The organism is Amycolatopsis sp. GA6-003 (genome assembly GCF_046267895.1).
Lineage (GTDB): Bacteria > Actinomycetota > Actinomycetes > Mycobacteriales > Pseudonocardiaceae > Amycolatopsis.
The window spans coordinates 2502476-2729671 of the sequence record NZ_CP176499.1 but is presented as its reverse complement, the minus strand read 5'-3'; the positions used below and the strand labels follow the sequence as shown (position 1 = coordinate 2729671).

Below are 227196 nucleotides of genomic sequence, written 5' to 3'. Positions count from 1 at the left end.
GTGTCCGCCTCCTCGAACCCGGGCTGCAGCGCCGGGTCGTTCTGGCTCAGCGCGAGCAGCGCGGCCAGGTGCCCGCCCGCCGAACCGCCGGTCACCGCGACGAAGCGGGGGTCGCCGCCGTACTCGGCGATGTGCTCGCGGATCCAGGCGAGCGCTTGTTTGGCCGCGACGATGTGCGCGGGCCAGCGCGCGGCGGGGGAGAGCGGGTAGTTGATGGCCACGCAGACCCAGCCGCGGCGGGCGAGGTGGCGCATCAGCGGCAGGCCCTGCTGCTCCTTGTTGCCGATGGTCCACGCGCCGCCGTGGATCTGCAGCAGCACCGGCGCGTCGCGGACCTTCTCGCGTGGGCGGTAGACGTCCAGCAGGAAGCGTTTGCCGCCGGGGGCGTAGGCGACGTTGCGGTCGCGCACGACGTCCGGTTCGTGCATCCGGAACGGCATCAGCAGGCGTCCCCACGGCGTCGAGAAGTCCGACGGGTTCTCCAGCTGGTCCCGGTAGTCCTCGCCGAGCGCTTCGACGAGCGCGGCCTCGACCTCCAGCCGGGCCTTCAGCGACGTCCCGATGAGCGACGCGAAACCCGCCGCGGACAGCCCGGCCAGCGCCAGTCCGATCCGGTCGCTCGGGCGGCGCGCCCCGTGCCGCGCGACGTGCTGCACGGTGTCGGCCGCGGTGAGCGCGAGCAGGTGCGGCGCGAGTTCGCCGGTGAGCCAGCCGGCGAAGAACACCGGGATCGAGGTCGGCCGCGGTTTCGGCGGACGCAGGGCTAGTGCGGCGAGACCGAGCTGCGCCGCGCGGCGGGTCACGAAGTCCGGTTTCACCTGCCCGATGCTACCTCCGCCGAGCGCCGCCGCCAGGGTTCTGCCTTACGCTGGAACACATGCAGCGACTGAGCGGGCTGGACGCGAGCTTCCTCTACCTGGAGACGCCCTCGCAGGTCCTGCACGTCTGCGGCCTGCTCACCCTCGACGGCTCGACCATGCCCGGCGGCTACGCGTTCGGGGAGTTCAAGCGCCGCCTCGCCGAACGCGTCGCGGTGATCCCGGCGTTCCGCCGCAAACTCCACAATCCACTCTGGAACCTCAACCATCCGGTGTGGGTCGAGGACGAGGATTTCGACCTCGACAACCACGTGCACCGGATCGGCCTGCCCGCGCCGGGCGACGACCGCGAACTCGCCGAGCTGTGCGCGCACATCGCCGGGCAGCGGCTCGACCGGGCGCATCCGCTGTGGCAGTGCTACGTGATCGAGGGCCTGTCCGGCGGACGGCTGGCGGTGCTGCTGAAGATGCACCACGCGAGCGTCGACGGCGTCGGCGGGGCGAGCCTGATCGGCTACCTGGCCGGGCTCGAGCCCGACGCGCCGCTGCCGGAGCTGCCCGCCGAGGAACGCCACAACGACGGTCTCCCGACCCGGCTGCGGCTGCTGCGCGAGAGCGCCGATTCGCTGCTGCACCGGCCGTTCGAGGTCGCCCGGTTGCTGCCGGAGCTGCTCGAACTGGTCCCGCGGTGGCTCGGCAAGGCGTTGCGCGGCAAGGGGATGCCGGTGCCCTTCACCGCGCCGCGGACCTCGCTGAACGGCACCATCACCGGACACCGTTCGGTCGCGTTCGCGCAGCTGGACCTCGACGCGGTGAAGCAGGTGAAGAACGCTTTCGGCGTCACCGTGAACGACGTGGTGCTGGCGCTGGTCTCCGGTGCGCTGCGGCAATTCCTGCTCGGCCGTGGCGAGCTGCCGGGCGATCCGCTGGTCGCGACCGTTCCGGTGTCGGTGCACGAACGCACGGAACGCGATCGCGGCAGCAACCGCGTGTCCGCCTTTTTCGCTTCGCTGCCAACGCATCTGTCGGACCCGGCGGCGCGCGTGTTCTTTCTGGCCGAAGCGAACCGGCGGTCCAAGGACCACCATTACGACATCGACGCCGACATGCTCGCCGACTGGGCTCAATTCTCCCCGGCGACGGTCTTCGGGCTCGGCGTGCGCGCGTATTCGGCGCTGCGGCTGGCCGAACGCCATCCGGTGGTGCACAACCTGATCATTTCCAACGTTCCCGGCCCGCCGATGCCGCTGTACCTGCTGGGCGCGCGGATCACCGGGCTGTACCCGCTGGGGCCGGTGTTCCACGGGGCGGGGCTCAACATCACGGTGCTGTCGAACGACGGCAAGGTCGGGGTCGGGTTGCTGGGGGCCAAGGAATTGGTGAAGGATTTGTGGCCGCTGGCGGACGCGTTGCCGGAGGCGATGGACGAATTGAGCAAGGCCGCGCCGGTCTGATCCGGGGTCAGGAACAGGCCTGCCGCAGTTCTTCGAGGTCGGAGACCAGCTTCCGGTTCATGGCTTTCGCGGCTTCGAGGTCCCGGTTGTCGATGTCGGTCGCGATCACCCGGGCGTCGCTGGCGGCGTTCCGGATACTGACGCGCACCCGGCTGGTGTCGGCTTCGTCGGCGGCGTTGTCGAATTCGGCGCCGTAGCCGCGGAACTCCGCGGCCATCGCGCTGGCGTCGGACGTCCCGGCCAGGTTCGCGGTGATCGAGCGGATCACCCCGGCGGCCAGCCCGCATCCGGGGTCCGGGGCGGCCTTGGTCGTCGCCGGGTGCAGCGGTATCCGGGTGATCCTCGGTGCGTGCGGGATGGTGGTGGGGCTGGGTGACGGCGAGGCGGACTGCGCGGTCGTCTGCGGATGCACGGAATGGCGATCGAGCCAGGCTTTCAGCTCGTCCCAGTTGTGGATCCCGAACCAGGCCAGCAAGGCGAGGACCGCGGTCGCCACGCCAAGCCACTCCTTGACGTGCTTGGGGTCGCCGCCGGACGGCGTGCCGCCAGTGCTTTCAGACGTTTCAGACATCAGACCCCCCTTTTTTTCGGAGGTCTATTGTGGCAGATTTCGCATCTTTGGTCACCCTCCGTGTTGGCGAAGCCGTTTCTTCGCCGGGTGGGGGTCCGGTCCCGGCGGCGAGCACGACGGTGTCCGGCCCGCCGCGCAGCGTTCGCCGGGCGTCCAATGTGGACACTTTATCGGCGAGCTGTGCCAACGCGTCCGGCTCGTCGTGCAGCGCCTCGGCGGATACGACCGCCTAGGGGTAGAGGTGGCTGGCCGCCGTGGCCCGGCCGAGCCATGTGAGGTGGATCAGTTCGGGTCCGAAATCCTTGTCCAGGCAGAGGAGCGACGACGGCCTGGCTAGGCCGAGTCCGCGATCTCCGCCGCCCTCTCCTGCCCGCCGATCGCCGCCTGTACCGAAGTGCAAGCGGCCATCAGCGCGGCCGTGAACTGGTCCGCCGCGAAGACGCACGCGGTGTGCCCGGCCGGGATCTCGTACGTCGCGGCGTCGGCGATTCGCCGCGCCAGGCTGCGCTGGTGCGCCGGGGCGATGAAACCGTCCCGCGAAGTCACCACGACCGCTGTCGGCAGGGTGAGGGTGTGCAGCCACGGCGTCGAATCGAAGCGGCCGATCTCGTCGAGTGCGACCGCGATCGCCCATGGGCTCGTCGAGCGGAATTCCTCCAGCGCCCACCGGTGGTCCTCCAGCCGGGCGAGGCGTTCGCGGCGCGGTTCGCCGGGGACCAGGCCGATGCGGGCCTGGTCGCGCAGCAGGTGCAGGGTGCGGCCGAACAGGTCGAGCGCCACGCGCTGCCGGATGCCGCGGCGGAAGTTGCTCGCCGTCGAGCACAGGACCAGGCCGGTGACGCGGTCCGGGAACCGGTGCGCCGCCAGCTGGCCGACCATGCCGCCCATCGAGTAGCCCGCGACCAGGAATTCGCCGATGCCGAGCGCGTCCGCGACCGCGACCACGTCGTCCGCGCAGTCTTCGAGGCTGAACTCTTGCGAGCGGATGCCCTGGCCGTGCCAGCGCTGGTCGAACACCACCACGCGGTGGTTCGCCGACAGCCGCTTCAGCACGGGATACCAGGTGAGCAGCCCGGTGCAGGCGACCGAGTGCAGCAGAATCACCGCGGGCGCGTGCCGAGGGCCGACGTCGACCACGACGGTTTGGCCGCGGCCGGGGAGGGACAGCGGCTCCGGGTCGGGGGCGCCCGCGGTCGGCGGGATGGTCGCGAGCTTCCGGGTCGCTTGCCAGCCGACGTCGCCCAGCGCTGATTTGAGAACCTGTTCCGCACCCATGTCGGCGTGCCGCCCCTCTCCGCTCCACCGGTCGATCCACCGCCCGGCCCTGGGTCCCGGGGGTTGCCGAGTCAGCCCATTCCGGCTAAAAATAGAACGTGTTCCACCTAGGTGGAGGGAGACCGGAGTGGACTTCACCCCCGACGATACGCAGGGCGAGATCGCCTCGCTCGCCGCGCAAGTGCTCGGGAAGGCCGACGAACCCGCGGACCAGTGGCGAGCGCTGGCCGACGCGGGCCTGCTCGCGCTGCCCCTTCCCGCCGACCTCGGGGGTGACGGGCTCGGCGTGGACCATGTCGCCCCGGTGCTCACCGAGGTGGGACGGGCCGCGGCGGCCGTGCCCGCGTACGCCGTTCTGGCGCTCGGGATCCTGCCGATCGAGGCGCTCGGCACCCCGGCGCAGCGCGCTGAGTTCCTACCGCCCGCAGCGGCGGGGGAGACCATTCTCACTGCTGCCTTGCACGAGCCGTCCGCCCCGCTGACCGCCCTCCCGGGGACTACCGGTGTGGCGGCAGACGGCGCGTGGGAGGTGACTGGCGCCAAAACGCACGTGCCGTACGCGGCGGAGGCGGCAAGGATTCTCACGCCGATCGCGTTGCCCGGCGGCACCGGTGTCGCGCTGGTGGATCCGCGAGCGGACGGGGTCGAGGTGCGGCCCGCGTACAACGCGTCCGGGTCGCCCGAGTACACCGTGCGGTTCGAGGGCGCGCGGATCAGCGAGGCGGATTTCCTCCGGGACCGCACGGCAGGGCATGCGCTGCAGACGTTGCACCGCTACGCGTTGGCTGGCGCGCTCGCGCTTGGCGACGGACTGCTCGCCGGGGCGTTGGCGTTGACGGCCCAGCACGTCGGCGAGCGCACGCAGTTCGGCCGTCCACTCGCGACTTTCCAAGCCGTGGCACAGCAAATCGCGGACGTTTACGTCGCTTCCCGCACCGTGCATCTGGCCGCGGTGTCAGCGGTGTGGCGGCTGGCGTCCGGATTGGACGCGGACACCGAGCTGGACATCGCGGCGTACTGGCTGACCGAGGAAGCGCCGTCCGCGCTGGCTGTCTGCCACCACCTGCACGGCGGCGTCGGAGTCGACCGCACGTATCCGCTGCACCGGTATTCCTCGGCGGTGAAGGACCTCGGCCGCGCGGTCGGGGGAGCGGCGCACCGGCTCGGCCGGCTGGGCGAACGAGTGGCGGGATGAGCATGCACATCGAACTGACGGCCGCGCAACAGGAACTGCGGGCGCAGCTGCGCGAGTACTTCGCGGGCCTGCTGACCGCCGACGAGCGCCGAGCGTTGCTGCGGGAGCGGCACGGGCAGGTGTACCGCGATGTCGTGCGCCGGATGGGGCGGGACGGGAAGCTCGGCGTCGGCTGGCCCAAGGAGTACGGCGGCGGCGGTTTCGGCGAGATCGAACAGCACATCTTCGTCGACGAGGCCGCTCGGGCGGACGTCCAGCTGCCGTCGGTGACGTTGCAGACGGTCGGCCCGACGCTGCAGGCGTTCGGCACCGAGGAACAGAAAGCCCTTTTCCTGCCGAAGATTCTGGCGGGGGAAGTGCATTTCGCCATCGGGTACACCGAGCCGGAAGCCGGGACCGACCTCGCCTCGCTGCGCACGCGCGCGGTGCGCGACGGCGACGAGTACGTGGTCAACGGCCAGAAAATCTTCACCACCGGCGGCCACGACGCGGACTACGTCTGGCTCGCCGTGCGCACCGATCCGGACGCGCCGAAGCACAAGGGCATCTCGATCCTCATCGTGGACACCCGCGATCCCGGGTATTCGTGGACGCCGATCATCACCTGCGACGGCGCGCACCACGTCAACGCGACCTTCTACTCCGACGTCCGGGTTCCGGCGAACATGCTGGTGGGCGAGGAAAACCGCGGCTGGCGGCTGATCACGACGCAGCTCAACCACGAGCGCGTGATGCTCGGCCCGGCCGGGCGCATCGGCGGTCTGCACGACCGCGTGTGGGCGTGGGCGGCGGCGCGGCGGACCCCGGACGGCACGGCGCTGCTCGACCTTCCGGACGTGCGCGCGGTGCTGGCCGAAACGTTCGCGGTCGCGCGAGTCAACGAGCTGCTGAACTGGCAGGTCGCCGCGGCGGCGGAGCACGGGGCGGTCGAGATCGCCGACGCGTCGGCGACGAAGGTGTTCGCCTCCGAGCGGATCCAGCGGATCGGGCGGCTGCTGGAGGAGCTGGTCGGGCGGCACGGCGACCTCGCCGACCCGGACACCGCGGAACTCGCGGAATGGCTCGACGTGCTGGCGAAACGGAATCTGGTGCTGACGTTCGGCGGGGGCGTCAGCGAGATCCAGCGCGAACTGATCGCCTCCGCCGGACTGAAACTGCCGAGGGTGCCGCGATGACGATCGAGGAAGCCGCCGCGAAAATCGCCGCACAGGGCGAAAGCGCGCCGAGGTTCGCGCGCGATCCGGTGAACCAGGCGATGGTGCACAACTGGGTCGAGGCGATCGGCGACGCCAATCCGGTGTACACCGACGCGGAGTTCGCCGAGACGAGTGTCCACAAGGGACTTGTCGCGCCGCCGGCGATGGCGCAGGTGTGGACGATGCCGGGGCTGCACGGCGTGCGCGGGGACGACGATCCGCTCGGCCTGATCCTGAAGGTGCTGGACGACGCCGGGTTCACGTCCATCGTGGCCACCAACTCCGAACAGACCTATCACCGCTACCTGCGGCCGGGCGAGCACGTTTCGACCACGAACACCCTGGAGGACGTCACCGGACCGAAGCGCACCGCGCTCGGCGAGGGCTGGTTCGTGACCACTCGGACGAACTGGTACGTCGACGGGGAACTGGTGGCGGACATGGTGTTCCGCGTGCTGAAGTTCCGCCCGCGCGAGCCGGAACCGCCGCCGTCGCCGGTGCTGCGGCCGGTGATCAGCCACGACACCAAGTTCTTCTGGGACGGCCTGCGCGAGGGCGAACTGCGCATCCAGCGCTGGGGCGACGTGCTGCGGCATCCGCCCGGCCCGCTGCCGCCGGACGGTTCGCTAGACCCAGTTCCGGACTACGTTGTCGCAAGTGGACGCGGAACCGTCTACAGCTTCGTCGTGCACCACCATCCGGCGGTGCCGGGCAAGCGGCTGCCGTTCGTGGTCGCGCTGGTGGAGCTGGAGGAAGGTGTGCGGGTGATGGCCGAACTGCTCGACGCCGAACCGGACGAGGTCCACATCGGACTTCCGGTGACCGCCGCGTTCGTGCGCGTCGACGACGAATTGACCCTGCCCGCGTGGAAGGTGGCGCGATGACTGCCGCAGTCGGGACCGAACTGCCGCCGATGGTGCTCGAGGCGACGCCGACGTTCGTCATCAGCACTGCGCTGGCGACACGGGACTTCCAGGACGTGCACCACGACCGGGACGCCGCTGTCGCGCGCGGTTCGAAGGACATCTTCCTCAACATCCTTACTGACACTGGGCTCGTGCAGCGGTACGTGAGCGAGTGGGCCGGTCCGCAGGCGCTCATCCGCTCGATCAAGATCCGGCTCGGCGTACCGTGCTACGCCGGGGACACACTCACTTTCTCCGGCCGGGTCACCGCCCGCGCCGGAGCCGAGGTCGAACTGGAAGTGTCCGCAGTGGACAGTCTGGGCGCACACGTGACCGGCACGGTTTCGCTGACGCTGCCGGAGGAGGACGCATGACGTTCACCGGGACCACCGCCATCGCCGGGATCGGCGCGACGGAGTTCTCCAAGGATTCCGGGCGCAGCGAACTGCGGCTGGCGGCCGAATGCGTGAGCCACGCGCTGGCCGACGCCGGGCTGAAGCCGTCCGATGTGGACGGACTGGTGTCGTTCACCATGGACGGCAACGCGGAGATCGCGCTCGCTCGCGAACTGGGCATCCCGGAGCTGACGTTCTTCAGCCGCGTGCATTACGGCGGCGGCGCGGCGGCGGCGACCGTGCAGCAGGCGGCGATGGCGGTCGCGAGCGGGATCGCCGACGTCGTGGTGGCGTACCGGGCGTTCAACGAACGTTCCGGGATGCGGTTCGGCCGGGTGTCGGCGGCCGCGGCCCAGCAGGTGAACACGTCCGGAGTGGACAATGGGTTCCACTATCCAATGGGCATCGCGACCCCGGCCGCGACGGTGGCCATGGTCGCGCAGCGGTATCTGCACGAATACGGGGCGACCAGCGAGGATTTCGGCAAGATCGCGGTCGTCGACCGGGTGCACGCGGCGACCAATCCGAACGCCTGGTTCCACGGCAGGCCGATCACGCTGGAGGAGCACCAGGCTTCCCGCTGGGTCGCGGAACCGTTGCACCTGCTCGATTGCTGCCAGGAAAGCGACGGCGGCGTCGCGCTCGTGATCACCAGCCTCGAACGCGCGCGCGACCTCCGGCAGGCTCCGGTGGTGGTCTCGGCGGCGGCGCAGGGCAGCGGACCGGACCAGTATGTGATGACCAGCTACTACCGCGACGAACTCGCCGCGCTGCCGGAAATGGGCGTGGTAGGACGGCAGCTGTGGGCGCAGTCCGGGATCGGACCGTCCGATGTGGACGTCGCGGTGCTGTACGACCACTTCACCCCGTACGTGCTGATGCAGCTGGAGGAACTGGGTTTCTGCGGCCGCGGCGAGGCGAAGGACTTCATCGCGGGCGACACGCTGACCCTCGACGGGAAGCTGCCGCTCAACCCGCACGGCGGCCAGCTCGGCGAGGCCTACATCCACGGCATGAACGGCATCGCGGAGGCGGTCCGGCAGCTGCGCGGCACGGCGGCGAACCAGGTCGCGGACGCCGGCACCGCAGTGGTGACCGCGGGAACCGGCGTCCCGACGAGTGGTCTGGTGTTGACTCAGGCCCGCTGAGCGGTCTTCGGCACGTAGCGCATCGCCACGGCGCCGGAGGCGAACTCCCGCCTGCCCACGAGCGTGAGGTCGAGGTGTTCCGGCAGCCCGGCGAACAACGTCGGCCCGTGTCCCACGATCCGGGGGTGCACCACGAACTCGTACTCGTCGATCAGCCCCATCGAAGCCAGCGCGAGCGGCAGCCGCACGCCGCCGGTGTACAGCCCCTTGCCGGGCTGCTCTTTGAGCCGCAGCACCGCTTCCCGCAGGTCGCCGCGCACGAGTTCGGCGTTCCAGTCGACGCTCTCGAGCTTGCTGGACACGACGTACTTCTTCGCCGCGTCGATCGTGCGGGCGAACGGTTCCATCCAGTCCGGCCGTTCGACCGGCTGGTCGGACGCCCGCCACGCCTCTTCCATCATTGCGTAGATCACCCGGCCGAAGAGCAGCGCGTCGGCGCGGGCGATGATCTCGGTCGAGTACTGGTGCAGCTCCTCGTCCGGGGCGATGCCGGCGAGGTGGTCGACGCACCCGTCCAGGGTGACGTTGATGGAGTATCTCAGTGGGCGCATCGGCCAAGAGTAGCGGTTTGACCTGGGCTTGCCGGTGCGCGCATAGCCCTTGTGGGTCAACGCGGATCACCTCATTGCTGGCTGGTGTCCGCCGCCTCGGGCGTGTCACGGTGGTAAGGCCCGTGTGACGCAGCGTGTCCGAGGAGTGAGGTGCCGAGGTGACTGTCCCGCTGGCCTGGCTGTTCACCGCACTGTTCGCGTTGCTGGCGCTGCCGTGCGTGCTGCGCCTGGTGAAACTCGACTACGTGAGTCTCGGCCACCGGGTGCGCAACGGCGATCTCGCCGAACTGCTGCTGGTCGTGGCGATGGTCGCGATGCTGTCTCCGGTCGGCGGCCCGATCCCGGCGGCGGGCTGGCAGGCGGTGCTGGTGCTGACCGCGGGCTGGTTCGCCTGGTCCGCCTGGCGAGGCCGGGCCGAGGGGCACAGCTGCGCGCACCACGCGCTGTCCGCGGCCGCGATGCTGTACATGGTCACCGCGATGCCGCACGGCGGGATGGCGCACGGGCCGTGGCTCACGATGTCCACAATGGACTCCCGGCTGGCGTGGCCGGTGGTCGCGCTGGTGGCGGCGGCCTACTTCGCGGTGGACGCGGTCCGCTCGGGCGTGGTGGCGGTGCGGTCGCGCGGCACCATGATGCCGGGGCACGCCTCGCGCACGCTGTGCCGTGCCGCGATGGGCGCGGGCATGGGAGTCATGCTGCTCGCGGCGGTGTGAATCAGCCGATCCGCTGGACTTCGCCGTCCGGCGGGAGTTCGGCGAGCTTCGGCAGCGCGTCCGCCGGGTGCGCGGCAACCCATTCGCGAGCGGCGGCGACGTCCCGGCCCAGTGCGTCGATCAGCTCCTGCGACGAGCCGTAAGCCTGCTGGTTGCGCAGGTGCTTGCCGAGCCACACGGTGAGCCGCTCGCCGTACAGGTCGCCCTCGAAGTCGAGCAGGAAAGCCTCGACCAGCCGGTAGCCGTCGGCTCCGTAGTAGGTCGGGCGGCGGCCCACGGACACCGCGGCGGCCACGCGCGTGCCATCCGCGCGTTCCGCCCAGCCGGCCCACACTCCGTCGCCGAGTTCGCCGCGCTGGTCGCGCAGCGCGATGTTCGCGGTGGGGAAGCCCAGCTCGCGGCCGCGCTTGTCGCCCGGCTCGACTGGCCCGCGCACCACGAAGAAGGTGCCGTCTCGCTCGTCCGCCATGGGACAACCGTATAACGGTCCCGATGCTCAGCGGGGCGTGAGCACTGTGTCGGCCAGCACAGGCGCGTCGTCCCGCTCCGGGGCGGTGGTCGTGACCAGCAGCCGGCCGGTTTCGCGCCACACCCGCACGCGCAGGTTTTCGCCGGGGAACACGACCCCGGCGAACTTCGTCCCGAATGCCGAGACGCGCTCGGGATCGCCGTCGAGGACCGCGTCGACCACGGCCTTCGCCACCACGCCGTACGTGCACAGCCCGTGCAGGATCGGCCGGTCGAACCCGGCGGCCTTGGCGAACGCCGGGTCGGCGTGCAGCGGGTTGCGGTCGCCGCACAGCCGGTACAAAAGCGCCTGCTGGGGCAGCGTCGGCACGTCGAGCACGAGGTCCGGTTCGGTCTCCGGCCACTCGATCTTGTCCGACGGCCCGCGTTCGCCGCCGAAGCCGCCCTCGCCGCGGGCGAAGATGCTGGACCGGGCTGTCCACAGTGGAGCGCCGGACTCGTCGGCGACCTCGGTCTCCTGGACCAGCACCGCGGCCTTGCCCTTGTCGAAGACGTCGGCGATCCGGGTGCGCGCGAGTCCCTTGCCCTCGACCGGGATCGGCCGGTGCAGTTCGATCTCTTGCTTGCCGTGCAGCACCTTCGCCAGGTCGATGTCCACGCCGGGGAACTTCAGCGCGGGCGGGGTGAAGGTGCGGAGATTCGCCGCGACGGTGGCGAAGGTCGGCAGCACGCGCAGGTCGCGTTCGTAGGTGTAGCGCAGTTCGCGTTCGGCCACCGGATCCGCGCCCGCGCCGACCGCGAGGTGGTACAGCAGCACGTCGGACGGTGTCCAAGCGAAAGCGACCTCGCCGAGATCGGCTCCGATCGCGACCGCGGGGTCGATGGGCACGGGCTCTCCACTCACTCGTAGCTGACGGACACCTCGTCGGTCAACGGTACCGACTGGCAGGCCAGCACGATCCCGTCGGCGATGTCCTCGGCGTCCAGCACCTCGTTGTTCAGCATCTTCACTTCGCCGGAGACAATGCGGCACGCGCACGCGCTGCACTGGCCCTCTCGGCAGGAATACGGCGCGTCGAGACCTTCGGCGAGCAGGTGGTCGAGCAGCTTCCGCTGCCGCGGCCAGGTGAGCTGCCGGGTCTCGCCGTCGAGGTCGACGGTGAGCGCGGTGGTCTCGCCGCCGGTCTCCTCCTCGGGTTCGGGTTCGTCCGCGAAGGGATTTCCGGTGAGCGAGTGGAATTTCTCCACGTGCACGCGTTCCCGCGGCACACCTAGCTCGCGCAACGCGTCCTGTGCGGCGGCCATGAACGGAGCCGGGCCGCAGAGGAATGCTTCATGTCCCGAGTACGGCTTGGCGAGCGCTCGCAGCGCGGCGACAGTGGGCAAGCCCTGCAAGGTTTCCAGCCAGTGCACCACGGTGAGCCGGTCGCCGAACCGCTCGGCCAGTTCCCGCAATTCCGCGGCGAAGATGACCGACTGCTCGTCGCGGTTGGCGTAAACCAGCACCACCTGCCCGCTGCCCTTTTCCAGCGCGGACTTGAGAATCGACATCACCGGCGTGATCCCGCTGCCCGCGGCGAACAACAGGAAATCGGTGTCCAAAGAGGACGGGCAGAACACGCCGGACGGCCGCAGCACGTCGATCGTCGCGCCCGCCTTCAGTTCGTCGCAGACCCAATTCGAGCCGTACCCGTCGGCGGTTCGCTTGACCGTGACCTGCACCCGGCCCTCGTGCGGCGCGCTGGAAAGCGAATAGCACCGCGCGACGGAACCCGTCCGGTCGCTGGGAATCCGCAGCGTGAGGAATTGCCCGGGGGAGTAGGCGAACCGGTCGATATGTTCGTCCGGCACGGTGAACACGATGGACCTCGCGTCCGCGGTTTCCTCGATCACCTCGGCGACGGTGAGCGTGACGACGTCAGTCATCGCCCACCTGCCCGAAATCGCCGTCGCGCACCGCGCTGTCGATGCTGTCCGCGAGTTTCTCGCAGGTGTCCAGCAGCGCGGTGTTGCCGCCGGAAGCGGCGTGCGCGGCGAACACCGGACAGCTGGCCGCGGCGTCGGTGGTCCACTGGATGCTGGTGTGCTTCAGGCTGTTTTTCTTGACCAGCACACCGGTTCCGCAGCTGCGGCACTCGTGCGGCCGCAACCCGGACGTGAGGAATTCGGTGGCTTCGGCCGTCACACCCCAGCCTCCTCCGACGTGGCCGGCACAGCCGCCGCCTCGGCCTCCGCCCGCTGGCGCGCCAGGTTCTCCCGCACCTCGGCCGCCCACACTTCGTTCGCCTTCGTGGTGTCCACTTCGAACTCGAACCGGCGCGTCATGTCCTCGGTGACGTCCGCGGCGTCCACGTAGAACTGCTCGTACCAGCGGCGCAGCTGGTAGACCGGGCCGTCCTCCTCGCACAGCAGCGGATTGTCGATCTTGGTCTTGTTCTTCCAGATCTCCACGTCCTGCAGGAAGCCGACGCCGATGCCCTTGGCGAGCTTCGCCGCGATCTTGTCCGCGTGCTCGTCGGAAACGCCGGGCATCTTCTTGACCATGATGCCCCACTGCAGCACGAACGACGTCGGCGAAACCGGATAGTGGCAGTTGATCAGCACGTTCTCGATTTCGAAGCCCTGGAAGGAGTTCACCAGCCAGTTGATCATGTAGGACGGGCCGAAGTACGACGCCTCCGAGCGGAGCAGGTTTTCCTCGCCGCCGTAATTGGACGCCATGCCCACGTCCGGGCGGCCCTTGGTGTTGAGGTACTGGGTGGCGATGTGGCCTTCGAACACGTTCTTGAAATACGTCGGGAACGCGTAGTGGATGTAGAAGAAGTGCGCCATGTCCACCACGTTGTCGATGATCTCGCGGCAGTTGGCGTTCTCGATCAGGATCGAGTCCCAGGTCCAGTTGCTCCACTCGTCGCTGAACGCGCCCTCGACGCGCGGGATCACCACGTGCTCCGGCGGCGGGTTGCCCTCCGGGTCGTGCCAGACGAACAGCTGCTTGTTCTCCTCCAGCACCTGCCACGACCGGGTGCGCGCCCGCAGCGGGACCCGCTTGGCGTAGGGGATCGACTTGCACTTGCCGTCGCCGCCCCACCGCCAGTCGTGGAACGGGCAGGCGATCTCGTCGCCCTTCACCGAGCCCTGGGTCAGGTCGCCGCCCATGTGCCGGCAGTACCCGTCGAGCACGTTGAGCTTCCCGGCGGTGTCGGCGAACACGACGAGCTTCGTGCCGAACGCCTGCACCGCGTGCGGCTTGCCGTCTCGGAAACTGTCCGCGAGCCCGAGGCAGTGCCAGCCGCGGGCGTACCGCGCCGGGGGCGCCCCGGCGTCGATCGTGCGGATCTGCGATCCATCGGTCTTCGGCGTCACTGCCTGCCTCCCGTGCCGGTCTGATCTTCGTTCGCCAGCGCCTGTGCCGCAAGGTAGCCGAACACCATCGCCGGGCCGATGGTCGCGCCCGGCCCGGCGTAGGTCCGGCCCATCACCGGCGCGCTGGTGTTGCCCGCCGCGTAGAGGCCGGGCACGACCGTGCCGTCCTCGCGCAGGACGCGGGCGTTCTCGTCAATCCGCAGCCCGCCCTTGGTGCCCAGGTCGCCGGGCACCACGCGGACCGCGTAGTACGGGGCCTTGGCCAGTTCGCCGAGGCTCGGGTTGGGGCGGTTGCGCGGGTCGCCGTAGTAGTGGTCGTAGGCGCTGAGCCCGCGCTGGAAGTCCTCGTCGACGCCCTTGCGCGCGAAGCCGTTGAACCGGGTGACGGTCTGCTCCAGCGCGTCGGCGGGCACGTCGATCTTCTCGGCGAGCCCGGCCAGCGTCGCGGATTTCGCCACGATCCCGGCCTGGTACCAGCGCCCGGGCAGCGGCTGCCGCGGGCCGAGGCCGGTGAACAGGTAGCGATCGCGGTAGCGCTGGTCGAACACCAGCCACGCGGGGACGTGCTTGCCCGGGCCGTCGCCGTCGCCGTACATCGCGTGCACGGCCTCGACGTACGGCGCGGATTCGTTCACGAACCGCGTGCCCTGGGAGTCGACCATCAGGCAGCCGGGCCGCGAACGTTCGGCGAGCGCGAACCACGGACCGCCGGTGAGCGGGAACGACGGGCCCCACCAGGCGTCGTCCATCAGGTCGGTCGCCGCGCCGAGCTTGAGCCCGGCGTTGATGCCGTCGCCGGTGTTCGCCGCCGCGCCGACGGTCCATTCGGTGCCGATCGGGGCGCGCTGGTACTTGGTGCGCATCTCCTCGTTGTGCTCGAAGCCGCCGCAGGCCAGCACCACGCCACGCCGCGCGCGGAACAGCGTTTCGACCCCGTCGCGGCGGGCCACGATGCCAGTGACGACGTCGTTTTCCACCCGCAGGTCGACCAGCGGCGTGTCGAGCAGCACCTCGACGCCCGCGTCCCGCAGCCCCTTCCGGAGCCCGGCCGCAAGCGCTTGCCCCATCGACAGCAGCTGCTGTCCGCGGACGCGGCCGATCAGCCACTTCATCCCGAGCGCCAGCATCCGGGCGACTCCGCGCGGATGCCGGGCGATCAGGCTCAGCCAGCGATAGTCCGACTGGGTGATCGGCACGCCGAGCGGCGGCGCGCTGTACGGCGGTTCGAGCTTGGCCAGGTCGGCGCCGAGCAGCTTGCCGTCGAGCGGCTTCGGCTCGACCGACCGGCCACCGGGACGTCCGCCGGGCGCCTCCGGGTGGTAGTCGCTGTAGCCCGGCACCCACTTGAACTCCAGCGGCGTGTGCCGCGTGACGAATTCCAGCACTTCGGGGCCGTGGTCGAGGAAAGTCGTGCGCAGGCGCTCCGGCACGACGTCGCCGACGATCGACTCCAGGTACTGCCTCGCGCGTTCGGGTGGTTCTTCGATGCCCGCGGCGCGCAGCGCGTGGTTGCCGGGCAGCCAGACGCCCCCGCCGGAGCGGGCGGTCGAGCCGCCGAAGCAGGCCGCCTTTTCCAGCACCACCACGGAAAGCCCGCGATGGGCGGCGGCGAGCGCGGCGGTCATCCCGGCGGCGCCGCTTCCGGCCACCACCACGTCGTACTCGTCCGACATGCCACCTCACATGCAACGTGTTATCGGCTAAAGCTGGCCTGCTCGGGGCCACTTCCGTCACCATAGACGAGAACGTGTTCCAGTTCTAGGGTGGCGGACTATGGACGAGCTCGGGGCGGACGTCGTGATCATCGGAGCCGGCGCGGCCGGCGTGTGCGCGGCCATCGAAGCGGCCGACGCGGGCGCCAGCGTGCTCCTAGTGGACCGCTTTTCCGGCGGCGGGGCCAGTCGCGTGAGCGGCGGCGTGGTCTACGCCGGGGGAGGGACGCCGCAGCAACGCGCCGCGGGCGTCGACGACAGCGTGGACGCGATGTACGCGTACCTGCGGATGGAGACCGGCGACGTCGTGTCGGAACGGACTTTGCGGCGGTTCTGCGAGGAAAGCGTCGACATGGTGGCGTGGCTGGAGCGGCAGGGGGTGCCGTTCGAGGGAAGCATGTGCGACTACAAGACGTCGTATCCCAGCAACAAGCACTACCTGTACTACTCCGGCAGCGAACTGTCCGGCGGCTTCCGCGATGTCGCCAAGCCCGCGCCGCGCGGGCACCGGGTCAAGGGACCGGGCACGTCCGGGAAGCTGCTGATGAAGCAGTTGCTGGCGGCGGCCCGCGAGCGCGGGGTGCGGATGCTGCCGCAGACGCAGGCGCTGAATCTGATCACCGACGACTCCGGCACGGTGACCGGAGTGCTCACGCGCACCTTGCGGGATGCGCCATCCTGGGTGCGGGCGCGGCACGCGCGGCTCGCGGATTGGGCGGCGAAGCCGGGCATTTACGTGCCCGCGATGCGCCGGTCCCTGCATCAGCGGGTCGAGCGGATCGAACGCAAGCATGCGCGTGAGCTGCGGATTTCCGCGCGGCGAGGCGTCGTGCTGGCGGCGGGCGGCTTCATCGTGAACCGGGCGATGGTGCGCGAGCACGCGCCCGCGTATCGCGGCGGGCTCGACCTCGGGACCTCCGCCGACGACGGGTCCGGCATCCGGATGGGCGTGGAGGCCGGCGGCCGCACGGCGGAGTTGCACCGCGTGTCGGCGTGGCGGTTTCTCACGCCGCCGTCGGCGTTTCTCGGCGGGCTGCTGGTGGGCGCGGACGGACGGCGGATCATCGACGAATCCCGGTACGGCGCGGCGATCGGCGAGCGCATGATCGAGGAGCACGGCGGACGCGGCTGGCTGCTGGTCGACGCGCCGATCGTCGCCGAAGCCCGGCGAGACGGGCGAAAACAGGGCCAATGGTTCGCGACGCTGCAGCTGCGGTACCTGCTGGGCAAGGGCCGGGTGACCGGCGGGACCATCGAAGAAGTGGCCGCGCGCGCTGGAATCGACCCGGCGGGGCTGGCGGCGACCTATGCCGAGTACCAGCGTGGTCCGGACCCGGCGGGCAAACCGGCGGACTTCGCGCGCCCGCTGGACACGCCGCCGTACTCGCTGATCGACGTGTCGGTGAAACCCAATCTCGGCTACCCGTGCCCGATGCTGACGCTGGGCGGCCTGGTCGTGGACGAGGACACCGGCGCGGTGGCCGGCGTACGCGGGCTCTACGCTGCCGGGCGCACCGCGGTGGGAATCTGTTCCAGGTCGTACGTGAGCGGTCTTTCGCTGGCTGACTGCGTGTTTTCCGGTCGTCGGGCGGGGTTGCACGGCGCGCTCGGGGCGGACCGCGTCGACAAAAACGAGAACGTGTTCTAGTCTTGAGCGTGTCGAGCGAGAGAGGACGGCCGATGAGCGAGCTGGCTGCCGTGATCGCGGGGGTGCGCGACCTTCTTCCCGTGCTGCGGGAACGCGCACAGGAGACCGAGGACGCCCGTCGGATCCCCGCCGAATCAGTGAAAGCGCTGCAGGAGACCGGATTTTTCCGCCTGCTGCAACCGAAACCGTACGGCGGCTTCGAAGCCGACCCGGTCACCTTCTACACCGCGGTCAAGCTCATCGCGAGCGCCTGCGGGTCCACCGGCTGGGTCGCGTCGATTCTCGGCGTGCACCCGTGGCACGTCGCGTTGTTCGACGCCCGGGCCCAGGCGGACGTGTGGGGCGAGGACCACGACGTGCGGATTTCGTCGTCGTACGCGCCGATGGGCAAGGCGACCGTCGTCGAGGGCGGCTACCGGCTGTCCGGGCGATGGAGCTTCTCGTCCGGGAGCGACCACTGCACGTGGGTGCTGCTGGGCGGGCCAGCGTTCGCCGACGGCAAGCCGGTGGACTTCTGCACGTACCTCGTGCCGATTTCGGATTACTCCATTGTGGACGTCTGGGACACGGTCGGGCTGCGCGGCACTGGGTCCAACGACATCGTCGTAGAGGACGTGTTCGTGCCGAAGCACCGCGCGCTGAGCTTCATGGCGACGTCGAAGTGCAAGACGCCGGGGCAGGAAGTGAACCCCGGCCCGCTGTACCGGCTGCCGTACGGTTCCGTGCACCCGAGCACCATCACCGCGCCGATCATCGGGATGGCGCAAGGCGCGTACGACGCGCACGTGGAGCACCAGGGCAAGCGGGTGCGGGCGGCGTACGCGGGCGAACAGTCCAAAGAGGACCCGTTCTCCAAGGTGCGGATCGCCGAGGCGAGCAGCGAGATCGACGCGGCCTGGCTGCAGCTGACGCACAACATCGACGAGCTGTACCAGCTGGCCTGCAAGGGCGAGAAGCTGCCGTTCAGCACGCGGTTGCGGGTGCGCCGGGACCAGGTGCGCGGCACCGAACGGGCGATCTCCGCGATCGACCGGCTTTTCGAGAACTCCGGCGGCCGCGCGCTGCAGCGGGGCACGCCGATCCAGCGGTTCTGGCGCGACGCGCACGCGGGCCGGGTGCACGCGGCGAACGACGCGGAGCGCGCGTACGTCATGTTCGGCACCGGCGAATTCGGTTTGCCCGTCGAGAATGCGATGGTCTGATGGTGCCTGAAGGTTCCTATGTAGACACTGCGGGCGGGATTCGCCTGCACTACCACGAGTCTGGCGCGGAGAACGCCGAGACGGTGCTGTTGCTGCACGGCGGCGGTCCCGGTGCCTCGGCGTGGAGCAACTTCGGCCGGAACCTGCCGGTGTTCGGGAAGTCCTACCGCACGCTGGCGATCGACCAGCCCGGGTTCGGCCGGTCCGACAAGCCGACCGACCACCCGCAGTACTTCCGGCACAGCGCGGACGCGGTCGTCGGTCTGATGGACCGGCTGGGCATCGAAAAGGCGCACCTCGTCGGCAATTCGCTCGGCGCGGGCGCGGCGGTCCGGCTCGCCCTGAACCACCCCGGGCGCGCGGGACGGCTGGTGCTGATGGGCGCGGGCGGGCTGAGCGTCAACGTGTTCTCCCCGGACCCGACCGAGGGCGTGCGGCTGCTGTCCAAGTTCGCCGGTGATCCGACGCGGGAGCGGATGGAAGCCTTCCTCCGGATCATGGTGCACGACCAGGCTTTGGTCACCGACGAGCTGATCGACGAACGCTTCGAGATCGCGCGTTCGCCGGAGTCGCTCGCCGCGATGCGGGCGATGGGCAAATCGTTCAGCCTGCCGGACTCCTTCGAGGAAGGCATGTTGTGGCGCGAGGCTTACCGCCTGCGGCAACGGGTCTTGCTCGTCTGGGGCCGGGAGGACCGGGTCAACCCGCTCGACGGCGCTTTGCTGGCGTTGAAGACGATTCCGCGTGCGCAACTGCACGTGTTCGGCGGCTGCGGGCACTGGGCGCAGCTGGAGAAGTTCGACGAGTTCAACCGACTCGCCCTCGACTTCCTCGGGAGTTCGTGATGGCTATCCGTTCGCTGGGATATCTGCGCATCGAAGCCACGGACATGGACGCCTGGCGCGTCTACGGGCTGAAGGTGCTCGGCATGGTGGAGGGTTCGGGCACCGATCCGAACGCGCTCTACCTGCGCATGGACGATTTCCCGGCGCGATTGGTGATCGTGCCGGGGGAGAAGGACCGCTTGGCGCAGGCGGGCTGGGAAGCGGCCAACGCCGCGGAACTGGACGACGTCCGCGCCCGGCTCGACGCGGCTTCGGTGCCGTACAAGGAAGGCACGCCCGAGGAACTGGCGGACCGCCGGGTGGCGGAGCTGATCAGCTTCACCGATCCGTCCGGCAACACCCTGGAGGTGTTCCACGGGGTCGCGCTGCAGCACCGGCGGGTGGTGAGCCCGTACGGCCACCGGTTCGTCACCGGCGAGCAGGGCCTCGGCCACGTGGTTTTGTCGACTCACGACGACGAGGCCGCGCTGAGGTTCTACCGGGACGTGCTGGGCTTCCGGCTCCGCGACTCGATGCGGCTGCCGCCGCAGATGGTGGGCCGCCCGGCCGACGGCGACCCGGCGTGGCTGCGGTTCTTCGGCTGCAATCCGCGCCACCACAGCCTGGCGTTCCTGCCGATGCCGACGCCGAGCGGGATCGTGCACCTGATGGTGGAGGTCGAGGAGACCGACGACGTCGGGTTGTGCCTGGACCGAGCGAAACGCAAGAACGTCCCGATGTCGGCGACGCTCGGCCGGCACGTCAACGACCTGATGCTGTCGTTCTACATGAAGACCCCGGGCGGCTTCGACGTCGAGTTCGGCTGCGAGGGCCGGCAGGTCGAGGACGAGGCGTGGATCGCCCGCGAGAGCACCGCGGTTTCGTTGTGGGGACACGACTTCTCGGTAGGCGCACAATGACAGCGGCGGTTCCGGAGGCCGTGTCGGACCGGTTTCGCGAGGTGCTGGGCCACTTCTGCACCGGGGTGACCGTGGTGACCGGGTACGTCGAGGGCTCCTCTTCGCTGGCCGGTCCCGCCGGGCCGGTCGGGTTCGCCTGCCAGTCGTTCGCGGCGTTGTCGCTGGACCCGCCGCTGGTGCTGTTCTGCGTGGCCCGGACGTCGCGCACCTGGCCCGCGCTGGCCGCGGCGGGCACGTTCGCGGTGAACGTGCTCGCCGAGGACCAGCAGGCGGTCTGCGCCGAGTTCGGCCGCCGCGGCGGCGACAAGTTCTCCGGGGTCTCCTGGCGGCCCGCCCCGTCCGGCGCGCCGCTGCTGGACGGGGCCCTGACCTGGGTGGACTGCGCGGTGCAGGCGGTCCACCCGGCCGGGGACCACTACGTGGTGGTCGGCCGCGTGACCGCACTGGGCGAGACGTCCGACGCCCGCCCGCTGCTCTTCCACCGCGGCCGCTACACGGTCACCGAACCGGTGCCGGACGCCCTCACCGCGCTGATGCCCTGGCCCCGCCCGGACGACTGGCTCTGACTCCCTCGTGAGCGGCGATCACGGTTCTAACCGTGATCGCCACTCACGACGCCTACTTCCAGCGGAAGTGCACGAACACCCGCCCGAAGTTGTCTTTGTCCTTCTCTATGCGGTGGTAGAGCGCCTTCACGTCCTTGCGCTCCAGGAACCGCAGCACGTGCTTCTTCAGCTGCCCTGACCCCTTGCCCGGGATGATCTCCACGAGCGGCGCCTTCTTCGCGACCGCCTCGTCGATGACCGCGCGCAGCGCCCGGTCGATTTCCCCGCCGCGGTTGTAGATGTCGTGAAGATCGAGCTTGAGCTTCATGCCCTCCTTCCTACCGCACGCCCATATAGTCGACATCGACTACTCTTGCGCGTATAGTCGATCCTGACTAAGGAGCTGTGGTGAAGCGACGCGTGGTGGGGAATCCGCTCGGACTGGCCGTGCTGGCGGGCTTGCTCGAGGAGCCGATGCATCCGTACGAAATGGCACGGCGGTTCGTGGAGTACGGCAAGGAGCGGGATTTCAAGTACACCCGCAGCTCGCTGTACATGGTGGTCGGGCAGCTGGAGAAGGCCGGGTTCATCGCGGCGCAGGAGACCCTGCGCGATTCCGCGCGCCCGGAGCGGACCGTCTACGCCATCACGCCCACCGGCCGGCTCGAGCTGTTCGACTGGATGCGCGAACTCGTCGCCGAACCGGCCACGGAGTATCCGTTGTTCGGGGCGGCGCTGTCGTTGTTCGTGGTGCTGCCGGCGGACGAGGTGCACGAGTTGCTGCAGCAGCGGCTGGCCGCGCTCACCGCGATCGCCGACGACATCCGCGCGACCATCGAAGCCGGGCGCGAGCAGGGGCTCGCCTGGTGGTTCCTGGTCGAGGAGGACTACCGGCTGACGAAGGTCGAGGCGGAGCGCGGCTTCGTCGAACGGCTCGCCGAGTCGGTCGCCGGGGAGGACTACCGGCAGGCGTGGGAAACCTATTTCAAGGGGAGAACATGAACGTATTAGTGATCGGCGGCGGCATCGCCGGCGCGGCCACCGCGATGGCGTTGCAGCGAGCGGGCATCGACGCCACCGTGTACGAGGCTTATCCGAAGGCGGCGGACGGAGTGGGCAGCGCTTTGACGCTGGCTCCCAACGGCCGCAACGCTTTGCGGCAGATCGACGCCGACGCCGCGGTGGCCGCGGTCGGCATCGAGGTGCCCGGAATGGTGATGCAGAACCACAAAGGCCGGGCGGTCGGCAGATTCGACGGGCTGCCGGGCCTGCCGTCGAGCCTGTTGCTGCGCCGGGACCGGCTGTACCGGGCGCTGATGGACGAAGCGCGGAACCGGGGGATCGCGGTCGAATTCGGGAAACGCCTGGAGTCCGTTGAGGACAAGCCGGACCGGGTGAGTGCGCGCTTCGCGGACGGTTCGGTCGTTTCCGGAGACGTGCTGATCGGCGCGGACGGCATCCGGTCCGCGGTACGGTCTGCTTTGGACCCAGCGGCGCCCGCGCCGCGGTACACCGGATTGCTCGGCCTCGGTGGCTGGATTCGCAATCCCGGCCTGCCGGGCACCGGGATGTATCAGCATTTCGCCTTCGGCAAGCGCGCGTTCTTCGGCTATTTCATCGACGCGGACGAGATTCTCTGGTTCAGCAACGTCCCCGCCGCGGACCCGGCCGAGGCGAAGACCGCCTCGCCGGAGCACTGGCTTTCGGTCCTGCGGCAGCGGCACGCGGACGACGTCCCGGCGCGCGACATCATCGCGCTGCTGAAGCCGGAAGACGTGGGCCAGCCGGGAATCCTGGAAGACATCCCCACGGTGCGGACGTGGCATCGCGGCCGGGTCGTCCTGGTCGGCGACGCCGCGCATCCGACGTCGCCGAGTTCCGGACAAGGCGCGTCGCAGGCGGTCGAGAGTTCCCTCGAACTGGCCCGCGCCCTGCGAGACAACGCTGACGTGGCAACGGCTTTCGCACAGTATGAGACTGCCCGGCGGGAACGGGTGGAGCGGATCATCGCGCGGGCGGCGAAGATCAACAACGACAAGGCGGCGGGGCCGGTGGCGCGGATTATGCGTGACTTGCTGATGCCCCTGATGATGAAGACGGTGATGAATCCGGAGAAGGTTTTCGGGGACCTGCATCGTCACCGGATCGAGTTCGGGTCCGCTCCTGCCGCGGTCTAGCGGAGGCAGGCTAGCGCGGACCGGTGCCCGCTGGGGGCAGCCAGTCCGGATCGCGTGCAGCTGGGTCTGCTTCGGCGGATTGCCGCGGATCGTCGGTCGGATCCGCTCGTGCCGGCGTGGAGCAGCGCGGCCGGGTCAGCCCAGGGTCTGCCACCATCCGTCCACCGGCGGCGGGGCGGACGCGTCGATCCGCTGCCCGGGTTTCGGGATCGCGAGCGGGAGGTCGTTGGCCTTCGCCTCCCGCCACACCCGGTCCGCCGGATCCGACCAGGTGTGCATGGCCAGCGTGAACGTCGCCCAGTGCACCGGGACCAGCAGCCCGCCGCGCACGTCCAGATGGGCGGCGACGCCCTCCTCCGGCGTCATGTGGATGTCCGGCCAGTTCGGGGCATACGCGCCGACCTGGATCAGCGTCGCGTCGAACGGGCCGTATTTCGCGCCGATCTCGGCGAAACCCGGGAAGTACCCGGTGTCGCCGCTGTAGTAGACGCGATGCTCCGGACCGGCGATCACCCAAGAAGCCCACAGCGTGCTGTCGTTCGCGAGGCCGCGGCCGGAGAAATGCTGCGCCGGGGTGGCGACGAACCGGATCCCGGCCACGTGGGCGTCCTCGTGCCAGTCGAGTTCGACGATCCGCGCGGCCGGGACGTGCCACCGTTCGAGATGCGCGCCGACGCCGAGCGGCACGAGAAACGGCGCGTCGGTCAGCGAAATCAACGCTTGGACGGTGGGCAAGTCGAGGTGGTCGTAGTGGTCGTGGGAGATCACGATCGCATCCAGACGGCCCAGCTCCCGCAGCGAAACCGGCGGAGCGTGCAGCCGCCGCGGCCCAGCGAACGTCATGGGCGAAACCCGGTCTCCCCACACGGGATCGCACAGCACGCGGGCGCCGTCGATCTCCACCAGCGTGGACGCATGTCCGTACCAGGTAAGGAAAAGCCCGTCCGCGGACGCGGCGGCCGGAGAGGCGACCAGTGGGATCGCACCGCCCGGACGGCGACGGGCGCGGTCCTCGCCGAACAGGAACTCGCGCACGAGCGCACCGGGGGAGGCGGGCGTGGCGCGAGTGTGGGCGGCGTTGTGGAACACGCCGTCGGCGTACTGCGGAGACTGGCGCATCCGTTCCGCACGGGCTCCGGCGGCCTTCGCGCCGAAGGCCGCCGGAGTCAATGCTTCGAAGCTCATGCCACCGAGTCTACGAAGCGTTCCTGAGAGGAGCCCCAGCTTCGTGCAGGTGGCGCAGCGTCTGGCGGTAGGAAGAAACCAGACTGGTGCGCAGGTACGGGATGCCGATTTCGGCGCAATACGCCTCGACCATCGGCTGGGCGCGGCGCAGGTGCACCGACGGCATGCTCGGGAACAGATGGTGCTCGATCTGGTGGTTGAGGCCGCCGAGCAGGACGTCGATGACCGGGCCGCCCGCGACGTTCCGGGAGGTGAGGACCTGCTTGCGCAGGAAGTCCAGTTCCGGGCGGCCGGTCAGCGTCGGCATGCCCTTGTGGTTCGGCGCGAAGATCGACCCCATGTAGACGCCCCACAGTCCCTGGTGGACGGCGAAAAACAGCAGTGCGAGGCCCGGCGGGAGGACGAGGAACAACGCGGCGAGGTAGCCCGCGCAATGGATGAACAGCAGCGTCGCTTCGAGCCCGCGGCGGCGCAGGCCGGGGCGGGCGACGGCGCGGATGCCGGACCAGTGCAGGTTGAGGCCTTCGAGGGTGAGCAGCGGGAAGAACAGCAGCGCCTGGTGCCGTCCGACGAACCGGGGCAGGCCGCGTGCCTCGCGGGCCTGGCGCTGGGACCAGACGAGGATGTCCGGGTCGACGTCCGGGTCGAGTTCCTCGTGGTTCGGGTTGGCGTGGTGCCGGGTGTGCTTGTCCATCCACCACCCGTAGCTCATCCCGATGCCGAGGTTCCCGGCCAGCCGCCCGGCGATTTCCGCGGGACGGCGCGTGCGGAACACCTGCCGGTGCGCCAGGTCGTGCGAAAGCAGCGCGATCTGCCCGAACAGGAACGCCTGGAACGCGGCCACGGCGAGCTGCCACCACGAGTCGCCGAGCATCGCGAACGCGACCCAGCCTCCCGCGAACAGCACGGTCACGAGCGAGATTCGAGCGGTGTAGTAGCCGGGGCGGCGGTCGAGCAGACCGGCGTCGGTGATCCGGCGGCAGAGCCGGGCGAAGTCGCTTCCCGGCCGTGGGGGCGAGGGGAGGACGAGCTTTTCGGTGGTCACCAGGGCGAGTATTGCCGCGCCGCTCTCCCACGGGAAACCGGCAGACCCGACGGCCCGTGCTGGGGTTGCCCCCACCCCCGCCTGTGCTCCCTAGACGCCGCCCAGCTCAACCGCCTGCCGGACCCCCCCGAAACCCACCGCCGCAGCCGGAAATCTCACCGCCCCCACCCCCTCCGAACAGCCCACACCCCCCCGGCAAACGGCCCACCGCCCACTCACCCAGACGCCGATCCCCCCACCACTACGCCCCCCTCGCACCACTACGCCCCCTCACACCACTACGCCCCCTCGCACCGCTCTCACCAACTCAACCCCACCGCGGGATCGCGTCGGCGTGTGGAGGGACAGTGCGCACGGCCCCCAGGGCCGGGCGCACTGTCCCTCCACACGCCGACTTAAAGGCGATCCCGCCCGCGCCGACGAAGTCGGCGCCATCAAACACTGCCGAGAGCCCTACCTTCTGGCAGCGTGTTCCCATGCGTAGCTACTACCTCCCCCCGGTCCTCCCCGTAGTCGCTCTCGTTCTCATGCCGTTCCTCCCCTTCGTCAACTCCTCCGGCCTGTGGCTGGGACTTCCGAAGATGATGGTCTGGGGCGCGTTCTGGTGTCTGATGTTCACTCCGGCCTTGCTGTTGTCCGAACGGCTCATGTCCCGCAGCGGCGAGGAGGATTGACGATGATTCTCGCCTTCACTCTCGCCGGGATCGTGCTCATCGGCGTGCTCGGTTTCGTGGGCCGTCGTCGTCCGGCCGCGGATCTCGCGGAATGGACCGTCGGCGGCCGCAAGTTCGGTGCGCTCACCATGTGGTTTCTGCAGGCCGGCGAGGTCTTCACGACCTTCACCTTCCTCGGCATGGCCGGGCTGGCGTTCTCCGGCGGCGTCGCGGCGATGTACGCGCTGCCGTACGTGCCGATCGCCTACGTGGTCCTGTTTTTCCTCGCCAAGCGGATCTGGCGGATGGGCAAGGAACGCGGCTATCTGACGCAGGGCGATTTCCTCGAGGACCGGTATTCCAGCCGTGCGCTGGGCACGGTGTCGGCGATCCTCGGCGTCGTGTTCGTGCTGCCGTATCTGCAGTTGCAGATCACCGGGCTCGGGCTGATCGTCCGGCTGGTGACCGGCGACCACGCGTCCGGCACGCTCAGCATGATCGCGGGCAGCGTGCTGGTGGTCGCGTTCGTGCTGTGGGCCGGGCTGCGCGGGGTCGCGGCGACGTCGTATTTCAAGGACGCGATCATGCTCGTCGTGCTGGTGGTGCTGATCGTCGCGGTGCCCGCGCATTTCGCCGGCGGCGTGTCCGGGGTATTCCACAAGATCGACCAGCTGCATCCGGAGAAGCTGTTCGTGCACGCCGGGGCCAACGACCACACGTGGTTCATCACGAGCATGCTGGTCAGCGCGATCGGCGTCGGGCTGATGACGTTGCCGCACACGTGGCCGGCGCTGATGTCCGCGCGCGATCCGAAGGTGCTGCGCCGCAACTACACCTGGATGCCGGTGTACGAGCTGTGCCTGCTGCTGCCGATGATCATCGGGTTCGCGGCGATCCTGGTGGTGCCCAAGGGAAGCGACCCGAACGGCGTGCTGCTGACGTTGAGCAAGGAGGCGCTGCCGGGCTGGGTCACCGGGCTCGTGGTCGTCGCCGCGACCGCCACCGCGATGGTGCCCGCGGCGGGCATCCTGATCGGCATTTCCTCTTTGGTGGCCCGGAACATCACCCGGGTGCGCGGCGAGCGCAAGCAGTTCTGGATCAACCACGGGACGGTCGTGCTGGCCAGCGCGCTCGCCTTGGTGCTCGGCATCTTCCGGCCGGATCTGCTGGCGAACCTGCTGCTGCTCACCTATTCCGGGTCGGTGCAGCTGGCCCCGGCGAACCTGCTGGGTTTCCTGAAGAAGGTCCCGGTCGGCAAGGCCCCGGTGTTCGCCGGGCTGCTCGCGGGCGAGGTCGTGGTGGTCTGGCTGACCTTCGTGGACGCCAAGCTCGCCGGCACGGTGAACGTGGGGCTGGTCGGGCTTGCGGTTAACGTGGTCGTGCTCGCGATCGCGGCGCTGATCGAACGGGCCGTGACCCGGTCCGGAGACGTGGTGCAGACAGGAGAACCGGTATGACGCGGACCCTTTTCGCCGGCGGCACGGTGTTCGACGGGACGGGCGGCGAGCCCGCGCCCGCGGACGTCGTGGTCGAGGACGGCCGGATCGTCGAGGTCGGCACCGGCCTCGACGGCGACCGTGCGGTGGACTGCACCGGCGCGACGCTGCTGCCCGGGATGTTCGACTGCCACGTGCACGTCACGGTGTCCGACCTCGGGTTGCTGCAGCGGGTGCAGAAGCCGTTCTCGTACCAGTTCTACGAGGCGGCCCGGAACCTGTGGACCACGCTGAAACTCGGCATCACCACGGTGCGCGACGCCGCCGGGGCCGACCTCGGCATCAAGCAGGCGGTCGCGGACGGCCTGATTCCCGGTCCCCGCTTGGAAATCGCGATCGGCCTGATCAGCCCGACCGGCGGGCACGGCGACGGCTGGATGCCGTCCGGGCATTGCGTTCCGCTGTCGCTGCCGCACCCCGGCCGCCCGAGCGCGCTGGCCGACGGCCCCGACGAGATGCGCCGCGTCGCGCGCACCCTGTTGCGGGCCGGGGCCGACGTGCTGAAGGTCTGCACCACTGGCGGAGTGCTGTCGCCGCGGGACGATCCTCGGCATTCGCAGTTCACGCCGGAGGAACTGGACGTCCTGGTGGCCGAGGCGGCCATGCAGGGGCGGGCGGTGATGGCCCACGCGCAGGGCGCGGAGGGGGTCAAGAACGCGGTCCGCGCCGGGATCCGGTCGATCGAACACGGCATCTACCTCGACGACGAAGCGATCGAGCTGATGCTCGCGCGCGGCACCTGGCTCGTCCCGACGCTCGTGGCTCCGGTGAACGTCATCCGCGCGGCAGCGGCGGGCGCGGCGTTGCCGGACGCGGTGGTGCAGAAGGCGAAAGAGGTCGCGGAGGTGCATCTGGATTCGGTGCGCCGGGCAGTCGAGGCCGGGGTGCGGATCGCGATGGGCACCGACAGCGGCGTCGGCCCGCACGGGACGAACCTCGAAGAGCTGGAGCTGATGCGCTCGGCCGGGATGAGCCCGGCGGACGTGCTGGTCGCCGCCACGTCGTCGGCCGCGCGATTGCTGGGCAAGGACGCCGAACTGGGCCGGTTGGCACCCGGGCACCGCGCGGACCTCGTGGTCGTTTCGGGCGATGTGTACGATTTCCCGGCGTTGGCGGGGAACGTTCGGGAAGTGTGGCAGGACGGGACGCGCGCGGTTTAGGGCGGCGTTTTCGGGAGCACGGCATACTGGCCGCCGTGATCATGAAAACCGGGGAACGCCACGCGTCCTGGCTCGAGTTGTTCTTCGACCTGGTCGCGGTCGCCGGCGTCGCCCAGCTTTCGCACCTCGTGCGCGGAACGGCTTCCTGGAGCGACGCCGGCCTCTACGTCGTGTGCTTCCTCGCGTTCTGGACCGCGTGGATGTGCTTCACCGTGTACGGCAACGTCACCGGCGAAGCGGCCCGCACGATGCCGTTGCTGCTCGCGATGGCCGGGCTGGTTTTCATGGCCGGTTCGGTGCATGACCTCGGCGAGCACGCGCAGGGCTTCGCGATCTCTTACGTGGCGGTGCGCGCGCTCGCGAGCCGCGTGTGGGAGAGCCGGGAAAACCAGCGGATCATCGTCGAATGGCCGGTCGTGCACGCCGGGATGGGCGTGGTGCCGTGGTTTGTCTCGTTCTGGGTCGACGCGCCGTGGAAGTACGCGCTGTGGGCGCTGGGGCTGGCGATCGACCTGGTGGCGGGGCTGACCATGTCCGGCGACCAGGTCGCGGCGAAAGTGGCGGAGCGGGCCACCCAGTCGAAACGGCCGATGCCGGGACTGGCCTTCGCGCAGCTGGACCTCGCGCATTTCGGCGAGCGGCTGGGGCTTTTCACGATCATCGTGCTGGGCGAGGGCGTGCTGACGGTCACCGAGGCGATGACCGAGGTCCCGGACTGGGAATGGCCGCTGCTCGCGACCGTTCTCGGTGTTCTGGCGCTGCTCGCGGCTTTGTGGGGAGCGGCGTTGTTCCAGGGGTTCGGCGGGATTCCTTATCTCTCCCAGACCGCTTGGGGGCCGCGGGTTCTGCTGCCGGTGCACTGCCTGGTGGCCGGGTTGCTCGCGGCGCTGGCGGCCGGGTTCGGGGAGGCCGTGGAGTCGGTTTCGCACGGGCACCTCCCGGCGGGGACGCGGTGGTTGCTGTGCGGGTGCGTCGCGGCGTTCACCGCGGTGGGCGCGGTGGCGCGGGTGGCTTCCCGGAGGTGGAAGCCGTGGGCTTTCGTCGCGGTGCTCGCCGGAGCGGGAATTCCGGCAGTGCTGGGCTTTTTCGGCGAGGAGCTGACTCCGGCGCGGTTCCTGTGGTTGCTGGTGCTGGCGGTCGTCCCGGGGCTGGTGCGGGAGTTTCCGCGGCGTCGGCGGGGTGCCGTCGCGGCTGCGGAAGGGCCGTGAAGGACTCCTTGCGGCAAGCTGAGCCCGGGAATGATCAGGCGTTGGCGAGGAGTTCCTTCAGCGCGGCGGCGAATTTGGCCGGATTGCGTTGCGGGGCCAGGTGCGCGCCCGGCGTCTCGACGAACGGCAGTCCCAGTTCGAGCGCGAGGATCTTGGCGGGCTGGTAGTGGTACCAGCCGCGGCTGGCCTCCCCGGCGACCGGGATGATCTCGGTGTTCGTCCGGCGCAGCGCGCGCAGGTCCGGCAGGTAGTCGAAAAACGGGGTCAGCTCGCGGTCGAACAACCGGAACCAGTCGCTTTCGTTCGGCAGCCGCAGATGCGGCAGGTCCGGCAGGGCGGCGCCGGCGATCCCGTCAGCGAACCGCGTGACCGCGCCCATCAGATCACCCGAACGGGCCAACCGGACCTGCGCCGCGGCGGCCTCGAGAATCCCCGCGGCGTCCGGCATCAACTGGATCGCGGGCGGCTCGTGCGCGACGAACACGGCCACCCGGTCCGGATGCCGCGCGACGAGATCGAGCCCGATCAGCGCACCCGCGCTGGTGCCGAACATCGACACCGGCCCGCTCCCGCCGACGTGGTCGAGCACGGCGAGCGCGTCGTCCGCCTGCAGCGCCACCGGGACCGGCCCGGTCGTGGTGTCCGTGCTGGAGAAATGGCCGCGGCGGTCGTAGGCGATCACGGTGAAATCCGTGCGCAGAAGCTTGACCAGCGCCCGGAACGAGTCCGCCGCGCCGGTTCCGCCGGGGACCAGCAACAGCAGCGGTCCCTCGCCGGTCGTGCGGACGGCCAGTTCGCCGTCCTCGACCGGACAGCGACTCTCGGCAGTCTCCGCGATCATGCCGAGAGTCAAGCACAACCCGGGTCCCCCGATCGTTTCCGGGACGCCGGTTTTTGTCGGTGGCGGGTGCGAGACTGCGGGAATGACGAGTTGGGATGAGTTCAGTGCCGCCGCTCCGTCACTGGCCTCGCGCGTACGAGCCCGTTTCGCCGCCGCGGATTCGCACGTACTGGCCACGCTGCGCCGCGACGGTTCGCCCCGGGTGAGCGGTTCGGAGATCGACTTCCGCGACGGCGAGGCGTACGTCGGGTCGATGCTCGACGCGGTCAAGGCCCGCGACCTCCAGCGCGACGGCCGGTTCGCCCTGCACGCCTTCCCGGGGATCGAGGAGGACTGCGACGCGAAAATTGCCGGCCGCGCGGTGGAGGTCACCGATCCGGCGGAGGTCGCGCGGATTCAGGAGGGACAGGAGAGCCACCTGTTCCGGCTGGACCTGCGGGAGGCGGTGGTCACGTGGGTGGAGGACAACACGCTGTGGATCGAATCGTGGCATCCGGGGAGCTGGGTGCGCTTCGCGAGACCGGACAACGGGCCTGCGGTGCGGACGGAGCTGGAACTCGGGTGAGGCGAGGGGAGAGGTAGCGGACGGGGCGGAGGGCCGGGCGGCTTTCCGGAGTGTGCGGTGGGAGGAGTGCGGCAGGTCGGAGGGAGCGGCAGCCGACGGGAGAGCCAGGCAGCCCGCGGCGGGCGTGGTCGAGGCGGAGGGCCGGGCAGCCCGCGGCGGGCGTGGCCGAGGCGGAGGGCCGGGCGACTTTCCGGAGCGGGCGGCGGGGAGCGAGCGGCGGTGCAGGGAGGGTGCGCGGGGCTCGGAGGGAACGGTGGTGTCGGAGGGGGTGTGCGGGAGGCTCGGAGGGAACGGTGGTGTCGGAGGGGGTGTGCGGGAGGCTCGGAGGGAACGGTGGTGTCGGAGGGGGTGTGCGGGAGGCTCGGAGGAAGCGGTGGTGTCGGGGAGGGTGCGCGGCAGGCGAGGAGGAAGCGGCAGTGCCGGGAGGGAGCGCGGTAGGCGAGGAGGAAGCGGTGAAGTAGGAGAGGGCGCGCGGGAGGCCGGAGCGTGCGGTGGGCGCGGGGAGCGTCAGCGGCGGAGAGAGCGGCGGTGGACAGGAAGGAGCGCAAAGGAGCGTGGAGTGAACAGCGCGAGCGGCCCTAACCTGGGCTGATGAAACTCACGTCCACCGTGCTCGACGCGCCGGATCCTCGGGCGCTGGCCGAGTTCTACCGGGAACTGCTCGGGTGGCCGATCGGCACCGACGAGCCGGAATGGGTCACCTTGCGTCCGTCCGGCGGCGGGGCGGGGCTGTCGTTTCAGCTGGAGTCGCGGTACGTGCCTCCGGCGTGGCCCGCCGGTCCCGGGGAGCAGCAGATGCAGCTGCACCTCGACTTCGAGGTCGACGGGCGCGCGGCGCTGGAAGCCGCGGTCGCGAAGGCGGTCGCCGCCGGAGCGCGGGTGGCGGAGTTCCAGCCGCAACAGCTGGTGCGTGTATTGCTGGATCCGGCTGGGCATCCGTTCTGCTTCTGGACTGACGACCGGCCTTAGCACACGGCTTCAGTTCAAACCGGAGCGGCGCGGGGCGTAAGCGGTGCCCGGACATTGGCTTTCGGCCTCGTCCGGCGGTTCGGCGCGCGCGGCCGGAGGCACGGGAAGCGACGGCCGGAGAACGAACCGGGCGATGGCCGCGCTATCGAACCGGACGGCGGCCGCGCCATCGAACCGGGCGACGGCGCACCACCGAACCGGACGGCGGCCGCGCTATCGAACCGGGCGACGGCGCACCACCGAACCGGGCGGGGGCCGCGCCATCGAACCGGGCGGTGGCGCACCACCGATCCGGGCGATGGTCGCGCTATCGAACCGGGCGGCGGTCGCGCCATCGAACCGGACTCCCGCGAAACCCTCCTGCCGCAGCACAACCGGCACCAACCAGGCAAAAACCAGCCAGCCCAACCCACCCCCGACGCGGCCGTCAGCTCAGATCCGCTCCAGAATCGTCGCGGTCGCCATCGCCCCGCCGGCGCACATCGAGACCAGGGCCGTCGTCGCGTCGCGGCGTTCCAGTTCGTGCAGGGCGGTCGTCAACAGCCGCGCGCCGGTGCTCCCCACCGGGTGGCCCAGCGCGATCGCGCCGCCGTTGACGTTCACCCGCGACTCGTCCGGATTGTGCATGCGCTGCCACGAAAGCACGACCGACGCGAAGGCCTCGTTCACCTCGAACAAATCGATGTCGCCGATCTTCATCCCGGCCGCGTCGAGGACCCGCGTCGTAGCCTGGACCGGGCCGTCCAGGTGGTAGTACGGCTCGGCGCCGACCAGGGCTTGCCGCCGGATCCGGGCGCGCGGGCGCAGGCCCAGCGAGCGGGCCAGCGACGCGTCCATGAGCAGCACCGCCGCGGCGCCGTCGGAGATCTGGGACGACGAGCCCGCCGTGTGGATTCCGTCCGGCACCACCGGCTTCAACCGCGCCAGACCCTCCATTGTGGTCTCCCGCAGGCCCTGATCCCGGTCCACCACACCGGCTTCCGTCTGGACCGGCACGATCTCCCGGGAGAAATGCCCGGCTGCCCACGCGGCCGCGGCGTTGGCTTGCGACCGCACGCCGAAGGCGTCGACGTCCTCGCGCGTGATGCCTCGCCGGATCGCGATCCGTTCCGCCGCACCGTATTGGTCCGGCATGTCGATCGACCACGCGTCCGGTTTGGGGGAGCCGACGCCCTCGCCGCGGTTCGCGCCCAGCGGCACCCGGCTCATCGCCTCCGCGCCGCACGCCACGCCGACGCTGATCGCGTCCGCCGCGATCAAGCCGGCGACCAGGTGCGCGGCCTGCTGCGCCGAACCGCATTGCGCGTCGATCGTCGTGGCGCCGGTCGATTCCGGCAGGCCCGCGTGCAGCCACGCGGTGCGGGTCAGGTTGCCGCACTGCTCGCCCGCCTGCGTGACCGCCCCGCCGATCACCTGCTCCACCTCGGCCGGATCGATGCCCGCCCGTTCGACCACCCCGCGCACCGCCGCGCCCAGCAGTTCGGCCGCGTGCAGGCCGGACAGCCAGCCGCCGCGCTTGCCGATCGGCGTGCGTGCCGCGGCCACGATCACCGGTTCGCCCACGAGTGTCCCCTTCCGAAGCTCCGTCGCTCGCAAAACTAGAACACGTTCCTGTTAATGACAAGCAGCCGCACGACAGCGCGGAAGACGATCACGTCCCGCTGAGCAAGCGCTCACCTGCACGGATTGGTTCTGGAACGGTAAAGTAAACAGGTTTCACTCACGGTGGTTCCGTTGGTTAACACCGTATGCTCTACTGGGGTCATAGAACGCGTTGCAGTTGGGTATCACCGCCGATCCCGCGCAGGAGGCCAAGCCGTGGCAGCCCCGCTTTTGCCCGCCGGTTTCGACTTCACCGATCCGGACCTCTACGCCAGTCGGCTGCCCCTGGAGGAGTTCGCCGAACTCCGCCGCACGGCGCCCGTCTGGTGGAACCCGCAGCCCCACAACACCGCCGGATTCGGCGACGACGGCTACTGGGTCGTCACGCGCCACGCCGACGTCAAGGCGGTCTCGCGCGACAGCGAGCTCTACTCGTCGAGGGAAAAGACCGCGATCATCCGGTTCGACGACCAGATGACCGCCGAGGGCCTCGACGCCAACCGGCTCGTCCTGCTGAACATGGACGCGCCGCAGCACACCAAGCTCCGCCGCATCGTGTCGAAGGGCTTCACCCCGCGCTCGATCGCGAAGCTCGAGGACACCTTGCGCGACCGCGCCGAGCGGATCGTGTCCGAGGCGAAGAAGAAGGGCTCCGGGGACTTCGTCACCGACGTCGCGTGCGAGCTGCCGCTGCAGGCGATCGCCGAGCTGATCGGCGTGCCGCAGGAGGACCGGCTCAAGATCTTCGACTGGTCCAACCAGATGATCGCCTACGACGACCCGGAATACGACCTCGAGCCGATCGCCGCGTCGGCGGAACTCGTCGGCTACGCCTGGAACATGGCCGAGGACCGCCGCCGCTGCCCGATGGACGACATCGTCACGAAGCTCGTCCAGGCCGACGTCGACGGCGAATCGCTCGGCTCCGACGAGTTCGGCTTCTTCGTGATCCTGCTGGCCGTCGCGGGCAACGAAACCACCCGCAACGCGATCACGCACGGCATGAAGGCGTTCCTGGACCACCCGGAGCAGTGGGAGATCTTCAAGGAACAGCGCCCGAAGACCGCGCCGGACGAGATCGTCCGCTGGGCGACGCCGGTCGTCGCGTTCCAGCGCACCGCCACCCGCGACACCGAACTCGGCGGCGCGCAGATCCGCAAGGGCGACCGCGTCGGGATGTTCTACAGCTCGGCCAACTTCGACCCCGACGTCTTCGACGAGCCCGGCAAGTTCGACATCCTGCGCGAGGACAACCCGCACGTCGGCTTCGGCGGCACCGGTTCGCACTACTGCATCGGCGCGAACCTGGCCCGGCTGGAGATCGACCTGATCTTCAACGCGATCGCCGACGTGATGCCGGGCATCACCGAGGTCTCCGCGCCCGAGCGGCTGCGTTCCAGCTGGCTCAACGGGATCAAGCACTACCAGGTCCGCTACGCCTGAGCAGGCGAAACGCCCGGGCGGACCGGCTGCCCGGCAAGGAACGCGACGCACCGGCATGATGGCCCCGTGCGCACGACGGTGGACGTGGAATTCGGCGTCCGGGTGACGAAACCCGGTCTCGCCGCGATCTCGGTCGCCGCCGTGCGCGCGGACGCCGGCGAACTCACCGTGTCCGACGCCGGTTCCGCGCGCACCGCCGAGTTCGAACACGGCACCCGCGCGGAGGTCTACGACCTCGCCGAGGGCGAGCATCGCGTCACCTATCACGGCGAACGCGTGCTGCATCGCGGCAACGCCGAACCCGTCACGCTCGCCGACATCGCGCGGTACACGCGGCCCAGCCGGTACTGCCCGTCCGACCGGATGGGCGGTCTGCTGCCGCCGGGCATCGGGGACCTGACCGGCGCGCGGGCGCGAGTGCAGGCGATTGTCGACCACGTACACCGCAGGCTCGCGTACGTCGTCGGCTCCGGCGGCCCCACCTGCGACGCCATCGACACGCTCCTCGCCGGCGAAGGCGTCTGTCGCGACTTCGCGCACGTATGCGTCGCACTGTGCCGACTCGTGGATGTCCCCGCGCGCTACACCTCGGTGTACGCCCCGGGTTTGCAGCCGATGGACTTCCACGCGGTCTTCGAAGCAGGCATCGACGGCCGCTGGTATGTCTTCGACGCCACCCGGTTGGCCCCGCGGCAGACCATGCTCCGCATCGCGACCGGACGCGACGCCGCCGACACCCCGTTCCTCGCGACGCTGGGCTGCGAACTCGACTTCCTCGGCGCGACCGTCTTCGCCACGACCGACGAGCCGCTGCCGCGTGACGACGGGCACGCCCCGGTCGTACTGGCCTGAATGCGTGTCTTTTGCGACAAACAGCGCGTCCGCTGGGTAAACAGTGACGGTGAAGCGTTCCCGCAAGACCCCCGGGCCGAGCAGATGGGCCCGCGCGCGTGCCCGGTACCGATGGCTGGACCACATCGCGCGCGCCACCAACCGGTACATCGACTACGGCGGCTACCACTACGTCGCGTCGATCACCTACTTCAGCCTGCTCTCGCTGGTGCCGATCCTGATGCTGGCGTCGTCGGCGGCCGGGTTCGTGCTCGCGACGCAGCCGCATCTGCTGGACGCGCTGGTCCGCGGCATTTCCGGTTCGCTGCCCGGCCCGATCGGCTCGCAGGTGTCGTCGATCCTGACCGGGTTCGTGGAGCAGCGCACCGGCGTCGGGGTCGCCGGTCTGGTCGTCGGCCTGTACTCCGGCTGGAACTGGATGAACGCGCTGCGGGACGCGCTCACCGCGATGTACGGCCAGAACCGGTCGGAGGGGCCGCTGCTGCGCACGATCCTGATGGACGTGCTGGCGTTGCTCGGCCTCGCCGCGGCGCTGCTGGTGTCCTTCGGGATCTCGGTGTCCGGCACCGCGGTCGGCCGGTCGCTGCTCGGGCTCGTCGGCGTCGAGGACACGAGCTGGGGACACAATCTGCTTTCGTTCGTCTCGGTGCCGCTGGCGCTGCTCGCCGACTGGATGGTGTTCCTGTGGGTGCTCACCCGATTGCCGCGGGAACGCGTCGGCTGGCGCAGCGCGATGCGCGGCGCGGTCGCCGCGGCGATCGGCTTCGAACTGCTCAAACTGGCCGGCGGGTTCTACCTGAACCTGATCAGCAAATCGCCGTCCGGCGTGGCGTTCGGTTCGGTGATCGGTCTGCTGTTCTTCATCTCGCTGATCGCCCGGATGCTCATCTACATCACGGCCTGGACCGCCACCGCCCGCGACGCACCGCGCAAGCCGGTCCAGCCCCCGGCGGCGACGCAGCTGCGGCCGATCATCGCGCCCAAGCAGAACAGCGGCAAAGCGGCGCTGCTGGGCGCTGTCGTGGGCGCGTTGGGGACGTTGTTCGCGTTGAGGAGGCGTCGGAAGGGGTCGTGAGTGGCAATCCCGGTTAGAACCGGGATTGCCACTCACGAGGGCTTAGCTGCCCCCACGACCCACATGCTGAAGTACTGCGAGCCGCCGCCGTAGGCATGTCCCATCGCGACCCGGGCACCGTCCACTTGGTACTTGCCCGCGCGGCCCATCACCTGCTTCGCCGCTTCGGAGAACCGCAACATCCCGGACGCCCCAATGGGATTCGACGACAGCACGCCGCCCGACGGGTTCACCGGCAACCGCCCGCCGATCGCCGTATCGCCGGCTTCGGTGATCTTCCAGCCCTCTCCTTCGGCAGCGAAGCCGAGGTTTTCCAGCCACATCGGCTCGAACCAGGAGAACGGCACGTAAATCTCCGCGACGTCCACTTCGGACAGTGGATCGGTGATGCCCGCGTCGCGCCACAACGCCGCTGCCGCGTCGCGACCGGCTTGCGGGCTGACCTGGTCGCGTCCGGCGAACGTCGTGGGCTCGGTCCGCATCGCGGTCGCGTGGATCCAGGCCGCGCCGCCCGGCACGGCGTCCCCGGCGGCTTCGTCGCCGAGCACCATCGCGCAGGCGCCGTCGGAGGACGGACATGTTTCGTCGTACCGGATCGGGTCCCAGAGCATCTGTGACGCCTGCACCGATTCGACCGTGATGTCCGCCTGCTGCAAATGCGCGAACGGATTCAACGCGCCATTGCGCCGATCCTTCGCCGCCACGATCGCCCCGATGTGCTCGGGCGCGCCGGAACGGCGAATGTAAGACCGGACGTGCGGCGCGAAGTATCCGCCGGCCCCAGCACCGACCGGCATCTGAAACGGCGGCAGGATCGAAAGACCCCACATCGCGTTCGACTCGGACTGCTTCTCGAAGGCCACCGTGAGCACGCGCCGGTGCACGCCGGACTGGATCAGCGAAGCCGCGACCAGCGCGGTCGATCCGCCGACCGAACCCGCGGTGTGCACGCGGATCAGCGGTTTCCCGTTCGCGCCCAACGCGTCCGAGAGGAACAGTTCGGGCATCATGACGCCCTCGAACAGGTCCGGCGCCTTGCCGATCACGACGGCCTCGATGTCGTCCCAGCCGACCTGGGCGTCCGCCATCGCACGGTCGATCGCTTCGCGGAGCAGACCGGCCATCGACACGTCGGTGCGCTTCGCGCGGTGGTGCGTCTGCCCGGTTCCGAGCACCGCGGCGAGCTGTTTCGTCATCGTGCCTCCAGCACGGCGAGGAGGTTCTGCTGTAGGGCAGGTCCGCTGGTCGCGTGGGCGAGCGTCTTCGCCGCCTCGCCGCGATGGATCCGCGCGGCTGCTTCGCCGATCCGCGCGAGACCAGCGGAGAACATCGGATTCCCGGTGAGCGCGCCGCCGGACGGGTTGATCCGGACGCTGTCGTCAAGCTCGAGTTCGCGGCGCAGGACGAGTTCCTGGTGCGTGAACGGCGCGTGCAATTCGGCCAGTTCGACGCCGTCGAGATCGAGCCGGGCGGCCGCCGCGGCGGTGGAGGGGGAGCGCGTGAGGTCCCGCGCGCCGAGCACGGGCGAGTCGATCCGATGCTCCAGCCCGGAAATGATCGCGGGCCGCTCCACGAGGTCGCGGGCTCGTTCCTCCGACGCCAGAATGATCACCGACGCGCCATCCGTCACCGGCGCGATGTCATGCGCGCGAAGGGGATCGGCGACATACGGAGTGTCGAGCAGCTCGGCGGCGTCCACGGTTCCGGACAGCTGCGCGGCCGGATTGTTAGCCGCGTCTGCCCGGGAACGGGCGGCGACTTCGGCCATGTCCTTTTCGGACCAAAGCCCGCCCTCGAGGCCCAATCGGGCCTGCAGTCCGGCGATCGCCAGCGAGTCCGGCCACAGTGGAGTGACGAGGTACGGGTCGAGCTGCATCGCCATGACCCGGCGGAGCTGTCCGGCGCTGGCCTTGCCGAAGCCGTACACGAGCGCGGTGTCGACCTCGCCGGTGCGGATCTTCAGCCATGCCTCATACAGCGCCCAGGCGGCGTCCATTTCCACATGGGACTCGTGGATCGGCGGGAACGCGCCCAGCGCGTCCACCGCGGCGATGAACGAAAACGCGCGCCCGGCAAGGTAATCCGAGGAGCCAGAGCACCAGAATCCGATGTCTTGTTTGGACAGTCCGGTGGCGGCGAAGGCTTCGGCGAGGATCGGCACGAGCATTTCCACGCCGTTGGTGGTGCCCTCGGTCTTGCGGACGTTGGGCGCCTGCGCGAAACCGGCTACGGCTACTTCAGGCATGGTTCCTCACAGGTGGTGGGCGAAGGTCTCGTACGCGGCGTCCGGCTCGCCGGTGGGTTCGAAGTGGCTGATGTTCTCCAGCGACGTCCACCATTCCTCGCGCGGCCGCCAGCTGGCGCGCACGCGCATGCCCATCCGGACCTCCTCGGCGGCGCAGCCGAGCACCAGGTGCAGGAACGCGATGTCGGCGCCGTCGAGCAGGATGTAGGCCGCGACGTACGGCGGTTTGATCCGCTGGCCGAGGAACGGCACGTTGACGATGCAGAACGTCGTGACGATGCCGGTGTCAGGCAGTTCCACCTCGTCGGTGGTCGGCACGCCGTCGACCGGGCACGCGCCGCGCGGCGGGATGTACACCTTGCCGCATTCCGGGCAGCGCTGGCCGAGCATCCGGCCCTCGGCGAGACCGCGCAGGTACCGGCTTTCCTCCGGCGACGCCGAATGCTGGTATTTCAGGTGCACCGGCGTGATGATCACGCTGACCGGTGCGCCGTCTTCGCGTTCCGCCACCGGAGGCGGAGCCTCGGTGGGCGTGGTGTCCGGCGCGTCCGCGGGCAGGAAGTACGCGATGTCGCGGATGTGGCCGACCGTCTCGTCAGCCCATCGCACGCGCACGCGCTGTCCAATGTGGACATTGTCCGGCGAGCCGGCGTCGAGCGCGTGCAGCAGGCTGGTGTCCGCGCCGTCGAGTTTCACCAGCACCCAGGCGAACGGGCGCGACAGCGGCTGGCCGTCGAGCGGATCCGCGCACCAGGACCAGGAAACCACTGTGCCTTCGCTGGCGACTGGGACGAACTCCGTCAACGGGTCCGCGGTGGCCGGGTCGTACTCGACCGGCGGCACGTGCACACGGCCGTCGCTGCCGCGCACGCCTTCGATCCGGCGTTCGCGCAACGCGTTGACGAACCGGCCGAGCACCGGGCCGGTCGAACGGGTGTAGTCGAAGCCGACGTTGAGCGGCGCCGACAGAGGGGCATCCGAAACCGTCACGGCTCCGAGTGAAACACGTTCTCGAATCCGAGGCAAGGAACCTGTTGTGTCTATGTGGAACGCGTTCTAGATTTGAAGGATGGACCTGGGACTGTGGACCATCGCCGCGGCCGAGCCCGCCCGGGTGGCGCTGGTGGATCCGGACGGGCGGGAAATCACCTACGGCGAACTGACCGCGAAAGCCAACCGGTACGCCTCGGGGCTGCGCGAGCTGGGACTGGGCGTCGGCGACGCGGTGGTGCTGCTGCTGCCGAACGGCGACGACCTGGTCGCGGCGCACTTCGCGGCGATCCAGACCGGGCTGTACGTGGTGGTGGTGAACTGGCATCTCGTCGGACCGGAGGTGGCATACATCCTCTCCGACAGCGGAGCCAAGGCGTTTCTGGCGCACGAACGGTTCGCGGACGTCGCGGTGGCGGCGGCCGACGAGGCCGGACTGCCCGCGTCGGCGCGGTTCGCCGTGGGGTCGGTGCCGGGCTTCCGTCGTGTCGAGGAGTTGGGCGCGGGGCTCGGGGACGGGCGGCCGGACAACCGGACCGCGGGGTCGCCGATGCTCTACACCTCGGGCACGACCGGGCGGCCCAAGGGCGTCAAGCGGCCGTTGACCGGAGCGGATCCGGATCAGGTGCCCGCCGCGTCGACGTGGTTCTTCGGAGTGTTCGGGTTGCGGCCGTTCGACGATCACGTGCATTTGTGCGGGTCGCCGCTGTATCACACGGCGGTGCTGAATTTCGTGGCTATTTCGCTGCAGCTGGGGCATGCCGCGGTGCTGATGGACCGGTGGGACGCCGAGGAAATGCTGCGGTTGATCGAGCGGCATCGGGTGACGCACAGCCATATGGTGCCGACGCAGTTCCGCCGCTTGCTGGCTTTGCCGGAGGAGGTGCGCACGAAATACGACCTCAGTTCGCTGCGCGTGATGATTCACGGGGCCGCGCCTTGTCCGCTCGAGGTCAAGCGGAAGATGCTCGAGTGGTGGGGGCCGGTGGTCACCGAGTACTACGCGGCGACCGAGGGCGGCGGGACGGTGATTTCCGGCGAGGACTGGCTGCGGAAGCCGGGGTCGGTCGGGTTGCCGTGGCCGGGGTCGACCATTCGGATTCTCGACGACGACGGGAACGAAGTGCCGACCGGCGAGACCGGCACGGTGTACATGAAGATGGGCGACTCGAAGTTCGAGTACCACCGCGACAAGGCCAAGACGGAGAAGGCCCGGGTCGGGGATCTGTTCACGTTGGGTGACGTCGGGCATCTGGACGAGGACGGGTATTTGTTCCTGCACGACCGCAAAGCAGACATGATCATTTCCGGCGGGGTGAACATTTACCCGGCGGAGATCGAGGGAGAACTGGTGATGCATCCGAAGGTGGCCGATGTGGCCGTGTTCGGGGTGCCGCACGAGGATTGGGGCGAGGCGATCAAGGCGGTGGTGCAGCCTGCCGAGGGGGTCGAGGGGTCGGCTGAGCTGACGGCTGAGTTGCTTGCTTATGCGGAGACTCGGTTGGCTCGGTTCAAGTTGCCTCGGTCCGTCGATTACTTGCCGGAACTGCCTCGGGATCCGAATGGGAAGTTGTACAAGAGGAAGCTGCGGGAGCGATACGTGTCGTGAAGGTGGGCCACCACCCCTCAGCCGGGTGGGCTGAACGTCGGTGAGGGGCACCCTGGGTTCCCTCAGGGTGCCCCTCACCGACAGTGGTCAGCGGCCTTGGAAGTTCGGCTTTCGTTTTTCGGTGAAGGCTTTCGGGCCCTCTTTCGCGTCCGCGGAGGCGAAGACTTCGATGCCGTACTTCGCGTCCAGTTTGAAGGCGTCTTCCTCGTGCATGCCCTCGGTGTCGCGGATGGTCTTGAGGATCGCGCGTATCGCGAGCGGGCCGTTGTCGTTGATCAGTTCAGCGAGTTCCAGCGCGCGAGTCAGCGCCTGACCGTCGGGGACGACGTGGCCTACCAGTCCGATGTCGCGGGCCTCCGCGGCGGTGATGTGCCGGCCGGTGAGGAGGAGGTCGGCGGCGACGGTGTACGGGATTTGCCTGGGCAGCCGCACGGCTGAGCCGCCCATCGGGAACAGGCCCCAGCGGGGTTCCGAGACGCCGAATTTCGCGCTTTCCGCGGCCACCCGGATGTCCGTTCCCTGCAGGATTTCCGTGCCGCCCGCGATGGCCGGGCCTTCGACGGCGGCGATCAGCGGTTTGGTCAGCCGACGGCCCTTCAGCAGGCCTTCGATGCGGCTCGGGTCGAAGGAGCCGTTCGAGAAGGATTTGTCGGGAGCGTTGCGGGACATGGATTTCAGGTCCGCGCCCGCGCAGAACGCGCCGCCGGCGCCGGTGAGGACGCAGCTGCGCACCTGGTCGTCGGAATCCACCCGGTCCCAGGCCTCGACCATGATCGAGAGCATTTCGCCGGTGAGGGCGTTGCGGGCTTCCGGACGGTTCATCGTCACCACGAGCGTGTGGCCTTCGAGGCTGACGAGTGCGTGGGGTTCGGCCACCGGGGCCTCCTTCTCAGCTGGCCGGGGTCATTGCCCAGAACGATAACATGTTCTACTTTGGGTGCGTGGCACTCAACATCGCGGATCTACTCGAGCACGCCGTCGACGCCGTGCCGGAACGCGTCGCGGTCGTGTGCGGACCGCGCCAGGTCACCTTCGCGCAACTGGAGAAGCGCGCGAACAAGCTGGCGCACCACCTGGCCGCGCACGGCGTGGGACCCGGCTCCCACATCGGTGTCTATTCCCGGAACTCCATCGAAGCACTGGAAGCCATGTTCGCCGCGTACAAACTGCGCGCGATCGCGGTGAACGTGAACTACCGCTACGTCCACGGAGAGCTCCGCTATCTGTTCACCAACGCCGACCTGGTGGCGCTGGTGCACGAGCGGCGCTACTCCGACCGGGTGGCGGCGGTGCTGCCGGAAACGCCAAAACTGAAACACGTTGTAGTCGTCGAGGACGGTTCGGACACGCCGTACGAGACCGGCGTCGAGTACGAGGCGGCGCTCGCGGCCGAGTCGGACGAACGCGACTTCGGCGAGCGCAGCGCCGACGATCTGTACATCCTCTACACCGGCGGCACCACCGGTTACCCCAAAGGGGTGCTGTGGCGGCACGAGGACATCTGGCGCGCGCTGGGCGGCGGCATCAACTTCGTCACCGGCGAGTACGTGCCGGACGAATGGACGCTCAGCGAACAAGGCAAATCGGGTTCGCTCGTGCGGTTGCCCGCCGCGCCGCTGATCCACGGGGCGGCGCAGTGGGCCGCGTTCGGCGCGCTGTTCACCGGCAGCCCGGTGGTGTTCGTCCCGCAGTTCGACGCGCACGACGTGTGGCGCGCGGTGCAGGAGCACAAGGTGCAGGTGCTGACGATCGTCGGCGACGCGATGGCGCGGCCGCTCGTGGACGCGTACCGCTCCGGCGATTACGACGCGTCGTCGCTGGTCGCGGTGTCGAGCCACGCGGCGCTGTTCTCGCATTCGGTGAAACAGGAATTCCTGGAGATGCTGCCGAACGTCGTGATCACCGACGCGATCGGCTCGTCGGAGAGCGGATTCACCGGAATCGGCATGGTGGGCAAGGATTCCGACCATTCCGCCGGGCCGCGAGTGAACTTTGGCAAGGACGCCATCCTGCTGGACGACAACGGCGAAGTGGTCGAACCGAAACCCGGAGCGGTCGGTTTGATCGGCCGCCGCGGCCACGTCCCGCTCGGCTATTACGGCGATCCGGAGAAAACCCGCACTATTTTCACTGAAGTGGACGGCGTCCGCTACGTCGTGCCCGGCGATTACGCGCGCTACGAGGAAGACGGCACGGTTACCTTGCTGGGCCGGGGATCGCAGTGCGTGAACACCGGCGGCGAAAAGGTGTATCCGGAAGAAGTCGAAGGCGCGCTGAAATCGCACCCGGACGTTTTCGACGCATTGGTCATCGGCATCCCGGACGACCGGCTCGGCCAGCGCGTCGCCGCCGTCGTCCAGCCGAGGCCCGGCGTGAAACCGGATCTGGCCGCGCTGGAAGCGCACGTGCGGACCGAGATCGCCGGGTACAAGGTGCCGCGGACGGTGTGGCTGGCCGAGGAAATCGGCCGCTCGCCGAGCGGGAAGCCGGACTATCCGTGGGCCCAGCGGTACGCCGCCGAACACGAACCCGCCTAGGAGGGCGCATGCGCACATCGTTGTGCGACCGGTTCGGCATCGAGGTGCCGATCTTCGGATTCACCCCGTCGGAGCACGTCGCGGCCGCGATCAGCCGCGCGGGCGGCATGGGCGTGCTGGGCTGCGTCCGGTTCAACGACGCCGCCGAACTCGACGCGGTGCTGTCCTGGATGGACGAAAACACCGACGGAAAGCCTTACGGCGTCGACATCGTGATGCCGGCGAAGATCCCTTCCGAAGGCACCCAGACCGACCTGAACGAGCTGATCCCGCCGGGCCACCGGGCGTTTGTCGACAAAGTGCTGAAGGATCTCGCGGTCCCGCCGCTGCCCGACGACACCGACGAACGCGCCGGGGTGCTGGGCTGGCTGCACTCGGTCGCCCGGTCCCATGTGGACGTCGCGCTGAACCACCGGATCAGCCTCATCGCCAACGCACTGGGCTCGCCTCCGGTCGACGTGATCACCCGCGCGCACGACGCGGGCGTCCCGGTGGCGGCCCTGGCCGGAAAGGGCTCGCACGCCGCCCGGCACGTCGACAACGGCGTGGATCTCGTTGTCGCGCAAGGACATGAGGCAGGCGGCCATACCGGCGAAATCGCGACCATGGTGCTGGTCCCGGAAATCGTCGACGCCGTCGGCGACCGCGCCCCGGTGCTGGCGGCCGGAGGAATCGGCTCCGGCCGCCAGGTCGCCGCCGCACTGGCTTTGGGAGCTTCGGGCGCGTGGATGGGCTCGTACTGGCTCGCGACGCGGGAATACCTCCAAACGATGCCCGAATCGGAGGCAATGCAAAACGCACTGGTCGCGGCGACTTCCGCGGACACCGTCCGCACGCGGATCTACACCGGCAAACCCGCCCGCCTGCTGAAAACCCGCTGGACGGAAGCCTGGGCGGCGCCGGACGCGCCGGAACCGCTGCCGATGCCGCTGCAGAACCTGCTGGTTTCCCATGCCCACAACCGAATCCACGCCGCCGCGGACCCGTCGGTGGTGTCGATGCCGGTGGGCCAGATCGTCGGCAGGATGGACCGGGTCCGCCCGGTGGCCGAGGTGATGGCGGATTTGGTGGAGGGGTTCGAGGAGACTGTTTCCCGGTTGGACAAGATCCGCTGAGGTTCAGCCGAGGCGCTGAGCTTCAGCCGAGGCGCTGCTTGATGAACAGGGCGGCCCGGTCCAGGGCTTGCCCTGCTTCGTCGAGCGTGTCGGTGAAGGTCTGGAACACGTGCGGGACGTCGGCGGTGATGTCGAGGATCACGTCGACGTCTGCCTCGCGGGCGCGTTCTGCCAGCCGGACCGCGTCGTCCAGCAGGACTTCGTTCGAACCGACCTGCAGGAGGATCGGCGGGAAGCCGGTCAGGTCGGCGTGGACCGCCGGGGCGAGGAGCGGCTGGGCGGGGTTCGCGCCGGCCAGGTACAGCTGGCCGGTCTTGCTCAGGCTTTCCCTGGTGAAGAACGGGTCGGCCTCCTCCTTGGTCACCATCGACTTCCCGGAATAGGTGTGGTCGAGGCCCGGTGAGAACGCGACGATCCCGGCGGGCAGCGGGAGTCCCGCGTCGCGGGCGGCCAAGGTGGTGGTCACGGACAGGCCGCCACCCGCGGAGTCGCCGGCGAAGACGATCGAGGACGGGTCGTGGTCCTCCAGCAGGCTGCGGTAGGCGGCGACGCCGTCTTCGATCCCGGCCGGGAACGGGTGCTCGGGGGCGAGCCGGTAGTCCAGCGAGAGCGCGCGGATTCCGGTGCGCAGGACCAGATTCGCCGTCAGTGCCATCGCCGTGTGCGGCGAGCCCAGCGAGAACGAGCCGCCGTGGAAGTACAGGATCGTGCCCGGCCGCGGGTCTCTTGGCGGCTCGACGAGGACGGCTGGCCGCCCGGCGAGCGTGGTCGGAGTTTCGCGATGGTCGGTCGGCACCGGGTACTGGCTCATCAACGCGGCGAACCCGGCGCGCATCTGGTCGATCGTAGTCGCCGCGGGCCGCTCCGGCGCCTGCCGCAGCTGCTCGGCGATCGCGCGGCGCTGTTCCCTGCTCATCTGCTCTCCTGAGAATTCTTGGGAAGTATATTCCGTGGCATGTAATGCTAGACTATATGCCATGGAAGGTACTTCGGCAAACGGGCAGCTCTTCGACCATCTGGTGCGCTGCGAGACCCGGATCTACAACGCGGTGAGCGACGGTCTCAAGGCCGAGCACGGGATCGGCGCGGCGCAGTTCGAGTTCCTGCAGTACCTGGCGCGGCATCCGCGGTCGCGGGTCGCGGACCTCGCGGTGAACTTCGCCATCGGGATCGGGGCGACCAGCAAGGGCATCGACCGGCTCGAAACGCGGGGGTGGGCGCGCCGGGTGCCGAATCCGGAGGACCGGCGGTCGTCGCTGGTCGAGCTGACGCCCGCCGGACGCGAGCTGGCCGAGGCGATGGAGAAGACGTTCCGGGCCCAGCTCGACGAGCTGATCGGCTCGGTGGCGGGGGAGGACCGGCTCGCGACGGTGACCGCGGTGCTCGCCGAGCTGCGGGGGGCGCTGGAGGAGCGGAACGTCGGGCTTCCCGCGGGTTAGGTTCCTGGTTCCGGCGGCGCGTTTCGCACTTGCTCGCCGGAAGCGCGGAGTGGTGGGGATCCGGCTGCTCCTGCGGTTTCCCGGCGCGGGACCTTGCGCGGCTTACTGCGCCTCGGCGCGCCTGTCCTGCGTTCGGCGATGGGATCCGCACGGTGGGGAGCCTGCTCGGGTTGGCTGCCCGGTCGCGGTTCCCGCCGCCCGGGGTGCCGTGTTGGTCGGCGGTAGCCGCATTCCCGCGCACTAAGGACCCCGCTTCGGGTTGGTTGCCCGGCCGCAATTCCCGCCGCCCGGGGTCCCGCGTTGGTCGGAGGTGGCGCATTCCCACGCGCTAGGGGTGTCTGCTTCGGGTTGGCCGCAGTACCGCCGCCCGGGGTGCCGTGTTGGTCGGAAGTAGCCGCATTCCCACGGGCTAGGGGAGCCTGCGTCGGATCGGTTGCCCGAGCGCAGTTTTCCGGTGCCCGGGGGTGCCGCGTTGGTCGGCGGTAGCCGCATTCCCGCGCACTAAGGAGCCCGCTTCGGGTTGGTTGCCTGTCCGCAGTTCCAGGTGCCCGGGGTGCCGTGTTGGTCGGAGGTAGCCGCACTCCCGCGCAATGAGAAGCCCGCTTCGGGTTGGCTGCCTGGCCGCAGTTTCCGGCACTCCGGTCCCGCGTAGTTCGGCATCAGCCGCACTCCCGCCCACTGGCGCCGCGCAGGCCTGCCAACGACATGGCCTCGCGCCCTTCGCTTCAGTCCCACCCTCCACATGCGGCTCCCACGCCGAGAAACGCCGCCCAAGCCGAGCACGGAACCCCTCGGAGTCCCGTGCCCGGCTCGGCAAGCAGGGGGTCAGAGCTTCCCGGCCGCCTCGGCGATGTCGGAGGCGAACGTGCTCACCTCGGTGTACACGCCGGGTGCGTGGGGCCGGGCGCAGCCGTCGCCCCAGCTGACGATGCCCACCTGGATCCAGTCGCCTGCTCCGTCGCGGCGGAACATCGGGCCGCCGGAGTCGCCCTGGCAGGTGTCGACGCCGCCGGTGTCCAGTTTGCCCGCGCAGAGTTCCGCGTCTGGCTTCAGGTCTGCGTAGTCGCCGCCCTGGGCCTGGCACGTCGAATCGTCCACGAACGGGACCTCGGCCTTCAGCAGGTAGCGCTGCTGCGCGCCGCCTTCCTTGGCCGCGCCCCAGCCGGCGATGGTGAACGTGCCGGAGTTGTAGTCGGCGTTCTTCGCGATCGGCAGCGTCGGGATGCCGCTCACCGGGCTCGCCAGCTTGATCAGCGCCCAGTCGCCGCCGGTGGAGTCGTACGTCGGGGAGCGGTAGACGTAGCTCGAGCGCACCTTCTTCGCGCTCGAACTCTGCAGATCGACCACGCCGAGCGTCGCGGTGATCGACGAGTCCGCTCCGGTGCGGTCGACGCAGTGCGCGGCGGTCAGCACGATCTGGTTCGCGTACAGCGCGCCGCCGCAGCCCATCGAAAGCCGGACCATCCACGGGAATTCCCCTTGGCTGGCGCGAGTTCCGCCGACGACCTGAGGCTCCGCGCCCGGCGACGGCGGCGTCGACGCCACGGCGGGCGTCGCGAATCCGGCGGCGGCCGCGAGGGCTGCCGCGCCTGCCAGTACTCGCGTGAGCATGCTGAAGTTTCGCTTGTCGGCCAAGGGGATGGTCCTTCCGGTGTCCACTGTGGAGCTTCCGCTCCCGGGGGCGGGGAGGTGTCGTGCGGTGACCAAACGACTACACCAGAGCCGCGGTAAGTGGACAACCAACTTTCTTCGGATCTTTCGGATTCTTCACCGGATCCGGCAGATTACGGCACCGGCGACGAAGGTAAAAAGCAGCCTTGACCTGCGGATGTGCGCTTATCGGAGCAGTCGGGTCGCGGCGGAGCGAGGGGGACTTTCGCGCACCGCGCCGGGAGCAGGACTCAGCGCGCGACCACCTGGCGGCGCACGAAGTACGCCGCCACGCCCAGTCCCAGCACCAAACACCCGCTGAGCACCGAGGCGAGAGGCAAGCTGAACGCCAGCACCGCGCACCCCGCCAATCCGCCGGCCGCGACCACCTTCGGCGCGGCCCCCTCGTCCCGGCGAAGCGTCAACGCGGAAGCATTCGCCACCGCGTAATAAGCGAGCACCGCGAAGGACGAAAACCCAATCGCACCACGCAAATCCGTCGTCGTAGCCAACACTGCGACCACTGCGCCCACCGTCAGCTCCGCCCGGTGCGGCACCGAAAACCGAGGATGCACCGCGGCCAGGAATCGCGGCAGATGCCCGTCCCGAGCCATCGCGAGCGTCGTCCGCGAAACGCCCAGCACCAAGGCCAGCAACGAACCCGACGCGGCCACCACGGCCCCGGCCCGAATCACCGGCGACAGCCACGGAACGGCTGAAGCGAGCGGATCGGGACTCGCCCCGATCCCGTCCGGCCCCAAGGTCACCAGCAGCACCACCGCCACCACGGCGTATCCCACGAGCGTCAGTCCCAAAGCGAGCGGAATGGCCCGCGGAATGGTGCGCGCCGGGTCGCGGACTTCCTCGCCAAGCGTGGCCAGCCGGGCATAACCGGCGAACGCGAAGAACAGCAAACCGGCCGCTTCGAGGATTCCGCCGCCGTGAAACGGGGTCCACGGCGAAACGTGCGGGCCGGACAATCCGAAAACCGCGAACAGGGTGAGCACCACGAGGGTGAGGCAAACGATCACCCGGGTCGCCAAAGCAGATCGATGCACGCCGAGACAATTCACGCCGGTGACCACTCCGATCACGCCCACCGCGAGCAAACTCCGCCAGGGCTGACCGAGTCCGGGCGCGGCGTACGCGACCACGGTCAGCGTCATCGCCGCGCAGCTCGCCGTTTTCCCGGCGACGAATCCCCACCCCGCCAAGTATCCCCAAAATTCACCCAGGCGAGCGCGTCCGTACACATAGGTGCCACCTGATTCCGGATACCGCGCGGCGAGCCGGGCGGAAGAAGTCGCGTTGCAGTAAGCGACCAACGCCGCCACGGCGAGCGCGGGCAGCAATCCCGAACCTGCGGCGCGCGCGGCCGGGGCGAACGCGGCGAAAACGCCGGCGCCGATCATCGAACCGAGTCCGATGAAAACGGCGTCGGCGAGGCCGAGCCTGCGGGCCAAAGGCATTGCGGAGTCCTTCCAATGGGTCAGTTCGCGAGACAGCGAACCACGCGCCGCGCGTCTGGCATAGGCTCGGGTCTCGTGCCCCCGACTTCGCCGCTGTCCCGCCTGTCCGCTGACGGACCGGTCCGCGACGGCATCCCGGACCACGGCCGCGTGCCGCGCTACTACGCGGTGAAGGTCGAATTGCTGGCCGTCATCGCCGAATTGGGCGAAGGCAGCGCGCTGCCCACGGAACGCGAACTGTGCGAACGGTTCGAGGTGTCCCGCGCGACGGTCCGGCAGGCGGTGGGCGAACTGGTCCTCGAAGGCAGGCTGTCGCGACGGCAGGGGAGCGGCACGTACGTCGCACCGCCGAAGCTGGTCCAGCCGCTCGCGCTCGTCAGCTACACCGAAGGCCTGCGCCGCCAGGGCATCCGGCCCGGTCGCACGCTGATCACCCTCGAACGCCGCGCCGCGGGCACCGGATTGGCCGCCGACCTGCGGATCGAACCAGCCGACGAGGTGCTCCACCTGGAACGCGTCCTGCTCGCCGACGACGAGCGCGTCGGCCTCGAATCGACCTTCCTCCGCGCCGACAAGTTCCCCACGCTGCTGGAGGATTTCGACCCGGAGCAGTCGCTGTACGCCTACCTGCGCGACGAGCTGGGCGTGGTCTTCGACGGGGCCGAGGAACGCGTGGAGACCGTGCTCGCGACCCCCCGCGAAGCCCTGCTCATCGGCACGAACCCGGCTCTGCCGATGCTGCTGATGCACCGCGTGTCGTGGGGTCCGGACGGTGAGCCGTTCGAGCGGGTCCGGTCGCTGTACCGCGGCGACCGGCTGAGCTTCGTGACGCGCCTGAACCGCGTCGAGTAGCTGTCGCATCCGGTGCCGCCGGTTCGTTCCTCCAGCATCGAACGCTCCGGCGCGCTCAAGTCTGCGCGAAACGGACACACACGGGCGTGGCCGCGTATCCGATGCCGGTCGTGCGCTTCACCGCAGTGCTCGGCCTGGCCCACGACAAAGATAACGGAACGGTAACTCATCCGGTCCAATATTCGAGGCTGCTTCACCTGGCGTTCCCCGTGCCGACAGGCTCCGTTGAGCGCGGGCGGCGACTGTTGCGGCCGTGCGAATCCTCATCGTTGGCGGCGGCGTGCTCGGCACCCAGCACGCCTGGCAGGCCGTGGAACGCGGCCACGAAGTCCTTCAGCTCGAACGCGAGCCGGAGGCGCGCGGAGCGTCCGTCCGCAACTTCGGGCTGGTCTGGGTCGGCGGGCGCGCCGCCGGGCCGGAGCTGGAGACCGCGGTGCGCGCCCGGGAGCTGTGGGAGCGGATCGGCGAACGCGTGCCCGCGCTGGGTTTCCGGGCCAACGGCTCGCTGACGGTCGTCCGCACCGACGCCGAACTGGCGGTCGCGCAGGAGGTCGTCGCCGGGCCGGAAGCGGCCGAGCGCGGCTTCAAACTCCTCGACGCGAAGGAGACCCGGGCACTGAACCCGGCTCTGCGCGGCAACTTCGCCGGAGCGTTGTGGTGCGAGCGCGACGCGGCGGTCGAACCGCGGACCGCGCAGCCCGCCCTCCGGGAAGCGCTCGAAGCGAGCGGTCGTTATCGCTGGCTGCCGGGCCGCGAGGTGCGGAACCTGACGGAAAACGGCGTGGTCGACGATCACGGCGAGCGGCACGAGGGCGACGTCGTGGTGTTCTGCACCGGCGCGTGGCTCGGCGGGCTGGTCCGCGAGATCGCGGGCGAGATCCCGGTGCGCCGGGTCCGGCTGCAGATGGCGCAGACCGAACCGCTGGACGAGCCGCTGCCCACCAGCGTCGCGGACGGCGACAGCTTCCGGTACTACCCGGCTTATCGCGGCGAGGCGCTGGACGCGATGAACGAACGCCAGCCGCAGGGCGAAGTCGCCGCGCGGAACGCGATGCAGCTGCTGATGGTGCAGCGTCGCGACGGTTCGCTCACCATCGGCGACACGCACGAGTACGCGCAGCCGTTCTCCTTCGACGTCACCGAAGACCCGTACGACCATCTCGCCGAAGTGGCGGGCGCGTTGCTCGGCCGACCGCTGCCGAAGATCCGGCGCCGCTGGGCTGGCGTGTACGCCCAGGCGACCGACCAGGCCGCGGTCGTGCACCGGGAACGCTTGTCCGACAACGCTTTCCTCGTCACCGGCCCTGGCGGCCGGGGGATGACCTGCTCGCCGGCGATCGCCGAAGACACCGCAAAGGAGCTGGGCTGGTGACCACCGAACTCGTCGTGTTCGACATGGCCGGAACCACCGTCGCGGACGACGGACTCGTCGAACGTGCTTTCACCGCGGCCATCGCGGCCGCCGGAGTGTCCGAAGAGGACGAACGGTACGCCGGGATGCTCGACTACGTCCGGGAAACCATGGGCCAGTCGAAGATCACCGTGTTCCGCGCGTTGCTCGGCGACGAAGACCTCGCCCAGCGCGCGAACGCCGAATTCGAGGGCTCGTACGGACGGCTGGTCGCGGCCGGGGAGTGCAAGCCGGTCCCCGGCGCCGAGGAAACGATCCGAGGCCTGCGCGAGCAAGGCGTCCGGGTCGCGTTCACCACCGGTTTCGCGCCCACGACCCAGCGCGCGCTGCTCGACGCGCTCGGCTGGCGCGACCTCGCCGACCTCGCGCTCGCACCCGGCGAAGGCGTGCGCGGCCGTCCGTATCCCGACCTGGTCCTCGCTGCCGCACTGAAACTGCAGGTCACTGACGTTCGCAACATCGCGGTCGTCGGCGACACCCCCGCTGATGTCCGCACCGGTCTCGCCGCCGGCGCCGGAATCGTCGCCGGAGTCCTCACCGGCGCCAGCGACCGCGGCGAGCTGGAAGCCGCGCGCGCCACCCACGTTCTCGACTCTGTCTCCGCCCTCCCCGCCGTACTCGAAGGAGCCAATCAGCCATGAGAATCCGGAAAGCGACCGTCGTCGCTCTCGTCGCGGCCCTCGCCGGCCTGCTGTCCGCGTGCGGCGGCACGGCGGGCGGCGCGTCCGGCGACCAGACCGTCACCGTGTACACCGCGGACGGGCTCGAGGACTGGTACAACGCCCGGTTCGCCGAGTTCAAGCAGCAGACCGGGATCACCGTCCAGGCGGTCACCGCTGGTTCCGCCGAGGTCGTTTCGCGCGTGGGCAAGGAAAAGGCCAACACTCAGGCCGACGTCCTCGTGACGCTCCCGCCGTTCGTCCAGCAGGCGGCGAAGGAAGGCCTGCTCGCCGCGTCCGCGCCGAAGGGCGTCGACCAGGTTCCGGCCGCGCAGAAGGATCCGCAGGGCCGCTACTACGCCCTGATGAACAACTACCTCACCTTCATCTGCAACCCGCAGCAGGCGAATCCGGCTCCGAAAACCTGGAACGACCTGCTCGACCCGAAGTACAAGGGCAAGCTCCAGTACTCGACGCCCGGCGAGGCGGGCGACGGCACCGCCGTGCTGCTGCAGGCTCAGCACGTGTTCGGCGACCAGGGTGCGCTCGACTACCTCGGCCGTCTGCAGGCGAACAACGTCGGGCCGTCGTCGTCCACCGGCAAACTGCAGCCGAAGGTGGCGAAGGGCGAGGTGCTCGTCGCCAACGGAGACCTGCAGATGAACCTCGCCGAGATCGACAAGAGCGGCGGGTTCTCGGTGTTCTTCCCGGCCGACGCGCAGGGCAAGCGGTCCACCTTCGCGCTGCCGTACTTCGCCGGTCTGGTCACCAACGCGCCGCACGCGGACAACGCTCGCAAACTGCTCGATTTCCTGTTCTCGCCGGAAACCCAGGCCAAGGCCAGCGACGCGTACGGCATCCCGGCCCGCGCCGACGTCAAACCGCAGGGTCCGAAGGCGGAGAAGATCACCGCCGCGATGTCCGGAGTGGACATTTGGACTCCGGACTGGAACGCCGTCCTCGGCCGCCTCGACGCCGACCTCGCCGCGTACCGGAAGGCCACCGGACAGTGACTCCGGCAGTAGAGTTCCGCGGCGTATCCGTCCATTTCGGAGCGACGCAAGCGCTTGCCCCGCTGGATCTTTCGGTCGCGCGCGGCGAAACGCTCGCGCTGCTCGGGCCGTCCGGCTCCGGCAAGTCGACCGCGCTCAAGGCGCTCGCCGGGTTCCTCCGGCCGAGCGCCGGACGAGTGCTGCTCGACGGCCAGGACGTCACCGACCTGCCGCCGCACCGGCGTGGTCTCGGCGTGGTAGTGCAGAGTTACGCGCTCTTCCCGCATCAGCGCGTCGCCGACAATGTCGCGTTTGGACTGAAGGCGCGGAAGATGCGCCGGGCAGACGTGACGAAGCGCGTCGGCGAGGTGCTGGAACTGGTCGGGATGAGCGAGTACGCGCGCCGGTATCCCCGGGAACTGTCCGGTGGGCAGCAGCAACGGGTCGCGCTGGCGCGTGCGCTCGCGATCCGGCCCAACGCGCTGCTGCTCGACGAACCACTGTCCGCTTTGGACGCCGCGTTGCGCGAGGACATGGTCGCGGAACTGCTGCGGCTGCGGGCCGAATTGCCCGACACGACCCTGATCTACGTCACCCACGACCAGAGCGAAGCACTCGCGCTCGCCGACCGGATCGCGGTGCTGCGCGACTCCCGGCTGGTCGAACTCGGTCCGTGCGAACAGCTTTACCGCCGCCCGGCCACAGAGTTCACCGCGAGCTTCCTCGGCGCGGCGAACCTCATTCCGGTGGAGCTGGTGCGTGCGGACGGGACGGTCGCGACGGTCCGGCTGGCCGGGCGGGAGCTGTCCGCCGAACCGTCCGGCCCGCTCCAGCCGGAGCGGCCGGTGGCGCTCGGCGTGCGGCCGCACCGGATCTCGGTCGGCGAACCCGGGCCGGACACCTTCCCCGCGCTGGTGCGCGGCGTGCAGTGGCGCGGTTCCGGGTACCGGCTCGACCTGCGGCTCACCGACGAGGTCTGCGACATCCGCGCCGAGGTGCCGGACAGTCCGGTGCTGCCCGCCGTCGGCGATCGCGTCGGAGTGTCCATTCCGGACGGCTGCCCGCTGGTGGGGGTGGGCGGATGACCGGCCTCGCACTCGGCACCGCCGCGGTCGCCCCCGCTCGGCGCGGTTCGCGGCACCGCCGGTACCGGATCGGCTGGCTGCTTCCGCCCGCGCTCGTGGTCGCCGGTTTCTTCGGCTACCCGCTGGTGCTGGTGCTCTTGCAGTCGTTCACCGCACAGGACGGCAGTTTCGGGCTTTCGGTGTGGACGCAGGTGCTGTCGTCGCCGGAATTCGGCCGAGCGGTCTGGCAGACGGTGTTGCTGGCACTGGGTTCCACGGTCGGTTGCGTGCTGCTCGGCGGGTTCCTCGCGCTCATTGTCGCGTTCGTCCCGTTTCCCGGAGCGACGCTGCTCGCCCGGCTCGTGGACACCGTTCTGGCGTTCCCGTCGTTCCTGATCGCGCTGGCCTTCACCTTCCTCTACGGCGGCGCGGGAGTCTTTGGTACCGCTGGGTTTCTGTACTCGCCGTGGGGCGTGCTGCTCGCCGAGATCACCTTCTACACACCCTTCGTGATGCGGCCCGCGCTCGCCGCGTTCAGCCAAGTCCCGTCGGCGCAATTGGAGGTGGCGGCGAGTCTCGGCGCGCGGCCAGGCAGGGTGTTGTGGCGGGTCGTGCTGCCGGAAGCGTTGCCGTCGCTCGCGTCCGGCGCGTGCCTGGTGCTGCTGTTGACGATGAACGAGTTCGGCATCGTTTTGTTTCTCGGTGCCAAGGGTGTTTCGACGTTGCCGATGCTGGTGTACGGCAAGGGAATCGTCACCTTCGACTTCCCGGCGGCTTCGGTGGTCGCGGTAGTGAATGTGGTGCTGTCGCTGGTGCTCTACGCGGTTTACCGGCGAGTGGTCGGGAAGGGAGGCCGTCGTGCTGCTGTGGACGCGGCGTAGCCGGGCGCTGGTGTGGCTGGTGTTCGGCGTGGTTTTCCTCGGGGTGGTGGCCGCGCCGCTGGTGATGATCGTGCTGGCGTCCTTCGCTGGCAGCTGGACCGGCGTGCTGCCCAGCGGGCTCACCGGTTCGCATTACGCCGAGGCGCTGTCCGGTGAGACCTTTGCGAGCTTGTCGGTAAGCGTGCAGACCGGGATGATCACGTCGCTGGTCTCGGTGCTGCTCGGGACCTGGGCCGCGCTGGCCGTCGACCACGCGCCGCCGCGACTGCGCCGGATCGCGGATTCGCTGTTCCACCTGCCGATCGCGGTGCCGTCGGTGGTGCTGGGGCTGGCGTTGCTGGTGGCGTTCAGCCGTCCGCCACTGGCGTTCAACGGCACGCGCTGGATCGTCCTGGTTGGACACTTGATGATCCTGCTGCCCTTCGCCTACAGCACGGTTTCGGCCGCGCTGCAACGCGTTGACCCGCTGCTAGCCCAGGCCGCGGCGAGTCTCGGCGCGCGTCCGTTGCGAGTGTTGCTGCGAGTGCGGTTGCCGGCACTATTGCCCGCGATGTCGGCTTCGGCCGGTTTGGCGCTGGCGATGTCGATGGGCGAATTGGGCGCGACGATGATGCTTTATCCGCCAGATTGGCGGACGCTCCCGGCGACCATTTTCTCCCTGACTGACCGCGGACAGGTGTTTCTCGCGTCGGCGAGCACGGTGCTGTTGCTGGTGGTCACGCTGGCCGGGGTGGTGCTGCTGGGGCTGGTGCGAGGGAAGGCTTCGGCCCGGTGAAATAGTTCCCCCTCGGATGCAACCTCACGCGCCGCGATTCCGTCCGCGATGCATGCGGACTACAGGAAAAATCGTGGGAGCGAGCGCGCTGCTGCTGACGGTCGCGGCGTGCGGCAGCAACGGGACCACAGCCGCGCCGGTTTCCTCCGGCCCGGCGTCCAGTTCGGTGCCGGTTTCCTCGCCGCCGCCGCCGTCTTCGGTCGCGCCTCCGCCGGTGACAGCGCCGCCGAAGAGCCGTCCTACGCAGGGTGTCCCGCCTGGGGACACCGCGCCTGCTGCCGGGCAGGTCAACGCGTCGGCACTTCCGCCTGAGTATCCGCACGACGTCACCCTCGCGGAGGGCGGCTCCGTCGTGGTGATTCAGGCCGAGGAGGGCGGATGCGACAAGATCAGCGCGAAGGCGGGCGAGCAAACGGCGGCTCAGGTCGTCGTGCTGGTGACGATCACCAAGGCGCCGCACGGGCAGATGTGCCCGATGCACGTGCGGGAGATTTCGCTGCCGGTCCGGCTCGCCGCGCCGCTGGGCGGGCGGGAATTGGTGCTGAAACCGGGTCCGTGAAGATCGGGTGCAACCCTGCGGGGCGGCCGGTCCGTCTAGGGAGCATGAGGTACTCGACGAAGCTGATCGGAACGACACGACTGGCGGGCGCGGCACTGGTGCTCACGATGGCGGCCGCGTGCGGCAGCCCGACGAGCATGGCGAACGCACCGGCGTCCGGGACCGAGTCTGCGCCGCCGAGCGGCAGCACCAGCACCTCGACCTCGGTGCCGCCGCCGGGGAAGCCTCAGTTCGACCCTCCGCAGGGGGCTGAGCGGGTGCCGGACAACCGGGTGGACGGGGCCGCGTTGCCCAAGACGTTCCCCAAGGAGGTCTATGCGGACAACGGGGGGACGGTGCTCGTGGTGCGGGCTGAGGAAGGGGGGTGCGGGCATGCGCTCGGGGAGGCTGTTGAGCAGACCGCCCAGAAGGTGGTGGTGGATTTGAGCGAGACCAAGGCGCAGACCGGGCAGATGTGCACGATGGATTTGCGGCATCCGGTGATTTCGGTGGCGTTGGCGGCGCCGTTGGGGGAGAGGACTGTGGTTTTGAAGCAGTCTCCGCCTCGGTGAGGTGCTGCTCGGGGTTCGGCTCGTCGCCCTGGCGGGCGACATTGCCGGGTGAGTGGTTGCGGGGCCCCCCGATTTTTTAGTGTGACTACGGCGCTGGGGTGCTTGTCAAGGCGGGAAAGATGCCTTGACAAGCACCCCAGCGCCGTGTTTTTGGCTGTGTATCGGGGGTGGGGGAGGGGTGTGGGTGCCTTGCTTGTTGGGTGCGTCGGTGCGGTTTCGGGGTCCACTGTGGACACGGTGGTGGGTGGGGGCTGTGTCGATGGCCGTGGAGGGCTTGTGGCCCTAGGCTTGTCTGATGGGAACTCGCCAGGTTTCGCGCAGTGTGGTTGTTGCTGCTGAGCCGGAACGGATTTTCGCGTTGCTTGCCGATCCGGCGCGGCATCCGTTGATTGACGGGTCGGGGACCGTGCGGGCCAGTGCGGGGGCGGCGCCTGCGCGGTTGTCGTTGGGGGCGCAGTTCGGCATGGAGATGCGGATGGGGGCGCCGTATCGGATTCGGAACACCGTGGTCGAGTTCGAGGAGAATCGGCTGATCGCCTGGCGGCATTTCGCCGGGCATCGGTGGCGTTGGCTGCTCGAGCCGGCCGGGGACGGGCGCACGCAGGTTACCGAGACTTTCGACTGGTCTACTGCGCGGTCGCCGCTCGCGATTCGGTTGCTCGGGTTTCCCAAGCGCAACGCCGAGGCCATCGAGAAGACTCTCGCCCGGTTGGGCGGGATGTTTCCCGGATGACCTCGGCGCGGGCTTCGGGGGTCAGCGGAAGCTGATCTGCAGGACTGGTTCGCTGGTTTCGGAGAAGAAGTCGTTGCCCTTGTCGTCGATCACGATGAACGCGGGGAACTCTTCGACCTCGATTTTCCAGACTGCTTCCATGCCGAGTTCGGCGTACTCGAGCACGTCGACCTTCTTGATGCAGTCCTTCGCCAGCCGCGCGGCCGGGCCGCCGATCGAGCCCAGGTAGAAGCCGCCGTGTTCCTTGCACGCGGCGGTCACCTGCTTCGAGCGGTTGCCCTTCGCCAGCATCACCAGCGATCCGCCCGCTGCCTGGAACTGGGCGACGTACGAGTCCATCCGGCCGGCCGTGGTCGGGCCGAACGAGCCGGACGCGTAGCCGTCCGGGGTCTTCGCCGGGCCGGCGTAGTAGACCGGGTGGTCGCGGAGGTATTGCGGCATCTCCTCGCCGGCGTCCAGGCGTTCGGCGATCTTGGCGTGCGCGATGTCGCGCGCCACGACGAGCGGGCCGGTCAGCGACAGGCGCGTCTTCACCGGCAGCTGGGACAGCTGCGCGCGGATCTGGTCCATCGGCTGGTTCAGGTCCACCGACACGACCTCGTCGGACAGGTCGTCCTCGGTGACGTCCGGCAGGAAGCGGGCCGGGTCGCGTTCGAGTTGCTCGATGAACACGCCCTCGCTGGTGATTTTCGCCTTCGCCTGGCGGTCGGCCGAGCAGGACACCGCCACGCCGACCGGGCAGCTCGCGCCGTGCCGCGGCAGGCGGATCACCCGGACGTCGTGGCAGAAGTACTTGCCGCCGAACTGCGCGCCGATGCCGAACTGGCGCGTCATCTCCAGCACCTGCTGCTCGAGGTCGCGGTCGCGGAACGCGTGGCCCAGCTCGGAACCCTCGGCAGGCAGATTGTCCAGGTAGCGCGCGGAGGCGAGCTTCGCGACCTTGAGGTTGAACTCGGCCGACATGCCGCCGACGACGATCGCCAGGTGGTACGGCGGGCACGCGGCCGTGCCCAGGCTGCGCAGCTTCTCGTCCAGGAACCGGGCGAGCCGCTTCGGGTTCAGGACCGCCTTGGTTTCCTGGTACAGGAACGTTTTGTTGGCGCTGCCGCCGCCCTTGGCCATGAACAGGAACTCGTACGACGGGTCCGCCGCGTCGCTGTCTTTGTGATACAGCTCGATCTGCGCGGGCAGGTTCGTGCCGGTGTTGCGCTCTTCCCAGAAGTTGAGGGGGGCCATCTGCGAATAGCGCAGGTTCAGCTGCTGGTACGCGTCGAAAATGCCCTTCGACAGCGCGCGCTCGTCGTCGCCGCCGGACAGCACGCCCTCCGTGCGCTTGCCGATGACGATGGCGGTGCCGGTGTCCTGGCACATCGGCAGCACGCCGCCGGCCGAGATGGCCGCGTTGCGGAGCAGGTCCATCGCGACGAACCGGTCGTTGCCGCTCGCTTCGGGGTCGTCGACGATCGCACGCAGCTGCTGCAGATGTGACGTACGCAACAGGTGCTGGATGTCGGTGATCGCCGTGCGCGCGAGCGTCGTCAGCGCTTCCGGATCGACCTTCAGAAACTTCCGCCCGGCGGCTTCGACGGTCTCGACGCCGTCGGCGGTGACCAGCCGGTACTCGGTGGTGGTGTCCTTGCCGAGCGGCAGGACTTCGGTGTGCTGGAACGTGGTGGGCGGCACAGCGAGGCTCCTTTGCCCTGATCGGGATTGGCTCACGGTACTCAGCCGTTTCCGCCCGGTCGCACGGACGCGGGGGCGCTGTGGGATAGCGCACGCCGACGGTGCCCTCTGCCGAGGAGGAGCGGGCATGGTCGGGAGGCCGGGCCCACCCCGACGGACCCGACCTCCCGGGGAAAGCGGACCGGATGCGCACACACCCGCCCCGCGTGACTAACGGGACCACCGCCGGCGCGTTGACCGGACGCCGCCCAGCGGGGGTCGCGAACGCTTGCTACCCACTGCCCGGAACGGCCAAACGCGAACGAGAGGCGAATTCCTCGATCGGGTGCGCGGAGTGGTGAGGGGATTGCGCTGGGTGTCAGCAGGAACGGGAGGAATGGGAGGAATCGGGGCGCGGAAGGAGGGTTTTTGCACTCAGGAGTGAATGGAGGGGCTGGCGGGGCTCTTGGGGCTGCTGGGGCTGGTGGTGTTGATGTGGCGATTTGTCGGCACTTCCCGGGGTCCTTTGAGGCGGCCCAGCGGCGGGCCGGACATGACGAAACCCCCCGGTCCGGAAGCCGAACCGGGGGTTTGCGCAACCAGCGGCGCGAACCGCTGCCCACTGAAACATCTTTTGGCCGAGGGTCTCCGTCCCGCCTGGCCGGGCCCCACCCCGGTCCCTGCGGAAACCCTGGCCTGCCTGCGTGCTGGCCGCGCTCCGAATCACCGGACACCACGCCCGATAAGCCTTCCGCGGCGTCCCCAATCAGCCAGCTGGTCCGTGCGGAACACCTCGGCCTGCCTGCGTGCTTGCCGCGGCTCGGCTCACTGGACGTACGCCCGGTCAGCCTGTCACGGCGGCCTGAAACAGCCCGCTGACCGGCGATTCCGCCCGCTCTGCAACCCCGGGCCCCGCCCTGGTCCGTGCGGAACACCTCGACCTGCGTGCTTGCCGCGACCGGGCTCACCGAGCCCCACACTCGGTCACCCTGTCGCGGCGTCCCGAATCAGCCCGCTGACCGACCCTTCCGGAACCCGGGCCCCGAACCCAGGCTCCTGCGGAAACCACGGCCTCCCCGCGTGCTTCCCACGACTCGACTCGCCGAACCCCACACCCGGCAAGCCTCCCGCGGCAGCCCGAATCAGCCCGCTGACCGGCATTCCCGCCGCTCCGGAAAGCCCGGGCCCCGAACCCCGGCCCCGGAGAGGCAAGAAAACTCAGCTGGCGTACGCCCGCAGCCGGTCGGCCCGCTCGCCCTGGCGCAGTTTCGCCATGACCTCGCGTTCGATCTGCCGCACGCGTTCGCGGGACAGGCCGAAGTGCTTGCCGATCTGGTCGAGGGTGCGGGGCTGGCCGTCGTCGAGGCCGTAGCGGAGCCGGATGACGTGCTGTTCGCGGTCGTCCAGCGTGGCCAGTACGCGGCGGAGGTCGTCCTGCAGCAGGCCGGAGATCACGGCGCTTTCCGCGTCGGTCGCCTCCGAGTCCTCGATGAAGTCGCCCAGCGGGGCGTCCTCCTCGGTGCCCACCGGCATGTCGAGACTCACCGGGTCGCGGGACTGGTCGAGCAGGTCCGAGATCTTGTGCACCGGAATGCCCGATTCGGCGCTCAGTTCCTCGTGGGTCGCGTCGCGGCCCAGCTGCTGGTGCAGGTCGCGGCGGATCCGGGCCAGCTTGTTCACCTGCTCGACCAGGTGGACCGGCAGCCGGATCGTGCGGCCCTGGTCCGCCATGCCGCGGGTGATGGCCTGGCGGATCCACCACGTGGCGTACGTGGAGAACTTGAACCCCTTGGAGTAGTCGAACTTCTCCACCGCGCGGATCAGGCCCAGGTTCCCCTCCTGGATCAGGTCGAGCAGCGGCATCCCCCGGCCGGTGTAGCGCTTCGCGAGCGACACCACGAGCCGGAGGTTGGCCTCCAGCAGGTGGTTCTTCGCGGTGTGCCCGTCGCGCACCAGCGCGCGCAGCTCCTTGCGGCGCTGCGGCGTGAGGTCCTCGGCGGTGTCGAGCATGTGCTGGGCGAAGACCCCGGCTTCGATCCGCTTCGCCAGCTCGACCTCGTCGGCCGCGGTGAGCAGCGCGGTCTTGCCGATGCCGTTCAGGTACACGCGCACCAGGTCGGCGGCGGGGCTCTGGGCGTCGAGGTCGGCGTCGGTGAGCGCCCCCACGCTCACCCGCTCCTCGGTCTGCTGTGCTGGAATCCCGCGCTCGCGAATCCCGCGCGCTTCGCGTTCGAGAGTCTGGACTGACATTCTGCCTCCCCGGTCACGGGCTGAACGTGTCTCGCCGGCGCCTGCGGGAACGGGGCCTGTGGAATCCCGTGTCCGCGGGCCCAGCCGGCTTGGCTGGACACTGGTCTCAACGCCCCGGGAAGGCGAAACGTTCCCGGCTCGCTGAAAAGAGGACGGGCGTACCCGCCCCTCGGTTGCTCCACCAAAACTGAGGTTTTGCTGAGAACCGCTGCGCTCCGGGAAAAGCGCTCGAATCGCGCTCCGTGTCTTCGAGGTTACGCGGCCTTCTCCACTGTGGTCTAGACCTCAACGAGAACGGTGAACGGGCCGTCGTTCACGCTTTCCACCGCCATCTCCGCGCCGAACCGTCCGGTCGAGACGGTCGCGCCGCGGCCGCGCAGTTCCGCGACCACGGCGTCCACCAGGGGTTCGGCGATTTCCGGCCGGGCGGCGGCGGTCCACGACGGGCGGCGGCCCTTGCGGGTGTCGCCGTAGAGCGTGAACTGCGACACCACGAGCAGCGGAGCGCCGGTCGTCGCACACGATTCCTCGTCGCGGAGCAACCGCAGTTCGTGCAGTTTGCGGGCCATCGTCCCGGCTTTCGCGAGATCGTCGTCCCGGTGCACGCCCAGCAGCACGAGCAGTCCGGGTTCCTTGATCTCTCCGGCGATCTCCCCCGCGACGGTCACGCTCGCGCGGGTGACCCGCGCCGCCACCGCCCTCACCGCGGCGAACCCGGCACGAGCATGCCGTGCCGCACAAGTTCGCGGACGATCGGCAACGCGGCGGCAGTCAGTTCGGCCGAATCGAGGCCTTGCGCGGCGGACAACAGGTCCAGCAGATCCGACAGCGGCAACGCACCGCGGCAACCCGCGAGAAGCCGCGTAGTGAGTTCGTCGACCTCGTGCTGCCAACCTGGTCCGTCCGTGCGATGCAACCGCCGCACGGTTGTTTCCCAGCCTTCATCGCCGGGAGAGTCGACGCGTTCGAGCAGCACTGTGTCGGGTACCCGGAACGCTACGTCCAACACATTGTCGCCGTGCGTACGCAGCCACTCGACGCGATCGAGCCAGTTCGCAGCTTCAGGACCCAGAGGGTCGTCGTAAGCCTGTCGCAGGTCTTCGCAGACAACAGTCGGCGTCTGACCGTTTGCGCGCCGCAGTGTCACGAAGCCGAAACCGATGCCCTGTACGTCGTTTTCGGTGAACCAGTCGAGCCACGCCGCCGCTTTGGCGCGGCCTTCGGGCGAGCGCGGGTCGATGCCTTCGTCGCGCAACCAGGTGCCCACGTACAGTCCGGGATCGGCGACGTCGCGCTGTACGAACCAGGCGTCGGTTTCAGGCGGCAGCCAGCGCGCGACGCGGTCGCCCCAGTCTTCGCCGCTTCGGTGCAGCCACGACGCGAGAAGCTGACCGGTGCCGCCATCGTTGAGGAAGCTCGGCAGCTGACGGACGACGAGCGCACTCGCGTCGTCGCCGGCCAGGCCGGAGTCGCGGTAGGTGTAGTCGACGCGCGGCGGACCGACCACGAATGGCGGATTGCACACGATCTGGTCGAAGCGGCGGCGCGCGACCGGCGCGAACCACTCGCCGCGCAGCAGCTCGACCTCCAGCTCGTTCAGCCGGAACGTGCCCGCCGCCAGCGCGAGCGCGCGGGCCGACACGTCGGTCGCGGTCACCCGCTGCGCGTGCCGGGTCGCGTGCAGGGCTTGGACGCCGTTGCCGGTGCCCAGGTCGAGCAGGGTGCCGACCGGGCGGCGGCTGGTCGCGCGGATCAGGCTCAGCGACGCGTGCCCGACGCCGAGCACGTGGTCCTCGGGAACGACGTGGCCCAGCATGTCGGCGTCGAGGTCGGAGACGACCCACCACGAACCGTCCTCGTCGCCGTGCGGGCGGATGTCGAGCGCCGCGCGGAACTCGTCCCCGGCGGTCCGCAGGATGCCCGCGGCCACCGCGTCGTCCACGCTGAGCGGCGCGAACGCCGACGAGACGGTATTCTCCGGCTCGGCGAGACCGAGCAGGAACAGCCGGATGAAGACGCCGAGGTCGCCGGCGTCGAGGCTGGCGCGGCGGGCGGGTTCGGGCTCGCCGCGGCCCAGCGCCGTGTGCGCTGCGCCGCCGAGCGCGTCGACGACGCCGTCAGCGTCGTAGCCGGTGCGTCGGAACGCTTCGCGCAGCCGCGCACAGACGTCGTCGGAAAGGTCAGGAAGAGGCGTGTTCGTGCTCACGGTGGGTAAGCCTGCCACGATGAGCATCGTGACCACCGAGACCACCGAGCGTGTCCTGGCTCCGCTTGAAGCGGTACTGCCGGAGCTTGAAGCGCTGTACGTCGATTTGCACCGGCATCCCGAGCTGGCGTTCACCGAAACCCGCACGGCGGCGGAGTTGGCGCGAAGGCTGACTGAAGCCGGCTTCGAGGTGCACACCGGCATCGGTCGCACCGGCGTCGTCGGCGTCCTGCGCAACGGCGAAGGACCGACTGTGCTGCTTCGCGCCGACATCGACGCGTTGCCGGTCGAGGAGCAGACCGGGCTCTCGTACGCGAGCACTGCGCGCGGCGTCGACTCCGAGGGCCGCGATGTGCCGCTGATGCATGCCTGCGGACACGACATGCACGCGACGTGGCTCTCGGGTGCCGCGCATCTTCTCGCTGCTTCGCGGGACGAGTGGTCCGGCACGTTGCTCGCGCTGTTCCAGCCGGGCGAGGAGGCCGGGGACGGTGCGGCCGGGATGGTTCGCGACGGGCTTTTCGAGCGGGTCGGCCGCCCGGACGTGGTCTTCGGGCAGCACATCGTTCCTGGTCCGGCCGGGTGGGTGCTGACTCGTCCCGGGGTGATCATGGCGGCGACCGACACCTTGCGGATCACCCTGCACGGACGCGGCGGGCATGGGTCGCGGCCGGAAACCACGGTGGACCCGGCGGTGCTGGCGGCGTCGGTGGTGCTCAAGCTGCAGACGATCGTGTCGCGCGAGATCGCGGCGACTGAGCCGGCGGTGGTGACGGTCGGCTCGATGCACGTCGGGACCGCGGCGAACGTGATCGCGGACCATGCCGTGCTGGAGGTCAACACTCGCGCTTTCGACGACGCCGTGTTGGTGCGGCTGCGCAAGGCGATCGAGCGGATTGTGAACGGCGAGGCGGCGGCTGCGGGAGCGCCTCAGCCGCCGACTGTGGAGGTCGTCGCGTCTTATCCGGTCACGGCGAACGACGCTTCCGCGTCGGATGAGCTGACTGAGGTGTTTCGCGCGCACTTCGGGGCGGAGGCGACGATGCCCGCGCCGTTGGTCACCGGCAGCGAGGACTTCAGCGAGTTCGGGCGGGCGGCTGGGGTGCCGTCGGTGTTCTGGCTGGTCGGCGGGTTCGACGCGCAGCAGGTGATCACTGCGATGACCGAGGGGCGGTTCGAGACCGACGTGCCTTCGAACCATTCGTCCAAGTTCGCGCCGGTGCTGCATCCGACGTTGCGGACCGGGGTCGAGACGCTGGTCGTCGCCGCGTTGTCCCGGTTCGCCCGCCCGGGTGTCGCGGAAGGGCGGTGAGTGAGACGATGGAACGCGGAGGTGGTGCTGTGAACGCACCCCACGGACCCGATCCCCGCCCCGAGCCGGTGTTGATCACCGAGGCCGAACCGTCGCTCGACGATCAGCTGGCGGCGCGGAAGCGCAAGTACGTCATCATGATGGTGTGCCGGATTCCCTGCCTGGTGCTGGCCGGGTTGACTTATCACACGTGGTGGCTGGCTATTTTGTTTTTGGTGATCTCGGTGCCGTTGCCTTGGATCGCGGTGTTGATCGCCAATGATCGGCCGCCTCGGAAGTCGGAGAAGGTCAGTCGGTATTCGCGGGACGCTCGGGCGGTTGAGGGGCGGAAGCATCGGGTGATTGACGGGTAGGTTTGTTCTCGTTCGGCTCGTCGCCCTGGCGGGCGACATTGCCGTTCCCTGGTTGCGTGGGGCCCCCGAAGCTTGATTGTGCTGACGGTTCGGGGGTGCTTGTCAAGGCGGGAAAGATGCCTTGACAAGCACCCCCGAACCGCAGGGAGGCTTCGTATCGGGGGCGGGGGGGAGGTGTGGGTGCCTCGCTTTTTGGGTGCGGCGGTGCGGTTTTTAGGGTTGTGAGGGAATCAGGGGTGTGGGGGTTCCCTCACGGGCGGGGTCAGGGTTGGGGGCCGATTCGGCTTACTGCCAGTGCGCCCAGTTTGGTGCCGGTGCGTAGGGCGTCCATTGTGGACTTTCCGGCCAGCCAGGTGGTGAGGACGCCTGCGTCGAAGGCGTCGCCTGCGCCGGTCGAGTCTACGCAGGTGGTTTCTACTGCGGGGGCTGACGTGATTCCTTGTGCGTCGATCCAGCTCGCGCCGTTGAGGCCTGCGGTGACTACGACCGCGCCGACGGTGTTCAGCAGTTCGGTTGCGGAGGACGGGTCTGCGGAGCCGGTCAGGGCTACTAGTTCTTCCGTGTTCGGCATGAGCAGGTCGGTGCCGCGTACGTCGTCCAGGAAGGCTGCTGCGTCGTGGATGTGGGCGGCTGCTTGCGGGTCTACCGAGGTGGTCAGGCCTGCTTTCTTGGCGGCGGCCAGCGCGGCCAGGCCTGCGGGGCGCGAGGACGGGTCGAGCAGGACGTAGCCGGACAGGTGCAGGTGGCTGGAGCCAGCCAGGGCCTCGGGCGTTACGTCTTCGGGGGCGAAGCGTTTGTTCGCGCCTCGGTCGGCGAGCATGCTGCGTTGGCCATCGCCGTCGACGATGACTACGACGCAGCAAGTGGGGGCTTCGGGGTCGGTCGCGAAGGCGCAGCGGACGCCTGCCGCCTCCAGTTCCGTGCGGATCAGGCGGCCGCCCGAGTCGTCGCCGATTCGGGCGATCAGGGTGGTTTCCGCGCCCAGGGAACGTAGCCACAGCGCGGTGTTCGCTCCGGCGCCGCCGCCGGTGAAGCGGATTGCGGCTCTGGCGTCACCGCCGTGGGGGAGCGGCTGGTCGTGCCTCGCGACGACATCCAGGCCCGCGTCGCCGACTACTACGATTCCCGTCACGACAGGGCCACCGCTACCTCGGTCGCCAGTTTGGCGTTGGACAGCACCAAAGCTTCGTTCGCGTCGATGCTGACGCCGTCGCTCGCGGTGTGGAAGTGTTCCAGCAGCACGGGAGTCACGTCCGCGCCGTGTACGTCCGCGTCGGCCAGTTTTGCCAGACCCTCTCGCAGCAGGCGATCGTGCAGTGCACGGTCCATTTCGGACTCTTCCGGGATCGGGTTCGTCAGCAGGACACCGGAATTCGCGTAGCGGCGGTGGGCGGAGATGACCGCGGCGGCCTGTTCCGGGTCGTCCACCCGCCAGCCGACCGGGTGGCCCGACGAGCGGAGGTAGAACGCGGGGAAATCGTCGGTGCGGTAGCCGAGGACGGGCACCGAGTTCGTTTCCAGCACCTCGAGCGTGGCGGGGATGTCCAGGACGGACTTCACGCCGGAGCACACGACCACGGTCGGCACCTTGGCCAGGACGCCGAGGTCTGCCGAGACGTCCCAGCTCTGCGCCGCGCCCAGGTGCACGCCGCCGAGGCCGCCGGTCGCGAAGACGCCGATTCCGGCTGCGGCGGCGAGCGCGGAGGTTCCGGCGACGGTGGTGGCGCCGGAACGGCCGAGGCCGACTGCGGGGCCCAGGTCGCGCAGGGACAGTTTGTCCAAATTGGCGTCGGGAGCGCAGACGCGCTCCAGTTCGGCGGGGGAGAGGCCGACGACCGGCCGTCCGTCCAGCACGGCGATGGTGGCCGGCACGGCGCCGCCGTCCCGTACGGTTTGCTCGATTCGGCGGCCGACGTCGAGGTTCCGGCCGTAAGGAAGGCCGTGCGACAGGATCGTGCTCTCGAGCGCGACGACGGGGTGACCGTCACGCAACGCCGAGGCGACTTCCTCGTGGACGAACAGGGGAGTGGTCTGGGTGGTCACGGACGGACATCATCTGTGATCGCCGCGCGCACTGCGGCATCGGGTCAGCTCTGCCTGCAGATTTTGCCGCGCCGCGGTCTCCCAGCGTGAGCGGGCGCTTTCGGTGAGGTACAGCGCGGGCCGGGCGAGGAGGCTTTCCAGGACGGCGGCGCGGCCGGTCGCCCAGGCGTCGTCGGGGTAGCGCGCGTACTCCTGGCGCACGTTGTCCACGTACGCGGCGTACACGGCGGGCGGTGCGCCGAGGATGGCTAGGTCCGCATCGAGGAGGGCCGCTGCGGCTAGGTCGCCTTCGGGCGCTTCGTGGGCCGCGGTGGCGAGTACGAGGGCTTCGGCCTGGTCGATGTGCGCGTCGGCAACCTCCGCGCGCGTGAGCCAGCGGCGAAGCCATTCCGCGCTGCGTTGTTCGTCTTGGCCGGGTACGGCGTCGTAGACCACGTCGTGTGCCCACGCGGCGAGTACGACGACGGCGCGTTCGTGGAAGGGCAGGTCCGCCGCCAGCTGCTCGGCGTCGTGCGCGACGGCCGTGGCGTGGGCGAGGTCGTGGTAGCGGCGGTGCGGTTCGGTGTAGCGCGTTTCCAGATCCGCCCAAGCGTCGCGGCCGACGTGGTGGTCGCCGCCGAGCCGGGTCAGGCAGCTGTGCCAGCGGGGTGCGGACTCGTGCGGCATGGGCGCTCCTGAAGGGTCCCTTGGCAGGTCAGACGAGCCTAGCCGGGCATGACCGCGGGTGCGGTGCTGAGGCATGATGGTGACGTGAGCACCGAAACGCTGACCAAGCCGGAGACCGACAGCACCGAGTCGACCGACGACGACTCGCCGAAGATGTTCCACTACGTGCGCAAGAACAAGATCGCCGAAAGCGCGGTCATGGGCACGCACGTCGTGGCGCTCTGCGGCGAGGTCTTCCCGGTCACGAAGTCGCCCAAGCCGGGGTCCCCGGTCTGCCCCAAGTGCAAGAAGATCTACGACGGCCTGCGTCCCGGCGGCGACGACTGAGGTTCCCGCGCGTCCCGGTGCGCGGGAACAAAGGTGAAAATCCTTCACTCGGTGGCTGTGCACCCGGGGAGGAACTGGTAGACCTGCAGTCCGGCCAGTCGCCTCCCCGCAGGAGTGTCCCCGCATGCGCGCAACCGGGATCGTGCTTTCCCTCGTCGTCCTCCTGTCCGCCTTCAGCGCCGTCGCGGCGGGCGCCGCGGACGCGGTGACCGGGTGGACCACCGTCGGCTCGGACCGGGCCCGTCCGCTCGACGAGAGCCAGGGCCTCGCCACCGTCGAGCGCCCGTCCGGCGCCAGCATCCGCTACACCGGCATCGGCACCGTCGATCCGGGTCTGGCCGCGAAGGGCTGGAACCACATCGGCGACCCCGGGTCCGCGAAGGGCTGGTACGTCGAGCCCTACCAGCGCGACGACCGCGGCGCGAAACTCTTCCGCGTCGAGGCCCCGGACGGCTCCCGCGCCGACTACCAGCACGCGCTGGAATCGTGGGAGGCCAACAACAATTCGTTCGCCGCGGTGTCGCCCGACGCGCGCTGGCTCGTCTCCGGCGAGTGGGGCACGATGGACCGCCTGCTCGTCTACCCGATGCCCGGCGTCGCGGCCGCTGATCCCGGCCAGAACCTGCCGTACGCGTCGGCGATCCGGCTCGACCACCAGGTGCGCGACGTCCAGGGCTGCGATTTCGTCTCCGCCACCCGGCTGATGTGCTCGTCCGACGACCCGGACGGCAGCCTCTTCGGTGCCGCCAAACCCTTGCTGCAGGTCGATCTCTCCGGCGCGGTCTCCGGCTCCGACGTCACCGGGCACGTCACCTCGCTCGGCCAGCTTCCGCTGCGAAGCGGCTGCAGCGGCACCTTCGAGGTCGAGGGCATCGACTTCGACGAGCGCGACGGGACCCTGCGGGTGGTGGTGATGTCGCCGAGCGTCTGCATCGCTTTCGACAGCAAGACGTGGCGGTTCCGGCAGGGCTGACGTCAGCCCTGCTGCGGTCGGCGCTGGCGCGGTTCCGGGCCGGGCGAAGGCTCGTCGGGCCGGGCGAGCTGCACGGTCTCCGAGTCGGTGTGGTTCGCTTCGGCGCCGCTGGGCTCCTCGTCCTCAGGATGCCGCTTCGGCCGCCGCAATGGCAGCGTCGTGCGGTCCCACAGGCGGCGGCCCTCCTCGGCCCGCATCCGTTCGTTCGCGCGTTCCATCTCCAGCCGCCGCCACTTGCGCCGCTGCCGCCGGGTCGCCTTGGCCGGCCACAGCTCTTGGATCGCGCTGTTGAAGTACGCGCCGCCGACCACCGCGAGGCCGATGAAGAACATCAGCAGCAGGAACGCGATCGGCGCGGCCAGCGCGCCGTAGGTGTAGCCGGTTTTGGTGATCCAGTTCAGGTAGATCCGCAGCCCGATGCTCGACACCAGGAACACCACGCCGGCCAGCATCGCGCCCGGCAGGCCGCGGTGCCACGGCAGCCGGCGCGGCAGCGCGAGCTTGTACAGCGTCGTCAGCGCGAGCGCGATCATCACGCCCAGCACCGGGTAGTAGAGCGTGCCGACCCAGGACGAGACCGTCGGCCGCCAGTCGACCGGGAAGAACTCCGGCAGCAGGTCCGGCCCGATCGCCAGCAGCGGCAGCCCGACCACGAGCCCGATCAGCGCGCCCAGGTACAGCAGCAGCGCGAAAATCCGCTGCCACACCTCGTTGCGGACGCCGTACTGGTCGTGCGCGACGGTGATCGCGTCGACGAACGACGACATCGCCGACGAACCCGCCCACAGCGAGATCACGAAGCCCACGGACACGATCTCGCCCTTGCCGACGGTGAGGATGCTGTTCACCGTCGGCTCGATGATCTCCTGCACCGCGTTCGCGCTGAAAACGGTGTGGCTGAAGGTGATGATCCGGTCGTGCACCGCGGTGACCACGTTCTGGCCGAACCACTCGCCGATGAAGCCGACGCTGCCCAGCAGCCCGAGCAGCAGCGGCGGGAGCGACAGCGTCTGCCAGAACGCCGCCTCGGCGGCCTCGGAGAAGATGTTGCCGTCCCACGCTTTCGCGAGCGTGCGGGTCAGCAGCCGCCACGGCCCCCTGCGCACGGTCTTCTCCGGCACGCTCTTCTTCGGCGTCGCCTCGCCGTTCGGCGCTGCCTCGCCAGCGTCCGGTGTCACCTCGCCCATGGTGGGTCCCAGCATGGTCCATGCGCGCGGTTTCGGCTCGTCACCCCCGCCGAGACGGGGCGTGTCGGAGGACACCACCCGTGGCGGTGGCGGGCGCCGGGGGACTCGGAAGGTAAGCTGGCCGACGTGCCCTCATCGCGGCGCCCGGCGGCGAAGCCGGTGCCACAGTGGGGGTTTTCGCACGTCACGGCCGCGCCGAGCGGCCCGAGGAGGGGGTGAACCGAGTTTTGTCCGAGACGACCCAGCCGGTCCTCGGGGCGCCGCCCGCAGCGACGGACTCCACCGCGCGCCCGCTGCGCGCCTGGCAGCGCCGAGCGCTCACGAAGTACCTGTCGAGCAAGCCGAAGGACTTCCTCGCGGTCGCGACGCCGGGCGCGGGCAAGACCGTCTTCGGCCTCCGGATCGCCGCCGAACTGCTGTCGGACCGCACCGTCGAGGCGGTCACGATCGTCACCCCGACCGAGCACCTGAAGCACCAGTGGGCGGCCTCGGCCGCGGCGGCGGGCATCCCGATCGACTCGAACTTCCGCAACACCACCGGTGTCACGTCGTCGGACTACCGCGGGGTCGCGGTCACCTACGCGCAGGTCGCCGCGCACCCCACGCTGCACCGGGTGCGCACGGAGAACCGCAAGACCCTGGTGATCCTCGACGAGATCCACCACGCGGGCGACGCGAAGTCCTGGGGCGACGCGACGCGCGAGGCGTTCACCCCGGCGGTGCGCCGGCTGGCGCTCACCGGCACCCCGTTCCGCAGCGACGACTCGGCCATCCCGTTCGTCACCTACGAACCGGACGCCGGCGGGTTCCAGCGCAGCAAGGCCGACCACTCCTACGGCTACTCCGACGCGCTCGCCGACGGCGTGGTCCGGCCGGTCGTCTTCCTCGCCTACTCCGGCGAGGCGTCGTGGCGCACCAGCGCGGGCGAGGAGTTCACCGCGCGGCTGGGCGAGCCGCTCACCGCGGAGCAGAACGCGCGCGCCTGGCGCACCGCGCTCGACCCGGCGGGCGAGTGGATCCCGGCGGTGCTGCAGGCCGCCGACACCCGGCTCAGCCAGGTCCGCCAGGGCATCCCGGACGCGGGCGGCCTGGTGATCGCCACCGACCAGGAAACCGCGCGCGCCTACGCCAAGATCCTCGAGCGGATCTGCGGCGAAACGCCGACGCTGGTGCTTTCGGACGACCCGAAGGCGTCCGGGCGGATCAAGGAGTTCTCCGAGACCAAGGAACGCTGGATCGTCGCGGTCCGGATGGTGTCCGAGGGCGTCGACGTGCCGCGGCTGGCCGTCGGCGTGTACGCGACCAGCGCGTCCACCCCGCTGTTCTTCGCACAGGCCATCGGCCGCTACGTGCGGGCCCGGAAAAAGGGCGAGACGGCGAGCATCTTCCTGCCGAGCGTCCCGGTGCTGCTGGAGCTGGCCAGCGAGCTGGAAGCGCAGCGCGACCACGTGCTCGGCAAACCGCACCGGGAGAAGGAAGGCTGGGACGACGAACTGCTCGCCCAGGCCAACCGCACCGAGGACGAACCGGGCGAGGAGGAGAAGGCGTTCACCTCGCTGCACGCCTCGGCCGAGCTCGACCAGGTCATCTACGACGGCAACTCGTTCGGCACCGCGGTCTTCTCCGGTTCCGACGAGGAGCAGGAGTACCTCGGCCTCCCCGGCCTGCTGGAGCCGGACCAGGTCCGCGCGCTGCTGCGCAAGCGGCAGGAAGAGCAGATCTCCGACGAGAAGAAGCGCAAGCCCAAGGCCGAGGAGCAGGCCGCGCCGGCGCCCCGGCCGCAGTCGGTGACCGAACGGCTCGGCGCGCTGCGCAAGGAACTCAACGCGCTGGTCGGCGTGTACCACCACCGCACGAAGAAACCGCACGGCGCGATCCACAACGAACTGCGCCGCCAGTGCGGCGGCCCGCCCACCGCGATGGCGACGGTGGAGCAGCTCGAGGAACGCATCGTCACGCTGCGCTCCTGGTAGTCCTTCGGCCCGAGCGACGGGGCGCACGGCGGGTCCGTGCGCCCCTTTTCCTGGTAGATCGGTTCGTCCGGTTCGATCCGGGCGCCTGAACGGGCACGCCTGCCCTCACGACCGGACAAGACCGGACAACTTCTCGTTACTTTCGGTGCGTGGCAGGGATCACTCAGTCAGCGCACCGCGCGGATGAGGCCTGCGTTGCCGAACCGTGTCCATTTGGTTTCGGTTACTCGATCCCGCCATCTTCCGCAGAGCCGCCGCGCGGCATATGTTGTCGGCCACAACATATCTGCGACGGTGCACGGGGACCCCTCCCGATCACCCCGCGAGCATGATCGGAGAAGGAACGAGGATGCGCACCAGAACCCTTACCCTCCTCGCCGCGACGGTGAGCGCCGGCCTGGCGCTTTCGGCGTGCGGCGCCAACAGCGCGGGCTCCGGGAGCTCGGGGGACAGCAAGAGCTCCGCGTCCGCCCCGGCGGGCGGCGGCGCCAGCGGCAAGGTCGGCGTGATCCTGCCGGAGACCGCCACGTCGGCCCGCTGGGAAGCCTTCGACAAGCCGATGCTGCAGGCCGCGCTCTCCGCGCAGGGCTTCAGCGCCGACATCCAGAACGCACAGGGCGACAACCAGAAGTTCTCCACCCTCGCCGACGGCTTCATCAGCTCGGGCGTCAAGGTGCTGATCATCGCCCCGTCCGACCCGGCGGTCGGCGCGGCGATCGAGGCCAAGGCCAAGAACGCGGGCATCCCGGTCATCGACTACGACCGCCCGAGCCTCGGCGGTTCGGCCGACTACTACGTCTCGTTCGACAACGAGAAGGTCGGCGAGATCCAGGCGCAGGGCCTGGCCGACGCGCTGAAGAGCAAGCCGGGAGCCAACGTCGTCCAGATCGAGGGCGCGCCGACGGACAACAACGCGACGCTCTTCGGCAACGGCCACGACAAGGTGCTCAAGCCGCTGTACGACTCGAAGGCGCTGAACCTCGTGCAGAAGCAGCCGATCGACAACTGGGACGCCCAGGTCGGCGGCACGACCTTCGAGCAGATCTTCACCCGCGTCAACGGCAAGGTCGACGGCGTCGTCGCGGCGAACGACGAACTGGCCGGCGCGGTGATCACCGTGCTGAAGAAGAACGGGCTCAACGGGAAGGTCCCGGTCACCGGCCAGGACTCGACCGCGGCCGGCCTGCAGGCGATCCTGCGCGGCGACCAGACGCTGACGATCTTCAAGCCGATCAAGGAAGAGGCGGAGAACACCGCGAAGCTCGCCGCCGCGCTGGCCAAGAACGACAAGGCCGCCGCGGACGCGATCGCCACCGGCAAGCTGCACGACCCGAAGAACAACCGCGACCTGAAGTCGGTCCTGCTGCAGCCGCAGCTGATCACGATCAAGGACATCAAGACCGTCGTCCAGCAGGGCTACGTCAAGGCGTCCGACATCTGCACCGGCGACCTCGCCGCCAAGTGCGCCGAAAACGGCATCTCCTGACGCCGTAGCCACTCCCCGCCAAGAGCAGCCGGGCCGGGACGCGTTCCCCCGACACGCGTTCCGGCCCGGCACCCACGCGAGAGACAAGCGAATCCCATGAGCGAGCCCATTCTCGACATCACCGGCCTGAACAAGAGCTTCGGCCCGGTCCACGTCCTGCACGACGTGGACTTCGCCGTGCGGGCGGGCGAAGTGACCGCGCTCGTCGGCGACAACGGGGCCGGCAAGTCCACTTTGGTCAAATGCATCGCGGGCATCCACCCGTACGACACCGGTTCCGTGCGGTTCAACGGCGCGGACGCGCACATCCGCGGCCCCAAGGACGCCGCCGGGCTCGGCATCGAGGTCGTGTACCAGGACCTCGCGCTCGCCGACAACCTCGACATCGTGCAGAACATGTTCCTCGGCCGCGAGCGCGGCAGCAGCTGGCTGCTCGACGAGGCCAGCATGGAGAAGGCCGCGCGCGAAACGCTGGCGTCGCTGGGCGTGCGCACGGTGAAATCGGTCCGCACGCCGGTTTCCTCGCTGTCCGGCGGGCAGCGCCAGACGGTCGCGATCGCGAAATCGGTGCTGTGGAACAGCAAAGTCGTCATCCTCGACGAGCCGACCGCCGCGCTCGGCGTCGCGCAGACCAAGCAGGTGCTCGACCTGGTGCGCCGGCTGGCCGAACAGGGCCTCGGCGTCGTGCTGATCAGCCACAACATGGCCGACGTGTTCGAGGTCGCGGACCGGATCGCGGTGCTGTACCTCGGCCGGCTGGTCGCGGAGGTCCAGACCGGCGACGTCACGCACAGCCAGGTCGTCGAACTCATCACCGCGGGCCGGTCGGGCGATCTCGGCCTGGCCCGTCCCGAAGCTGTCGCGCTGTGAGCGAGAAAGAACCCGCCATGACCGAAACTTCCGAGAAGCCGCAGACGCCGGACGCGCCCGCCGGGGCGATCGCCGACTTCGGCATCGACACCACCTCGCTGTCCACCGGCGAGGCGATCAGGGACTACTTCGCGCGGATGAAGGACGGGCAGCTCGGCTCGATTCCCGCCGTGCTCGGCGTGATCGTGCTCGCCGTGTTGTTCAGCGCGCTGTCCGGCGACTTCTTCACCCTGGCGAACATCGCCAACCTGCTGGAGCAGGGCGCGGGCCAGACCATCATCGCGATGGGCATCGTGTTCGTGCTGCTGCTGGGCGAGATCGACCTGTCCGCGGGCACCGCTTCCGGCGTCTGCGCCTCGCTGATGGCGCTGCATTACGTGCGCAACGGAAACCTGCTGGGCTCCATGGGAACCGGCGTGTTCATCACGTTCATCGCGGTGCTCGTGCTCGCGGTGGTGCTGGCGCTGCTGCAGAAAATCTGGGCCGGGGCGGCGGTTTCGCTGGTCGGCATCGTGGTGATCCTGATCGGCGCGCCGGTCAACGCGTGGGTCGAAATCGTCATCGCGATCTGCACCGGCACCGCGATCGGCTGCATCACCGGTTTCCTGGTGTCGAAGATCGGGATGCCGTCCTTCGTCGTCACGCTGGCGCTGTTCATCGTGTGGCAGGGCGTGATCCTGCAGTTCGTCGGCGAAGGCGGCACGCTGCCGATCAGCACGAGCGACACGCTCAACGCGGTCGCCAACGGCAACCTCTCGGTCGTCGGCAGCTGGGTGCTGTTCGCGGTCGCGGCGGGCGGATACGCGGTGCTCGCGCTCGGACAGCACTTCTCGCGGCTGAAGCGCGGGCTGGTCGTGCAGCCGACGCCGATCGTGCTGGCGAAAGTCGGCACCATCGCGGTCATCGCGGCGGTCGCGACCTACCTGCTCACCATCAACCGGGCGTCGAACGACCTCGTCGTGATCGCGGGCGTGCCGTACGTGGTGCCGATCGTGCTGGTCCTGCTGGTGGCGGGCACGTACGTGCTCAACCGCACCAAGTACGGCCGGCACCTGTACGCGGTGGGCGGCAACAAGGAGGCCGCGCGCCGGGCCGGCATCAACGTGCCGAAGCTGCGCACCAGCGTGTTCGTGATCAGCTCGTCGTTCGCGGCGATCGGCGCGATCGTGTACTCGTCGAAGGTCGGCTCGGTCAGCGGCCAGTCCGGCGGCCTGAACACGCTGCTGTTCGCGGTCGGCGCGGCGGTCATCGGCGGCACCTCGCTGTTCGGCGGCAAGGGCCGGATCATGGACGCGGTGATCGGCGGCGCGGTGCTGGCGATCGTCAACAACGGTCTGGGCCTGCTCCAGCAGAAGGCCGCGGTGGTCAACATCATCACCGGCCTGGTGCTGCTGCTGGCCGCTTCGGTGGACGCGTTGTCGCGACGGCGGGCTGAGGCGTCGGCCCGCTGAGGGCTGATGGGAAGATGACGCGGTGAGCAGCCCGCCCGTCGCCCGCCCGGACGAGGTGCGCCGGCACAACCGCACGACTCTGCTGCGCCTGCTGCACGTCGGCGGGCCCAGCACTCGGGCTGCCCTGGCCACCGAGCTGGGGCTCAACCGGAGCACCATCAAGACCCTCGTCGACGGCCTCGCCGAGGCCGGCGTGGTCGAGGAGAAAGTGCCGAGGCCGGGACGAGGGGCGGGCCGCCCCTCGCTCCTGGTCCTGCCGCAGCCGCACGCCGCGGTCGTGCTCGCGGTCGACCTGCAGGTCGAACACGTGGCGATCGCGCTGGTCGGGCTCGGCGGGCAGATCCTCGGCCGCAACAGCTGGAACCTGCACGCCCGGACGCGGACCGCGGACGAGGTCATCACCCACGTCATCGAATCGACCCGGGTGCTGGCCGCCGACCTCGGCGTGGAACCGGTGGCGGTCGGGGTGTCGGTGCCCGGCGTGGTGCGGCGGGCCGACGGCCTGGTGCACGAGGCGCCCAACCTGCGCTGGACCGACGTGGCTCTCGGCGACCGGCTGTCGGCGGTGCTGCGGATTCCGGTGCTGGTGGGCAACGACGCCGAGCTGGGCGCGGTCGCGGAGCATCTGCGCGGGGCGGCCCGGGGGTCCTCGGACTCGGTGTACGTGTCCGCGGATGTCGGCGTCGGCGGCGGGGTGATTTCGCAGGGGTCTTCGCTGCGCGGGGGCTCCGGGTACGTCGGCGAGATCGGGCATATGGCGATCCGGCCTGGCGGGCGGGGCTGTTACTGCGGGAGCCGCGGGTGCTGGGAGACCGAAATCGGCGAGGCGGCGCTGTGCCGGGCCCTGGGGTTGCCGGAGGACACGCCTCGGGGGGTGATCCTCGTTGAGCTGCGGGAGCTGGGGCTGGATGCCGCCGCGGCCGCTTCCCGGCTGGGGGAGTATGCGGAGTGGCTCACGTTGGGGCTGGTCAACGTGGTCAATCTGCTGGGGCCTGAGTTGGTGGTGCTGGGGGATTTGCTGACGGTGCTGCCGGAGTCGGTGATGCGGGCGGTCGCGGAGGAGGTTCGGCGGCGGAGTCTGGTTTCGCGGGCGGTGGGGGGGACTCGGATCGTCAGTTCGGCGTTGGGGGCGGATGTGAAGCTGCTGGGGGCTGCTGAGGTGGCTTTTGAGGTGGTTTTGGACAGGGTGTGAGTTGAGGGGGCGGCTCGTCGCCCTGGCGGGCGACATTGCGCCTTGGTGGGTTGCGTGGGGCCCCCGAAGTTTGATTGTGCTGACGGTTCGGGGGTGCTTGTCAAGGCGGGAAAGATGCCTTGACAAGCACCCCCGAACCGCAGGGAGGCTTCGTATCGGGGGCGGGGGGAGGGGTGGGTGCCTCGCTCGTTGGGTGCATCGGTGGCGGTTTTTGGGTTGGGGCTTGCGCCCCAACCAGGGGCGGTGGCGTCGTGAAGTCCGTTAGGGCGGGAGCTGTGGAGCTTCGGTCTTGGCTCTGAGGGGATTCTCTTCCCATAGGAAGCCCATCACGGACTTTTGGGGAAAGCGGCTTGTTCGCCCGAGGGGGCGCGGAGCACGTGCCCGGAAGGCCGTGGGATGCCGGTCAGTGCTGGCTTGGCGGGTGTCGGGAGGGCCAGCGCGGGGCCAAGCGCACCGGGCGCCTGGGCCAGCACGTCAAGAGACAAGCCGGAAGACACCGAGGCAGCACCCAACCGCCAGCCTGAACGACCTCGTCCGGAAAAAGCCGGAGGCGGCAAGCGCGTGCGCCTGCCGCCTCCGGGAACTGTCTTGGTGAGCGAAGTTACTTCTGGATCTCCGCGGCCAGTTCCTTGAGCTTGGCCTCGTGCTCGCGGGCGTGGTGCCCGCAGAAGAGCAGCTCGCCTCCGGAGCTGAGGACAGCGCGTACCTGTGCTGCTGCGCCGCACCGGTCGCATCGGTCGGCTGCGGTCAATTCGGGGCGGGTGAGCGTCGGTGTTGTCATGGGGGTCTCCCTCCGTCCCGGCACCGGTCGCCCGGTGCCTCGATCCAGCTACGCCCACTTCGGTCTCGATGCCTTCGGCGGGGATCGCTTCCGGCTCCGCGGTGTTCGTGCTTCCACTCTTGCAGACGTTTGGCGGCCCGCAAGTGTTCCCGCGCCGGTGGGAGGTGCGTCACGCCGAATTAGCCCGGTTGCCGCAACGATGTTCCACTCCGTAGGACCAGACCACCCGATGCCGGGCGTTTTCCGTGGTCAGGCACCATTTGGGAGTGGGCATCGCACTCTCCTGGAAACGCGTGAACGCGATTCCGGCACCGGTCTTGTTCGTTCTCAGCGGAATTTCTCTGTATGCCGGTGCGGCCATCGCGGTCGACCTCTTCGGGCACGCCACGCCCTCTGGGGTCGCGTGGCTGCGCTGTCTCGGGGCGGCCGTCGTGCTGCTGTTGTGGCGGCGGCCGCCGAAGGCCGCCTGGCGGGGCAAGCGGTTGCTGCTCGCGGGGGCTTTCGGGGTCGTCACCGCGGGGATGAACGTGGTCTTTTACGAGGCCATCGCGCGGCTTCCGCTGGGCACGGTCGTCGCGCTGGAGTTCGCCGGGCCGGTCGTCGTGGCGGCGATCGGGTCGCGGACCCGGCGCGATTTCCTCGCGCTGGTCCTGGTGGCGCTCGGCGTGGTCGCGATCGCGGACGTGCGGATCGCGGGCAGTCCGCTCGGCGTCGTGTTCGCGCTGGCCGCGGCGGCTGCTTGGGCTGGGTACATCGTGCTCGGCAAGCGGGTCGCGATCGGCGGGGACGGGCTGGATTCGCTGGCGGTCGGGTTCGTGGTGGCGACCGTCGTGCTGTCGCCGCTCGCATGGGGCACCGGCGAAGTGTGGGCTTCGCCACGCATGCTGCTGCTCGGGATCGGCGTCGGCGTGCTGTCGACCGTCGTGCCGTACGCGCTCGACCAAGTGGTCCTGCGCCGGCTCGGCCAGGCTCGGTTCGCCGTCCTGCTGGCGTTGCTGCCGGTGACGGCGGGCGTCGTCGGGTTCCTGGTGCTCGCGCAGGTGCCGAGCGTCGTCGAGGCGCTGGGGACGCTCGCCGTCGTCGCGGGAGTGGCGTTGCGCAGCCGGGACGACGCCGGGCCGGTCGCTGAGCCGCCCGGGTGAATCCTCGCGGATGGCCGGGGCGGCCCGGGCCCGCGATACTGATCCCGAGCCCGAGGAGGTTGCCATGACCAAGGCGGCGTCGGCGGCGGCGAAGGACCTGGCTGCGGCGGGGGTCGGCGGCGTCCACCTGGCCTGGGCGGACAACAACGGCATCCCGCGTTCGCGCGTGGTCCCGGTCGGCGGGCTGGCCGACGCGGCGGTCCGCGGCGTCGGCGCCACCTCGCTGTTCGCGGTCTTCGACAGCCACGACGCCATCACCTACGCCCATTCCGGCCTCGGCACCCCGTCCGGCGACATCCGGCTCGTGCCGGTCGTGGAACGGCTCCGCCGGCTCTCCGGGCAGCCCGCGCTCGCCTGGGCTCCGGTGCGGCAGCTCGCCGCGGACGGTTCGCCGTGGCCGTACTGCCAGCGTTCCGTGCTGGAGCGCCAGGTCGCCGAGGCGGCGCGGCGCGGACTCGAATTCCGGGCCGGGTACGAGCTGGAGTTCTCCGTCGCGCCGGCGGGCAGCCAGGACGTCGTGTCCGCGCCGGGACACCGCGGGCCCGCCTACAGCCCGCACGCGCTGATCGGCCTGGACGAGTTCGTAGCCGCACTGCTGCACGATTTCGCCGCGAACGGCCTGCAGATCGGCCAGTTGCACGCGGAATACGGCGTGGCACAGCTGGAATTGTCGCTCGCCGCCACCGATCCGGTGTCCGCGGCCGACGATCAGCTGCTGGCCCGCCAGACCATTCACGCGGCCGCGCACGCACACGGGCTCGTGGCGAGTTTCGCGCCGATGATCGGGCTCGGGGCCGCCGGGAACGGCTGGCATCTGCACACTTCCGTCCGGCGCAAGGGCCGGAACCTGCTGACCGGCGACGGCGTGCCGGAAGGCGAAGGCGCGGCCTACGTCGGCGGGTTGTTGCGGGATTTGCCCGCGCTGACGGCGGTCACGGCGCCGAGCGTCCCCTCGACGATGCGGTTGCGGCCGGGGTTTTTCGCTGGTGCGTATGCGTTTTGGGGCGTGGAGAACCGAGAAGCGCCGCTGCGGTACGTCCCGGGCACGGCGTTGCTCGGGGCGGAGCACGCGAATGTCGAGCTGAAAACGTCGGACGCGTCGGCCAATCCGTATCTCGCGCTGGCCGTGGTGTTCGCCGCCGGGATGGCCGGGATCGAGGACAGCGCGATCCTGCCGGAGCCGATCGCGGACGACCCGGGCGGCTGGAGCGAAGGGGAACGGAACACCGCGGGCGTGCTGCCGCTTCCGGCGAGTCCGTCCGAACAGGACACTGCGCTGCTGGCGAATCCGCGCGTGTCCGGGGTGCTGGGGGACGAGCTGCTCGGCGCGTTCCGCGCGGTGCGCGCCTCGGACGCGGCGTGGGCCGCCGACCGGGCGCCTGAGGAGATCGTGGCGGCGCATCTGTGGCGGTACTGAACACGGGGCTTTCCGACGTCCATTGGCTTCCCGGCGGTGCGCGCCTGGTCGCCGAAGCCCGGGCGGAACTGCCGCAAAAGGACGGCTTGGCGGCGGCCTTCGCCGGGCTCGTGACGTTGCGCGCGGCGGACGTCGCGGTGCCGGACCAGGACGAGGTCGCGATCGCCGCCGGGACCGTGCGCGCGCCGGCCGTTCTTCCGGCAGGTGCGTTGTCCCGCAACGACTTCCGCCTTCCGATCCCGTTCGACGAGACGGCCGCGGGCACGTCTTTGGAAGGGTTGGCTGAGGCGATCCGGACGCTGTCGCAGGAGAAGCTGGCGGTGGTCCCGGCGTTGGGGGAGTGGAGCACTTCGACGGTTTCGGATCTGCTGCTGGGCCTGTGGGAATTACCGCGAGTGGCGGTGCTGGCGCGGGTCGATCCGGCGGAACTGGGCTCGCCGGACACGCCGGAACGCGCGCTGCAGGACTACCTCGACACCGGCATCCCTCCACTGTGGACGAACCGGTGGCGGCCGCCCGCGCCGCACCACGTGCTGCTCGCCGGTGTGCGGCTGGGCGCGGAGGGAACGCTGTTGTCCGTTGTGGACACTTACCGCGAGCTGGGCGACGAAGGCGTGCACGACCAGCCGGTGGAGTGGGTCGCGGCGGGACTGGAATCGGTGCTGCTGGTGGCGGACGCCCGGTACGAGGAAGCGTTGGCGCAGGCGGTTTCCTACGCCGGGTTGCGCAGCTGCGGTGCGTCGTAGCGCTCTTGCGCGTCCAGCAGTTCGTCCCAGTGCTCGGCGACCCAGTCGTAGACGACCTGCATCGGCTCCAGCAGGCTGCGGCCGAGCGGCGTCAGCGCGTACTCCACCCCCAACGCGGGATCCTCGTGCGCCGTCCGGGACACCAGCCCTGAGCGTTCGAGACCGCGCAAAGTCTGGGTCAGCACCTTCGGCGTGACGCGGGGCAGCGGCACCCGCAGTTCGGAGAACCGGCGCGGTCCGTCTGCCAGGCAGTGGAGCACCAGGGCGGACCACTTGTCCCCGAACCGGAACGGCACCAGCGAGGACGGGCACAGCTCCTCGAACAGGTCGGGAGGCAATGGCTGCCGAACGGTCATCGCGGACTCCTCTCAGTATCCCGGAGGGAACCGGCCCCCTGGCTACCTTCCAGAGCATCGACACCCCAGGAGGTATTCCCACGATGAGCAAGATCGTCATTTTCGGGGCGGGCGGCCGGGCCGGGAGGCAGGCGGTCGCGGAGGCCCGGCGGCGCGGGCACGACGTCACCGCGGTGGTCCGCGATCCCGCCCGCTACCAGGACTTGGCGGACGCAGTCGCCGGCGACGTCACCAGCGCGGCCGAGGTCGCCGCCCTCGCCGCCGGACACGACGCGGCCGTCAACGCGGCCGCGGTTTACGGGGAGGGCACCGATCCGGAGGCGTTCTTCACCGGTGCCGCCCGCGCTCTCGTCACCGGCCTGGCGCGGGCGGGAGTGGACCGGCTGGTCGCGGTCGGGCTGTCCGCGCTGCTGCCGGCCGCCGACGGAACCTCGGTGCTGGACTCGATTCCGGCCGAGTTCCGCCCGTTCTGCCTGGCCCACGCGGCGGGGCTCGAGGTGTTGCGCACCGAGGGCGCCGGGCTGGACTGGGTGTACGTCAGCCCGGCCGGCGACTTCGACCACGACGGCGAGCGCACCGGTCGCTACGAAATCGGCGAGCACGGCGACCTCGCGCGCAAGATCTCGTACGCCGATTTCGCTGTGGCCCTGCTCGACGAGATCGAGAACCCGCGGCACCACCGCGTCCACCTCGCGGTGGCCTGAACCTACTTCGCGAAGCGGGAGTGCTTGCGGCCGTAGAAGAAGTAGATCAGCAGGCCGAGCACGAGCCACGCGGCGAACCGGAGCCAGGTCATCACGTCGAGGTTCAGCATCAGGTAGAAGCACGCCACCGCGGCGACGATCGGCAGCACCGGCGAGAACGGCACGGTGAACGGCCGCTTCAGGTCCGGGCGGCGTTTGCGCAGCACCGGCACCGCGACCGCGACGATGATCATCGCCGACAGCGCGCCGATGCTGACCATGTCGGCCAGCGCCGAGATCGGCACGAACGCCGCCAGCACGGCGATCAGCGCGGCCCCGCCGATGGTCATCCGGTGCGGCGTGCCCCAGCGCGGGTGCGCCGTGCCGATGGCCTTGGGCAGCAGGCCGTCGCGGCCCATCGCGAAGCCGATCCGGCCGATCGTGACCAGTTCGACCATCATCACCGACGTCAGCCCGGTGACCGCGCCCAGCGAGATCAGCGCGCCGACCCAGTGCTGGCCGACCCGGTCGAACGCGTCCGCGAGCGGTGCGCCGGAGTCGATGTCGGAGTAGTGCACCATGCCGGTGAGCACGATCGACACGCCGATGTAGAGGACCGCGCACACGGCCAGCGCGCCGAGGATGCCGACGCGGAGGTCCTTGCGCGGGTTGATGGTCTCCTCGCCGAGGTTGGCGAGCGCTTCGAACCCGGTGTAGGCGAAGAACACGACGGCCGCGGCGGTGACCATGCCGGCGATGCCGTACACCGACTGCTCGAGCCCGAGCACGGCCTGGACCACTGGCTGGTGCAACGCGTTGGCGCTGCTCGACGGCGGCTGCGCGGGAGGGACGAACGGGGTGAGGTTCGAGCCCTTCACGAAGAACACGCCGACGGCGAGGATGAGCACGCAGACGGCGACCTTGACGAGCACCAGCAGATTCGTGAGCCACGAGGACTCCTTGATACCGACCACGGCCACCACCGTCAGGACCGCGATGATCAGCACCGCGCCGACGTTGACCGTCGCGTTCTCGCCGAACCACTCCGGCGACAGGCCGAGCAGATTCGCGAGATAGCCGGACCAGCTGCGCGACACCACGGCCGCGCCGAGCGCGAACTCCAGCAGCAGGTCCCAGCCGATGATCCAGGCGAAAACCTCGCCAAGGGTGGCGAAGGCGTAGGTGTACGCGCTGCCCGCGGTCGGCACGCTGGACGCGAGTTCGGCATAACACAGCGCGGCGAGCCCGGCGACCACCGCGCCGATCACGAACGAGAGCGTGACCGACGGCCCGGCGTGCGTCTTCGCCTCCACCCCGGCGAGGGTGAAAATGCCGGTGCCGATGATGATGCCGACGCCGAACCCGATCAGGTCGCGCCCCCTGAGCCGCCGCTTCAGCTCGCCGGATTCCTGCCGCTTGAGGACTTCGTCGACGTCGAGAGTTCTCCGCTCGCCCATGGGGGAACGTTAGAAGGTCGCGCGCGGATGCGCAGATCGGCTAACCGGGTGGGCCGGTGCCGTGGTCTCGGCGGGGATCGTGGCTTGGCCGCGGGAGGCGCGGGTTTTCCTGGTCGGTCGGGGACGGTGGGAAGGTCGTGCGCGGATGCGCAAATCGGCTAACCGGGTGGCTCGATGCCGTGGTCCTGGGCGAGGATCGCGGCCTGCACTCGCGACCGCAGGCCGAGCTTGGCCAGCACCCGGGAAACGTGCGTTTTCACCGTCGCCTCGCCGATGTACAGCCGGGCCCCGATCTCGGCGTTCGACAGGCCCGCGCCCAGGCAGCCCAGTACCTCGCGTTCGCGTTCGGTGAGGTCCGCGAGTCCGGCCGGCGTGGGCGACGGTCCGGCCGGGGTGTTGGCGAAGGCGGTGATCAGCCGTTTCGTGACCTGTGGCGCGAGTACTCCCTCTCCCGCCGCGACCAGACGGACGGCCTCGATCAGGCGCGGGGCCTCCACCGACTTCAGCAGGAATCCGGCGGCTCCGGCGCGCAGTGCGGCGTGCACGTACTCGTCGAGGTCGAAGGTGGTGAGGACCAGGACCTCGGCGAGCCCCTCGGCGATGAGCTGGCGGGTCGCGGTGATCCCGTCGGTGCCGGGCATCCGGACGTCCATCAGGACGACGTCCGGCCGCAGCGCGCGGGCCTGGCGCAGCGCGACCTCGCCGTCGGCGGCTTCGCCGACCACCTCGATGCCTTCGGCGTTGCCGAGGATGAGCGCGAGCCCGGCGCGGATGGCGCCGTGGTCGTCGGCGACGAGGACTCGGATGGTCATGACGGCTCTCCGGCGAGGGGAAGTTCGGCGTGGACAAGCCAGCGCGGCCCGGACGGACCCGCTCGCAGGGTGCCGCCGACGGCGTGCGCGCGCTCGCGCATGCTCAGCAAACCGTGCCCGCCGCTGTCGGACTGGGTCGGCGCGCCGAGCAGGTCGTTGCCGATTTCGACGCTCAGCGTGCCGTCGGCCGCGCGCAGCCGCACGGTCACCCGGCCGCCCGGCGCGTGTTTCACCGCGTTCGTCAACGATTCCTGCGCGATCCGGTACGCGGTGAGGTCGACCGCCGTCGGCAGCGCGAGTTCTTCGTCCACAGTGGAATCCACGGTCACCGTCATGCCCGCCGCCCGCGCCGATTCCACCAGCCGGGTCAGCTCGGCCAGCCGGGCCGGAGCGGTCACCTCGTCCTCCGCGGATTCCGAACGCAGCAGGCCGATCATCGCGCGCATTTCCTCCAGCGCGCGCACGCTGTTCTCGCGCACCGCGACGAGCACGGTCTGCGCGGTCTTCGGATCGTCCGCCATGGACAGTGCCGCCTCCGACTGGATGGCGATCGCGGACAGGTGCCCGGCGACGACGTCGTGCAGGTCGCGGGCCATCCGCGCGCGTTCGGCCGCCACCGCCGCCCGCCGGTCCAGCGCGGCGATCGTAGCGAGCTGCTCGGCGTTGGCGCGTTCGGACGCCGCGATGTCGCTCTGCTGGCGCACGTTCGCCCCCCACCACACCGGGACCAGCAGGAACGACAGCATGCTGAACGCGCCCAGCGCCGCCGCCCGCCAGCCCGCGACGGCCAGGAACACGAACAGCACGGTGAGCGTGACCGTCGCGGTCAGCCCGACCAGCACCCGGGTCGTCCAGCGGGAGCCGTACAGCATCGCGGAGTACAGGAAGTCCGTGTACGCGATGGCGATCGGCAGCGAGAGGCCCAGCACGACGTCGACGCCGACGATCCCGGTGGCGATGAGCAGTCCCCACGGCACTTTCCGGCGCAGAAACGTGGCGAGACAGATCGCGCCGAGTTCGGCGAACCGGATCCAGAGCGGGAAGGGGTCGCCGTTCGGCAGCAGGCGGTGGCTGTCGGTGAAGTACAGCATCGTGCCGCCGGCGAACACCGCGAGCGCGATGAGGCCGTTCTGCTGCCACGGCGGCAGTTCGCGCGGCCGGGGGAGGGCCGAGCGCAGGTCTCGCAGGCGCACCCGACCATGACAGCACACCGCGGCGTCCCGGTCGTCCTACGAAATGATGACCCCCCGATCGTGCCGTCCGCTGACGCGCGCTGACGTCCGCACCCGCCACAGTGGAGCCATGGACGAGATTCTGGCCAGTCCGATGACCATCGCCATCGTGGCGTGCGAGATCGGGTTCTGGGTCTTCATCGCGGCCGGGCTGCTGGCCCGGTACGCGCTGCGCAAGCAGAAGGCCAGCACCGTGCTGCTGGCGCTGGTTCCGGTGGTCGACCTGGCGCTGCTGGTGATCACCGTGATCGACCTGATGAACGGCGCGAAGCCGAACGTGACGCACGGGCTGGCCGCGGTGTACCTGGGCTTCTCGGTGGTGTTCGGGCCCTCGATGGTGGAGTGGGCCGACGTCCGGTTCGCGCACCGGTTCGCCGGAGGACCGCGGCCGGAGAAGCCGACCGGCCGCGCCAAGGCCCGCAAGGAATGGCGCGAATGGGGCAAATGCGTGCTGGCGTCCGCGATCAGCGCCGGACTGCTGCTGCTCGCGATCGTGGTGGTCGGCGATCCGGGCCGCGTCGAGCCGCTGTGGGGCTGGCTGCCGAGGCTGGGCACGGTCGCCGGCCTGTGGTTCGTCTTCGGGCCGCTGTGGCAGGAGATCTTCGGCTCCTCCGCGTCGAAAAAGGAGGCGTCGCGGTGATCGAGCTGTTCGGGATTCTCCTGGTGGTGCAGGGCGCGGGCGGGCTGATCAACCGCCTGGCCGGGGCGGGGCACCCGAGCTGGTTCGTCCAGCTGCACGTGCTGCCGCCGAACCTGCACGTCATCGCCAGCGTCGTACTGCTCGGGGCGGGCGTGGCGGTGCTGTTCGCGAACCGGGCGCGCAAAAGCCGCCGCGGCTAAACTCGGGAGCATGGCGGCCGGTCCGGTACTGCTGTTCGCCGTGGTCAGCGTGGCGCCCTCGGCGTTGTTCTGGGCTGCCCTCCGAGTTCCGGCGCTCTGCCGCTGGCTGCGTCGGCGCCGCGCGGCTCCAGTGCCGTCCGAACCGCCGGTGGAGCAGGTGGCCGCCGATCTGCGCCGGGTACGCCGGACGCTCGCGGAACTTCCCGCCGGAACGCCGGCCGCGCGCCGGTTCGGCACCCGGCAGGCGTACGACGAACTGCTCGTCACCGCCTGCCGCGAGATCGGCGTCGAGCACCGGCTCGACGGATTGCGCGAGGGTGCCGACCGGGATCTCGAACGGCTGCGGATCGAGGATTCGCTGAGCCGTAAAGGATTCGTGCTGTCCTGAGCGGAGTGGCAGGATGCCCGGGTGGACTTCCAGCCGAAAGACCGGCCCGCGGACGCGTTCCAGCAACCTCTCACCGCCGACCAGATCGAGCTGCTGTGCCGCCGCGCGCTCGGCTCCGGCGTGCGGTCCGCGGCCGAAATCGGCTGGGGCGGCTACAACAACACCTACCGGGTGGAGCTGGCTGACGGTCCGGCGATCCTGCGCGTCGCCCCGGAACCGGCGCGGCAGACCCGGATCGAGCACCAGTTCATGCGCAACGAATACCTTGCCGCGCCGTACTTCGCGCCGATTTCGCCGTTGCTGCCGCGCACGCTCGCCGCCGACTTCACCCACCAGGTCATCGGCCGCGATTACGTGCTGCAGGCCGTTCTCCCCGGAGAGCCGGGCCCGGAAATCCTCTCCGGCTTCGAGCCGGAGGACCGGGCGCCGTACTTCCGCCAGCTCGGCGAAATCACCCGCGCGATCCACGACGTGCGCGGGCCCGGGTTCGGCCTCGTCGCCGGACCGCATTTCGCGACCTGGAGCGAAGCGCTGGTCGCGTACTTCGAGGACAACGCCGCGGACGTCGAAGACCTCGGCCTCGACGGGTCCGACCTGCGCGCGGTGGCCGCCTGGGCGAAGCGCGACGCCGCGCTGCTCGACGAGATCACCGAACCGCGCCTGCTGCACGGGGATCTGTGGCACGTGAACGTGATGCTGACCCCGGCGCTGGAGATCGTCGGGGTGTTCGACCACGACCGCAGCTGGTGGGGCGACCCGGCGGCGGACTGGACGATCCGCATGGCGTCGGTGAAAACGGGCTCGAAACGGGATTGGTTCTGGGACACCTACGGGCGGCCGGACGAGTCTCCGTCGGCGCGGCGGCGCGCGTTGTACTACGAAGCCCGCCACGTCGGCGCGGTCCGGCTGGAGCGGTACCGGCTCGGCAAGGAGGGGAAGGTCGAGGAGTCGTATCCGGAGCTGGCCGAGATCCTGGCGGCGCTGGAGTCAGAGTGACGGATCCGAGCCGCGCAGCGCGGCCCACCAGAAGCCGAACGTCGCGATCAGCACGCTGACCGTCAGCCAGCCCGCGAACCCGCTGCCGTCGACCAGCGCCCAAAACGCCCCCACCACCGGCGCGACCGCCAGCACCGGCAGATCGACCCGGAACTGCCGCGCGAGCCCTACCGGCGTGGCCGCGGCGAGCGCGCGTTCCTCGTCCGGTTCGGAAGGGTTGTCCAGGCGACGGCCGCGAGGCTCGCCAGTGCGCACCGAGCCCGCCGGATACAGCACCTCGTCCTCGATCCGCAGGGCGACGTGACGGTCCGTGCGCAGGTCGCCCAGCACCTCGACCCGCGAGGGCGACGGCAGGCCGATCAGCGTCGGCGAGAAGTACACCGGGATCCACCGCGGCGTCGCGGTGTCGGTCTCCAGCCAGGACCGGGTCAGCAGGCCGCGCTGCACCTTGATCCGGCGCACCGGCACCGAAGCACCCGCCTTGCGCCGCGAGGGCTGCACAAAACGCGTGAAAAGCAGGAATCCGTCCACCGCGAGCATCGCGACGACCGCGACCACCGTGACCGTCGCGTACGTCGAGGCGCGGTCAGCGGTCACCAGGGCCGAAGCACCGGCCGTGACTGCCCGCGAAGGCGCTGACGGGTCGTACCGCACCGGAACCTTCGCGCCCAGCCGCGGGGGAGTGGTGTCCAGCTCGACCGCCGCGCTCGCTTCCGGCTGGTTCGGCACCGGGAACCGCACCGTGACGGTGGCGTCGTCGACTCGCGACACGATGCCGGTCGCGGTTGCGGTGAGTCCCTGCAGCCTTGGCCGGGTGCTGTTGAACTCCAGCAGCTGCACCACGAACACCACGGCGCACGCGACGAACACGACCGCACTCGTCACCAGGATGTGCCGCACCGGCCGCGACCGCAGGAAATTCCGCACAAGGCTCACCTTAACCGTCCAAAAAAAGGAAGGAGCGGCGCGGGAGTCCGCGCCGCTCCTTCGATTCCCGCTAGGGGAGGATTACTTCACGAACCCGATCTTCGGGTAGTCGTACGGGTTGTTCGCGTAGCCCGGCGAACCGAAGTTGCCGACCGTCTTGCGCACGGCGAACGCGCCGACCGACTGGAAGATCGGAAGCTGGTGGCCCAGCGCCCAGATCTCCTTGTCCGCGGCGTTGATGTCCGCGGCCCGCTTCGTGTCGTCCAGTTCCTGCGCGGCGGCGTCGAGCAGCTGGTTTTCCTTGTCGCTGCCGATCCGGCCGTAGTTCTGGTTGACGTTCTTCGGGTCGAGGTAGTAGATGCCCTTGCTGCCGCCGATCGGGAACGAGTTCGAGATCCAGCGGAACAGCGTGAGGTCGAAGTTGCCGACGTTCACGTAGTTCTTGAAGAACTCGGTCGACGGGACGGCCACGATGTCGATGCCGACGCCGATCGCCTTCAGCTGCGACTGCAGGATCTGCGCGGTCTGCTGGCTGATCGGGGTGCCGGTCGGGATCACCAGGCGCAGCTTGAGCTGCTTGCCGTCCTTGGCGCGCAGGTCGCCGGACTGCTTCCAGCCCAGCTTGTCCAGCTCCGCCTTGGCCGCGTTCTGGTCGAACTTGTACGGGCCGCTGTTGTCCTCGTAGGTCTTGGAGCCCTTGAGGAACAGGTGGTTGCCGATCGGCGTGGTGTCCTTCTGCATCTGGCCGAGGATCGACTTCGCGATGGTCACCGTGTCGACGCCGCGCATGACCGCCAGCCGCAGGTCCTTGTCCGCGAGGATCGAGGACGGGGCGCCGTTGAGCGTCATGTGCGTGTAGTCGGGGTAGGCCGACTGGCGCACGACCGCGTTCGGGTCCGCCTGGGCCCGCTTGAACGCGTTGATGTCGTTGTTCAGCGGGTAGAAGTCGATCTGCCCGTTGGCGAACGCGTCCGCCAGCGCCGGCCGGTCCACGACCTTGTAGGTCACGGTGTCCAGCTTCGGCTTGTCGCCCCACCAGCTCGGGTCGCGCTCGAACACCGCGGTCTTGGCGGTGTAGTCCACGCTCTTGATCTTGAACGGACCCGCGGTGATCTGCGCCTTCTGCGCCCAGCCCTTGTTGAAGGTGTTGGCGTCGGCCATCGCCTCCTTCGGGTACAGCGGCGAGAACAGCGACTTCCACTCCGCGAACTTCTTCGCGAAGGTGACCTTGACGTCGAGGTCGTCAGCGCCCTTCTCGACCTTGGCGATGTCCTCGTAGCCGGTGGTGCTGGAGACCTGGTAGGCGGTGTCCTTGCCGGTCAGCGCCTTCGCCATGGCGGCGAAGTCCTCCCAGGAGAACTGGCGCCCGTTGCTCCACTTGGCCTTCGGGTTGATCTTGTACTCGATGACCTGCGGGTCCTGGCTGACGATCTCGGCCGAGGTCAGGTAGTTCTTGTCGATGCCGACCGTCGCGTCCGCGTTCTGCGGGAACGGGTAGGGCAGGATCGCGCCGAACATGCTCGCGCCGTCCAGGACGGTGCCGTCGACCTGGTAGTAGTTCCAGTTGTCCGGCAGCTGGTCGACCGGCCACTTGAAGTCGCCGCCGTCCTTCAGCTTGTCCAGCGGCTGCTCGTTGATGTCCGCGGTCTTGACGGCGGACGAGCCGGTGTCCTGCAGGTTCTTGTCGCCGCCGCCGCTGCCGCCGCCGCAGGCGGCGAGCAGGAGCCCCAGAGCGGCAACGGGGGCCACGATCGCGGCCATTCTCCGTCGCATGTGTTTACCTTCCTTCTTCTGGTGTGCCAACGGATCGTGGCTACACGACTTCGCGGGTTTTGGCGTAGTGGCACGCCACGTCGTGGTCCTGCGCGCGGGATTCGCGCGGAGGTTCGACGTCGACGCACTTGCGCTTGTCCTCTTCGGACAGTTGCGAGAAAACGAAACAGCGGGTCCGGAACCGGCAGCCCGACGGCGGGTTCGCCGGGCTGGGCAGGTCCCCGGTGAGGATGATCCGGCCGCGCTCGCGTTCCTTGGCCGGGTCCGGGATCGGGATCGCGGACAGCAGCGCCTGCGTGTACGGATGCTGCGGCGCCTCGAAAACCGTGCGGACGTCGCCGATCTCCACGATCTTGCCGAGGTACATCACCGCCACCCGGTCGGCGATGTGCCGGACCACCGACAGGTCGTGCGCCACGAACAGGTACGACAGGCCCAGCTTGGCCTTCAGCTCGTCCAGCAGGTTGATCACGCCGGCCTGGATCGACACGTCGAGCGCGGACACCGGTTCGTCGAGCACGATCAGCTTCGGCTCCAGCGCGAGCGCCCGCGCGATGCCGATGCGCTGGCGCTGCCCGCCGGAGAACTCCGCCGGGTAGCGGTCGGCGTGCTCGGCGCGCAAGCCGACCAGTCCGAGCAGTTCCGGCACGCGCTGGTCGATGCGCTCCTTCGAGAACCCGTGCGTCACCATCGGCTCGGCGATGATGTCGCCGATCGGCAGCCGGGGGTCGAGCGCGGCCATCGGGTCCTGGAAGACCACCTGCAGGTCGCGGCGGATCGCCTTGCGGTCCTTGCCCGCGAGCTTCGCGACGTCCTTGCCGAGCACCGCGACCGAACCGTGCGACGGGGCCGCCAGTTCGAGGATCTCCATCAGCGTGGTCGACTTGCCGCAGCCGGATTCGCCGACCAGGCCGAGGGTTTCGCCCTCGACGATGTCGAAGGTGATCCCGTCCACCGCGCGCACGGTGCCGACCTTGCGCTTGAAGACGGTGCCCTTGCTGACCGCGTAGTGCTTCTGCAGGTCCCGCACGTCCAGCACGGTCGAGCGCTGGGTGCGCGGCAGGGACGCGACCGCGGCCTCCTCGATCACCTCGGCGCCGTAGACCTCGGCGGCGTCCGCTTCGGGACGGCCGAGTTCCTCGGTGCGGATGCAGGCGGCCCGGTGCGTAGTGTCGACCGGCGCGTTCGGATTGCCCGGCGTGATCGTGAACAGCTCCGGCTCGGCGGTGCGGCACGCGTCGATCGCCAGCGGGCAGCGCGGCGCGAACGGGCAGCCCTGCGGCAGGTTCACCAGCGACGGCGGCTGACCCTCGATCGGCACCAGCGGCTGCTTCTCCCGCGCGTCGACGCGGGGGATCGAACCGAGCAGGCCCAGCGTGTACGGCATCCGCGGCTGGGCGTAGATCGTGTCGACCGGACCCTGCTCGACCGCGCGCCCGGCGTACATCACCATCAGCCGGTCGGCGAACCCGGCGACCACGCCGAGATCGTGCGTGATGATCACGATGCCGGCGCCGGTGACCTCCTGCGCGGTCTTCAGCACCTCCAGCACCTGCGCCTGCACCGTCACGTCGAGCGCGGTGGTCGGCTCGTCGGCGATGATCAGGTCCGGGTCGTTGGCGATCGCGATCGCGATCACCGCGCGCTGGCGCATGCCGCCGGAGAACTCGTGCGGGAACGCCTTCGCCCGCGCCGCCGCGTTCGGGATGCCGACCAGGTCGAGCAGTTCGACCGCGCGGTTGTTCGCCTGCTGCTTGGTGATCGTGCCCTTGCCGTGCACCAGCAGCGCTTCGGCGATCTGCGCCCCGACGGTGTACACCGGGGTCAGCGCCGACAGCGGGTCCTGGAAGACCATCGAGATCTTCTTGCCGCGGATCTTCGACAGCTCGGTGTCGGACTTGCCGATCAGTTCGCGGTCCTGGAACCGGATCGAGCCCGAAACCCGCGCCTGCGGCGGCAGCAGCCCCATCACCGCGAGCGACGAAACCGACTTGCCGGAACCGGACTCGCCGACGATGCCGAGCACCTCGCCCGCGGCGACCTGGTAGCTCAGCCCGCGCACCGCGTGCACGCGGCCGGACTCGGACGGGAAGGACACTTCGAGGTTCGAGACCTCGAGCACGGTTCCGGTGGGCTTCTCAGTGTCCACGGTCAGCTCGAGTGCGCTGCTCATTCCGCCTCCGCGGTGAAAAGTACGTCGGCGGTGCTCATGCTTCTGCTCCCACGGTCTGCGTCGAGGCGGTCGACTTGGTCTTTTCTTCGATCCGCTTGCGTTCCTTGCGCCGCGAACGGCTGGACGACGGGTCGAGCGCGTCGCGCAGGCCGTCGCCGACGAAGTTCACCGCGAGCACGGTGAACACCAGGAAGCCGGCCGGGATGTAGAACAGCCACGGGAACGTCCGGACCGCGTCGGAGCCCGCCGAGATCAGGGTGCCCAGCGAAACGTCCGGAGCCTGCACGCCGAAGCCGAAGAACGACAGCGACGTCTCCATGATGATCGCGACGCCGACGTTGATCGTCGCGTCGATGATCAGCAGCGACGCCATGTTCGGCACGATGTGCTTGAAGATGATCCGCCACGGGGACTGGCCCATGAACTTCGCGGCCTTCACGAACTCGCGTTCGCGCAGCGTCAGCGTCATGCCGCGGACGATGCGGGCGGTGATCATCCACTGGAACAGCGCGATCAGGCCGACCAGGATCAGCCAGGTCTTGCCGCGGAAGGCCGGCGACAGGATCGAGATGATCAGGAACGGCGGCAGGATCAGCAGCAGGTCGACGACCCACATCGACACCCGGTCGGTCCAGCCGCCGAAGTACCCGGCCGCGGAGCCGACGATCGAGGCCACGCCGGTGGAGAACAGCGCGGCCAGCAGGCCGATGGTGAGCGACTTCTGCAGCCCGCGCATGGTCTGCGCGAACATGTCGCCGCCGATCTGGTTGGTGCCGAACCAGTGCGTGCCGTCCGGCGGCATCAGCGTCGCGGCCGGGTCGAGTTCGTCGTAGCCCCACGGCGAATACCAGCTGTAGGTGAACGCCAGCACGTAGAACAGCAGGATGACGACGAGCCCGACGAGCGCCAGTTTGTTGCGGAAGAACCGGCGGGCGACGAGCTTGCCGCGGCTGGAGGACTTCCCGCCCTGCTGCTCGGTGGCCGTTTCGGTGGCGGCGACGGCCGAATCGGCGAGGTCGGCCTCGTTCAATGGGGCGGCCATCAGATCCTCACCCTCGGGTCGAGCGCGGCGTAGAGCACGTCCGCGAGCCAGCCGGCGAGCAGCACGCAGATCGCGATGAACAGGGTCACGGTGGTGACGATGTTGGTGTCCTGCTTCTGGATGCCGGTCACCAGCCAGTCGCCCATGCCGTACCAGCCGAAGATCTTCTCGGTGAAGACGCCGCCGGTGATGAGCAGGCCGAAGCCGAACGCGAACAGCGTCGCCATCGGGATCAGCGCGGTGCGCAGGCCGTGCTTGAACAGCGCGCGCCTGCGGGTGAGGCCCTTGGCCTGCGCGGTGCGCAGGAAGTCCGAGCCGAGCACGTCGAGCATCGCCGAACGCTGGTAGCGGCTGTAGTAGGCGACCTGGGTCAGCACGATCGCCAGGGTCGGCACGATGATGTGCTGCAGCCGGTCGAGCAGGACGTCGCCGAAACCGCCGTCGACCGCGCCGCCCTCGCCCTGCACGATGAAGAACTGGTAGCCGTCGAGCAGGTTGTCGTTGACCGACTGCGCGCCCGCCTTGAGGATCGTGGCGATCACGAACACCGGCGTCGACAGCACCACGAAGGAGAACGTGGTGGCGATGTAGTCGCTGACCTTGTACTGCCGGATCGCGCTGACCACGCCGACGAGCACGCCGATGATGATGCCGATGGTGATCCCGAGCAGGAACAGCCGCAGGCTCACGCCCGCGCGGCGGAACAGCTCGTCGGTGATCGCCTGGTCGGCGACGGTGCGGCCGAAGTCGCCCTGGAAGACGCCGCCCAGCCAGGTGAAGAACCGGTGCGGGATCGCCTGGTCCAGGTGCAGCTCGGCGGCCTTCGCGTCGATGGTCGCCTGCGGGGCGGGCGGGTTGCGCAGCTTGAGCGCGTCCAGCGGGCTGAAGGACAGCGACGCCAGGGAGAACGCCGCGAAGGTCGCGACGAGGCAGAGGGCGATGTAGTTGACGAGTCTGCGGAGGAGGAACCCGATCACAGTTGCCTCGCTTCACCGGGGCCGGAGGATCCGCTCCGCGCCGCCGGGCATCCCTGGCTCGCTCGCGATTGAGTTTTCGTCGAAAACACTGGGCGGTGCTGCCTTCCAATACTGACGCTCGTTGTGGGCGCAGCCTAATGGCGATCAGCCGTTGCGATCTTCGTTTTCAGGCAACCAAACAATCACGATTTCCGGCGCGAGGGGGAGAACAACCGACTTTAGCCTCTTGCCGGGGGCCCGCTGTCGCTTTGGGTGCGCGACCGTGCACCGGGGATGAGTATTCCGGAACGGTTCCGGGGTTCCGGGTGAACGGTTGTGAACGGGAAACGGACACGCGTGCAACGACCAAGGCTCGGAAGGTCCGCGGAGACGCACGTTCGGGCGCCCGTTCGCCCGCCGGGATTCACCCCGTGGATTCCCCTTGCGCCGCAGCGTAATTCGCATCGAGGCGCGCGTCGCCGGGTTTTCGGGACTTGCCCGGCGTCCACTGTGGCCGGCCGAAGGAAGGATTTCGCGGAAATGCCGGACCGGTTCTCGCGCGGGCGTTGTCGCTAAACGCGGAAACCCCGCCGCCGCGTAGTGCGGGGCGGGGTTTCTCGCAAGAGGAGAAGCGGCTCAGTCGAGGTAGTCTCGCAGGACCTGCGAACGCGACGGGTGGCGCAGCTTCGACATCGTCTTCGACTCGATCTGCCGGATCCGCTCGCGCGTGACCCCGTAGACCTGGCCGATCTCGTCGAGAGTGCGCGGCTGGCCGTCGGTGAGGCCGAAGCGCAGCCGGACCACCCCCGCCTCGCGCTCGGACAGCGTCTGCAGCACCGACTGGAGCTGGTCCTGCAGCAGCGTGAACGACACCGCGTCGACCGCGACGACCGCCTCGGAGTCCTCGATGAAGTCGCCGAGCTGCGAATCGCCCTCGTCGCCGATGGTCTGGTCCAGCGAGATCGGCTCGCGCGCGTACTGCTGGATCTCCAGGACCTTCTCCGGCGAGATGTCCATTTCCTTGGCGAGTTCTTCCGGGGTCGGCTCGCGGCCGAGGTCCTGGAGCAGCTCGCGCTGGATGCGGCCCAGCTTGTTGATGACCTCGACCATGTGCACCGGGATGCGGATGGTGCGCGCCTGGTCGGCCATCGCGCGGGTGATCGCCTGGCGGATCCACCACGTGGCGTACGTGGAGAACTTGTAGCCCTTGGTGTAGTCGAACTTCTCCACCGCGCGGATCAGGCCGAGGTTGCCCTCCTGGATCAGGTCCAGGAACGCCATGCCGCGGCCGGTGTAGCGCTTGGCCAGCGACACCACGAGCCGGAGGTTCGCCTCCAGCAGGTGGTTCTTGGCCCGCTCGCCGTCGCGCACGATCCACTTGAGGTCGCGGCGCATCTGGGTGACGAGCTTCTCGCCCTCCTCCTCGGCGGTGCGCACGCGCTCGGCGGCGTAGAGCCCCGCCTCGATCCGCTTGGCGAGCTCCACCTCCTCCTCGGCGTTCAGCAGCGCGACCTTGCCGATCTGCTTGAGGTAGGCGCGGACCGAGTCGGCCGACGCGGTGAGCTCGGCGTCCTTGCGCGCCTGGCGCAGCGCCTCGGACTCCTCCTCGTCCCACACGAAGTCCGGGTTGTCCGAGGACTTGCCGCCCTTGTCGGCCGCGGCCGCGCGGCGGCGCGCCGCGGTCGAGGAAGCCGCTCCCGCGGTCCCGTCGGCCACTTCGGCCTCGTCCTCGGTGTCGTCGTCCTCGTCGTCGTCGGGCTCGTCGTTGACCGTCTCGTCGACGACGTCGACCTCGACCTCTTCGAGATCGGACAGGTCCGGGCTGTCGAGTTCGGCCTCGTCGAGGTCGACCGGGCCGTCGGGATCGCCGTCGTCGGTCTTCGGACCCTTCGCGGCGGCCTTCTTCGCCGGAGCCTTCTTGGCCGGAGTCTTCTTCGCGCCCGCCGGCTTCGCGGCGGTCTTGCGCGCCGGGGACTTCGCCGCTCCGGTGGCTGCCTCGTCGGCCGGCTCGCCGGCTTCGGTCGCTGTCTTCGTCCCGCCTCGGGTTGCGGTTCTTGCGGCTGCCACTTACGCCCTTTCGCAGCGGTCGATCATGACGAGCCGAGATGTCGCCACCTCAGCTGCCTCACATTCGGGGAACACGCCTCGGCCTGCGGTTTTGCCTCCGCAGCTCCTGCGCCGTGTTCCATTGTAACGACGCCGGCCCACTGCGTCGCGAAGCGATCACCCTCCGGCCCCCTTCCCGGCGCCTCGCGGTGACCGGTCCGAGACCCGGCGCGGACCTCCTCGTCAGTGCCCGGCGCCCTCCGCGGCGGCCGCGGCGGCCCCGACGATGCCCGCGTTGTTCTGCAGCGACGCGACGACCACCGGGGTGCGGATGTCGAGCAGCGGCACCCACTTCTCGGCCTTCTTGCTGACGCCGCCGCCGACGATGAACAGGTCCGGCCAGATCAGGTTCTCCAGCACCGTGAGGTACCGGTGCACCCGCTTGGCCCACTGCGGGTACGACAGGCCCTCGTTGTCCTTCACCGAAGCGGCGGCGCGTTTTTCCGCGTCGTGGCCGTCGACCTCCAGATGGCCGAATTCGGTGTTGGGCACGAGCTTGCCGTCGTGGAACAGCGCGCTGCCGATTCCGGTGCCGAAGGTGAGCAGCGCGGTCACGCCGGTGCGCGCGGCCGGGTCGCCGAAGCGGATCTCGGCGAGGCCGGCGGCGTCGGCGTCGTTGAGCATCGTGACTTCCTCGACGCTCTTGCCGAGCCGCTTCGCGAACAGCGCCTCGGCGTCCGTGCCGATCCACTTGTGGTCGATGTTGGCCGCGGTGTGCGCGGTGCCCTTCTTGACCACCGCGGGAAGCGTCACGCCGACCGGGCCGTCCCATTCCGCCGCGCGGACGATCTCGGCGACGACGTCCGCCACCGCGTCCGGCGTCGACGGCTGCGGAGTTTCGATCCGGTGCCGGTCCCCGATGAGCTGTCCCTGTTCCAAATCGACCAGCGCGCCCTTGATCCCGCTGCCGCCGATGTCGATTCCGAAGCCTCGGGTCGCCGTCACTGACGTGGTCCCTTCTCGCACGATTCAGAAGTCTGCTGCGGAGACTTTAACCGGATGTGGTGACATGGCGGGCGTGGGAGTTGACGAGGCGATGCTGAACGACCTGAAGACCACCGCCGAACAGGTCGCGGTCGAGGCCGCGCACCTGGTCCGGACGGCGTGGGCGCGGATGCGGTCCGGCGGCGAGGTCGCGGTGGACACCAAGTCGGCGGAGACCGACGTGGTGACGGCGGTGGACCGGGAGTCGGAGGAACTGGTCCGCGCCCGGCTGGAGCGGATCCGGCCCGGGGAACCGGTGCTCGGCGAGGAAGGCGGGGGAGCGGGCGGCGGCGCTTCCGGAGGGGTCGTCTGGGTGGTCGACCCGATCGACGGGACGGTCAATTTCCTTTACGGCTTGCCGGCCTTCGCGGTGTCGGTCGCGGCGCAGATCGACGGGGTGTCGGTCGCCGGGGCGGTCGTGGAACCGGTGAGCGGACGGCGCTGGACGGCGGTCCGCGGCGGCGGCGCGTGGCTCGACGGCGCCCGGCTGTCGGTGTCGTCGGCGGACCGGCTGGACCTGGCGCTCGTCGGGATGGGGTTCTCCTACGCGCGGGACCGCCGCGTCCGGCAGGGCAAGCTGACCGCGGACTTGGTCGGCCGGGTGCGCGACATCCGCCGCCGGGGCGCGGCTTCGCTCGACCTGTGCGCGGTCGCCGCAGGATGGATGGACGGGTATTTCGAGCACGGTCTGCACCGCTGGGACTGGGCTGCCGGGGCGCTGGTGGCGCAGGAGGCAGGCGCGACCGTGCTGCTGCCGGGCGAAGCGCCGGAGCTGGGGGAAGACGCGACGTTCACGGCGGCGCCGGGAATCGCGGCGGAATTGCGCGCGGCGCTGGTCGAGGGCGGCGCGGCGGAAGTGTGACCGGCTCGTGAGTGCTGATCCCGGTTAGAACCGGGATCAGCACTCACGAGGGAGTCAGCAGGTGACGGCGCGCGCCGAGGCCAGCAGCGTCTGGTCGAGCACCGGCGCGTTGGGGCCGGCGGACTGCTCGCTGCTGCCGCCGCCCTGGTGCGCCTGCGACCAGGCGGTGAGCTGCTTGAGGATCTTGACCGCCTCGGGCCGCGGCTGGATGTCGGTGAAGAGCTTGCCGGTGGCGAGGTCGACGCTGGCGTCCTTGCGGGTGTCGCGGACCAGTTCGGCGCACGGGACCACCAGGCTGACCGTGCGGGCCGCGGCGGCCCCGTTGTCGCCGTACCGGATCTGGCCGCGGCAGCGCGCGTCGCCCTTCGGGTACGCCGGGTCGTTGCCGGGATCGCCGATCGCGGTGAAGCCGAGGTCGCGCAGCGCGTTGGTGGCGATGCTGCCCTGCCCGCGCGTGCTGCTCGCGTTGAGCACCTTCAGCGCGATCTTGTCCGGCGGCATCGGGGAGCGGTCGTCCAGGCCGTTGTGCGGGACCGAGGTGTAAGTGATCCCCGGCGGGGCCTTGGGTTCCGGGCTGCAGCGGACCGCCTCGTCGACGTCCCCGCGGCCGACCACGGCGTTGACCCAGACGAACACCGCGCCGAGCGCGAGCACGCCGATCACGATCAACGCGGGCAGCGGACGGTGCTTGCGATAAGGCCGCGCACCACGGTTCCCCGCCCCGTTCCCCGACGCCACCTGCCCCGTCCCTTCCCCTCGCAGAACCGGCCGCGGTCGCCCCGCCGCGCCTCGCGGTAACCGCCAGCGTACGCACCGGCGTGGTAGCCGGTGAGCCTAGGCGCTGTTCGCGACGCGCGGTGTCGCGGGTCACCTTCACCCGTTCCGCGTAATGCCCCTCCGGGGCCGATCGCACCACGGACGGCTCCGCCCGGGCAAGCGGACCCGGCCGCCAGGTGATGTTCGCGACGGCCGGGCAACCCGAACGGAGGACAGGCGTCTCACCTGCGCGTTCCCCCTCCCGGGTGACGCTGGTCCGGCAATGTCCGACTCGGTGCGAGGCGCGCCCGGCGGTGAGCTACCCTTCCCGGGCTCCGGCCGCAGAACGAGGTCAACCAGGTTGAGACCTGGGTCACTCGCGGGCCGGGCACAAACAGGGGCGCTGGAACGTTGACCAGCGGCACGACCGGTATCGGGCGCCTCCGGAACCGGTGCAGGACGACACGCTGAATCGCAGGGGTGAGGGACACCATGGCTACCGACTACGACGCTCCGCGCCGCAGCGAAGCCGACGAGCTGGCCGAAGACTCGTTGGAGGAGCTGAAGGCCCGGCGGAACGAGAACCAGTCCGGCGTCGTCGACGTCGACGAGGACGCGACCGCGGAGAACTTCGAACTTCCCGGCGCGGACCTTTCCGGGCTCTCCGGGGAAGACATGACCGTGAAGGTCGTGCCGAAGCAGGCGGACGAGTTCACCTGCTCGGTGTGCTTCCTGGTGCACCACCGGAGCAGGCTCGCCGAGGACAACGGCGGGCGGCTGATCTGCCGCGATTGCGCCTGACCTGGGGATTTTCCAGGGGAGATTCACGGGGTCAGCGGTTCGCGGTCTGGGGATGACCGGGTAAGCACGGGGGTCGGCCGGTTGGCCGGCCCCCTTACTCGTTGTTCGGGGGTGCGGGCGCGGGCTGGCTGCTGGGAGTTTTGGGTGCGCTGGTTCCGGTTTACGCGTGGTTGCGGAGCAGCTCTGTGACTCGCTGTGGTTTGCGGGTGCTGAATAGCCAGTACGGGGTCGGGTCTGCTGGGTCGGTCAGGGTGATGCGGACCGCCGGGCCTACCCAGCCTCGGTGGAGGACGAAGGCGGCGGGGTCTGCGTCTCGGCCCAGGGCGTGGCGTTTCGCGTCTTTTTCCACGACGGTGATGTCGCCGACGTAGCGCAGCGGCAGGTGGGCGTCGCCGACCCAGAGTTCGGGGTCGTCGCCTGCGGTGATCTTGATTTTCGCCCGTCCGAGAGAGAGCAGGAGGGCGGCCATGACCGGGACGGCGACGGCCAGCGGGATCCACATCGGGACGGACGGGTAGCCCAGGTGGACTTCGACGCCGAGCAGGATCTCTCCGGCCATCGGCAGGGGCCAGCCCCACCACGGCAGGTAGAGCCGTTCGGAGTGTGCGACGACGCCCGTCGCGGCGGTGTTCACGCGGTCAGCCACACCGCAAGGGTAGTCTCGCCGCCCGTGTCCAGCGTTCAGGTCCTCCTCCAGCGGCTCGACCCCGAAGTCCCGCCGCCCGCCTATGCCCGGCCCGGCGACGCCGGGGCCGATCTCGTCACCACCTCGGATATCGTGCTCGGGCCCGGCGAGCGCGGGGTCGTCGGCACCGGGGTCGCGATCGCGCTGCCTCCCGGGTACGCCGGGTTCGTGCACCCGCGCTCCGGGCTCGCGGCGCGCGTCGGATTGTCGGTGGTCAACACTCCCGGCACGATCGACTCGGGCTACCGCGGCGAGATCAAGGTCTGCCTCGTCAACCACGACCCGCGCGAGAAAATCGTGCTGGCGCGCGGCGACCGGATCGCGCAGCTGGTGGTGCAGAGAGTGGAGCACGCGGAGTTCGTCGAGGTCGCCGAACTCGAACCGACCGAACGCGGCGCGGGAGGTTACGGCTCGACCGGCGGACACGCCACACTGGCACCCGGCGCCGGAGACACCGGCGCGGGCACCGGGGAAGGAACGGAACGATAGTGGGGATTTTCGGACGCAAGCGCCGGTCCGGCGACGACGAGACCGGAGGCGTCGCTTCCGGGCGCGAAAGCGTCGAAGCCGACGACGCGCTCGAACCCGAGGACCAGCTGTCGGAGACAACCGACGGCCCGTTCGACGTCAGCGAGGCCGAAGAAGACGGCATCCCGCGCATCGACCTGGGCTCGGTCCGCGTACCGGTGCCCGACGGTTCGCAGGTGCAGGTCGAAATGGACCCGGAGGAAGGCGGCGTGCGCGCGGTGCACGTCGTGACCGAAGTCGGGCAGATCACCGTCAGCGCCTACGCGGCCCCGAAATCCGGCGGCCTGTGGCGCGAAGTGAGCAACGAATTGGCGGACCAGCTCCGCGCGGACGGCGCGAAGGTCAACGTCGGCCGAGGCGAATGGGGCATGGAACTGTCCGCGATCGTCGGCGACGTAGCCCTGCGCTTCGTAGGCGTAGACGGCCCGCGCTGGATGCTGCGCGGCGTAATCGCCGGCCCGCAATCCACCGCCTCGCAAGCCCCGGAAGTACTGCGAGCGATCGTCCGCCGCACCGTAGTAGACCGAGGCAACAACCCGATGCCGGTGCGCACCCCGCTCCCCATCACCCTCCCCGACGCAGTCGCCCAGCACATCGCGGAACAACAACAAGGCTGACCGCACTCACCTCACGACAGAGGCCCTCACGGACACAATTTCCGTGAGGGCCTCTTTCAAGCAGCCCCTCACAACCCTAAAAACCGCACCGCTGCACCCAAACAGCGAGGCACCCACACCTCCCCCCGCCCCCGATACGAAGCCTCCCTGCGGTTCGGGGGTGCTTGTCAAGGCATCTTTCCCGCCTTGACAAGCACCCCCGAACCGTCAGCACAATCAAACTTCGGGGGCCCCACGCAACCCATCAAGGCGCAATGTCGCCCGCCAGGGCGACGAGCCGTCACCCCAACAAAGCCCCCAAAAACGCCAAAACAGTCACCCTCCCCAACGCCTCCCGATCCACCCCGACAGCAGCAAGCGACGTCTCCCGATACCGCCCCCGAGGCAACGCCCCAGCCCACCCCCGCGCCACGTCAGCAGGATGAACCGGATCATCCGCACACCCCCCGACCCCGGCCGGAACCCCCACCCGCCGCAATTCCCCCAACGTCGGCGCCCGCCTCCCAGCAGCCACCCGCAACCCAGCCTCCAGCCCGCCCCCGTGCCGCCGCCAAGCCCGCCCCAGCTCGTCCCCGAGCCACCCCGGACTCCCCGCCGCCGCGGCAGCCAACGCCCCCTCGACCCCGGCATCAGCCACCAGATCCGCCGTGACCGTCGCAGCCATCGCCGCGGGCGCTGACCCGGATTCCCCGTTCCAAGCCGGGAGCGCCGCCAGCAGCCCCCCGCAACGCCCGGGATTCGCCACCGCCCACTCCGCCGCGAGATGCGCCCCGAACGAAATCCCGCCGGCGAGCACGGTCCCGTACCGGTCAGCGAGACGGTCCAGCTCCGCCAGAAACTCCTCCGCGAGACCCTTCCCGGGAACCGGCGCGGGCGTGATCAACGGCACCCCCAGCGCCGCGAGCGGCCCGCCGAACACCGACCGCACGAAGACCTCGTCGGAGCCCGTGCCGGGCAGCAGGACGGCGACCGGGAGACGGATTGCGGACGTCACGTTGCGATCTTGCCGCAAACCCGTTTCCCTGGCTGGGACCGCAGCTACGCTGGAACACGCACGGGCCGAACGAAGTCGGGGGCCCCGGAGCACAGGAGCACACCATGTCCGCCAAGGACGGCGGCTACTTCAGCCGGTTGGTTCGCAAGCTGACCAGCGACGTCGAGGACCTCGACGCCGACGAGATGTCCGAGAGGTCGGGTGCCGAAGGCGCGCAGCGCGCCTGTGACTGCCGGTCCGGCGAAGAGGTGACGGTGCTCGGGAGGCTGCGCAGCGTCGAGCTGTCGCCGACCGACGGGCCCGCCTCGCTGCAGGCGGAGCTGTTCGACGGCACGCAGGGCGTGACGCTAATCTGGCTGGGCAGGCGCCGGATTCCCGGAATCGAACCCGGCCGCACTGTCAAGGTCCGCGGCCGGATGGCCGAAAGGGATGGGCAGAAGGTGCTCTACAACCCGTATTACGAACTCCAGAGCCCGGTAGGGTGATCGACTCTCGTGACTGAACCCGCTGCTCCCCGCGACGAGAAGGCCGCGCCCGGAAACGGCGACGAGCCCGAGCGGCAGCCGACGCTGATGGAGCAGATGGGCGGGGTGTCCGGCCTGTTCTACTCCTCGGTGCCGGTCATCGTGTTCGTCCTGCTGAACGCGTTCTTCGGGCTCACCGTGGCGATCTGGGGCTCGATCGGCAGCGCGGTGGCGATCACCGTCCTGCGCGTCGTGCGCAAGGAACCGCTGCAGCCGGCGATCTCGGGGTTCTTCGGCGTCGCGATCGCGGCGTTCATCGCGTTCCGCACCGGGTCCGCGAAGGGGTTCTTCCTCTTCGGCATCTGGGCCAGCCTCGCCTACTGCGCCGTGTTCGTGATCTCGGTGCTGGTGCGCTGGCCGCTGGCGGGCGTCGTGTGGAACGCGCTCAACGGCAACGGCACCGCCTGGCGCAAGGACAAGCCGTCCCGCTACGGCTACGACGTAGCGACGCTCGCGATGGCCGTCATCTTCGCCGCCCGGTTCGTGGTGCAGCGCTGGCTGTACGACGGCGACCAGACCGGCTGGCTCGCGTTCGCCAAGATCGCGATGGGCTACCCGCTCTACGCGATCGGGCTGCTGGTGGTCGTGTGGGCGGTGCGCCGCTCCGACAAGCGGCTGAAGGCGCTCGCCGAGGAAGAGCCGACGCCGGAAACCGACGAGCAGGTGGAAGCGCGGCTGCGGGAAAAGTACGCGCAGGCGCCGACTCCGGAAACCTGATCCGGCGCACGAAAAAGGGCGGGCCCGTCGCGGGCCCGCCCTTTTTCGCGGTTCAGTAGCCGAGCGCCGTGCGGATCTCGGGTTCGACGTCCGAGGTCGCGACGAACAGCAGCTCGTCGCCCGCCTCCAGCGGGTCCTCCGGCTGCGGCACGATCACCCGGTCGCCGCGCAGGATGGTCACCAGCGCCGCGTCGCGCGGCAGCGCCAGTTCGCTCACCGGCTTGCCCGCCAGCGGCGTCTCCTCCGGCAGGGTGAGTTCCACGAGGTTCGCCTGCCCCTGCCGGAACGTCATGAGCCGCACCAGGTCGCCGACGCTCACCGCCTCCTCGACCATCGCGGCGAGCATCCGCGGGGTCGACACGGCCACGTCGACGCCCCACGCGTCGGTGAACAGCCATTCGTTGGCCGGGTTGTTCACCCGCGCCACCACGCGGCGCACGGCGAACTCCGTCTTCGCCAGCAGCGACACCACGAGGTTCGCCTTGTCGTCGCCGCTCGCCGCGATCACGACGTCGCAGCGCTCGATGCCGGACTCCTCGAGGATCGACACCTCGCACGCGTCGCCGAGGACCCAATCGGCCTGCGGAACGGATTCCGGCTCGAACTGGTCGGCGTCGCGCTCGATCAGCATCACCTGGTGGTTGCCGTCGATGAGCTCGGCGGCGATGGACTGCCCGACGGCTCCCGCGCCCGCGATCGCGACCCGCATCAGTTCTCCTCCTCGGGGGCGCGAGCGGCCAGGCTCGTCACGTCTCCGACGGTGCCCGAGCGCGCCGCCACCCACACGTCGTCGTCGGCCTGCACGACGGTCTTCGCGTCCGGCAGCACGGCGGTGCCGAACCGCATCATGAACGCCACCCGCGCGCCGGTGGTCTCCTGCAGCTCGCGCACGCTGCGGCCGACCCAGCCCTCGTGCAGCGGCAGCTGCAGCAGCGCGACGTTGCCGGACGGATCGCGCCACGCGGAGGCGACGCCGTCGGGCAGCAGGGTGCGCAGGAACCGGTCGGTCGTCCACGGCACGGTCGCGACGGTCGGGATGCCCAGCCGCTCGTACACCGCGGCGCGCTTGTGGTCGTAAATGCGCGCGACCACGTGCTCGACGCCGAAGTTCTCGCGCGCGACCCGCGCGGAGATGATGTTGGAATTGTCGCCGCTCGACACGGCCGCGAAAGCGCCCGCGCGCTCGATCCCGGCTTCGATGAGCACTCGGCGGTCGAAACCGACCCCGACGACCTGCTGACCCTGGAAATCGCTGCCCAGACGGCGGAACGCCTGCTGGTTCTTGTCGATGACGGCCACGTCGTGGCCCAGCCGCTCCAGCGCCGCGGCCAGGGACGCGCCTACGCGGCCGCATCCCATGATCACCACGTGCACGCTTAGCCTCCTCGCAGGGTGCGGATGACCCGTCGGTGGGTACCCTCGGACACCAGCGCCGAACCTACCTTGTCCTTTGTCGGGGCACCCTCCCGGTCAGCTCCGCCGTCCTCCCCTCCACCGCCCTCAGCGGAGGAGCTTCGCTCCGCTGTACATTCTGCAGGTGTCGAAGTTCCCGACAGTGCTGAAGCGGCTGGTCCTAGGACGTCCGTTCCGCAGCGACCGTCTCTCCCACACCTTGTTGCCCAAGCGCATCGCGCTGCCCATTTTCGCCTCCGACGCGCTGTCCAGCGTGGCCTACGCACCGGAGGAGATCTTCCTGACGCTGAGCGTCGCGGGCCTGTCCGCGTACGCCTTCGCGCCGTGGATCGGCATCGCGGTCGCGCTGGTCATGCTCGTGGTCGTCGCGTCGTACCGGCAGAACGTGCACGCGTACCCGAGCGGCGGCGGCGACTACGAGGTCGCGACGACCAACCTCGGCGGGAAATTCGGCCTGACGGTGGCGAGCGCGCTGCTGGTCGACTACGTGCTGACGGTCGCGGTGTCCACTTCGTCCGGCGTCGCGAACATCGGCTCGGCGATTCCGTGGGTGGCCAACCACAAGGTGCTCGCCGCAGTGGTGATCGTGGCCGTGCTGACGGCGCTGAATCTGCGCGGAGTGCGCGAATCCGGCAAAGCGTTCGCGATCCCGACTTACGGATTCATCGCGGGCATCCTGATCATGGTCGTCTGGGGGCTGTTCCGGACCGTCGCCGGCACCGAGATGCGCGCCGAGAGCGCCGGTTTCACGCTGCACGAGGAAGGCAACTGGGCGGGCCTCGCGTTCGTCTTCCTGATCCTGCGGTCGTTCTCCTCCGGCGCGGCGGCGCTGACCGGGGTCGAGGCGATCAGCAACGGCGTGCCCGCGTTCCGGAAGCCGAAGTCGAAGAACGCGGCCACCACGCTGCTGCTGATGGGCGTGCTCGCGGTGACGATGCTCGTCGGCATCATCACACTGGCGATCGTCACGAAGGTGAACTTCGCCGAGGACCCGGCGCGGCAGCTGGCCGGCGCGCCCGCGGGCTACGAGCAGAAGACGATCGTCGCGCAGATCGCGCACGCGGTGTTCGCCGACTTCCCGCCCGCGTTCTACTACATCTCGTTCTCCACCGGCATCATCCTGCTGCTGGCCGCGAACACCGCGTTCAACGGCTTCCCGGTGCTCGGCTCGATCCTCGCCCAGGACCGCTACCTGCCGCGGCAGCTGCACACCCGCGGCGACCGGCTGGCGTTCTCCAACGGCATCCTGTTCCTCGCGATTTTCGCGCTCGTGCTGATCATCGCGTTCGACGCCGAGGTCACCCGGCTGATCCAGCTGTACATCGTGGGCGTGTTCGTGTCGTTCACGGTGAGCCAGGCGGGCATGATCCGGCACTGGAACCGGTTGCTGGCCAAGGAGACCGAACCGGCGGCGCGGCGGCGGATGCGCCGTTCGCAGACGGTGAACGCGATCGGCCTGACCATGACCGGCACCGTGCTGGTGATCGTGCTGATCACGAAGTTCCTGCTCGGCGCGTGGATCGCGATCGCGGCGATGGTGGCGATTTTCGCGCTGATGACCGCGATCCGGAAGCACTACGACCGGGTGTCCGAGGAACTCAAGGACATGGGCGACGCGCCGACCGTGCTGCCCTCGCGCAACCACGCGATCGTGCTGGTGTCCAAACTGCACCGGCCGACGCTGCGCGCGCTGGCCTACGCGAAGGCGATGCGCCCGGACGTGCTCGAGGCGGTCACGGTCAACGTGGACGACGCCGACACCCGGGCGCTGACCCAGGAATGGGAAGCGCACAAATTCAAGGTGCCGCTGAAGGTCGTCGAATCGCCGTACCGGGAAATCACGAAGCCGGTGCTGGACTACGTGAAGCGGGTTCGCGGGGCCAATCCGCGCGACGTGGTCACGGTGTTCATCCCGGAGTACGTCGTGGGGCACTGGTGGGAACAGGTGCTGCACAACCAGAGTGCGTTGCGGCTCAAGGGAAGGCTGCTGTTCCAGCCGGGTGTGGTCGTGGCGAGCGTACCGTGGCAGCTGGAGTCGTCGCAGAAGGCGGTCGCGCGGCTGCGCAAGGCCCGCCCGTCCGCCGGCGACGTGCGGCGCGGTTTCACGCCAACGACCCCTCGTCCCGCGGACGCTCCGAAGCCAGCCCCTGCTACTAAGGAATCATCAGAATGACCGAGAGCTGGCTAGGCCGGATCCTGGAATTGGAAGTCGGCCCAGTCGCGCACGGCGGACACTGTGTGTCGCGGGTGGACGGACGAGTGCTGTTCGTGCGGCACGCGCTGCCCGGCGAACGCGTTCGCGCCGAAGTGACCGAAGACAAGGGCGGTTCGTTCTGCCGGGCCGACGCGATCGAGGTGCTCAGCGGCTCCGAACACCGGGTGACTCCGCCGTGCCCGCTCGCCGCCCCTGGCGGTTGCGGAGGGTGCGACTGGCAGCACGCCGAACCGGCCTACCAGCGGGAACTGAAGGCCGCGGTGGTGGCCGAGCAGCTGCAGCGGCTCGCCGGGATCACCCGGGACGTGGTCGTGGAACCGCTCGAAGGCGGTCCGCTCGGCTGGCGCAGCCGGGTGCGGCTCGTTGCCGGACGCGACGGGCGAGCCGGTTTGCGGGCCCACCACAGCCACCGCGTCATCCCGATCGACGACTGCCCGATCGCGATCCCGGGCTCGCTCGGCACCGCGCTGGGCAAGCGCTGGCGGCCGGGCACCGAACTGGAAGTCACCAGCGACGGCGACAACCACCTCCACCTGCGCGAACTCGCCACGGTGCGCGGACAGACGCAAGGCAAGCAGCTGTCCGGCGGGATGGCGATCCAGCACGCGGCCGGCCGCGACTGGCGGCTCGACGCGCACGGCTTCTGGCAGGTCCACCCGCAAGCGGCGGACACGCTGGCGGGCTTGGTCCGAGAATGGGCGGACGCGCCGCGCGGCGGGGTCGCCTGGGACTTGTACGCCGGGGTCGGCCTGTTCGCCTCGGTGCTGGCCGACCAGGTCGGCCCGGACGGCGAGGTGCTGGCCATCGAATCCGGCCGGCGCGCGGTGGCCGACGGCGAGCGCAATCTCGCCGACCTGCCGCAGGTGAGATGGCGTTCCGGTCGCGTGGAACACCTCATCGACGACGCCCCGACCCCGGTCGACGTGGTGGTCCTCGACCCGCCGCGCAAGGGAGCCGGCCGAGCGGTCGTCAACGCGATCGCCGCGGGCGAACCGGACCGGATCGTCTACGTGGCCTGCGACCCGGCGGCGTTGGCGAGGGACGTGCAGTTCTTCTCGGAACACGGGTATTCGCTGACGGATCTGCGGGCTTTCGACGCGTTCCCGATGACGCATCACGTGGAGTGTGTCGCGCTGCTGCAGTGATTTTAGTGCGCCCGTTGGGCTTTGCCGCCCCTCGGCCCGGACGGGCGCACGGTTTTCCGCCGCGCTTCAGATCGCTTGTCCCGCAACGAAATCCGTGCCCTCAGCGTGACTTCGCCGGGGAGTGTTGCCGCACGGATGGTCACGATTCGGTCACGCGAGAACCTCAGCGCGCTCGCTGGCGACTGACCTGGTGTGCACCGGAGAAGGTGCGCTCCGGCAGTCGCCGGGGGACGAGGCGAGGGGTGGACGTGATTCTGCGCAAGATGTTGTCGCTGGCGGTTGTTCTGCTGAGGAGCCGCCGCCGAACCGGCACCCGGTGGAGAACCTGCGGGCCGACCGGAGGTCCGCACCGTCTCGCGCGTACTCGGTTAGGGGCGGAGCCAGCGGTCGAACCAGGCACGCGTCCGGAGCAGGATGTCGAGCTGGTGCTGGCGTTCCCGGATCGAGTGCCCCTCTCGCGGATAGATCACGAACTCGTGCTCGACGCCGAAATGGCGCAGCGCTCGGTGGAAGTACTCGGACTGCCCGAGGGGCACGTTGGTGTCCTCGGCTCCGTGCAAGAGGAGCACCGGAGTGCGAACGCGGCTGGCGTAGGAGATCGGGCTGACCGCGTCGTGCGGATGCGGACCGGCGCCGTCCCATCCGGTGCTGCCGCCGAGCGCGGCTTCGAACTGGCCGTACTCGCCGGTCGCGGCGAGCATGCCCCAGTCGATGACCCCGGCGAGGACCAGCGCGGCGCGAAACCGATCGGTCTGGCCGACGGCCCAGGCGGACAGGAATCCGCCGTGGCTGCCGCCGGCGATGCCCAGCCGATCGGGGTCGGCGATGCCCTCGGCGACGAGCAGGTCGATACCGCTCAGGAGGTCGGTCCATTCCTCCCGTCCGACCCGGCCGGCCACGCTGAGGGCGAACTGGTGGCCGTGGCCCTGTCCGCCGCGCGGGTTGGGCAGGAATACCGCGTAGCCGGAGGTGGCGAGCCATTGCGCGCTGGGGAACCAGAACAGCTGGAGGCGATCGGCGTAGCGGTCGTAGGGACCGCCGTGCGGGATCGTGACGAGCGGGAACGGGCCGTCCGAAACGGATTTCCCGGCCGGCAGCACGAGCAGACCGTCCAGGTCGAGGCCGTCGGCGGCGCGGTAGGCCAGCGGTCGCTGGGAGCCGAACGCGACGCCGTCCAGTTCGGGGCGGGTGTCGGTGATCTTTCGCAGCGGTCCGTTCGGCGGCCCCACGTGGACGTTCGGGGGCTGGTAGCGCATGCCGGCGAGGGCCGCGATCGTCGTGCCCGCGGGGGTGGTGGTGAGGGCATCGAGGAGGCCGGGCTGCTGCTGCAAGGTCGTGGGGCCGGTGGGGTCGAGCCGGGCCAGGGTGGTGTTCAGGCCGTCGGCGAACACCACCAGCGGGGCAGCGTCGGTCTGGTGCAGTCCGGTGGGGCACTTCGGGAAGCCGGAGGTCCGGTTGCGCAGGACGAGGCTGTCCACGGCCAGGTCGAACACGGCGGTGCCGCCTTGCAGAACCGGTGGGGTGAGAGCGAGAAAGCCGAGGTGCCAGCCGTCCTCGCCGGGCCACCAGGCCAGAGAACATGCGTCTGCCCCGACCGCTCCGAGGTCCGCCGTGGCGCCGGTCGTGGGATCGAACAGGTGCAGCTGGCCGGTGCGGGGGCCGTAGTCGTTGTCGCTGCTGGCCTGGGTGAGCACGGCGAGCGGGCCGCCGTCGGGTCGTTGCCGCAGTTCCACGACGTGCCGGTCGCCGAAAACCTCCGGAGTGGTGACCAGGCCAGTGCGCAGGTCGAGCAGCCGCAACCGGGCACGGGGTTCGCGCTCTCCGACGACAATGGCGTCGTTCCGGTCCCGGGCGCGGCGGGCGTCCTGGTCGGTGGGTTCGTCGCAAGCGAGCAGGGCGATCAGGATGGGGTCGGCGAGCGGCAGGTAATCGACGATGCCGGAGCGCCAGGCGGTCAGCGCGGCTGCCGCGCCGTCGGCGAGGACGAGCCGGTGCACCTGCGCGGTGCCGCGATCGGCTCGGTCGGACAGGAAAAACAGCGTGCTCGAGTCCGCGGACCAGCGCGGGCGGGATTCCGTTGCGGTGTCTGCGGTCGCCCGGCGCGCCGTGGCGGGGTCGTCGGTGTCAACGAGCCAGAGTTCGGTGTCGAAGCGGGCACCGGTCCGGCTGAGCGGCGAGAGGACGTAGCAGAGCAGATGCCCGTTCGGGGCAAGGGCGGGGGTCTGCGGTGCACGACCATCAACCACGAGTTCGGCGGTCAGACCAGACATGGGACCAGTCTGCCCATCTCGCCGGCGCAGCACGCGCTCGAGGCAGCGCAGGTGGATACGAGGTCGATCGGCGGGTGGTTGTGCCGTATCAGGACACAACCACCCGCCGGAAGATCAGCCCCGGTCTTCCTTCAGCAAGTCCGCGCACTTCTCGCCGATCGCCATCGTCGTGATGCACGGGTTCACCGTGACCAGGAACGGCATCACCGAAGCGTCGGCCACCCGCAGGCCCTCGACGCCGCGGACGCGCAGCCGCTCGTCCAGCACCGCCTCCGGGTCGCCGTCCGCGCCCATCCGGGCCGTGCACGCCGGGTGGTACACGGTGTTGTGCGTTTTGCGCAGGTAGTCGGCGATCTCGTCGTCGGTCGTGCAGTCGCGGCCCGGCGCGAGTTCGGTGCCCGCCCATTCGTCGAGGGCGGGCTGGGCGGCGATTTCGCGGGCGAGCTTCACGCCGTAGGTCATCACGCGCATGTCGTACTCGTCGGTGAAATACCGCGGGTCGACCCGGGGCTTGTCGCGGAAGTCGCGCGTGCGCAGCCGCACGGTGCCTCGCGATCGGCTGCGCGTCACGTTCGGCGTGAGGCAGAAGCCGTTCTCCGTCGTCGGGTAGCCGTGCCGGACGGTGTTCAGGTCGAAGGGCACCGAACCGTAGTGGAACATCAGGTCCGGGCGGTCCAGGCCCTCCTCGGTCATGGTGAAAATGCCGATTTCCCACCACTGCGTGGATTCGGTGACCATCGGCTGCAGGGCGTCCCACATCACCAGGCCCTCGGGGTGGTCCTCGAGGTTCGAGCCGACGCCCGGCGAGTCCACGAGCACCTCCACGCCGACCTCGCGCAGGTGCTCGGCGGGCCCGATCCCGGACAGCATCAGCAGTTTCGGCGTGTCGATCGCGCCGGAGCTGACCACGACCTCGCGGCGCGCGGTGATCGTGCTGTGGTGGATGAGATCCCCGTCCAGCACCTCGACGCCGGTGCAGCGGCGGCCGTCGAACAGCAGCCGCTTCGCCCGTGCGCCGGTGCGGATCTCCAGGTTCGGCCGCTTGCCCATGATCGGGTGCAGATAGGACACCGACGCCGAAGACCGGGTGCCGTCCTCGCGGGCGTTGATCTGGAACCAGTTCGCGCCGTGGGTGACGGTCTTGCCGGAGTTGAACTCGGTCGTCGGGATGCCCGCCTGGGCGCACGCGGACAGCAGCGCCGCGCCCGCCGGGTCCTTCGGCGGGACCGAGCGGATGGTGACCGGGCCGGAGCGGCCGTGGTGGTCGCCGGGGCCGTCGTTGGTCTCGAGCCTCTTGTACAGCGGGAAAATGTCCGCGGCCGACCAGCCGGGCAGGCCCAGCGAAGCCCATTCGTCGAGGTCCTCGGCCGGGGCCCAGAACGCGATGCACGAGTTGTGCGACGAGCAGCCGCCGAGCACCTTCGCGCGGGCCTGGCGCAGGTAGGAGTTGCCCGCCTCCTGCGGCTCCACCAGGTAGTCCCAGTCGTATCCGGACTCCAGCAGGCCCATCCAGCGGGTCAGCTCCAGCACCTCCGGCACGTCCGTGTCGGACGGTCCGGCCTCGAGGAGGCAGACGGTCACGTCCGGATCCTCGGACAGCCGGGCGGCCACCACCGATCCGGCCGTTCCGCCGCCGACCACCACGTAGTCGAACTCGCTTGCGCTCACCGGGAAACCTCCTCGTCGGGCACGGGGGCGGCGGCGTGGTCCGCCAGCACCCCGACCTTGTGCCGTTGCACGAACCAGTAGTAGGCGAAGCCGCCGGCCGCGAAGACGCCGACGAACAACACCGAAATCCACTTCAGATACCAGTGGAAGGGCGGGGAAGCGTTGTAGATCTCGTTGCGGGGCCAGGCCAGGTTGACCGTCATCGCGCCGCCCCACAGGACCGCGAGCACGTTCACCGGCAGCCCCCAGCGGCCGAGGGAGAACCGGCCGGCCGGCGTGCCCTCGCGCGGCCAGCGCCCGCGCAGGCGGCGGATCAGCATCGGCACCGTCACGAGGAGGTAGGACAGGTAGATCAGGATGATCGCGAGGCTGGTGACGGCCGAGAAGATCTGCGTGGAGTTGATGTTCAGCACCAGCAGCGCGATCGCGAGCACGCCGATCACGATCGCGGGCAGCACCGGGGTGCCGGTGGTCTTGTTGACCCGCGCCAGTTTCCGGCCGCCGGGCAGCGCGTTGTCCCGGGCCATCGCGAACGCGATCCGGATCGCCGCGGTGTGCACCGCCAGCACGCACACGGTGATCGCGATGAACACCACGAACAGGAACACCCGTCCGATGGCCGGGCCGAGCGCGTCGGTGAGCACGTACTGCAGGCCGACCGTGCCGAGTTCCGGCGCGTGGATGTTGCCGACCGCCATGAGCGCGAACAGGATGATCAGCCCGCCCAGCACGAAGGAGGCCACCAGGGCACGCAGAATCGCCTTCGGCGCGTTGCGGTGCGGGTTCAGCGATTCCTCGCCGAGCGACGCGGCGGTGTCGAAGCCGTACATCACGTACGACGAGGCGATGCCGGCGATCAGGAACGCGCCGAGGTAGCCGGACGAATGCCCGGCCTCGGTGCCGTTCGTCTCGGTCACCACCGACGGGCCGCGCACGAAATGGAAAGCGAGGAACACCACCAGCAGCACCGCGAACAGCAGTTCCACGAACACGCCCGCGCTGTTGATCCGCGCCATCAGCTTCACGCCGAACGCGTTCACCAGCGTGGTGAACACGATCAGCACGGTGGCCAGCAGCACGCCGTTGGCCGCGTCGCTGGTCCCCGTGCCGTCGCCGATGAACTGGAAGAACGACGTGATCTGCGGCAGCGTCCGCTGGTAGGCGAGCGCGGTCGCGGAGATCGAGACGATCGAGGCCAGCAGCATCATCCAGCCGGCCATCCACGCGATGTGCGGATTGCTGAGCTTCTTCGCCCAGTTGTAGACCGACCCGGCGACCGGATACTGCGCGGCCAGTTCGGCGAAGCAGAGCGCCACCATCAGCTGCCCGACGAACACCGCGGGCCAGGACCACCAGTAGGCGGGCCCGCCCTCGGAGAGGCCGAGGTAGGACAGCTGGAACACCCCGGTCAGCACCGAGATGTAGCTGATGCCGGCGGCGAAGGTGTGGAAGCTGCCGAGCGTTCTCTTGAGCTGGTTGGTGTAGCCGAATTCGCCGAGTTCGCGGTCGCCGGTGTCGCTCAAGGGCAGGTTCCTTTCGGTGGGGGAGGGGGGATCAGCCGGAGAACCAGTGCTGGGGACCGGGCTTGAGGTTCTGGTGGATGTGCTTGACCTCGGTGTATTCGGCCAGCCCGGTCGGGCCGAGTTCGCGGCCGAACCCGGACTGCTTGTAGCCGCCCCATTCGGCCTGCGGCAGGTACGGGTGGTAGTCGTTGATCCACACCGTGCCGTGCCGGAGCCGGTTCGCGACGCGCTGGGCGCGGGCGGCGTCCTGGGTGAACACGCCGCCGGCCAGGCCGTAGTGGGTGTCGTTGGCGATGCGGACCGCGTCGTCCTCGTCGGTGAACGTCTCGACGGTCAGCACCGGCCCGAACGACTCCTCGACGACGGCGGTGCTGCCCTGCTTCACGTTGTCGAGGATCGTCGGCAGGTAGTAGAAGCCGTCCTGCAGAGCCGGGTCGTCCGGACGCTTCCCGCCGGTGCGCAGGACCGCGCCCTCCTCGATCGCGGTGGCGACGTAGCGCTCGACCTTCTCGCGGTGCGCGGCGGAGATCAGCGGCCCGGTCTCGGCGTTCTCGTCGAACGGCCCGCCGAGGCGGATCCGCTCGGCGCGCCGCACGAGTTCGTCGACGAACTCGTCGTGCCATTCCCGCTGGACGATCAGCCGCGCGCCGGCCGAGCAGACCTGGCCGGAGTGCAGGAACACCGCGGTCAGCGCGTAGTCGACGGCGGTCTCGAAATCCGCGTCGGCGAACACGACGTTCGGGTTCTTGCCGCCGAGTTCGAGCGCGACCTTCTTCACCGTCGCCGCGGCGTTCGCCGCAATCACCCGACCGGTGGCCAAACCGCCGGTGAACGACACGAGGTCGACGTCCGGGTGCTCCGACAGCGGCGCGCCGGCCGTCGGGCCCGCGCCGAGCACCAGGTTCGCGACGCCGCCGGGCAGCCCGGCCTCGGCCAGCAGGCGCATGAACAGGATCGAGGTGTGCGGGGTCAGCTCGCTCGGTTTCAGCACGAACGTGTTGCCCGCGGCCAGGGCCGGGGCGATCTTCCACACCGTCTGCAGCAGCGGGTAGTTCCACGGGGTGATCAGGCCGCAGACGCCGACCGGTTCGTGCACGATCCGGCTGAACGAATCGGGACTGCCGGTGTCCACGACGCGGCCCGCCTCGTTGCCCGCGAGCTTGCCGAAATACCGAAGGCACGCCGCGATGTCGCTCATGTCGTAGCGGCTCTCCACCAGGCGTTTGCCGGTGTCGAGCGATTCGGCGCGGGCGAATTGCTCCGCGTCGCGGTCGAGCAGGTCGGCCGTGCGCAGCAGCAGGTTTCCGCGCTCGGCCGCGGGGGTAGCCGGCCAGGGTCCGGTGTCGAACGCCCGGCGGGCCGCGGCGATGGCGGCCTCGGTGTCCTCCGCGGTCGCTTCGGCGACCTCGGCGACGAGGCTGCCGTCCGCGGGGCACCGGATCTCGCGTCGCCCTCCTGCGCGCGCGTCCACCCATTCGCCGCCGATGTACAAGTCCGCCATGGGGTCCTCTCGAGCTCGGGGTCCGTCCGGGATTATCACGGCCACGCGGGGTGACCGCGACTTGACCGACCGGCCTCGTGATCTTCCCCGCTCGTGGAGTTGCGTTCCGCCCGCGGTTGTGATCCGGGACGCGGGCGGCCGGTCCCAGGTGGCGGCCGTCCGTAGACTGGCCGGAACCGGCGGAGGAAGAAACGGACGGGGTGGAGCGGTGACCATGCTGGACTCGGTGCACGGACCGGCGGACCTGAAGCGCATGAGCGTCGAGGACCTCGGGGAGCTGGCGGCCGAGATCAGGGACTTCCTCGTGGACAAGGTCCGCCGCAGCGGCGGCCACCTCGGCCCCAACCTGGGCGTCGTCGAGCTGACCCTGGCGCTGCACCGGGTGTTCGATTCGCCGCGCGACGCGATCGTGTGGGACGTCGGGCACCAGGCGTACGTGCACAAGATCGTCACCGGGCGGCACGGCGACTTCGACAAGCTGCGCCAGCAGGGCGGCCCCACCGGGTACCCGTGCCGCAGCGAGAGCGAGCACGACCTGGTGGAGAACAGCCACGCGTCCGCCGCGCTGTCCTATGTGGACGGAATGGCGAAGGCGTTCGAGCTGTCCGGCGGCCCGCGCAGGCACGCGGTCGCGGTGGTCGGCGACGGCGCGCTCACCGGCGGCATGTGCTGGGAGGCGCTCAACAACATCGCCGGGCGCAAGGACCGCCCGGTCGTGATCGTGGTCAACGACAACGGCCGGTCGTACTCGCCGACCATCGGCGGGATGGCCGACCACCTCGCGTCGCTGCGGCTGCAGCCGGGCTACGAGCGGCTGCTGGACGGCGGCCGCGAACTGCTGCGCAGCACCCCGGTGGTGGGCAAGCCGATCTACGCCGCGCTGCACGCGGCCAAGGCGGGCATCAAGGACGCGCTGAGCCCGCAGGTGATGTTCTCCGACCTCGGCCTGAAATACCTCGGCCCGGTCGACGGGCACGACCTGGTCGCGCTGGAGAAGGCGTTCCAGAGCGCGCGGGCGTTCGGCGGCTCGGTGATCGTGCACGTGGTCACCGAGAAGGGCCACGGCTACGCGCCCGCGGTGAACCACCAGGCCGACCAGATGCACCAGACCGACCCGATCGACCCGGAGACCGGCCTGCCGCCGGTGAAGGGCCCGAGCTGGACCGGCGTGTTCGGCGACGAGCTGGCGAAGATCGGCGAGGAGCGCGAGGACGTCGTGGCGATCACCGCCGCGATGCTGCGCTCGACCGGCCTGGAGAAGTTCTCCGAGCGCTTCCCGGACCGCTGGTTCGACGTCGGCATCGCCGAACAGCACGCGGTGACGTCCGCGGCCGGCCTCGCGATGGGCGGCTGCCACCCGGTCGTCGCGCTGTACTCGACGTTCCTGAACCGGGCGTTCGACCAGGTGCTGATGGACGTCGCGCTGCACCGCCAGCCGGTGACGTTCGTGCTGGACCGTGCGGGCATCACCGGTCCGGACGGCCCGAGCCACCACGGCATGTGGGACCTGTCGCTGCTGGGCATGGTGCCGGGCATGCGCGTGGCCGCGCCGCGCGACCCGGGGACCCTGCGCGAAGAACTGCGCGAGGCGGTCGCGGTGCAGGACGGCCCGACCGCGCTGCGTTTCTCGAAGGGCAGCGTCGGCCCGGACGTGCCCGCGGTCGAACGCATCGGCACGGTCGACCTGCTGCGCCGGCCCTCGGGTTCGACGGACGTGCTGCTGGTCGCGGTGGGCCCGTTCGCGCAGCTGGCGCTGTCGGCCGCGGACCGGTTGGCGGACCAGGGCATCGGCGTGACGGTCGCCGACCCGCGCTGGGTGGTCCCGGTGCCCGCGGAGCTGGTCGCCTTGGCAGAGCAGCACAAACTCGTGGTGACCGTCGAAGACAGCGGCCGCCACGGCGGTTTCGGCTCGGCGCTGGCGGCGGTGCTGCGGGACGCGGAGTGCGATGTCCCGCTGCGCGACCTCGCGGTTCCGCAGGCGTTCCACGAACACGGGACGCGCGCCGAGGTGCTGGACCGGATCGGCCTGACCGCCCAGGACGTGGCGCGGCGGATCACGGAGTGGGCCTCGGGACGGCTGGGCTCCGACGTGGAGGAGACCGCGGGGGAGAAGCCGCGCGCCTGAATCACGCGACGGAGAGTGTGAATGGCGGGTCCCGGAGCTGGGCCCGCCATTTCGTCTCTCTGGGGCCCGTTCGCTCATCGCGGCGCGCGATAGCAGTGATCCGGGCCGGGCCCTTTCCGGTTTCCGGATTCCCGGAAGAATCAGGGGAAGCAGATCTTCCTCGGTTTCTGGGAAAGGCGGAAAGAATGTCGGAAATCAGCAGGCGCGGTGCGCTCGGGGCGGGCGCGGGAATCGCCGCGGCGACCGCGTTCGGGGCGGCCGCGCCGGCGGGGGCGAGCACTCCGGCGAAACCGGCTCACCTCTTCCCGCTCGCCAAGTCGAAACCCGCGGTCTACGACGGCGGGACGCTGCGCGGGGCCAACGAGCAGACCTTCCCGATGCTGGCCGGTCAGCAGGGTTCGGTGTACCTGGTGCACCTCGACCCCGGCGGCCTGCGCGAACCGCACTGGCATCCGTCCGCGTGGGAGCTGAACTACATCATTTCCGGCACCGCGGACTGGAGCATTCTCGGCACGCACGCCGACGGCAGTTACCACAATGACGTTTTCCGCGCCGGGCCCGGCGATCTCGTCTTCGCCCCGCAGGGATTCTTCCATTATTTCGCGAATTCCAGCGCCACCGAAGGCCTTGACGTGCTCGTCATGTTCAACACCAGCGCCGCGGAGCCGAACGACGACATCGGCATCGTCGGGACGCTGAACTCGCTGCCGAGGGAGGTTCTCGCCGCCTCGTTCGGGGTTCCGGCGTCCGCGTTCGCCGCGGTTCCGAAGGACCTCAAGCCGGTGGTGATCACGCGCCGCCGGTAGTGGCGGCGCCCACACCTCGTACCCGGTCGGGTACCGAGAGTGGTACTCCGGAGTAGTGATCGATCCGGTGCTGCTGCGCACTTTTCTCGCCGTGGCGGAGGCGGGCGGGTTCTCCGAAGCCGCCCGCCGGCTGGATCTCGGGCAGTCGACGGTGAGCCAGCACGTCCGCCGCCTCGAAACGGCGCTCGGCTGCGTGCTGTTCGAGCGCGACACGCACCGCGTGCGCCTCACCGGCGACGGCGAGACGATGACCGGCTTCGCCCGCGGCATCCTCGACCAGCAGGACCGCGCGCTGCGGTACTTCTCCCGGCCGGGCCCGCGCGGGCGGGTCCGGTTCGGGGTGTGCGAGGACTTCCTGCTCGGCCATGCCGCGGACGTCCTCGACCGGTTCCGCGGCGCGCATCCGGGGATCGACCTCGAACTGTCGGTCGAGCTGAGCGAGGTGCTGCACTCCCGGCTCGCCGACGGAGACCTCGACCTGGTGCTCGCCAAACGCGATTCCGGACAGGGCGTGCGCCGTGATCCGCTCGTGTGGGTGGGCTCGCCCGGGCTCGAACTGGTTCCCGGCGAGCCGGTGCCTCTCGTGCTGTACCCGGAGCCGAGCGTCACCCGGGCCCGCGCGCTGAACGCGTTGCGCCGGGGCGGCGTCCAGTGGCGGATCGGCTGCGTCAGCGAACGGCTCAACGGCCTGCGGGTCGCACTCGAAGCCCGGCTGGGGGTCGGCCTGTTCGCGGCCTCCGTGGTCCCGGACGGGCTGGTCCCGGTCGCAGGACTGCCCGACCCGGGTTCGGTGACCTTCGTGCTGAGCCACCGCGGAACGGCCCGGGGTTCGGCGGCGGCGCTGGCGGACACGATCCTGTCGGCTCAATGGAGCCGCCCGCTCACGCTTCGGCGGCCACCGCTTCCGCAGCGGTGACCGAAGCAGGCCCGAACACTTCCCGCGGTTCCGGAAACACCTTCACCAGCACCGGATACGCCACCGCGGCCGTGCAGAGCGTCACCACCAGGCTGAGGTCCACCCCGCCCGCGACATCCGCCAGCGGGCCGGTGATCATCGGCGTGTTCGCGCACAGCAGGCCCAGTCCGGTGGCCGGGATCCAGGCCGCCATCGCGCGCCAGTTGACGCCCCGGTGGAACCAGTACCGGCCGCCGGTGCGGCCCTCGTTGAACACCTGCAGGTCGGCCGGGTCGTAGTAGCCGCGGCGTTGCACGTAGCCGATCATCATGATCACCATCCACGGCGACGTGCACAGCACGATCAGCGTCGCGAACGCGTTGATGCTGGACACCATGTCGAGCACGAAATTGCCGACGAAGATGAACAGCACGCTCAGCGTCCCGATCAGCAGGGTCGCCCGCACGCGGGACAGCCTCGGGAAGATCGAGCTGAAGTCCAGTCCGGTGCCGTAGAGCGCGGTGGTGCCGGTGGACAATCCGCCGATCAGCGCGACCACGATCAGCGGGATCGCGTACCAGAGCGGGGAAATCGCGGTCAGGCCGGTGACGTAGTCGGCCGGGTCGGCGACCAGGGTCGCGGTCGCGATGCCGAAGCCGAACGGCAGCAGCGTCGCCAGTTGCGCGAGGAACGGCGCGGCCAGCAGCGAGCGGCGCGAGTGGGTGGCGGGGATGTAGCGCGACCAGTCGCCGAGGAACGCGCCGAACGAGATCGGGTTCGCCATCACGGTCAGCACGGCGAGGATCCACGTCGGCCAGAAGCCGCCGAGGGCGAAGGTGCCGCTGCCGGCGAACGACGGGTCGAACGAACCCCCGTAGGCGAAGATGCCGACCAGCATGATGAGCGTGCCCAGCGTCACCGCGACGCGGTTGACCAGCAGCATGAAGCGGTAGCCGTAAATGCACACGACGAGCACGGCGATCGCGATCACGCCATAGGCGACCGCGCGCAGGACGGGGCCGCCGTCGATGCCGAAAAGCCGTTGTGCCGCACCGGCTACCGCGTCGCCGCTCACCCACACCGAGATCGCGAAGAAGGTGATCGCGGTGAGCAGCGAGAGGAACGAGCCGACGCACCGGCCGACCACGCCGAAGTGCGCGCCGGACGAAACCGCGTTGTTGGTCCGCGTGACCGGGCCGAACAAGGCCATCGGAGACAGCACGAGCGCGCCGAGCACCACGCCGACGACGGTCGCGGCGAGGGCGGCCCAGAAGCTCAGCCCGTACGCGATCGGCAGGGTGCCGAGGATGATCGTGGCGAACGTGTTGGCCCCGCCGAACGCCAGCCGGAAGAGGTCACGCGGGCGCGAGGTCTGTTCCGCGGGCGGGATCGGCGCGATGCCGTGCTGTTCGACCTCGGTGACTTTGTCGCTCATCACTCGAACCTCGTCATCACGTGCTTGACGCGGGTGTACTCGGCGAACGAATACGCCGAGAGGTCCTTGCCGTGCCCGGAATGCCCGAACCCGCCGTGCGGCATCTCGGCGGTCAGCGGGCCGTGCGTGTTCACCCACACGCAGCCGAAATCGAGGTCGCGCGACACCCGGGCGACGCGGCCGACGTCGTTCGTCCAGACCGAGGAAGCCAGCCCGTACGGGACGCCGTTGGCCAGTTCCAGCGCTTCCGCCTCGTCCGCGAACGGCTGGACGGTGATCACCGGCGCGAAGATTTCCTCCTGGACCAGTTCGTCGTCCTGGCGGAGGCCGGACACGACGGTCGGCGCGAGCTGGAAGCCCGGTCCGGGCGCGGTGCCGCCGGTTTCGACGCGCGCGTGCGACGGCAGCCGCTCCAGCAGGCCGAGCACGCGGTCGAGCTGGGCGCGGCTGTTGAGCGGTCCGTAGTCGACGTCCGGCCGCCGGGTGGCGGCCGTTTTCGTCAGCGCGGCAACGAATTCGTCGTGGATGCTCTCGTGCACCAGCACGCGGCTGCCCGCGGTGCAGTCCTGTCCGGCGTTGTAGAACGCGGCGTCGGCGATCCGCTCGGCGGTGTCGGCGAGGTCGGTGTCCGGGAAGACCAGCAGGGGAGCGTTGCCGCCCAGTTCCAGGTGGGTGCGCTTGAGATCGGCGGCGGCGACGGTGGCCACGTCGATGCCGGCGCGCGTCGAGCCGGTGATGGACACCAGGTCGGTGTGCGGGTGCCGGACCAGCGCGCGGCCGGTTTCCCGGTCGCCGCACAGCACGTTGAACACGCCCGGCGGCAGGAATTCCGCCGCGGTTTCGGCGAGCAGCACCGCGGTGGACGGCGTGGTTTCGGCGGGCTTGAGCACCACGGTGTTGCCCGCGGCGAGCGCCGGGCCGATCTTCCAGACGGCCATCATCAGCGGGTAGTTCCACGGCGCGATCTGCGCGCACACGCCGATCGGCTCGCGGCGGATCACCGACGTGTGCCCGGCCAGATACTCGCCCGCACCGGTGCCTTCGAGCTGCCGCGCCGCACCGGCGAAGAACCGCAGCGTGCTCACGCACTCCGGGATTTCCTCGTCCAGCATGACCGAACGGACCTTGCCGGTCTCGCGGACCTCGGCGTCGGCGAACTCCTCCGCGCGGGCTTCGAGCGCGTCGGCGATCTTGAGGAGGGCTTCCTGGCGCTGCGCGGGCGTGCTGCGCCGCCACGACTGGAACGCGCGCGCCGCCGACTCCATCGCGAGGTCGATTTCGTTCCGCCGGGAGACGACACTGGTGCCGAATGCCTTGCCGGTGGCCGGGTTGGTCAGTTCGAGGGTGGCCTCGCTGTCGGGCGTATCGACCAGAGCGCCGCCGACGAAGTTGCGGATGTGGGTCACGAGTGCTCCAAATGGGTTGGGGCGAACATCTTCAGCAGCGCGGGAAGCACGACGACCGACGGGCCGGGGGTGCGCAGCGCGTCGGCGAGATCGGTGCGGACAGTGTCCACAGTGGTCTTTCGGGCGGGGACGCCGAACGATTCGGCGAGCGCGACGAAATCCGGGCGCGGCAGTTCGGTCGCGGTGGTCTGGCCGAACGCGCCGGTGAGGTATTCGCGCAGGATGCCGTAGCCGCCGTCGTCGATCACCAGCCAGGTCACGTCCAGTTGATGCTGTACCGCGGTGGCCAGTTCGGCCAGTCCGTACATCGCACCGCCGTCGCCGGAGACGGCCAGCGACCGCACCCCCGCGGCAGCGGCGCCGAGCGCGCCGGGAAGGCCGTAGCCGAGGCCGCCCGCACCCTGCGCGGTGTGGATCGGCGCGCCGTCCGGATTCCAGGCGGACCACGCCCAGTAGGCCGCGATGGTCATGTCCCAGAAGGTTTGCGTGCCTTCGGGAAGCGCGGCGCGGATGTCGTCGATCAGCTTTCGTTCCAGCGCGAGCGGCTGACTGTCCAATCTGGACTCGACGCGGGCGAGCAGATCCTTCACCGCGGCTTCGGACCGTCCGTCCGGAGTACGCGGGGTGAGCTGGTCCAGCAGCGCGCGGAGCGTGTGCCGGACGTCGGCGTGCAGCGCCAGTGCCGGGTAATTCGACTCCAGTTTCCCGAGATCCGCTTCCAGCTGCACGATCCGGCCGCGCGGCGCGAACTCGCGGTAGTTGCTGGACAGCTCGCCCAATCCCGAGCCGAGCACTAGCAGGACGTCGGCGGCGGAGAGGAATTCCGTGGTGTGCCAGTCTTCCAGCCACGATTGCGCGGACAGCTCGTGGTCCCAGGCGAAAACGCCCTTGCCGCCGAACGTCGAGACCACCGGCGCGCGCAGGGTTTCGGCGAGCTGGCGCAGCTCCTCGTGCGCCCCGGAGCGCAGTGCGCCGCCACCGGCGAGAATCACCGGATTCTTCGCTGCCTCAAGGAGCTTTGCGGCTTCGGCGACCAGTTCCGGCAACGGTTCGAGCGGTGCCGGGGCTGCGGTCACCGAGGTCAGCTGCGGCAGGGTGGCGTCGGCGAGCAGCACGTCCTGCGGGATTTCCACCCACACCGGCCCGTACGGCGCGGCGGCGGCGCATTCCCACGCCTCGCGCAGCGCGGTCGGGATCTGGCTGATCGTCCGGACCACGTGCACCGACTTCACGACATCGCGGAAGCTGGCCTGCTGGTCGGTGAGTTCGTGCAGGTAGCCGTGCCGTCCGCCGCCGAGCCCGGCGACCGGGATCTGGCTCGAGATGCCGAGCACCGGCACCGACGCCGCCCGCGATTCCTGCAGCGACGCCAGCGTGAGCAGCGCGCCGGGGCCGGTCGAGACGATCATCGGCGTGACCGGCACCGGGCCGTGCGGATCGGCGGCGAGCCGGGCGCGCGCGTGGCCGTCCGCGGCGAAGGCGAGATTGTTCTCCACCCGCGAGCTGACCACGCGCAGGTCTTCGGCCCGGCGCAGCGCTTCGAACAGGCCGAGCGCGTGCTGTCCGGGCAGGCCGAACACGGTGTCCGCACCGAGCGCCCGCAGCGTCTCTACGACAACGTCGCCGCCGATCCGGGTCATGCGCCGCGTCCCAGCGCCAGCAGGCTGACCAGGTCGTAGGCGACGTGCGAAGCGGCGACGGCGGTGATCTCGGCGTGGTCGTAGGCCGGGGCCAGTTCCACGACGTCCGCGCCGACCAGGTTGAGCCCGCGCAGGCCGCGCAGGATTTCCAGCAGTTCGCGGCTGGTCATGCCGCCCGCCTCGGGAGTGCCGGTGCCGGGCGCGTGCGCGGGGTCGAGCACGTCGATGTCGACAGACACGTACAGCGGACGGTCGCCGATGCGCTGGCGAAGCGCGTCCACAGTCTCGTCGATGCCGCGGCGCAGTACGTCGCCGGAGGTGACGATGCCGAAGCCGAGGCGACGGTCCTCTTCGAGGTCGCGCTTGCCGTACAGCGGACCGCGCGTGCCCACGTGCGACACGGCACTGGTGTCGAGAATGCCTTCTTCGACCGCGCGACGGAACGGCGTGCCGTGCGTGTACGGCTCGCCGAAGTAGGTGTCCCAGGTGTCGAGGTGCGCGTCGAAGTGAAGCAGCGCAACCGGACCGTGCTTCTTCGCCGCCGCGCGCAGCAGTGGGAGCGCGATGGTGTGGTCGCCGCCGACGGTCACCAGCTTCGTCTCGCCCGCGGTGAGCGCTTCGGCTTCCTGCTGCAGCTTCTCGATCGCTTCGCCGATGTGGAACGGGTTGACCGCGATGTCCCCGGCGTCCACGACCTGCTTCTCCGCGAACGGCGAAACGTCCAGACCCGGGTGGTACGGCCGCAGCAGCCGGCTCGCCTCGCGCAGCGCCGAAGGACCGAACCGCGCGCCGGGGCGGTAGGACACGCCGGAGTCGAACGGCACGCCGACCACGGCTACGTCGGCACTCGGCACCTCGTCGATCCGCGGCAGCCGCGCGAAGGTCGCGAAGCCGGCGAAGCGCGGGATCTGCGACGAGTCGAGCGGGCCGACCGGACGCTGTTCACTCACTGGGTCAACTCCTGTCGGGTTTCGGATGCGCTGAGATCTTCAGCGGCTTCGGTGCCGTGCAGACGTTTTGTCCACACGGAAAGAATGCTGTCCGGCGTACGCGGCGTCGCGAGGCTGACGCCGACGTACACGACCAGGCTGACGCCAAGGCCCCAATAAATCGGACTGTTGGCCGCGACCCCGTCGATGAACATGAAGGCGATGACGGACACCGTGCCGGCCACCATCGACGCGTACGCGCCTTCGCGAGTACCGCGCTTCCAGAACAGCGCACCGATGATCGTCACGAGCAGGCCGCCGACGAGGATGTCGTACGCGATGGTGAGCGCGTTGACGACGTCGTCCACGAGCATTGCGATCCCAATGGCCACGATGCCCAGCACAAGTGTCGTCACTCGGTTACGCAAGACCTCGCCACTCTTTAGGCCGACCTTGCGCAACAGATCCGAAGTCGTCGTGGTGGCGCACGCGATGAGCGCGCCGCTCGAAGTCGACATCAGCGCCGAGAGCGCCGCTGCCAGCACGAGACCGCGTACGCCGGTGGGCAGCAGTCGTTCGGCGATGGTGGCGAAGGCGTCCTGTGCGCTCCCGAGATCCGGGTACAGCACCTTTGCGGCCGTACCGATCAGCGCGCCCGCGATGCCGTAGACGAGGCAGTAGACGCCGGAGATGACACCGCCGCCGGTCGCGACGCGAGGCGTGCGCGCGGTGAACACGCGCTGCCAGATGTCCTGCCCGATCAGCAACCCGAAGGTGTAGATCAGGAAGTAGGTCAGGATCGTCTCGCCGCCGATCGAGGTGAACTCGAAGTACGACGCGTCCAGCTTCTCGGCCATCCCGCCGAAGCCGCCCGCCGAGACGAGCGCGACCGGCAGCAGGACGAACAGGATGCCGATCGTCTTGATCACGAACTGCGCGATGTCGGTCAGCGTGATCGACCACATGCCGCCGAGCACCGAGTACAGCACCACGATCGACCCGCCGATCGCGATCCCGGCCCAGCTCGGGATCGAGAACAGCACCTTGAAGATCGACGCGAACGCCAGCGTCGAGGTGACCGTGAGCATCAGCGTGTAGCCCCACATCACCACGCCGGACACCGCGCTCGCGCGGCCGCCGTAGCGCAGGTCGAGCATCTCGCCGACGGTGTAGACGCGCAGTTTCACCAGCCGCCGCGCGAAAACCGCGTGCAGCACGAGGATCCCGACGCCGATCGTGATCACCAGCCACGCGCCGGAAATGCCGTAGGTGTAGCCGAGCTTCACGCCGCCGACGGTCGACGCGCCGCCGAGCACGACCGCCGACATCGTGCCGGAGTACATGAACCAGCCGAGCCGCCGTCCGGCGACCAGATAGTCGGATTTCGTCTTGGCCAGCCGGAGGCCGATCCAGCCGACCCCGATCATGCCCGCGATGTACAGCGCGATCACCGCATAGTCGCCGCCCACGGGTCCTCCTTGAAACGGGGTGGGTTCTTGCGGGACACCGTAGGGTCGGGCGACCCCGCGGCGGCATGGGACGATGTATCCAGGACTTCGCCGAAGATTGGTTGAAATGACCCAGCAGGACGTGCTGTTGCCCGCGGAGGTGACAGTTCCACTACGCACCGTCGCGGGCAACCCGGAGCTGGCGCTCGACGTCGTGCCCGAAACGCTCCGCCCGGGCGCGCTCGACCGGCCGGTGCGGTGGGCGCACGTGAGCGAACTGGCCGACCCCGCGCCGTACCTGGTGGGCGCCGAACTCGTGCTGACCGCGGGCGTGAACCTGCCGAAGGACGCCGACCGGTACGTCCGGGGGCTGCGCGACGCGGGCGTCACCGCGCTCGGCTTCGGCCTCACTCCGACGGTCTCGGAAACCCTGCCGTCTTCACTGCGCGACGCTTGCGCGGAACACGGCCTGCCGTTGCTGGTTGTTCCGCCCGCGACGCCGTTCCTGGCGATCAACCGCGCTGTCGCGGTCGCCCTGGCCGAGGCGGGCCGACACGACGAACGGCGGCTGGCGGAAGGCCGCGAAGCGCTGACGCGCGCTGCGGGGGGCGGTCTGGGGGAGCTGGTCGCCGCACTCGCCGGACGGTTGCACGGGTGGGTCGCGATGGTCGGGGCCGGCGACGTGCTGGCGGCGGGCTACGACGCGCCGCAGCCGCTGCCGTCGCCGGTGAAGGAATTGCTCGCGACCTTGCGCGCTCGCTCCGGAATCCGCATCGCCTCGACCGAATTGCCGGACGGCACGCACGTGGTCGCGCAGCCGGTCTATCCGCAGGCGACCGCCGCGCACTTGGTCGTGGTCGGCCGCGCGCAACGGTTCGACAGCGGGGACCGGGCGATCCTGGCCGTCGGTGCGGCGCTGCTGGGGCTCGTCGGCCGCGCCGGATCGGACAGCGCGGAACTCGGGGCCGCGGCCACCGCGTTGCTGCTCGGCGGTCCCGGCGCGGACGCGCTCGCCGGAGTCGTCGGCAGCGAGCAGGCCCGGCTCGTCGCCGGAATCGCCCACCGGCGCGGTCCGGACGCGCTCGCCCGGCGGCCGGACTGGCTGCGCGCCCGCCTCGACACCCCGCTGGTCCAAGTCCTGCCCGGCCCCCGCTTCTACGCCATCGCCCGCGAACTCGGCGACCTGGACGGCCTCCTCGACCACGGCTGGCTCGTGGTCGCCAGCCCGCCGCACCCCGCCGCGGACCTGCCCGCCGCCGTCGCGGAAACCGAACTGCTGCTCGCCCGCGCCCGCGCTCTGGCCCGTCCGCTGGCCGCCAGCCCCGACCCGCTCGGCTTCGACGAGCTGATCCCGCCGGCCGCGGCGAGCGCGTTCGCCGAACGGCTGCTGGCCCCGCTGCGGGAACTGGACCGCGCGCACGGCCGCGAGCTGGTGCCGACCCTGCGGACGTGGCTGGCGCACCACGGAAGCTGGGATCGCACCGCGGCCGAACTCGGCGTGCACCGCAACAGCGTGCGGCACCGGATCGGGCAGGTGGAACGGGCGCTGGACGTCGAGCTGGCCGACCCGGAAACGCGGATGCGCCTGTGGTTCGCGCTGCGGTGGGGGTGAACGCGAGTGTCCAATCAGGTCTCTCAGGTGCTCTCAGGAAACTGTGGGATTGTGGTCTCGTGCGAGTTCTGGTAGTCGAAGACGAAGAGCCGTTGGCCGACGCGATCGCCCGCGGGCTGCGGCGGGAGGGCATGGCCGTCGACATCGCGCTCACCGGCGACGACGGGCACGAGAAGTCGTCCGTCACGCGGTACGACGTGGTGCTGCTCGACCGCGACCTGCCCGGGATGTCCGGCGACGACCTGTGCCGCGAGATCGTGACGTCCGGCGAGCTGACGCGCGTGCTGATGCTGACCGCGAGCAGTTCGGTGTCCGACCGGGTGGACGGATTGTCCCTGGGCGCGGACGACTATCTCGCCAAGCCGTTCGCCTTCCCCGAGCTGGTCGCGCGCGTGCGGGCGCTGGGCCGCCGCGCGACGCCCGCCGCGCCGCCGCTGCTCACCGCGGGCGACGTCGAGCTGGACCCGGCGAAGCGCACCGTCCGGCGCGCGAGCGGGCCGGTCGAGCTGACCCGCAAGGAGTTCGGCGTGCTCGAGGTGCTGCTGTCCGCCGGCGGATCCGTGGTCAGCAGCGAGGAACTGCTCGAACGGGTGTGGGACGAGAACGCCGACCCGTTCACCACGACGGTCCGGGTCACCGTGATGACCTTGCGCAAGAAGCTCGGCGAACCGGGCATCATCGAGACCGTGGTCGGCTCGGGCTACCGGGTGTCGGTCGCCGGTTCCGAGTGAAGCTTCCCGGTGCCCGCAGCCTGCGGGTGCGCGTCACCGTCCTGGCGACCGTCCTGGTCGCCGCGGCGGGATTGCTGCTGCTGTGGCTGGCGTGGACGCTCGTCGGCGACGCGGTCGACGCCGTGCCGCACATGCCGCCCGGCACCATCGTGCGGGTCGACGGGAACGACGTGGACGCGTCCACGCTCGCGCAGCATCTGCGCACGCACGCGGTCACCCGGGTGCTGATCTTCGGTTCGCTGGCGTTCTTCTTCGTGGTGGCCGCGGCGGCGATCCTGGCCTGGACGTTCACCTCGCGCGTGCTGCGGCCGCTGCGCGAGATCACCGGGACGGCGCAGCGGCTGTCGATCGAGTCGATGGGGGAGCGCATCGGCGAGATCCGCTCGCGCGACGAGCTGGCCGAGCTGGCCCGGACGTTCGACGACATGCTCGACCGGCTGCAGGACGCGTTCGATTCGCAGCGGCATTTCGTGGCCAACGCGAGCCATGAACTGCGCACCCCGCTGTCGGTGATCCGCACGGAATTGGACGTGACGCTGTCCGACGAACACGCCGACGAGGCCGAATTCCGCCGGATGGCCGGGGTCGTGCTCGACGCGACGAACCGGGCGGGACAGCTGGTGAATTCGCTGCTGCTGCTGGCCCGCACCGACGGAGCCGGTCTCGCGACGCGGGAACTGGTGGACCTGACGGTGCTGGTGGAACGCGCGTGGTCCGCGGTGCGGGGCGAGGCCGAACAGCGGGGCCTGCGCGCGGACTTCGCGACGCAGCCGTCGCCCGCGATCGGGGATCCGGCGCTGCTGGAACGGATCGCCGGGAACCTGGTCGAGAACGCGGTGCGGCACAACGTCGACGGCGGCTGGATCGAGGTGACGACCGAGCCGGGCGCGCAGTGGTCGACGCTGCGGGTGCGCTCGTCGGGCGGGCTGCTGGACCCGGCGGCGGTGCCGGAGCTGTTCCAGCCGTTCCGCCGCGCAGGGGTGGCCCGGACGGCGCGTTCCGGCGCGGGGCTGGGGCTGTCGATCGTGCGGGCGGCGGTGCAGGCCCACGGCGGGACGGTGTCCGCGGAGCCAGTGGTCGGGGGCGGGCTGGCGGTGACGGTGCGGCTGCCCGCCGCGTAGCGGCTGAGCCGACGCTGTCTTCGGTCCGGACCGAGTGGGCGAGCCAGGCGAGGACCACTGCCTGTCCCGGCCGGGTCCTGCTGGCCCCTCGGCGAGTCGTCGACCGCTGACCGCCCGCCGGGTCAGTCCTCAATGGACGGACCGCCGGGAGTCCTCATTGGACCGGACGGCCCGCCTCCCCGAACTCGCGGACGCAAAACTCCGTGAGCGCCTTCAGCGCGGCCGTGGTCCGGCCGCCCCGGACGCGGGCGAGCACCACGGCGTTCTCCGGCAGGTCGTCCGCGATCCGCCGGTAGATCAGCGGCAGCCCGTCGTAAGTCCGGTCGCCGTGCGGTCGGCCCATCAGCACCGAATAGCCCAGCCCGCGCGCGACCATGGCCCGGATGGTCTCGACGTTGGCCATGCTCCAGCCGACGACCGGTTCGACGCCCGCGTGCCGCATCAGGTTCTCGACCAGATCGCGGGCGGGGCGCAGGGAAGTCAGGATGGCCGGTTCGTCGCTGAGTTCCGCGAGGGCGATCTCGTCGCGGTCGGCGAGGCGGTGGTTCGCGGGCAGGATCAAGCGCAGCCGGACCGGGGCGAGGCGTACGTGGTCCAGTCCGGGGCGCAGATGGGCGGAATACAGCAGGCACGCGTCGATGTCGCCGTCGGCGAGTTGCTGTTGCAGTTCGTCGGACGGACCTTCCTCGATCTCCAGCCGCAACGCGGGATGTTCGTGCGTGAAGTGCGCGATGATGCCGGGCAGCATCCACGGCGACAGCGTGGGGAAGCAGCCGATCCGCAGCGTGCCGACCAGTTCTCCGCGCATGACGTGCGCGGTGTCGCGCAGCCGTTCGGTCTCGGCGAGGATCGTGCGCGCCTGGTCCGCGGCGAGCCGTCCGGCGCGGGTGAGGGTGACCCCGGTGGCGCGCCTGCGCAAGGTCAGCTGGACGGCGAGGCTGGATTCGAGGTCGGTCAGCGCTTGCGAGACGGCGCCGGGCGAGACGTGCAGGGCCCGCGCCGCGTCGCTGATCGATCCCTTTTCCGCCACGGCGACGAAGTACTGAAGCTGCCGGAGGGTGAGTTCCTTCATCACTTCTTCTTAAAAAGATCCGTATCTTTTATGGCTTTTCGCCGGGTTCCGAGCCTCCCATACTGAGCCGAAGTTCTCGACGCGGAGGTCTGAATGCAGCCAGCAACCCCAGGGACAGCCCAGCCGTACGTCGTCACGCTCGGCACCGCGGGCGGGCCGCGGTGGTGGGGCTCCGGCCCCGGCCGCCGCCGGTCCGGCATCGCGACCGCGGTCGTGGTGGGCGAAGCGGCGTACTTGGTCGACTGCGGGCAAGGCGCCGGGGAACAGCTGAGCCGGGCCGGCATCCCGCTCTCGTCGCTGCGCGGCATCTTCCTGACCCACCTGCACTCGGACCACACGGTCGAACTGGCCGCGCTGACCGTGTTCGGGTTCATGGCCATGCGGAATCCGCGTCAGCGGCCCGTTTCGATCCTCGGGCCGGGCAACCGGGGCGCCTTGCCGCCGGTGTCTCCGGTGGCGGAGACCGCGCCCGGCCCGGCGTTCCCGGACAATCCCACGCCGGGCACGTCCGAGCTGGTCACGACGCTGCTGCGGGCCTTCGGCACGGACCTGACCGACCGCATGCTCGACTCGCTGCGGCCGTCCCCGCTCAGCCTTTTCACCGCCAGCGACATCGCCGTCCCCGAGCATCTCGGCTACCACCCGAACGACAACCCGTGCCCGGCAGCGGAGCCGTTCGAGATCTACCAGGACGAACTGGTGCGGGTCACCGCGACGCTGGTGCAGCACCCGCCGGTCGCGCCCGCGTTCGCGTTCCGGTTCGACACCGGCGCGGGATCGGTCACGATCTCCGGCGACACGACGTACTGCCCGAACCTGGTGCGGCTGGCCGAGGACACCGATCTGCTGCTGCACGAAGCGATCGACTTCGACTGGGTCGAGCGAAGCTATCTCGACGAGGACCCGCGCATCGCTCTGGCGGCGAAGCAGCACCACCACAAGTCGCACAGTTCGCCCCGGCAAGCCGGGCAGGTGGCCGCCGAAGCGGGCGCGCGAGCCTTGGCGCTGCACCACCTCGTCCCCGGCGACGCGGACCCGTCGGTCTGGCGCGCCGCGCGGGACACTTACGCGGGGCCTGTTTTGGTGCCGGACGACCTGCAGGAGATCAGTTTCGCGCGCGTCCGTCGCCCGCAGCCCGTCGGCGAGGCGTGATCATGACGACCCCTCAGGAAACGACCGCGGGCAGCGCCCCCGCCGAGCAGCTCGGCAGCCGTCACTTGCGACGGGTCCTGTTGTCCAGTTTTCTGGGCAGCGCCATCGAGTTCTACGATTTCGTGCTCTACGCGACCGCCGCCGCGATCGTCTTCGGGCACGTGTTCTTCACCGGGCTGGGACCGGGGCTCGCGGCGTTCGCGTCGTTCGGCACGCTCGCCGCGGGTTACGTGGCCCGCCCGCTCGGCGGAATCGTCTTCGGGCACTTCGGGGACCGGATCGGCCGCAAACGCGTGCTCGTGGTGTCGATGCTGACGATGGGCCTCGCCACCACGATGATCGGCCTGCTCCCGTCGAGCGCGCGGATCGGCGCGGCGGCCCCGGCGGCGCTGATCGTGCTGCGGGTGCTGCAGGGGTTCGCCGTCGGCGGCGAATGGGGTGGGGCGATGACCATCGCGCTCGAACACGCGCCCGGCGCCAAACGCGGGTTCGCGGCGAGCTTCGCCAACCTCGGCGGCCCGGCGGGCGCGGTGCTGGCCAGCGGCGCGGTCACGCTCGCCAGCCTGCTGCCGGACCGGAGTTTCCTCAGCTGGGGATGGCGGATCCCGTTCCTGCTCAGCATCGTGCTGGTCGGGATCGGGCTGTGGGTGCGGTCCTCGGTCGAGGAAAGCCCGTTCTTCCGGCGGGTCCAGGCCGAGGCCGAGAAGCGGCGGATGCCGCTGGCGGAGGTGTTCGCCGGATACTCCCGCCAGGTCGTCCTCGGCCTGTTCGCGGGGCTGGCCATGTTCGCCATGATGGGCATCGCCACGATGTGGGCGGTCAACTTCGCGGTGGACCACGGAGCCAGCCGCACCGGCGTGCTCAACGCCAAGACCTGGGCCGCGGTCGTCATGTTCGCCGCGACCGTGGCCAGCGCCCGGCTGTCGGACCGGGTCGGCCGCAAACCGGTGATGATCGCCGGGGTCGTCGCCATGATGGCGTTCGCCTTCCCGATGCTGCGGCTGGTCGGCAGCGGTTCGGCGCTCGCGTACGCCATAGCGGTGGCGGTCGGGCAGGGACTCCAGGGGGTCGTCTTGGGCCCGTACGCGGCTTTCCTCGCCGAACTGTTCCCGACGCGCGTGCGGTTCACCGGAGCTTCCCTGTGCTACCAAGGGGCTTCGACACTGTGGGCGGGCTTCACCCCGGCGATCGCGACCAGTCTCGTGCTGGCCGAGGGCGGCGGGACGACGTTGCTGGGCGCGGTGTGGATCGGTGCGCTGGCGCTGTGCCTCGTGGCGGTGCTGTGCAGTCGCGAGGGGCGGACGCGAGAGCTGCCCTCGTGAGTGGCAATCCCGGTTCTAACCGGGATTGCCACTCACGACTCAGCGGACGTCCACGAACGTCGGATTCCCGTACAGCCACAGGTCTTCGTAGGGATCGGCCTGTCCGATCACGTCCATCGCGGGCTCGATCCCGCCCGCGACGTGCCGCTTCCCGTCCGTCCCGCGCACCCGCACGTAGAACGGCTCCCGAACGTTGCGGAACGTGTGCTTGAACGTCACCCGCCGTCCCGCATAGCCGCGCGAAGGCGTGAACGACTCCACCACTCGCGTACCCGGCGCGGTCATCGTGTCGCGATCCGCCGCCGGGCCGGTGACCGGGCCCGAGATCAGGTCCAGCCGGCCCAGCCGCGGCACCGAACCCGACCCGTTCGGTCGGTACGCGGTCACCGCCGAAACGACGACCGTCACGGTGGAGCCGCGGCGCACGCGCAGGCGTCCGCCGAACGTCGCGCAGTCGCCGCCGCCGGTGACGCCGACTTCCAGCTGCTGCACCAAACCGCCGTGGGACAGCCAAATCCGGCCCGCGCGCAGACCTTCCAGCACGCCCTCGAAGCCCGGCCGCCGCACCCCGACCACGGTGCGGCTGAACTCGCCGGGGTAGAAATCCGCGTACGGCGCGGACAATTGCGGAACTCCGCTGTCGACCGGGTCGGGGTACTTGCCGGTCTGCTCGTACCAGCCGTCCGGCACCGACGGGCGCACGAGCCGGTCGCCGCGGTTGTAGTGCGAATCGGAGTTCGTGGTGATCCACCACGGTTTTCCTTCGGCCAGCAGGGAATCCCAGAGCCCGCCGACCTTCGCGGCGGTCCAGTCCCAGCCGCCGAACGTGCGGTACGCCTCGGCCGGGAAACCGGGCCACGAGTTCCCGCCGGGGCTGTTGCCGTAGCCGCCCCGCGCACCGCCATTGCCTTGCGGCTGGGGGAATCCGTCGGCCTGCGCACCCGGCGCGCCTTCCATGCCGATCACGATTCCGGGCGCGGTGTCGCGGTAGTCGCGCAGTTCGTGCGGCGAGACCCGGCCGTTGCGCAGCGGGTGGTTGATCAGCACGACCGGCGCGTGGATCCGGCGCTTGCGTTCCTGTTCGGCGAGCCACCACAAACCCTTGAGCGCCAAAGCTTCGTGCTCTGGGCTGGAGGATTCGGAACCGGTCAGCCGCCAGTCGAAACTCCGCTCGAACTCGCGCAGCACGCTCGCCTGGTCACGCCCGGCCTGGAAGAACAGCGTGGCGTGCTCCGCGCCCGGCACGTTCCACTCCATGCCTTGCCACAGCAGCAGATCCGGATGCCTCCGCTGCGCGGCCAGCACGTCGCGGCTGGTCGGTTCCACCGACGACTTCTCGTGCGTCGCGTGCCCGTGGTCAGTGAAGACGATCCACTTCGCGCCGTGCTCGCGCGCGCCGGCCGCGATCCGGTCGATCGGGTACATCGCGTCGTACGAGTACTGGCTGTGCGTGTGGTGATCGCCGACGACCCACTGGTAGCGGCGGCCGAACAGCCAGTCGAGATCGATCCCGAGGTCGAGCCCCAGATCGAGGCCCGCGGCGTCGGCCTGGCCCGAGGCCAGCACCGGGGCCCCGGCCGCGACGGCCCCGGCCAGCCCCGCGCGCTTGAGGAATCCGCGACGGCCGACGCCGCCCGGGTTCGTGCTGTTCATCCTGCTCCTGACCTGCTCGAAAGATTCGGCAGGACGCTATGGGGCAGCGGTGAACGGCTGGTGCCCGGAAGGTCACGAAGTGCTCGGTGTGTCCCGGTTCACGGCGGAGCCGTCCCGCGCAGAACGGCTCCGCCGGAGGCGTTACGCCGGAACCGAAGCGACTCCCCGGGAGAGGAATCGCTTGCCGTTGACCCGTTCCGACACGCCCGACCGGTCGAGGTACGGCGTGATGCCGCCCAGCCAGAACGGCCAGCCCGCGCCGAGGATCAGGCACAGGTCGATGTCCTGGGCCTCCGCGACCACGCCCTCGTCGAGCATGATCCGGACCTCTTCGGCGATCGCGTTCAGCGCGCGGTCGCGGACCTGCTCGGCCGTGGAGGGGTTGTCGCCCTGCTTCCACAGCTCGGCGACCTCCGGGTCGACCGACGGCTTGCCGGTCTCGTCCCAGGTCCAGACGCCCTTCTTGCCCGCCTTCACGAACTTTTCCAGGTTCTCGCTCACGGTGAAGCGGTCCGGGAACGAGCCGTGCAGCGTCTCGCCGACGTGCAGCGCGATGGCCGGGCCGACGAGCTGCATCAGGTTCAGCGGCGACATCGGCAGGCCGAGCGGCTCCAGCGCGGAGTCGGCCACGTCGAACGGCGTGCCCTCGTCCACCGCCACCAGCACCTCGCCGAGGAAGCGCAGCAGCAGCCGGTTCACGACGAACGCCGTCGCGTCCTTCACCAGCACGCTCGACTTCTTCAGCTGCTTGCCGACCGAGAACGCGGTCGCCAGCGTCGCGTCGTCGGTCTTCTCGCCGCGCACGATCTCCAGCAGCGGCAGCACGGCCACCGGGTTGAAGAAGTGGAAGCCGACCACGCGCTCCGGGTGCTGCAGCTTCGAGGCCATCGCGGTGATCGACAGCGAGGACGTGTTCGTGGCCAGGATCGCCTCGGGGGAGACGTGCTGCTCCAGCTCGGCGAACACCTGCTGCTTCACGCCCAGCTCTTCGAAGACGGCCTCGATCACGAAGTCCGCGTCGGCGAACGCGGCCTTGTCGAGCGAGCCGGTGACCAACGCCTTGAGCCGGTTCGCGCCGTCCGGCGACACGCGCTTCTTGGCCAGCAGCTTGTCGATCTCCTCGTGGACGTAGCCCACGCCCTTGTCGATCCGCGCCTGGTCGACGTCGGTGAGCACCACCGGCACCTTGAGGCGGCGCACGAACAGCAGCGCCAGCTGGCTGGCCATCAGGCCCGCGCCGACGATGCCGACCTTGTTCACCTTGCGCGCCAACGACTTGTCCGGCGCGCCGGCCGGCCGCTTGGCCCGCTTGTTGACCAGGTTGAACGAGTACAGCCCGGCGCGCAGCACGTCCGACATCAGCAGCTCGGCGAGCCCGTCGGTCTCCGCCGCGTAACCGCGGTCGAGGTCGTTCTCCCGCGCCAGCTCGAGCAGCTCGACGGCCTTGGTCGCGCCCGGCGACGCGCCGTGCGTGCGTCCGTCCACAATGGACTTCGCGCGCGCGATGGCCGCGTCCCACTCCGCGCCGCGGTCGATTTCCCGGCGGGCCGGGGTGATTTCGCCGTTGACCACCTTCGCCAGCCACAGCAGCGACTGCTCCAGGTAGTCCGCGGAACCGAAGACCTCGTCGACGATGCCGAGTTCGGCGGCCTTGCGCACGTTCAGCATCTTGTTCTGCGCCAGCGCGTTTTCGATGATCACGGTGACCGCGGCGTCCGGGCCGATCAGGTTCGGCAGCAGCTGCGTGCCGCCCCAGCCCGGGAACAGGCCGAGGAACACCTCGGGGAACGCGATCGCCGCGGTGTTCTCCGACAGCGTCCGGTAGTGGCAGGACAGCGCGAGTTCGAGCCCGCCGCCCATCACCGCGCCGTTGACGAACCCGAACGTGGGGATCTTCGACTCGGTGAGCCGGCGGAACACGTCGTGCCCGGTCTGCGCGATCTCCCGCGCCAGCTTCGGGTCCGACACCGCCTCGACGCCGGAAAGGTCCGCGCCGACCGCGAAAATGAACGGCTTGCCGGTGACCGCGATCGCGGCGGGCTCGGCGGCGAACGCCTCGTCCAGCGCGGTGTTCAGCGCCACGAGACCCTGCGGGCCGAAGGTGTTCGGCCGGGTGTGGTCGTGGCCGTTGTCCAGCGTGATCAGTGCGACCGGCTTGTCCAGCCCGGGAACCTTGACCAGGTTGGTGACCGCGTTGGTCACGACCTCGTCCGGGAACGCGGCCTTCGCCTCTTCAGCGGTGAAAGTCATTACTTCGCCCCCTCGGAACCCTCGGCGCCGGTGTAGGCCGGGTTCTCCCAGATCACGGTGCCGCCCATGCCGATGCCGATGCACATCGTGGTGAGGCCGTAGCGCACGTCGGGGCGCTCGGCGAACTGGCGCGCCAGCTGCGTCATCAGCCGCACGCCGGACGAGGCCAGCGGGTGGCCGCAGGCGATCGCGCCGCCCCACTGGTTGACCCGCGGGTCGTCGTCGGCGATGCCGAAGTGGTCGAGGAACGCGAGCACCTGCACCGCGAACGCCTCGTTGATCTCGAACAGGCCGATGTCGTCGATGGACAGGCCGGTGCGCTTGAACAGCTTCTCGGTGGCCGGCACCGGACCGATGCCCATCACCTCCGGTTCGACGCCGGCGAAGGAGTAGCCGACCAGCCGCATGCCGATCGGCAGTCCCAGCTCGCGCGCGGTGTCCTCGTCGGCGAGGATCGCCGCGGTCGCGCCGTCGTTGAGACCGGCCGCGTTGCCCGCGGTGATCCGGCCGTGCGGGCGGAACGGCGTCTTCAGCTTCGCCAGCTGCTCGACGGTCGTGCCCGGCCGCGGCGGCTCGTCCTCGGTCGCGAGACCCCAGCCGAGTTCCTTGCTGCGGGTCGCCACCGGAACCAGCTCCGGCCCGATCTTGCCGGTCTTCACCGCCTCGGCGTACTTTTCCTGGCTGCGCGCGGCGAACGCGTCCGTGCGCTCCTTGGTGATCTCCGGGAACCGGTCGTGCAGGTTCTCCGCGGTCTGGCCCATCACGAGCGCGGTCGGGTCGACCAGCTTGTCCGCGATGATCCGCGGGTTCGGGTCGACGCCCTCGCCCATCGGGTGGCGGCCCATGTGCTCGACGCCGCCGGCGATGGCGATGTCGTACGCGCCGAAGCCGATGCCGCTCGCGGTGGTGGTCACCGCGGTCATCGCGCCCGCGCACATCCGGTCGATCGCGAAGCCCGGCACGGACTTCGGCAGCCCGGCGAGCAGCGCGGCGGTGCGGCCGATGGTCAGGCCCTGGTCGCCGGTCTGGGTCGTCGCGGCGATCGCGACCTCGTCCACGCGCTCGGGCGGCAGCTCCGGATGCCGCCGCAGCAGCTCGCGGATGGCGTTGACGACGAGGTCGTCCGCCCGGGTCCCGGCGTACATGCCCTTGTCGCCCGCCTTGCCGAAGGGCGTCCGTACCCCTTCGACGAAGACGACATTGCGCACCCCTCGCGCGGTGGGCGCGAGCGGCGGCGTTGCTGGTGCGGCCACGAATGCTCCTGGAAGTCGAGAGTGTTCCTGTCCGCACCCTAGCCCTTGTTACCCGTGGGTAACCAGGGGAGTGGCCCGGTCGAGTGGGGGACGGCACACTCCCGGGGTCTTGTGGCTTGCGGCACACTGGCCGGAACGCACCGACCGGACGGGGGACGGCGATGGCGCTATTCCGGGCGAACCCGGCGAACGAACTGGCGCGGCTGCGCAAGAAACTGGCGAAAGCCGCGGACCCGGAGTCCCCGGAGAGCCTCGCGATGCGCCACCGGATCGGCCTGCTGCTGGTGGAAACCGGCGACTGGCCCGCGGCCGAGGAGCACTACACGGAACTGGCCGACGCCCAGGTGCGGGTCGAGGGCGAACAGCATCCCGGCACGCTCGGCGCGTGGCTGAACCTGGCGACGGCGAAGGCCGCGCTGGGCCGGATCGAGGACGCGGTGCGCCTCATGGAGTCCACAGTGGACATCTACGAGGCGGTCCGTCCCGACGACCCGGCCACCATGCGGGCACAGCTGATGCTGTCGGAGATGTACTCGCTGTCCGGGGAGTACGACGAGGCGCTGGAAGTGCTCAGCAGGCACCTGGACGCATGCGTGGACAAGTTCGGGGAGTACCACGAGCTGACCATCGCGGGCGCGGTCCGGAAGGTGAACGTGCTGCGGACCCTGGGCCGCTACGACGAGGCGGCCGGCCTGAACTCCGGCCTGTCCCGCAAACCGCGAGACGACTACGAACGCGACCGGGCCGCCGCGGTCGGCCTGCTGATCCGGGCGGAACGCGGCGAGGCGGAGGCGGTCCAGTACAAGGCGAGGGAACTCGCCGAGCAGTACCGCACGCCGGAGTTCGTGGAGGTGCTCGCCGCCGTGCTGCTGCGAGCCGGGCAACCCGCGGAAGCGGCGGAGCTGTACCGCGCCGTGCTGTCCGCGCAACCGGCCGCGCAGCAGTGGGGCCCGGCTGGGGAGCTGGCCCGCGCCTGCCTGGAAAGCGGCCAGCTCGACGCGGCGGAAACCCTGTCCCGGGAACTCGTGTCGGCCGCCGGTCTGCCGGACGGGCATCCGCTGAAACTCGGCTTCCGGGCGACCTTGGCGCGAGTGGCCCGGGAACGCGGCCGGGACGAGGAAGCGGACCGGGAGCTGGAGGCGGTCGCGGCGGGGCTGGCCGAGGCGTTCGGACCGAAGCATCCGGACGTTCTCGAAGTCGCCGGGTGGCTGAAGAAGGACTGAACGCCCGGCTCAAGCGGTCTCGCAGGTGCTTCCGCGCGGGCCCGGATCCGGTCCGGGCCCGCGCGACGGTCACTCCTCCGGTCGCTCCGGAACCGGCGTCCCGTCCCGCAAATGCGGTTCCCGCAGCCGGAAGATGTCCTCGAACTCCCGCATCCGCGCCGCCCGGTACTCCGGGACCCCGTCCGGATCGAAGCGGTAGAACCCGGCCCCGTCCTGGAGGCCCCGCCGCTGCCCGGTCATGTTCTCCTCGACGATCGCGGGCGCCTGGAACCGTTCGCCGAGTTCGCCGGTCAGGTAGCGCGAGGCGTAGTACAGGATGTCGCCGCCGCCCCAGTCGATGAATTCCAGCGGGCCCAGCACCGAAAACCGCGGCCCGAGCCCGGCGCGGACCGCGAGGTCGATCTCCGCCGCGCCGGCCACGCCTTCCTCGACCATCCGCGCGGCCTCGTTCATCAGCAGCGCCTGCAGCCGCGGCACGATGTACCCGGCGGCGGGTCCGCACACCACCGGCACCTTGCCGATTTCGCGCAGCAGCGCCACGAGCCGGTCGACCGCGGCCGGATCGGTGTCGTCGCTCCGGCTGACCTCCACCAGCGGCATCAGTTCGGCCGGGTTGAGCCAATGCGCGTTGACCACGCGCTCCGGCCGGTCGGCGAGTTCGGCGATCTGCGTGACCAGGAAGGTCGACGTCGTCGAGGCCAGCACCGCCGACTCCGGCACCTGCGAGCCGAGCCAGCCGAACACCTCGCGCTTGATGTCCATGACCTCCGGCACGGCCTCGAACACCACGGTCGCGTCGGCGAGTTCCTTCGCCGAACGGTCGCCCAGCGTCAGGCTTTCCAGCGCGTCCGCGTGCCCGGACATCGCGCGCAGCCGGTCGGCGAGCCGCTTGCGGACCTCGTCGCGCCGGAGCTGGCGTTCTTCCTCGGTGCGGTCCTTGACGTCCGCGAGCAGCACCGGATGCCCGGCCGCGAGGAAGGCCAGCGCGATGCCCTCGCCCATCCGCCCGGCTCCGACGATGGCGATCACGACTGGACTCCGTCCCGCAGCAGCTCGGTCAGCCCGGCCCGGTCGAGATCCGCCAGGCCGAGGTTCTCGAAGGTCCGGCCCTCGGCGTAGAAATCGCGTCCGGTGATGGCGGAACCCAAGGCGAGCAAGCCTTCCGCGACCGGCGTCGGCACCCCGGCGAACCGGCCCGCGGACACCAGCAGCGACAACCCGAGCCGGGTGTCCTCGACCATGTAGCGGTGTGTGTGGAGGTCGATCTTCTCGCGCCAGTCGCCGCTGTCGGTCAGCCGCTCGTGCGCCGCGCGGCCATACATCCATTCCTCGCCGTCAGCGGCGTAGTGGTCGGCCAGCGGGAAATGCGGCGCGCCGTAGCCGAACGCTTCGCGCAGCGCGACCCGTTCGGCGTCCAGAGCGTCGGTGACGCTGCGGATCGACGGCTGCGTGCCCTCGTTGTGGATGTCCCAGGCGGCGAAGTGCTCCAGCGGACCGGCGTTCATCGTGATCAGCGGCGGGTGGATGATCGGGCCCGCGTTCATCAGCGCACCGCTGAGCCCGTCGCCCGCGTCCTCGACGCTCGGGTACGCCTCGCGCAGCGTCCGGAACGCGCTTTCCGCCAGCCGCAGCGGGAAAACGCCGGTCGGCAGCCGGGTCGCGTACCCGCTGATCACCACTTCCGCGTCGCCGTGCCGACGCGCGAGGTACGGCAGCGTCCCGGCCTCGGCGAACGCGATCTCCGAACTTCCGCCCGCCGCGGCGACCGCCTTGGCGAACACCAGCGAACCGAACGTGCCCGGCGGCAGGAACACCACCTGGCCCTCGGTCAGCAGCGGGGCGAGCTGCGGAGCCAGGTCGTCGTGGGTGGTCGACGGCAGCGGGATCACGAGCAGAGCCGCGCCGCGCACCGCCTCGGCGAGGTCCGGCACCGGGTTGATCTGCCCGGCCCCTTCGCCCACCGGCACCGATCGGGAACCTCGGTAGTCCCGGACGCCCACCGCCCCGGTCGCGCGCACCGCTTCCAGCGCCTCGGCGTTCCGCCGCCACCAGCGCACTTCGTGGCCGTTCTCGGCGAGTTCCGCCACCGTGGCCCAGGAACCGTGTCCGCCCCCGAGAACCGCGATCTTCACTGTCATGTGCTCCTGTCTGGTTCTTGTCTTCAGTCGCGCCGACCGCACTTTCTCACGGGTCGGCCAGGTCGTTCTCAGCCCACAGCCACGTAGCGGGGAAATCCGAAAAGTCGTGTTCCGAAGCAGGCACGTTCGCTTGGCCGACCCACGCCCGCAGTGTCGCTTGCGTCGCGGCCCGGCCTCAATCAGACTTCCGCCACATGGAAGCCAGACCCACTGCGGCGGCGCGGCTGCTGTCGGTGCTGGACTGCTTCAGCGCCCAGACCCCCGTGTTGTCCCTGACCGAAATCGCCCAGTCCGCGAGCTTGCCGTTGAGCACGGCGCACCGGCTGGTCGGCGAGCTGGCCGAATGGGGAGCGCTCACGCGCGACGAACACGGCGGCTACCACCTCGGGCTGAAACTGTGGGAGCTGGGCTCGCTGTCGCTGGCCCGGGCGTCGATGCGCGAAATCGCCTTGCCGTACCTGGGCGATCTCTTCGACGCGACCGGCGAAAACGTGCACCTGGCGGTACTCGACGGAACCGACGTCGTATTTCTGGCCCGGCTCGCCGGGCATCGCTCGGTCGAAATCCTGACCACGACCGGCAGCCGCCTCCCCGCGACCACCACCGCCACCGGCCGCGTGCTGCTCGCGCACGCCGCCGCCGACGTCCGCGAATCCGCGCTGACCAGCCCGATCGCGGCGGAAACCCGGCACACCACGACCGATCCGGAGACCCTGCGCGCCGAACTCGCCGACATCGCTCGCACCGGCTACTGCGTCGCCGACCGCCAGCTCGCCGACGACGCGGTCGCCGTCGCCGCCCCGATCCGCGACGCGTCGGCCCGGGTCACCGCCGCGGTCGCGGTCGTGGGCCGCCGGGAGACGACCTCGGTGGCCCACCTGGTGCCCGCGGTGGTCACCACGGCGACCGGCGTGGCGCGGTCGCTCGGATACCGCCGACCGGCTCGCCGCCGGGCGTGAGCGGGCAGTTTCTGCCGGGAGGTCTCAACCTCAAGCGTGAGGTCTAAACCACCGTTCGCGGGTCAGGAAGCCGTGCTGTGCAACGCCTTGCTGAGCGCCGCGGCGGTCAGCTCGATCTGCCACGGCCGCGCCCCGCCCGCCCGCAGCACATCCGCGACCGAGTCCTCCGAGAGGTCGGCCGGCGGTCGCCAGCAGGTGCGCCGCACCAGGTCCGGCAGCAGCAGGTTCTCCACCGGCAGCTTGCGGTCCTCCGCGATCGCGGCCAAGGCGGCCCGCGCGGCGGCGAGCCGGGCGGCGGCGTCGGGGTCCTTGTCGGCCCAGCGGTTCACCGGCGGCGGACCGTCGGACGGCTGGCTCGGGCTCGGCAGCTCGCTCGCCGGCAGCGCTTTGGCCGCCTGCAAGTGCCGCAGCCAGCTGGCCGTGTACTTGCGCTGCACGCGCCCGCTGAACACCGGCAGCGCCTGCAGTTCCTCGACGGTCTTCGGGTCCGCGGTCACCGCGTTCACGATCGCGCTGTCGGGCAGGATCCGGCTCGGCGCGCGGTCGCGTTTGCGGGCCAGCTCGTCGCGGGCCTGCCACATCTCGCGCACCGCGGCGAGGCCGCGCGGGCTGCGGATCTTGTGCACCCCGGACGTCCGGCGCCACGGTTCGGCGCGCGGCGCGGGCGGGGGAGCGGTGCGGACAGCCTCGAACTCCTGCCGCGCCCACTCCAACTTGCCCTGCGCCGCCAGCTCGGCTTCGAGCTTTTCGCGCAGTTCGTTGAGCAGCTCGACGTCGAGCGCGGCGTAGTTGAGCCAGTCGACCGGCAGCGGGCGCTTCGACCAGTCCGCGGCGCTGTGCCCCTTCTCGAGCGTGTACCCGAGCAGCAGCTCCACGAGCGTGCCCAGCGCGACGCGTTCGTACCCGGCCAGCCGCCCGGCCAGTTCGGTGTCGAAGAGCGAGCGCGGGCGCAGGCCCAGTTCCGCCAGGCACGGCAGGTCCTGGGACGCGGCGTGCAGCACCCATTCGGTGTCGTTGAGGACGTCCCGCAGCGGGGCGAGGTCGTCGGCGAGCGCGATCGGGTCGATCAGCACCGTGCCGGAGCCTTCGCGGCGCAGCTGGACGAGATAGGCCTTGGGCCAGTACCGGTAGCCCGACGCCCGCTCGGTGTCGACGGCGACGGCGCCCGTGCCCGCGGCCAGCCGCGCGCACGCCTCGGCGAGCGCGGCGGGATCGGCCACGACCGGTGGGGTGCCTTCCGCCGGTTCCCGGAGCAGCACCGGCGTTCCGGAGGCCTCGGAGGCTTCCGAGTTCTCGGTGGCCTCGTCTCCGGTCCGCGCTCCGTCCGCCTGTGCAGTTCCCATGTCCGACGACCCTACGGGACGGGTGGACCGCGCCTGGTCCGCCCGCCCCGCAGGGACGTGGTTCGTCGTCGTCAGCGGATCACGCCGGCTCGCATCGCCAGCGCGACCATCTGCGCCCGGTCGCCCGTGCCGAGCTTGCGCCCGATGCGGGACAGGTGGGACTTGACGGTGAGCGCGGAGAGGGAAAGCTCCTCCCCGATCTCCTTGTTCGACTGCCCGTCCGCGACGAGCTGGAGCACCTCCACCTCGCGAGCCGACAGCTCGCGCGGGGTGTTGTCGGTGCCCGCCACTCGCGTGCCGGTCGCCAGGACCGGGGCCACGCTCGGGTCGGCGTAGACGCCGCCTTCGAGAACCCGGCGCACGCCGTCGGTGACCACCACCGGCGACGCCGACTTCAGCAGGTACGCCTGAGCTCCGGCCTGGAACGCGGAGCGCACCGCGTACGGGTCGTCGGAGGATGCCAGGACCACCACGCGCGGCCAGCCGTGGCTACGGAGTTCCGTAACCAGCTCGATGCCGCTGCCGTCCGGCAGTCCGAGATCGAGGATCGCCAGGTCGCACGGGCCGGTGGCCTGTGCCCGCGCCCTCGCCTCGGCCACCGTGGCGGCTTCGTGGACAGTGCCCGCACCCATTTGTGCGAGTCGTGCTGCGATTGCCTCCCTCAACAGCGGGTGGTCATCGACCACCAACACGGAAAAAAGCTCTTCCCGCGGGTGCGGAACCATGCTCGCCGGCAAGGCGCCGGCTGGCGTGGATCGGACGGCCTGAGATAAGCCGACGGTAGCCACGTCACTACCTCCCTGGAGTCGGTCGTGCCCCCCGACCGGCACCGGGACCTTCGGCCGTTCAGCCGCGCCAGCTTTAGACCGAAAGTGGTGTCGTCCCAGGCACTGTAGCCGTCCGGACGCCGTTGCGGGGGGATCGAATGGGTATCTATCCGAAACAGTTCGTCACGCAGTGAGGTCGTTGTAACACGATCGGACTAACGATCGGAGTATTGCTAACGACTGACGATCGGGCCGCGATGCACCAGAGTTACCGGCAACGAAACGGGCGTGCAGATGGCCCGTGCACCTGCGGGTGCTGCCGGAGCCGGGCTGCCGCCCCGGCGGTCCGGTCCGGAAATGCGCCCCGGCCGGGGCAAGATCATTTTCTTTCATGTTTTGCCGCGCGCTCCGTCCGGCGGCCGAGGACGCGGCGGAGGCGCCGGACAAGGCTCCGGAACCGTGTCGGTGCTGGTTACCGGGGGTTCACTGGCTGTGATCGCACCCGGCCACGAACGTGCGGCATCCGGGGCAGCGGCCCTCGCGGTCCACGATGGACGGTCGGCGGCGCTCGCCGGGAAGCCGCGCCGAAGATCTCCGCGGGGCGCTCGGGACGCTCGGATCCGCCCGGGAAGGCGCGTTCGTGCGCGTGCAAGCGCCGCCGGGAGGCTGCCCGACCGGGTGAACTTGGGAAATCAGGAGCTCTGCCGCTGCTCGAACAGCGTGACGCCCACCGGCGGCAGCCCCACGACGCTCGCCATCACCTGGCAGAACGCGAGCCCGTGCGGGCCGAGCGCGGCGTCGGTCGGGGTCCAGGACGCCCGCAGTTCGAGGTCGTCGGTGCGGGCCGGGCCGGAGATGTCGCCGAACCGGGCCGAGGACGTCTCGGTGACGGTGCCGCCGAGCGCCTTCCACGACGCCCCGGAGGCCTCCAGCGCGTCGGTGAGCCACGACCAGCCGACCGCGGGCAGGAACGGGTCCGTGGCCAGTTCGCGGTCGAGTTCCGCGCGCACGTACATGACCAGCCGCAGCACGCCGTCCCAGCCCTCCTGGCCGTCCGGGTCGTGCAGCAGCACCAGCCTGCCGGACGCCAGCACGTCGGCGGGCCCGGAGACGTCGCAGCTCACCGCGTAGGACCACGGCGCGAGCCGCTGCGGCGCGCGCATCGTCTCCAGGCGGATCTCCGGGCGCGGCCGGACGGCTTGCAGCGCCGCGACGGCTTCGCGGAAGAGATCGGGCACTGGCGTCATCGCGGTCACGCACCGACTGTAGGGCGGCGACGCCCTGTTGCGGACGCAGGCGCGCCGAGCGAGACCCAGCCGCGACTCGGGAAGGGCTCCGGCCGAGCGCTTCGCGGTGCCCGCCGCGCTTAGTTTGGCCTCTGCTCGTCCATGCGGGACCGCACGCTCCGCGCGAGGGTTCCCCGGCCCGGTGCGGGGCATGCTCGGCGGGCGAGGGTTTGCCGGTACGGTGCGGGGGCGCGTTCGGCGGGCGTGGGTTCCCGGGCCCGGTGCGGGGCGCGCTCGGCGGGTGTGGGTTCCCCGGTCCGGTGCGGGGCACGTTCGGCGGGTGTGGGCTCGCTGGCCCGGTGCGGGGCATGCTCGGCGGGCGTGGGCTCGCTGGCCCGGTGCGGGGCATGCTCGGCGGGCGTGGGTTCGCCGGCGCGGTGTGGGGGCGCGCTCGGTGCGCGAGGGTTCACCGGTTCCGTGCGGGGTTTGTCAGCCCGGCTTTGCTTCCCTCTGGATGGCTTTCCGTCCTGCCCGCGCGATGGCTCTCCGTTGGTCGTCTCCGCCCCGCCGTCCGGCCCGTTCCATCGCGACACTGGGCGAACACCGCGTCCAGCGCGCGAGGCATCACGAATGCCGCTTCGCAACCAGATCTGCACTGCCGAATTCGCAGCAAGCCACGCGCGAGGCCATCGCCAGGAAACCGGGGCCGGGGCACGGTGGGCACGGGGCGGCCCGGGACTGTCGGACCCGCGTGGGACCATGGGGTTCGTGCCTCAGGTTTCGCCCGCGCCCGTCGGCGCCCCGTCCGTTTCGCCCCGTCGCGCCCTGCCCGGCTCGGCTTTCCTCGCCGCCGCGCGCGGGGAGCGGCCCGCGCGCGTCCCGGTGTGGTTCATGCGCCAGGCCGGTCGTTCGCTGCCGGAGTACCGCGCGCTGCGCGAGGGCGTGCCGATGCTCGACGCGTGCTTCGACCCGGAAATGCTCGCCGAGATCACCCTGCAGCCGGTCCGCAGGCTCGGCGTCGACGCGGCGATCCTCTTCAGCGACATCGTGGTCCCGCTCAAGGCGGCGGGCGTCGACATCGACATCGTGCCCGGCACCGGCCCGGTCGTGGCCTCGCCGGTGCGCGACGCGGACGCGGTCCGTGCGCTGCCGAAGCTCGAACCGGAGCAGGTCGGGAAGGTCGCCGAGGGCGTCCGGCTGCTGGTGGAGCGGCTCGGCGAGACGCCGCTGATCGGGTTCGCCGGCGCGCCGTTCACGCTGGCCAGCTACCTGATCGAGGGCGGCCCCAGCCGCAACCACGAGCACACCAAGGCCTTGATGCACTCGCAGCCCGAGGTCTGGCACGACCTCGCCGCGCGGCTCGCGGACATCGCCGCCACGTTCCTGCGCGCCCAGCTCGACGCGGGCGTCGACGCGGTGCAGCTGTTCGACTCGTGGGCCGGCGCGCTGTCCGAGCGCGACTACCGCGAGTTCGTGCTGCCGCATTCGGCCCGCGTGCTGGCCGTGGCCGGGGAGTACGGCGTGCCGCGGATCCACTTCGGCGTCGGCACCGGCGAGCTGCTCGGCGCGATGCGCGAGGCGGGCGCGGACGTGGTCGGCGTCGACTGGCGGATCCCGCTCGACGTCGCGGTCCGCAGGCTCGGCGGCAACGTGTCGGTGCAGGGCAACCTCGACCCGGCGCTGCTGTACGCGTCGTGGCCGGTCCTGGAGGCCGAGGTGCGCCGGATCGTCGAGGAGGGCCGCGCCGCTCGCGGGCACGTGTTCAACCTCGGCCACGGCGTGCTGCCGGGAGTGGACCCGGAGGTGCTGAAGCGCGTCGTCGACCTGGTGCACTCGCTGTGAAGCACGTCGCGGTCGTCGGCGGCGGGATCTCCGGGCTGGCCGCGGCGTACCGGCTGCGGCGGCTGCTGGGCGATCGGGCGCGGATCACCGTTTTCGAGAGCACGGCGGCGATCGGCGGGAAGCTGCGCACGGCGGAGGTCGGCGGAGTCAGCTACGACGTCGGAGCCGAAGCGTTCCTCACCCGGCGGCCCGAGCTGGTTTCGCTGGTCGAGGAGGTCGGTCTCGCCGATCGCCTGGTGCATCCGACCAAGGCCCGCGCCAAGATCCACGCCGGCGGTTCGGTGCGGAGCTTGCCGCCCGGCACCGTGATGGGCGTTCCGGCGTCCGCGGACTCGGTCGCGGGCGTGCTGTCCGACGACGGACGGCGCGCGGTCGAGAAGGAACGCTCGCTCGGCCCGGTCGATCTGGGCGAGGGCGATGTGCCGCTCGGGCCGTTGCTGCGCACGCGCTTCGAGGACGAACTGGTGGACCGGCTGGTCGACCCGCTGCTGGGCGGCGTGTACGCGGGCGGTGCCGACGGCCTCGGCCTCCGCGCGACGATGCCCGGCCTGGCCAACGCGCTCGACGGCGGTGCGGGTTCGCTCACCGAGGCAGCGTCGTCGTTGCTGCCGAAAACGCCGGGCACCGCGCCGGTGTTCGGCACTCTCACCGGCGGCCTGCGGGGTTTGCTCGACCGTTTGCTGGAGCTTTCCGGCGCCGAGCTGCGCACTTCGGCCACGGTCCGCTCGCTGGCGCGCACCCCGTCCGGCTGGCGGCTCGAGTTCGGCGCTGCCGCACCGGCGCACGCGCCCGCCGACAGCCCGGTGGACGCGGACGCGGTGCTGCTCGCGGTGCCCGCGCCGGCCGCCCGGAAATTGCTCGACGGCGTCGCCCCGGCGGCCTCGACCGCGTTCGGCGAGGTCGAACTGGCGTCGATGGCGGTCGTCGCGTTCGCGTTCCCGCCGGGCACGGAATTGCCGGACGCGTCCGGAATCCTCATCGGCGCGGGGGAGCGGGACGCGAAAGGCGTGCCGTACGCGGCCAAAGCCTTCACGTTTTCGTCGAACAAGTGGGCTCACCTCGGCAGCGCCGGACCAGTGCTGGTGCGCGGTTCGGTCGGCCGGTTCGGCGAGCCCGGCGCGTTGAACGGCGACGACGACGCACTGGTCGCGGCGGTCCGCGACGATCTGGCCCGGCTCGCCGGGGTCACCGCGAAGCCGATCGACACCCTGGTGACGCGGTGGGGCGGCGGCCTTCCGCAATACGGCACCGGGCACCTGGAGCGGGTGGCGCGGATCGAGACGGCAGTGATGGACGTCCCAGGCCTGGCCGTGGCGGGCGCCACGCTGCACGGCGTTGGGCTGCCCGCCTGCGTGGCCACCGCCGACGCCGCCGCCCGGCGGATCGCGGAGCAGCTCTCCGGGTGACGGAGCCCCGTGGCGACCGCCGGGCGGGCAGTGCCAGGATGGAGTCATGGCGCGGCTGAACTACAACGAACTCAACGACACGATCCGCTACACCATGTGGTCGGTCTTCCGGATCGAACCGGGGAAGTTGGGGGAGGACCGCGGCGCCGCCGGCCGGGAGACGGCCGAGTACCTCGACGGGCTCGAGGCCAAGGGCGTCGTCGTCCGGGGCGTGTACGACGTGTCCGGCCTCCGTGCCGACGCGGACTTCATGATCTGGTGGCACGCCGAGGAGATCGAACAGGTCCAGGCCGCCTACACCGGGTTCCGCCGCACGCCGCTCGGCCGCGCGTCCACGCCGGTCTGGAGCCAGACCGCGCTGCACCGGCCCGCCGAGTTCAACAAGAGCCACGTGCCCGCGTTCCTGGCCGGCGAGGAGGCGCGCAAGTACGTCTGCGTGTACCCGTTCGTCCGGTCCTACGACTGGTACCTGCTGCCGGACGAGGAACGCCGCAAGATGCTGGCCGACCACGGCAAGGAGGCGCGGGACTACCCGGACGTGCGCGCCAACACCGTCGCGTCCTTCGCGCTCGGCGACTACGAGTGGATCCTCGCCTTCGAGGCCGACGAACTGCACCGGATCGTCGACCTGATGCGCCACCTGCGCAACACCGAGGCCCGTCGCCACGTGCGCGTCGAGATCCCGTTCTACACCGGCACGAAGGTGCCGCCCGCCGAACTCGTCGCGGCTCTGCCGTAACCGCCGGTGCAGGACGTACTCGCCGGGGCCTGGCAGTCGCTCGCCGGGGAACCGCTGCCCGCCGTGTCGTTGACCGGCGACGAATCCGTGCTGCCCGGGCATTTCCGGGTCCCCGCCGCCGCGACCGCCAGCATCGCCGCGGCCACCCTGTCCGCCGGCGAACTGCTGCGCCTGCGCGGCATCGACCCGGGCACGGTGTCGGTCGACACCCGGCACGCCGCCGCCGCGTTCCGCAGCGAGCAGTTGCTGCGCATCGACGGCGAGCCCGGGCCAAGCCCGTGGGGCCGTATTGCGGGCGACTACCGCGCCGCCGACGGCTGGATCAAGCTGCACTGCAACACCCCGCGGCACGAAGCGGCGGTCTGCTGGGCGCTCGGCGTCCCGGCGACCCGCGAAGCGGTGACCAAGGCCGTGGCCGGCAAGTCCGCCGCGGAGGTCGAATCCGCCGTGGTGACCGCGGGCGGCGCGGCCGCGTTGATGCGCTCGCGCGAGGACTGGCTGGCGCACCCGCAGGGCCAGGCCGTCGCGGAACTGCCGCTGGTCGAGCTGAACCGGATCGGGGACGCACCCAAGCGCACCCTGTTCGATTCGGACCGCCCGCTGGGCGGCGTCCGCGTACTGGAGCTGACCCACGTGCTCGCCGGCCCGGTCGCGGGCCGAGTGCTGGCCGCACACGGCGCGAACGTGCTGCACGTCGGCGCCGCGCACCTGCCGCGGATCCCCGTGCTGACCATGGACACCGGCCAGGGCAAGCGCTCGGCGTTCATCGCGCTCGACACCGAGGGCGGTCGCGCGAAGCTGAAGAAGCTCATCGCCCGCGCGGACGTCCTCCTCCAGACCTTCCGCCCCGGCGCACTCGCCCGCCTCGGCTTCGGCCCGGAGCAACTCGCGGAGTTGCGCCCAGGCCTCGTAGTGGCCGACGTGTCAGCGTACGGCTGGACCGGCCCGTGGGCCCGCCGCCGCGGCTTCGACAGCCTCGTGCAGATGTCGTCCGGCATCGCCGAGGAGTACGCCACCGACGCCCCGGCGCCGCTGCCCGCCCAAGCGCTGGACCACGCAACCGGCTGGCTGACCGCCGCCGCCATCATGACGGCACTCCGCCACACCGTCACCGACGGCGGCACCTGGCACGCCCGCCTGTCCCTGGCCGGCACCGGACACTGGCTGGATTCGTTGGGCCGCAAGGACCCCGAACCGTCCGAAGTGGACTACACGGACCTGCTCGAGACGGTCGACAGCGACTTCGGCCGCATGACCCGGGTACGGATGGCCGGAGAACTGCCCGGCGCTCCGCCGCACTGGGACCACCCGTCACACCAGCCCGGCGCGGACACCGCGGTCTGGTCGCCGGTGGTGCCTCAGCCGGTCTCGTAGGCGCGGACAGCGTCGTAGGTGCCGCGCGGTCGCGTGGGCATCGCTGTGCTGGTGATGCCTGGCAGCTCCGGGAATGCCGCGCTGGTCCTGTGACTGCCGCAGCCGTGGTGATGCCGCGCCCGGTCTGGCGGCTGCACCGCCGGTGTTGTGAGCGCAGTCGTTCCAGCGTGTGCCGCGCCGGTTCGTGCAGTGCGGCCGTGAGTGCCACGTGGATCTCGCGTGGGGGCACCGCCGTGCTGCGCCGGTCCCGCGGCTGCTGCAGTCCCAAGGCACGCCGCGCCAGCCTGGCGGCGGGACCGCCGATCTCGTGAGCGCAGTGGTCCCAGCGTGTGCCGCGCCAGCTCGTGCAGCAGCCAGTTCCGCGCGCTGCCAGTCCCTAGGGCTCCGCCTCCGCCTAGGCACGCGACAACCGCCACCCACCGACCCCGGCCCGCTGCGCGACCCCGCGGTTTCGCCGCTGCCGGGCGTGCCAGCGAGGCACCGATGCGCGACCTTCGCCTTGGCCCCGCCGGTCTCCGGCTAAATCGGCATAAGCCCCCCGGAGATCCGCTTGTCCGGATAAGCCGCCAGCCCGCCCAGCGCGACCAGTTCTGCCGGTCCCGTGTTCTGGCCTCCGGAAGCCCGCTGTTCGGCCCGCGCGAGGACCGTCGTCCCGGCGGTCGTCGGCGGCAGCGAGCTGACCTTCCGCTGGCCGAACTTCTTCGTGATCCGCTGGCTGCCGACGAGGCACAGCCAGAGCGCCAGCCCGACCTCGGCGAAGACGAGCAGCACCAGGACGTTCAGATGAGACCGGCCGACGTCGTAGACCAGCCGGGCCACCCCGGCCGCCAGCACGACCACGGCCACCGCGGTCAGCGTGTACCCGAGGCCCGTCATCGGCCTGCGCCTGCTGACCAGCTGCCGCTGGACCAAATCCGTTTCCAGCGCCCGTATCGCGGGCTTGAGCGCCGAGGAACGCGCGATCCACGACGCGAGACGTCCACGGCCGGCCGCCTGGTGCACGGCTTGTTCGAGCGGCGGCGACACCGGTGGCGAGCCGACGGAGACGACCTCGCCCGTCGACCCGACCTGCAGCTGTCCGCGCGCGAGCAGTGCCGCGATCGCGGTCTCGACCACCCGCGGGCGCCCGTCCGCCAAGTACGCCACGTCGTACACGTTGCGCGGCACGGCGGCCGACTCCGGCGCGGACGCCTGTTTCGCCAGTTTGTCCTTGCCAGTGGCCAAAATGCTCACCAAGCCCGCAGCGGTGGCCACGTAGACGAGCAGCATCGGGCTCAAGGCAGCCCAGAATCCGTTCACGACAGGTTCCCTCCCTCCCGGTCCGGCAGAGATCGGATAACACCGCCGTAACCAGACATGTCGTCAGCGTAGCCAGCACCACCGACAAAACCGGAAGAGGCTCAGCGCCGAAACCACCTGCGCCGGGGTTTGGGCAGGTCACCGCGGGCGACGAGCCACTCCGCGAACGCGTCGGCGTACTCGCGCGCCCGAACCGAAGTCGTTTTCGGACGCTCCGCGGCGTAGGCGTCGAACAGCGGGCGATACCGCGTGCCCAGCGTCTCCGGCAGGTCCGGCCGCAGGTACGCCACCAGCCGCCGCCGTTTGGCGAGCAGGACGTCCGCCTCGATGCGCAACCGCGAGGCATCGAAACCGGACGGCGGCTCAGCCCCGGTCAACAGGCTGTCCAGCAACGCAGCCTGCCGAGCCGCCAGTTCTTCCCGGCTCACCGCGTCACCGCGGTCCGCAACGCGACCAGTTCGGCGGCGAGTTCGGAATCGGCGGGATAGTCGTCGTCGCGTTCCAAGAGGACACCCGGCGGATCCGTGCGTCGGCGCAGTTCGGCGAGCAGATCCAGCACCTCCGGCAGCACGGGATGCGCGTGCGTGTCGTGGTAAACCCCATCGCGCTCTACGCCGCCCGCCATGTGCACATACGCGAGCCGTTCCCACGGAATCCCGTCCAGGAACGCCACCGGATCAGTGCCCACGTTGCGCGCGTTCGCGTACAGATTCGCCACGTCGATGATCAGCAGGCAGCCGGTCCGTTCGGTCAGCTCGGTGAGGAATTGTTCCTCGGTCAGCTCGCTTTCCGGCCATTCCAGCAGCGCGGCGATGTTCTCCAGCGCCAACGACACGTCCACAATGGACTGAGCGAGCCGGACGTTGTCCACCAGCACGTCCAGCGCCTCGCGCGTGCGCGGCAGCGGCATCAGATGCCCGGAATCGAGCCCGCCCGCGCGCACGAAGCACACATGGTCGCTGGCCAGCGGAGCGTCGAGGACCCTCGCCAGCTCGGCCAGGTGCTCCACGCGCGCGGTGTCCAGCGGTTCGGCCCCGCCCAGCGACAGCGAAACCGCGTGCGGCAACACCGGCATCCCGCGGTCCTTCAACGCCAGCAGGCTTTCCGGCAGGTGCGGAGCGTGCAGGTTCTCCGCGACCACCTCGACCCAGTCGACGCCCGGCAGCCGCGCGATTGACAGGTCCAGTTCCGGCCGCCAGCCGATGCCGATCCCCAGCCGGTCAGCCACCGCACCCACCTCCGCCTCCGGACAACGTCTCCACGCCGCTCTTCAACGCCAAGCTTGTCGCATGGTCGGGGTACGGTGCGAACCCGCCCAGCGAAGCAGCACCGACCAGCAACGCTCCGGACTGCGCCCGCAGGACGTTCAACCCCGCAGTCGGCCGGTGCAGCGCAGAGCCGTTCACCGAGCTAACCAGACCGACCACGAACCCCAGGCCCACTCCCGTCGCGAAGCGGGCGGAGGCGACCGCGACCAGACCGCGTTGGCGCAGTTCGTTCCCGATGCTCCGCACCGGCGCGGAGGCCGTCAGCGCCGCGCTCGCTTGGTGACCGCCAGCAAGGTACGCGAGCCGATAGACGTCGAGCGGACAGTGCGGCGGCCAGACCAGCGTCAAGGCCAGCGCGGTCCCGTAAATCACCAGGAACTGCGACCCCGAGAGCGGCTCGTGCACGGCGTCTCCCTTCTCAACGCTGGGCTATCCGCCGCAGCCGCCCCCGCCGCCGCAACTGCTGCCTCCGCCGCACGAAGACCCGCTGCTGCACGAGGAACCGCCGCTGCTGCACGACGATCCGCCGCTCGAGCCGCCGCCCCCGGCCCAGGCACTCCCGCTGCCGCTGAGCAGGGCCGTGCTCATCTCGTCGTCCGGGTACAGCGCGATTCCGCCGAGCGCCACCACTGCCGCGGCCCCGACAAGCAACGCTCCCTTGCCGTTCCGGTCCGTGGCAGCGAATTCCTCAGGCCGCTGCTCCGCAGCCTTCGCCTCTTCGCGCGCCCGTACCACGATCGCGTGCCCCGCGTCGGTCGCCTGGGCGGTCTTCGAGCCCTTTCGGACCGTGTAAGCGATCAATGCCAGGATCCCGGTTACGAAGAGCAGCCCGACCAGACCGCCGATCGGCCGGTCCAGCTGTGCTCCGTTGACCGCGCGGACAATGCCGATCAGCAGCAGGACCCCGTACGCGACCACTGTGCCGACGCGGAAGCCGTCCAGCCCGTCGCCAGCGGCGAGCAGCCCGCGCTGTTCGAGGTCCTCGCGGATTTTCTCCACTTCCGGCCGGACCGCTGGCGACCTCCGCACCGTGGCGACGGTTGCCGTACCGCCCTGTGCGGCGTCGTGCACCGCGCGCTCCAGGCGCTTGCGGGACGGTCGCTTGCCGATCGCGCTCAGCTTGCCCTTGCTGTTCACGCGCAGCAGTTCCTGTTCCAGCAGCGTCGCGATCGCGGTGTCGACAGTGCGGTCCGCTCCGCCGGCGAGGTAGGCGAGCTGGTAGACGTCCGGCCGCAGCGGCGGCTCGACGGTGGCGGGCGCGTTCCGCTTCCGCGACCGCGCGATCGGCGGCCAGCTCACCTGCACGAGCAGCACGACGGCCAGCGCCAGACCGTAGATCAGCAGGAATTGCGGTCCCGAGATGCCCCACGGTTCGTCCACGGCTTCCCCCTCTTCTCCACGTTGCCGGAACCCTAACCGGCCGGTCGCCCGATGCTGTCGGCAGAACTGACGCAACCGAGGCCTGGTTCGTTCCCCGGTTCAGCTGCTGCCCCCGCCGCACCCCCCGCCGCCACATCCGGAGCCGCATCCCGAACCACCGCAGCCGGACCCGCAGCCCGCGCCGCCACCGCAGCCCGATCCGCAGCCGGCGGCCCAGTACCCGGCCGCTCCGGCGAACCCGCCGGTGACGCCGGTTCCCGCGATGGCCGCGCCCGCCTGCCGGGTCGCCGGAAGCCCGCGAAGCAGCGCGACCCGCAGTTCGCGATCCGGATGGTTCGAAAGCCCGCCGACCGCGACGCTTCCGGTCAAGCCGCTGAGCAGGCTCTGGTCCGGCCACGCCGCTTCGGCTGCCGCACGTCCGGCGTCGGTCGGCCGGATCCTCCGGGCAGCCCGGCGGCGGGACAGTGCGGCAAACGTGAACCACCCCGGCAGCAGCACCGAAATCAGCACATAGCCGTTCAGCCAGCCGACGAAAGCGGCCACGCCGGCCGCCGTCAGCACGGACTCCCCGATGGCGGTCCACTGCCACGCTCTCCGCAGCACCTGGCCGTCGACGAGCAGGCCGCGCTTAGTGAAGTCGTCGACCATCTCGCGGACTGTGTCGCCCCAGACGAGACCGCGCAGCACGGTCGCGATCCCGACTCCCGTACCGGCCAGCTCGGCGGCTTCGCGGCTCAGCGCGTCGGACGGTTCGGTGGGCGTGCGGTACAGCCGCCCCACGGAATCCGCGCGCAACTGCTCCCGCTCCAGCATCGAGGCGATCGTCGTTTCGGCGACGCGGATCGGCCCGTTCGTCAGCAACGCGACTTGCGCCGCGGACGTCAGCCGGGTTTCGGGATGCCTGCCCCGGTGCAGCCGGGCGGCCGTCCGCCGCCCGAACCGCCAGCAGACCAGCGCCAGCACGAGGATCAGCGCGGCCGGCAGCGCGCGTTCGATCGTCCAGTCCATCGCGGTCCCCCTCCGGATGAACAATCCACGCTACCCGCCTCGCCGGGGTTGCCGCCGGACGAAAACCGCCCTCCCCGGGACGGGAAGGGCGGCATCAGCGGACGTCAGGCGTCGGAGTCCGGGACGAGCTTCAGGGAAATCGAGTTGATGCAGTACCGCTGGTCGGTGGGGGTCGCGTAGCCCTCGCCCTCGAACACGTGCCCGAGGTGGCTGTGGCACGAGGCGCACAGCACCTCGATGCGCCGCATGCCCAGGGTGCGGTCCTCGCGCAGCAGCACCGCGTCGGAGTCCGCCGGGTCGTAGAACGACGGCCAGCCGCAGTGGCTTTCGAACTTCGTGTCGCTGCGGAACAGCTCCGCGCCGCAAGCCCGGCACTCGTACACGCCGGTGGTCTTGGTGTCGGTGTACTCGCCGGTGAACGGCCGTTCGGTGCCGGCTTGCCGGAGCACCGCGTACTCCTCGGGGGCAAGCTGCTCCCGCCATTCCTGGTCGGACTTCACCACGCGCGGAGTGGTGCCGACGACGGGTTTCATACCTTTCACCCTTCCCACGTTACCTGGAGAGAAAAGCGACCGTGTGCAGCGCGATGTCCCAGGCGGTGACCAGCAGTCCGAGCACGATCAGCACCACGACCAGCGCGGACACCCAGTAGCGGAGCCCTCCGGTACGGGTGCTGGAATCGGCGAAGTCGGCGACCTGGTCCAGGCACGCCTCGACGGTGAAAGTCGGCCCGGTGCGCTCCATCCGGTCGAGATGGGCGGCGAACGCACGGGCCTCCGGGTCGTACGGATCCAGCCCGACCAGATCCTCGTGGAACCGAGGATTCCAGCCCGGCGGCAGAGCTCCGTTCTCGGCCATGCTTCAAAGGTAGGCTATTCGCTCCGCCTGACCCACCTCTGCGGCGAGTGTCACTGAGCGGGAGTACCGCCTCCGAGGCGCGGATCGCTGTTGATCATCAACGTGCCGTCCTCCGCGGCGATGACCTGGACGACCTTCGGCGTCGGCGCACCGCCTTTCGGCGTGAGAGTGATCTGGACGTCGACGGAGCCGTCTGCGTTGTTCTGGCGCTTGTAAACGCTTGCGCCCTTGTAGGAGGACAGCCCGTTCTGCGCCCAGTAAGAGGCGAACGAGGCTTCATCGCCAAAAGCTGCCTGCGCCGACGGGGTCAGCATCGCCCAGGCACCAGGCGACCCGGCACTCGAGTAGAAGTCCACGACCCGGTCGCCAGCGGGCCCCCACTGCACGTTGCCGCTGGACTTGACCGGCGGTGCCGAAGAACTCGGCGTGGTCGACGGACTCGCCGGAGCGGAGGAGCTGCTCACCGGCGGCTGCGCGTTGTTCGTCGAAGGCCCGCCCTTGCCCTGGCTGCTGCTGAGCACCAGGAACACCACCAACGCCACCACGACCACCGCCGCGGCCCCGCCAGCGAGGAACGCCATCTTCTTCTTCCGCGCCGCCGCAGGCGAAACCCGATCCCCGGACCCGGCACCGGAGTAATTCGGTGCAGCAGCAGTAGGCGCGGGCCGAACCGCGGGTTGCGGACGCGGCGGAGTGTTCGCCGGGGCAGCAGGACGCGAGGGCGCACCCATCGGCATGAACGCCGCAGTCGGCGTCCGAGGCGGGTTCGACGGAGCCTTCGCCGCGGCCGCGGCAGCAGCCGCCGGAGCAGCTGTGCGCGCCCACGGCGGACGGGACCCGTTGCTGCCCGGACCGCGATTGCCCGACAGCAACTGCAGCGGCGCGGCCGGTTCCCCGGCCGCCAGCTGAGCCAGCCGTTCCCGGGCTTCGGCCATGCTCGGCCGCTCGGAAGCTTCGCTGCGCAGCAGGCTCATCAGCAGCGCGGTCGCCGGACCGGCCTGCGTCGGCGGGTTGACCTGGCCGTTCGCCGCCGCGTACAGCAGGGCGAGCTGGTTCGTGGTGTTGCCGTACGGGGTCTGGCCCTCGATCGCCTGGTACAGCGTCGCGCCGAGGGCGAAGACGTCGGAGCTGGGCACCGGGTCGGCGCCGCGGGCCAGTTCGGGCGCGAGGTACGCGGGAGTTCCGCCGATGAGGCCGGTCTGGGTGAGCGTCATGTCGCCGGCCGCGCGGGAGATGCCGAAGTCGGTGATCTTCGCGGTGCCGGTTTCGTCGATGAGGATGTTGCCGGGCTTGACGTCCCGGTGCACGATCCCGGCGCGGTGCGCGGCCACGAGCGCCGCGGCGACCTGCTCGCCGATCCGCGCGACCTGGCCGACCGGCAGCGTGCCGTGTTCGGCCAGCACGGCGGACAGGCTCGGGCCGTTGAGGTACTCCATCACCAGGCACGGGTCGCCGCCGTGCTCGGCGACGTCGAACACGACGATCGCGTTCGGGTGCTGGAAGCGGGCGGCGTTCTTCGCCTCGCGCATGGCGCGCTGGCGCATGTTGTCGCGTTCGGCCTCGGAGACGCCCGGCTGCGGCAGGATCTGCTTGATCGCCACGGACCGTTCCAGGCGCACGTCCACGGCACGCCACACCACGCCCATGGCACCGCTACCAATGTGCTCGACGAGGCGGTAGTGCCCCGCGATCAGCTGCCCGGTGTCGATGACGCCCGCTCCTGACGAAAGTCCCGTGATCGTGGTCGTGCGCAGCGCGGATACCCCTCGCGCACCCGGACGAGTGTAGCGGTCGGAAGTACCTGCCCGCCGTCAGCCAGCCGGTGCCGACGGCACGGGCGCCTCCGGTTCGGCGGCGGGGACGCGCTTCCGCAGCACCCGCACCAATCCTGCCGCGCCGAGCGCCGCGAAGACCGCGTAGCAGGCCAGCAAAGCAGGCGGCGTGTCGCCGGTCAGCGCGTCCGCGAAAACGACCACCGCGATGGTGCCCGGGACGCTGCCGAGCGCCGTTCCGGCAAGATAGGGAAGGAGTTTCACGGACGAAACGCCGCACAGGTAGTTCATCGCCGAAAACGGGACGACCGGGATCAACCGCAGCGATGTGATGGCGAGCACCCCGCCGTCGGAGAGCCGGTCGTTGACGGCCCGCACCGGCGCCCGATGGAGGTGCCGCAGGATCAAGTCCCGGCCGAGCAGCCGGGCCAGCCCGTAGGCCAGCGCGGCGGCGATCGTGGTGGCCGCCAAGGCGATGAACACCCCCGCGACGCTGCCGACGAGCAACCCGGCGGCCAGGTTGAACACCGTGCGCGGGATCGGCGCGACGGTGAGCAGCGAGTAGGCCACGAGGAGCACCAGCGGAGTCATCGATCCGGTTTCCGCGGCCCAGACGCGCAGCTGCGCCGGTCCGGGGATCGGCAGCCACAGCGCGGCGGCGCCGAGAAGAGCTAACACGACCAGGGCGACGATCAGCTTGGTTCTCCCGGACACCCCGCCACGGTACGGCACTCGCGGCTACGGTGGCCGCATGGCCAAAAACGGCGATCCGGTCGAGTACCAGGTGGGGGAGCGCACCGTCCGGGTGTCGAGCCCGGACAAGGTGTATTTCCCCGAACGCGGCATCACGAAGCGGCAGGTGGTCGAGTACTACCTCGCCGTGGCCGACCCGTTGCTGCGGGCGATCGGCGAGCGGCCGACGACGCTGAAACGCTACGTCGACGGCGTCGCCGGCGAGTGGTTCTACGCCAAGCGCGTGCCCAAGGGCGCGCCGGACTGGCTCGAGACGGCGAGGATCGCCTTCCCGTCCGGCCGCACCGCCGACGAGGTCTGCCCGACCGAACCCGCGGTGTTCGCCTGGGCGGCCAACCTCGGCACCTTCGACTTCCACCCGTGGCCGGTCCGCCGCCCCGACGTGGACCACCCGGACGAACTGCGGATCGACGTCGACCCGCCGGAACGCGCCGGATTCGCCGACGCGGTCGAAGTCGCCGGCGTCGTCCGCGAGGTGCTCGCCGACGCCGGGCTCACCGGCTACCCAAAGACCTCCGGCGGCCGCGGCGTGCACGTCCTCGTGCGGATCCGCCCGGAATGGGACTTCATCGCGGTGCGGCACGCGGTGATCGCGCTCGGCCGCGAGGTCGAACGGCGGATCCCGGACAAGGCGACGGTCTCCTGGTGGAAGGAGGAACGCGGCGGCCGCGTCTTCCTCGACTACAACCAGGCCGCGCGGGACCGGACGGTCGCCTCGTCGTGGTCGGTCCGCGGCACCCCGCGCGCGACCGTCTCGACGCCGCTGACCTGGGAGTTGCTCGCCGACGTCGACCCGGACGACTTCGACGTGCTGACCGTCCCCGGTTTCCTCGCCGAACACGGCGACCTGCACGCGCCGATGGACGAGAAGGCGTTCGGCCTGGAGACGCTGCTGGAGTGGTACGAGCGCGACGACCGCGACCTCGGCGGTGCGGAGCTGCCCTATCCGCCGGACTACCCCAAGATGCCCGGCGAACCCAAACGGGTGCAGCCGAGCAAGGCCCGATCCGACCAGGCGTGATCGTCCGATTGCCGGGTGTGATCACTCTGGGTGATCAACATCGCGGCGGATTTTCCGACTGTTTCCGCAGGTCGCGCTGAATTTTTCGCCCTCGATTATCCTGGGGAGCGCCGCTGGGTGGTAACGCGCCGAGGTCGAGGTGCGACTATTGCCGGACCGGAGGGGAGCCGGGGACCGGAGGAGGGAGACGTCGTGGACGACCTGATCGCGTTCCTCGCCGCGCGCGTCGGACAGCGGCAGGCGCTGATCATGCAGGCGGTGCAGAAGGGCAAGGCCGGCGAGCCGCTCACCCGCGGCGAGGCCAAGGTCGGGCTGGAGGAGCGGGTCCGTTCCCTCGGCGACCTCGAGCTCGACGTGGTCAACCAGATGATCAACGAGATCGAGGCGACGCGGCGGATCATGCTCGCGCACCGGACTACGGTGTCGGAGAAGGTGCCTGGGTTTCCGTTGTACGGCAGCGAGTACTGGTGTGAGACCTGTCATGTGCCCGCCGACGAGGCTGGGTCGAATTGGTGTTTGACGTTGCGGTTGCTGGCGTTGCCGTATGCGGATCATCCGGATTACAGCGAGCGGTGGAGGCCCTGAGTCGGATCCGGGGCTGCTCATCGCCTGGCGGCGACATTGCAGAGGGCTCTTGCGTGGGCCCCCCGATTTTTAGTGTGGCTACGGCGCTGGGGTGCTTGTCAAGGCGGGAAAGATGCCTTGACAAGCACCCCAGCGCCGTGTTTTTGGCTGTGTATCGGGGTGGGGAGGGGTGTGGGTGCCTCGATGGTTGGGTGCATTGGCTGCGGGTGGGGCTAGCGCCCCGGGGTGGTGTGGTGGCGGGTGCTTCGTGAAGGCTGTCCTTGCGGACGTCTTGGCGGGAATTCGGGCTGGGCGGGTGGCGTTGGCGTGAGCGTGGACGTTCCGATTTCCGTGCTGGACCGGTCGCCTGTGCGGCGAGGGCGGGGGACCTCGCAGGCGATCCGGGACACCATCGCGTTCGCGCGGGACATTGAGGCGCTCGGCTACCACCGGTTTTGGGTTTCCGAGCATCACGGCGTGCCTGGGGTTGCCGGTTCCGCGCCTGCGGTGCTTGCGTCAGCCGTTGCGGCTGCGACTTCGCGGATCCGCGTGGGGTCCGGTGGCGTGATGTTGCCCAATCACCGGCCGCTTGTGGTTGCGGAGCAGTTCGGGATTCTGGAGTCGTTGTTCCCTGGGCGGATCGATCTCGGGATCGGGCGGTCGGTCGGGTTCATCGAGCCGGTTCGGCGGGCGCTCGGGCAGGGCAAGGACGCGGCCGACGGCTTCGACGGCCAAGTTCGCGAGCTTCTCGCCTTTTTCCGCGGCGAACACGACGGCATGCACGCGATTCCGGCCGAAGGGCTGACGGTGCCGGTGTTTCTCCTCGCGACCGGTGCGGGTGCGGATCTCGCCGCGGGGCTGGGGTTGCCGCTGGTGATCGCTCCGGCACATGGGCAGCGGGCGATGGTGGAGGCGATTTCCCGCTACCGCGAGAATTTCCGGTCCGATGTGGACGATCCCTATGTCGTTGTGTCGACAGCGGTCGCGGTGGCGGACACCGCGGAGGAAGCTCGGCGGCTGCTGGTTCCGGAGGCTTGGTCCACGGTGTACTCGCGCAGTCATGGAGTGTTCCCGCCGCTTTCGCCGGCGGACGAGATTGTGGCGTTGCCGATGACCGACCGGGAGCGTCGGCGTCTCGAGGACACGTTGGCCGGGCAGATCAGCGGCACTCCGGACGAGGTCGGCGCGCGCCTCGCGGACCTGGTCGCTTCGACCGGGGCGGACGAGTTGCTCGTCAGCACCAGTACCTACGACCCGGCCGCGCGTGTCGAATCGTTCGCCGCGCTTGCTGAGGTGGCCGCGGGCGAACGGCTTTCGGTCTAGCCCAAGACGATCGGCAGCTTCTCCGTCAGCGACCCCAGCGCTGCCTTTTCCTCGTCGGTCGCGGCGCGGCGGCCGGTCGCGATCAGGAGCGCGGACTCGTCGTCCAGCGACGACGGCAGCGGTGCGCCCAGTGCGGTCTCCACCGTCCGCCGGGTCGCTGCCAGGCAGTCCGCGTCTGGACCGTCCACTCCGGACAGATGCCGGACCAGGTCCAGGTGGTGCAGGGTGGCTTCCACGACGTAGGTCTCGAAATAGTCGGCGACCGTCAGCACGTAGTCGCGGGTCTCGACCTTCGCCGCCGGGTCCGCGAGCGCCGCGGCGCGTCCGGCTGCCTGGGCCAGGTCGTCGAAGTGGTGCGCGAGCCACTCGGTGGTGCCGTAGCTGACCGCCGCGCGGCGGGTGAACAGGCTTTCCGGCTCCAGGCCGGTCGGCAGGTCGGTGCTCAGTTCCCAATACTGGGCGGCGGTGTGCGTCGGCTCCTCTTCGGAGGGGGTCGCGAGCGTGATCAGGATGTCCTGCGCGTCGATGACCAGGTGGAACACCAGGTCCTGCACCAGCCAGCCGGTGCAGCCGGACGGGGCCAGCCACTGCCCGCCTTCAAGCGATTTCACGGCGTTCTGGAGTGCGTTCCACGAGCGGAAGAAGAGGTCCACGACGGCACTTTAGCGATCGCGAACCCCCGCGGCACCCGATTTTACAGCCGCAGCAACAACTCGGTGAGCAGCCGCTGCGCCGGATCGGTCAGGTCGATCCCGGAGACCTCGGAAGCCCGCCGCACCCGGTAGCGCACGGTGTTCGGGTGGATGTTCAGCGAGCGGGCGGCCGTGCGGACGTCGCCGAAAGCGTTCAGGTACGCCAGCACCGCGGGGATCAGAATTTCGCCGTGGTCGGCGTCGTGGGCACGCAGTTGTTCCAGTCGCGGATCGCGCAACCGGGGCTGATCTCCCAGGTAGGCCAACACTTCCGACAACAACACGTCGGCCCGGACGTCAGCCAGCGACGCGACGTCGGACGGCCAGTGCCCGCGCGTCATCGCCATCAATACCCGGTCCGCGTCGCCGCGCGACAACGCCGCGTCCGACAGTCTCGGCACGATCCCGCCGAGCGCGGCGCGGACCGGTGCGTCGAGGTGTTTCCGTGCCGCACCAACGATTTCCTTCGCCAACGCCAGCACTGCGGCATCCGAGTGTTCCGGCAGATCCGGCAGCAACGCGTACACCCGGCCGCCGAGCACGCTCACCAGCGCGGTCCGCCGATAGGCCGCTGTGTGCACAGCGATCAGGTGCACCAATTCGGCCCGTCGCAGCAACCTGTCCGAAGCAGCGGTCGACTGCTGCCGCGCGAGGGTGAACGCCAGAACCTGTGCTGGACGCGCCGGATCGGCACCGATGTCGTCCGCGACGGACTCGGCGTCGACGCGTCCTTCCAGCAATCCAGCCAGCAAGTCTTCGCGCAACCGGAGCTGTGGATCGGGCAGCGTTCGGGCGCGGATCAGTTGCGGGGCAAGCGTTCTGCTCGCGCCGAGCAGTGCCACCTCGGCTTGTTCGGTCAGCGGCTGCGCGCCTTCCTGCACCCAGATCGTGCCGAGCGGCTGCGATCCGGCATGGATCCCGGCGGCGATGCGGCGGCGAATCCCCAGCTCCGGGCGCTCGTCCACGCGCACGATTCCTTCCCCGGCGCGCAATCGCTGGTAGACGCCCCATTCGCGGAGGATGGCGAGGTACCGTTCCGGCCCTTCGCGGCCCAAGATCGACAACCGGCGCAGCTCGTCGACCTCGTCGCCTGCCCTCGAGTACGCCAGCACGCGGCTCGCGGTGTCCTCGATGCTGACCAGGCCGCCGGTGAGCGTCGCGACCGTCTGGGCCAGCGCGAACAGATCGCCGAGCACCTCGCCGGTTTCGGCTTCACCGCCCGCTCGGGCCGCGTCGACCACGCCGCGCGCCAGCGCCTCGACCTGCTCCCACCGCGCCTCCGCGCCGACGGTGAGCAGCGCGACGCCAGCGTCCGCCGCGACGTCCGTGCCGCCTTCGCCTTTGACCGCCACCGCAGCGGCCCCGGCGCGTCCGGCCGCCCGGATGGCCGCGGCCGCCGACCGGCCCCGCGCGCCGATCACCAGGACCAGGTCGCCGGGGTGCGTTTCGGGCGGGTCCTCCGGGTCGAGGATCACCACGTCCTGCACCGGAACGCCCAGTCCGCGCGGCGCGACGAGCACCCGCACGAGCGGTTCGCCGAGCGTCGCGAGCACGTGCCGCAGCGAGGCGCCGGCGAACGGTTCGGCGGCCGTCATGGGGTAGGCCGATCGGACAAGACCATATGGGCGATTCTAGCCGCTTGAACAAACCCCCGAACGCCGCGCAGCGTTATCTTTCGGGCAACCGACGAGTACGCCAACGAGGGAGCCGCCGTGGACGCCGTGACCCAGACCCCCGCCCCGAAGAACGAGCCGGTGCTGACGTACGCGCCGGGCAGCGCCGAGCGCGCCGAGCTGGAGGGTGCGCTGAAGAAACTGGGTCAGGCCGGTCCCGTCGACCTGACGGTCACCGTCGGCGGCGAGCAGCGCGCCGGCGGCGGCGAGAAGATCGACGTTGTCCAGCCGCACAACCACAGCCACGTCCTCGGCACCATCCAGAGCGCTACGCAGCAGGACGCGACCGACGCGATCGCCGCTGCCGCGAAGGCCGCTCCGGAGTGGCGCGCGCTGTCCTACGACGACCGCGCGGCGATCCTGCTGCGCGCCGCTGACCTGCTGACCGGCCCGTGGCGCGCGACGCTGAACGCGGCCACCATGCTCGGCCAGTCGAAGACCGCGACGCAGGCCGAGATCGACTCCGCGTGCGAGCTGGCCGACTTCTGGCGCTTCAACGTCGCGTTCGGCCGCAGCATCCTCGACCAGCAGCCGGTCAGCTCGCCGGGCGTGTGGAACCGGATGGAGCACCGTCCGCTCGAGGGCTTCGTGTACGCGATCACGCCCTTCAACTTCACCGCCATCGCCGGCAACCTGCCCACCGCGCCCGCGCTGATGGGCAACACCGTGCTGTGGAAGCCGTCGCCGACGCAGAGCTTCGCCGCGCACCTGACCATGCGGCTGCTCGAAGAGGCCGGCATGCCGCCGGGCGTCATCAACCTGCTGCCGGGCGACGGCAAGGCCGTCTCCGAGGTCGCGCTGACGCACCGCGACCTGGCGGGCATCCACTTCACCGGGTCCACCGCCACCTTCCAGCACCTGTGGGGCACTGTCGGCGCGAACATCGCCGGTTACCGCAGCTACCCGCGTCTCGTCGGCGAAACCGGCGGCAAGGACTTCGTGCTCGCGCACTCGTCGGCCGACATCGACGTGCTTCGCACCGCGCTTGTCCGTGGCGCGTTCGAGTACCAGGGCCAGAAGTGCTCCGCCGCTTCGCGTGCGTACGTGCCGCGCAGCGTCTGGGAGCAGCTGAAGGACGGCCTTGCTTCCGAGACCGCCGCCCTCAGCTACGGCGACGTCACCGACCTTTCGCACTTCGGTGGCGCAGTGATCGACCGTCGCGCCTTCGACAAGCACGCTGCCCTCTTCGAGCGCGTTAAGAACGACAGCGAGGTCGAAATCCTCGTTGGTGGCACTGCGGACGACAGCGTCGGCTACTTCGTGCAGCCGACCGTCCTGGTGTCCACGAACCCGAAGCACGAGATCTTCAGCACCGAGTACTTCGGCCCGATTCTGTCGGTGTACGTGTACGAAGACGCTGACTTCGACTCCGTGCTGCAGCTCGTTGACGAGACCGCTTCGTACGCCCTGACCGGCGCCGTCATCGCGAACGACCGCACGGCCGTCGCGAAGGCTTCGCAGGCGCTGCGGTTCGCCGCGGGCAACTTCTACGTCAACGACAAGCCGACCGGCGCGGTCGTCGGGCAGCAGCCGTTCGGCGGGGCGCGCGCCTCGGGCACGAACGACAAGGCCGGATCGGTCTTCAACCTGCTCCGCTGGACGAGCCCGCGCTCGATCAAGGAGACCTTCGTGCCGCCGACCTCCGTGCGCTACCCGCACCAGGGCTGAGAAGGAGACACCGTCATGCTGCGTGCCCCGTTGCTCGCCGCCGCTCGTTCGCAGCGGATGCGTGCGCTGATCGAAGCGGTACCGGTCACCCGGTCCGTAGTGCGCCGGTTCGTGTCCGGCTCGGCTACCGCCGACGCCGTGCGCGCCGCACGGGAACTGGCCGCCGACGGCCGGAAGATCACCATCGACCACCTCGGCGAAGACACCACCGACGCCGCACAGGCCACCGCCACCGTGCAGGCGTACGAGGAGTTGCTGACGGCGCTGTCCGAACAAGGCCTCGCCGCGGGCGCGGACGTTTCGGTGAAGCTGTCCGCGGTCGGGCAGTTCCTGCCGGGCGACGGCGAAGGCGTCGCGCTCGAAAACGCGCGGAAGATCTGCGCGGCGGCCGACGCGGTCGGCGCGACGGTGACGCTCGACATGGAGGACCACACCACCACGGACTCGACGCTCGGCATCCTCCGCGAGCTGCGCGCCGAGTACCCGTGGGTGGGCGCGGTGCTGCAGGCCTACCTGCGCCGCACCGAGCAGGACTGCCGCGAGCTGTCCGGTCCCGGATCGCGCGTGCGGCTGTGCAAGGGCGCGTACGCCGAGCCGGAGTCGGTGGCGTTCCAGGACAAGGCCGAGGTGGACAAGTCCTACGTGCGCTGCCTGCGCGTGCTGATGGCCGGGCAGGGCTACCCGATGGTGGCCTCGCACGACCCGCGGATGATCGCGATCGCCGGCAAGCTCGCCGCCGACGCGGGCCGCACGTCCGCCGACCACGAGTACCAGATGCTGTACGGCATCCGGCCCGAGGAGCAGAAGCGGCTCGCCGCCGAAGGCGAGACGATGCGCGTGTACGTACCCTGCGGAGACGAGTGGTACGGCTACTTCATGCGCCGGCTGGCCGAACGGCCGGCGAACCTCGCGTTCTTCCTGCGCGGGCTCGTCACCCGGTCCTGAACCATTGCGAAGGCCCGGCACCCGGTGGCGGGTGCCGGGCCTTCGCGGTTCCCCGGGTTAGTGCGCCTGTAGTGGCTTGCTCAGGCCTGCTCGGCTTCTTGCGCGGCGGCGGCCTTGCGCACCTCGTCCATGTCGACCTCGCGGGCCTGGCGGATGAGGTCTTCCAGCGCGGCTTCCGGAAGGGCGCCGGGCTGGGAGTAGATGAGGGTCTTGTCGCGGATCACGGCGAGCGTCGGGATCGAGCGGATGTTGAACGCCGCGGCGAGTTGCTGCTCGGCTTCGGTGTCCACCTTGGTGAAGGTGATGTCGCCGTGCTTTTCCGACGCCTTCTCGAACACCGGCGCGAACTGACGGCACGGGCCGCACCAGCTTGCCCAGAAGTCGATCAGCACGAACTCGTTGTCCGTCACCGTCTGGTCGAAATTGTCCGCGGTCAGTTCCACTGTGCTCATAGGCGGTCCAACGAACGGACCGGGTGGGGAATTCCCCGGGGCGGGGTAGCGTCCTGGGGAGTGTCCGACGCTTCCTTGGAGGTTGATGTGGCTGACGGGATCCTGGGGCGGATCGACGAGCTGATCGCGGAGGAGAAACAGCTGCGGGACCGGGCGATCGGGACCGGGCTGTCCTCGGACGACCGGGAGCGGCTGCGCCGGGCCGAAGAAGAGCTGGACCAGTGCTGGGACCTGCTGCGGCAGCGCCGGGCCCGGGTCGAGTTCGACGACGATCCGGACGAGGCGACGGTCCGGCCGGTGAGCGAGGTCGAGGGGTACCGGCAGTAGCCGCTCCCGGTTGGCAGAGGCTAACTGTTAGCTTTTGCCAACCGGTCGGATTTTGTGGCTGATAGCATCCGCGGATGACTGAGCCGTCCGGGCGGCGCGAGCGCAAGAAGGCCGCGACCCGCCGGAAGATCGCCGACACCGCGCTCCGGCTGTTCCTCGAGCGCGGGTACGACGAGGTGGGCATCCGGGACATCGCGGCCGAGGCCGACGTCGCGGTGACCACGGTCTTTTCGCACTTCGCCTCGAAGGAAGCGCTGGTCTTCGAGCAGGACTCGAACTTCGAGGAGAGGCTGCGAGCGGCGGTCGAGCGGCGAGTGTCGCCCGAGTCGCTGATCCCGGCGCTGCGGGAGGAAATCCAGGCGCTGGTGCGGCATTGCACCGCGGACAGCGTCGCGCCGGTCTGGCGGATGATCGACGGCTCGCCCGCGCTGCGGGAGTACGAGGAATCGATGCGCCTGCGGCACGCGGAATCGCTCGCGGCGGCGATGGCAGCCGATCCCGCGCTCGGGCGGACGCCGACCGCGTGCCGGGCCATCGCGCGGTTCGTGGTCGACGCCTATTCGGTGGCCCGCGAGGCGGCTGATCCGGAGGCCGCGGTGGACGAGGTTTTCCGGATGATCGAGGCGGCCTGGGCGGCTGCCAGTCCTGTCGTGTCGCGTTAGGACGATCTGTCGCGCGGTTCCGGCCGCGAGGGGCGGAATTCGGTGCGTCGCCGGGCTTTTCGGCACTCCTGGTGAGGATCTCGGTCTCGAACGGGGGACCGAATCGCACAGGGTCGAGTGATGCGTTCTCGAACAGGTGTTCGAGATACTGGGCAGGTGTTCGAAACGACTTCGGCGGGGCAGCCCCGGTCCCGCCACCTCAGACCTCAGCGGGGATTGCTCGGCCGGATCAGCGGGCTGGTGCGTGGCTGGCGGCGCTGCCTCGGCGAGATGGAACCGGTTGACCGAAGTGCTGCGGAAGCCGCACGGCGTCGCCGATCTCTAGGCGGGGCAGAGGGTGCCGTTGTCCGGGATCTTGCCGTCGATCAGGAAGGACTGCGCGGCGGCAGTGACGCAGGAGGACTGGCCGACCGCGCCGTGCGCGACGCCCTGCCAGGTGACAGTCACGGCGCTGGGCATCTGGTCCGCGGCCCGGGTGGTGCCGATCTGCGGCGTCACCGGGTCGGTGGCGGTAGCGGCCACCAGAATGGGCGGGGCTCCCGGCGCACCGCCGGGCGGCAGCGCTTCGCGGCGGACCGGCCAAGCGCCGCACCAGGCGAGTTCCTGGGCGATCGCCGCGCCGAACTGCGGGTACTTCGCGCGCATCCCGGCCGCGGCGCGGTCCAGCTGATCGGCGGGCAGCCGGGTCGTCGAGTCGTTGCACCGGGTCGCGATGGTGCCGCCGATGCGCGACGTGCGGCTGCGGACGTCCGCGACGATCGGATTCGCGAAGCCGGCCAGTGCGGTGATGTCGCCGTTCTTCGCGGCGTTCAGCGCGTCGGCGAGGGCCGGCCAGGCCGAACGGTCGGCGAGTCCTTGGTACACCGCGTAGGTCGCCACGCCCGGGCTCATCGTCACGCCGTCGTCAGTGTCCACAGGGGACGTGCGGAGGCGGTCGGTCACCGTCTTCAGCGCGACCTTCGCATCGCCCATCGGGCAGTTGCGGGCGGCGCAGTCCGCGGAGAAGGCGTCGAACGTCGCCTGTGCGCCAGCGGCCACCGCGTCGAGCACGGCAGCCCGGTCGGAGCCCGGGTCCGGGATGCCGTCCAGCACCATGCGGCCGACCTGCGCCGGATAACGCACCGCGTACTCCGAAAGCACCTTCGAACCGTCACCGCGGCCGAGCGCGTTCAGCCGGTCCAGGCCGAGTTGCTTCCGCAGCTGGTCGAGGTCCCCGGCGGTGCGCCAGCTGTCCAGCGCGGTCTGCGCGGTGTCGAGGTCGAGCGCGCACTGCTGACCGGCCCGGCGAGCCGCGTCGAGCACCTCGCCGAGGCCGCCGTCGGCCGGGTCCGCGCCCAGCAGGTCCGAACGCACCTCCAGCGGCACGCACTGCACGCCGCCGGACAGTCCGGTGCCGCGCCGGTCCACGCCGATCAGCGAGAACTTCTTGAGGAAGTCGGGCGGAAGCTGGGTCGCCAGGCGCGCGGCGAACAGCGAGCCCGGCTCGCCGCCGACGTCGTTGACCACCACGAGCGGGATCGGTCCGTCGCCCGCCTTGAGCACGAGGATGCGGGCGAGCAGATGCTGGGAGTCCTCGGGCGCGTCGAGCGGGGAAGTCATGCGCGCACAGCTGACGTGCAGCGAATCGGGCAGCGCAGGCGCGGTCATCCGCTGCCGGGTGTCCGCGTCGCAGTTGGCCCACCGCAGACTGGGCTTCTTGGGCTCGGCCAGCGGCGGCAACGGCACCGCGGCAGTGCTCGGGGGCGGAGCGGCGGTCGTGCGCCCGTCGTTGTCGATCACCGCCGGGCGCACGGAGGGCCCGGTGGTGCACCCGGCCAGCATGAGCACTCCCAGCGTCGCCGCCGCCAGCCGGGCGCGCGTACGGGAACGGCTGGGGGAACGGCGGTGCACGGGCTGGTCCTCACGTCTGCTCGGCGGAACTCTCCGACGAGCTTGGCACGCCTGGTGTGGGAAGCCAGTGAGCGGGTCCTGCGGCGTGTCCGGTCAGCGGGTGCGCACGACCTCGCCCCGGAAGACCGCCGACAGGTCGTAGCGCGCCGGTTCGTCCAGCTGTGCGTAGCCGCACGACGACGGCTCCCGGTCCGGCCGCCAGCGCGCGAACTGGGCGGTGTGCCGGAAGCGCGACGGATAGCCGCCCTCCGTGTGCTCGTACGAGACCTCCACCACGCGCTCCAGCCGCAGCGGCACCCACGGCTGTTCCTTCGACCGCCAGCGCGTGATGCCGCCCGGGATGCGCTGCCCCTCGCGGACCGCGTCGCCCAGCCACGGGTGCCCTTCTCCGTCCGTGATCAACGGGGCCAGCTCCTGCGCCAGCTCGCGGCGGCGCGCCACCGGGAACGAACCGACCACGCCGACGTGGTGCAGCAGCCCGTTCTCGTCGTACAGGCCCAGCAGGAACGAGCCGACCGCCTCGCCCGGTTCGCCGTCCACGTGCCAGCGCAGCCCCGCCAGCACGCAGTCCGCGGTGCGGGAATGCTTGTACTTGAACAAAACCCGCTTGCCCGGCGAGTACGGCTCGTCGAGCGGCTTGCCGATCACGCCGTCCAGTCCGGCTCCCTCGAACAGCTCGAACCAGTGCCGCGCGGTGCCCGGATCGGTCGTCGCCGGCGTCAGCGCGATGCCCGGAAGGGACTCGAGCCGTTCGCGGCGCGCCGACGTCGGCTCGTCCACGAACGACTCGTCGCCCAGCGCGAGCACGTCGAAAGCCACGAACTGCGCGGGCGACTGCTCGGCGAGCAGCTGGACGCGGCTGTCGGCCGGGTGGATGCGCTCGGTCAGCGCGTCGAAATCGAGCTTGCCGTCGCGGGCCACCACCAGTTCGCCGTCGAGCACGACGCGTTCGGGCAAGGACTCCCGCAGCGCGGCGAGGACTTCCGGGAAATACCGGTTCAGCGGCTTCTCCGCGCGCGACTGCAGGGTGATCTCGTCGCCGTCGCGGAAAACCAGGCAGCGGAACCCGTCCCACTTCGGCTCGAACAGCAGGCCGCCGGAATCGGGAATGGCTTTGGCCGGCTTCGCCAGCATGGGCTTGATCGGTGCCTGCACAGGGAGGGCCATGCGGGCATTCTGGGCGAAACGCGGGATCAGCGCACGCGTGCCGGGCCGGTCGTGTCGAGTTCGAGCCGCACCGCGGTCGGCAGCGTCTCGACGCCGAGCGACTCCCTGGCCCGGGTCAGCACGTACGCGTCGAGGTCTTCCCACACCCGCCGGACTTCGGTGCCCTCGGCCAGCCAGAGCGTGATCCGCAACGCCGGTTCGGCCGCGGTGCCCACCGACCGGACGCGAGCCCGGGCAACCCCGTCGACGTTTTCCGCGTCCGTTTGCACCGCACCGGCCAACGCGCCGGCCGTGACGGTCAGCTCCGCGCCGGTCGTCTCGTCGAGCTTCAGGTCCGGCCGGCGTTCCGGGCGCAGCGAACGGAAAAACCACCACAGTCCGAACAGGAGCAGCAGCACCCCGAGCACGAGCGCACCGATCCGCGCGTACAGCGCGTGGTCGCGGAGCCAGCCGACCGCGATCGGGTCGAGCAGCGGCCGGTGCCCGCGGAACTGTCCGAGCCAGCCCATGCCGACCACCAGTGCTCCGGCGCCGGCCAGAACTCCGAGCACGCCGACCAAGGAGGTCAGCGTGCGCTCGGCACCGTACGAACGGCCTTGCGCGCGACGCGCCGCGGAAGCGCTCATCACCGGTCCTTCGGAGAGTCGACGACCACAGAAACCTTCGGGCGACGCTGCAACGGGAGGTCGTCCAGCACGCGAGAGACGGTCTCCAGCAGCCGTGGCCGGAGCTGTTCCTCGGTTTCCAGCCGGCTTGTCGCGCGCACGCGCACCCGGCGAGAGCTGGCTGTCACGGACGCGCCGCGCACGTTGTCCTCCGCGCGCACCGCCAGTCCGACCATCCGCGCGAGCGCTCGCGGCGAGGTGTTCACCGTGATGCCGTCGGCGGGATCGGTCATCCGCACCGCGCGGTCTCCCGCACCGAGCGCCAGCAAGAGGAGCACCAGCCCGGCGAGCAGGAGGATTCCCGCTGCGATCCGCACCGGCGTGCTGGTCCAGTCCAGGTCGGCGATCGCGGTCTTCCACCGCCGCCACGGCACGAGCAGCGGTTCCTTTCCGGGCTGCCACCAAGCCCAGCCGACCTCGAGCGCCAGCAGCGCGCCGCCGGCCGCGACGGCCAGGCCGAGCAGCGTGGAAAGAAGACGGACGAGGATGCGCATCATCGCACCCTCGGCGGCACGTCCGGCAGCAACGCGGTGACCGTCACCGCGACCGAACGCACGTGATAGGAGGTGATGCGTTCGACCTCTTCGACGACCTTCTCGCGCACCTGCCCGGTCACTTCCCGCACCGGAGCCGGATAGCGCAACGCGAGGTCGAGGGACAGTTCGACGTCGTTGTCCGAGCCGCCGACCTTCGCCGACGCGCCGGACATCCCGGTGCTGACGCCCGCGACGCGGCGTTCGGTGCGCATCGTCCCGGGAACCTGGTCAGCGGCGTGCTGCGCGACTTTGCGCACCACGGCGTGCGCGATGGTGAGCGAACCGCGCTCGGCGGGCTCCGGAAGGTCGGTGCGGGACAGCCCTGCCTCGACCGTCCGGGTCACTTGTCCCGGCCCTTCCCGAACAGGTCGCCGAGGTCGAGTTCGCCGTCGAGGACCCGGCCGACCACGAGCCCGATGATGCCGACCGCGAAGGTCACCAGGAAAGCGGTGAACCCCTGAGTGGCGGCCAGGCCGAGAATCAGCCCGGCGAGGATCCCGGTCTGCGTAGCGTTCAACGTGCGCCCTCCTGGGATTGCGTGCTGCGGCGGTTGAGGTGCTGCCTGATCTGAGGTGCCGCGGTGTTCAGTGCGGCGGTTTGCGTGGCGAGTGGTCGTGGCGGACGCGGTGTTTCGGACCTGCTGCCGCTACGCCCTTCCGCAGCACGTCCGGCCCGACTGGCGGCGGTGCGCCTGGGGCCGGAAGCGGCCTGGTCGAAGTGCGGCGCCAGGTCGCGCCGTCGCGGCCGAGTCACCTGGTCACTCGACCCGGCTCGACTCGGGCTCGTCTTCCTCGCCGGGCAGGTGGACGTCGTTGACCGCGATGTTGACCTCGATCACCTCGAGCCCGGTGATCTGCTCGACCGAGGTGATGACGTTGCGCCGCACGTCACGGGCGACCTCCGCGATGCGCGCGCCGTACTCGACGACGACGTCGAGGTCGATCGCGGCCTGCTTCTCGCCGACCTCGACCGCGACGCCTGCGGTGGAGGTCGAGCCGGAGCCGGGGATCCGGTCCCGGATCGCCCCGATCGCCCGCGACACCCCGCCGCCGAGCGCGTGCACGCCCGCGACCTCGCGCGCCGACAGCACCGCGATCTTCTGCACGACCAGCGACGAGATCGTGGTGCGCCCGGCGGTGTCCGTCTGCTCGGCCGCCGCCAGCGCGGCGGACGGGACAGCGGCAGGCACATCGGGCCGGTTCGCGCTCGGCATGGTTCCTCGCTCCCTGTATCCGGACATGGCGCGTCCAGTGTCGCCGCGAGCGGCCCGCGGCGCCGGAGACGTGCCCTCCCGAAGGACCTCCCGACCGGGCGAAAACTCACGCGGCATCCCTCGAACGGGTGAGTCGGCAAGCGTCGGCGAATCGACGAAGGGGCCTCCGGACAGCGGTCGTGGCTCGCCTGGCGCGCCAGGTTCATCGCAGACACCGCGCAACAGGGAGGGATGGACTGCGGCGCTGAGGAGACACCGGGCGACGACCCGCGCGGGGCGAGCCACCGCTGGCGCACATTGCCTTGGCGGTGGGCGAAGGAGGGGGCGTCGCGGCCACTTGCCACCGAGCTGGCGGGCGGCGGGTCGACAGTGCACCGCGCCGGAGTCTCCGCGACAGCGTGGCGACTTGATCGGCGGTCGGCGGTCCTGAGCCGCCGCGTGGTGGCTGCCTGGCCGGGCGGGCGGGAAGGAGTGGGTGCCGCGACCACTCGCCAGCGAGTCTGCGGACGGGGTTAGTCGACGGTGCACCGCGTCGGAGGCCCGTGACAGCGCGGTGACTCGACCGGCGGTCGGTGGCCTGAGCCGCCGCGTGATGGTTGCCCGGCGGGCGGAGACTGTTGCTGCTCCGCGCTGATGGATGGCGGGTGGGCCGATGCTCCGCGCGACGATGGGCGGCTGCGTGGAGGGAGTGTTGTTGCTTCCCAGGTTGATGGAGGCTGCCTGGCGGGAGTGCCGGTTCTCCGCGCGCCGACGATCGGCCCCGTTCGGCCGGTCCGAGGTTCGTACTGGAGCAATGGCGTCAACGGCGCAGCGCGAACGAGCCCGGCGGCACCGGGCCACCCACCACCCGCTCAGGCCGGGGCTGGTGACCTGGCTCGATCCATCGTCGCGGCGCCGACCAGTGCCGTGGGTCGGTGACAGTCGCCACACGGGCCTGGCTTCGCGTGTCCATTCCCCGGCGGAAGACGGCTCCGACCGGGGGATTTGCCGTTCTCTGCCACGCTGAGGCGCGCCGCGAGGGCCGGGGTCGTGCGGATAGGCTCTTCGACCATGCCCGCAGCTGCGCTGACCGACCGGTTTCCCGAGCTAGGGGCCGACGAGCTGATCGCGTCCCTCGTGCCGCCGCCGCGGTTCGGCGAGGCTCGGTTTTCCACTTACCTTCCCAATCCGGACGAGCCCAGCCAGGCGGCCGCGGTCGAGGCGTGTTCGGCGTTCGCTTCTCGGGTCGGGGCGGCCAAGGCCAAGAAGTCCCGGCTGCGGTCGCTGCTGGGCGGCGGCGCGGCGATTCCGGACGGGCCGATGGGGCTTTACCTCGACGGCGGCTTCGGCGTCGGCAAGACCCACCTGCTCGCCTCGACCTGGCACGAGACTCCGGGGCCCAAGGCGTACGGGACGTTCGTCGAGCTGACGCACCTCGTCGGCGCGCTGGGGTTCGCCAACGCGGTCACGCGGCTGTCGGAGCACCGGCTGCTGGCGATCGACGAGTTCGAGCTCGACGATCCCGGCGACACGACGCTGGTCAGCCGGTTGCTGCAGGAACTCACCGACGCGGGCGTCTACGTCGCGGCGACCTCCAACACGCTGCCGGACAAGCTCGGGGAGGGACGGTTCGCGGCGGAGGACTTCCTGCGCGAGATCCAGGCGTTGTCGCGGCGGTTCGGCGTCGTCCGCGTCGACGGGCCGGACTACCGGCACCGCGGGCTGCCGGACGCGCCGCCGCCGGTCGGCGACGACGAGATCGACGCTTCCGCGGCCGCGCACGAAGGGTCCACTGTGGACGAATTCGGCGCGTTGACGAAGCATCTCGAGCGGCTGCATCCCTCGCGGTACGGGAAGCTGCTCGACGGGGTTCGGCGGGTGCACCTCAAGCACGTGGCGCCGGTGCCGGACCAGATGGTCGGGCTTCGGCTGGTCGCGCTGGCGGACCGGCTGTACGACCGGGCGATTCCGGTGGTCGTGTCCGGCGTGCCGCTGCCCGAGCTGTTCGGCGAGGAGATGCTGAACGGCGGCTACCGCAAGAAGTACCTGCGCGCGATCAGCCGGTTGACGGCTCTCGCGCGCGACGCGGTGACAGCGCCGCCCGCATCGCGGTGACCACGGCGGGGGCGAAGCAGACGCCGCCGGCGATGTCCGTGAGGTAGTGGTAGCCGAGGCCGATCATGCCCACGGCCGCGCAGCAAACCAGCACCGCGCCCACCACGACGGCGACAGCTTTGCACCGCACTAGCAGCACCACGACGGTGAGCACGGCTACCAGGCTGACGGTGTGGCCGCTCGGGTAGACGAGCGTGCCGCCTTTCCAGCGGTCGAACGCGGGTTTCAGCGCCCAGCTGTTCAGTGCGATGGCGACGAACGGACCGGCTACGGCGAGCAACGCGTCGAGCCGGGCGCGCCGGTAAAGGCAGATTCCGGCGATGAGGACGACGGCCGGGATGTGCACGTACGGCTCGGTCGGCAGCACCAGTGTGGTGAGCAGGCCTGGGCTCAGCGTCGAGGCAGACCTCTCGGCCCATTGGTCCACCGAGCCGGGGGCATAGCGCGCGACGAGCAACCCCAGCACAAGCGTGGCGAGTGCGCAGAGCGCGGCGAAGAGGGCGAGAGTCCGCCTGGCGGTCACGGAGCGAAGCCTAGTCACATTCGGGACGGCGCGCGGGTCCTCCTTTCGACACAGACGATCGGAGGGACGAGAACTCATGGGGGACATCGAGATCCACGGGACTGTCGAACAAGGCTTCGAGACGGTCCGCGAGGAGTTCGCTGCGGCGGCCGAGGCGGGCGCGGGCGTGCAGTTGGCGGTCCGCGTGCACGGGCGGCTGGTGGTCGATCTTTGGGCAGGAGACGTCACCGGCGAGACGTTGACCGGCGTCTATTCCTCGACCAAGGGGGCGACTGCGCTGGTGGTCGCGTTGCTGGTGCAGGACGGCGTTCTGGAGTTGGACGAGCCGGTCGCGCGCCGCTGGCCGGAGTTCGCCGCCGCGGGCAAGGGCGGGATCACGGTTCGCGACGTGCTGAGCCACCGTTCCGGCCTGATCGGGGCGGACGGCGGGCTGTCCGCGGAGGAACTCGCGGACGACCGGGCGATCGCGCGGCGCCTGGCGGGGCAGCGGACGTTCTGGCGGCCGGGATCTGCTTACGGCTACAGCGGATTCGCCGGGTTCTCGGTGGTCGCCGAGGTGGTCCGGCGGGTCACCGGGCGTTCGGTGCAGGAGCACTTCGAGACGCGGATCAGGGAACCGTACGGCCTGGACCTGTATCTGGGGTTGCCCGAGGAGGAAGAACACCGGTACCGCGAAGTGCTGGCGGGCGAGGCGAGCGCGGAGGAACTCGCGGCGTTCCAGGCGTATGTGCCGAGCCCGTACAGCTTGGGCGGCATTGGCTACGGGCTCGATTCGACGCCGCCGCTCGACCAGGTGGCGTTCGTCAACACCCGGCGGGTGCGGGCGCTCGGGCAGGTCTCCGCGGGCGGGGTCGGCAGCGCACGCGGGCTGGCTGGACTGTACGCGGCTGCGGTGTCCGGTTTGGACGGACGGCCGCCGCTGCTCGACGCGGGCACGCTCGGCGAGTTCGCCATGCTCCATTCGACCGGCCGCGACCTGGTGACCGGCGACGCGGGCCAGTACGCGCTCGGGTTTCAGGCGAAGGGGTTGCGTTATCCGTTCCTCAGCGCGAAGGCATTCGGGCACAACGGTTCCGCGGGGTCTGAGTCCTTCGTGGACCCGCACAGCGGCGTCGCGTTCGGGTACACGCGGCGGCAGTTCTCCGCGACCTGGTCCTACCCGGAACACGACCGGCTGGCCGCAGCGGTCCACTCGGCGGTCAGCCGGTGAAAGCCTGCTGGCCGCGGTGATGCGATGCTGGCCCCATGTCGTTGTTCTCGCGCCGCCCGGCCGAAGCCCCGTCCGGCCCGTTCCGCTTCCGGATCTCCGAGATCTACCAGATCCCGACGCGCGGAGTCGTGGTCACCGGCACGGTCACCGACGGCACCGTCCAGGTCGGCGCGCACGCCGTGGTGCAGCTGCCCGGCGGTGCCCGCCAGGTCGTGGTGACGAGGATCGAAACGGCGCGCCGCAAGCGACAGTCCGCGGAAGCCGGTGCTCAGGCCGGGCTGTACCTCTCCGGCCTCAGCACCGACGACATCCCGACCGTGCCGGGCGGCGACGGGCACCTGCAGGACAACACCGCGCTGAATGGCGTCGAGGTGACGTCGGCCTGAACGGACGCTCCGGGTGAGCTTCCCGCTGGGGTCTTCACCCGGAGCGCGACATGTGCTCAACCCACCAGAACCGCGGCGGTCCATCCTAGTGCTGCCCGCGATTCTCGCGAAGGTCAACGAGCGCGTACGACCTGGGCGATCGCGTCGATTCCGCGGTCCAGTTCGGCTTCGGTGATCACCAGCGGCGGCGCCACGCGCAACGTGCGGTCGTGCGTTTCCTTGCACAGCACGCCCAATCCGGCCAGCGCCTCCGACGCTTCCCGTCCCGTCGGACCGCCCGGGGCGATGTCGACGCCCGCCCACAGGCCGCGTCCGCGGACCTCCGAGACGCCGTCGCCGACCAGCTTCGCCAGCCGTTCGTGCAGGTGTGCGCCGAGTTCGGTGGAGCGCTTCTGGTACTCGCCGGTCTGCAGCATCCGCACCACGGCACGGCCAACCGCGCACGCCAGCGGGTTGCCGCCGAAGGTCGAGCCGTGTTCGCCCGGCTTCAGTACGCCCAGTACGTCGCGGCTGCCGACCACCGCGGACACCGGGACGATGCCGCCGCCGAGGGCCTTGCCGAGCGTGTACAGGTCAGCGCGGACGCCTTCGTGCTCCAGCGCCAGCACAGTGCCCGTACGCGCGAGCCCGGACTGGATTTCGTCGGCGATCATCAGCACGTTGTTTTCGTCGCACAGCCGTCGCACCGCGGCGAAGAACCCCGCGGGCGGCACGACGACGCCTGCCTCGCCCTGGATCGGCTCCATCAGCACAGCCGCGGTGCGCGGCGTGATGGCCGCCTTCAGCGCTTCCGCGTCGCCGTAAGGCACCTGGACGAAGCCCGGCGTGAAGGGGCCGTAGTCGGCGCGCGCGGTTTCGTCGTCGGAAAACGAGACGATGGTCGTCGTGCGGCCGTGGAAGTTCGACGCCGCGACCACGATTTCCGCCGTGCCCGCCGGAACGCCCTTCACCTGGTACGCCCACTTGCGCGCGACCTTCACCGCGGACTCCACGGCCTCGGCCCCGGAGTTCATCGGCAGCACCATTTCGGTGCCGGTCAGCTCGGCCAGTTCGCGGCAGAACAGGCCCAGCTGGTCGTGGTGGAACGCGCGCGAAGTGAGCGTGACGCGGCCCAGCTGCTCGGTCGCGGCGGCGATCAGCTCGGGGTTGCGGTGGCCGAAGTTGAGCGCGGAGTAGCCGGACAGGAAGTCCAGATAGGACTTGCCGGCCACGTCGGTCACCGAAGCGCCCTCGGCTTCGGCGATCACGACCGGCAGCGGATGGTAGTTGTGCGTGCTCCATTGCTCGTCGAGCGCGATGAAGCCGTCGGTGGAGGTGGGACGCGCGGTGCCGGCAGGCTGGACGGACGCTGTCATGCGTTCAGGCTAGAGGCCGTTCGCGGGGAGTTCAGCCGGGAAACGTTGCTTTCCCCCGTCGTTCGTTGCGCAATCGAGGGGGTGGACCGGCGATTCGCTGCGTCGCTCGACCGGAGGACACCCGGTCGTCCGATGCGCGGGATCGGCCGCCGGTCCGGTTATCGTCCCGGGATGGCGAAGAAGCAGCAGAACGGAAACCGGGTCCGCGACGCGCTCCGGGCGCGCGACGAGCTGCCGGACCCGGCTTCGTCGCCGGTGGGGCCGGAGAAGAAGGCGAAGGGCGGCAAGAAACTGGAGTCCGCCGGGGAACGGCTCGCTGGGTTGCAGGAAGCGCTGTATGCGGAGGGCATCGGCGGCGGCACCCGCAGCGTGCTGTTGGTGTTGCAGGGCATGGACACCTCCGGCAAGGGCGGCACCGTCGGCCATGTGCTGGGGCTGGTGAACCCGATGGGCGTGCAGTACGCCGGGTTCAAGAAGCCGACCGCCGCCGAACTCAAGCACGACTTCCTGTGGCGCATCCGCAAGAAGCTCCCGTCGCCGGGCCACCTCGGAGTGTTCGACCGCTCGCACTACGAGGACGTGCTGGTGCCGCGCGTGCTCGGCCAGCTCTCCGCGGCGGAGCGACGCAAGCGCTACACGCAGATCAACGCGTTCGAGAAGGAGCTGACCGACAACGGCACCGCCGTGGTCAAGGTGTTCCTGCACATCTCTCCGGAGGAACAGCTCCGCCGGCTCACCGCGCGACTCGACCGGCCGGAGAAGCGGTGGAAGTTCGACCCGTCGGACATCGACGCGCGGCGGCAGTGGCCCGCGTACCAGAAGGCGTACGCCGACGTTTTGAAGCGTACCTCGACCGAGCACGCTCCGTGGTACGTGGTGCCCGCCGATCGCAAGTGGTATCGCAATTGGGCCGTCGCTGAGCTGCTCGTGGAGACACTGGCCGAGATGGACCCGAAGTTCCCGGAGCCGACCTACGACGTCGCCGAGCAGCGGGCCGCGCTGCAGGCTGTTGGCGTGCCCGGCCGATGATCTGAAAGAGTGCTGGTCGTGACCGATTTCGCACTCGAAGACGTTCCGTTCCTCCGCCAGCAGGCCCGCACCCAGCGGTTCACTCTCGGCGCGCCCAAGCAGTTCCGGGTCGCCCCGGACGGTTCGCGGGTGCTGTTCCTGCGCAGCGCCACCGGCACCGATCCGCGGCACAGCCTGTGGTCGTTCGACCTCGCCACCGGCGAGGAGACGAAGCTGATCGACGCCGCCGAGCTGGTGTCCGGCGACGAGGACCTGCCGCCGGAGGAGCGGGCGCGCCGCGAACGGGCCCGCGAGACCGGCGGCGGCGTGGTGGCCTTCGGCGTCGACGACGCGTTCACCGTCGTCACCTTCACGCTGTCGGGCAAGCTGTACACGCTCGACCTCGCGAGCGGCGAGACGCGCATCCTGGTCGACGGGTCGGTGATCGATCCGCGGCCGAACCCGACTGGCACGCACGTCGCGTACGTGCGCGAGCGCCGATTGCACGTGATCGAGCTGGCGACCGGCGAGGACCGCGAGCTCGCCGGCGAGGACGACGAGGACGTCACCTGGGGGCTCGCGGAGTTCATCGCGGGCGAGGAGATGGACCGCACCCGCGGCTACTGGTGGGCGCCGGACGGGCGCAGCGTGCTCGCGGAGCGCGCGGACCGCGGGCCGGTGCCGCGCTGGACGATCGGCGACCCGGCGAATCCGCAGCAGCCGGCGAACGTCGTGGCGTACCCGTCGGCGGGCTCGCCGAACGCCGAGGTGTCGCTGGCCGTGCTGGGCCTGGACGGCAGCCGCGTCGACGTGGCCCGAGGCGACTGGGAGTACCTGGTCACCGTGCATTGGTCGGCGGGCGGGAAGCCGCTGCTGGCCGTGCAGCCGCGGGACCAGAAGCGGCTCACCGTGCTGGCGCTGGACCCGTCCGACGGCTCGGTGGCCGAAGTGCACACCGAGACCGACGAGCACTGGGTCGAGATTTTCCAGGGCGTGCCCGCGTGGACCGCGGACGGCAAGCTCGTGGTGGAAAGCGCCGCTGACGGCGACCACCGGCTCCTGGTGGACGGCAAGCCCGTCACGCCGCCGGGGATGCAGCTGCGGATGGTGCTGCACGTCGGCGAGGAAGTCCTTTTCACCGCTTCGGAAGACGACCCGACGCAGATCCACGTGTATCGCACTGAAGGCGACTCGGTAAGCCGACTGTCCACAACGGACGGCGTGCACGTCGGTTCGGGCAGTGCGGCGCTCACGGTGCTGTCCTCGTGGAGCCTCGACCACAGCGGACCGAAGGTGACCGTGCTGCGGGACGGCATCGAGATCGGTTCCATCGAATCGTCCACTGTGGACCCCGAGATCGTGCCGAACCTGACCTGGCTCACGCTCGGCGAACGCCAGCTGCGCGCGGCTTTGGTGCTGCCACGCGGATACGAGCCGGACGAGGGCAAGCTGCCGGTGCTGCTCGACCCGTACGGCGGACCGCACGCGCAGCGGGTTCTCCAGAGCCGCAACGCTTTCCTCACCCCGCAGTGGCTCGCCGACCAAGGATTCGCCGTGCTGGTCGTGGACGGCCGCGGGTCGCCCGGCCGCGGACCGGCGTGGGAGAAGGAGATCGCCGGCAAGCTCGCCGACGTCACGCTCGCCGACCAGGTCGACGCCCTGCACGCGGCCGCCGCGGCGCACCCCGAGCTGGACCTCGAACGGGTCGCGATCCGCGGCTGGTCCTACGGCGGCTACCTGTCCGCGCTCGCCGTGCTGCGGCGGCCGGACGTGTTCCACGCGGCGGTCGCGGGCGCGCCGGTCACCGACTGGTCGCTGTACGACACCCACTACACCGAGCGCTACCTCGGCAAGCCGGAGGACGAACCGGAAAGCTACGAGCACAACTCGCTCATCGCGAGCGCCGGATCGCTCGAACGGGCGCTGCTGATCGTGCACGGACTGGCCGACGACAACGTCTTCCCGGCGCACGCGCTGCGGCTTTCCTCGGCACTGCTGGCGAAGGGCCGCGCGCACGGCTTCCTGCCGCTCGCGGGCGCGACGCACATGACACCGCAGGCCGAGGAGGTCGCGGAGAACCTCATGCGCCTGCAGGTCGAGTGGATCCACCGGGAATTGAGCTCTATTTGATTGCCGTGTTTGATTGCGCCGGCTTCGCCGGCGCGGCGGGATCGCTGTGTTTGATTGCGCCGGCTCCGCCGTCGCGGCGGGATCGCCTTTAAGTCGGCGTGTCGAGGAGCAGCGCACCCGGCCCTGGGGGCCGTGCACGCTGCTCCTCGACACGCCGACGCGATCCCGCGTTTCGGTCCAGTTGGCAGCCTTTTTGGCGTAGCTGCTGTGCGCGCGAAATGTTGCGGTGCCTGTGATCGGTGCTGCCGACCGAGGTGCGTGCGTTGAGCCTTTCCGGAACGGCCGGTGCTTCCAGGAGGAGCACCGGCCGTTTTCGTGTGGCCGCCCCGCTGGCGGGCTGCCGGTGGGTGTCCGTAGTGTTGCGCAGGGTAAACTAAGGCTAGCTTTCCCTAAGAAAGGCGGTTCCATGGCGGATGCGCCCTCAGCGCCGGTCACCTCTCCCTCCGGCGTCGCTTCGGCGGAGTGGCTGGCCGGCGGCCCCGGCGGGGCGGACCGGCTGGCCCAGTTGCTTCCTGCGGCGTTGCGCGGGATGGCGGCGGGCGCGGCCGAACGCGGCGGTCCGGTTCCCGCCGGCGGCCCGGCCGCGGTGGCGGCGGCCCTCGCCCGTACCCCGTCCGCCGGGCTCGCACGGGACGGAGTGGGGGCCGAGCATGCCCTGGAAGAGCTTTCCGCCTTGCTCGCCGCTGGATCCGCGGACCCCGCCGACCCGGCGTGCGCCGCGCATCTGCACTGTCCGCCGCTGGCCGTCTCCGTTGCCGCGGACGTCGTCGCTTCCGCGCTGAATCCGTCGATGGACTCCTGGGATCAGGCCCCGGTCGCGAGCGAGATCGAGCGCGAGTTCACCACCGGCATCGCCCGGCTCTGCTACCCGGACGCCGCCCGCCCGGACGCCGTGATCACCTCCGGCGGCACCGAATCCAACCTCCTCGGACTGCTGCTCGCCCGCGAATCCGCAGTCACGCGGCCGGTTTGCGGGGCGAATTCGCACCACAGCGTCGCTCGCGCGGCGTGGTTGCTCGGGCTGCCCGCGCCGGTCGTGGTGCCGTGCGTCGACGACCGCATGGTCCCGGCCGCGCTGGCCGAGGCACTCGCACCGCTCGGCGCGCAAGCCGTGGTCGTGGCGACGGCTGGAACGACCAACACCGGCCGGATCGACCCGTTGCCGGAGATCGCCGAAATCTGCCGCCGGACCGGCGCGCGGCTGCACGTCGACGCGGCGTACGGCGGTCTCGCGCTCTGCAGCGAAAGCCTCCGCTCCCGGGTCGCCGGTCTGGAGCTGGCCGATTCGGTCGCGCTTGACCTGCACAAATTCGGCTGGCAACCGGTCGCCGCCGGCGTCTTCGCCGCGCGCGCCGAGACCGATCTGCAGGCGCTGACCGTCCGTGCCGAGTACCTCAACGCCGACGACGACACCGAAGCTGGACTGCCCGATTTGCTCGGTCGTTCCCTGCGCACGTCCCGGCGGCCGGACGCGTTCCGCATGGCGGTCACGCTGCGCGCCCTCGGCACCGCCGGGATCGGTGCGCTCGTGGAACGCTGCTGTGCCAACGCTTCCGGGGTGCACGCGATGGTCGAAGACCACCCGGCGCTGCGGTCGTGGGGTGCCCCGGAACTGTCCACAGTGGTCTTCCGCCCGGTGGCCGCGGACGAGCTTCCGGGATCGGCTGGAGACGATCTGGTCGCGCAGGTGCGCCGGACGTTGCTGGAGGACGGCACCGCGGTGATCGGTCGCGGTGCGTTGCCGACCGGACCGGACGGCGAGGCGCAGCTGTGGCTCAAGCTCACCCTCCTGCACCCGCACGCCAAACCCGCCGATTACCGCGTCCTGCTCGACGCGGTGGCCACGGTGGCGGCGGACCTGCGGTCGAGGGTCACGCGGGAAAGCCCGGTCGCGTCGTGAGGCGTTACGACATCGCCGGGGTCGGGATCGGGCCGTTCAACCTGTCTCTGGCTGCTTTGGCCGACCCGCTCGACCAGCTGGAAGTCGTACTGTTCGACGCGCGTCCCGAGTTCCGCTGGCATCCTGGCCTCCTCCTGGACGGCGCGACGCTGCAGGTGCCGTTCCTCGCCGACCTGGTGACGCTCGTCGACCCGACCAGCCGCCATTCCTTTCTCAACTACCTGTGCGAACGCGGCCGGTTGCTGCCGTTCTACTTCTCCGAGCGGTTCCACCTGCCGCGCGCCGAGTACGACGACTACGGCCGCTGGGCCGCGTCCCGGCTGCCGTCCTGCCGGTTCGGGCACGAGGTCACCGGCCTGCGCTGGATCGACCGGGAAGAGGCGTTCGAGCTGACCGTCAGCGGTACGGAACCGGTGCTGGCGGCGGCGGTCGTGCTCGGCGTCGGCACTCAGCCGAGCGTGCCGGAACCGTTGCAGCCCTTGGTTTCCGCGCCGGACGTGCTCGCTCTGCACTCCGCGGACTACCTCACGCGGCGGCCGGAGCTGATCGCCGCGGATTCGGTGACGGTGGTCGGTTCCGGCCAATCGGGAGCCGAGGTGTTTCTCGATCTGCTGCGATCCCGCTCCACAGTGGACGGTCTGCGCTGGCTCGCGCGGACCCCGGCGTTCGCGCCGATGGAGTACTCGAAGCTCGGCCTGGAGCAGTTCACCCCGGACTACACGGCGTACTTCCACGGTCTTCCCGAAGCGGTGCGCGACCAGCTCCTCCCGACGCAATGGCAGCTGTACCAAGGGATCGACGCCGAGACGATGGCCGAGATCCACGACGAGCTGTACCGCCGGAGCATCGGCGGCGGCTGGCCGGGCGCGGTGCTGACGCCGGGCGTCGAGGTGGTGTCCGCGACCGTCGGCGACGGGATCGAGCTGGGACTGCGGCATGTCCAGCAAGGAACGACCGCGACGCACCGGACGTCCGCCGTGGTCGCGGCTACCGGCTACGCCGAAACGCCGACCGGCCCGTTGCTGCGGGGCCTCGGCGAAGCCGTCCGCCGTGATGCGCGGGGCCGGCTCGTGATCGGTGCCGATTATCGCGTCGAACTCGACGTGCCCGGACCGTTGTTCGTGCAGAACGCGGAACGGCACACGCACGGTCCCGGCGCGCCGGATCTCGGGCTCGGCGCGTGGCGGGCGGCGGCGATTCTCAACGCGGTATGCGGAAAACCGGTGTACGACCTGCCCGAACGGACGGCGTTCACCACATTCGGCCTCAACCAGACGGAGAACCAGTGACCCTGACCGACGATGCCGCTTGGCGGGCCGCGGGCTCGCTCGTCACGCACAAAATGCTCGGCGAGCTGTCCTACGAAGCGATGCTGGTCCCGAAGCCTGGCGAACCGACGCGAGCCGGACACCGCAGCTGGCACCTCGACCTGCCCGACGACGTTTCGTACCGGTTCGAAGCACGCCGAGGCGCGTTCGAGTCGTGGACAGTGTTGCCCGGCAGCGCAATCCGGCTCGCTGCCGGGGTCGAGGCTCCGGCGGACGACCCGCGCACGTTGATCGTCGACGCGCGGGAACGGCTCGGGCTCACCGGCCTGCGGCTGGCCGACGTCCTCGCCGAGCTGACCTCGACAGTCGCCAACGAAGCCGCCCGGCTGCGGCGCGCCCCGACCGCCGCCGAACTGTCCACGATGGACTACAACCTCGCCGACGGGCACCTCACCGGCCATCCCCGGCTGGTGCTCAACAAGGGCCGCGTCGGGTTTTCCGCCCGCGACCGTGCCCGATACGCGCCCGAGTCCGGTGCCGACATCCGGCTGCGCTGGTACGCCGTGCACCGCGATCTCGCGCAGTTCCGCAGCGTGGCCGGGCTCGACGCGGAAACCTTGCTGCGCGAGGAGCTGGACGACCGGACCCGCGCCGAGTTCGCCGCCCGCACGGCACAGCTCGGCACTCCCGCCGACTACGTCTGGGTCCCGGTGCATCCTTGGCAGGCCGACGAAATCATCGGCACGCTCTACGCGGCCGAACTGGCGACCGGCCGGATGGCCGAGCTGGGGGAGAGCAGCGACGTCTACCGTCCACATCAGACAGTAAGGACTCTCGCCAACCGCTCCCGGCCGGACCGGCGGGACGTGAAAACCGCCGTCTCCGTGCGAAACACGCTCGTCTACCGCGGCTTGAACTCCGCGGCGACGCTCGCCGGTCCGTCGGTCACCGAATGGCTGCGCCGGATCGACGCGGCCGACCCGCTGCTGTCCGAGAAGTACCGCTTCCAGCTGCTAGGCGAGGTCGCGAGCGTTTCGGTCCGGCATCCGCTGTTCGGTTCGCTGGAGGAACTGCCGTACCGGTTCCACGAAACGCTCGGTGCGCTGTGGCGCGAACCGCTCGTCGCCCGGCTCGCCGAGGGGGAGCAGGCGATCTCGTTCGCCGCGCTGCCGTACCGCGATGCTGCCGGGGAGACCGTGCTGACCAGGCTGATCACGCAGTCCGGAGAGAGTGCGGAGACGTGGCTGGCCCGGTTGTTCGACCTGTTGCTCACGCCGCTGCTGCACTGGCTGCTCCAGTACGGCGTCGGATTTTGCCCGCATGGCCAGAATCTCGTGCTCATGGTGGACCAGGCAGGCCGTCCGCTGCGCATCGCGATCAAGGACTTCGCGCAGGGCGTTGACCTGCTGGACGAGGAACTGCCTTGCTACGCCGACCTTCCGCCGGACGCGGCTGCCGACATGTTGCGCTGGCCCGCGCACCTGCTCGCGCAGTCGCTGTTCAGCTCGGTTTTCTCCGGGCAGCTGCGGTTCTGGGCGGAACTGCTGCTGGACGACCTGGGCTTGGCGCGCGGCGATTTCTGGGCGTTGGTGCGCGAGGTGGTCGGCCGCTACCGCGACGAAAACCCCGAGGCGGCCGAGCGGTTCGACGCCTGCCGGCTGTTCGCGCCGGACGTCGAGCGGGTCACGCTCAACCGCGAGCATCTCGCCGGGCAAGGCTTCGACAAGGTGGAACGCGACGACGAGTTCGACGTCCGCTGGGGCCGGGTGCCGAACCCGTTGCACGCACCCGATCCGGACGGCGCCTGGTGAGCCCGTTCGACCGTCCGGTCGGGCCGCGATCGCTGGCCGTGCGCGCCGAAGCGGGCACGGCGGCCGCGGAGGTGCTGCGTCGGGTGCTGGCGGAGGACGGTGCGCGGCTGGTGCTTTTGGTGCCGGACCCGCACGCGCGGTTCGCGGCGGTCGAGCTGGCCGCGCCGTTCGCGGCCGAGGTCGTGGACAGCGGATACGGCGTGTGCAGCTACGTTTTCGCCTGGACGCCGGAGCGGGAGCCGCTGCCGGAGAACGGCCCGCTGAAGCCGTATCTCGGCGGGTTCGGGGACCTGCGGGTGCGGCTCGACGCGGCGACGGCGTTTCCTCTTGGCGACCGGACGTGGGCGGTGGTCGGGGACGCGGAGTTCCCGTCCGGCGAACCGGCGGGGCTCGCGCCGCGGACGGTGTTGCGGACGCAGCTGGCCCGGCTGGAGGAGCACGGGCTGGTTCCGTCGATCGGGATCGAGCACGAGGTGGTTTTCCGTACGCTGGAAGGAGATCCGCTCACCGGGCACGGAGCGGACTACGCCGTCGGCGGCACCGAACGCCTCGCGCCGCTGCTGGCGGATCTGCGGTCCGCGACGGCCGGTCTCGGCGTGGAATCGGCGCGGGCGGAGTGCCATCCGGGGCAATATGAGGTCGTCCTGCGGCATCGGGACGCGCTCGCGGCCTGCGACGACGCGTTGCTGCTGCAGATGCTGACCCGGCGGGTGGCGGCCCGGCACGGTGCGCGGGCGGACTATCTGGCCGCGCCGGAAACCGGTCAGGGAAATTCCTGCCACGTCCACCTGTCACTGTCCACTTCGGATGGTCCGGCCGGGTTTCGTTTCGCGCTGGGGGCTTTTCTGGCCGGAGTGCTGCGGGACGCGAGGGCGTTGTCCGCGGTGTGGGCTCCGACCTGGAACAGCTACGTCCGGTTGCGCACCGCGCCGTTCTCGCCGCGCGAACTGCGCTGGGGGCCGGACGACCGGACCTCCTCGATCCGGTTGTGCGAGACGCCGCGCTGGGAGTTCCGCTTCGCCGGTGCGGACGCCCAGCCGCACCTCGTCGTCGCCGCGCTGCTCGCTGCGGGTACCGCTGGCCTGGCGGAACAACTGTCCCCACCGGACGCGGGCACTCTTTGCGGGCAGTTGGCGTCGTCGCCGTGGGAGGCGCTGGCGTTGCTGGAGGAAGGACGGGTCGCGGCGTTGCTGGGGGAGGACGTCGCGGCGCAACAGGCTGCTTTGCTGCGGGAGGAGGTCGACGCCGCGCTCGGCTCGGTCACCGATCTGCACCGCCGCCGGGGCGCCTTGCGCTCCTGAGGACTTGCGCTGACCGGCGGCGGTGCGCAGGCTCAGTGCCGTGAGCGAATACGAGTACGACCTCATCGTCATCGGCTCGGGCCCGGGAGGGCAGAAAGCCGCCATCGCGGCGGCGAAACTGGGGAAGAAAGTCGCCGTCGTCGACCGGCACGACATGGTCGGCGGCGTGTGCGTCAACACGGGCACCATTCCGTCCAAGACGCTGCGCGAAGCCGTGCTGTACCTGACCGGGATGAACCAGCGCGAGCTGTACGGCGCGAGCTACCGGGTGAAACAGGACATCACCATCGCGGATCTGATGGCGCGCACGCAGCACGTCATCGGCCGGGAAGTCCAGGTGGTGCGCGCGCAGCTGCTGCGCAACCACATCGATTTGATCGGCGGCGTCGGCTCATTCGCCGACCCGCACACGGTCCTGGTCGACGGCAAACACCGCGGCGACCGGCGCACGATCACCGGCGACTACATCGTGATCGCGACCGGCACCCGTCCCGCGCGCCCGGACCAGGTCGACTTCGACGCCGCGCGCGTGCTCGATTCGGACGAGATCCTGGCGATGGAGGAGATCCCGTCCTCTCTGGTCGTGGTCGGCGCGGGGGTGATCGGGATCGAGTACGCGTCGATGTTCGCCGCGCTCGGTTCGCGGGTGACCGTGGTCGAGCAGCGCGACCAGATGCTGGACTTCTGCGATCCGGAGATCGTGGAATCGCTGAAGTTCCAGCTGCGCGACCTCGGCGTCACGTTCCGGTTCGGGGAGAAGGTCGCGAACGTCGCGGTCTCCGACGACGCCACCGTGACCACCTTGGTCAGCGGCAAGCGGATCCCGGCGGACGCGGTGATGTACTCGGCTGGTCGCCAGGGCATGACCGCCGCGCTGGCGCTGGAGAACGCGGGCCTTGCCGCGGACCGGCGCGGACGGCTGGAAGTCGACGAGCATTACCGGACGTCGGTAGAGCACGTGTACGCGGTCGGCGACGTGATCGGATTCCCGGCACTGGCCGCGACGTCGATGGACCAGGGCAGGCTCGCCGCGTACCACGCGTTCGGCGAACCGGCGAACGACATCGGCGCGCTGCAGCCGATCGGGATCTACACGATCCCGGAGATTTCGTACGTCGGCGCGACCGAGGCGCAGCTGACGTCGTCTTCGGTGCCGTACGAGGTCGGCATCGCGCGGTATCGGGAGCTGGCGCGCGGCCAGATTTCCGGGGACAGCTATGGGATGTTGAAGCTGCTGGTGTCGACTGCGGACCGGAAGTTGTTGGGAGTGCACGTCTTCGGCACCGGCGCGACTGACCTCGTGCACATCGGACAGGCGGTGATGGGCTGCGGCGGGACGGTGGATTACCTGGTGGACGCGGTGTTCAACTACCCGACGCTGTCCGAGGCGTACAAGGTCGCGGCGCTGGACGCGACGAACAAGATCCGCGCGCTGGAGCGGTTCGGCGGCTGAGCTCGCGCCTCGCTCGATCGAGGGGTGTTCGAACATATGTTTGACAGTGCTTTAGAACGTGTGTTCGACTGTAGGGGTGCGTTGGGAACAGTTGCGAGCGGGGAAGGAGGAGCCGGCACTCCCCGGTCTCGGTGCCTTCGGGGATGTGGTGCGCTCGGTGCGCGCGCCGGAGTTCGGCGGCGTCACCTTTCACGAGGTGCGCGCCCGGTCGGTGCTGAACCGGGTGCCCGAATCGTCCGCGGTGCCGTTCCGGTGGTCGGTCAATCCTTATCGCGGGTGTTCGCACGCGTGCACGTACTGCCTCGAAGGCGACACGCCGGTGCTGATGGCCGACGGTCGCGCGAAGCCGATCGCCGAGCTGCGCGTGGGCGACCGGATCATGGGCACGCGCGGGCACGGGGTCGCGCGCAGGCTGGTGCCCACCGAGGTGCTCGCGCACTGGACCACGGTGCGTCCGGCGTACCGCGTCACGCTCGACGACGGCACGCGCATCGTCGCCGGACCGGACCACCGGTTCCTCAGCGCGCGCGGCTGGAAGTACGTCACCGGAAGCAAACTCGGCACCGCGCAGCGACCGCACCTGGAACCCGGCACGGAGCTGGTCGGAGCCGGCCGCTTCACCCGCACGCTGGACGACACGCTCGGCTACCGTGCCGGGTACCTGTGCGGAATGCTGCGCTCCGGCGGTTTCGCCGCGGAAGCGGACGCCGCCGCGCGAGCCCTGGCCTACCTGCCGGATTTCGGTTCCTCCGTGGGCTTCATGCGCATCCCGCGAGAACCGGACGCGCACTGGGCGCGCGGATTCCTGGCCGGACTTTTCGACCTCGCGGGTGGCTACCGGCGCGGCACGCTCTCCATCGCGCACGACGAGAACGAAGTCGTGGACATGCTGTTCGCCGCACTGGACCGGTTCTCGTTCAGCTACGACACCGTCGGCCACCGCCAGCACCCCGGCCGCAGGCAAGCCCGGCTCACCGGCGGCACCGGCGAGGTGCTGCGGTTCCTGCACCTGGTCGACCCGGCCGTCGCATGGAAACGCTCGCTGGACGGCACCGTGATCGGCGGCGTGCGGCGCACCGTGACGAGCATCGCGCCGCTGGGGCTGGAGCTGCCGCTGTTCGACATCACGACGGGCACCGGCGATTTCCTCGCCGACGGGATGGTGTCGCACAACTGCTTCGCCCGGAATACCCACACGTACCTGGATTTCGACGCCGGCCGGGACTTCGACACGCAGGTCGTGGTGAAGGTCAACGCCCCGGAAGTGCTTGCCGCGCAACTGAACCGGCCGAGCTGGCAACGGGAACCGGTCGCGATGGGCACGAACACCGATCCGTACCAGCGCGTCGAAGGCCGCTACCGCTTGATGCCGGGAATCATCCGCGCTCTCGCGGATTCCGGGACGCCGCTGTCGATTCTCACCAAGGGCACCATGCTGAGCCGGGATCTGCCGCTGCTGGAGTCGGCGGGAAAGGACGTCCCGGTGCACCTGGCGGTGTCGCTGGCCCTGCTCGACGGCGACCTGCAACGCCGGCTGGAACCCGGGACCCCGACCCCGCGAGCAAGGCTGGATCTGATCCGCAAGGCCGCCGCGGCGGGCCTGCCGTGCTCGGTGATGGTCGCGCCGGTGCTGCCGTACCTGACGGATTCGCCCGAGGCCTTGGACCCGCTCTTCGCCCAGCTGGCCGAGGCGGGCGCGACCAGGGTGACAGTGCTGCCGCTGCACCTGCGGCCGGGCGCGCAGGAGTGGTTTGCCGCGTGGCTGAAACGGGAGTACCCGGAACTGGTGCCGCGATACCGCCGCCTGTACGCGAAGGGAAGCTACGTCGACCGCGGCTACCGAGAACGACTGGCCACGGTGGTAGCCCCACTGCTGCGACGGCATGGCCTGGATCCGAGGGCTCCCCGAGCGCACGCGGAAACCCGGCCGGAAGCGGATTTCTCCAGGGAGACCGGAGCCGCAGTGGCAGAACCTGAAGTGCCGGAACAACGCGCGGAGGAGGCGGAACAGTTGCGGCTGCTGTGACCCTGCGTGGTCCGGCGTGGTCCGGCGAGCCGAACCGGGCGAGACTGCTTCGGGAGCTGGGAGCTGGGAGCTGGGAGCTGGGAGCTGGGAGCTGGGAGCTGGGAGCTGGGAGCTGGGAGCTGGGAGCTGGGAGCCGGGAAGCGCGGAACGGGAGTCGAGGAACGGGAACCGAGAAGCGCGGAACGGGAAGCCGGGTACGGAAGGCAGGAGCCGCGGAACGGGGAGTCGGGGAACGGGAGCCGAGAATCGCGGGGCCGGGAACCAGGCGGCCGCCGCGGTCGAGCGCGGCGAGAACCGGCCCCGCCGCCATGCCCTGACGGCAACCTGGCGGCGCGGACGAACCGGCACCCGCGTGACGGTCCACAGCCCGGCAGTCCACGCGGCGAAGCGGCGGACCAGCCGAACCCGATGTTCGGCGCGGGGCGGGCGGGCCCGGGGGCCGCCCGCCCCGCACGTCGCCCCGCACGTCGCCCCGCACGTCGCCCCGCACGTCGCCCCGCACGTCGCCCCGCACGTCGCCCCGCACGTCGCCCGGCACGTCGCCCGGCACGTCGCCCCGCCCGCCTGCCCAGCCCGCCTGCCCAGCCCATCGCGGCGACCCGCACCCATCCCCTCCCCGGCGGCGGTACCTCCCGCCCCCAGCCGACCCGTGCCCGGAACCGAGCCCGACAAGCCAGCCCACCCGCGCCCGCCAGCACTCCGCCCCGGAACCCGCCACCCCAGCCAGGCCCGAGCCAAACCTGCCCGCACCCCCGGGCGCCGGGTTCGTTAGCCTCTGTATCCGGCGAAATGCGCGTTCGGCCGAACGCGCCCGCCGCCGCACCGAACCTCGTGGACCTAGGGAGAGCAGTCGCAGTGCTCCGCACTCATCAAGCCGGCACTCTGCGTGCCGGGCAGGCCGGTCAGACCGTCACCCTCACCGGCTGGGTGGCGCGGCGGCGCGATCACGGCGGAGTCATCTTCATCGACCTCCGGGACGCCAGCGGCGTCGCGCAGGTCGTGTTCCGCGAGGGCGAGATGGCCGAGCGCGCGCACGCGCTGCGCTCCGAATTCTGCGTGAAGGTCGTCGGCGAGGTGTCGAAGCGGCCCGAGGGCAACGCGAACCCGGACATCGCCACCGGCGAGATCGAGGTCCTCGCGACCGAGCTGGAAGTGCTGTCCGAGGCCGCTCCGCTGCCGTTCCCGATCGACGACCGGGTCGACGTCGGCGAGGAGGTCCGGCTCAAGTACCGCTACCTCGACCTGCGCCGCAGCGGTCCGGCGGCGGCGATCCGGCTGCGCAGCGAGGTCAGCCGCACTGCGCGCGAGGTGCTGCACGCGCAGGACTTCGTCGAGATCGAGACGCCGACGATGACCCGCTCCACCCCGGAAGGCGCCCGCGACTTCCTCGTGCCCGCGCGGCTCAAGCCCGGCTCCTGGTACGCGCTCCCGCAGTCGCCGCAGCTGTTCAAGCAGCTGCTCATGGTCGGCGGCATGGAACGCTACTTCCAGATCGCCCGCTGCTACCGCGACGAGGACTTCCGCGCCGACCGGCAGCCCGAGTTCACGCAGCTCGACATCGAGATGAGCTTCGTCGAACAGGACGACGTGATCGCGGTCGGCGAAGCCATCGTTAAGGCGCTCTGGAAGCTGATCGGCCACGAGATCGCCACCCCGATCCCGCGGATCACCTACCGCGAGGCGATGGCCAAGTACGGCTCCGACAAGCCGGACCTGCGCTTCGATCTCGAGATCACCGAACTCACCGACTTCTTCTCCGACACGCCGTTCCGCGTGTTCCAGGCTCCGTACGTCGGCGCGGTCGTCATGGCGGGCGGCGCCTCGCAGCCGCGCCGTCAGCTCGACGCCTGGCAGGAGTGGGCGAAGCAGCGCGGCGCCAAAGGCCTGGCGTACGTCCTGGTCAACGAGGACGGCACGCTCGGCGGCCCGGTCGCCAAGAACCTGTCCGAGACCGAGCGCGCGAACGTCGCGGAAGCCGCGGGCGCGAAGCCCGGCGACTGCATTTTCTTCGCCGCGGGCAAGGTTTCCGCCGCGCAGCCGCTGCTCGGCGCCGCGCGCGACGAGATCGGCCGCCGGCTCGGCCTGATCGACGAGGACGCCTGGTCGTTCGTGTGGGTCGTGGACGCGCCGCTGTTCGCGCCGGTCGAGGACATCGGCGACGACGTCGCGGTCGGCTCCGGCAAGTGGACCGCCGTGCACCACGCGTTCACCTCGCCGACCCCGGAGTGGATCGACAAGTTCGAGCAGGACCCGGGCAACGCGCTCGCCTACGCCTACGACCTCGTCTGCAACGGCAACGAGATCGGCGGCGGCTCGATCCGTATCCACCGCGAGGACGTCCAGAAGCGCGTGTTCGCGCTGATGGGCCTCGGCGAGGAGGAAGCGCAGGAGAAGTTCGGCTTCCTGCTCGAAGCGTTCCAGTTCGGCGCGCCCCCGCACGGCGGCATCGCGTTCGGCTGGGACCGCATCGTGATGCTGCTGGCCAAGGCCGATTCGCTGCGCGACGTGATCGCGTTCCCGAAGACCGGCGGCGGCTACGACCCGCTCACCGCCGCGCCCGCGCCGATCACCGCGCAGCAGCGGAAGGAAGCCGGGATCGACGCGAAACCAGCTGTCCCGCAAAGCAAATCGGCTGCCGCACAGGAGAAGTAGTGGCCACGCGCGGCGGGTCCGTCGAGGGCGGCTCGCGGGGCGGGGTGGGATAGGTGCTGCACCTGAGGGCGATCTGCCCGCCGGAGCGCACTGACGAGGCGCTGGAGCTGCTGCGCACCCACCCGGGCGCGGCGCACCTGATCGTGCACCGCGGGGCGTCCGTCTCGCCGGAGGGCGACCTCATCGAGGCGGACGTCGCGCGGGAGGCGGCGGACGAAATCGTCGACGCGCTCTGCACGCTCGGTCTCGACCGCAGCGGCGGCATCACCATGGAATCGCTGGACACCGCGCTTTCCGACGCCGCCGACGCGGCCGAGGAAGCCGCTCCCGGCGAAGGCGCGGACGCGGTCGTGTGGCAGGAACTGCTGGGCCGCACCGGCGAGGAATCGCGGTGGAACGCCACGTTCCAGGCGTTCCTCGCCATCGCGTGCCTGCTGGCCGCGGTCGGCGTGCTCACCGACTCGTCGGTCACGATCGTCGGCGCGATGGTGGTCGGACCGGAGTTCGGCCCGCTCGCCGCGATCGCGGTCGGCATGGTGCTGGGCCGCTGGGACCTGGTGCGGCGGGCCGGGGTCGCGCTGGCGGCCGGGTTCCCGGTGTCGATGGCGATCACGTTGCTCGGCGTCCTGCTCGGCAGTTCGGTCGGCCTCTTCGATCCGCACGCGATCGTCAACAACCATCAGGTCGATTTCGTGTATCAAGTCGGGCCGGCGTCGTTCGTGGTGGCATTGCTCGCCGGGGCGGCCGGAATGCTCGCGATGACGTCGGCGAAATCGGCCGCGCTGGTCGGCGTGTTCATTTCGGTGACGACCGTGCCCGCGGCGGGTTACGCAATGGTGGCGGCGGTCGCCGGACGGTGGGACCGGGCCGGTTTTTCGGTGCTGCAGCTGCTGGTCAACCTCTTCGGAATCGTTCTTGCTGCGGCCATTGTGCTGATAGTTCGCCGACGCAAGCAACGTTCCGCCGCGTTGTCGCGTCCGCTTTCCCGTGGGTGATTCCGGGCGTGTCCCGGCGCCCGGAACGTTGTGGTCATGGTTGCTCAGTCACGAGTAGGGTCGGTGACAATGACAGTCGACACCTCCTCCGCCGGCGACGCTGGAGTCCGGGCGGAAGCCGGGGAACTCGCAGTCGCCGCGGCCGTCGCGGCGGGCGAGGCGGTGCTCACGCGCCGGTTCGGGAGCGCGATCACGCTGGTCTCGCCCGAGCACCTCTCCGGAAGCGGCCCGGCAACGGTCGTCCGGGCCCGGGTCGTGTCCTCCTCGTTCGCGCTGCCGCGCACCCTGGTGGTCAAGCACTATCCGGACCCGCCGGAACCCGGCCGGGTCGACCCGTTCGCCCAGGAGGCCGTGAGCTACCAGCTGTTCACCGCACTGGCTCCGGACGAGCGAATGTGCCCGGAACTCCTGGCCCACGACGGCGGCGACCGCGTGCTGGTGATCGAAGACCTGGGCCGCGCGCCCACCCTGCAGGACAAGCTGACCGCCCGCGACTCCCGGGCAGCCGAGCGAGCCCTGCTGTCCTGGGCCCGCTCGCTGGGCCGCCTGCACGCCAGCACCGCCAGCCGCGAAGCCGATTTCAACGCCCTGCTCCGCCGCCTGGGCGGCCCGGTGCGAACCGACGACGACGGCTTGGCAGGCGTGGCCGACGACGTCGAAGAACTCCTCTCCGAGCTGCTGGACGTGCCCGTCCCCGAACCCGTGCGCGACCGCGTCGCCGAAGCCGTCGCCCAAGCCAGGTCGGCGGCCTTCCGAGCGTTCAGCCCGGTCGAACTGGCCCCGGAAAACAACCTGGTCACCGGCGCGGGAGTCCGCTTCCTGGACTTCGAACGCGGCCGGGTCCGCACCGCACTGGTCGACGCCTCGTGCCTGCGCCTGCCGTTCGTGTCGGACCCGCGCGCGATGGCGCTCCCCGCAGGCATGAGCGAAGCGATGATCGCCGCCTGGCGAGCCGAAATCGTCGACGTCTGGCCCTCCTTCGCCGACGACGTCGAACTGGCGAAACAGCTCACCATCAGCGAAATGCTGCAAGTCTGGCAAATCACCCGGGACCTGCTCCCGAAACTGAACCTGAGCAGGCACGCCACCCCGGTCAGCCGCGAGGCCGCCCTGGTCACGTGGTGGCGCGAACTGGCGAGGCACGCAGGCTACTCGCGCCTGACCGAAGTCGCCGAACACTCCACAAGAGTCGCCGCAGCCCTAGCCGCCCGCCTGGGCCCGCACGCCGACCTGGCCTTCTACCCAGCCTTCCGCTGACCCACCCAGGAGGCCCGTGAGGGCCACCTGCACGGACCTCCGCCACCGCCCCGATGCGGGCCCTACCGCAGCATTGGGGCGCTAGCCCCATCACACTCCCCAAAACCGCCGCCGCCGCACCAAAACAGCGAGGCACCCAGCCCTCCCCCCAACCCCGATACGAAGCCTCCCTGCGGTCTGTGGGTGCTTGTCAAGGCATCTTTCCCGCCTTGACAAGCACCCACAGACCGTCAGCACAATCGAGCTTCGGGGTGCCCCACGCAACCCATCAAGAGCAATGTCGCCGCCAGGCGACGAGCCGAACCCCCGCACCCCCAGACCACGAAGTACCCGAAGTTCCCACCTCCGTCCATGCCGCGTTACCTCCCCATCACCAGCGGTGAGCCTCCATACCGGATGGTCTAGCCCGTGACCGTGATCAGCGTCGGAGTCACCCCAGAACCAACCCCCGCCCACCCCGAAACCCACCCCCCAACCCACCCCGAAAAACCCCCTCGCCGAGCAGCCCGCCTGGCAGTCCTGGGCGACTCCACCGCCGTCGGCCTGGGCGACCCCCTCCCCAACCGAGCCGGATGGCGCGGCGTGGGCCCGCTGGTCGCGGAAGCCCTGGGCGTCGAAAAAACCGGCTACCTGAACCCGTCCTTCACCGGTGCCCGCATGGCCTGCGTCCGCACCGAACAACTCCCGCTGGCAATCGCCCACCGTCCGGACATCGCCCTGGTCGTAGTAGGGATGAACGACACCCTCCGCCCGGACTTCAACCCGGACAACGTCGCCGCGGACCTCACCGTCATCGTCCGTGAACTCACCGCACTGGGCACCACCGTCCTCCCCGTGCGTTTCCACGACCACAGCAAGGTCTTCCGCCTCCCACCGTCGCTGAAGCGAGCCCTGAGCGCCCGCGTCACAGAACTGAACGAGGCAATCGACCGAGTTGCCGAGGCAGAAGGCATCACCTGCCTGAACCTGGACACCCTCCCCGGTGCCTACGACCTCACCGTCTGGAGCGTCGACCGCCTGCACCCGTCCGAATTGGGCCACCGCATGCTCGCCCAAGGCTTCACCACTCTTGCCGCAGCAGCGGGTTTCGAGGTGCCGCAACCGGTGAGCCTCACCTGCTCCGGCGGCGTCGAACCAAGCGCAGCCGCCCATTTCGGCTGGCTGGTGGCCAAAGGCGTGCCCTGGCTCTGGCGACGCGGACGCGAGTTCCTGCCCTACGCCGCGGTCATCATGTGGCGTTCGTTCCGCGAGCGCGTGGGCTGAAGACCCGCAACGCTTCCGCATCCGACGCCGGATTCCGTAGGTAATCGTCGTTCCAGCCCTGGATTCCTGGATACTCCGAGGTTTCCGCCAACGTCCGGCACGCCGCCTCGACGTCGTAAGCAGTGCGCCGCAGTTCGACCCCGGGGCCGAGCCGCGCCCAGTGCGCACCTGTTGTGCCGTAAGGCATCCCGACGCTTCCGGGGTTCACGATCCGGCACCGGTCGGCCAATCGCAGGAACGGCATGTGGGTATGCCCGCACACCACCGTTTCCGCCGTGACGCCGTCCAGGACTTCCGCCCAGCGCGACAACGGGCTGTCCACGAGCGCGACCTCTTCGTCGTCGCGCGGAGTGGCGTGGCAGAACAGCACTTCGCCGAGGCCGTCGACTTCCAGGGTCACCGTCAGCGGCAACCCGTCGAGCAGCGCCACCTGGTCCGGCCGCAGCTGTGCGGCCGCCCACGGGGCGATCGGATCCGGGATCTTCGTCGTGCCGCCGCCGGCGAGCGCGACGAGTTCGCGGTCGGCGTTGCCGCGCACCCACACCGCGTGGTCGCCGAGCGAAACGAGCCGGTCGAGCGTGTGCCGGGGCAGCGGTCCGGCGGCGTGGTCGCCGCACAGGACCACCAGGTCGGCGGCTTGCACGTCGGGTTCGGCGAGGACCGCGTCGAGCGCGGGCAGCACGCCGTGGATGTCGGACAGCACCGCGACCGAGGAGACCATCGCCCCAGTCTGCCCCTCCGGAGGCGCAGCGGGGCCGGGCGAGCGTGGATTGTCGGGGTGGTCGGATACCGTCGTCGGTGTGGCACAGGACGAACTTTTCACGGTGAACCCCGACGTGGGGCCGCCGCCGGAACCCTCCGGAGCGAACCAGGCCGAACCGCAGGCCGACCCGGCGACGTCGCCGCTCGCGGTCCGGATGCGGCCGCGCACGCTCGACGAGGTGGTCGGCCAGCAGCACCTGCTGCGGGAAGGGGCTCCGCTGCGCCGGCTGGTCGAGGGGGCCGCCCCGGCGTCCGTGCTGCTCTACGGCCCGCCCGGCACCGGCAAGACCACGCTGGCGAACCTGGTGTCGATCGCCACCGGACGCCGGTTCGTCGCGATGTCCGCGCTCTCGGCGGGCGTCAAGGAGGTGCGCGGCGTCATCGAGGAGGCGCGGCGGCGCCGGCAGTACAACACCGAGAACACCGTGCTGTTCATCGACGAGGTGCACCGGTTCTCGAAAACCCAGCAGGACGCGCTGCTCGGCGCGGTCGAGGACCGGACGGTGCTGCTGGTGGCGGCGACCACGGAGAACCCGTCGTTCTCGGTCGTGTCGCCGCTGTTGTCGCGGTCCTTGGTGCTGCAACTGCGGCCGCTCACCGACGACGACATCGTCGCGGTGCTGGAGCGCGCGCTGACCGACGAGCGCGGGCTCGGCGGTGCGCTCACCTTGACCGACGATGCGCGGGCGCACCTCGTGCGGCTCGCCGGCGGCGACGCGCGTCGTGCGCTCACGGCGTTGGAAGCGGCCGCGGACGCCGCGTCCGCCACGGAGAACAAGACGATCGACCTGGCCGTAGTCGAGTCCACTGTGGACAAAGCGGCGGTGCGCTACGACCGCGACGGCGACCAGCACTACGACGTGATCAGCGCGTTCATCAAATCGATCCGCGGCTCGGACGTCGACGCGGCGTTGCACTACCTGGCACGGATGATCGAGGCGGGGGAGGACCCCCGGTTCCTCGCGCGGCGGCTGGTGGTGCACGCGAGCGAGGACGTCGGGCTGGCGGATCCGACCGCGTTGCAGGCCGCGGTGGCGGCGGCGCACGCGGTGCAGTTCATCGGGATGCCGGAGGGGCGGCTCGCGCTGGCGCAGGCGACGATCCACCTGGCTACCGCGCCCAAGTCGAACGCGGTCGTGACGGCGATCGACACGGCGTTGAGCGACGTCCGGTCGGGGAAGATCGGGACTGTGCCGCCGCATCTGCGCGACGGGCACTACGCGGGGGCCAAGCAGCTGGGCAACGCCCAGGGATACCGGTACCCGCACAACGTGCCGGAGGGGGTGCTGGCCCAGCAGTATCCGCCGGACGAGCTGGTGGGGCGGGATTATTACGAGCCCACCCAGCGCGGCGGGGAGCGGACGCTGGCGGAGCGGGTGCCCCGGCTGCGGCGGACGATTCGCGGGGAGCGGCAGGGGTGAGCGGGCCGGGCGGCGTGAAGGTCGCCACTTTGCCGCCGGTCCGGGTTTAGCCGGGAACATCCGGGTCGGCCGCGGGTTGCTCCTTCTCGAGGAGAGGGGGCGGCGATGACGTTGCTGACCGTCTGGCCTGACGATCAGCCTGGGCATGTGGTGCTGCGGACTGAGGATTTCGGGGCGATTGTCGCGGAGCTGCGGCGGGTGGGGGCTGGGTTCGCTCGGTGGCCCCTGCTTGACGGCTCCGACGAGGATTGGCTGGCTCGGTATCGGGAGGTGCTTGACGCTCGGGTCGGCGGGGATTGTTCGGTGGAGGTTGCTGCGGGGGAGCCTTCGCTGGTGGAGCGTCGGTGGGGTGGGGTCGAGGAGCGGTTCTTCGTTCAGGGGGCCGCGGTTTGGTATCTGCATGCCGGGCGGGAGGTGCATGCGGTGTTGTGCGAGCCGGGGGATGTGCTGACGGTTCCGGCCGGGGTTTCGCATTGGCACGACGGCGGGCTGCGGGCGGGGTATGTGACTGTTCGGGTTCGGCGGGGTGGCGGGGGGTGCCGGGGCGGGGTGGTGCGGGCGGTGGAGCCGGGGGAGTTTCCTGGGTTTGAGGAGTTGGTTGCTGGGCGGGGTGGCGGGGCGGTGTTGAGTGGGTGAGGTCCTTGGGACGGCTCGTCGCCCTGGCGGGCGACATTGCGCCGCCATTGGTTGCGTGGGGCACCCCGAAGCTTGATTGTGCTGACGGTTCGGGGGTGCTTGTCAAGGCGGGAAAGATGCCTTGACAAGCACCCCCGAACCGCAGGGAGGCTTCGTATCGGGGTGTGGGGGAGGGGCTGGGCGCCTCGCTTTTTGGGTGCAGCGGTTGCGGTTAGTCGGGGGAGGGGTGGGTGCAGCGGTGCGGTTTTAGGGCTGTGAGGGGGGACCTGAGGGGACTCTGGGGGCCGTGAAGGTGGTCCTCACGGGATGGCGCCGGTTCCGGGAGTGGGGCAGGTGCGGTGCGGGCGCTGAGGCTGCCGATTCCCGTGGTGGGCGGCACGATGGCCGGATGACCACTGTCGCATTTCTTGGCACCGGAATCATGGGCCGTCCGATGGCTGCCAATCTTGCTCGCGCTGGGGTGAGCGTGCGGGCTTGGAACCGTACTCGGGCCAAGGCTGAGTCGCTTGTTTCCGAGGGCGTCACCGTGGTGGGGTCGCCCGGCGAAGCGGTGGAGGGGGCCGATTTTCTCGTTACCATGCTCGCGGACGGGCCTGCGGTCGAGGAGGTTTTTCGCGGGCTTTCGCTTGAAGCGGGGACGATTTGGCTGCAGACCAGCACCGTCGGCGTCGAGTGGGTGGATCGGCTCGCGGAGGCGGCCGTCGCGGCCGGGGTGCCGTTTGTCGATTGTCCGGTGATGGGGACGAAGGGGCCTGCCGAACAAGGGCAGCTTCAGGTGCTCGCGGCTGGGCCGGACAACGTGCGCGACAGTGCGGCTCCGGTGTTCGACGCGATCGGGTCCACGACTCGCTGGCTCGGCACTGAACCCGGCACGGCGACGCGGCTCAAGCTGGTGATGAACGCTTGGATTCTCGCGCTCACCAACGGTACCGGGGAGAGTCTCGCCCTCGCGAAGGTTCTCGGGGTCGATCCGCAGTTGTTCTTCGACGTCATGAGCGGCACTGGGTTCGACGTGCCTTACGCGCGAGCGAAGGGTCCCATGATGCTGTCCGGCGAGTACCCGGCCAGCTTCCCGGCGTCGCTCGCGGCCAAGGACGCGCGGCTTGTCGTCGAGGCGGCGGGGGAGGCGATCGACGTCGGCGGGGCGGCGGCCGCGTTGGCCCATCTGGAAGCCGCGGTCGAGGCGGGGCACGGCGAGGACGACATGGCGGCGGTGTACGAGGGGATCGTCAAGCGTTGAGCAGCGACGCGACCCGGTCGACGCCGATGCCGGAGATGAGCAGGCGTTCCTTCGCGTTTCCCAGCAGCCGTGCGGTCCACGGGGTGAAGCCGCCGTCGCCGACGGGGGCCAGTCCGGTGCCGAAGTCGGCGGTGACGGTGAAGCAGAGGCCTGAGTAGTAATCGCGGCCGACGGCGCGGTCTGGGGCGTCCGAGACGGCGACGTCGGGTAACGCGGCTCGCACCGAGGCGGCGAAATCGGCGAACCGACTGTCCAATGTGGTCACTTCGAAGCCCGCGGAGCTTGCGCCGGCGGCGCGGACGGCGGTGGTGAGCAGGCGCGCGTGCTCGATCAGGTGTTCACGTTCGAAGGCCAGGTTGCCTCGGTCGCGACCGGCGGTGACGGCGGCGAAGAGGGAGAAGTGCGCGAAGAGCCCGGGGGCCGGAGGCTGGGCTCGGACGACGCGTTGCACGGTGGCGAGACGCACCGGCGAGGAACCGGTGCGGCGGACCGCGGCTTCCAGTGCGAGTCCGTTGGTCGGGTCCGCGGCGACTTCCGTGCCGCGGCCGGTCGGGACGACTCGGTGCTGGGCTAGTCCGGCCACGGCGGAATGCGTGCCGAGCGGGGTCACCGGGGAGAGGGTCACCCGTTCGAATTCCGGCGGCGCGGCGGAAAGCAGAGCGTCTTCGGCGCGCCGCAAGACCTCGAACGGCAGGGGCGCGGGGGTGGTGAACCGGTCTTCGCGGTAGCGGCGCAGGACGTCCGGTCCGCGCAGTTTCGCGGCCCGGCGGCGGGCGACTTCCAGTTGCAGCGTCGTCAGGTCCGCGCCGGGAAGGCCGGCGAGCACGTCGGCGGCGGCGCCGCCCGGCCCGGCCAGCACGCGGGGAAGCGGGCCGCGTCCGTTCGAGGAGTCCATGGGCTGTAGGAGACCAGCCCCGGCGCGCCTTCGCGAACGGTTTTCCGCGAACGGCGACTGCGCTGGGTGACCGCTGCGGCGGGGGGTCCCCGCCGAGAAGCGCCGCAGGCGGTAACCTCACACCACCTAAGACCCCGCACCACCCGAGGAGGGCCCGTGTCGGCAGGGCAGATCGCCGCGCTGATCGCCGCAGGAGCTTTCGTACTGCTGGTCTTGCTGCTGGCGATCCCGCTGCTCAAGCTCGGCCGCACGCTGGACGAGGCGACGATCGCGATCCGCAAGGCGCACGAGAACAGCGACCCGATCCTGATCGGGGCCAACGAGACGATCACGCACGTCAACTCGCAGCTCGAGCGGGTCGACGGGATCACCGCGAACGCACAGGCGGTGAGCGGCAACGTGTCCGCGCTCTCGTCGGTGTTCACCGCGACGCTCGGCGGCCCGCTGGTGAAGACCGCCGCGCTGTCCTACGGGCTCAGCAAGGCCATCCGCGCGCGCCGCAAGAAGCAGGAAGCGAAGGCCTCCAAGGCGCAGCGCCCGGCCCGCCGGGGGAAGAAGTGAAGCGGCTGTTCTGGCTCGGGGTCGGGGTCGTCGCCGGGGTCGCGCTGAGCCGCAAGGCGAGCGAAACCGCTCGCCAGGCCACGCCGGCCGGGCTAGCATCGAACTTGGGCGACGCCGTGCGGGAACTCGCGGGCGCCGTCGGTTCGTTTGGCGCCGAGGTGCGCGCCGGGATGAACGAACGGGAACAGGAGCTGCACGACATGGTCGAGGAGCGGACCGCCGCCGTCGCGCCGCCTGCGGGCGCGGGCAGGCACGCGGCACGTCGCCCCGCCCGGCGAGCTCGCCGGGCGGAGGGCTGATCTCCGCGCGCCTTCCGCCGCCTCCGACCCCCTGTTTCCTTTTCCCGGCCGAAGCCGGGTCTTCAGCACAAGGACTTCACCCGTGGACACACACGAGATCACTGACCGTTTCCTGCGCCACTTCGAAAGCCGCGGCCACACGCGCGTGCCGAGTGCCCCGCTGATCCTCGACGACCCGAACCTGCTGTTCGTCAACGCGGGCATGGTCCAGTTCAAGCCGTACTTCCTCGGCGAGGCCCCGCCGCCGTACCCGCGCGCGACCTCGGTGCAGAAGTGCGTGCGCACGCCGGACATCGACGAGGTCGGCAAGACCACCCGGCACAACACGTTCTTCCAGATGGCGGGCAACTTCTCGTTCGGCGACTACTTCAAGGAAGGCGCGATCGAGAACGCCTGGGAGCTGATCACCAAGTCTCAGGACGACGGCGGCTTCGGCCTCGACCCGGACCGGATCTGGGCGACCGTCTACGAGAAGGACAGCGAGGCGGCCGGGCTGTGGCGCAAGCTCACCGGCCTGCCCAGCGACCGGATCCAGGTCCGCGACGGCAAGGACAACTACTGGGACATGGGCGTGCCCGGTCCCGGCGGCCCGTGCTCGGAGATCTACTACGACCGCGGCCCCGCGTACGGCCGCGAGGGCGGCCCGGTCGCCGACGAGGACCGCTACATCGAGATCTGGAACCTCGTCTTCATGCAGGACGTCCGCGGCGACCTGAGCCCCAAGGCGGGCCACCCGCCGATCGGCGAGCTGCCGAAGAAGAACATCGACACCGGCATGGGCGTCGAGCGCGTCGCGACGATCCTGCAGGGCGTCGAGAACGTGTACGAGACCGACCTGGTGCGCCCGGTGATCGGCCGCGCCGAGGAGTTCTCCGGCCGCCGCTACGGCGCCAACCACGCCGACGACGTGCGCTTCCGCGTCATCGCCGACCACGCGCGCACCGGCGTGCTGCTGATCGGCGACGGCGTCACCCCGGGCAACGACGGCCGCGGCTACGTGCTGCGCCGGCTGCTGCGCCGCATCGTCCGCTCCACGCGCCTGCTGGGCGTGCAGGAGCCGGTGCTGCAGGAGTTCGCGAAGGTCGTCAGCCAGACCATGGGCCCGACCTACCCGGAGCTGGTCAGCGGCTTCGACCGGATCTCCGAGGTCGTGCGCGTCGAGGAGGAGGCGTTCCTCGCCACCCTCACCAGCGGTTCGCGCATCTTCGACCTGGCCGCGGCCGAGACGAAGAAGGGCGGCGGCGACGTGCTCGCCGGCGACAAGGCGTTCCAGCTGCACGACACCTACGGCTTCCCGATCGACCTGACGCTGGAGATGGCGGCCGAACAGGGCCTGACCGTAGACGAGGCGGGCTTCCGCACGCTCATGGAGGAGCAGCGCAAGCGTGCCAAGGCGGACGCGGCGGCGCGCAAGAGCGGCCACGGCGACCTGTCCGAGTACCGCAAGGTGCTGGAGCAGCACGGCGAGACCGAATTCCTCGGCTACACCGAGCTGCAGGCGGACGCGAAGGTCGTCGGCCTGCTCGAGGACGGCCTGCCGGTGCGCAGCGTCGGCGCGGGCCGCAAGGCCGAGCTGGTGCTCGACCGCACCCCGTTCTACGCCGAGAGCGGCGGGCAGATCGCCGACACCGGCGTGCTGGTCGGCGACGGCGTCGAGCTGAAGGTGCTCGACGTGCAGAAGATCGTGCCGGGCCTGTTCGTGCACCGCGTCGAGGTGACCCAGGGCGAGGTGGGCATCGACACCCGGCTCACCGGATCGGTGGACGCGAACCGCCGTCTTTCGATCGAGCGCTCGCACTCGGCGACGCACCTGGTGCATGCGGCCGTTCGCGGCGCGTACGGCAAGCGCGCGGCGCAGGCCGGTTCGCTCAACGCGCCGGGCCGGATGCGGTTCGACTTCACCACGCCGGGCGCGGTGTCGACCGACATCCTCACCGAGGTCGAGCAGGAAGTGAACGACTACCTGCAGACCGACGTCGAGGTGCAGAGCTACACCACGACCAAGGACAAGGCGCTCGAACTGGGCGCGGTCGCGCTGTTCGGCGAGAAGTACGGCAACGACGTCCGCGTCGTCGACATGGGCGAGTACTCGCGCGAGCTGTGCGGCGGCACGCACGTCGGCCGGATCGGCCAGCTGGGACTGGTCAAGCTGGTGTCGGACGCGTCGGTCGGCTCCGGCGTGCACCGCGTCGAGGCGCTGGTCGGGCCGGACGCGCTCAAGCACGTCCGCAAGGAGCAGCTGCTCGTGTCGCAGCTGGCGAACACGTTCAAGGTGCCGTCCGACGAACTGCCCGGCCGGATCGAGGACGTGCTGACCCGGCTGAAGAACGCCGAGAAGGAGATCGAGCAGCTGCGCACGAAGCAGGTGCTCGGCTCGGCCGGCGCGCTGGCGGACAAGGCGCAGGACGTCAACGGCGTCTCGGTGGTCGCCGAGGTCGTGCCGGACGTCGACGGCAACGGCCTGCGCGCGCTCGCCTCCGACATCCGCGGCCGCCTCGGCGACCGCGCCGGCGTCGTGGCGCTGTTCGCGCCCTCGGGGGAGAAGGTGGCCTTCGTGGTCGCCACGACTTCCGCGGCGCGCGACAAGGGCATCGCGGCGGGCAAGCTCGTCCCGTCGTTCGCCGAGGCGATCGGCGGACGCGGCGGCGGCAAGCCGGACATGGCCCAGGGCGGCGGCAGCAACCCGGCGGGCGCGGAGCAGGCCGTGACGGCGCTGCGCGCGGCGGTCGCGAACGTTGGCCGCTAATCCCCGGAGAGGCCCGGATCGGCCCGGCGAGTCCGATCCGGGACGGGGCAGGCGGCTCGCGGTCGATGTCGGGTCTGTCCGGGTGGGCGTCGCGCTGAGCGATCCCGCCCCCGTCCTCGCGAGCCCGCTCGTTACCCTCTCCCGTGATGCGAAGGACGACAGCGATCTGGACCGGCTTGCCGACCTCGTCACCGAACACGAGGTGGTCGAGGTGATCGTGGGCTTGCCGAGGACGCTGGCGAACCGGCAGGGCGCGGCCGCGGACCTCGCGCTCGCGTATGCGGAGAAGCTCGCCGGGCGCGTGGGGGACGTGCCCGTGCGGCTGGCGGACGAGCGGTTGACGACGGTCACCGCGTCGCGAATGCTGTCCCAGCGGGGGGTCAAGGGACGCAAGCAGCGCGCCGTGGTGGACCAGGCAGCGGCAGTCGAGATCCTGCAAGCCTGGCTCGACGCCGCCGCCGCGCACCGCGCCCGGAAAGGCGACTCATGACCGACCCCCGCGGCCCCGGCAACCCGGGCGGCCGCCGTCGGCTGCGCGATCCCGGCAACCCGGAGATGCCGGAGCCCGCACCGGGTTCCGAAGCTCCGGCGGGACGGCGCAGGCGACGCGAGCCTGAAGACGAAGCACCTCCTCGCCGTGCGGCCGAGGGCATGCCGCCCGGCGAACGACGACGTCCGCCGCGTCCTCCCGCCGCGGAAGGACGTCGGCGCGCGCCCGAGGGAGCGCCCCGTCCGGCTGACGAAGCGCCCCGTCGCGTCGCACCGGACGCGGCGCCTCCGGCCGAACCGCCTCGTCGCCCGGCCGCCGATGCACCGCCAGCCCGGCGCCGTCGTCCGGTCGCGCCGCAAGAGCGGCCGAAGCGGTCGACGGAGAACTGGGACCTGCCGCCGCACGCGGCCGACGACCTTCCGCGCGCTCGGCCGCGCCGCATAACGCCAGGCGAGGCGCCGGTGGCCGGGGACGAAGTCCCGGATGTCGAGCCGCCAGCCGGTCGGCGCCGTCGCCGCGAAGACGTTCCGCCGGTGGACGCCGAACCTCCGGCCGGCCGCCGCCGTCTCGAAGACGCACCGCCGCCGAGCGAGCCGCCCGCCGGCCGTCGCCGCCAGCGCGAGGACATTCCGCCTCCCGTCGACGTCGAGCCGCCGTCCGGCCGTCGTCGCCGGGAGGACGTCGAGCTGCCGGCGGAAGCTGCCGCGCCGGGCCGCCGCCGGGCGCCGGAAATGCCGCCGCCCCCGGTCCGGCGCGCTCCCGCGCCGCCGCCGGACGGCTCCATGCCGCCGGATCCGCGGTTCGCCGAGGCCTCGATGCCGCGCGATCCCCGGTTCGCGGACGCGTCGATGCCGCCGGATCCGCGGTTCGCCGAGGCCTCGATGCCGCGCGATCCCCGGTTCGCGGACGCGTCGATGCCGCCGGATCCGCGGTTCGCCGAAGCTTCCATGCCGCGCGACCCGCGGTTCGCGGACGCGTCGATGCCGCGCGATCCGCGCAACCAGCCGCGTCGCCGGCCGGTCGAGCAGCCCACCGACGTGATCCCGGCCGTGCCCGCCGCGCACGAACCGGAGCACCCGGACGAACAGCCGATCGACGGCCTCTTCGAGGACGAGTACGACGAATACGGCGAGTACGAGGACTACGACGAGGACTACGACGGCTACGACGAGGACGGCTACCCCGCCGAAGACGGGGCCGAGCCGCCGGCCGAGGAGCCGCCCGCGAAGAAGCCGCGCAAGAAGCGCAAGCGCGCGATCGGCTGGATCGCCGCAGTGCTCGTGCTCGTCCTGCTCAGCGGCGGCGCCTATTTCGGGTACCAGAAGATCTTCGGCTACGCGGACTTCGACGGCCCCGGCGAAGGCGACGCGCTCGTGCAGATCGAACAGGGCGACACGACGTCCGCGATCGGCGCGAAGCTCACCGACGCGGGCGTGGTCGCGAGTTCCCGGGCGTTCGTCAAGGCGGGCGCGGAAAACACCGCGCTGAGCAAGATCCAGCAGGGCTACTACTTGCTGCGCCAGCACATGTCCGGCGAGGGCGCGGTCGACCTGATCACCTCGCCCGCGGCGCGGGTCGGGCGGCTGGAAATCCGGCCGTACACGCAGTTCGACGACATCACGCAGCCGGGCGGCAAGGTCACGCCGGGCGTGTTCAGCCTGATGTCGAAGGCGTCGTGCGCGACCTTGAACGGCAAGAGCACTTGCATTCCGGTGGAGGAACTGCGCAAGACCGTCGCGGACGCCGACCTCAAGGCGTTCGGCGCGCCGGAGTGGGCGCTGGCCGACGCGGGCAAGGCGCTGAGCAAGGACAAACGGCTCGAAGGCCTGATCGCGCCCGGCGTGTACGACGTGAAACCCGGCTGGACCGCGACCGAGCTGATCACCGATCTGGTGAAGCAGTCGGCCGACACGATCCAGGCGGCCGGGCTCACCGCGCAGAACACCGGGCCGGGAATGTCGCCGTACCAGACGCTGATCATCGCGTCGCTGATCGAGCGCGAGGCGATCAAGCCGGACTTCGGCAAGATCTCGCGGGTGATCTACAACCGGCTCGCGCAGCGCATCCGGCTGCAGCTGGACTCGACGGTCAACTACGTGCTGGACCGCCCGACGCTGCTCACCAAACCCGAGGACCGGGCGAAAGCGGGACCGTACAACACCTACGCCAACTACGGTCTCCCGCCGACGCCGATCGCGGTGCCCAGCATGGACGCGATCAAGGCCGCGGTCAGCCCGACTCCCGGCGACTGGGCTTACTTCGTGAAATGCGAGAAGGACGGGCATTCCTGCTTCGCGGTCACGAACGACCAGCACAACGAGAACCGGCACCTGGCGGAGCAACGTGGCGTCATCTGACCGGCCGCGCCGCGCGGCGGTGCTGGGCAAGCCGGTGGCGCATTCGCTGTCGCCGGTGCTGCACCGCGCGGCGTTCGCGGCGCTGGGCCTGCACGGCTGGACCTACGACCGGATCGAGACGGACGCCGACGAGCTGCCCGGGTTCGTCGACGGTCTCGGTCCGGAGTGGGTCGGGCTTTCGGTCACCATGCCCGGCAAACGAGCCGCGCTCGACCACGCCGCCGAGGTCACCCCGCGCGCGGCCGCGGTCGGTGCGGCGAACACGCTCGTGCGTCGTCCGGACGGCTGGCTCGCCGACTGCACCGACGTCGACGGAGTGACCGGCGCCCTGCGGTACGCCGGTGGTTACTCGCCTTCCGCGAGCGACCAGGCGGTGGTGCTCGGCGCGGGCGGGACCGCCGCGGCCGCGGTGGTCGGATTGGCCGCGTTGGGTGTCACGACGGTGTGCTTGGTGGTGCGGGAACCGGCGCGGGCCGCGGAAACCGTGGCGGCGGCCCAGCGCGCGGGCCTGGCCGTGGACGTGCTGCGCTGGTCCGAAACGGACTTCGCGGAGCTGGCGGACGGCTCCGCGGTGCTGGTCAACACGGTGCCACCGGACGCGGTCGTGCCGCACCTCGAGGAGCTGTCCCGGATCGGCAGCGTGCTCGACGTCATCTACCACCCGTGGCCGACCCCGCTGGCCGAAGCGGTCGAACGCCGCGGCGGACGGCTCGCGACCGGGCTCGACATGTTGCTGCACCAGGCATTCGGGCAAGCGGAGCAGTTCACCGGACACCCGGCGCCGCGCGAGGAAATGCGAGCGGCGCTGCGCGAGGCGAGCGGGAACATTCTGCCGTTGCCGATTTCCTAACGGCCTGGCCGGCTGGTTTTCAGCTGACGGCACGGGATCCGCGAGCCGGCCCTGCGGCCTTGGCGGTGGCCGGATCAGCGACAATCGGCGGAGTACGGTGGGCGGCATGAAGATCGCGATCCTCGACGACTACCAGAACGTGGCTCTCCAGTGTGCGGACTGGGAGCCGCTCGGGGCGGAGATCGAGGTGTTCACCGAGCCGTTCTCCGGGCCGGACGACGTGGTGGCCCGGCTGGCCGGGTTCGACGTCGTGGTCGCGATGCGCGAGCGCACGCCGTTCCCGGCCGCGGTGCTCGACCGGCTGCCCGCGCTGAAACTGCTGGTCAGCACCGGTCGGCGGAATGCGGCGATCGATCTGGACGCGGCCAAGCGGCGCGGCGTGGTGGTGTCCGCGACCGGCGCGCTCGCCTCGCCGACGGTGGAACACGCGTGGGCGCTCATCCTGGCCGGTGCGCGCAATCTGCCGGCGGAATTCCGGTCGATGCGCGACGGCGGCTGGCAGGTCGGCCTCGGGATGGCGTTGCGGGGCAAGACACTCGGCCTGCTCGGGCTCGGCAGGCTCGGGTCCGAGGTCGCGCGCATCGGGCAGGCGTTCGGGATGGAACCGATCGCGTGGAGCCAGAATCTCACTCCGGAGCGGGCGGCCGAGCATGGCGTCACCGCGGTGTCCAAAGAGGACTTGTTCGCGCGGGCCGACGTGCTTTCGGTCCATTTGGTCCTGTCCGAGCGCACGCGCGGATTGGTGGGTGCCGCAGAATTCGCCGCGATGAAGCCGACCGCGCTGCTGGTGAACACCTCGCGGGGACCGATCGTGGACGAGCCGGCGCTGCTGGATGCGTTGCGCAACAAGAAAATCGCGGCAGCAGCGCTGGATGTCTACGACGTGGAGCCGCTGCCCGCGGACCATCCTCTCAGGACGTTGGACAACGCGATCCTGACGCCGCACATCGGATACGTGAGCCGGGAGACCTACGAGGTTTTCTACGGCGGCGCGGTGGAGGACATCGCGGCGTTCCAGGCGGGCAAGCCGATCAACGTGCTGAACGGCTAGGGGAACGGCCGGGCCTCCGGCGGGTAAACCGTCCCGTCCGGCGGCACGGTCAGATCGGTGAAATACCGTGCCATCGCCGCGGAAGCGGCCGTACTCGGCACGTCGAGCGTCGTGTGCCCGGCGCCGTCCACCACGACCACGCGGCCGTCGCCGAGTTCCCGTGCGGTGGCCTGGGCGTTGGCGAGCGGGGTGACCGGGTCGTTCCGGTTGGCCAGGATCAGGATCGGATGCGGGCGCGGGCGGTTCCACGGGCCGAGGTACCGGTCCTCGTCGTGCGCGGGCCAGCCGACGCACTGCGCCATCGAAAACACCGGCGCGATCCCGAAATACGGCTGCCGTTTCGCTTCCGCGGCAGCGAGTCCGGCGTACGCGGCGGTGTCTTGCGGGAGTTCGCTGTCCAGGCATTGCACGGCGAGAAATCCGGGCGAATGCGTCGGCACCCGCGGGTCGAGCACTGGTGCGGGGGATACCGGCGAGGACGGCACGAGCGCGGCGAGCGTCTTCGCCAGCCGCGGCCATCGGGAGGATTGGTACAGCGCCCGGTCGATCGTCTCCATCAGCGACGACACCGTCATGCCGCCGACCGGACCGTGCGTCAGCCGGGCGAACACCGCGGCGAACTTCTGCTTCAAGTCACCGCCGGCGAACGCGCATTTGCCCGGCCCAGCCGCGGCGCAGGCGGCGAAAAACGCTTCGAGTTCCTGTTGCTGAGCAGTCGCGACGTCGGCGCGCACGTCGACCGGTTTGTGCTGCTGTCCCGGCTGTCCGGTGGCGTTCGCGACGAGGTCGAGCGTCCCGTCGAGGACCATCGCGCGCAGCTTGCCGGGGAACAGGTTCGCGTAGGTGCCCCCGAGATACGTGCCGTAGGAATAGCCGTAGAAGTTCAGCTGCTGCTCGCCCAGCGCCTGCCGGAGCAAATCCATGTCCCGCGCGACATTCGCGGTCGACAGATGCGACAACTCCGCTCCGGTGCCCGCCGCGCACGACTTGCCGACGGCCGCGCTGGCAGCCCAGAACGCCGCGCTGTCCCGCAACGGCGACCCGGCCGCAGGAGGCGTCCCCGGGCACTGCACCGGGGCGCTGCCGCCGATTCCGCGCGGATCGAAGCTCACTAGGTCGAATTTGGCCCGCAGCTCCTCCGGATACCGCGGGCCGAATCGCAGCAGCTCGCCGACGCCGTCGGTGCCGGGCCCGCCGAAATTGATCACCAGCGATCCGACGCGGTGTGCGGGATCGGTGGCGGGCAGGCGGATCACCGACAGATTCAGCTTCGCGCCGCCAGGTTCGCGGTAGCTCAACGGAACCGGTGCGGTCGCGCATTGGAAACCGCCGTGGCACGGTGCCCAGTCGAGCTTGGGCGCCGCGGCGCCGTTGGTGCCCAACGGAAGCGGCGCGTCCGGTGCGGGCAATGCTTGCGGCGCTGAGGTTTGCGCGGCCGGTGCGGAACAGCTCGCGACGAGCAGCAGCGCGGCCAGCGCCAACCGGAGTCTCACGCGGAGAGTTCCGCCAGCACGGCGTCGGTGAACGGCGGCCACACTTGCGCGGCCCACGGTCCGAACGACCGGTCGGCGAGCGCGACGCAGGCGTGGCCCGCTTCCGGGTCCACCCACAGGAAAGTGCCCGACTGCCCGAAGTGGCCGAACGTGCGCGGCGAACTGTTCGCGCCTGTCCAGTGCGGGCTCTTGTGGTCGCGCAGTTCGAAGCCGAGGCCCCAGTCGTTCGGCTTTTGGTGCCCGAAGCCGGGCAGCACGCCGTTCAGGCCAGGGAAGGCGATTTCGGTGGCCGCGCCGAGGGTTTCCGGCGCGAGCAGCTTCGGAGCCTGCAGTTCCGCGGCGAACCGCAGCAGGTCGTCCACTGTGGACACCGCGCCCGCGGCGGGGGAGCCGTCCAGCCGGGTCGACGTCATGCCCAGCGGTTCGAAGAGCGCTTCCCGCTGGTACTCGGCGAACGCGATGCCGGAATGCTCGGCCAGCGCGTCGGCGAGTTCCTCGAACCCGGCGTTGGAGTACAGCCGGCGCGTGCCCGGTTCGGCCATCGCCTTGTGCGCGTCGAAAGCGAGCCCGGAGGTGTGCGCGAGCAGATGCGCGACGGTGGAGCCCTCGGGCCCGGCGGGCGTGTCCAGCTCGACGACGCCCTCTTCGATCGCGATGTGCGCGGTGTAGGCGGTGAGCAGCTTGGTGACCGACGCGAGCCGGAACGGGCGGGCCGGGTCGCCGTGGCGTCCGCGCACCTCGCCGGAAGCGGAGACCACCCCGGCCGCGGCGTTGTCCACTGGCCATTCGTCGATCAGGCGCAGACTCTCCATGCCCGCCAGCGTAATAGGGCCCGCCGGGCGACCGGTTCGCAGTGCCCGGACGCGGCGAACCGTGCGGGGCCCCGGAAGTTCCGGCGCCCCGCACGGTTCGTGATTTCCCCGTGGAGCGGTATCGCTACTGAGCGTCGAGATCGGTGGCGACCAGCTCGGCGACGGCCTCGACCGCCGCCTCGGCGCCGTCGCCTTCGGCGCTGATGACGACCTCGTCGCCGTACGCGGCGGCGAGAGTCATCAGGTTGAGGACGCTGCCGGCGGCCACCGGTTCGCCGCCGTCCTTGGCGATCTGCACCGCCACGGGCTGGGCCGCGGCCGCCTTGGCGACCAGAGCGGCCGGCCGGGCGTGCAGCCCCACCTTGCTGGCCACGGTGACGCGTTTCTCCGGCATGGGGTACCTCTCTTGCTGTTTTTCGGGTGTTACTTGGCGGCCGTGCGCTCGAGGTCGCCCTCGATCGAGTCGTCCTCGCGGCCCGGCGTGCGCAGGTTGAACTTGGTGATCACGACGCGGAACACCACGTAGTAGATCACGGCGAACACGAGTCCGATCGGGATCAGCAGCCACGCCTTGTGCGCGGTGTCCAGCGACGAGTTCAGCGCGAAGTCGATCGCGCCGCCGGAGAACGAGAAGCCGAGGTGGATGCCCAGCGCGTTGCAGACCGCCAGCGAGATGCCGGTCATCACCGCGTGGAAGATGTACAGCGGCCACGCGACGAACATGAACGCGAACTCGATCGGCTCGGTGACGCCGGTGACGAAGGCGGTGAGCGCGGCCGAGATCATGATGCTGCCGACGAGCTTGCGCTGGCCGGGACGCGCGGTGTGCACGATGGCGAACGCCGCGGCCGGGAGGGCGAACATCATGATCGGGAAGAACCCGGTCATGAACGCGCCGGAGCCCTGCACGTGGTGGAAGAAGTTGTTCAGGTCGCCGCCGCCGAAGATGAACCACACCGGCACGTTCAGCAGCTGGTGCAGGCCGACCGGGATGAGCAGCCGGTTGAGCAGGCCGTAGATGCCGCCACCGACGACCGGCGAGCCCATGACCGCTTCGCCCGCCGAGGTGATCGCCTGGTCGACGTACTTGAACAGCAGGCCGAAGATCACGCCGAGGACGATCATCGCGAGCGAGGTGATGATCGGCACGAACCGGCGGCCGCCGAAGAAGGCCAGCCAGGACGGCAGCTTGATCCGGTGGTAGCGCTGCCACAGCAGGGCCGCCACGATGCCGGACACGATGCCGGTCAGCACGCTGTAGGGCCAGTGGACCGGCGCGAGGTCCCATCCGGGCTTGTAGCCCTGCTGGCTCTTGATCGGGGCGATCGCCTGGATCACCTTGTTGAACACGACCCAGCCGATGACGGCCGCGACGGCGGTCGAGCCGTCGCCCTTGCGGGCGAAGCCGACCGCGATGCCGATCGCGAAGATCAGCGGCAGCCAGTCGAAGATGCCGCCGCCCGCCGCGCCGATCACGTCGGCTGCTTTGCCCCAGTTCAGGCCGTCCTTGCCCAGGACGTCGTCCTGGCCGAGCCGGTTCAGGATGCCTGCGGCGGGCAGGGTCGCGATCGGCAGCATGAGGCTGCGGCCGAAGCGCTGCAGCCCGGCGAGGCCGCCGCCCTTCTTCTTCCCGCTGGCCCCAGCCGCGGTGGTGGCGCTCATCGGATACCTCCATTGTGGGGTTGGTCGCCGGAACCCGGGGAGTTCCGGTCCAGCTGCATGGTCACCTGGTAGTGGTCGCCCCGGTACCAGGACGTCATGTCCTCGACCGGTTCGCCGCCGGAGCTGGAGACCCGGCGGAACACCAGGAGCGGACTGCCGGTGCGCATGCCGAGCAAGCGCGCCGTCTCGCGGTCCGCGGATTCGGCCCAGACCGTCTGGTACGCGTGGTCCGGCCGGAGCGAGAACGCGTCGGCCAGCTGGGCGTACAGCGAACGGGTCAGGTCGAGGTCGAGCAGGCCGGGGGTCCGGCCCGCGTGGTACCAGCCGCGTTCCACGGCCAGCGGAACGCCGTCGGCGCGCCGCAGCCGCACGAGCCGGTGCGCGGGCACGCCCTCGGCGAGGCCGAGCGCGTGCGCCGAAGTCACCGGCGGGACCTCGGTCGAGGTCGAGATCACTTCGGTGGTCGGGGTGAGCCCGCGCCGGCGCATGTCGTCGGTGAACGACATCAGGTACACCTGCAGTTCCATCCGCCGGGCGGCGGTGAAGGTGCCCTTGCCCCTGACCCGGGCCAGCAGTCCTTCCTCGACGAGCTTCCCGATCGCCGAGCGGACGGTGAGCCTCGAAACGCCGTAGTGCTGCGCGAGCTCGCGCTCGGACGGGATCGGCGAGCCCGGCGGGAGCTCGCGCTCCACCAGGCGGCGCAGGATCTCCCGCAGCTGGGCGTGCTTCGGGGTCGGCCCGTTGACCACGCGCTCGGCGGGGTCGGGCGGCGGAACGTGCGCGGCCGCACTCATCTCGGTGTCGCCCTCCCTCGCTTGTCGCGCACCGGGGCCGGTGCTCGCGTCCGCGCCGGAAGATTGGTACGTTCCGGTCTAGACCAATGATCTGATGGGGCAGGATGCTCCGCAGCGAGAGCAGGTGTCAACCACCGTTATCCGTTCGTGGCCGGGCTCGCTCGGCAAGGCGGCAAACGGCGTAGTAATGGTGGCGGAGCGCACCTGTTCCGAGTGGAAAACCAACGGGATACGAGGAGGCCGCGATGGCGGATGACAGGCCGGAAAAGATTCTCGCGGCGCTCGGCGGCGCGGACAACGTCATCGAGATCGAGGGCTGCATCACGCGGCTGCGGTGCGAGATCGAGGACATGTCCGCCGTGGACGAAGCGGCGCTCAAGGCCGCCGGTGCGATGGGCGTCGTGAAGATGGGCTCGGCGGTCCAGGTCATCGTCGGCCCGGAGGCGGACACCATCGCCAGCGACATCGAGGACTTGATGTGAGCCTGCCGATCCTGAGCCCGGTCGCGGGCGAGGTCGTCGCGATCGCCGAGGTGCCCGACCCGGTGTTCGCCGAGGCGATGGTCGGCCCGGGCATCGCGGTGAAGCCGTCCGGCGGCCGCGCGGACGCGGTCGCCCCGGTGGACGGGACCGTGGTGACGCTGCACCCGCACGCGTACGTCGTGGCCACTGAGGACGGCCGCGCGGTCCTCGTGCACCTCGGCATCGACACGGTCAAGGAAAAGGGCGAGGGGTTCACCCTGCACGTCGTCAAGGGCGAGAAGGTGCGGGCGGGCCAGCCGGTCGTGGGCTGGGACCCCGAAGCGGTCGCCGCCAAGGGCTACTCGCCGATCGTCCCCGTCGTCGGGCTTGACGCGTCCGCCGACGTGCTCGCCGGCCTCGAAGGCGGGCGCACGGTCGCCGCCGGCGACGAGTTGTTCACCTGGAACAGTTGACCGGCACCGCCCTTTGTGGACCGCGACTGTCCACAAAGGGCGGTTCGGGTCACGCCGTGACGACGTCGCCGTTCTCGATCTTCACGGCCACTTTGGACAGCGGCTGGCTCGCCGGGCCCTTCTTCACTTCGCCGGTCAGCGCGTCGAACACCGAACCGTGGCACGGACAGCTCGCCTGACCGTTGCGCGGCGGGTCCACCGTGCAGCCCTGGTGCGTGCAGACAGCGCTGAAACACACGACCGTTCCCGGTTCCGGCTGTGCCACGAGCACTTCCTGCCCGTCCGGGGTTTTCGCGGATTTCGCTTGGCCCACCGGCACTTCCGCCAGTGCGAGCACCTTTCCGCCCGCTTTCGGCGGGGCCTGTCCGGAGCCGCCGCCGCTCCCGCAAGCGGTGAGAGCGACGGCGGCGGCCGCCCCGGAGACGAGGGCGGAACGGCGGGAGTGAAGTTCGGCAGTCATGCCCTGTGCAACGAATCGGGACGGCTCCGGGCGCCGGTGAACCGCCGCGGTGTTCCGTGCGTGTAGTCGGTATTCGGCGTTGCGCACGGAAGGAGCCGCCCATGTTGACCACCTGGATGCGAGTGCTGGGCGCGGCGGGCCTGGCCGGCTCCGCGGCGATCCACTTTTACCTCTACTGGGGCAGCGGCTACGCGGACATCCCGGTGGTCGGGCCGCTTTTTCTGGTCAACGGCATCGCCGGCGTGGCGATCGCGATCGCGCTGCTCGCCTGGCGGCATTGGCTGCCGGCGTTCTTCACGCTGGGCTTCGGCGGCGTGACGCTGCTGGCCTACCTGCTGTCGGTGACGGTGGGCTTCTACGGCGTGCGCGACCAGTTCAACAGCCAGTACGAATACTGGGGCGTGATCACCGAAGCCGTCTGCGTGATCTGCGGCCTGGTGCTGCTGGTGCAGGCGATCCGCGCCCGGAGCGCTCAGAACGCGTAGCGGTGCACCTTCTCCGGGTGGATCACGACCCGGACCTGGGGGAGGTCTTGCAGCATCTTCGCCCCGGCTTGCGCTTCGGAGGTGCTGAGGTCCCAGTACCGTTCGGCGAGCCTGCGGGCGAGGTCGTGCCCGCCGTCGGCCTCGATCGTGACGCGCCCGGCGACGGACACCCAGCGCTCCGGTTCCCCGACCGGCGCCGCGACGACGATCGACGCGCGCGGATCCTCGCGCAGCTGGCGGATCTTGGCCGAGTCCGGGGACGTGAACAGCTGGATCGTGCCCTCGTCGGTCGCTTCGAACCACACCGGCCGGGGCTGCGGCGGCCGCGGCCCGGCGGCGACGGTCAGGAAGCCGTGCAGGGGACGGCGGAGGAACTCGAGATCGTGGTCGGTGAGGGTGCTCATGACGGGGATTCAACCGGGTGTGCTCGGACGATCCCATAGGTCAGACGCCGGATCGCCTGTCCATTCGTCTAATCTCGGGGGAGTGGACGCGTTCAGCGATTTGATCCGCGGGGTCCGGGCGCACGGCTCGCTGTTCGGCTGCACGGCCCTGTCCGCACCGTGGTCGCTGCGGTTTGTGGACGGTGCGCCGCTGACCCTGTGCACGCTGCTGAGCGGCGAGGGCTGGATCGTGCCGGAAGACCATCCGCCGGAGCTGCTGCGGGCGCGCGAGACCATCCTCGTGCGCGGGCCGTTCTCCTTCGTGGACCGCCTGGACACCCCCGCCGCCCCCGTCGAATGCGGCGAGTTCTGCGCCACTCCCGAGCACGGCGGCACCCAGCATCACCTGGGCTGGAACGATCCGTTGCACGGCGAGACGAACCTGATCGTCGGCGCTTATCCCGTTCGGAGCCGCGGCCGGATGTCCGCGTTGCTGGACGCGCTGCCGGTCGTGGTCCGACCGCCTTCGCCGGCCGAGGAAGACCCGGTGCTGGACCATCTGGCCGCCGAACTGGCCGTCGACGCGCCCGGTCAGCAGGTGGTGTTGGACCGCCTCCTGGACTGGATGCTGGTCTGCCTGCTGCGCGACTGGTTCGACCGCCCGGGCGGCACCCCGCCGCCGTGGTGGGCGGCCCAGCGGGACCCGGTGGTCGGCGCGGCGCTTCGCTTGCTGCACGCGGATCCGGCAGCTCCGTGGACGGTCGTCACGCTGGCCTCCCGGGTCGGAGTTTCGCGCTCCACGCTGGCCAAACGCTTCGCGGATCTGGTGGGGGAGCCGCCGATGACGTACCTGACCCGATGGCGGATGACCCTGGCCTCGGACCTCCTGACGGACCAGCCGTCGATGCCGATCGCGGAGGTGGCGCGCGCGGTGGGGTACTCGGACGCGTTCGGGTTCAGCTCCGCGTTCAAACGGCTGCGGGGCGTCAACCCGACCGGATACCGCCGTTCTTCTCTCGCCGGGGCTTCTTCTCCCGGCTGAAGGCGCCACCGCCGGGTGAACCTTCCGGCGTGTCGCGCACGAGGGGTCCCCTCGCTCCCTGATTTGTTTGCCCTGGTCCAGGCGGTGGGGACAGGCTTGGCCGCATGGTCCTGACAGCAGTGCTCGCGGCCGGGGCGGTGGTCCCCGTGCTGCTGGCGATGACGAAGAAAGCCGGTGCCCCGGTCCCCGCCGTGCTCGGCATGGCAACCGCCCTCGCGGCAGTCGCGGTGGCCGCGTCGCGTGCCGACGAGGGCGCGTTCCCGGCGTGGTGGCTGCCGGTGGCGTGGCTGGTTTCGGTGCTCGGCGTACCGCTCGCTCTCGCCGATGCCCGACACCGCCGCCTCCCGGACGTCCTCACGCTGCCCGCTTACCCCGTCGTCGCCCTGACCCTCACCCTCGCCGCCCTCAGCGGCGGAGGCTGGCGGCTGGCCGCCGGAGCAGTACTGGGATGCCTGCTGTTCGGCGGGACGCACCTGGTCGTCCACCGCCTGTCGCCCGGTGGCTTGGGCCCAGGGGACGTGAAACTGGCCGGTTCCTTCGGTGCCGTCCTGGGCGCAGTCGGCGGACTGGCCCCCGCAGTAGCGGCGGTACTGGCGGCACTGGTGAGCCTGGCGGGGGTGGCGCCGATGTGGTTGATGCGCCGGTTCCGCCAATCGCGCGAATCTTCTGCCCGGCCGCCCGCCTCACCCCGCACCGGCTCGTCCGAGACTGATTGCCTCGAAATCGCAGGAGAACTCCCCGAGTTCACCCCGAACCACTCTGTTCCCGCACGACCGACGGCCGACCGCACCCAGCCATCCGCGCTGACCACGCCAGACTCCGGGCCGACCGGTGCCGTTCCCGCGCCACCCGGCGTGGTGCTCGCACCGACTGACCTCGCCGCGGTGCTGCCGGGCCCTTCTGCTGCGTCGATCGGCGCTGCTAACCTGCCGACTGGCGCTGTCTTCCGGCCGCTCGGGAGCGCTGCCGTGGTGCCTGAGCGTCTTGCCGCGCCGACCACACCGACCGGCACCGTTCCCGCGCCCGGCGTGGCCCTCGCACCGACTGACCTCGCTGCGGTGCGGCCGGGCCCTTCTGCTGCGTCGACCGGCGCTGCTTGCCTGCCAACCGGCGCTGCAGTCCCGCCCCCCGAGAGCGCTGCGGTGCTCCCTGAGAGTCTTGCCGCGCCGACAGGCGCCGCCTCCACGCCGACCGGTGCCGTTCCCGCATCACCCGGCGTGGCGCTCGCGGCGACCGATCCCGCTGCGGTGCTGCCCGGTCCTTCTGCTGTGTCGGCTGGTGCTGCTTGCCTGCCACCTGGCGCTGTCCTCCGGCCGCTCGGGAGCGCTGCGGTGCTCCCTGAGCGTCTTGCCGCGCCGACCGCACCAGACTCCGGGCCGACCGGCACCGTGCCCGCGCCACCCGGCGTGGCGCTCGCGCCGCCCGATCCCGCTGCGGTGCTGCCCGGCCCTCCTGCTGCCTCGGCCGGTGCTGCTTGCCTGCCACCTGGCGCTGTCCTCCGGCCGCTCGGGAGCGCTGCGGTGCTCCCTGAGCGTCTTGCCGCGCCGACCGCACCAGACTCCACGCCGACCGGTCCCGTTCCCGCACCACCCGGCGTGGCCCTCGCGCCGACCGACCCCGCCGCGGTGCCGCCCGGCCCTCCTGCTGCCTCGGCTGGCACCGCCTCCACGCCAACCGGCGCTGCAGTCCCGCCGCCCGAGCCCGTCCGCTCCCGGATCCGCGCCGGCCCCCTCCGCGTCCCCTACGGCCCCGGCCTCGTTCTGGCCACCTGGGCGTGCGCGGTCTTCCCAGCCGCTGGAACGGGCATCGCCTGAGGCCAGGGGCTCTGCCAGGCACTCGGACCGGCCGTGACAGGATTGTCCGGTGCTGCGCTGGATCACCGCTGGAGAATCGCACGGACCCGCCCTCGCCGCTGTGCTGGAGGGGCTGCCTGCCGGGGTGGAGGTGACGACCTCGGACCTCTCCGCGCAGCTCGCGCGGCGCCGGCTCGGGTTCGGCCGCAGCCCGCGGATGGGCTTCGAGACCGACCAGGTCCAGTTCCTCGGCGGGGTCCGGCACGGGGTCACCCAGGGCGGCCCGATCGCCGTCCAGATCGAGAACGCCGAGTGGCCCAAGTGGGAGAAGGTCATGGCGGCCGATCCGGTCGACGAGGCCGAGCTCGCCGGGCTCGCACGCAACGAGCCGCTGACCCGGCCCCGCCCGGGGCACGCCGACCTGCCCGGCATGCAGAAGTACGGCTTCGACGAGGCCCGTCCCGTCCTGGAGCGCGCCAGCGCCCGCGAGACGGCCTCGCGGACCGCGCTCGGCACCGTCGCGCGGAACTTCCTGCGGCAGCTGCTCGGGGCCGAGGTGCTGAGCCACGTCGTCTCGATCGGCGGCGCCGACGCGCCCGACGGCCCGCTTCCGCAGCCGGCCGACCTCGCGGCGATCGACGAGAGCCCGGTGCGCGCGTTCTCGGCCGAGGGGACCGAGGCGATGGTCGCCGAGGTCGACGCGGTGCGGAAGGCCGGCGACACGGTCGGCGGCGTCATCGAGGTGATCGTCTATGGGCTGCCGCCGGGCCTCGGCTCGCACGTGCACTGGGACCGGCGTCTCGACGCGCGGCTCGCCGGCGCGCTGATGGGCGTGCAGGCGATGAAGGGCGTCGAGGTCGGCGACGGCTTCACCACCGCCCGCCGCTGGGGCAGCCAGGCGCACGACGAGATCGACCGCGGCACCGGACCGGTCGGCGTCACGCGCCGGTCGAACCGCGCGGGCGGGCTCGAGGGCGGCATCACCAACGGCGAGCCGCTGCGGGTGCGCGTCGCGATGAAGCCGATCTCGACCGTGCCCAAGGCACTGTCCACAGTGGACGTCCGGACCGGCGAGCCCGCGGTGGCGATCCACCAGCGTTCCGACGTGTGCGCGGTGCCGCGCGCGGGCGTGGTGCTGGAGTCGGTCGTGGCGCTGGTCGTCGCGGACGCGGCGCTGGAGAAGTTCGGCGGCGACTCGCTGGCCGAGACCCGGCGCAATGCGCAGGCGTACCTGAAGGCGCTCGAGGAGCGCTGGTGAGCCCGCGCGCGGTCGTCATCGGACCGCCGGGCTCGGGCAAGAGCACGGTCGGCCCGCTGCTGGCCGCCGCGCTCGGCGTCGCCTTCCGCGACACCGACGACGACATCGTCGCCCGCGCCGGACGCGCCATCTCCGACATCTTCGCCGACGACGGCGAACCGGCGTTCCGCGCGCTCGAGGAGGAAGCGGTCGCCACCGCCCTCGCCGAACACGACGGAGTCCTCTCCCTCGGCGGCGGCGCCCCGCTAGCCCCGGGCACCCGCGCCCGGCTGCGGGAGCACCCGGTGGTGTTCCTGAACGTCGGCCTCGCCGCCGGAGTGCAGCGCACCGGGATGTCCAGCGCCCGCCCGCTGCTCGCCGGCATCAACCCGCGCGCCACCTTCAAGGCCCTCCTCGACCAACGGCTGCCGGTGTACCGCGAGGTGGCGACCGTCGAGATCGAAACTGACAAGCGAACGCCCGAAGAGGTCGTCGCGGCCGCGGTCGCCGCCCTCGAACCCGACCGGGTCCGCGAACAGTGACCCGCCACCGGCCCGGCCCCGCCCAGCGGCGCCAGCCCGGCCCCGCCCGACCGGCACCGAGCCGCGTGCGGTCTGCGGTGTCGTGCGGGGCTGGTCGGCGGGCTTTGTTGGCGGTCGGTCAGGGCGGTGTAAACGAGCCCACCCGGTCGGCCGCGCCGAGCCGTATGCGAACCGCGTTGTTGTGCCGCGCTGGTCGGCGCGCTCGGCAGGGTTTGCTGGCGGTCGGCCAGAAAGGCGTGAGCGAGTCAGCCCCGCCGCTCGCGCCGATCCGGGCTGGCTGGCGAAACTGCCGCGCCTCAGCTCCACTGGATAGTGGCCACCGAGACCGGGCTTGCCGCGGCCGATCAGCCAAGCCGAACGGGGTGCGGCGGGCAGGGTCGCGCCGAATCAGTCAGCCGGTCCCGCCAGCGGCAGCTCTTCCCCGCGCGAACCGGCATGCCGTCGTTGCCAGCAACCTTGTTCGCGTGGTCGGGAAACAGCCGACGCTACTGAGTCGCGGCCATCCGGTCCCGCCAACGCCAGCTCTTTCCCGCGCGAGCCAGCATCCGGCCCCCGCCAGCCACTCTGTCCGCGTCGTCGGGAAGCAGCAGACGCCACTGAGCCACGGCCATCCGGTCCCGCCAACGCGAGCCCTTCCCCCCGCGAGCCAGCGTCCCGTCCCCGCCAGCCACCCCGCCCGCGTCGGCCGGAAAAACCCGACGCCGAGTCACCACCCAGCCCAGGACCGCCCGGTCCGGGAGCAGTGAGGAGAACCGTGTCCGCCACCCCGCCCGTCCGGATCCGGGTCGCCACCGCGCAGCCGTACGACGTGCTCGTGGGGCGCGGCCTGCTCGGCGAACTCACCGAGCAGCTCGCCGACGCCTCCAAGGTCGCGCTGATCCACCCGCCGACGCTCACCGCCACCGCCGAGGCCGTCCGCGACGA

Annotated in this window: 212 protein-coding genes (2 of these 212 only partly in view); 116 read left to right on the top strand and 96 right to left on the bottom strand. The window is 70.4% G+C overall.

What is annotated here, in order from left to right; genetic code table 11:
• A protein-coding gene (locus F9C12_RS11800) for an alpha/beta hydrolase fold domain-containing protein (RefSeq protein WP_409182019.1) crosses the window boundary here: on the bottom strand, nt 1–818 show its 5' portion. 421 nt of this gene lie to the left of the window's left edge; 818 of the gene's 1239 nt are visible here — the first part of the coding sequence; it begins with the start codon at nt 816–818; its stop codon lies off the left edge, out of view.
• A 59-nt stretch (nt 819–877) separates the two neighbouring features.
• Here F9C12_RS11800 and F9C12_RS11795 point away from each other — a divergent pair, with 59 nt between their 5' ends.
• The gene (locus F9C12_RS11795) at nt 878–2272 is read left to right on the top strand and encodes a WS/DGAT/MGAT family O-acyltransferase (RefSeq protein WP_409465887.1); all 1395 of its coding nucleotides are present in this window, start codon (nt 878–880) and stop codon (nt 2270–2272) included.
• A gap of 7 nt (nt 2273–2279) precedes the next feature.
• On the opposite strand, the gene F9C12_RS11790 is transcribed toward F9C12_RS11795, so the two are convergent.
• Together F9C12_RS11790 and F9C12_RS11785 are read right to left on the bottom strand one after the other, a co-directional pair.
• Nucleotides 2280–2843, bottom strand: a complete 564-nt coding sequence (locus F9C12_RS11790) for a hypothetical protein (RefSeq protein WP_409182017.1) — start codon at nt 2841–2843, stop codon at nt 2280–2282.
• Nucleotides 2844–3176: 333 nt separating this feature from the next.
• A complete protein-coding gene (locus F9C12_RS11785) occupies nt 3177–4118 on the bottom strand; it encodes an alpha/beta fold hydrolase (RefSeq protein WP_409465886.1) in 942 nt (313 codons plus the stop codon).
• A gap of 127 nt (nt 4119–4245) precedes the next feature.
• Between F9C12_RS11785 and F9C12_RS11780 the strand changes: the two genes are divergently transcribed.
• Genes F9C12_RS11780 through F9C12_RS11760 form a run of 5 tightly spaced genes read left to right on the top strand, consistent with a single transcriptional unit; the run spans nt 4246 to nt 8957 of the window.
• A complete protein-coding gene (locus F9C12_RS11780; RefSeq protein WP_409465885.1) occupies nt 4246–5313 on the top strand; it encodes an acyl-CoA dehydrogenase family protein in 1068 nt (355 codons plus the stop codon).
• A gap of 2 nt (nt 5314–5315) precedes the next feature.
• Complete coding sequence (locus F9C12_RS11775) at nt 5316–6488, top strand: acyl-CoA dehydrogenase family protein (protein WP_409466994.1); 1173 nt, start codon at nt 5316–5318, stop codon at nt 6486–6488.
• Entirely contained in the window at nt 6485–7393 is a 909-nt protein-coding gene (locus tag F9C12_RS11770) for a bifunctional MaoC family dehydratase N-terminal/OB-fold nucleic acid binding domain-containing protein (protein ID WP_409465884.1), read from the top strand. The genes F9C12_RS11775 and F9C12_RS11770 overlap by 4 nt, the downstream gene beginning before the upstream one ends.
• Nucleotides 7390–7788, top strand: a complete 399-nt coding sequence (locus F9C12_RS11765; protein ID WP_409465883.1) for a MaoC family dehydratase — start codon at nt 7390–7392, stop codon at nt 7786–7788. The genes F9C12_RS11770 and F9C12_RS11765 overlap by 4 nt, the downstream gene beginning before the upstream one ends.
• Nucleotides 7785–8957: a lipid-transfer protein gene (locus F9C12_RS11760; RefSeq protein ID WP_409465882.1), complete on the top strand. Its 1173-nt coding sequence runs from the start codon at nt 7785–7787 to the stop codon at nt 8955–8957. Before F9C12_RS11765 ends, F9C12_RS11760 begins: the two co-directional genes overlap by 4 nt.
• Here the strand turns inward: F9C12_RS11760 and F9C12_RS11755 are convergent.
• Complete coding sequence (locus F9C12_RS11755) at nt 8945–9508, bottom strand: dihydrofolate reductase family protein (RefSeq protein ID WP_409182011.1); 564 nt, start codon at nt 9506–9508, stop codon at nt 8945–8947. The two genes, F9C12_RS11760 and F9C12_RS11755, sit on opposite strands and share 13 nt — an antisense overlap.
• Before the next feature lie 158 nt (nt 9509–9666).
• On the opposite strand from F9C12_RS11755, the gene F9C12_RS11750 reads away from it, so the two are divergent.
• A complete protein-coding gene (locus F9C12_RS11750) occupies nt 9667–10224 on the top strand; it encodes a DUF5134 domain-containing protein (RefSeq protein ID WP_409182010.1) in 558 nt (185 codons plus the stop codon).
• A gap of 1 nt (nt 10225) precedes the next feature.
• On the opposite strand, the gene F9C12_RS11745 is transcribed toward F9C12_RS11750, so the two are convergent.
• Genes F9C12_RS11745 through kstD form a run of 6 tightly spaced genes read right to left on the bottom strand, consistent with a single transcriptional unit; the run spans nt 10226 to nt 15731 of the window.
• Nucleotides 10226–10693, bottom strand: coding sequence for a riboflavin kinase (locus tag F9C12_RS11745; RefSeq protein ID WP_409182009.1), 468 nt, complete (start codon nt 10691–10693; stop codon nt 10226–10228).
• Nucleotides 10694–10720: 27 nt separating this feature from the next.
• Nucleotides 10721–11581, bottom strand: a complete 861-nt coding sequence (locus F9C12_RS11740) for a MaoC/PaaZ C-terminal domain-containing protein (protein WP_409182008.1) — start codon at nt 11579–11581, stop codon at nt 10721–10723.
• Between the two features lie 11 nt (nt 11582–11592).
• Nucleotides 11593–12618: a 2Fe-2S iron-sulfur cluster-binding protein gene (locus F9C12_RS11735; protein WP_409182007.1), complete on the bottom strand. Its 1026-nt coding sequence runs from the start codon at nt 12616–12618 to the stop codon at nt 11593–11595.
• A complete protein-coding gene (locus tag F9C12_RS11730; protein WP_409465881.1) occupies nt 12611–12877 on the bottom strand; it encodes a hypothetical protein in 267 nt (88 codons plus the stop codon). Before F9C12_RS11730 ends, F9C12_RS11735 begins: the two co-directional genes overlap by 8 nt.
• Complete coding sequence (locus tag F9C12_RS11725; protein ID WP_409182005.1) at nt 12874–14058, bottom strand: Rieske 2Fe-2S domain-containing protein; 1185 nt, start codon at nt 14056–14058, stop codon at nt 12874–12876. Before F9C12_RS11725 ends, F9C12_RS11730 begins: the two co-directional genes overlap by 4 nt.
• Nucleotides 14055–15731 (bottom strand): 3-oxosteroid 1-dehydrogenase, encoded by a 1677-nt coding sequence (gene kstD, locus F9C12_RS11720; protein WP_409182004.1) that lies wholly within the window; start codon nt 15729–15731, stop codon nt 14055–14057. The genes F9C12_RS11725 and kstD overlap by 4 nt, the downstream gene beginning before the upstream one ends.
• Before the next feature lie 100 nt (nt 15732–15831).
• Here kstD and F9C12_RS11715 point away from each other — a divergent pair, with 100 nt between their 5' ends.
• The 5 genes from F9C12_RS11715 to hsaB are packed head-to-tail and all read left to right on the top strand — an operon-like array spanning nt 15832 to nt 20930.
• A complete protein-coding gene (locus tag F9C12_RS11715; RefSeq protein ID WP_409465880.1) occupies nt 15832–17418 on the top strand; it encodes an FAD-binding protein in 1587 nt (528 codons plus the stop codon).
• A 32-nt stretch (nt 17419–17450) separates the two neighbouring features.
• Nucleotides 17451–18620: a 3-hydroxy-9,10-secoandrosta-1,3,5(10)-triene-9,17-dione monooxygenase oxygenase subunit gene (gene hsaA / locus F9C12_RS11710; protein WP_409465879.1), complete on the top strand. Its 1170-nt coding sequence runs from the start codon at nt 17451–17453 to the stop codon at nt 18618–18620.
• Nucleotides 18620–19465 carry a 4,5:9,10-diseco-3-hydroxy-5,9,17-trioxoandrosta-1(10),2-diene-4-oate hydrolase gene (gene hsaD, locus F9C12_RS11705; RefSeq protein WP_409465878.1) on the top strand — a complete coding sequence of 282 codons (846 nt, stop codon included), beginning with the start codon at nt 18620–18622 and terminating at the stop codon, nt 19463–19465. Before hsaA ends, hsaD begins: the two co-directional genes overlap by 1 nt.
• On the top strand, nt 19465–20364 hold the full coding sequence (hsaC, locus tag F9C12_RS11700; RefSeq protein WP_409182000.1) for an iron-dependent extradiol dioxygenase HsaC: 900 nt from the start codon (nt 19465–19467) through the stop codon (nt 20362–20364). Before hsaD ends, hsaC begins: the two co-directional genes overlap by 1 nt.
• On the top strand, nt 20361–20930 hold the full coding sequence (gene hsaB, locus F9C12_RS11695) for a 3-hydroxy-9,10-secoandrosta-1,3,5(10)-triene-9,17-dione monooxygenase reductase subunit (protein WP_409465877.1): 570 nt from the start codon (nt 20361–20363) through the stop codon (nt 20928–20930). Before hsaC ends, hsaB begins: the two co-directional genes overlap by 4 nt.
• A 52-nt stretch (nt 20931–20982) precedes the next feature.
• Here hsaB and F9C12_RS11690 read toward each other — a convergent pair whose 3' ends face one another.
• Nucleotides 20983–21237, bottom strand: a complete 255-nt coding sequence (locus F9C12_RS11690; protein ID WP_409465876.1) for a Smr/MutS family protein — start codon at nt 21235–21237, stop codon at nt 20983–20985.
• Nucleotides 21238–21317: 80 nt separating this feature from the next.
• Between F9C12_RS11690 and F9C12_RS11685 the strand changes: the two genes are divergently transcribed.
• Nucleotides 21318–21911, top strand: a complete 594-nt coding sequence (locus tag F9C12_RS11685; RefSeq protein ID WP_409181997.1) for a PadR family transcriptional regulator — start codon at nt 21318–21320, stop codon at nt 21909–21911.
• Nucleotides 21908–23086: an FAD-dependent oxidoreductase gene (locus F9C12_RS11680; RefSeq protein WP_409465875.1), complete on the top strand. Its 1179-nt coding sequence runs from the start codon at nt 21908–21910 to the stop codon at nt 23084–23086. Before F9C12_RS11685 ends, F9C12_RS11680 begins: the two co-directional genes overlap by 4 nt.
• Nucleotides 23087–23221: 135 nt before the next feature.
• Here the strand turns inward: F9C12_RS11680 and F9C12_RS11675 are convergent, their stop codons facing one another.
• Nucleotides 23222–24271 carry an MBL fold metallo-hydrolase gene (locus F9C12_RS11675; protein ID WP_409465874.1) on the bottom strand — a complete coding sequence of 350 codons (1050 nt, stop codon included), beginning with the start codon at nt 24269–24271 and terminating at the stop codon, nt 23222–23224.
• 10 nt (nt 24272–24281) lie between these two features.
• Nucleotides 24282–25319 carry a fatty acid desaturase family protein gene (locus F9C12_RS11670; protein ID WP_409466993.1) on the bottom strand — a complete coding sequence of 346 codons (1038 nt, stop codon included), beginning with the start codon at nt 25317–25319 and terminating at the stop codon, nt 24282–24284.
• A gap of 473 nt (nt 25320–25792) precedes the next feature.
• On the opposite strand from F9C12_RS11670, the gene F9C12_RS11665 reads away from it, so the two are divergent.
• The 4 genes from F9C12_RS11665 to F9C12_RS11650 are packed head-to-tail and all read left to right on the top strand — an operon-like array spanning nt 25793 to nt 29833.
• Entirely contained in the window at nt 25793–25990 is a 198-nt protein-coding gene (locus F9C12_RS11665; protein WP_409181994.1) for a hypothetical protein, read from the top strand.
• Between the two features lie 2 nt (nt 25991–25992).
• On the top strand, nt 25993–27426 hold the full coding sequence (locus F9C12_RS11660; protein WP_409465873.1) for a sodium:solute symporter: 1434 nt from the start codon (nt 25993–25995) through the stop codon (nt 27424–27426).
• Nucleotides 27423–28625 carry an amidohydrolase family protein gene (locus tag F9C12_RS11655; protein WP_409181992.1) on the top strand — a complete coding sequence of 401 codons (1203 nt, stop codon included), beginning with the start codon at nt 27423–27425 and terminating at the stop codon, nt 28623–28625. The genes F9C12_RS11660 and F9C12_RS11655 overlap by 4 nt, the downstream gene beginning before the upstream one ends.
• A 41-nt stretch (nt 28626–28666) precedes the next feature.
• Entirely contained in the window at nt 28667–29833 is a 1167-nt protein-coding gene (locus F9C12_RS11650; RefSeq protein WP_409187057.1) for a low temperature requirement protein A, read from the top strand.
• Between the two features lie 34 nt (nt 29834–29867).
• Here the strand turns inward: F9C12_RS11650 and F9C12_RS11645 are convergent, their stop codons facing one another.
• Nucleotides 29868–30674 (bottom strand): alpha/beta fold hydrolase, encoded by an 807-nt coding sequence (locus F9C12_RS11645; RefSeq protein WP_409465872.1) that lies wholly within the window; start codon nt 30672–30674, stop codon nt 29868–29870.
• Between the two features lie 82 nt (nt 30675–30756).
• Here F9C12_RS11645 and F9C12_RS11640 point away from each other — a divergent pair, with 82 nt between their 5' ends.
• Nucleotides 30757–31239 carry a pyridoxamine 5'-phosphate oxidase family protein gene (locus tag F9C12_RS11640; protein ID WP_409465871.1) on the top strand — a complete coding sequence of 161 codons (483 nt, stop codon included), beginning with the start codon at nt 30757–30759 and terminating at the stop codon, nt 31237–31239.
• Nucleotides 31240–31830: 591 nt separating this feature from the next.
• Nucleotides 31831–32208, top strand: coding sequence for a VOC family protein (locus F9C12_RS11635; protein ID WP_409465870.1), 378 nt, complete (start codon nt 31831–31833; stop codon nt 32206–32208).
• Between the two features lie 432 nt (nt 32209–32640).
• On the opposite strand, the gene F9C12_RS11630 is transcribed toward F9C12_RS11635, so the two are convergent.
• On the bottom strand, nt 32641–33771 hold the full coding sequence (locus tag F9C12_RS11630) for a steroid 3-ketoacyl-CoA thiolase (RefSeq protein ID WP_409465869.1): 1131 nt from the start codon (nt 33769–33771) through the stop codon (nt 32641–32643).
• A gap of 255 nt (nt 33772–34026) precedes the next feature.
• Here F9C12_RS11630 and F9C12_RS11625 point away from each other — a divergent pair, with 255 nt between their 5' ends.
• From F9C12_RS11625 to F9C12_RS11615, 3 genes are all read left to right on the top strand, one after another.
• A complete protein-coding gene (locus tag F9C12_RS11625; RefSeq protein ID WP_409181987.1) occupies nt 34027–35253 on the top strand; it encodes a cytochrome P450 in 1227 nt (408 codons plus the stop codon).
• Between the two features lie 66 nt (nt 35254–35319).
• Complete coding sequence (locus F9C12_RS11620; protein ID WP_409465868.1) at nt 35320–36105, top strand: transglutaminase-like domain-containing protein; 786 nt, start codon at nt 35320–35322, stop codon at nt 36103–36105.
• A 43-nt stretch (nt 36106–36148) separates the two neighbouring features.
• Nucleotides 36149–37180, top strand: a complete 1032-nt coding sequence (locus F9C12_RS11615; protein ID WP_409465867.1) for a YhjD/YihY/BrkB family envelope integrity protein — start codon at nt 36149–36151, stop codon at nt 37178–37180.
• A gap of 32 nt (nt 37181–37212) precedes the next feature.
• Here F9C12_RS11615 and F9C12_RS11610 read toward each other — a convergent pair whose 3' ends face one another.
• Genes F9C12_RS11610 through F9C12_RS11600 form a run of 3 tightly spaced genes read right to left on the bottom strand, consistent with a single transcriptional unit; the run spans nt 37213 to nt 40415 of the window.
• Complete coding sequence (locus tag F9C12_RS11610; RefSeq protein WP_409465866.1) at nt 37213–38376, bottom strand: thiolase domain-containing protein; 1164 nt, start codon at nt 38374–38376, stop codon at nt 37213–37215.
• A complete protein-coding gene (locus F9C12_RS11605; RefSeq protein ID WP_409465865.1) occupies nt 38373–39425 on the bottom strand; it encodes a thiolase domain-containing protein in 1053 nt (350 codons plus the stop codon). Before F9C12_RS11605 ends, F9C12_RS11610 begins: the two co-directional genes overlap by 4 nt.
• 6 nt (nt 39426–39431) lie before the next feature.
• Nucleotides 39432–40415, bottom strand: a complete 984-nt coding sequence (locus F9C12_RS11600; RefSeq protein ID WP_409181982.1) for a Zn-ribbon domain-containing OB-fold protein — start codon at nt 40413–40415, stop codon at nt 39432–39434.
• Between the two features lie 79 nt (nt 40416–40494).
• On the opposite strand from F9C12_RS11600, the gene F9C12_RS11595 reads away from it, so the two are divergent.
• Nucleotides 40495–42024, top strand: a complete 1530-nt coding sequence (locus F9C12_RS11595; protein WP_409465864.1) for an acyl-CoA synthetase — start codon at nt 40495–40497, stop codon at nt 42022–42024.
• 87 nt (nt 42025–42111) lie between these two features.
• On the opposite strand, the gene F9C12_RS11590 is transcribed toward F9C12_RS11595, so the two are convergent.
• Nucleotides 42112–42900 (bottom strand): crotonase/enoyl-CoA hydratase family protein, encoded by a 789-nt coding sequence (locus F9C12_RS11590; RefSeq protein WP_409465863.1) that lies wholly within the window; start codon nt 42898–42900, stop codon nt 42112–42114.
• A gap of 65 nt (nt 42901–42965) precedes the next feature.
• Here F9C12_RS11590 and F9C12_RS11585 point away from each other — a divergent pair, with 65 nt between their 5' ends.
• Both F9C12_RS11585 and F9C12_RS11580 read left to right on the top strand, forming a co-directional pair.
• Nucleotides 42966–44561: an acyl-CoA synthetase gene (locus tag F9C12_RS11585; RefSeq protein ID WP_409465862.1), complete on the top strand. Its 1596-nt coding sequence runs from the start codon at nt 42966–42968 to the stop codon at nt 44559–44561.
• A gap of 8 nt (nt 44562–44569) precedes the next feature.
• Nucleotides 44570–45676, top strand: a complete 1107-nt coding sequence (locus F9C12_RS11580) for an NAD(P)H-dependent flavin oxidoreductase (protein WP_409465861.1) — start codon at nt 44570–44572, stop codon at nt 45674–45676.
• Between the two features lie 22 nt (nt 45677–45698).
• Here F9C12_RS11580 and F9C12_RS11575 read toward each other — a convergent pair whose 3' ends face one another.
• On the bottom strand, nt 45699–46592 hold the full coding sequence (locus F9C12_RS11575; protein ID WP_409465860.1) for an alpha/beta hydrolase: 894 nt from the start codon (nt 46590–46592) through the stop codon (nt 45699–45701).
• A 61-nt stretch (nt 46593–46653) separates the two neighbouring features.
• Between F9C12_RS11575 and F9C12_RS11570 the strand changes: the two genes are divergently transcribed.
• Nucleotides 46654–47115, top strand: a complete 462-nt coding sequence (locus F9C12_RS11570) for a MarR family winged helix-turn-helix transcriptional regulator (RefSeq protein WP_409465859.1) — start codon at nt 46654–46656, stop codon at nt 47113–47115.
• A gap of 825 nt (nt 47116–47940) precedes the next feature.
• Here the strand turns inward: F9C12_RS11570 and F9C12_RS11565 are convergent.
• Both F9C12_RS11565 and F9C12_RS11560 read right to left on the bottom strand, forming a co-directional pair.
• Complete coding sequence (locus F9C12_RS11565) at nt 47941–48750, bottom strand: S1 family peptidase (protein WP_409465858.1); 810 nt, start codon at nt 48748–48750, stop codon at nt 47941–47943.
• A gap of 266 nt (nt 48751–49016) precedes the next feature.
• On the bottom strand, nt 49017–50234 hold the full coding sequence (locus tag F9C12_RS11560; protein ID WP_409465857.1) for an APC family permease: 1218 nt from the start codon (nt 50232–50234) through the stop codon (nt 49017–49019).
• A 75-nt stretch (nt 50235–50309) separates the two neighbouring features.
• Between F9C12_RS11560 and F9C12_RS11555 the strand changes: the two genes are divergently transcribed.
• From F9C12_RS11555 to F9C12_RS11510, 10 genes are all read left to right on the top strand, one after another.
• Complete coding sequence (locus F9C12_RS11555) at nt 50310–51086, top strand: GntR family transcriptional regulator (protein WP_409465856.1); 777 nt, start codon at nt 50310–50312, stop codon at nt 51084–51086.
• 253 nt (nt 51087–51339) lie between these two features.
• Nucleotides 51340–52458: a TIGR03364 family FAD-dependent oxidoreductase gene (locus F9C12_RS11550; RefSeq protein ID WP_409465855.1), complete on the top strand. Its 1119-nt coding sequence runs from the start codon at nt 51340–51342 to the stop codon at nt 52456–52458.
• On the top strand, nt 52452–53138 hold the full coding sequence (locus tag F9C12_RS11545) for a phosphonatase-like hydrolase (protein ID WP_409466992.1): 687 nt from the start codon (nt 52452–52454) through the stop codon (nt 53136–53138). The genes F9C12_RS11550 and F9C12_RS11545 overlap by 7 nt, the downstream gene beginning before the upstream one ends.
• Nucleotides 53135–54169 (top strand): 2-aminoethylphosphonate ABC transporter substrate-binding protein, encoded by a 1035-nt coding sequence (locus tag F9C12_RS11540; protein ID WP_409465854.1) that lies wholly within the window; start codon nt 53135–53137, stop codon nt 54167–54169. Before F9C12_RS11545 ends, F9C12_RS11540 begins: the two co-directional genes overlap by 4 nt.
• The gene (locus F9C12_RS11535) at nt 54166–55233 is read left to right on the top strand and encodes an ABC transporter ATP-binding protein (RefSeq protein ID WP_409465853.1); all 1068 of its coding nucleotides are present in this window, start codon (nt 54166–54168) and stop codon (nt 55231–55233) included. The genes F9C12_RS11540 and F9C12_RS11535 overlap by 4 nt, the downstream gene beginning before the upstream one ends.
• A complete protein-coding gene (locus F9C12_RS11530; RefSeq protein ID WP_409465852.1) occupies nt 55230–56093 on the top strand; it encodes a 2-aminoethylphosphonate ABC transporter permease subunit in 864 nt (287 codons plus the stop codon). The genes F9C12_RS11535 and F9C12_RS11530 overlap by 4 nt, the downstream gene beginning before the upstream one ends.
• The gene (locus F9C12_RS11525) at nt 56071–56868 is read left to right on the top strand and encodes an ABC transporter permease (RefSeq protein ID WP_409465851.1); all 798 of its coding nucleotides are present in this window, start codon (nt 56071–56073) and stop codon (nt 56866–56868) included. The genes F9C12_RS11530 and F9C12_RS11525 overlap by 23 nt, the downstream gene beginning before the upstream one ends.
• A gap of 73 nt (nt 56869–56941) precedes the next feature.
• Nucleotides 56942–57427: a hypothetical protein gene (locus F9C12_RS11520; RefSeq protein WP_409465850.1), complete on the top strand. Its 486-nt coding sequence runs from the start codon at nt 56942–56944 to the stop codon at nt 57425–57427.
• A 44-nt stretch (nt 57428–57471) separates the two neighbouring features.
• Complete coding sequence (locus F9C12_RS11515) at nt 57472–57978, top strand: hypothetical protein (RefSeq protein ID WP_409181966.1); 507 nt, start codon at nt 57472–57474, stop codon at nt 57976–57978.
• 295 nt (nt 57979–58273) lie between these two features.
• Nucleotides 58274–58711 (top strand): SRPBCC family protein, encoded by a 438-nt coding sequence (locus F9C12_RS11510; RefSeq protein ID WP_409465849.1) that lies wholly within the window; start codon nt 58274–58276, stop codon nt 58709–58711.
• A 21-nt stretch (nt 58712–58732) separates the two neighbouring features.
• Here F9C12_RS11510 and F9C12_RS11505 read toward each other — a convergent pair whose 3' ends face one another.
• From F9C12_RS11505 to F9C12_RS11490, 4 genes are all read right to left on the bottom strand, one after another.
• A complete protein-coding gene (locus tag F9C12_RS11505; RefSeq protein WP_409465848.1) occupies nt 58733–60394 on the bottom strand; it encodes a fumarate hydratase in 1662 nt (553 codons plus the stop codon).
• 1197 nt (nt 60395–61591) lie between these two features.
• Nucleotides 61592–62623 (bottom strand): sigma-70 family RNA polymerase sigma factor, encoded by a 1032-nt coding sequence (locus tag F9C12_RS11500; protein ID WP_409181963.1) that lies wholly within the window; start codon nt 62621–62623, stop codon nt 61592–61594.
• Between the two features lie 278 nt (nt 62624–62901).
• A complete protein-coding gene (dtd, locus tag F9C12_RS11495) occupies nt 62902–63327 on the bottom strand; it encodes a D-aminoacyl-tRNA deacylase (RefSeq protein ID WP_409181962.1) in 426 nt (141 codons plus the stop codon).
• Nucleotides 63324–64856, bottom strand: a complete 1533-nt coding sequence (locus tag F9C12_RS11490; protein ID WP_409465847.1) for a methyltransferase — start codon at nt 64854–64856, stop codon at nt 63324–63326. The genes dtd and F9C12_RS11490 overlap by 4 nt, the downstream gene beginning before the upstream one ends.
• Between F9C12_RS11490 and F9C12_RS11485 the strand changes: the two genes are divergently transcribed.
• A complete protein-coding gene (locus tag F9C12_RS11485; protein WP_409465846.1) occupies nt 64849–66141 on the top strand; it encodes an amidohydrolase in 1293 nt (430 codons plus the stop codon). The two genes, F9C12_RS11490 and F9C12_RS11485, sit on opposite strands and share 8 nt — an antisense overlap.
• Nucleotides 66142–66149: 8 nt before the next feature.
• Complete coding sequence (locus F9C12_RS11480) at nt 66150–66494, top strand: DUF3099 domain-containing protein (RefSeq protein ID WP_409187055.1); 345 nt, start codon at nt 66150–66152, stop codon at nt 66492–66494.
• A 262-nt stretch (nt 66495–66756) separates the two neighbouring features.
• On the opposite strand, the gene F9C12_RS11475 is transcribed toward F9C12_RS11480, so the two are convergent.
• Genes F9C12_RS11475 through F9C12_RS11465 form a run of 3 tightly spaced genes read right to left on the bottom strand, consistent with a single transcriptional unit; the run spans nt 66757 to nt 69203 of the window.
• Nucleotides 66757–67626, bottom strand: a complete 870-nt coding sequence (locus tag F9C12_RS11475; protein ID WP_409465845.1) for a carbohydrate kinase family protein — start codon at nt 67624–67626, stop codon at nt 66757–66759.
• The gene (locus F9C12_RS11470) at nt 67623–68537 is read right to left on the bottom strand and encodes a pseudouridine-5'-phosphate glycosidase (protein WP_409465844.1); all 915 of its coding nucleotides are present in this window, start codon (nt 68535–68537) and stop codon (nt 67623–67625) included. Before F9C12_RS11470 ends, F9C12_RS11475 begins: the two co-directional genes overlap by 4 nt.
• 9 nt (nt 68538–68546) lie before the next feature.
• Nucleotides 68547–69203 carry a hypothetical protein gene (locus F9C12_RS11465; RefSeq protein WP_409181957.1) on the bottom strand — a complete coding sequence of 219 codons (657 nt, stop codon included), beginning with the start codon at nt 69201–69203 and terminating at the stop codon, nt 68547–68549.
• Nucleotides 69204–69287: 84 nt separating this feature from the next.
• Between F9C12_RS11465 and F9C12_RS11460 the strand changes: the two genes are divergently transcribed.
• Nucleotides 69288–69530 carry a DUF3039 domain-containing protein gene (locus F9C12_RS11460; RefSeq protein WP_037358817.1) on the top strand — a complete coding sequence of 81 codons (243 nt, stop codon included), beginning with the start codon at nt 69288–69290 and terminating at the stop codon, nt 69528–69530.
• Nucleotides 69531–69654: 124 nt separating this feature from the next.
• Nucleotides 69655–70503 carry a hypothetical protein gene (locus tag F9C12_RS11455; protein WP_409465843.1) on the top strand — a complete coding sequence of 283 codons (849 nt, stop codon included), beginning with the start codon at nt 69655–69657 and terminating at the stop codon, nt 70501–70503.
• Nucleotides 70504–70505: 2 nt separating this feature from the next.
• On the opposite strand, the gene F9C12_RS11450 is transcribed toward F9C12_RS11455, so the two are convergent.
• Complete coding sequence (locus tag F9C12_RS11450) at nt 70506–71690, bottom strand: YihY/virulence factor BrkB family protein (RefSeq protein WP_409465842.1); 1185 nt, start codon at nt 71688–71690, stop codon at nt 70506–70508.
• 227 nt (nt 71691–71917) lie between these two features.
• On the opposite strand from F9C12_RS11450, the gene F9C12_RS11445 reads away from it, so the two are divergent.
• The 5 genes from F9C12_RS11445 to F9C12_RS11425 all read left to right on the top strand — a co-directional run bounded on the left by F9C12_RS11445 (nt 71918) and on the right by F9C12_RS11425 (nt 78662).
• On the top strand, nt 71918–73663 hold the full coding sequence (locus F9C12_RS11445; RefSeq protein WP_409187054.1) for a DEAD/DEAH box helicase: 1746 nt from the start codon (nt 71918–71920) through the stop codon (nt 73661–73663).
• Between the two features lie 349 nt (nt 73664–74012).
• The gene (locus tag F9C12_RS11440; protein WP_409181954.1) at nt 74013–75149 is read left to right on the top strand and encodes a sugar ABC transporter substrate-binding protein; all 1137 of its coding nucleotides are present in this window, start codon (nt 74013–74015) and stop codon (nt 75147–75149) included.
• A gap of 96 nt (nt 75150–75245) precedes the next feature.
• The gene (locus F9C12_RS11435; RefSeq protein ID WP_409181953.1) at nt 75246–76019 is read left to right on the top strand and encodes an ATP-binding cassette domain-containing protein; all 774 of its coding nucleotides are present in this window, start codon (nt 75246–75248) and stop codon (nt 76017–76019) included.
• A 17-nt stretch (nt 76020–76036) separates the two neighbouring features.
• Nucleotides 76037–77470 carry a sugar ABC transporter permease gene (locus F9C12_RS11430; protein ID WP_409181952.1) on the top strand — a complete coding sequence of 478 codons (1434 nt, stop codon included), beginning with the start codon at nt 76037–76039 and terminating at the stop codon, nt 77468–77470.
• A 22-nt stretch (nt 77471–77492) separates the two neighbouring features.
• Nucleotides 77493–78662, top strand: coding sequence for an ROK family protein (locus tag F9C12_RS11425; protein ID WP_409465841.1), 1170 nt, complete (start codon nt 77493–77495; stop codon nt 78660–78662).
• Between the two features lie 601 nt (nt 78663–79263).
• On the opposite strand, the gene F9C12_RS11420 is transcribed toward F9C12_RS11425, so the two are convergent.
• A complete protein-coding gene (locus F9C12_RS11420) occupies nt 79264–79443 on the bottom strand; it encodes a hypothetical protein (RefSeq protein WP_037358805.1) in 180 nt (59 codons plus the stop codon).
• A gap of 341 nt (nt 79444–79784) precedes the next feature.
• Between F9C12_RS11420 and F9C12_RS11415 the strand changes: the two genes are divergently transcribed.
• The 3 genes from F9C12_RS11415 (at nt 79785) to F9C12_RS11405 (ending at nt 82748) form a co-directional block, all read left to right on the top strand.
• Nucleotides 79785–80585, top strand: coding sequence for an EamA family transporter (locus tag F9C12_RS11415; RefSeq protein ID WP_409187053.1), 801 nt, complete (start codon nt 79785–79787; stop codon nt 80583–80585).
• A gap of 64 nt (nt 80586–80649) precedes the next feature.
• Nucleotides 80650–82002 (top strand): glutamine synthetase, encoded by a 1353-nt coding sequence (locus F9C12_RS11410; protein WP_409465840.1) that lies wholly within the window; start codon nt 80650–80652, stop codon nt 82000–82002.
• Complete coding sequence (locus F9C12_RS11405) at nt 81990–82748, top strand: DUF6885 family protein (protein WP_409465839.1); 759 nt, start codon at nt 81990–81992, stop codon at nt 82746–82748. The genes F9C12_RS11410 and F9C12_RS11405 overlap by 13 nt, the downstream gene beginning before the upstream one ends.
• Here the strand turns inward: F9C12_RS11405 and F9C12_RS11400 are convergent.
• Nucleotides 82715–83104, bottom strand: a complete 390-nt coding sequence (locus F9C12_RS11400; protein WP_409181948.1) for a winged helix-turn-helix transcriptional regulator — start codon at nt 83102–83104, stop codon at nt 82715–82717. The genes F9C12_RS11405 and F9C12_RS11400 overlap by 34 nt on opposite strands.
• 83 nt (nt 83105–83187) lie before the next feature.
• Between F9C12_RS11400 and F9C12_RS11395 the strand changes: the two genes are divergently transcribed.
• Complete coding sequence (locus tag F9C12_RS11395) at nt 83188–83808, top strand: NAD(P)-dependent oxidoreductase (protein ID WP_409465838.1); 621 nt, start codon at nt 83188–83190, stop codon at nt 83806–83808.
• 2 nt (nt 83809–83810) lie between these two features.
• Here F9C12_RS11395 and F9C12_RS11390 read toward each other — a convergent pair whose 3' ends face one another.
• The 3 genes from F9C12_RS11390 to F9C12_RS11380 form a co-directional block, all read right to left on the bottom strand.
• A complete protein-coding gene (locus tag F9C12_RS11390) occupies nt 83811–85244 on the bottom strand; it encodes an APC family permease (protein WP_409181946.1) in 1434 nt (477 codons plus the stop codon).
• A 158-nt stretch (nt 85245–85402) separates the two neighbouring features.
• Nucleotides 85403–86056 carry a response regulator gene (locus F9C12_RS11385; protein WP_409465837.1) on the bottom strand — a complete coding sequence of 218 codons (654 nt, stop codon included), beginning with the start codon at nt 86054–86056 and terminating at the stop codon, nt 85403–85405.
• Entirely contained in the window at nt 86053–87234 is a 1182-nt protein-coding gene (locus F9C12_RS11380) for a sensor histidine kinase (RefSeq protein WP_409187052.1), read from the bottom strand. The genes F9C12_RS11385 and F9C12_RS11380 overlap by 4 nt, the downstream gene beginning before the upstream one ends.
• 124 nt (nt 87235–87358) lie before the next feature.
• Between F9C12_RS11380 and F9C12_RS11375 the strand changes: the two genes are divergently transcribed.
• From F9C12_RS11375 to F9C12_RS11360, 4 genes are read left to right on the top strand one after another with little or no spacing between them, the layout of a single operon-like run.
• Nucleotides 87359–87928, top strand: a complete 570-nt coding sequence (locus F9C12_RS11375) for a hypothetical protein (protein WP_409465836.1) — start codon at nt 87359–87361, stop codon at nt 87926–87928.
• Nucleotides 87925–88128 carry a hypothetical protein gene (locus tag F9C12_RS11370; protein WP_409181943.1) on the top strand — a complete coding sequence of 68 codons (204 nt, stop codon included), beginning with the start codon at nt 87925–87927 and terminating at the stop codon, nt 88126–88128. Before F9C12_RS11375 ends, F9C12_RS11370 begins: the two co-directional genes overlap by 4 nt.
• A gap of 10 nt (nt 88129–88138) precedes the next feature.
• Nucleotides 88139–88516, top strand: coding sequence for a hypothetical protein (locus tag F9C12_RS11365; protein WP_409181942.1), 378 nt, complete (start codon nt 88139–88141; stop codon nt 88514–88516).
• A gap of 21 nt (nt 88517–88537) precedes the next feature.
• Complete coding sequence (locus F9C12_RS11360) at nt 88538–89512, top strand: phosphotransferase family protein (protein WP_409465835.1); 975 nt, start codon at nt 88538–88540, stop codon at nt 89510–89512.
• Here F9C12_RS11360 and F9C12_RS11355 read toward each other — a convergent pair.
• The 7 genes from F9C12_RS11355 to ppgK all read right to left on the bottom strand — a co-directional run bounded on the left by F9C12_RS11355 (nt 89504) and on the right by ppgK (nt 99434).
• Complete coding sequence (locus F9C12_RS11355; protein WP_409465834.1) at nt 89504–90439, bottom strand: DUF3592 domain-containing protein; 936 nt, start codon at nt 90437–90439, stop codon at nt 89504–89506. The two genes, F9C12_RS11360 and F9C12_RS11355, sit on opposite strands and share 9 nt — an antisense overlap.
• Nucleotides 90440–90520: 81 nt before the next feature.
• Nucleotides 90521–92212: an ABC transporter family substrate-binding protein gene (locus F9C12_RS11350; RefSeq protein ID WP_409465833.1), complete on the bottom strand. Its 1692-nt coding sequence runs from the start codon at nt 92210–92212 to the stop codon at nt 90521–90523.
• A gap of 40 nt (nt 92213–92252) precedes the next feature.
• A complete protein-coding gene (locus tag F9C12_RS11345; RefSeq protein ID WP_409181938.1) occupies nt 92253–94385 on the bottom strand; it encodes a dipeptide ABC transporter ATP-binding protein in 2133 nt (710 codons plus the stop codon).
• Between the two features lie 34 nt (nt 94386–94419).
• Nucleotides 94420–95427, bottom strand: coding sequence for an ABC transporter permease (locus tag F9C12_RS11340; protein ID WP_409465832.1), 1008 nt, complete (start codon nt 95425–95427; stop codon nt 94420–94422).
• The gene (locus F9C12_RS11335; RefSeq protein ID WP_409181936.1) at nt 95427–96404 is read right to left on the bottom strand and encodes an ABC transporter permease; all 978 of its coding nucleotides are present in this window, start codon (nt 96402–96404) and stop codon (nt 95427–95429) included. Before F9C12_RS11335 ends, F9C12_RS11340 begins: the two co-directional genes overlap by 1 nt.
• A gap of 615 nt (nt 96405–97019) precedes the next feature.
• The gene (locus F9C12_RS11330; protein ID WP_409465831.1) at nt 97020–98450 is read right to left on the bottom strand and encodes an RNA polymerase sigma factor; all 1431 of its coding nucleotides are present in this window, start codon (nt 98448–98450) and stop codon (nt 97020–97022) included.
• Nucleotides 98451–98672: 222 nt separating this feature from the next.
• Complete coding sequence (gene ppgK / locus F9C12_RS11325) at nt 98673–99434, bottom strand: polyphosphate--glucose phosphotransferase (protein ID WP_409181934.1); 762 nt, start codon at nt 99432–99434, stop codon at nt 98673–98675.
• Between the two features lie 64 nt (nt 99435–99498).
• Between ppgK and F9C12_RS11320 the strand changes: the two genes are divergently transcribed.
• Nucleotides 99499–100335, top strand: a complete 837-nt coding sequence (locus F9C12_RS11320; RefSeq protein WP_409465830.1) for an inositol monophosphatase family protein — start codon at nt 99499–99501, stop codon at nt 100333–100335.
• A 54-nt stretch (nt 100336–100389) separates the two neighbouring features.
• On the opposite strand, the gene cei is transcribed toward F9C12_RS11320, so the two are convergent.
• A complete protein-coding gene (gene cei / locus F9C12_RS11315; RefSeq protein WP_409181932.1) occupies nt 100390–101073 on the bottom strand; it encodes an envelope integrity protein Cei in 684 nt (227 codons plus the stop codon).
• 510 nt (nt 101074–101583) lie between these two features.
• Between cei and F9C12_RS11310 the strand changes: the two genes are divergently transcribed.
• Nucleotides 101584–101892, top strand: a complete 309-nt coding sequence (locus F9C12_RS11310; RefSeq protein ID WP_013224476.1) for a DUF4193 domain-containing protein — start codon at nt 101584–101586, stop codon at nt 101890–101892.
• Nucleotides 101893–102052: 160 nt separating this feature from the next.
• Here the strand turns inward: F9C12_RS11310 and F9C12_RS11305 are convergent, their stop codons facing one another.
• Nucleotides 102053–102538 (bottom strand): DUF3093 domain-containing protein, encoded by a 486-nt coding sequence (locus tag F9C12_RS11305; protein WP_409465829.1) that lies wholly within the window; start codon nt 102536–102538, stop codon nt 102053–102055.
• Nucleotides 102539–102562: 24 nt separating this feature from the next.
• Here F9C12_RS11305 and dut point away from each other — a divergent pair, with 24 nt between their 5' ends.
• Entirely contained in the window at nt 102563–103066 is a 504-nt protein-coding gene (gene dut / locus F9C12_RS11300) for a dUTP diphosphatase (protein ID WP_409181930.1), read from the top strand.
• Nucleotides 103066–103722 carry a DUF3710 domain-containing protein gene (locus tag F9C12_RS11295; RefSeq protein ID WP_409181929.1) on the top strand — a complete coding sequence of 219 codons (657 nt, stop codon included), beginning with the start codon at nt 103066–103068 and terminating at the stop codon, nt 103720–103722. Before dut ends, F9C12_RS11295 begins: the two co-directional genes overlap by 1 nt.
• A gap of 280 nt (nt 103723–104002) precedes the next feature.
• Here F9C12_RS11295 and F9C12_RS11290 read toward each other — a convergent pair whose 3' ends face one another.
• Nucleotides 104003–104716, bottom strand: coding sequence for an alpha/beta fold hydrolase (locus F9C12_RS11290; protein WP_409465828.1), 714 nt, complete (start codon nt 104714–104716; stop codon nt 104003–104005).
• Nucleotides 104717–104820: 104 nt separating this feature from the next.
• On the opposite strand from F9C12_RS11290, the gene F9C12_RS11285 reads away from it, so the two are divergent.
• Complete coding sequence (locus F9C12_RS11285) at nt 104821–105201, top strand: OB-fold nucleic acid binding domain-containing protein (RefSeq protein ID WP_009075573.1); 381 nt, start codon at nt 104821–104823, stop codon at nt 105199–105201.
• 9 nt (nt 105202–105210) lie between these two features.
• On the top strand, nt 105211–105957 hold the full coding sequence (locus F9C12_RS11280; protein ID WP_409181928.1) for a DUF3159 domain-containing protein: 747 nt from the start codon (nt 105211–105213) through the stop codon (nt 105955–105957).
• A 52-nt stretch (nt 105958–106009) separates the two neighbouring features.
• Here the strand turns inward: F9C12_RS11280 and F9C12_RS11275 are convergent, their stop codons facing one another.
• Both F9C12_RS11275 and F9C12_RS11270 read right to left on the bottom strand, forming a co-directional pair.
• Complete coding sequence (locus F9C12_RS11275) at nt 106010–106666, bottom strand: potassium channel family protein (protein ID WP_009075577.1); 657 nt, start codon at nt 106664–106666, stop codon at nt 106010–106012.
• On the bottom strand, nt 106666–107331 hold the full coding sequence (locus F9C12_RS11270) for a potassium channel family protein (RefSeq protein ID WP_037368111.1): 666 nt from the start codon (nt 107329–107331) through the stop codon (nt 106666–106668). The genes F9C12_RS11275 and F9C12_RS11270 overlap by 1 nt, the downstream gene beginning before the upstream one ends.
• A 163-nt stretch (nt 107332–107494) precedes the next feature.
• Between F9C12_RS11270 and F9C12_RS11265 the strand changes: the two genes are divergently transcribed.
• Nucleotides 107495–109543, top strand: a complete 2049-nt coding sequence (locus F9C12_RS11265) for an APC family permease (RefSeq protein WP_409465827.1) — start codon at nt 107495–107497, stop codon at nt 109541–109543.
• Nucleotides 109540–110730 carry a class I SAM-dependent RNA methyltransferase gene (locus F9C12_RS11260; RefSeq protein WP_409465826.1) on the top strand — a complete coding sequence of 397 codons (1191 nt, stop codon included), beginning with the start codon at nt 109540–109542 and terminating at the stop codon, nt 110728–110730. The genes F9C12_RS11265 and F9C12_RS11260 overlap by 4 nt, the downstream gene beginning before the upstream one ends.
• Nucleotides 110731–111098: 368 nt before the next feature.
• On the opposite strand, the gene F9C12_RS11255 is transcribed toward F9C12_RS11260, so the two are convergent.
• The 4 genes from F9C12_RS11255 to F9C12_RS11240 form a co-directional block, all read right to left on the bottom strand.
• Nucleotides 111099–113000 carry a prolyl oligopeptidase family serine peptidase gene (locus F9C12_RS11255; protein WP_409465825.1) on the bottom strand — a complete coding sequence of 634 codons (1902 nt, stop codon included), beginning with the start codon at nt 112998–113000 and terminating at the stop codon, nt 111099–111101.
• A gap of 114 nt (nt 113001–113114) precedes the next feature.
• Nucleotides 113115–114668, bottom strand: a complete 1554-nt coding sequence (locus F9C12_RS11250; protein WP_409465824.1) for a GMC family oxidoreductase — start codon at nt 114666–114668, stop codon at nt 113115–113117.
• Nucleotides 114665–116191: an APC family permease gene (locus F9C12_RS11245; RefSeq protein WP_409465823.1), complete on the bottom strand. Its 1527-nt coding sequence runs from the start codon at nt 116189–116191 to the stop codon at nt 114665–114667. The genes F9C12_RS11250 and F9C12_RS11245 overlap by 4 nt, the downstream gene beginning before the upstream one ends.
• Before the next feature lie 31 nt (nt 116192–116222).
• Complete coding sequence (locus F9C12_RS11240) at nt 116223–117692, bottom strand: aldehyde dehydrogenase family protein (protein WP_409181922.1); 1470 nt, start codon at nt 117690–117692, stop codon at nt 116223–116225.
• Nucleotides 117693–117900: 208 nt separating this feature from the next.
• On the opposite strand from F9C12_RS11240, the gene dxs reads away from it, so the two are divergent.
• From dxs to F9C12_RS11225, 3 genes are all read left to right on the top strand, one after another.
• Nucleotides 117901–119817 (top strand): 1-deoxy-D-xylulose-5-phosphate synthase, encoded by a 1917-nt coding sequence (gene dxs, locus F9C12_RS11235; RefSeq protein ID WP_409465822.1) that lies wholly within the window; start codon nt 117901–117903, stop codon nt 119815–119817.
• Nucleotides 119818–120002: 185 nt separating this feature from the next.
• Nucleotides 120003–120623, top strand: a complete 621-nt coding sequence (locus tag F9C12_RS11230; RefSeq protein WP_409181920.1) for a cupin domain-containing protein — start codon at nt 120003–120005, stop codon at nt 120621–120623.
• A gap of 55 nt (nt 120624–120678) precedes the next feature.
• Nucleotides 120679–121539 carry a LysR family transcriptional regulator gene (locus F9C12_RS11225; RefSeq protein ID WP_409181919.1) on the top strand — a complete coding sequence of 287 codons (861 nt, stop codon included), beginning with the start codon at nt 120679–120681 and terminating at the stop codon, nt 121537–121539.
• Here F9C12_RS11225 and F9C12_RS11220 read toward each other — a convergent pair.
• Genes F9C12_RS11220 through F9C12_RS11200 form a run of 5 tightly spaced genes read right to left on the bottom strand, consistent with a single transcriptional unit; the run spans nt 121505 to nt 128397 of the window.
• Complete coding sequence (locus tag F9C12_RS11220) at nt 121505–122953, bottom strand: purine-cytosine permease family protein (protein WP_409181918.1); 1449 nt, start codon at nt 122951–122953, stop codon at nt 121505–121507. The genes F9C12_RS11225 and F9C12_RS11220 overlap by 35 nt on opposite strands.
• On the bottom strand, nt 122953–124359 hold the full coding sequence (locus F9C12_RS11215) for an aminobutyraldehyde dehydrogenase (protein WP_409465821.1): 1407 nt from the start codon (nt 124357–124359) through the stop codon (nt 122953–122955). The genes F9C12_RS11220 and F9C12_RS11215 overlap by 1 nt, the downstream gene beginning before the upstream one ends.
• Entirely contained in the window at nt 124356–125999 is a 1644-nt protein-coding gene (locus tag F9C12_RS11210) for a thiamine pyrophosphate-binding protein (protein ID WP_409465820.1), read from the bottom strand. The genes F9C12_RS11215 and F9C12_RS11210 overlap by 4 nt, the downstream gene beginning before the upstream one ends.
• Complete coding sequence (speB, locus tag F9C12_RS11205; protein WP_037357511.1) at nt 125996–126949, bottom strand: agmatinase; 954 nt, start codon at nt 126947–126949, stop codon at nt 125996–125998. Before speB ends, F9C12_RS11210 begins: the two co-directional genes overlap by 4 nt.
• Nucleotides 126946–128397, bottom strand: coding sequence for a sodium:solute symporter (locus F9C12_RS11200; RefSeq protein ID WP_409465819.1), 1452 nt, complete (start codon nt 128395–128397; stop codon nt 126946–126948). The genes speB and F9C12_RS11200 overlap by 4 nt, the downstream gene beginning before the upstream one ends.
• Nucleotides 128398–128503: 106 nt before the next feature.
• Between F9C12_RS11200 and F9C12_RS11195 the strand changes: the two genes are divergently transcribed.
• The 3 genes from F9C12_RS11195 to F9C12_RS11185 are packed head-to-tail and all read left to right on the top strand — an operon-like array spanning nt 128504 to nt 131840.
• Nucleotides 128504–129988 carry a PucR family transcriptional regulator gene (locus F9C12_RS11195; protein WP_409465818.1) on the top strand — a complete coding sequence of 495 codons (1485 nt, stop codon included), beginning with the start codon at nt 128504–128506 and terminating at the stop codon, nt 129986–129988.
• A gap of 59 nt (nt 129989–130047) precedes the next feature.
• A complete protein-coding gene (locus tag F9C12_RS11190) occupies nt 130048–130719 on the top strand; it encodes a response regulator transcription factor (RefSeq protein WP_009075614.1) in 672 nt (223 codons plus the stop codon).
• Nucleotides 130716–131840: a sensor histidine kinase gene (locus F9C12_RS11185; RefSeq protein WP_409181913.1), complete on the top strand. Its 1125-nt coding sequence runs from the start codon at nt 130716–130718 to the stop codon at nt 131838–131840. Before F9C12_RS11190 ends, F9C12_RS11185 begins: the two co-directional genes overlap by 4 nt.
• A 154-nt stretch (nt 131841–131994) precedes the next feature.
• On the opposite strand, the gene F9C12_RS11180 is transcribed toward F9C12_RS11185, so the two are convergent.
• Nucleotides 131995–132912, bottom strand: a complete 918-nt coding sequence (locus F9C12_RS11180) for a LysR substrate-binding domain-containing protein (RefSeq protein ID WP_409465817.1) — start codon at nt 132910–132912, stop codon at nt 131995–131997.
• Nucleotides 132913–133005: 93 nt separating this feature from the next.
• Here F9C12_RS11180 and F9C12_RS11175 point away from each other — a divergent pair, with 93 nt between their 5' ends.
• Both F9C12_RS11175 and F9C12_RS11170 read left to right on the top strand, forming a co-directional pair.
• Nucleotides 133006–134064 (top strand): MBL fold metallo-hydrolase, encoded by a 1059-nt coding sequence (locus F9C12_RS11175; protein WP_409465816.1) that lies wholly within the window; start codon nt 133006–133008, stop codon nt 134062–134064.
• A 2-nt stretch (nt 134065–134066) separates the two neighbouring features.
• On the top strand, nt 134067–135386 hold the full coding sequence (locus tag F9C12_RS11170) for an MFS transporter (protein WP_409465815.1): 1320 nt from the start codon (nt 134067–134069) through the stop codon (nt 135384–135386).
• A 39-nt stretch (nt 135387–135425) separates the two neighbouring features.
• Here F9C12_RS11170 and F9C12_RS11165 read toward each other — a convergent pair whose 3' ends face one another.
• The 3 genes from F9C12_RS11165 to F9C12_RS11155 all read right to left on the bottom strand — a co-directional run bounded on the left by F9C12_RS11165 (nt 135426) and on the right by F9C12_RS11155 (nt 140497).
• The gene (locus F9C12_RS11165; RefSeq protein WP_409465814.1) at nt 135426–137039 is read right to left on the bottom strand and encodes a PHP domain-containing protein; all 1614 of its coding nucleotides are present in this window, start codon (nt 137037–137039) and stop codon (nt 135426–135428) included.
• Between the two features lie 141 nt (nt 137040–137180).
• Nucleotides 137181–139289 (bottom strand): 3-hydroxyacyl-CoA dehydrogenase NAD-binding domain-containing protein, encoded by a 2109-nt coding sequence (locus F9C12_RS11160; RefSeq protein WP_409465813.1) that lies wholly within the window; start codon nt 139287–139289, stop codon nt 137181–137183.
• Entirely contained in the window at nt 139289–140497 is a 1209-nt protein-coding gene (locus tag F9C12_RS11155) for a thiolase family protein (protein WP_409187051.1), read from the bottom strand. Before F9C12_RS11155 ends, F9C12_RS11160 begins: the two co-directional genes overlap by 1 nt.
• A gap of 206 nt (nt 140498–140703) precedes the next feature.
• On the opposite strand from F9C12_RS11155, the gene F9C12_RS11150 reads away from it, so the two are divergent.
• Entirely contained in the window at nt 140704–141765 is a 1062-nt protein-coding gene (locus F9C12_RS11150; RefSeq protein WP_409465812.1) for a tetratricopeptide repeat protein, read from the top strand.
• A gap of 69 nt (nt 141766–141834) precedes the next feature.
• On the opposite strand, the gene F9C12_RS11145 is transcribed toward F9C12_RS11150, so the two are convergent.
• The gene (locus tag F9C12_RS11145) at nt 141835–142794 is read right to left on the bottom strand and encodes a 3-hydroxyacyl-CoA dehydrogenase NAD-binding domain-containing protein (protein WP_409465811.1); all 960 of its coding nucleotides are present in this window, start codon (nt 142792–142794) and stop codon (nt 141835–141837) included.
• The gene (locus tag F9C12_RS11140; RefSeq protein WP_409465810.1) at nt 142791–143903 is read right to left on the bottom strand and encodes an NAD/NADP octopine/nopaline dehydrogenase family protein; all 1113 of its coding nucleotides are present in this window, start codon (nt 143901–143903) and stop codon (nt 142791–142793) included. Before F9C12_RS11140 ends, F9C12_RS11145 begins: the two co-directional genes overlap by 4 nt.
• 194 nt (nt 143904–144097) lie before the next feature.
• Between F9C12_RS11140 and F9C12_RS11135 the strand changes: the two genes are divergently transcribed.
• A complete protein-coding gene (locus F9C12_RS11135; protein WP_409181904.1) occupies nt 144098–144862 on the top strand; it encodes an IclR family transcriptional regulator in 765 nt (254 codons plus the stop codon).
• Nucleotides 144863–144924: 62 nt separating this feature from the next.
• On the opposite strand, the gene F9C12_RS11130 is transcribed toward F9C12_RS11135, so the two are convergent.
• From F9C12_RS11130 to F9C12_RS11120, 3 genes are all read right to left on the bottom strand, one after another.
• Nucleotides 144925–146205 carry an HRDC domain-containing protein gene (locus tag F9C12_RS11130; protein ID WP_409465809.1) on the bottom strand — a complete coding sequence of 427 codons (1281 nt, stop codon included), beginning with the start codon at nt 146203–146205 and terminating at the stop codon, nt 144925–144927.
• A 71-nt stretch (nt 146206–146276) separates the two neighbouring features.
• Nucleotides 146277–146993 carry a response regulator transcription factor gene (locus tag F9C12_RS11125; RefSeq protein ID WP_033291604.1) on the bottom strand — a complete coding sequence of 239 codons (717 nt, stop codon included), beginning with the start codon at nt 146991–146993 and terminating at the stop codon, nt 146277–146279.
• 671 nt (nt 146994–147664) lie between these two features.
• Entirely contained in the window at nt 147665–148228 is a 564-nt protein-coding gene (locus F9C12_RS11120) for a DUF3000 domain-containing protein (RefSeq protein WP_409181902.1), read from the bottom strand.
• A 729-nt stretch (nt 148229–148957) separates the two neighbouring features.
• Here F9C12_RS11120 and hemE point away from each other — a divergent pair.
• From hemE to F9C12_RS11100, 4 genes are read left to right on the top strand one after another with little or no spacing between them, the layout of a single operon-like run.
• The gene (hemE, locus tag F9C12_RS11115) at nt 148958–150040 is read left to right on the top strand and encodes a uroporphyrinogen decarboxylase (protein ID WP_409181901.1); all 1083 of its coding nucleotides are present in this window, start codon (nt 148958–148960) and stop codon (nt 150038–150040) included.
• Nucleotides 150037–151446, top strand: coding sequence for a protoporphyrinogen oxidase (gene hemG, locus F9C12_RS11110; RefSeq protein ID WP_409465808.1), 1410 nt, complete (start codon nt 150037–150039; stop codon nt 151444–151446). The genes hemE and hemG overlap by 4 nt, the downstream gene beginning before the upstream one ends.
• Nucleotides 151447–151492: 46 nt before the next feature.
• Nucleotides 151493–152185, top strand: coding sequence for a hydrogen peroxide-dependent heme synthase (gene hemQ, locus F9C12_RS11105; protein ID WP_409181899.1), 693 nt, complete (start codon nt 151493–151495; stop codon nt 152183–152185).
• A 6-nt stretch (nt 152186–152191) separates the two neighbouring features.
• Complete coding sequence (locus tag F9C12_RS11100; RefSeq protein ID WP_409465807.1) at nt 152192–153559, top strand: CoA transferase; 1368 nt, start codon at nt 152192–152194, stop codon at nt 153557–153559.
• Between the two features lie 519 nt (nt 153560–154078).
• On the opposite strand, the gene F9C12_RS11095 is transcribed toward F9C12_RS11100, so the two are convergent.
• The 10 genes from F9C12_RS11095 to F9C12_RS11050 form a co-directional block, all read right to left on the bottom strand.
• Nucleotides 154079–154858 (bottom strand): TIGR04222 domain-containing membrane protein, encoded by a 780-nt coding sequence (locus F9C12_RS11095; protein ID WP_409465806.1) that lies wholly within the window; start codon nt 154856–154858, stop codon nt 154079–154081.
• A 101-nt stretch (nt 154859–154959) separates the two neighbouring features.
• Nucleotides 154960–155286, bottom strand: coding sequence for a hypothetical protein (locus F9C12_RS11090; RefSeq protein ID WP_409181896.1), 327 nt, complete (start codon nt 155284–155286; stop codon nt 154960–154962).
• Entirely contained in the window at nt 155283–156086 is an 804-nt protein-coding gene (locus F9C12_RS11085; protein ID WP_409465805.1) for a DUF692 domain-containing protein, read from the bottom strand. Before F9C12_RS11085 ends, F9C12_RS11090 begins: the two co-directional genes overlap by 4 nt.
• On the bottom strand, nt 156079–156531 hold the full coding sequence (locus tag F9C12_RS11080; RefSeq protein WP_409465804.1) for a hypothetical protein: 453 nt from the start codon (nt 156529–156531) through the stop codon (nt 156079–156081). The genes F9C12_RS11085 and F9C12_RS11080 overlap by 8 nt, the downstream gene beginning before the upstream one ends.
• 24 nt (nt 156532–156555) lie before the next feature.
• Nucleotides 156556–157506, bottom strand: coding sequence for a TIGR04222 domain-containing membrane protein (locus F9C12_RS11075; RefSeq protein WP_409465803.1), 951 nt, complete (start codon nt 157504–157506; stop codon nt 156556–156558).
• A gap of 99 nt (nt 157507–157605) precedes the next feature.
• Nucleotides 157606–158514: a TIGR04222 domain-containing membrane protein gene (locus F9C12_RS11070; protein WP_409465802.1), complete on the bottom strand. Its 909-nt coding sequence runs from the start codon at nt 158512–158514 to the stop codon at nt 157606–157608.
• Between the two features lie 104 nt (nt 158515–158618).
• Entirely contained in the window at nt 158619–159047 is a 429-nt protein-coding gene (gene msrB / locus F9C12_RS11065; protein WP_409465801.1) for a peptide-methionine (R)-S-oxide reductase MsrB, read from the bottom strand.
• Between the two features lie 19 nt (nt 159048–159066).
• The gene (locus F9C12_RS11060; RefSeq protein WP_116206679.1) at nt 159067–159372 is read right to left on the bottom strand and encodes a hypothetical protein; all 306 of its coding nucleotides are present in this window, start codon (nt 159370–159372) and stop codon (nt 159067–159069) included.
• Between the two features lie 50 nt (nt 159373–159422).
• On the bottom strand, nt 159423–161018 hold the full coding sequence (locus F9C12_RS11055; protein WP_409465800.1) for a protein kinase domain-containing protein: 1596 nt from the start codon (nt 161016–161018) through the stop codon (nt 159423–159425).
• Nucleotides 161019–161183: 165 nt separating this feature from the next.
• A complete protein-coding gene (locus tag F9C12_RS11050; RefSeq protein ID WP_409181890.1) occupies nt 161184–161858 on the bottom strand; it encodes a TVP38/TMEM64 family protein in 675 nt (224 codons plus the stop codon).
• 37 nt (nt 161859–161895) lie between these two features.
• Here F9C12_RS11050 and F9C12_RS11045 point away from each other — a divergent pair, with 37 nt between their 5' ends.
• From F9C12_RS11045 to F9C12_RS11035, 3 genes are all read left to right on the top strand, one after another.
• Complete coding sequence (locus tag F9C12_RS11045; protein ID WP_409465799.1) at nt 161896–162918, top strand: DNA polymerase domain-containing protein; 1023 nt, start codon at nt 161896–161898, stop codon at nt 162916–162918.
• A gap of 192 nt (nt 162919–163110) precedes the next feature.
• On the top strand, nt 163111–163503 hold the full coding sequence (locus F9C12_RS11040; RefSeq protein WP_037713305.1) for a DUF6221 family protein: 393 nt from the start codon (nt 163111–163113) through the stop codon (nt 163501–163503).
• Nucleotides 163504–163809: 306 nt separating this feature from the next.
• Nucleotides 163810–164805, top strand: a complete 996-nt coding sequence (locus tag F9C12_RS11035; protein WP_409465798.1) for an MsnO8 family LLM class oxidoreductase — start codon at nt 163810–163812, stop codon at nt 164803–164805.
• Here the strand turns inward: F9C12_RS11035 and F9C12_RS11030 are convergent.
• Together F9C12_RS11030 and F9C12_RS11025 are read right to left on the bottom strand one after the other, a co-directional pair.
• Nucleotides 164802–165458: a maleylpyruvate isomerase N-terminal domain-containing protein gene (locus tag F9C12_RS11030; RefSeq protein WP_409465797.1), complete on the bottom strand. Its 657-nt coding sequence runs from the start codon at nt 165456–165458 to the stop codon at nt 164802–164804. The genes F9C12_RS11035 and F9C12_RS11030 overlap by 4 nt on opposite strands.
• 41 nt (nt 165459–165499) lie before the next feature.
• Entirely contained in the window at nt 165500–167092 is a 1593-nt protein-coding gene (locus tag F9C12_RS11025) for a PucR family transcriptional regulator (protein ID WP_409465796.1), read from the bottom strand.
• A gap of 117 nt (nt 167093–167209) precedes the next feature.
• On the opposite strand from F9C12_RS11025, the gene pruA reads away from it, so the two are divergent.
• Both pruA and F9C12_RS11015 read left to right on the top strand, forming a co-directional pair.
• On the top strand, nt 167210–168838 hold the full coding sequence (gene pruA, locus F9C12_RS11020) for an L-glutamate gamma-semialdehyde dehydrogenase (RefSeq protein WP_409181886.1): 1629 nt from the start codon (nt 167210–167212) through the stop codon (nt 168836–168838).
• A 15-nt stretch (nt 168839–168853) separates the two neighbouring features.
• Nucleotides 168854–169783: a proline dehydrogenase family protein gene (locus F9C12_RS11015; RefSeq protein ID WP_409465795.1), complete on the top strand. Its 930-nt coding sequence runs from the start codon at nt 168854–168856 to the stop codon at nt 169781–169783.
• A gap of 80 nt (nt 169784–169863) precedes the next feature.
• Here the strand turns inward: F9C12_RS11015 and trxA are convergent, their stop codons facing one another.
• Nucleotides 169864–170235, bottom strand: coding sequence for a thioredoxin (gene trxA, locus F9C12_RS11010; protein ID WP_344267449.1), 372 nt, complete (start codon nt 170233–170235; stop codon nt 169864–169866).
• 87 nt (nt 170236–170322) lie between these two features.
• Between trxA and F9C12_RS11005 the strand changes: the two genes are divergently transcribed.
• Together F9C12_RS11005 and F9C12_RS11000 are read left to right on the top strand one after the other, a co-directional pair.
• Nucleotides 170323–170562, top strand: coding sequence for a DUF2630 family protein (locus F9C12_RS11005; protein WP_409181884.1), 240 nt, complete (start codon nt 170323–170325; stop codon nt 170560–170562).
• Nucleotides 170563–170636: 74 nt separating this feature from the next.
• Nucleotides 170637–171224 (top strand): TetR/AcrR family transcriptional regulator, encoded by a 588-nt coding sequence (locus tag F9C12_RS11000; RefSeq protein ID WP_409465794.1) that lies wholly within the window; start codon nt 170637–170639, stop codon nt 171222–171224.
• Between the two features lie 321 nt (nt 171225–171545).
• Here the strand turns inward: F9C12_RS11000 and F9C12_RS10995 are convergent, their stop codons facing one another.
• The 7 genes from F9C12_RS10995 to F9C12_RS10965 form a co-directional block, all read right to left on the bottom strand.
• On the bottom strand, nt 171546–173045 hold the full coding sequence (locus F9C12_RS10995) for an alpha/beta fold hydrolase (RefSeq protein ID WP_409466991.1): 1500 nt from the start codon (nt 173043–173045) through the stop codon (nt 171546–171548).
• 162 nt (nt 173046–173207) lie between these two features.
• On the bottom strand, nt 173208–174281 hold the full coding sequence (locus tag F9C12_RS10990) for an ATP-dependent DNA ligase (protein WP_409465793.1): 1074 nt from the start codon (nt 174279–174281) through the stop codon (nt 173208–173210).
• A gap of 26 nt (nt 174282–174307) precedes the next feature.
• A complete protein-coding gene (gene amaP, locus F9C12_RS10985; protein ID WP_409465792.1) occupies nt 174308–174907 on the bottom strand; it encodes an alkaline shock response membrane anchor protein AmaP in 600 nt (199 codons plus the stop codon).
• The gene (locus F9C12_RS10980; protein ID WP_409465791.1) at nt 174907–175440 is read right to left on the bottom strand and encodes a DUF6286 domain-containing protein; all 534 of its coding nucleotides are present in this window, start codon (nt 175438–175440) and stop codon (nt 174907–174909) included. The genes amaP and F9C12_RS10980 overlap by 1 nt, the downstream gene beginning before the upstream one ends.
• Nucleotides 175440–175826: an Asp23/Gls24 family envelope stress response protein gene (locus F9C12_RS10975; protein WP_409465790.1), complete on the bottom strand. Its 387-nt coding sequence runs from the start codon at nt 175824–175826 to the stop codon at nt 175440–175442. Before F9C12_RS10975 ends, F9C12_RS10980 begins: the two co-directional genes overlap by 1 nt.
• On the bottom strand, nt 175823–175999 hold the full coding sequence (locus F9C12_RS10970) for a hypothetical protein (RefSeq protein ID WP_009075692.1): 177 nt from the start codon (nt 175997–175999) through the stop codon (nt 175823–175825). The genes F9C12_RS10975 and F9C12_RS10970 overlap by 4 nt, the downstream gene beginning before the upstream one ends.
• Nucleotides 176000–176239: 240 nt before the next feature.
• Complete coding sequence (locus F9C12_RS10965) at nt 176240–176695, bottom strand: Asp23/Gls24 family envelope stress response protein (protein WP_409181878.1); 456 nt, start codon at nt 176693–176695, stop codon at nt 176240–176242.
• A gap of 1050 nt (nt 176696–177745) precedes the next feature.
• Between F9C12_RS10965 and zapE the strand changes: the two genes are divergently transcribed.
• Complete coding sequence (gene zapE, locus F9C12_RS10960) at nt 177746–178789, top strand: cell division protein ZapE (protein WP_409181877.1); 1044 nt, start codon at nt 177746–177748, stop codon at nt 178787–178789.
• On the opposite strand, the gene F9C12_RS10955 is transcribed toward zapE, so the two are convergent.
• Complete coding sequence (locus F9C12_RS10955) at nt 178731–179312, bottom strand: hypothetical protein (RefSeq protein ID WP_409465789.1); 582 nt, start codon at nt 179310–179312, stop codon at nt 178731–178733. The genes zapE and F9C12_RS10955 overlap by 59 nt on opposite strands.
• Nucleotides 179313–179388: 76 nt before the next feature.
• On the opposite strand from F9C12_RS10955, the gene F9C12_RS10950 reads away from it, so the two are divergent.
• Entirely contained in the window at nt 179389–180522 is a 1134-nt protein-coding gene (locus tag F9C12_RS10950; RefSeq protein WP_409465788.1) for a serine hydrolase domain-containing protein, read from the top strand.
• A 35-nt stretch (nt 180523–180557) separates the two neighbouring features.
• Nucleotides 180558–180908, top strand: a complete 351-nt coding sequence (locus F9C12_RS10945) for a hypothetical protein (RefSeq protein ID WP_409465787.1) — start codon at nt 180558–180560, stop codon at nt 180906–180908.
• A 113-nt stretch (nt 180909–181021) separates the two neighbouring features.
• Here the strand turns inward: F9C12_RS10945 and rocD are convergent, their stop codons facing one another.
• Nucleotides 181022–182263 carry an ornithine--oxo-acid transaminase gene (rocD, locus tag F9C12_RS10940; protein ID WP_409181873.1) on the bottom strand — a complete coding sequence of 414 codons (1242 nt, stop codon included), beginning with the start codon at nt 182261–182263 and terminating at the stop codon, nt 181022–181024.
• Between the two features lie 171 nt (nt 182264–182434).
• On the opposite strand from rocD, the gene F9C12_RS10935 reads away from it, so the two are divergent.
• The 12 genes from F9C12_RS10935 (at nt 182435) to F9C12_RS10880 (ending at nt 201327) form a co-directional block, all read left to right on the top strand.
• Nucleotides 182435–183292 carry a PPK2 family polyphosphate kinase gene (locus tag F9C12_RS10935; RefSeq protein ID WP_409465786.1) on the top strand — a complete coding sequence of 286 codons (858 nt, stop codon included), beginning with the start codon at nt 182435–182437 and terminating at the stop codon, nt 183290–183292.
• An 18-nt stretch (nt 183293–183310) separates the two neighbouring features.
• Nucleotides 183311–185401, top strand: a complete 2091-nt coding sequence (locus F9C12_RS10930) for a prolyl oligopeptidase family serine peptidase (RefSeq protein WP_409465785.1) — start codon at nt 183311–183313, stop codon at nt 185399–185401.
• 406 nt (nt 185402–185807) lie between these two features.
• A complete protein-coding gene (locus F9C12_RS10925; protein WP_409465784.1) occupies nt 185808–187301 on the top strand; it encodes a pyridoxal phosphate-dependent decarboxylase family protein in 1494 nt (497 codons plus the stop codon).
• Entirely contained in the window at nt 187298–188590 is a 1293-nt protein-coding gene (locus F9C12_RS10920; protein WP_409465783.1) for a lysine N(6)-hydroxylase/L-ornithine N(5)-oxygenase family protein, read from the top strand. Before F9C12_RS10925 ends, F9C12_RS10920 begins: the two co-directional genes overlap by 4 nt.
• On the top strand, nt 188587–190380 hold the full coding sequence (locus F9C12_RS10915; protein WP_409465782.1) for an IucA/IucC family protein: 1794 nt from the start codon (nt 188587–188589) through the stop codon (nt 190378–190380). Before F9C12_RS10920 ends, F9C12_RS10915 begins: the two co-directional genes overlap by 4 nt.
• Nucleotides 190377–191681: a glutamine synthetase gene (locus F9C12_RS10910; protein ID WP_409465781.1), complete on the top strand. Its 1305-nt coding sequence runs from the start codon at nt 190377–190379 to the stop codon at nt 191679–191681. Before F9C12_RS10915 ends, F9C12_RS10910 begins: the two co-directional genes overlap by 4 nt.
• Before the next feature lie 40 nt (nt 191682–191721).
• Complete coding sequence (gene sthA / locus F9C12_RS10905; protein WP_409465780.1) at nt 191722–193134, top strand: Si-specific NAD(P)(+) transhydrogenase; 1413 nt, start codon at nt 191722–191724, stop codon at nt 193132–193134.
• Nucleotides 193135–193210: 76 nt separating this feature from the next.
• Nucleotides 193211–195160, top strand: a complete 1950-nt coding sequence (locus F9C12_RS10900; RefSeq protein WP_409465779.1) for an intein-containing Rv2578c family radical SAM protein — start codon at nt 193211–193213, stop codon at nt 195158–195160.
• A gap of 855 nt (nt 195161–196015) precedes the next feature.
• Nucleotides 196016–197812, top strand: coding sequence for an aspartate--tRNA ligase (gene aspS / locus F9C12_RS10895; RefSeq protein WP_409181864.1), 1797 nt, complete (start codon nt 196016–196018; stop codon nt 197810–197812).
• A gap of 53 nt (nt 197813–197865) precedes the next feature.
• Nucleotides 197866–198807 (top strand): DUF389 domain-containing protein, encoded by a 942-nt coding sequence (locus F9C12_RS10890; protein ID WP_409465778.1) that lies wholly within the window; start codon nt 197866–197868, stop codon nt 198805–198807.
• A gap of 69 nt (nt 198808–198876) precedes the next feature.
• The gene (locus tag F9C12_RS10885) at nt 198877–200064 is read left to right on the top strand and encodes a phosphotransferase (RefSeq protein ID WP_409465777.1); all 1188 of its coding nucleotides are present in this window, start codon (nt 198877–198879) and stop codon (nt 200062–200064) included.
• A gap of 408 nt (nt 200065–200472) precedes the next feature.
• Nucleotides 200473–201327, top strand: a complete 855-nt coding sequence (locus F9C12_RS10880; protein ID WP_409465776.1) for an SGNH/GDSL hydrolase family protein — start codon at nt 200473–200475, stop codon at nt 201325–201327.
• On the opposite strand, the gene F9C12_RS10875 is transcribed toward F9C12_RS10880, so the two are convergent.
• On the bottom strand, nt 201293–202048 hold the full coding sequence (locus F9C12_RS10875) for a metallophosphoesterase family protein (protein ID WP_409465775.1): 756 nt from the start codon (nt 202046–202048) through the stop codon (nt 201293–201295). The two genes, F9C12_RS10880 and F9C12_RS10875, sit on opposite strands and share 35 nt — an antisense overlap.
• Nucleotides 202049–202127: 79 nt before the next feature.
• On the opposite strand from F9C12_RS10875, the gene F9C12_RS10870 reads away from it, so the two are divergent.
• The 3 genes from F9C12_RS10870 to F9C12_RS10860 all read left to right on the top strand — a co-directional run bounded on the left by F9C12_RS10870 (nt 202128) and on the right by F9C12_RS10860 (nt 205386).
• Entirely contained in the window at nt 202128–203510 is a 1383-nt protein-coding gene (locus F9C12_RS10870) for a replication-associated recombination protein A (protein ID WP_409181859.1), read from the top strand.
• A 105-nt stretch (nt 203511–203615) separates the two neighbouring features.
• Nucleotides 203616–204146: a cupin gene (locus F9C12_RS10865; RefSeq protein ID WP_409465774.1), complete on the top strand. Its 531-nt coding sequence runs from the start codon at nt 203616–203618 to the stop codon at nt 204144–204146.
• A 388-nt stretch (nt 204147–204534) separates the two neighbouring features.
• The gene (locus tag F9C12_RS10860; protein WP_409465773.1) at nt 204535–205386 is read left to right on the top strand and encodes an NAD(P)-dependent oxidoreductase; all 852 of its coding nucleotides are present in this window, start codon (nt 204535–204537) and stop codon (nt 205384–205386) included.
• On the opposite strand, the gene F9C12_RS10855 is transcribed toward F9C12_RS10860, so the two are convergent.
• Complete coding sequence (locus F9C12_RS10855) at nt 205376–206281, bottom strand: hypothetical protein (RefSeq protein WP_409465772.1); 906 nt, start codon at nt 206279–206281, stop codon at nt 205376–205378. The two genes, F9C12_RS10860 and F9C12_RS10855, sit on opposite strands and share 11 nt — an antisense overlap.
• Before the next feature lie 156 nt (nt 206282–206437).
• On the opposite strand from F9C12_RS10855, the gene F9C12_RS10850 reads away from it, so the two are divergent.
• The 7 genes from F9C12_RS10850 (at nt 206438) to F9C12_RS10820 (ending at nt 214635) form a co-directional block, all read left to right on the top strand.
• Nucleotides 206438–206842 (top strand): DUF948 domain-containing protein, encoded by a 405-nt coding sequence (locus F9C12_RS10850; protein WP_409181855.1) that lies wholly within the window; start codon nt 206438–206440, stop codon nt 206840–206842.
• Nucleotides 206839–207141: a hypothetical protein gene (locus tag F9C12_RS10845; RefSeq protein ID WP_409181854.1), complete on the top strand. Its 303-nt coding sequence runs from the start codon at nt 206839–206841 to the stop codon at nt 207139–207141. Before F9C12_RS10850 ends, F9C12_RS10845 begins: the two co-directional genes overlap by 4 nt.
• 82 nt (nt 207142–207223) lie before the next feature.
• The gene (gene alaS / locus F9C12_RS10840; protein ID WP_409465771.1) at nt 207224–209887 is read left to right on the top strand and encodes an alanine--tRNA ligase; all 2664 of its coding nucleotides are present in this window, start codon (nt 207224–207226) and stop codon (nt 209885–209887) included.
• Nucleotides 209877–210377: a Holliday junction resolvase RuvX gene (gene ruvX, locus F9C12_RS10835; protein ID WP_409181852.1), complete on the top strand. Its 501-nt coding sequence runs from the start codon at nt 209877–209879 to the stop codon at nt 210375–210377. Before alaS ends, ruvX begins: the two co-directional genes overlap by 11 nt.
• Before the next feature lie 533 nt (nt 210378–210910).
• Nucleotides 210911–212734 carry an endolytic transglycosylase MltG gene (gene mltG / locus F9C12_RS10830; RefSeq protein WP_409465770.1) on the top strand — a complete coding sequence of 608 codons (1824 nt, stop codon included), beginning with the start codon at nt 210911–210913 and terminating at the stop codon, nt 212732–212734.
• Between the two features lie 19 nt (nt 212735–212753).
• Nucleotides 212754–213584: a shikimate dehydrogenase gene (locus F9C12_RS10825; RefSeq protein WP_409466990.1), complete on the top strand. Its 831-nt coding sequence runs from the start codon at nt 212754–212756 to the stop codon at nt 213582–213584.
• A 106-nt stretch (nt 213585–213690) separates the two neighbouring features.
• Nucleotides 213691–214635, top strand: a complete 945-nt coding sequence (locus F9C12_RS10820) for a D-2-hydroxyacid dehydrogenase family protein (RefSeq protein WP_409465769.1) — start codon at nt 213691–213693, stop codon at nt 214633–214635.
• Here F9C12_RS10820 and F9C12_RS10815 read toward each other — a convergent pair.
• The 5 genes from F9C12_RS10815 to F9C12_RS10795 form a co-directional block, all read right to left on the bottom strand.
• Nucleotides 214632–216128: an alpha/beta hydrolase gene (locus F9C12_RS10815; RefSeq protein WP_409465768.1), complete on the bottom strand. Its 1497-nt coding sequence runs from the start codon at nt 216126–216128 to the stop codon at nt 214632–214634. The two genes, F9C12_RS10820 and F9C12_RS10815, sit on opposite strands and share 4 nt — an antisense overlap.
• Nucleotides 216125–216940 (bottom strand): serine hydrolase domain-containing protein, encoded by an 816-nt coding sequence (locus tag F9C12_RS10810; RefSeq protein WP_409181847.1) that lies wholly within the window; start codon nt 216938–216940, stop codon nt 216125–216127. The genes F9C12_RS10815 and F9C12_RS10810 overlap by 4 nt, the downstream gene beginning before the upstream one ends.
• A 124-nt stretch (nt 216941–217064) precedes the next feature.
• Nucleotides 217065–217334 carry an HPr family phosphocarrier protein gene (locus F9C12_RS10805; protein WP_033291653.1) on the bottom strand — a complete coding sequence of 90 codons (270 nt, stop codon included), beginning with the start codon at nt 217332–217334 and terminating at the stop codon, nt 217065–217067.
• 29 nt (nt 217335–217363) lie between these two features.
• Nucleotides 217364–218602 carry a PTS transporter subunit EIIC gene (locus F9C12_RS10800; protein ID WP_409181846.1) on the bottom strand — a complete coding sequence of 413 codons (1239 nt, stop codon included), beginning with the start codon at nt 218600–218602 and terminating at the stop codon, nt 217364–217366.
• Nucleotides 218599–219396 carry a GntR family transcriptional regulator gene (locus tag F9C12_RS10795; RefSeq protein ID WP_409181845.1) on the bottom strand — a complete coding sequence of 266 codons (798 nt, stop codon included), beginning with the start codon at nt 219394–219396 and terminating at the stop codon, nt 218599–218601. The genes F9C12_RS10800 and F9C12_RS10795 overlap by 4 nt, the downstream gene beginning before the upstream one ends.
• 245 nt (nt 219397–219641) lie before the next feature.
• Between F9C12_RS10795 and F9C12_RS10790 the strand changes: the two genes are divergently transcribed.
• Nucleotides 219642–219878 (top strand): glucose PTS transporter subunit EIIB, encoded by a 237-nt coding sequence (locus F9C12_RS10790; protein WP_101434597.1) that lies wholly within the window; start codon nt 219642–219644, stop codon nt 219876–219878.
• On the top strand, nt 219875–220330 hold the full coding sequence (locus tag F9C12_RS10785; protein WP_409181844.1) for a PTS glucose transporter subunit IIA: 456 nt from the start codon (nt 219875–219877) through the stop codon (nt 220328–220330). Before F9C12_RS10790 ends, F9C12_RS10785 begins: the two co-directional genes overlap by 4 nt.
• 49 nt (nt 220331–220379) lie before the next feature.
• On the opposite strand, the gene F9C12_RS10780 is transcribed toward F9C12_RS10785, so the two are convergent.
• Nucleotides 220380–220790, bottom strand: a complete 411-nt coding sequence (locus tag F9C12_RS10780; RefSeq protein ID WP_409465767.1) for a Rieske (2Fe-2S) protein — start codon at nt 220788–220790, stop codon at nt 220380–220382.
• A 101-nt stretch (nt 220791–220891) separates the two neighbouring features.
• Here F9C12_RS10780 and F9C12_RS10775 point away from each other — a divergent pair, with 101 nt between their 5' ends.
• Nucleotides 220892–221275, top strand: coding sequence for a hypothetical protein (locus F9C12_RS10775; protein WP_409181842.1), 384 nt, complete (start codon nt 220892–220894; stop codon nt 221273–221275).
• Here the strand turns inward: F9C12_RS10775 and F9C12_RS10770 are convergent.
• The gene (locus F9C12_RS10770) at nt 221263–221679 is read right to left on the bottom strand and encodes a pyridoxamine 5'-phosphate oxidase family protein (protein WP_409465766.1); all 417 of its coding nucleotides are present in this window, start codon (nt 221677–221679) and stop codon (nt 221263–221265) included. The genes F9C12_RS10775 and F9C12_RS10770 overlap by 13 nt on opposite strands.
• 82 nt (nt 221680–221761) lie before the next feature.
• Between F9C12_RS10770 and F9C12_RS10765 the strand changes: the two genes are divergently transcribed.
• The 5 genes from F9C12_RS10765 to aroB form a co-directional block, all read left to right on the top strand.
• The gene (locus tag F9C12_RS10765) at nt 221762–222700 is read left to right on the top strand and encodes an AraC family transcriptional regulator (RefSeq protein ID WP_409465765.1); all 939 of its coding nucleotides are present in this window, start codon (nt 221762–221764) and stop codon (nt 222698–222700) included.
• 104 nt (nt 222701–222804) lie between these two features.
• On the top strand, nt 222805–224514 hold the full coding sequence (locus F9C12_RS10760) for a prepilin peptidase (RefSeq protein ID WP_409465764.1): 1710 nt from the start codon (nt 222805–222807) through the stop codon (nt 224512–224514).
• A gap of 49 nt (nt 224515–224563) precedes the next feature.
• Entirely contained in the window at nt 224564–225751 is a 1188-nt protein-coding gene (gene aroC, locus F9C12_RS10755; protein WP_409181838.1) for a chorismate synthase, read from the top strand.
• Nucleotides 225748–226272, top strand: a complete 525-nt coding sequence (locus F9C12_RS10750; protein WP_409181837.1) for a shikimate kinase — start codon at nt 225748–225750, stop codon at nt 226270–226272. Before aroC ends, F9C12_RS10750 begins: the two co-directional genes overlap by 4 nt.
• A 754-nt stretch (nt 226273–227026) precedes the next feature.
• Nucleotides 227027–227196 carry the beginning of a 3-dehydroquinate synthase gene (gene aroB, locus F9C12_RS10745; RefSeq protein WP_409465763.1) on the top strand. Its footprint extends 946 nt past the window's final position, so 170 of the gene's 1116 nt are visible here — the first part of the coding sequence; its start codon is at nt 227027–227029; the stop codon falls past the right edge of the window.

What these genes read in the sequence shown, in the direction of transcription:
- F9C12_RS11795 (WP_409465887.1), top strand. Translation starts at nt 878, where the DNA reads ATGCAGCGACTGAGCGGGCTGGACGCGAGCTTCCTCTACCTGGAGACG.
- F9C12_RS11790 (WP_409182017.1), bottom strand. Translation starts at nt 2,843, where the DNA reads ATGTCTGAAACGTCTGAAAGCACTGGCGGCACGCCGTCCGGCGGCGAC.
- F9C12_RS11785 (WP_409465886.1), bottom strand. Translation starts at nt 4,118, where the DNA reads ATGGGTGCGGAACAGGTTCTCAAATCAGCGCTGGGCGACGTCGGCTGG.
- F9C12_RS11775 (WP_409466994.1), top strand. Translation starts at nt 5,316, where the DNA reads ATGCACATCGAACTGACGGCCGCGCAACAGGAACTGCGGGCGCAGCTG.
- F9C12_RS11770 (WP_409465884.1), top strand. Translation starts at nt 6,485, where the DNA reads ATGACGATCGAGGAAGCCGCCGCGAAAATCGCCGCACAGGGCGAAAGC.
- F9C12_RS11765 (WP_409465883.1), top strand. Translation starts at nt 7,390, where the DNA reads ATGACTGCCGCAGTCGGGACCGAACTGCCGCCGATGGTGCTCGAGGCG.
- F9C12_RS11760 (WP_409465882.1), top strand. Translation starts at nt 7,785, where the DNA reads ATGACGTTCACCGGGACCACCGCCATCGCCGGGATCGGCGCGACGGAG.
- F9C12_RS11755 (WP_409182011.1), bottom strand. Translation starts at nt 9,508, where the DNA reads ATGCGCCCACTGAGATACTCCATCAACGTCACCCTGGACGGGTGCGTC.
- F9C12_RS11745 (WP_409182009.1), bottom strand. Translation starts at nt 10,693, where the DNA reads ATGGCGGACGAGCGAGACGGCACCTTCTTCGTGGTGCGCGGGCCAGTC.
- F9C12_RS11735 (WP_409182007.1), bottom strand. Translation starts at nt 12,618, where the DNA reads ATGACTGACGTCGTCACGCTCACCGTCGCCGAGGTGATCGAGGAAACC.
- kstD (WP_409182004.1), bottom strand. Translation starts at nt 15,731, where the DNA reads ATGTCGGACGAGTACGACGTGGTGGTGGCCGGAAGCGGCGCCGCCGGG.
- F9C12_RS11715 (WP_409465880.1), top strand. Translation starts at nt 15,832, where the DNA reads ATGGACGAGCTCGGGGCGGACGTCGTGATCATCGGAGCCGGCGCGGCC.
- hsaA (WP_409465879.1), top strand. Translation starts at nt 17,451, where the DNA reads ATGAGCGAGCTGGCTGCCGTGATCGCGGGGGTGCGCGACCTTCTTCCC.
- hsaD (WP_409465878.1), top strand. Translation starts at nt 18,620, where the DNA reads ATGGTGCCTGAAGGTTCCTATGTAGACACTGCGGGCGGGATTCGCCTG.
- hsaC (WP_409182000.1), top strand. Translation starts at nt 19,465, where the DNA reads ATGGCTATCCGTTCGCTGGGATATCTGCGCATCGAAGCCACGGACATG.
- hsaB (WP_409465877.1), top strand. Translation starts at nt 20,361, where the DNA reads ATGACAGCGGCGGTTCCGGAGGCCGTGTCGGACCGGTTTCGCGAGGTG.
- F9C12_RS11690 (WP_409465876.1), bottom strand. Translation starts at nt 21,237, where the DNA reads ATGAAGCTCAAGCTCGATCTTCACGACATCTACAACCGCGGCGGGGAA.
- F9C12_RS11680 (WP_409465875.1), top strand. Translation starts at nt 21,908, where the DNA reads ATGAACGTATTAGTGATCGGCGGCGGCATCGCCGGCGCGGCCACCGCG.
- F9C12_RS11675 (WP_409465874.1), bottom strand. Translation starts at nt 24,271, where the DNA reads ATGAGCTTCGAAGCATTGACTCCGGCGGCCTTCGGCGCGAAGGCCGCC.
- F9C12_RS11665 (WP_409181994.1), top strand. Translation starts at nt 25,793, where the DNA reads ATGCGTAGCTACTACCTCCCCCCGGTCCTCCCCGTAGTCGCTCTCGTT.
- F9C12_RS11660 (WP_409465873.1), top strand. Translation starts at nt 25,993, where the DNA reads ATGATTCTCGCCTTCACTCTCGCCGGGATCGTGCTCATCGGCGTGCTC.
- F9C12_RS11655 (WP_409181992.1), top strand. Translation starts at nt 27,423, where the DNA reads ATGACGCGGACCCTTTTCGCCGGCGGCACGGTGTTCGACGGGACGGGC.
- F9C12_RS11650 (WP_409187057.1), top strand. Translation starts at nt 28,667, where the DNA reads ATGAAAACCGGGGAACGCCACGCGTCCTGGCTCGAGTTGTTCTTCGAC.
- F9C12_RS11645 (WP_409465872.1), bottom strand. Translation starts at nt 30,674, where the DNA reads ATGATCGCGGAGACTGCCGAGAGTCGCTGTCCGGTCGAGGACGGCGAA.
- F9C12_RS11640 (WP_409465871.1), top strand. Translation starts at nt 30,757, where the DNA reads ATGACGAGTTGGGATGAGTTCAGTGCCGCCGCTCCGTCACTGGCCTCG.
- F9C12_RS11635 (WP_409465870.1), top strand. Translation starts at nt 31,831, where the DNA reads ATGAAACTCACGTCCACCGTGCTCGACGCGCCGGATCCTCGGGCGCTG.
- F9C12_RS11610 (WP_409465866.1), bottom strand. Translation starts at nt 38,376, where the DNA reads ATGACGAAACAGCTCGCCGCGGTGCTCGGAACCGGGCAGACGCACCAC.
- F9C12_RS11605 (WP_409465865.1), bottom strand. Translation starts at nt 39,425, where the DNA reads ATGCCTGAAGTAGCCGTAGCCGGTTTCGCGCAGGCGCCCAACGTCCGC.
- F9C12_RS11595 (WP_409465864.1), top strand. Translation starts at nt 40,495, where the DNA reads ATGGACCTGGGACTGTGGACCATCGCCGCGGCCGAGCCCGCCCGGGTG.
- F9C12_RS11580 (WP_409465861.1), top strand. Translation starts at nt 44,570, where the DNA reads ATGCGCACATCGTTGTGCGACCGGTTCGGCATCGAGGTGCCGATCTTC.
- F9C12_RS11575 (WP_409465860.1), bottom strand. Translation starts at nt 46,592, where the DNA reads ATGAGCAGGGAACAGCGCCGCGCGATCGCCGAGCAGCTGCGGCAGGCG.
- F9C12_RS11570 (WP_409465859.1), top strand. Translation starts at nt 46,654, where the DNA reads ATGGAAGGTACTTCGGCAAACGGGCAGCTCTTCGACCATCTGGTGCGC.
- F9C12_RS11560 (WP_409465857.1), bottom strand. Translation starts at nt 50,234, where the DNA reads ATGCCTTTGGCCCGCAGGCTCGGCCTCGCCGACGCCGTTTTCATCGGA.
- F9C12_RS11540 (WP_409465854.1), top strand. Translation starts at nt 53,135, where the DNA reads ATGAGAATCCGGAAAGCGACCGTCGTCGCTCTCGTCGCGGCCCTCGCC.
- F9C12_RS11530 (WP_409465852.1), top strand. Translation starts at nt 55,230, where the DNA reads ATGACCGGCCTCGCACTCGGCACCGCCGCGGTCGCCCCCGCTCGGCGC.
- F9C12_RS11515 (WP_409181966.1), top strand. Translation starts at nt 57,472, where the DNA reads ATGAGGTACTCGACGAAGCTGATCGGAACGACACGACTGGCGGGCGCG.
- F9C12_RS11510 (WP_409465849.1), top strand. Translation starts at nt 58,274, where the DNA reads ATGGGAACTCGCCAGGTTTCGCGCAGTGTGGTTGTTGCTGCTGAGCCG.
- F9C12_RS11500 (WP_409181963.1), bottom strand. Translation starts at nt 62,623, where the DNA reads ATGTCAGTCCAGACTCTCGAACGCGAAGCGCGCGGGATTCGCGAGCGC.
- F9C12_RS11485 (WP_409465846.1), top strand. Translation starts at nt 64,849, where the DNA reads ATGAGCATCGTGACCACCGAGACCACCGAGCGTGTCCTGGCTCCGCTT.
- F9C12_RS11490 (WP_409465847.1), bottom strand. Translation starts at nt 64,856, where the DNA reads ATGCTCATCGTGGCAGGCTTACCCACCGTGAGCACGAACACGCCTCTT.
- F9C12_RS11480 (WP_409187055.1), top strand. Translation starts at nt 66,150, where the DNA reads ATGGAACGCGGAGGTGGTGCTGTGAACGCACCCCACGGACCCGATCCC.
- F9C12_RS11465 (WP_409181957.1), bottom strand. Translation starts at nt 69,203, where the DNA reads ATGCCGCACGAGTCCGCACCCCGCTGGCACAGCTGCCTGACCCGGCTC.
- F9C12_RS11455 (WP_409465843.1), top strand. Translation starts at nt 69,655, where the DNA reads ATGCGCGCAACCGGGATCGTGCTTTCCCTCGTCGTCCTCCTGTCCGCC.
- F9C12_RS11450 (WP_409465842.1), bottom strand. Translation starts at nt 71,690, where the DNA reads ATGGGCGAGGTGACACCGGACGCTGGCGAGGCAGCGCCGAACGGCGAG.
- F9C12_RS11440 (WP_409181954.1), top strand. Translation starts at nt 74,013, where the DNA reads ATGCGCACCAGAACCCTTACCCTCCTCGCCGCGACGGTGAGCGCCGGC.
- F9C12_RS11435 (WP_409181953.1), top strand. Translation starts at nt 75,246, where the DNA reads ATGAGCGAGCCCATTCTCGACATCACCGGCCTGAACAAGAGCTTCGGC.
- F9C12_RS11430 (WP_409181952.1), top strand. Translation starts at nt 76,037, where the DNA reads ATGACCGAAACTTCCGAGAAGCCGCAGACGCCGGACGCGCCCGCCGGG.
- F9C12_RS11420 (WP_037358805.1), bottom strand. Translation starts at nt 79,443, where the DNA reads ATGACAACACCGACGCTCACCCGCCCCGAATTGACCGCAGCCGACCGA.
- F9C12_RS11410 (WP_409465840.1), top strand. Translation starts at nt 80,650, where the DNA reads ATGACCAAGGCGGCGTCGGCGGCGGCGAAGGACCTGGCTGCGGCGGGG.
- F9C12_RS11400 (WP_409181948.1), bottom strand. Translation starts at nt 83,104, where the DNA reads ATGACCGTTCGGCAGCCATTGCCTCCCGACCTGTTCGAGGAGCTGTGC.
- F9C12_RS11395 (WP_409465838.1), top strand. Translation starts at nt 83,188, where the DNA reads ATGAGCAAGATCGTCATTTTCGGGGCGGGCGGCCGGGCCGGGAGGCAG.
- F9C12_RS11390 (WP_409181946.1), bottom strand. Translation starts at nt 85,244, where the DNA reads ATGGGCGAGCGGAGAACTCTCGACGTCGACGAAGTCCTCAAGCGGCAG.
- F9C12_RS11385 (WP_409465837.1), bottom strand. Translation starts at nt 86,056, where the DNA reads ATGACCATCCGAGTCCTCGTCGCCGACGACCACGGCGCCATCCGCGCC.
- F9C12_RS11375 (WP_409465836.1), top strand. Translation starts at nt 87,359, where the DNA reads ATGGACGAGATTCTGGCCAGTCCGATGACCATCGCCATCGTGGCGTGC.
- F9C12_RS11365 (WP_409181942.1), top strand. Translation starts at nt 88,139, where the DNA reads ATGGCGGCCGGTCCGGTACTGCTGTTCGCCGTGGTCAGCGTGGCGCCC.
- F9C12_RS11350 (WP_409465833.1), bottom strand. Translation starts at nt 92,212, where the DNA reads ATGCGACGGAGAATGGCCGCGATCGTGGCCCCCGTTGCCGCTCTGGGG.
- F9C12_RS11345 (WP_409181938.1), bottom strand. Translation starts at nt 94,385, where the DNA reads ATGAGCAGCGCACTCGAGCTGACCGTGGACACTGAGAAGCCCACCGGA.
- F9C12_RS11340 (WP_409465832.1), bottom strand. Translation starts at nt 95,427, where the DNA reads ATGGCCGCCCCATTGAACGAGGCCGACCTCGCCGATTCGGCCGTCGCC.
- F9C12_RS11320 (WP_409465830.1), top strand. Translation starts at nt 99,499, where the DNA reads ATGGCGGGCGTGGGAGTTGACGAGGCGATGCTGAACGACCTGAAGACC.
- F9C12_RS11310 (WP_013224476.1), top strand. Translation starts at nt 101,584, where the DNA reads ATGGCTACCGACTACGACGCTCCGCGCCGCAGCGAAGCCGACGAGCTG.
- F9C12_RS11285 (WP_009075573.1), top strand. Translation starts at nt 104,821, where the DNA reads ATGTCCGCCAAGGACGGCGGCTACTTCAGCCGGTTGGTTCGCAAGCTG.
- F9C12_RS11275 (WP_009075577.1), bottom strand. Translation starts at nt 106,666, where the DNA reads ATGCGGGTCGCGATCGCGGGCGCGGGAGCCGTCGGGCAGTCCATCGCC.
- F9C12_RS11260 (WP_409465826.1), top strand. Translation starts at nt 109,540, where the DNA reads ATGACCGAGAGCTGGCTAGGCCGGATCCTGGAATTGGAAGTCGGCCCA.
- F9C12_RS11255 (WP_409465825.1), bottom strand. Translation starts at nt 113,000, where the DNA reads ATGTCTGGTCTGACCGCCGAACTCGTGGTTGATGGTCGTGCACCGCAG.
- F9C12_RS11240 (WP_409181922.1), bottom strand. Translation starts at nt 117,692, where the DNA reads ATGGCGGACTTGTACATCGGCGGCGAATGGGTGGACGCGCGCGCAGGA.
- F9C12_RS11230 (WP_409181920.1), top strand. Translation starts at nt 120,003, where the DNA reads ATGTCGGAAATCAGCAGGCGCGGTGCGCTCGGGGCGGGCGCGGGAATC.
- F9C12_RS11220 (WP_409181918.1), bottom strand. Translation starts at nt 122,953, where the DNA reads ATGAGCGACAAAGTCACCGAGGTCGAACAGCACGGCATCGCGCCGATC.
- F9C12_RS11210 (WP_409465820.1), bottom strand. Translation starts at nt 125,999, where the DNA reads ATGACCCGGATCGGCGGCGACGTTGTCGTAGAGACGCTGCGGGCGCTC.
- F9C12_RS11195 (WP_409465818.1), top strand. Translation starts at nt 128,504, where the DNA reads ATGACCCAGCAGGACGTGCTGTTGCCCGCGGAGGTGACAGTTCCACTA.
- F9C12_RS11180 (WP_409465817.1), bottom strand. Translation starts at nt 132,912, where the DNA reads ATGAAGGAACTCACCCTCCGGCAGCTTCAGTACTTCGTCGCCGTGGCG.
- F9C12_RS11175 (WP_409465816.1), top strand. Translation starts at nt 133,006, where the DNA reads ATGCAGCCAGCAACCCCAGGGACAGCCCAGCCGTACGTCGTCACGCTC.
- F9C12_RS11170 (WP_409465815.1), top strand. Translation starts at nt 134,067, where the DNA reads ATGACGACCCCTCAGGAAACGACCGCGGGCAGCGCCCCCGCCGAGCAG.
- F9C12_RS11165 (WP_409465814.1), bottom strand. Translation starts at nt 137,039, where the DNA reads ATGAACAGCACGAACCCGGGCGGCGTCGGCCGTCGCGGATTCCTCAAG.
- F9C12_RS11160 (WP_409465813.1), bottom strand. Translation starts at nt 139,289, where the DNA reads ATGACTTTCACCGCTGAAGAGGCGAAGGCCGCGTTCCCGGACGAGGTC.
- F9C12_RS11150 (WP_409465812.1), top strand. Translation starts at nt 140,704, where the DNA reads ATGGCGCTATTCCGGGCGAACCCGGCGAACGAACTGGCGCGGCTGCGC.
- F9C12_RS11140 (WP_409465810.1), bottom strand. Translation starts at nt 143,903, where the DNA reads ATGACAGTGAAGATCGCGGTTCTCGGGGGCGGACACGGTTCCTGGGCC.
- F9C12_RS11135 (WP_409181904.1), top strand. Translation starts at nt 144,098, where the DNA reads ATGGAAGCCAGACCCACTGCGGCGGCGCGGCTGCTGTCGGTGCTGGAC.
- F9C12_RS11130 (WP_409465809.1), bottom strand. Translation starts at nt 146,205, where the DNA reads ATGGGAACTGCACAGGCGGACGGAGCGCGGACCGGAGACGAGGCCACC.
- hemE (WP_409181901.1), top strand. Translation starts at nt 148,958, where the DNA reads ATGGGGTTCGTGCCTCAGGTTTCGCCCGCGCCCGTCGGCGCCCCGTCC.
- hemQ (WP_409181899.1), top strand. Translation starts at nt 151,493, where the DNA reads ATGGCGCGGCTGAACTACAACGAACTCAACGACACGATCCGCTACACC.
- F9C12_RS11070 (WP_409465802.1), bottom strand. Translation starts at nt 158,514, where the DNA reads ATGGACTGGACGATCGAACGCGCGCTGCCGGCCGCGCTGATCCTCGTG.
- msrB (WP_409465801.1), bottom strand. Translation starts at nt 159,047, where the DNA reads ATGAAACCCGTCGTCGGCACCACTCCGCGCGTGGTGAAGTCCGACCAG.
- F9C12_RS11060 (WP_116206679.1), bottom strand. Translation starts at nt 159,372, where the DNA reads ATGGCCGAGAACGGAGCTCTGCCGCCGGGCTGGAATCCTCGGTTCCAC.
- F9C12_RS11055 (WP_409465800.1), bottom strand. Translation starts at nt 161,018, where the DNA reads ATGGGCGTGGTGTGGCGTGCCGTGGACGTGCGCCTGGAACGGTCCGTG.
- F9C12_RS11045 (WP_409465799.1), top strand. Translation starts at nt 161,896, where the DNA reads ATGGCCAAAAACGGCGATCCGGTCGAGTACCAGGTGGGGGAGCGCACC.
- F9C12_RS11025 (WP_409465796.1), bottom strand. Translation starts at nt 167,092, where the DNA reads ATGACGGCCGCCGAACCGTTCGCCGGCGCCTCGCTGCGGCACGTGCTC.
- F9C12_RS11015 (WP_409465795.1), top strand. Translation starts at nt 168,854, where the DNA reads ATGCTGCGTGCCCCGTTGCTCGCCGCCGCTCGTTCGCAGCGGATGCGT.
- trxA (WP_344267449.1), bottom strand. Translation starts at nt 170,235, where the DNA reads ATGAGCACAGTGGAACTGACCGCGGACAATTTCGACCAGACGGTGACG.
- F9C12_RS11000 (WP_409465794.1), top strand. Translation starts at nt 170,637, where the DNA reads ATGACTGAGCCGTCCGGGCGGCGCGAGCGCAAGAAGGCCGCGACCCGC.
- F9C12_RS10995 (WP_409466991.1), bottom strand. Translation starts at nt 173,045, where the DNA reads ATGCTGGCCGGGTGCACCACCGGGCCCTCCGTGCGCCCGGCGGTGATC.
- F9C12_RS10990 (WP_409465793.1), bottom strand. Translation starts at nt 174,281, where the DNA reads ATGGCCCTCCCTGTGCAGGCACCGATCAAGCCCATGCTGGCGAAGCCG.
- amaP (WP_409465792.1), bottom strand. Translation starts at nt 174,907, where the DNA reads ATGAGCGCTTCCGCGGCGCGTCGCGCGCAAGGCCGTTCGTACGGTGCC.
- F9C12_RS10980 (WP_409465791.1), bottom strand. Translation starts at nt 175,440, where the DNA reads ATGCGCATCCTCGTCCGTCTTCTTTCCACGCTGCTCGGCCTGGCCGTC.
- F9C12_RS10965 (WP_409181878.1), bottom strand. Translation starts at nt 176,695, where the DNA reads ATGCCGAGCGCGAACCGGCCCGATGTGCCTGCCGCTGTCCCGTCCGCC.
- zapE (WP_409181877.1), top strand. Translation starts at nt 177,746, where the DNA reads ATGCCCGCAGCTGCGCTGACCGACCGGTTTCCCGAGCTAGGGGCCGAC.
- F9C12_RS10950 (WP_409465788.1), top strand. Translation starts at nt 179,389, where the DNA reads ATGGGGGACATCGAGATCCACGGGACTGTCGAACAAGGCTTCGAGACG.
- F9C12_RS10945 (WP_409465787.1), top strand. Translation starts at nt 180,558, where the DNA reads ATGTCGTTGTTCTCGCGCCGCCCGGCCGAAGCCCCGTCCGGCCCGTTC.
- rocD (WP_409181873.1), bottom strand. Translation starts at nt 182,263, where the DNA reads ATGACAGCGTCCGTCCAGCCTGCCGGCACCGCGCGTCCCACCTCCACC.
- F9C12_RS10935 (WP_409465786.1), top strand. Translation starts at nt 182,435, where the DNA reads ATGGCGAAGAAGCAGCAGAACGGAAACCGGGTCCGCGACGCGCTCCGG.
- F9C12_RS10925 (WP_409465784.1), top strand. Translation starts at nt 185,808, where the DNA reads ATGGCGGATGCGCCCTCAGCGCCGGTCACCTCTCCCTCCGGCGTCGCT.
- F9C12_RS10885 (WP_409465777.1), top strand. Translation starts at nt 198,877, where the DNA reads ATGACAGTCGACACCTCCTCCGCCGGCGACGCTGGAGTCCGGGCGGAA.
- F9C12_RS10875 (WP_409465775.1), bottom strand. Translation starts at nt 202,048, where the DNA reads ATGGTCTCCTCGGTCGCGGTGCTGTCCGACATCCACGGCGTGCTGCCC.
- F9C12_RS10865 (WP_409465774.1), top strand. Translation starts at nt 203,616, where the DNA reads ATGACGTTGCTGACCGTCTGGCCTGACGATCAGCCTGGGCATGTGGTG.
- F9C12_RS10860 (WP_409465773.1), top strand. Translation starts at nt 204,535, where the DNA reads ATGACCACTGTCGCATTTCTTGGCACCGGAATCATGGGCCGTCCGATG.
- F9C12_RS10855 (WP_409465772.1), bottom strand. Translation starts at nt 206,281, where the DNA reads ATGGACTCCTCGAACGGACGCGGCCCGCTTCCCCGCGTGCTGGCCGGG.
- F9C12_RS10820 (WP_409465769.1), top strand. Translation starts at nt 213,691, where the DNA reads ATGAAGATCGCGATCCTCGACGACTACCAGAACGTGGCTCTCCAGTGT.
- F9C12_RS10810 (WP_409181847.1), bottom strand. Translation starts at nt 216,940, where the DNA reads ATGGAGAGTCTGCGCCTGATCGACGAATGGCCAGTGGACAACGCCGCG.
- F9C12_RS10805 (WP_033291653.1), bottom strand. Translation starts at nt 217,334, where the DNA reads ATGCCGGAGAAACGCGTCACCGTGGCCAGCAAGGTGGGGCTGCACGCC.
- F9C12_RS10800 (WP_409181846.1), bottom strand. Translation starts at nt 218,602, where the DNA reads ATGAGCGCCACCACCGCGGCTGGGGCCAGCGGGAAGAAGAAGGGCGGC.
- F9C12_RS10795 (WP_409181845.1), bottom strand. Translation starts at nt 219,396, where the DNA reads ATGAGTGCGGCCGCGCACGTTCCGCCGCCCGACCCCGCCGAGCGCGTG.
- F9C12_RS10790 (WP_101434597.1), top strand. Translation starts at nt 219,642, where the DNA reads ATGGCGGATGACAGGCCGGAAAAGATTCTCGCGGCGCTCGGCGGCGCG.
- F9C12_RS10780 (WP_409465767.1), bottom strand. Translation starts at nt 220,790, where the DNA reads ATGACTGCCGAACTTCACTCCCGCCGTTCCGCCCTCGTCTCCGGGGCG.
- F9C12_RS10775 (WP_409181842.1), top strand. Translation starts at nt 220,892, where the DNA reads ATGTTGACCACCTGGATGCGAGTGCTGGGCGCGGCGGGCCTGGCCGGC.
- F9C12_RS10770 (WP_409465766.1), bottom strand. Translation starts at nt 221,679, where the DNA reads ATGAGCACCCTCACCGACCACGATCTCGAGTTCCTCCGCCGTCCCCTG.
- F9C12_RS10760 (WP_409465764.1), top strand. Translation starts at nt 222,805, where the DNA reads ATGGTCCTGACAGCAGTGCTCGCGGCCGGGGCGGTGGTCCCCGTGCTG.